The sequence below is a fragment of the Nocardia sp. Tas62D01 genome (genome assembly GCF_055232035.1).
Genome location: NZ_JBUYUZ010000001.1, coordinates 967942 through 1198627, shown reverse-complemented (window position 1 = coordinate 1198627; position 230686 = coordinate 967942). Strand labels below are relative to the sequence as shown.

At 66.3% G+C, this 230686-nt stretch carries 195 protein-coding genes, 1 other RNA gene and 21 pseudogenes (1 of these 217 cut by a window edge); 118 read left to right on the top strand and 99 right to left on the bottom strand.

From position 1 onward, the window contains the following. Nucleotides 1–822, bottom strand: partial view of an RNA polymerase sigma factor SigJ gene (sigJ, locus tag ACV7NQ_RS05940; RefSeq protein WP_463358692.1) — the 5' portion only. The gene continues 156 nt to the left of window position 1, outside the view; the window shows 822 of its 978 coding nt (coding positions 1–822); the start codon lies at nt 820–822; the stop codon falls past the left edge of the window. A gap of 255 nt (nt 823–1077) precedes the next feature. On the opposite strand from sigJ, the gene ACV7NQ_RS05935 reads away from it, so the two are divergent. After that, on the top strand, nt 1078–2001 hold the full coding sequence (locus ACV7NQ_RS05935; RefSeq protein WP_463358691.1) for a cobalamin biosynthesis protein: 924 nt from the start codon (nt 1078–1080) through the stop codon (nt 1999–2001). Nucleotides 2002–2181: 180 nt separating this feature from the next. On the opposite strand, the gene ACV7NQ_RS05930 is transcribed toward ACV7NQ_RS05935, so the two are convergent. Together ACV7NQ_RS05930 and ACV7NQ_RS05925 are read right to left on the bottom strand one after the other, a co-directional pair. Then, entirely contained in the window at nt 2182–3051 is an 870-nt protein-coding gene (locus ACV7NQ_RS05930) for an SURF1 family cytochrome oxidase biogenesis protein (protein WP_463358690.1), read from the bottom strand. Continuing rightward, entirely contained in the window at nt 3051–3623 is a 573-nt protein-coding gene (locus tag ACV7NQ_RS05925) for a low molecular weight protein-tyrosine-phosphatase (RefSeq protein ID WP_463358689.1), read from the bottom strand. Before ACV7NQ_RS05925 ends, ACV7NQ_RS05930 begins: the two co-directional genes overlap by 1 nt. 44 nt (nt 3624–3667) lie before the next feature. Here ACV7NQ_RS05925 and ACV7NQ_RS05920 point away from each other — a divergent pair, with 44 nt between their 5' ends. The 6 genes from ACV7NQ_RS05920 to ACV7NQ_RS05895 all read left to right on the top strand — a co-directional run bounded on the left by ACV7NQ_RS05920 (nt 3668) and on the right by ACV7NQ_RS05895 (nt 11273). Further along, nucleotides 3668–4945, top strand: coding sequence for an aminotransferase class I/II-fold pyridoxal phosphate-dependent enzyme (locus ACV7NQ_RS05920; protein ID WP_463358688.1), 1278 nt, complete (start codon nt 3668–3670; stop codon nt 4943–4945). A gap of 258 nt (nt 4946–5203) precedes the next feature. Next, a complete protein-coding gene (locus ACV7NQ_RS05915) occupies nt 5204–6331 on the top strand; it encodes a Nif3-like dinuclear metal center hexameric protein (protein WP_463358687.1) in 1128 nt (375 codons plus the stop codon). A 365-nt stretch (nt 6332–6696) separates the two neighbouring features. Beyond that, the gene (locus tag ACV7NQ_RS05910) at nt 6697–7341 is read left to right on the top strand and encodes a hypothetical protein (RefSeq protein ID WP_463358686.1); all 645 of its coding nucleotides are present in this window, start codon (nt 6697–6699) and stop codon (nt 7339–7341) included. A gap of 963 nt (nt 7342–8304) precedes the next feature. Next, complete coding sequence (locus ACV7NQ_RS05905) at nt 8305–9042, top strand: zinc ribbon domain-containing protein (RefSeq protein ID WP_463365553.1); 738 nt, start codon at nt 8305–8307, stop codon at nt 9040–9042. Between the two features lie 65 nt (nt 9043–9107). Beyond that, nucleotides 9108–10520 carry a bifunctional RNase H/acid phosphatase gene (locus ACV7NQ_RS05900; protein ID WP_463358685.1) on the top strand — a complete coding sequence of 471 codons (1413 nt, stop codon included), beginning with the start codon at nt 9108–9110 and terminating at the stop codon, nt 10518–10520. Between the two features lie 135 nt (nt 10521–10655). After that, entirely contained in the window at nt 10656–11273 is a 618-nt protein-coding gene (locus tag ACV7NQ_RS05895; protein ID WP_463358684.1) for a transposase, read from the top strand. A gap of 902 nt (nt 11274–12175) precedes the next feature. Here the strand turns inward: ACV7NQ_RS05895 and ACV7NQ_RS05890 are convergent. Then, nucleotides 12176–13225: a zinc-binding alcohol dehydrogenase family protein gene (locus tag ACV7NQ_RS05890; protein WP_463358683.1), complete on the bottom strand. Its 1050-nt coding sequence runs from the start codon at nt 13223–13225 to the stop codon at nt 12176–12178. Nucleotides 13226–13404: 179 nt separating this feature from the next. Between ACV7NQ_RS05890 and ACV7NQ_RS05885 the strand changes: the two genes are divergently transcribed. Beyond that, nucleotides 13405–13959 (top strand): TetR/AcrR family transcriptional regulator, encoded by a 555-nt coding sequence (locus ACV7NQ_RS05885; protein WP_463358682.1) that lies wholly within the window; start codon nt 13405–13407, stop codon nt 13957–13959. 139 nt (nt 13960–14098) lie between these two features. Here the strand turns inward: ACV7NQ_RS05885 and ACV7NQ_RS05880 are convergent, their stop codons facing one another. Then, on the bottom strand, nt 14099–14497 hold the full coding sequence (locus ACV7NQ_RS05880) for a hypothetical protein (protein WP_463366096.1): 399 nt from the start codon (nt 14495–14497) through the stop codon (nt 14099–14101). Here ACV7NQ_RS05880 and ACV7NQ_RS05875 point away from each other — a divergent pair. Continuing rightward, nucleotides 14457–14612: pseudogene (locus ACV7NQ_RS05875) on the top strand (MmyB family transcriptional regulator); the annotation flags it as partial. The gene ACV7NQ_RS05880 and the pseudogene ACV7NQ_RS05875 overlap by 41 nt on opposite strands. Nucleotides 14613–14634: 22 nt before the next feature. Next, nucleotides 14635–15534 carry an MmyB family transcriptional regulator gene (locus tag ACV7NQ_RS05870; RefSeq protein WP_463358681.1) on the top strand — a complete coding sequence of 300 codons (900 nt, stop codon included), beginning with the start codon at nt 14635–14637 and terminating at the stop codon, nt 15532–15534. Between the two features lie 103 nt (nt 15535–15637). Here the strand turns inward: ACV7NQ_RS05870 and ACV7NQ_RS05865 are convergent, their stop codons facing one another. Both ACV7NQ_RS05865 and ACV7NQ_RS05860 read right to left on the bottom strand, forming a co-directional pair. Beyond that, nucleotides 15638–16633 (bottom strand): RNA polymerase subunit sigma-70, encoded by a 996-nt coding sequence (locus tag ACV7NQ_RS05865; RefSeq protein ID WP_463358680.1) that lies wholly within the window; start codon nt 16631–16633, stop codon nt 15638–15640. A 172-nt stretch (nt 16634–16805) separates the two neighbouring features. Continuing rightward, nucleotides 16806–17798 carry a zinc-binding dehydrogenase gene (locus ACV7NQ_RS05860; protein WP_463358679.1) on the bottom strand — a complete coding sequence of 331 codons (993 nt, stop codon included), beginning with the start codon at nt 17796–17798 and terminating at the stop codon, nt 16806–16808. A gap of 381 nt (nt 17799–18179) precedes the next feature. On the opposite strand from ACV7NQ_RS05860, the gene ACV7NQ_RS05855 reads away from it, so the two are divergent. Next, nucleotides 18180–19229 (top strand): alpha/beta fold hydrolase, encoded by a 1050-nt coding sequence (locus ACV7NQ_RS05855; protein ID WP_463358678.1) that lies wholly within the window; start codon nt 18180–18182, stop codon nt 19227–19229. A 319-nt stretch (nt 19230–19548) separates the two neighbouring features. Here ACV7NQ_RS05855 and ACV7NQ_RS05850 read toward each other — a convergent pair whose 3' ends face one another. The 5 genes from ACV7NQ_RS05850 to ACV7NQ_RS05830 all read right to left on the bottom strand — a co-directional run bounded on the left by ACV7NQ_RS05850 (nt 19549) and on the right by ACV7NQ_RS05830 (nt 22902). After that, a complete protein-coding gene (locus ACV7NQ_RS05850; RefSeq protein WP_463358677.1) occupies nt 19549–19902 on the bottom strand; it encodes a hypothetical protein in 354 nt (117 codons plus the stop codon). Nucleotides 19903–20219: 317 nt separating this feature from the next. Beyond that, entirely contained in the window at nt 20220–20639 is a 420-nt protein-coding gene (locus tag ACV7NQ_RS05845; protein WP_463358676.1) for a DUF6262 family protein, read from the bottom strand. Further along, complete coding sequence (locus ACV7NQ_RS05840) at nt 20629–20826, bottom strand: hypothetical protein (RefSeq protein ID WP_463358675.1); 198 nt, start codon at nt 20824–20826, stop codon at nt 20629–20631. The genes ACV7NQ_RS05845 and ACV7NQ_RS05840 overlap by 11 nt, the downstream gene beginning before the upstream one ends. A gap of 258 nt (nt 20827–21084) precedes the next feature. Continuing rightward, on the bottom strand, nt 21085–21537 hold the full coding sequence (locus ACV7NQ_RS05835) for a hypothetical protein (protein WP_463358674.1): 453 nt from the start codon (nt 21535–21537) through the stop codon (nt 21085–21087). Nucleotides 21538–22254: 717 nt separating this feature from the next. After that, a complete protein-coding gene (locus tag ACV7NQ_RS05830; RefSeq protein ID WP_463358673.1) occupies nt 22255–22902 on the bottom strand; it encodes a TetR/AcrR family transcriptional regulator in 648 nt (215 codons plus the stop codon). A 127-nt stretch (nt 22903–23029) separates the two neighbouring features. Between ACV7NQ_RS05830 and ACV7NQ_RS05825 the strand changes: the two genes are divergently transcribed. Continuing rightward, nucleotides 23030–24055 (top strand): aldo/keto reductase, encoded by a 1026-nt coding sequence (locus tag ACV7NQ_RS05825; RefSeq protein ID WP_463358672.1) that lies wholly within the window; start codon nt 23030–23032, stop codon nt 24053–24055. 490 nt (nt 24056–24545) lie between these two features. Continuing rightward, nucleotides 24546–25346 carry a class I SAM-dependent methyltransferase gene (locus ACV7NQ_RS05820; protein WP_463358671.1) on the top strand — a complete coding sequence of 267 codons (801 nt, stop codon included), beginning with the start codon at nt 24546–24548 and terminating at the stop codon, nt 25344–25346. A 203-nt stretch (nt 25347–25549) separates the two neighbouring features. Here ACV7NQ_RS05820 and ACV7NQ_RS05815 read toward each other — a convergent pair whose 3' ends face one another. After that, on the bottom strand, nt 25550–26437 hold the full coding sequence (locus ACV7NQ_RS05815) for an alpha/beta hydrolase (RefSeq protein ID WP_463358670.1): 888 nt from the start codon (nt 26435–26437) through the stop codon (nt 25550–25552). Between the two features lie 84 nt (nt 26438–26521). On the opposite strand from ACV7NQ_RS05815, the gene rnpB reads away from it, so the two are divergent. Together rnpB and ACV7NQ_RS05805 are read left to right on the top strand one after the other, a co-directional pair. Further along, nucleotides 26522–26945: RNase P RNA component class A (rnpB, locus tag ACV7NQ_RS05810), an RNA gene on the top strand. 64 nt (nt 26946–27009) lie between these two features. After that, a complete protein-coding gene (locus ACV7NQ_RS05805) occupies nt 27010–27819 on the top strand; it encodes a slipin family protein (RefSeq protein WP_463358669.1) in 810 nt (269 codons plus the stop codon). A gap of 176 nt (nt 27820–27995) precedes the next feature. On the opposite strand, the gene ACV7NQ_RS05800 is transcribed toward ACV7NQ_RS05805, so the two are convergent. Next, complete coding sequence (locus ACV7NQ_RS05800) at nt 27996–28388, bottom strand: hypothetical protein (protein ID WP_463358668.1); 393 nt, start codon at nt 28386–28388, stop codon at nt 27996–27998. A gap of 431 nt (nt 28389–28819) precedes the next feature. Here ACV7NQ_RS05800 and ACV7NQ_RS05795 point away from each other — a divergent pair, with 431 nt between their 5' ends. Together ACV7NQ_RS05795 and ACV7NQ_RS05790 are read left to right on the top strand one after the other, a co-directional pair. Then, nucleotides 28820–29152 (top strand): hypothetical protein, encoded by a 333-nt coding sequence (locus ACV7NQ_RS05795; protein WP_463358667.1) that lies wholly within the window; start codon nt 28820–28822, stop codon nt 29150–29152. Nucleotides 29153–29169: 17 nt separating this feature from the next. Continuing rightward, entirely contained in the window at nt 29170–30936 is a 1767-nt protein-coding gene (locus ACV7NQ_RS05790; protein WP_463358666.1) for an RNB domain-containing ribonuclease, read from the top strand. A 211-nt stretch (nt 30937–31147) separates the two neighbouring features. Here the strand turns inward: ACV7NQ_RS05790 and ACV7NQ_RS05785 are convergent, their stop codons facing one another. The 4 genes from ACV7NQ_RS05785 to panB form a co-directional block, all read right to left on the bottom strand. Then, on the bottom strand, nt 31148–32107 hold the full coding sequence (locus ACV7NQ_RS05785; RefSeq protein WP_463358665.1) for a CHAD domain-containing protein: 960 nt from the start codon (nt 32105–32107) through the stop codon (nt 31148–31150). A gap of 2 nt (nt 32108–32109) precedes the next feature. Then, nucleotides 32110–33072, bottom strand: a complete 963-nt coding sequence (gene pip / locus ACV7NQ_RS05780) for a prolyl aminopeptidase (RefSeq protein WP_463358664.1) — start codon at nt 33070–33072, stop codon at nt 32110–32112. Next, nucleotides 33072–33518 carry a hypothetical protein gene (locus ACV7NQ_RS05775; protein WP_463358663.1) on the bottom strand — a complete coding sequence of 149 codons (447 nt, stop codon included), beginning with the start codon at nt 33516–33518 and terminating at the stop codon, nt 33072–33074. Before ACV7NQ_RS05775 ends, pip begins: the two co-directional genes overlap by 1 nt. Before the next feature lie 154 nt (nt 33519–33672). Continuing rightward, nucleotides 33673–34530 (bottom strand): 3-methyl-2-oxobutanoate hydroxymethyltransferase, encoded by an 858-nt coding sequence (gene panB / locus ACV7NQ_RS05770; protein ID WP_463365552.1) that lies wholly within the window; start codon nt 34528–34530, stop codon nt 33673–33675. Between the two features lie 183 nt (nt 34531–34713). Here panB and ACV7NQ_RS05765 point away from each other — a divergent pair, with 183 nt between their 5' ends. From ACV7NQ_RS05765 to ACV7NQ_RS05745, 5 genes are all read left to right on the top strand, one after another. After that, entirely contained in the window at nt 34714–36240 is a 1527-nt protein-coding gene (locus tag ACV7NQ_RS05765; RefSeq protein WP_463358662.1) for an alpha/beta hydrolase, read from the top strand. Between the two features lie 149 nt (nt 36241–36389). Then, nucleotides 36390–37727 carry a type I glutamate--ammonia ligase gene (gene glnA / locus ACV7NQ_RS05760; protein ID WP_463358661.1) on the top strand — a complete coding sequence of 446 codons (1338 nt, stop codon included), beginning with the start codon at nt 36390–36392 and terminating at the stop codon, nt 37725–37727. A 93-nt stretch (nt 37728–37820) separates the two neighbouring features. Beyond that, nucleotides 37821–40832: a bifunctional [glutamine synthetase] adenylyltransferase/[glutamine synthetase]-adenylyl-L-tyrosine phosphorylase gene (locus tag ACV7NQ_RS05755; RefSeq protein ID WP_463358660.1), complete on the top strand. Its 3012-nt coding sequence runs from the start codon at nt 37821–37823 to the stop codon at nt 40830–40832. Nucleotides 40833–40986: 154 nt separating this feature from the next. Further along, nucleotides 40987–41934, top strand: coding sequence for an endonuclease/exonuclease/phosphatase family protein (locus tag ACV7NQ_RS05750; RefSeq protein WP_463358659.1), 948 nt, complete (start codon nt 40987–40989; stop codon nt 41932–41934). A 159-nt stretch (nt 41935–42093) separates the two neighbouring features. Further along, nucleotides 42094–43539, top strand: coding sequence for a neutral zinc metallopeptidase (locus tag ACV7NQ_RS05745; protein WP_463358658.1), 1446 nt, complete (start codon nt 42094–42096; stop codon nt 43537–43539). Between the two features lie 4 nt (nt 43540–43543). On the opposite strand, the gene ACV7NQ_RS05740 is transcribed toward ACV7NQ_RS05745, so the two are convergent. From ACV7NQ_RS05740 to ACV7NQ_RS05715, 6 genes are all read right to left on the bottom strand, one after another. Then, nucleotides 43544–43999, bottom strand: a complete 456-nt coding sequence (locus ACV7NQ_RS05740) for a 6,7-dimethyl-8-ribityllumazine synthase (protein WP_463358657.1) — start codon at nt 43997–43999, stop codon at nt 43544–43546. A 9-nt stretch (nt 44000–44008) separates the two neighbouring features. Next, nucleotides 44009–44860 (bottom strand): alpha/beta hydrolase, encoded by an 852-nt coding sequence (locus ACV7NQ_RS05735; RefSeq protein ID WP_463358656.1) that lies wholly within the window; start codon nt 44858–44860, stop codon nt 44009–44011. Beyond that, nucleotides 44857–46242, bottom strand: a complete 1386-nt coding sequence (locus ACV7NQ_RS05730; protein ID WP_463358655.1) for a M20 family peptidase — start codon at nt 46240–46242, stop codon at nt 44857–44859. Before ACV7NQ_RS05730 ends, ACV7NQ_RS05735 begins: the two co-directional genes overlap by 4 nt. Then, on the bottom strand, nt 46239–47897 hold the full coding sequence (locus tag ACV7NQ_RS05725; protein WP_463358654.1) for a CocE/NonD family hydrolase: 1659 nt from the start codon (nt 47895–47897) through the stop codon (nt 46239–46241). Before ACV7NQ_RS05725 ends, ACV7NQ_RS05730 begins: the two co-directional genes overlap by 4 nt. A 75-nt stretch (nt 47898–47972) precedes the next feature. Then, the gene (locus ACV7NQ_RS05720) at nt 47973–48140 is read right to left on the bottom strand and encodes a TrmO family methyltransferase domain-containing protein (RefSeq protein WP_463358653.1); all 168 of its coding nucleotides are present in this window, start codon (nt 48138–48140) and stop codon (nt 47973–47975) included. A gap of 349 nt (nt 48141–48489) precedes the next feature. Next, nucleotides 48490–48846, bottom strand: coding sequence for a four-helix bundle copper-binding protein (locus ACV7NQ_RS05715; protein WP_463358652.1), 357 nt, complete (start codon nt 48844–48846; stop codon nt 48490–48492). A gap of 201 nt (nt 48847–49047) precedes the next feature. On the opposite strand from ACV7NQ_RS05715, the gene ACV7NQ_RS05710 reads away from it, so the two are divergent. The 3 genes from ACV7NQ_RS05710 (at nt 49048) to ACV7NQ_RS05700 (ending at nt 50658) form a co-directional block, all read left to right on the top strand. Continuing rightward, nucleotides 49048–49233 (top strand): hypothetical protein, encoded by a 186-nt coding sequence (locus ACV7NQ_RS05710; RefSeq protein WP_463358651.1) that lies wholly within the window; start codon nt 49048–49050, stop codon nt 49231–49233. Nucleotides 49234–49373: 140 nt separating this feature from the next. Then, on the top strand, nt 49374–50147 hold the full coding sequence (locus tag ACV7NQ_RS05705; protein WP_463358650.1) for an SDR family NAD(P)-dependent oxidoreductase: 774 nt from the start codon (nt 49374–49376) through the stop codon (nt 50145–50147). Between the two features lie 124 nt (nt 50148–50271). Then, a complete protein-coding gene (locus ACV7NQ_RS05700; protein ID WP_463358649.1) occupies nt 50272–50658 on the top strand; it encodes a hypothetical protein in 387 nt (128 codons plus the stop codon). 205 nt (nt 50659–50863) lie between these two features. Here the strand turns inward: ACV7NQ_RS05700 and ACV7NQ_RS05695 are convergent, their stop codons facing one another. After that, complete coding sequence (locus ACV7NQ_RS05695; RefSeq protein WP_463358648.1) at nt 50864–51529, bottom strand: YdcF family protein; 666 nt, start codon at nt 51527–51529, stop codon at nt 50864–50866. A 631-nt stretch (nt 51530–52160) separates the two neighbouring features. Continuing rightward, nucleotides 52161–53597, bottom strand: coding sequence for a type I glutamate--ammonia ligase (gene glnA, locus ACV7NQ_RS05690; protein ID WP_463358647.1), 1437 nt, complete (start codon nt 53595–53597; stop codon nt 52161–52163). Between the two features lie 254 nt (nt 53598–53851). On the opposite strand from glnA (ACV7NQ_RS05690), the gene ACV7NQ_RS05685 reads away from it, so the two are divergent. Continuing rightward, nucleotides 53852–54307 (top strand): RDD family protein, encoded by a 456-nt coding sequence (locus ACV7NQ_RS05685; protein ID WP_463358646.1) that lies wholly within the window; start codon nt 53852–53854, stop codon nt 54305–54307. 161 nt (nt 54308–54468) lie between these two features. On the opposite strand, the gene ACV7NQ_RS05680 is transcribed toward ACV7NQ_RS05685, so the two are convergent. The 5 genes from ACV7NQ_RS05680 to ACV7NQ_RS05660 all read right to left on the bottom strand — a co-directional run bounded on the left by ACV7NQ_RS05680 (nt 54469) and on the right by ACV7NQ_RS05660 (nt 60111). Further along, nucleotides 54469–55212: a DUF4191 domain-containing protein gene (locus ACV7NQ_RS05680; protein WP_463358645.1), complete on the bottom strand. Its 744-nt coding sequence runs from the start codon at nt 55210–55212 to the stop codon at nt 54469–54471. 65 nt (nt 55213–55277) lie between these two features. Next, entirely contained in the window at nt 55278–57476 is a 2199-nt protein-coding gene (locus ACV7NQ_RS05675) for an elongation factor G-like protein EF-G2 (protein WP_463358644.1), read from the bottom strand. Nucleotides 57477–57580: 104 nt separating this feature from the next. Next, entirely contained in the window at nt 57581–58108 is a 528-nt protein-coding gene (locus ACV7NQ_RS05670; protein WP_463358643.1) for a DUF2231 domain-containing protein, read from the bottom strand. 96 nt (nt 58109–58204) lie between these two features. Further along, complete coding sequence (locus tag ACV7NQ_RS05665; RefSeq protein WP_463358642.1) at nt 58205–59431, bottom strand: sensor histidine kinase; 1227 nt, start codon at nt 59429–59431, stop codon at nt 58205–58207. Next, a complete protein-coding gene (locus ACV7NQ_RS05660; protein ID WP_463358641.1) occupies nt 59428–60111 on the bottom strand; it encodes a response regulator transcription factor in 684 nt (227 codons plus the stop codon). The genes ACV7NQ_RS05665 and ACV7NQ_RS05660 overlap by 4 nt, the downstream gene beginning before the upstream one ends. Before the next feature lie 158 nt (nt 60112–60269). On the opposite strand from ACV7NQ_RS05660, the gene ACV7NQ_RS05655 reads away from it, so the two are divergent. The 8 genes from ACV7NQ_RS05655 (at nt 60270) to ACV7NQ_RS05620 (ending at nt 67098) form a co-directional block, all read left to right on the top strand. Then, complete coding sequence (locus tag ACV7NQ_RS05655; protein WP_463358640.1) at nt 60270–60527, top strand: hypothetical protein; 258 nt, start codon at nt 60270–60272, stop codon at nt 60525–60527. Further along, nucleotides 60527–61504 (top strand): FAD:protein FMN transferase, encoded by a 978-nt coding sequence (locus ACV7NQ_RS05650; RefSeq protein WP_463358639.1) that lies wholly within the window; start codon nt 60527–60529, stop codon nt 61502–61504. Before ACV7NQ_RS05655 ends, ACV7NQ_RS05650 begins: the two co-directional genes overlap by 1 nt. A gap of 3 nt (nt 61505–61507) precedes the next feature. Next, nucleotides 61508–62077: a ferric reductase-like transmembrane domain-containing protein gene (locus tag ACV7NQ_RS05645; RefSeq protein WP_463358638.1), complete on the top strand. Its 570-nt coding sequence runs from the start codon at nt 61508–61510 to the stop codon at nt 62075–62077. After that, nucleotides 62074–63345 carry an NADH-ubiquinone oxidoreductase-F iron-sulfur binding region domain-containing protein gene (locus ACV7NQ_RS05640; RefSeq protein WP_463358637.1) on the top strand — a complete coding sequence of 424 codons (1272 nt, stop codon included), beginning with the start codon at nt 62074–62076 and terminating at the stop codon, nt 63343–63345. Before ACV7NQ_RS05645 ends, ACV7NQ_RS05640 begins: the two co-directional genes overlap by 4 nt. Next, nucleotides 63342–63587, top strand: coding sequence for a ferredoxin (locus tag ACV7NQ_RS05635; RefSeq protein ID WP_463358636.1), 246 nt, complete (start codon nt 63342–63344; stop codon nt 63585–63587). Before ACV7NQ_RS05640 ends, ACV7NQ_RS05635 begins: the two co-directional genes overlap by 4 nt. A gap of 181 nt (nt 63588–63768) precedes the next feature. Further along, entirely contained in the window at nt 63769–64032 is a 264-nt protein-coding gene (locus ACV7NQ_RS05630) for a hypothetical protein (RefSeq protein ID WP_463358635.1), read from the top strand. A gap of 452 nt (nt 64033–64484) precedes the next feature. Further along, nucleotides 64485–65564, top strand: coding sequence for an alpha/beta hydrolase (locus tag ACV7NQ_RS05625; protein WP_463358634.1), 1080 nt, complete (start codon nt 64485–64487; stop codon nt 65562–65564). A gap of 94 nt (nt 65565–65658) precedes the next feature. After that, entirely contained in the window at nt 65659–67098 is a 1440-nt protein-coding gene (locus tag ACV7NQ_RS05620) for an NF041680 family putative transposase (RefSeq protein WP_463358523.1), read from the top strand. Nucleotides 67099–67254: 156 nt separating this feature from the next. On the opposite strand, the gene ACV7NQ_RS05615 is transcribed toward ACV7NQ_RS05620, so the two are convergent. After that, on the bottom strand, nt 67255–67977 hold the full coding sequence (locus ACV7NQ_RS05615) for a hypothetical protein (RefSeq protein ID WP_463358633.1): 723 nt from the start codon (nt 67975–67977) through the stop codon (nt 67255–67257). Nucleotides 67978–68451: 474 nt separating this feature from the next. Between ACV7NQ_RS05615 and ACV7NQ_RS05610 the strand changes: the two genes are divergently transcribed. Next, nucleotides 68452–68685, top strand: coding sequence for a hypothetical protein (locus ACV7NQ_RS05610; RefSeq protein ID WP_463358632.1), 234 nt, complete (start codon nt 68452–68454; stop codon nt 68683–68685). Between the two features lie 404 nt (nt 68686–69089). Here ACV7NQ_RS05610 and ACV7NQ_RS05605 read toward each other — a convergent pair whose 3' ends face one another. After that, complete coding sequence (locus ACV7NQ_RS05605; RefSeq protein ID WP_463358631.1) at nt 69090–69317, bottom strand: hypothetical protein; 228 nt, start codon at nt 69315–69317, stop codon at nt 69090–69092. 162 nt (nt 69318–69479) lie between these two features. Further along, the gene (locus ACV7NQ_RS05600; protein ID WP_463358630.1) at nt 69480–70526 is read right to left on the bottom strand and encodes an aldo/keto reductase; all 1047 of its coding nucleotides are present in this window, start codon (nt 70524–70526) and stop codon (nt 69480–69482) included. 74 nt (nt 70527–70600) lie between these two features. On the opposite strand from ACV7NQ_RS05600, the gene ACV7NQ_RS05595 reads away from it, so the two are divergent. Then, nucleotides 70601–71137 (top strand): TetR/AcrR family transcriptional regulator, encoded by a 537-nt coding sequence (locus ACV7NQ_RS05595; RefSeq protein WP_463358629.1) that lies wholly within the window; start codon nt 70601–70603, stop codon nt 71135–71137. A gap of 205 nt (nt 71138–71342) precedes the next feature. Here ACV7NQ_RS05595 and ACV7NQ_RS05590 read toward each other — a convergent pair. Then, nucleotides 71343–71914, bottom strand: a pseudogene (locus tag ACV7NQ_RS05590) (Tn3 family transposase); the annotation flags it as partial. Between the two features lie 27 nt (nt 71915–71941). Between ACV7NQ_RS05590 and ACV7NQ_RS05585 the strand changes: the two are divergent. Continuing rightward, entirely contained in the window at nt 71942–72235 is a 294-nt protein-coding gene (locus ACV7NQ_RS05585) for a helix-turn-helix domain-containing protein (protein WP_463358628.1), read from the top strand. Nucleotides 72236–72363: 128 nt separating this feature from the next. On the opposite strand, the gene ACV7NQ_RS05580 is transcribed toward ACV7NQ_RS05585, so the two are convergent. The 4 genes from ACV7NQ_RS05580 to ACV7NQ_RS05565 all read right to left on the bottom strand — a co-directional run bounded on the left by ACV7NQ_RS05580 (nt 72364) and on the right by ACV7NQ_RS05565 (nt 75325). Next, on the bottom strand, nt 72364–73056 hold the full coding sequence (locus ACV7NQ_RS05580; protein ID WP_463358627.1) for a class I SAM-dependent methyltransferase: 693 nt from the start codon (nt 73054–73056) through the stop codon (nt 72364–72366). Nucleotides 73057–73068: 12 nt separating this feature from the next. Further along, nucleotides 73069–73245 carry a hypothetical protein gene (locus ACV7NQ_RS05575; protein ID WP_463358626.1) on the bottom strand — a complete coding sequence of 59 codons (177 nt, stop codon included), beginning with the start codon at nt 73243–73245 and terminating at the stop codon, nt 73069–73071. Nucleotides 73246–73485: 240 nt separating this feature from the next. Continuing rightward, nucleotides 73486–74469: an aldo/keto reductase gene (locus ACV7NQ_RS05570; protein ID WP_463358625.1), complete on the bottom strand. Its 984-nt coding sequence runs from the start codon at nt 74467–74469 to the stop codon at nt 73486–73488. Nucleotides 74470–74656: 187 nt separating this feature from the next. After that, entirely contained in the window at nt 74657–75325 is a 669-nt protein-coding gene (locus tag ACV7NQ_RS05565; RefSeq protein WP_463358624.1) for a GntR family transcriptional regulator, read from the bottom strand. A 431-nt stretch (nt 75326–75756) separates the two neighbouring features. Here ACV7NQ_RS05565 and ACV7NQ_RS05560 point away from each other — a divergent pair, with 431 nt between their 5' ends. Beyond that, nucleotides 75757–75918 carry a CHAP domain-containing protein gene (locus tag ACV7NQ_RS05560; RefSeq protein WP_463358623.1) on the top strand — a complete coding sequence of 54 codons (162 nt, stop codon included), beginning with the start codon at nt 75757–75759 and terminating at the stop codon, nt 75916–75918. 73 nt (nt 75919–75991) lie between these two features. Here ACV7NQ_RS05560 and ACV7NQ_RS05555 read toward each other — a convergent pair whose 3' ends face one another. Then, the gene (locus tag ACV7NQ_RS05555; protein WP_463358622.1) at nt 75992–77806 is read right to left on the bottom strand and encodes a sigma-54-dependent Fis family transcriptional regulator; all 1815 of its coding nucleotides are present in this window, start codon (nt 77804–77806) and stop codon (nt 75992–75994) included. A gap of 181 nt (nt 77807–77987) precedes the next feature. Between ACV7NQ_RS05555 and ACV7NQ_RS05550 the strand changes: the two genes are divergently transcribed. From ACV7NQ_RS05550 to ACV7NQ_RS05510, 9 genes are all read left to right on the top strand, one after another. Further along, the gene (locus tag ACV7NQ_RS05550; protein WP_463358621.1) at nt 77988–79901 is read left to right on the top strand and encodes a hydantoinase/oxoprolinase family protein; all 1914 of its coding nucleotides are present in this window, start codon (nt 77988–77990) and stop codon (nt 79899–79901) included. Nucleotides 79902–79933: 32 nt separating this feature from the next. Beyond that, nucleotides 79934–80362: an acetone carboxylase subunit gamma gene (locus ACV7NQ_RS05545; protein ID WP_463358620.1), complete on the top strand. Its 429-nt coding sequence runs from the start codon at nt 79934–79936 to the stop codon at nt 80360–80362. 23 nt (nt 80363–80385) lie between these two features. Beyond that, nucleotides 80386–82515 (top strand): hydantoinase/oxoprolinase family protein, encoded by a 2130-nt coding sequence (locus ACV7NQ_RS05540; protein ID WP_463358619.1) that lies wholly within the window; start codon nt 80386–80388, stop codon nt 82513–82515. Between the two features lie 30 nt (nt 82516–82545). Continuing rightward, the gene (locus ACV7NQ_RS05535) at nt 82546–84849 is read left to right on the top strand and encodes a hydantoinase B/oxoprolinase family protein (protein WP_463358618.1); all 2304 of its coding nucleotides are present in this window, start codon (nt 82546–82548) and stop codon (nt 84847–84849) included. A gap of 76 nt (nt 84850–84925) precedes the next feature. Next, the gene (locus tag ACV7NQ_RS05530) at nt 84926–85741 is read left to right on the top strand and encodes a hypothetical protein (protein ID WP_463358617.1); all 816 of its coding nucleotides are present in this window, start codon (nt 84926–84928) and stop codon (nt 85739–85741) included. Next, a complete protein-coding gene (locus tag ACV7NQ_RS05525) occupies nt 85738–86538 on the top strand; it encodes a CoA transferase subunit A (protein ID WP_463358616.1) in 801 nt (266 codons plus the stop codon). The genes ACV7NQ_RS05530 and ACV7NQ_RS05525 overlap by 4 nt, the downstream gene beginning before the upstream one ends. Next, nucleotides 86538–87200 carry a 3-oxoacid CoA-transferase subunit B gene (locus tag ACV7NQ_RS05520; protein ID WP_463358615.1) on the top strand — a complete coding sequence of 221 codons (663 nt, stop codon included), beginning with the start codon at nt 86538–86540 and terminating at the stop codon, nt 87198–87200. The genes ACV7NQ_RS05525 and ACV7NQ_RS05520 overlap by 1 nt, the downstream gene beginning before the upstream one ends. Nucleotides 87201–87321: 121 nt before the next feature. Continuing rightward, the gene (locus tag ACV7NQ_RS05515; RefSeq protein WP_463358614.1) at nt 87322–89097 is read left to right on the top strand and encodes a hypothetical protein; all 1776 of its coding nucleotides are present in this window, start codon (nt 87322–87324) and stop codon (nt 89095–89097) included. A gap of 316 nt (nt 89098–89413) precedes the next feature. After that, nucleotides 89414–90778, top strand: a complete 1365-nt coding sequence (locus ACV7NQ_RS05510; RefSeq protein ID WP_463358613.1) for an ABC transporter substrate-binding protein — start codon at nt 89414–89416, stop codon at nt 90776–90778. Nucleotides 90779–90897: 119 nt separating this feature from the next. Here ACV7NQ_RS05510 and ACV7NQ_RS05505 read toward each other — a convergent pair whose 3' ends face one another. Further along, nucleotides 90898–91737 carry an SDR family NAD(P)-dependent oxidoreductase gene (locus tag ACV7NQ_RS05505; RefSeq protein WP_463358612.1) on the bottom strand — a complete coding sequence of 280 codons (840 nt, stop codon included), beginning with the start codon at nt 91735–91737 and terminating at the stop codon, nt 90898–90900. A 68-nt stretch (nt 91738–91805) separates the two neighbouring features. On the opposite strand from ACV7NQ_RS05505, the gene ACV7NQ_RS05500 reads away from it, so the two are divergent. The 3 genes from ACV7NQ_RS05500 to ACV7NQ_RS05490 all read left to right on the top strand — a co-directional run bounded on the left by ACV7NQ_RS05500 (nt 91806) and on the right by ACV7NQ_RS05490 (nt 94524). Then, nucleotides 91806–92399: a TetR/AcrR family transcriptional regulator gene (locus ACV7NQ_RS05500; protein ID WP_463358611.1), complete on the top strand. Its 594-nt coding sequence runs from the start codon at nt 91806–91808 to the stop codon at nt 92397–92399. A gap of 6 nt (nt 92400–92405) precedes the next feature. Beyond that, the gene (locus ACV7NQ_RS05495) at nt 92406–92639 is read left to right on the top strand and encodes a helix-turn-helix domain-containing protein (RefSeq protein ID WP_463358610.1); all 234 of its coding nucleotides are present in this window, start codon (nt 92406–92408) and stop codon (nt 92637–92639) included. Between the two features lie 193 nt (nt 92640–92832). After that, complete coding sequence (locus tag ACV7NQ_RS05490) at nt 92833–94524, top strand: IS1634 family transposase (protein ID WP_463357866.1); 1692 nt, start codon at nt 92833–92835, stop codon at nt 94522–94524. A gap of 238 nt (nt 94525–94762) precedes the next feature. Here the strand turns inward: ACV7NQ_RS05490 and ACV7NQ_RS05485 are convergent, their stop codons facing one another. After that, complete coding sequence (locus ACV7NQ_RS05485) at nt 94763–95143, bottom strand: hypothetical protein (protein ID WP_463358609.1); 381 nt, start codon at nt 95141–95143, stop codon at nt 94763–94765. A 172-nt stretch (nt 95144–95315) separates the two neighbouring features. Between ACV7NQ_RS05485 and ACV7NQ_RS05480 the strand changes: the two genes are divergently transcribed. After that, on the top strand, nt 95316–95606 hold the full coding sequence (locus tag ACV7NQ_RS05480; RefSeq protein WP_463358608.1) for a Tn3 family transposase: 291 nt from the start codon (nt 95316–95318) through the stop codon (nt 95604–95606). Here ACV7NQ_RS05480 and ACV7NQ_RS05475 read toward each other — a convergent pair. The 14 genes and pseudogenes from ACV7NQ_RS05475 to ACV7NQ_RS05410 form a co-directional block, all read right to left on the bottom strand. Continuing rightward, nucleotides 95569–97065, bottom strand: coding sequence for a S1 RNA-binding domain-containing protein (locus ACV7NQ_RS05475; protein ID WP_463358607.1), 1497 nt, complete (start codon nt 97063–97065; stop codon nt 95569–95571). The two genes, ACV7NQ_RS05480 and ACV7NQ_RS05475, sit on opposite strands and share 38 nt — an antisense overlap. 1 nt (nt 97066) lies before the next feature. Next, entirely contained in the window at nt 97067–97672 is a 606-nt protein-coding gene (locus tag ACV7NQ_RS05470; protein WP_463358606.1) for a recombinase family protein, read from the bottom strand. Nucleotides 97673–98061: 389 nt separating this feature from the next. After that, nucleotides 98062–98217, bottom strand: coding sequence for a hypothetical protein (locus ACV7NQ_RS05465; protein ID WP_463358605.1), 156 nt, complete (start codon nt 98215–98217; stop codon nt 98062–98064). A gap of 135 nt (nt 98218–98352) precedes the next feature. Then, nucleotides 98353–98913: a class I SAM-dependent methyltransferase gene (locus ACV7NQ_RS05460; protein WP_463365551.1), complete on the bottom strand. Its 561-nt coding sequence runs from the start codon at nt 98911–98913 to the stop codon at nt 98353–98355. Between the two features lie 437 nt (nt 98914–99350). Next, a pseudogene (locus tag ACV7NQ_RS05455) lies at nt 99351–100176 on the bottom strand (transposase); the annotation flags it as partial. Nucleotides 100177–100343: 167 nt separating this feature from the next. Beyond that, nucleotides 100344–100643, bottom strand: coding sequence for a hypothetical protein (locus tag ACV7NQ_RS05450; protein WP_463358604.1), 300 nt, complete (start codon nt 100641–100643; stop codon nt 100344–100346). A 14-nt stretch (nt 100644–100657) separates the two neighbouring features. After that, entirely contained in the window at nt 100658–101014 is a 357-nt protein-coding gene (locus ACV7NQ_RS05445) for a hypothetical protein (protein WP_463366095.1), read from the bottom strand. Nucleotides 101015–101197: 183 nt separating this feature from the next. Then, nucleotides 101198–101344, bottom strand: a pseudogene (locus ACV7NQ_RS05440) (IS701 family transposase); the annotation flags it as partial. Nucleotides 101345–101555: 211 nt separating this feature from the next. After that, a complete protein-coding gene (locus ACV7NQ_RS05435) occupies nt 101556–102563 on the bottom strand; it encodes a sugar phosphate isomerase/epimerase family protein (protein WP_463358603.1) in 1008 nt (335 codons plus the stop codon). Continuing rightward, on the bottom strand, nt 102560–103723 hold the full coding sequence (locus ACV7NQ_RS05430) for a Gfo/Idh/MocA family protein (protein ID WP_463358602.1): 1164 nt from the start codon (nt 103721–103723) through the stop codon (nt 102560–102562). Before ACV7NQ_RS05430 ends, ACV7NQ_RS05435 begins: the two co-directional genes overlap by 4 nt. A gap of 22 nt (nt 103724–103745) precedes the next feature. Next, complete coding sequence (locus tag ACV7NQ_RS05425; RefSeq protein WP_463358601.1) at nt 103746–104792, bottom strand: substrate-binding domain-containing protein; 1047 nt, start codon at nt 104790–104792, stop codon at nt 103746–103748. Nucleotides 104793–104832: 40 nt separating this feature from the next. Then, the gene (locus tag ACV7NQ_RS05420; protein ID WP_463358600.1) at nt 104833–105855 is read right to left on the bottom strand and encodes an ABC transporter permease; all 1023 of its coding nucleotides are present in this window, start codon (nt 105853–105855) and stop codon (nt 104833–104835) included. Continuing rightward, nucleotides 105852–107354, bottom strand: a complete 1503-nt coding sequence (locus ACV7NQ_RS05415; RefSeq protein ID WP_463358599.1) for a sugar ABC transporter ATP-binding protein — start codon at nt 107352–107354, stop codon at nt 105852–105854. The genes ACV7NQ_RS05420 and ACV7NQ_RS05415 overlap by 4 nt, the downstream gene beginning before the upstream one ends. Before the next feature lie 30 nt (nt 107355–107384). Next, nucleotides 107385–108575 (bottom strand): ROK family transcriptional regulator, encoded by a 1191-nt coding sequence (locus ACV7NQ_RS05410; RefSeq protein ID WP_463358598.1) that lies wholly within the window; start codon nt 108573–108575, stop codon nt 107385–107387. 356 nt (nt 108576–108931) lie between these two features. Here ACV7NQ_RS05410 and ACV7NQ_RS05405 point away from each other — a divergent pair. Beyond that, nucleotides 108932–109133, top strand: a pseudogene (locus ACV7NQ_RS05405) (transposase); the annotation flags it as partial. Nucleotides 109134–109195: 62 nt separating this feature from the next. Here the strand turns inward: ACV7NQ_RS05405 and ACV7NQ_RS05400 are convergent. From ACV7NQ_RS05400 to ACV7NQ_RS05390, 3 genes are all read right to left on the bottom strand, one after another. After that, the gene (locus ACV7NQ_RS05400; RefSeq protein ID WP_463358597.1) at nt 109196–110404 is read right to left on the bottom strand and encodes a Fic family protein; all 1209 of its coding nucleotides are present in this window, start codon (nt 110402–110404) and stop codon (nt 109196–109198) included. 312 nt (nt 110405–110716) lie between these two features. Beyond that, complete coding sequence (locus ACV7NQ_RS05395) at nt 110717–110938, bottom strand: hypothetical protein (RefSeq protein WP_463358596.1); 222 nt, start codon at nt 110936–110938, stop codon at nt 110717–110719. Between the two features lie 39 nt (nt 110939–110977). After that, nucleotides 110978–111208, bottom strand: coding sequence for a hypothetical protein (locus ACV7NQ_RS05390; protein ID WP_463358595.1), 231 nt, complete (start codon nt 111206–111208; stop codon nt 110978–110980). A gap of 461 nt (nt 111209–111669) precedes the next feature. Between ACV7NQ_RS05390 and ACV7NQ_RS05385 the strand changes: the two genes are divergently transcribed. Genes ACV7NQ_RS05385 through ACV7NQ_RS05370 form a run of 4 tightly spaced genes read left to right on the top strand, consistent with a single transcriptional unit; the run spans nt 111670 to nt 114929 of the window. Further along, nucleotides 111670–112023 (top strand): acyl-CoA carboxylase biotin carboxyl carrier protein subunit, encoded by a 354-nt coding sequence (locus ACV7NQ_RS05385; protein ID WP_463358594.1) that lies wholly within the window; start codon nt 111670–111672, stop codon nt 112021–112023. A 3-nt stretch (nt 112024–112026) separates the two neighbouring features. Next, nucleotides 112027–112242: a ferredoxin gene (locus ACV7NQ_RS05380; RefSeq protein ID WP_463358593.1), complete on the top strand. Its 216-nt coding sequence runs from the start codon at nt 112027–112029 to the stop codon at nt 112240–112242. Next, on the top strand, nt 112239–113642 hold the full coding sequence (locus tag ACV7NQ_RS05375; protein WP_463358592.1) for an NAD(P)/FAD-dependent oxidoreductase: 1404 nt from the start codon (nt 112239–112241) through the stop codon (nt 113640–113642). Before ACV7NQ_RS05380 ends, ACV7NQ_RS05375 begins: the two co-directional genes overlap by 4 nt. A 12-nt stretch (nt 113643–113654) precedes the next feature. Further along, nucleotides 113655–114929: a cytochrome P450 gene (locus tag ACV7NQ_RS05370; RefSeq protein ID WP_463358591.1), complete on the top strand. Its 1275-nt coding sequence runs from the start codon at nt 113655–113657 to the stop codon at nt 114927–114929. A 426-nt stretch (nt 114930–115355) separates the two neighbouring features. On the opposite strand, the gene ACV7NQ_RS05365 is transcribed toward ACV7NQ_RS05370, so the two are convergent. After that, nucleotides 115356–115997, bottom strand: a complete 642-nt coding sequence (locus tag ACV7NQ_RS05365) for a hypothetical protein (RefSeq protein WP_463358590.1) — start codon at nt 115995–115997, stop codon at nt 115356–115358. Nucleotides 115998–116078: 81 nt separating this feature from the next. On the opposite strand from ACV7NQ_RS05365, the pseudogene ACV7NQ_RS05360 reads away from it, so the two are divergent. Both ACV7NQ_RS05360 and ACV7NQ_RS05355 read left to right on the top strand, forming a co-directional pair. Continuing rightward, nucleotides 116079–116305 (top strand): annotated as a pseudogene (locus ACV7NQ_RS05360) (IS110 family transposase); the annotation flags it as partial. Nucleotides 116306–116529: 224 nt separating this feature from the next. Then, the gene (locus tag ACV7NQ_RS05355) at nt 116530–116841 is read left to right on the top strand and encodes a hypothetical protein (RefSeq protein ID WP_463366094.1); all 312 of its coding nucleotides are present in this window, start codon (nt 116530–116532) and stop codon (nt 116839–116841) included. Here the strand turns inward: ACV7NQ_RS05355 and ACV7NQ_RS05350 are convergent. The 4 genes from ACV7NQ_RS05350 to ACV7NQ_RS05335 all read right to left on the bottom strand — a co-directional run bounded on the left by ACV7NQ_RS05350 (nt 116753) and on the right by ACV7NQ_RS05335 (nt 119219). Further along, on the bottom strand, nt 116753–116968 hold the full coding sequence (locus ACV7NQ_RS05350) for a nuclear transport factor 2 family protein (protein WP_463358589.1): 216 nt from the start codon (nt 116966–116968) through the stop codon (nt 116753–116755). The two genes, ACV7NQ_RS05355 and ACV7NQ_RS05350, sit on opposite strands and share 89 nt — an antisense overlap. Before the next feature lie 352 nt (nt 116969–117320). Further along, the gene (locus ACV7NQ_RS05345; RefSeq protein WP_463358588.1) at nt 117321–118301 is read right to left on the bottom strand and encodes an aldo/keto reductase; all 981 of its coding nucleotides are present in this window, start codon (nt 118299–118301) and stop codon (nt 117321–117323) included. Between the two features lie 57 nt (nt 118302–118358). Further along, a complete protein-coding gene (locus tag ACV7NQ_RS05340; RefSeq protein ID WP_463358587.1) occupies nt 118359–118847 on the bottom strand; it encodes a MerR family transcriptional regulator in 489 nt (162 codons plus the stop codon). Between the two features lie 24 nt (nt 118848–118871). Continuing rightward, the gene (locus tag ACV7NQ_RS05335; protein WP_463358586.1) at nt 118872–119219 is read right to left on the bottom strand and encodes a hypothetical protein; all 348 of its coding nucleotides are present in this window, start codon (nt 119217–119219) and stop codon (nt 118872–118874) included. Nucleotides 119220–119542: 323 nt separating this feature from the next. On the opposite strand from ACV7NQ_RS05335, the gene ACV7NQ_RS05330 reads away from it, so the two are divergent. Both ACV7NQ_RS05330 and ACV7NQ_RS05325 read left to right on the top strand, forming a co-directional pair. Beyond that, nucleotides 119543–119755, top strand: coding sequence for a type II toxin-antitoxin system HicA family toxin (locus ACV7NQ_RS05330; protein WP_463358585.1), 213 nt, complete (start codon nt 119543–119545; stop codon nt 119753–119755). After that, complete coding sequence (locus ACV7NQ_RS05325) at nt 119752–120168, top strand: hypothetical protein (protein WP_463358584.1); 417 nt, start codon at nt 119752–119754, stop codon at nt 120166–120168. Before ACV7NQ_RS05330 ends, ACV7NQ_RS05325 begins: the two co-directional genes overlap by 4 nt. Before the next feature lie 52 nt (nt 120169–120220). On the opposite strand, the gene ACV7NQ_RS05320 is transcribed toward ACV7NQ_RS05325, so the two are convergent. Continuing rightward, nucleotides 120221–120565: a hypothetical protein gene (locus ACV7NQ_RS05320; RefSeq protein ID WP_463358583.1), complete on the bottom strand. Its 345-nt coding sequence runs from the start codon at nt 120563–120565 to the stop codon at nt 120221–120223. A gap of 569 nt (nt 120566–121134) precedes the next feature. Here ACV7NQ_RS05320 and rox point away from each other — a divergent pair. After that, nucleotides 121135–122565 carry a rifampin monooxygenase gene (rox, locus tag ACV7NQ_RS05315; protein ID WP_463358582.1) on the top strand — a complete coding sequence of 477 codons (1431 nt, stop codon included), beginning with the start codon at nt 121135–121137 and terminating at the stop codon, nt 122563–122565. A 14-nt stretch (nt 122566–122579) separates the two neighbouring features. Then, nucleotides 122580–122708 (top strand): annotated as a pseudogene (locus ACV7NQ_RS05310) (transposase); the annotation flags it as partial. Between the two features lie 56 nt (nt 122709–122764). Here ACV7NQ_RS05310 and ACV7NQ_RS05305 read toward each other — a convergent pair. Next, nucleotides 122765–123103: a winged helix-turn-helix transcriptional regulator gene (locus tag ACV7NQ_RS05305; RefSeq protein WP_463358581.1), complete on the bottom strand. Its 339-nt coding sequence runs from the start codon at nt 123101–123103 to the stop codon at nt 122765–122767. A 66-nt stretch (nt 123104–123169) separates the two neighbouring features. Here ACV7NQ_RS05305 and ACV7NQ_RS05300 point away from each other — a divergent pair, with 66 nt between their 5' ends. Genes ACV7NQ_RS05300 through ACV7NQ_RS05285 form a run of 4 tightly spaced genes read left to right on the top strand, consistent with a single transcriptional unit; the run spans nt 123170 to nt 126520 of the window. Beyond that, nucleotides 123170–123586 carry a YybH family protein gene (locus ACV7NQ_RS05300; protein ID WP_463358580.1) on the top strand — a complete coding sequence of 139 codons (417 nt, stop codon included), beginning with the start codon at nt 123170–123172 and terminating at the stop codon, nt 123584–123586. Then, nucleotides 123573–124439 (top strand): carbohydrate ABC transporter permease, encoded by an 867-nt coding sequence (locus ACV7NQ_RS05295; protein ID WP_463358579.1) that lies wholly within the window; start codon nt 123573–123575, stop codon nt 124437–124439. The genes ACV7NQ_RS05300 and ACV7NQ_RS05295 overlap by 14 nt, the downstream gene beginning before the upstream one ends. After that, entirely contained in the window at nt 124429–125244 is an 816-nt protein-coding gene (locus ACV7NQ_RS05290; protein WP_463358578.1) for a carbohydrate ABC transporter permease, read from the top strand. Before ACV7NQ_RS05295 ends, ACV7NQ_RS05290 begins: the two co-directional genes overlap by 11 nt. 1 nt (nt 125245) lies before the next feature. Further along, complete coding sequence (locus ACV7NQ_RS05285; protein ID WP_463358577.1) at nt 125246–126520, top strand: extracellular solute-binding protein; 1275 nt, start codon at nt 125246–125248, stop codon at nt 126518–126520. 191 nt (nt 126521–126711) lie between these two features. Here ACV7NQ_RS05285 and ACV7NQ_RS05280 read toward each other — a convergent pair whose 3' ends face one another. Further along, nucleotides 126712–126930 (bottom strand): integrase core domain-containing protein, encoded by a 219-nt coding sequence (locus tag ACV7NQ_RS05280; protein WP_463358576.1) that lies wholly within the window; start codon nt 126928–126930, stop codon nt 126712–126714. Between the two features lie 28 nt (nt 126931–126958). Then, nucleotides 126959–127297 carry an IS3 family transposase gene (locus ACV7NQ_RS05275; protein WP_463358575.1) on the bottom strand — a complete coding sequence of 113 codons (339 nt, stop codon included), beginning with the start codon at nt 127295–127297 and terminating at the stop codon, nt 126959–126961. 16 nt (nt 127298–127313) lie between these two features. On the opposite strand from ACV7NQ_RS05275, the gene ACV7NQ_RS05270 reads away from it, so the two are divergent. The 6 genes and pseudogenes from ACV7NQ_RS05270 (at nt 127314) to ACV7NQ_RS05245 (ending at nt 131081) form a co-directional block, all read left to right on the top strand. Then, complete coding sequence (locus ACV7NQ_RS05270; protein ID WP_463358574.1) at nt 127314–127745, top strand: hypothetical protein; 432 nt, start codon at nt 127314–127316, stop codon at nt 127743–127745. A 114-nt stretch (nt 127746–127859) separates the two neighbouring features. Further along, on the top strand, nt 127860–128228 hold the full coding sequence (locus ACV7NQ_RS05265) for a hypothetical protein (RefSeq protein ID WP_463358573.1): 369 nt from the start codon (nt 127860–127862) through the stop codon (nt 128226–128228). Nucleotides 128229–128579: 351 nt separating this feature from the next. After that, nucleotides 128580–129056 (top strand): hypothetical protein, encoded by a 477-nt coding sequence (locus tag ACV7NQ_RS05260; RefSeq protein WP_463358572.1) that lies wholly within the window; start codon nt 128580–128582, stop codon nt 129054–129056. A gap of 222 nt (nt 129057–129278) precedes the next feature. Beyond that, nucleotides 129279–129734, top strand: coding sequence for a DUF4158 domain-containing protein (locus ACV7NQ_RS05255; protein ID WP_463358571.1), 456 nt, complete (start codon nt 129279–129281; stop codon nt 129732–129734). Nucleotides 129735–129761: 27 nt separating this feature from the next. After that, nucleotides 129762–130376 (top strand): annotated as a pseudogene (locus tag ACV7NQ_RS05250) (DUF6998 domain-containing protein); the annotation flags it as partial. An 81-nt stretch (nt 130377–130457) separates the two neighbouring features. Beyond that, the gene (locus ACV7NQ_RS05245; protein WP_463365550.1) at nt 130458–131081 is read left to right on the top strand and encodes a uracil-DNA glycosylase; all 624 of its coding nucleotides are present in this window, start codon (nt 130458–130460) and stop codon (nt 131079–131081) included. A gap of 639 nt (nt 131082–131720) precedes the next feature. Here ACV7NQ_RS05245 and ACV7NQ_RS05240 read toward each other — a convergent pair. Continuing rightward, nucleotides 131721–132080: pseudogene (locus ACV7NQ_RS05240) on the bottom strand (Fic family protein); the annotation flags it as partial. A gap of 172 nt (nt 132081–132252) precedes the next feature. Between ACV7NQ_RS05240 and ACV7NQ_RS05235 the strand changes: the two are divergent. Then, entirely contained in the window at nt 132253–132681 is a 429-nt protein-coding gene (locus tag ACV7NQ_RS05235) for a hypothetical protein (protein ID WP_463358570.1), read from the top strand. Between the two features lie 158 nt (nt 132682–132839). On the opposite strand, the gene ACV7NQ_RS05230 is transcribed toward ACV7NQ_RS05235, so the two are convergent. Next, nucleotides 132840–133802, bottom strand: coding sequence for a type IV toxin-antitoxin system AbiEi family antitoxin domain-containing protein (locus ACV7NQ_RS05230; RefSeq protein WP_463358569.1), 963 nt, complete (start codon nt 133800–133802; stop codon nt 132840–132842). A 165-nt stretch (nt 133803–133967) separates the two neighbouring features. Here ACV7NQ_RS05230 and ACV7NQ_RS05225 point away from each other — a divergent pair. Further along, nucleotides 133968–134444: pseudogene (locus tag ACV7NQ_RS05225) on the top strand (transposase); the annotation flags it as partial. 139 nt (nt 134445–134583) lie between these two features. Here the strand turns inward: ACV7NQ_RS05225 and ACV7NQ_RS05220 are convergent. After that, on the bottom strand, nt 134584–135108 hold the full coding sequence (locus ACV7NQ_RS05220) for a hypothetical protein (RefSeq protein WP_463358568.1): 525 nt from the start codon (nt 135106–135108) through the stop codon (nt 134584–134586). Nucleotides 135109–135923: 815 nt separating this feature from the next. On the opposite strand from ACV7NQ_RS05220, the gene ACV7NQ_RS05215 reads away from it, so the two are divergent. After that, nucleotides 135924–136142, top strand: a complete 219-nt coding sequence (locus ACV7NQ_RS05215) for an effector-associated constant component EACC1 (RefSeq protein ID WP_463358567.1) — start codon at nt 135924–135926, stop codon at nt 136140–136142. A gap of 106 nt (nt 136143–136248) precedes the next feature. Continuing rightward, nucleotides 136249–136929 (top strand): annotated as a pseudogene (locus ACV7NQ_RS05210) (caspase family protein); the annotation flags it as partial. Between the two features lie 339 nt (nt 136930–137268). On the opposite strand, the gene ACV7NQ_RS05205 reads toward ACV7NQ_RS05210, so the two are convergent. Further along, nucleotides 137269–137454: a hypothetical protein gene (locus ACV7NQ_RS05205; RefSeq protein ID WP_463366093.1), complete on the bottom strand. Its 186-nt coding sequence runs from the start codon at nt 137452–137454 to the stop codon at nt 137269–137271. 24 nt (nt 137455–137478) lie between these two features. Then, nucleotides 137479–137631, bottom strand: a pseudogene (locus ACV7NQ_RS05200) (transposase); the annotation flags it as partial. Nucleotides 137632–137660: 29 nt separating this feature from the next. Between ACV7NQ_RS05200 and ACV7NQ_RS05195 the strand changes: the two are divergent. Together ACV7NQ_RS05195 and ACV7NQ_RS05190 are read left to right on the top strand one after the other, a co-directional pair. Next, nucleotides 137661–138005 carry a hypothetical protein gene (locus tag ACV7NQ_RS05195; protein WP_463366092.1) on the top strand — a complete coding sequence of 115 codons (345 nt, stop codon included), beginning with the start codon at nt 137661–137663 and terminating at the stop codon, nt 138003–138005. A gap of 20 nt (nt 138006–138025) precedes the next feature. Continuing rightward, a pseudogene (locus ACV7NQ_RS05190) lies at nt 138026–138202 on the top strand (ankyrin repeat domain-containing protein); the annotation flags it as partial. A gap of 147 nt (nt 138203–138349) precedes the next feature. Here ACV7NQ_RS05190 and ACV7NQ_RS05185 read toward each other — a convergent pair. Continuing rightward, on the bottom strand, nt 138350–138952 hold the full coding sequence (locus ACV7NQ_RS05185) for a TetR/AcrR family transcriptional regulator (protein ID WP_463358566.1): 603 nt from the start codon (nt 138950–138952) through the stop codon (nt 138350–138352). Nucleotides 138953–139209: 257 nt separating this feature from the next. Between ACV7NQ_RS05185 and ACV7NQ_RS05180 the strand changes: the two are divergent. The 3 genes and pseudogenes from ACV7NQ_RS05180 to ACV7NQ_RS05170 form a co-directional block, all read left to right on the top strand. Beyond that, nucleotides 139210–140045 (top strand): annotated as a pseudogene (locus ACV7NQ_RS05180) (MFS transporter); the annotation flags it as partial. 156 nt (nt 140046–140201) lie between these two features. Further along, nucleotides 140202–140867: a cyclase family protein gene (locus tag ACV7NQ_RS05175; RefSeq protein ID WP_463365549.1), complete on the top strand. Its 666-nt coding sequence runs from the start codon at nt 140202–140204 to the stop codon at nt 140865–140867. Beyond that, on the top strand, nt 140867–141799 hold the full coding sequence (locus ACV7NQ_RS05170; RefSeq protein WP_463358565.1) for a fumarylacetoacetate hydrolase family protein: 933 nt from the start codon (nt 140867–140869) through the stop codon (nt 141797–141799). Before ACV7NQ_RS05175 ends, ACV7NQ_RS05170 begins: the two co-directional genes overlap by 1 nt. Nucleotides 141800–142001: 202 nt before the next feature. Here ACV7NQ_RS05170 and ACV7NQ_RS05165 read toward each other — a convergent pair whose 3' ends face one another. Together ACV7NQ_RS05165 and ACV7NQ_RS05160 are read right to left on the bottom strand one after the other, a co-directional pair. Further along, a complete protein-coding gene (locus ACV7NQ_RS05165) occupies nt 142002–142247 on the bottom strand; it encodes a hypothetical protein (RefSeq protein WP_463358564.1) in 246 nt (81 codons plus the stop codon). Between the two features lie 199 nt (nt 142248–142446). Next, nucleotides 142447–143082 (bottom strand): TetR/AcrR family transcriptional regulator, encoded by a 636-nt coding sequence (locus ACV7NQ_RS05160; RefSeq protein WP_463365548.1) that lies wholly within the window; start codon nt 143080–143082, stop codon nt 142447–142449. 54 nt (nt 143083–143136) lie between these two features. Between ACV7NQ_RS05160 and ACV7NQ_RS05155 the strand changes: the two genes are divergently transcribed. The 8 genes from ACV7NQ_RS05155 to ACV7NQ_RS05120 all read left to right on the top strand — a co-directional run bounded on the left by ACV7NQ_RS05155 (nt 143137) and on the right by ACV7NQ_RS05120 (nt 149123). Beyond that, nucleotides 143137–143262: a putative leader peptide gene (locus tag ACV7NQ_RS05155; protein WP_463358563.1), complete on the top strand. Its 126-nt coding sequence runs from the start codon at nt 143137–143139 to the stop codon at nt 143260–143262. A 104-nt stretch (nt 143263–143366) separates the two neighbouring features. Then, nucleotides 143367–143891 (top strand): DUF4242 domain-containing protein, encoded by a 525-nt coding sequence (locus tag ACV7NQ_RS05150; protein ID WP_463358562.1) that lies wholly within the window; start codon nt 143367–143369, stop codon nt 143889–143891. Nucleotides 143892–143897: 6 nt separating this feature from the next. Then, complete coding sequence (locus ACV7NQ_RS05145) at nt 143898–144947, top strand: acyl-CoA dehydrogenase family protein (RefSeq protein WP_463358561.1); 1050 nt, start codon at nt 143898–143900, stop codon at nt 144945–144947. Then, nucleotides 144923–145651 carry an ABC transporter ATP-binding protein gene (locus ACV7NQ_RS05140; RefSeq protein ID WP_463358560.1) on the top strand — a complete coding sequence of 243 codons (729 nt, stop codon included), beginning with the start codon at nt 144923–144925 and terminating at the stop codon, nt 145649–145651. The genes ACV7NQ_RS05145 and ACV7NQ_RS05140 overlap by 25 nt, the downstream gene beginning before the upstream one ends. After that, nucleotides 145648–146826, top strand: a complete 1179-nt coding sequence (locus ACV7NQ_RS05135) for an ABC transporter substrate-binding protein (RefSeq protein WP_463358559.1) — start codon at nt 145648–145650, stop codon at nt 146824–146826. The genes ACV7NQ_RS05140 and ACV7NQ_RS05135 overlap by 4 nt, the downstream gene beginning before the upstream one ends. After that, complete coding sequence (locus tag ACV7NQ_RS05130) at nt 146823–147635, top strand: ABC transporter permease (protein ID WP_463358558.1); 813 nt, start codon at nt 146823–146825, stop codon at nt 147633–147635. Before ACV7NQ_RS05135 ends, ACV7NQ_RS05130 begins: the two co-directional genes overlap by 4 nt. A gap of 503 nt (nt 147636–148138) precedes the next feature. Then, the gene (locus ACV7NQ_RS05125) at nt 148139–148636 is read left to right on the top strand and encodes a pyridoxamine 5'-phosphate oxidase family protein (protein WP_463358557.1); all 498 of its coding nucleotides are present in this window, start codon (nt 148139–148141) and stop codon (nt 148634–148636) included. Nucleotides 148637–148685: 49 nt separating this feature from the next. Further along, nucleotides 148686–149123, top strand: a complete 438-nt coding sequence (locus ACV7NQ_RS05120; protein WP_463358556.1) for a VOC family protein — start codon at nt 148686–148688, stop codon at nt 149121–149123. Nucleotides 149124–149296: 173 nt separating this feature from the next. Here ACV7NQ_RS05120 and ACV7NQ_RS05115 read toward each other — a convergent pair whose 3' ends face one another. The 6 genes from ACV7NQ_RS05115 to ACV7NQ_RS05090 form a co-directional block, all read right to left on the bottom strand. Next, the gene (locus ACV7NQ_RS05115; RefSeq protein ID WP_463358555.1) at nt 149297–150091 is read right to left on the bottom strand and encodes an ESX secretion-associated protein EspG; all 795 of its coding nucleotides are present in this window, start codon (nt 150089–150091) and stop codon (nt 149297–149299) included. Nucleotides 150092–150119: 28 nt separating this feature from the next. After that, nucleotides 150120–151391 carry a hypothetical protein gene (locus tag ACV7NQ_RS05110; protein WP_463358554.1) on the bottom strand — a complete coding sequence of 424 codons (1272 nt, stop codon included), beginning with the start codon at nt 151389–151391 and terminating at the stop codon, nt 150120–150122. 14 nt (nt 151392–151405) lie between these two features. After that, nucleotides 151406–151780 (bottom strand): hypothetical protein, encoded by a 375-nt coding sequence (locus tag ACV7NQ_RS05105; RefSeq protein WP_463358553.1) that lies wholly within the window; start codon nt 151778–151780, stop codon nt 151406–151408. Nucleotides 151781–151796: 16 nt separating this feature from the next. Next, on the bottom strand, nt 151797–152339 hold the full coding sequence (locus ACV7NQ_RS05100) for a DUF3558 domain-containing protein (RefSeq protein ID WP_463358552.1): 543 nt from the start codon (nt 152337–152339) through the stop codon (nt 151797–151799). 336 nt (nt 152340–152675) lie between these two features. After that, nucleotides 152676–153188, bottom strand: a complete 513-nt coding sequence (locus ACV7NQ_RS05095; protein ID WP_463358551.1) for a DNA-directed RNA polymerase subunit beta — start codon at nt 153186–153188, stop codon at nt 152676–152678. 303 nt (nt 153189–153491) lie between these two features. After that, nucleotides 153492–153884 carry a DUF4254 domain-containing protein gene (locus ACV7NQ_RS05090; protein ID WP_463358550.1) on the bottom strand — a complete coding sequence of 131 codons (393 nt, stop codon included), beginning with the start codon at nt 153882–153884 and terminating at the stop codon, nt 153492–153494. Nucleotides 153885–153978: 94 nt separating this feature from the next. On the opposite strand from ACV7NQ_RS05090, the pseudogene ACV7NQ_RS05085 reads away from it, so the two are divergent. The 7 genes and pseudogenes from ACV7NQ_RS05085 to ACV7NQ_RS05055 all read left to right on the top strand — a co-directional run. After that, nucleotides 153979–154239 (top strand): annotated as a pseudogene (locus ACV7NQ_RS05085) (IS701 family transposase); the annotation flags it as partial. A gap of 181 nt (nt 154240–154420) precedes the next feature. Then, on the top strand, nt 154421–155608 hold the full coding sequence (locus tag ACV7NQ_RS05080) for an IS701 family transposase (protein ID WP_463365547.1): 1188 nt from the start codon (nt 154421–154423) through the stop codon (nt 155606–155608). Between the two features lie 167 nt (nt 155609–155775). Beyond that, complete coding sequence (istA, locus tag ACV7NQ_RS05075; protein ID WP_463358549.1) at nt 155776–157275, top strand: IS21 family transposase; 1500 nt, start codon at nt 155776–155778, stop codon at nt 157273–157275. Further along, a pseudogene (istB, locus tag ACV7NQ_RS05070) lies at nt 157272–157976 on the top strand (IS21-like element helper ATPase IstB); the annotation flags it as partial. The gene istA and the pseudogene istB, both read left to right, overlap by 4 nt. Nucleotides 157977–158197: 221 nt before the next feature. Continuing rightward, nucleotides 158198–159319: a tyrosine-type recombinase/integrase gene (locus ACV7NQ_RS05065; RefSeq protein ID WP_463358548.1), complete on the top strand. Its 1122-nt coding sequence runs from the start codon at nt 158198–158200 to the stop codon at nt 159317–159319. Continuing rightward, nucleotides 159316–159645 (top strand): helix-turn-helix domain-containing protein, encoded by a 330-nt coding sequence (locus tag ACV7NQ_RS05060; RefSeq protein WP_463358547.1) that lies wholly within the window; start codon nt 159316–159318, stop codon nt 159643–159645. The genes ACV7NQ_RS05065 and ACV7NQ_RS05060 overlap by 4 nt, the downstream gene beginning before the upstream one ends. 189 nt (nt 159646–159834) lie before the next feature. After that, a complete protein-coding gene (locus ACV7NQ_RS05055) occupies nt 159835–161301 on the top strand; it encodes a hypothetical protein (protein WP_463358546.1) in 1467 nt (488 codons plus the stop codon). A gap of 241 nt (nt 161302–161542) precedes the next feature. Here ACV7NQ_RS05055 and ACV7NQ_RS05050 read toward each other — a convergent pair whose 3' ends face one another. Then, on the bottom strand, nt 161543–161770 hold the full coding sequence (locus ACV7NQ_RS05050; RefSeq protein WP_463358545.1) for a hypothetical protein: 228 nt from the start codon (nt 161768–161770) through the stop codon (nt 161543–161545). A gap of 346 nt (nt 161771–162116) precedes the next feature. Here ACV7NQ_RS05050 and ACV7NQ_RS05045 point away from each other — a divergent pair, with 346 nt between their 5' ends. Then, a complete protein-coding gene (locus ACV7NQ_RS05045) occupies nt 162117–163325 on the top strand; it encodes an IS256 family transposase (protein WP_463365546.1) in 1209 nt (402 codons plus the stop codon). Nucleotides 163326–163835: 510 nt separating this feature from the next. On the opposite strand, the gene ACV7NQ_RS05040 is transcribed toward ACV7NQ_RS05045, so the two are convergent. Further along, the gene (locus ACV7NQ_RS05040) at nt 163836–164555 is read right to left on the bottom strand and encodes a hypothetical protein (RefSeq protein ID WP_463358544.1); all 720 of its coding nucleotides are present in this window, start codon (nt 164553–164555) and stop codon (nt 163836–163838) included. 795 nt (nt 164556–165350) lie between these two features. Between ACV7NQ_RS05040 and ACV7NQ_RS05035 the strand changes: the two genes are divergently transcribed. Continuing rightward, nucleotides 165351–165875: a hypothetical protein gene (locus ACV7NQ_RS05035; RefSeq protein WP_463358543.1), complete on the top strand. Its 525-nt coding sequence runs from the start codon at nt 165351–165353 to the stop codon at nt 165873–165875. A gap of 80 nt (nt 165876–165955) precedes the next feature. Then, nucleotides 165956–167462 (top strand): annotated as a pseudogene (locus ACV7NQ_RS05030) (ISKra4 family transposase). A 36-nt stretch (nt 167463–167498) separates the two neighbouring features. Here ACV7NQ_RS05030 and ACV7NQ_RS05025 read toward each other — a convergent pair. Both ACV7NQ_RS05025 and ACV7NQ_RS05020 read right to left on the bottom strand, forming a co-directional pair. Then, the gene (locus ACV7NQ_RS05025) at nt 167499–168284 is read right to left on the bottom strand and encodes an LLM class F420-dependent oxidoreductase (RefSeq protein ID WP_463358542.1); all 786 of its coding nucleotides are present in this window, start codon (nt 168282–168284) and stop codon (nt 167499–167501) included. A 145-nt stretch (nt 168285–168429) separates the two neighbouring features. Continuing rightward, nucleotides 168430–168690 (bottom strand): hypothetical protein, encoded by a 261-nt coding sequence (locus ACV7NQ_RS05020; protein WP_463358541.1) that lies wholly within the window; start codon nt 168688–168690, stop codon nt 168430–168432. A gap of 1 nt (nt 168691) precedes the next feature. Here ACV7NQ_RS05020 and ACV7NQ_RS05015 point away from each other — a divergent pair, with 1 nt between their 5' ends. From ACV7NQ_RS05015 to ligD, 7 genes and pseudogenes are all read left to right on the top strand, one after another. After that, the gene (locus tag ACV7NQ_RS05015; RefSeq protein ID WP_463358540.1) at nt 168692–169249 is read left to right on the top strand and encodes a hypothetical protein; all 558 of its coding nucleotides are present in this window, start codon (nt 168692–168694) and stop codon (nt 169247–169249) included. Nucleotides 169250–169474: 225 nt separating this feature from the next. Continuing rightward, nucleotides 169475–170968, top strand: coding sequence for an MFS transporter (locus tag ACV7NQ_RS05010; protein ID WP_463365545.1), 1494 nt, complete (start codon nt 169475–169477; stop codon nt 170966–170968). A gap of 243 nt (nt 170969–171211) precedes the next feature. Then, nucleotides 171212–177364 (top strand): annotated as a pseudogene (locus tag ACV7NQ_RS05005) (type I polyketide synthase); the annotation flags it as partial. Then, nucleotides 177361–192936, top strand: a complete 15576-nt coding sequence (locus tag ACV7NQ_RS05000; protein ID WP_463358539.1) for a type I polyketide synthase — start codon at nt 177361–177363, stop codon at nt 192934–192936. The pseudogene ACV7NQ_RS05005 and the gene ACV7NQ_RS05000, both read left to right, overlap by 4 nt. A gap of 26 nt (nt 192937–192962) precedes the next feature. Beyond that, entirely contained in the window at nt 192963–204737 is an 11775-nt protein-coding gene (locus tag ACV7NQ_RS04995) for an SDR family NAD(P)-dependent oxidoreductase (protein ID WP_463358538.1), read from the top strand. A 138-nt stretch (nt 204738–204875) separates the two neighbouring features. Then, nucleotides 204876–205181 carry a M48 metallopeptidase family protein gene (locus ACV7NQ_RS04990; protein WP_463358537.1) on the top strand — a complete coding sequence of 102 codons (306 nt, stop codon included), beginning with the start codon at nt 204876–204878 and terminating at the stop codon, nt 205179–205181. A 1111-nt stretch (nt 205182–206292) separates the two neighbouring features. Further along, nucleotides 206293–207243 carry a non-homologous end-joining DNA ligase gene (gene ligD, locus ACV7NQ_RS04985; protein WP_463358536.1) on the top strand — a complete coding sequence of 317 codons (951 nt, stop codon included), beginning with the start codon at nt 206293–206295 and terminating at the stop codon, nt 207241–207243. A gap of 311 nt (nt 207244–207554) precedes the next feature. On the opposite strand, the gene ACV7NQ_RS04980 is transcribed toward ligD, so the two are convergent. Both ACV7NQ_RS04980 and ACV7NQ_RS04975 read right to left on the bottom strand, forming a co-directional pair. Then, on the bottom strand, nt 207555–207770 hold the full coding sequence (locus tag ACV7NQ_RS04980) for a hypothetical protein (protein WP_463358535.1): 216 nt from the start codon (nt 207768–207770) through the stop codon (nt 207555–207557). Between the two features lie 739 nt (nt 207771–208509). Continuing rightward, nucleotides 208510–209319, bottom strand: coding sequence for a DUF2637 domain-containing protein (locus ACV7NQ_RS04975; RefSeq protein ID WP_463358534.1), 810 nt, complete (start codon nt 209317–209319; stop codon nt 208510–208512). 601 nt (nt 209320–209920) lie between these two features. Here ACV7NQ_RS04975 and ACV7NQ_RS04970 point away from each other — a divergent pair. The 3 genes and pseudogenes from ACV7NQ_RS04970 (at nt 209921) to ACV7NQ_RS04960 (ending at nt 211129) form a co-directional block, all read left to right on the top strand. Next, nucleotides 209921–210301, top strand: a complete 381-nt coding sequence (locus ACV7NQ_RS04970; RefSeq protein WP_463358533.1) for a hypothetical protein — start codon at nt 209921–209923, stop codon at nt 210299–210301. A gap of 114 nt (nt 210302–210415) precedes the next feature. Beyond that, nucleotides 210416–210548, top strand: a pseudogene (locus tag ACV7NQ_RS04965) (IS5/IS1182 family transposase); the annotation flags it as partial. Nucleotides 210549–210631: 83 nt separating this feature from the next. Further along, nucleotides 210632–211129, top strand: a complete 498-nt coding sequence (locus ACV7NQ_RS04960) for a pentapeptide repeat-containing protein (protein ID WP_463358532.1) — start codon at nt 210632–210634, stop codon at nt 211127–211129. A 735-nt stretch (nt 211130–211864) separates the two neighbouring features. Here the strand turns inward: ACV7NQ_RS04960 and ACV7NQ_RS04955 are convergent. Next, nucleotides 211865–212197 (bottom strand): hypothetical protein, encoded by a 333-nt coding sequence (locus tag ACV7NQ_RS04955; RefSeq protein ID WP_463358531.1) that lies wholly within the window; start codon nt 212195–212197, stop codon nt 211865–211867. A 583-nt stretch (nt 212198–212780) separates the two neighbouring features. Here ACV7NQ_RS04955 and ACV7NQ_RS04950 point away from each other — a divergent pair. Next, nucleotides 212781–213944, top strand: a complete 1164-nt coding sequence (locus ACV7NQ_RS04950; RefSeq protein WP_463358530.1) for a protein kinase family protein — start codon at nt 212781–212783, stop codon at nt 213942–213944. A 166-nt stretch (nt 213945–214110) separates the two neighbouring features. Here ACV7NQ_RS04950 and ACV7NQ_RS04945 read toward each other — a convergent pair whose 3' ends face one another. Continuing rightward, nucleotides 214111–214428: a hypothetical protein gene (locus ACV7NQ_RS04945; protein WP_463358529.1), complete on the bottom strand. Its 318-nt coding sequence runs from the start codon at nt 214426–214428 to the stop codon at nt 214111–214113. A 189-nt stretch (nt 214429–214617) separates the two neighbouring features. Between ACV7NQ_RS04945 and ACV7NQ_RS04940 the strand changes: the two genes are divergently transcribed. Next, nucleotides 214618–215454, top strand: a complete 837-nt coding sequence (locus tag ACV7NQ_RS04940; RefSeq protein WP_463358528.1) for a transposase family protein — start codon at nt 214618–214620, stop codon at nt 215452–215454. A gap of 568 nt (nt 215455–216022) precedes the next feature. On the opposite strand, the gene ACV7NQ_RS04935 is transcribed toward ACV7NQ_RS04940, so the two are convergent. The 3 genes from ACV7NQ_RS04935 to ACV7NQ_RS04925 form a co-directional block, all read right to left on the bottom strand. Further along, nucleotides 216023–216376 carry a DUF4870 domain-containing protein gene (locus tag ACV7NQ_RS04935; protein WP_463358527.1) on the bottom strand — a complete coding sequence of 118 codons (354 nt, stop codon included), beginning with the start codon at nt 216374–216376 and terminating at the stop codon, nt 216023–216025. A gap of 1038 nt (nt 216377–217414) precedes the next feature. Continuing rightward, a complete protein-coding gene (locus ACV7NQ_RS04930; protein ID WP_463358526.1) occupies nt 217415–217543 on the bottom strand; it encodes a hypothetical protein in 129 nt (42 codons plus the stop codon). 122 nt (nt 217544–217665) lie between these two features. Beyond that, the gene (locus ACV7NQ_RS04925; RefSeq protein WP_463358525.1) at nt 217666–218502 is read right to left on the bottom strand and encodes a hypothetical protein; all 837 of its coding nucleotides are present in this window, start codon (nt 218500–218502) and stop codon (nt 217666–217668) included. 385 nt (nt 218503–218887) lie between these two features. Here ACV7NQ_RS04925 and ACV7NQ_RS04920 point away from each other — a divergent pair, with 385 nt between their 5' ends. Both ACV7NQ_RS04920 and ACV7NQ_RS04915 read left to right on the top strand, forming a co-directional pair. Continuing rightward, nucleotides 218888–219214 (top strand): hypothetical protein, encoded by a 327-nt coding sequence (locus ACV7NQ_RS04920; protein WP_463358524.1) that lies wholly within the window; start codon nt 218888–218890, stop codon nt 219212–219214. 91 nt (nt 219215–219305) lie between these two features. After that, nucleotides 219306–220580, top strand: a complete 1275-nt coding sequence (locus ACV7NQ_RS04915; protein WP_463365544.1) for an IS4 family transposase — start codon at nt 219306–219308, stop codon at nt 220578–220580. A 474-nt stretch (nt 220581–221054) separates the two neighbouring features. On the opposite strand, the gene ACV7NQ_RS04910 is transcribed toward ACV7NQ_RS04915, so the two are convergent. Then, nucleotides 221055–222494 carry an NF041680 family putative transposase gene (locus ACV7NQ_RS04910; protein WP_463358523.1) on the bottom strand — a complete coding sequence of 480 codons (1440 nt, stop codon included), beginning with the start codon at nt 222492–222494 and terminating at the stop codon, nt 221055–221057. Between the two features lie 201 nt (nt 222495–222695). Between ACV7NQ_RS04910 and metG the strand changes: the two are divergent. Then, a pseudogene (gene metG / locus ACV7NQ_RS04905) lies at nt 222696–223849 on the top strand (methionine--tRNA ligase); the annotation flags it as partial. A gap of 9 nt (nt 223850–223858) precedes the next feature. Then, complete coding sequence (locus tag ACV7NQ_RS04900) at nt 223859–224422, top strand: hypothetical protein (protein WP_463365543.1); 564 nt, start codon at nt 223859–223861, stop codon at nt 224420–224422. A gap of 113 nt (nt 224423–224535) precedes the next feature. Here the strand turns inward: ACV7NQ_RS04900 and ACV7NQ_RS04895 are convergent, their stop codons facing one another. Next, nucleotides 224536–225600 carry an IS110 family RNA-guided transposase gene (locus tag ACV7NQ_RS04895; protein ID WP_463365542.1) on the bottom strand — a complete coding sequence of 355 codons (1065 nt, stop codon included), beginning with the start codon at nt 225598–225600 and terminating at the stop codon, nt 224536–224538. 137 nt (nt 225601–225737) lie between these two features. Between ACV7NQ_RS04895 and ACV7NQ_RS04890 the strand changes: the two genes are divergently transcribed. After that, entirely contained in the window at nt 225738–226982 is a 1245-nt protein-coding gene (locus ACV7NQ_RS04890) for an MFS transporter (protein ID WP_463358522.1), read from the top strand. Between the two features lie 339 nt (nt 226983–227321). Here ACV7NQ_RS04890 and ACV7NQ_RS04885 read toward each other — a convergent pair. Continuing rightward, nucleotides 227322–227519: pseudogene (locus tag ACV7NQ_RS04885) on the bottom strand (hypothetical protein); the annotation flags it as partial. A 178-nt stretch (nt 227520–227697) separates the two neighbouring features. On the opposite strand from ACV7NQ_RS04885, the gene ACV7NQ_RS04880 reads away from it, so the two are divergent. Continuing rightward, nucleotides 227698–228123: an ANTAR domain-containing protein gene (locus ACV7NQ_RS04880; protein WP_463358521.1), complete on the top strand. Its 426-nt coding sequence runs from the start codon at nt 227698–227700 to the stop codon at nt 228121–228123. A gap of 91 nt (nt 228124–228214) precedes the next feature. Here ACV7NQ_RS04880 and ACV7NQ_RS04875 read toward each other — a convergent pair whose 3' ends face one another. From ACV7NQ_RS04875 to ACV7NQ_RS04865, 3 genes are all read right to left on the bottom strand, one after another. Continuing rightward, a complete protein-coding gene (locus ACV7NQ_RS04875; RefSeq protein ID WP_463358520.1) occupies nt 228215–228580 on the bottom strand; it encodes an HPF/RaiA family ribosome-associated protein in 366 nt (121 codons plus the stop codon). A gap of 121 nt (nt 228581–228701) precedes the next feature. Further along, complete coding sequence (locus ACV7NQ_RS04870) at nt 228702–228962, bottom strand: hypothetical protein (protein ID WP_463358519.1); 261 nt, start codon at nt 228960–228962, stop codon at nt 228702–228704. Nucleotides 228963–229098: 136 nt separating this feature from the next. Then, nucleotides 229099–229248 (bottom strand): hypothetical protein, encoded by a 150-nt coding sequence (locus ACV7NQ_RS04865; RefSeq protein ID WP_463358518.1) that lies wholly within the window; start codon nt 229246–229248, stop codon nt 229099–229101. Nucleotides 229249–229412: 164 nt separating this feature from the next. Between ACV7NQ_RS04865 and ACV7NQ_RS04860 the strand changes: the two genes are divergently transcribed. Further along, nucleotides 229413–230560, top strand: a protein-coding gene (locus tag ACV7NQ_RS04860; protein WP_463358517.1) for an IS3 family transposase whose coding sequence is annotated in 2 segments (ribosomal slippage) — nt 229413–229683 and nt 229683–230560 — 1149 coding nt in all. Because the reading frame shifts where the segments join, the coding sequence is not laid out codon by codon here. Nucleotides 230561–230686 lie beyond the last annotated feature (126 nt).

The window sequence follows — 230686 nt, the reverse complement described above, 5'->3', positions numbered from 1 at the left end:
GTGGGTGCCGTCGAAGACGACGAGGCCGGGCTGGCCGTTGACCAGGACCGCGCGGCCCCAGGCGCCCGACGCCGACGGTGCGTGGTACCAACCGAGCAGCAGCTTCGCGACCAGTTCTGCGCCGTGCACCGGCCGGCGGATCGCGGGCACCTTGCCGCCGCCGTCGGCGGTCAGGCTGACGGCGGAATCGAGCACGCCCAGCAGCGCACTCAAATCACCGGAACGCCACGCCACCGCGAACGCCGAGACCACCTTCTCCTGCTCGTCCGGCGAGGCGGGGAACCGGGGTGTCCCATCCTCGATGCGCTTGCGGGCGCGCGAGGCAAGCTGGCGCACCGCGGCCGGGGTGCGACCGACCACCTCGGCGACCTCGGGGCCGGTCATGCCGAACACGTCCTGCAGCACGAACGCGGTGCGTTCGGCGGGGGAGAGGGATTCCAGGACCACCAGCAGCGCGGTGGTCACGCGCTCGTCCTGGGTAATGCGGTCGGCGGGATCGTCCCAGGTTGTCACCTCGGGCTCCGGAAGCCATTCGCCGACGTACTGTTCGCGGCGTACCCGCGCGGAGCCGAGATGGTCGAGCGCGAGCCGCCCGGTCACCGTCGTCAGCCAGGCCCGCAGGTTATCGATCTCGGCCGCTTTCCCGGACTCGTGCTGATGCTGCAGCCGCAGCCACGCCTCCTGCACGACATCGTCTGCGTCGGTGAGGCTGCCCAGGTTGCTGTAGGCGAGCCGGCGCAGGTATGGCCGATGCTCCTCGAACTGCCGGGCGAGCTCGGCCTGGTCGATGGGCTCGGATACGGAGGACTGGTCGGAAGTCACTGGTCTCGCCGTTCGGTCGTGCGGCCCCTCGGGGGCGAGTTTATGAGTGCGTCATCAGGGTGACGATGCTGGGCAGGTGAGTGTGACAGACGGCGACACGCCGGAGACACGGTCGAGTTGCACGGAGGTGCTGCGGGTGCCGGACCGGCACATGTCGATGCGCACGGGCCGGCATGTGTCGCTGGTCGCGTTGCGGTTGCGAGAGGGCAGGGGCAACCGTGGCTGCGCCTGCCCGGCACCGGCTACCCTCTCTCGGTGTCTACGGGGACCTCGACCGCTGCCGGGCTGCTGCTGGGCTTCGCACTCGACCGCGCGTTCGGTGATCCGCGCCGGTGGCACCCGGTGGCCGGATTCGGTTCGGCGGCCAGCGCGCTCGAATGCGTGACCTACGCCGATCGGCGTTCCGCCGGGTTGGTGCACGAGGCGCTATCGGTCGGCGCGGTCGTTGCCCTCGGAGTGGCCGCGCGGCGTGGTGGTGTGGTGGCGACCGCGCTGGCCACCTGGACGGTGCTGGGCGGCCGGAGCCTGGCACGCACGGGCCGAGAAATGGCCGACAGGCTCGAATCCGGTGACTTGGCCGCCGCGCGGGCGCTGCTGCCCTCGCTCTGCGGGCGGGATCCCGAGGTGCTCGGTGCGGACGGATTAGCCCGTGCGGCACTGGAATCCATCGCCGAGAACACCTCCGACGCGACGGTCGCGCCGCTGCTGTGGGGCGCGGTCGCCGGTGTGCCCGGCCTGCTCTGCTACCGCGCGATCAACACCCTCGACGCGATGGTCGGTTACCGCAACGACCGCTACCAACGCTTCGGCTGGGCCGCCGCCCGCACCGACGACCTGGCAAACCTGGTGCCCGCCCGCGTCACCGGTCTACTCACCGCCGCTTTGTCCCCCTTGGTCGGCGGTCGCCCCGCCGACGCCTTGCGCGCCTGGCGCCGCGACGCGGCAAAACACCCTAGCCCCAACGCGGGCGTCGTCGAAGCATCGATGGCCGGCGCCCTCGGCGTCCGCCTCGGCGGCCGCACCCAATACCGCAACTGCACCGAACTACGCCCCACCCTCGGCGACGGCCCCGCCCCCGCGGTAGCTGACCTCCGCCGCGCCGTACACATGTCAGAGGCAGTCCAAACAGGTGCCGCCCTCACCGCCGCTCTCTGGGCGATCCTCCGCCCCAACCGCTAGCCTGCCTCGCTGAGTTGCGGCGAATGGTGAGTTGGCCCTCCACGACGTGCAAATGGCAGGCTTTGGTGGTTGGCACGTCGAGCGCGCGGCTATCACCGGGAGCCGTGCGCGTCGGCGGAGAGGTTGGCAAACGCGGGTCCGCGACGAGGGTGCTGGCTTGATCGGCTGGATGGGCCCGGGTCAGCGGTTGCCGCCGTAGCGGTCGGCTAGGCGTTGTTCGTTGGTGGAGGGTGGTGTGGGGGGAGGGGGTTCGTTGGAGGTGGGGGTAGTTGAGGTGGGGGTGCTGAGGGCTTTTTCTTTGCGGCGTTCGCGGATTTCGGCGTAGACGAAATAACCGAGGCCCAAGGGGGCCATGATGCCGAAGGCGAGCCATTGGAGGCCGTAGGAGAGGTAGGGGCCAGCGTCGAGTTGCGGGAGGGGCGTGGGGGTGAGGGCGCCGGGTTGTTTTTCGTCGAGTTGGAGGTAGCCGCCGCGTTCGCCGGTGGGGATTACAGTCAGTGGCTGTTGCAGGACGGTGGTTTCCTGGGCGGTGTCGATCGAATAGACCTGGCGATAGCCGTCTTGGACGCTCGGGTCTTTGCCGGGGGTGACGCCTTCGGACATGCGAACCCTGGCCTCGATGTGTTGTGATCCCGCGGGCGGGTCCGGGATCTGCGGCGGGCGCGTTCCGTCGACGGCGGCCACGAGACCGCGGTCGACGAGCAGGATGCGGCCGTCGTCGAGTCGGAAGGTGGAGAGCACCGCGTAGCCGGGATTGCCGTCGAGGTGGCGGAGTCGGACCAGCACCGTCGAATCCGGCAGGTAGGTGCCTGTGGCGGTGACTCGGCGCCATTCAGCGTGCGAGTCGGTGTCCTTGTTGCCGAGGACGGTGGTGATGTCGATGGGAGCCGCGTCCACCGAGTCGGCGATCAGCTGGTTGCGGTGCGAGGTGGAAGTGTTCTTGCCGAGTTGCCATGGCGCAAGGACCGTGAAACAGAGGTAGGCGAAGGCGGCCACCAGCACGGCCAGGATCAGCCAGCTGGGGCGCAGGAGGAACGTCAGCCGGCGCATCAGGGGCGTCCGTCGGGGACGGGTTCGGCGTCGAGGAGCGATGCGGTGTCCAGCCCGCTGGGCTCAGCGCTCGCGGGAACCGGTTCGTCGGCGCGGGCTGTGAGGGTGGTTTGTACCCAGTCCAACAGGCCCGGGATGGCTGCTTCGATCTGCTCGCGGACGAGTTCGAAGTCGGCCGTGCTCCCGTAGTACGGGTCTGGGACGCTTAGGCCGTCGGCGGTCGGATCGAAGCTGCGGAGGAGTCGGCGGCGGTCCGAGGGCACGCCCATGCGGGCGAGTTCGCGTTCGTGGCCGGTGTCCAGGGCGATCAGCAGGTCGGCGTCGCGGTGCTCGTCGCCGAACATGGCGGCGACGTGTCCGATCGGATATCCGTGGTGGCGCAGTGTCGAGGTGGTGCGTGGATCGGCGTCATCACCGGCATGCCAGGCGGTGGTGCCCGCGCTGCTGACCCGCACCTGGTCGGCCAGTCCGGCCCGATCCAGATGCTCCGCGAACATCTTCTCCGCCATCGGCGATCGGCAGATATTGCCGGTACAGACGAACGACACGTGCAGCTCACCCACGACAGCCATTCTGGCCGGTGGTCCCGATGAGCCGCCACGTAGGGTGGGTTCTCGTGCCCGAGGACAGCGTCGATCACGCGAAACTGCGCCACCACGGTGACGTGGACGCATGCCCCGGAATGCTCGATTTCGCGGTGAACGTGCAGGGCAGCGCGCCGCCGGACTGGCTGCGCCTGCGCTTGGCCGCACGCCTGGACTCACTCGGCCGGTATCCGAGCGCCGCCGAGGACCTCGCGGCCCGATCCGCGATCGCGGCGCGCCACGGACGGTCCCCGGACGCGGTGCTACTCCTGGCCGGTGCGGCCGAGGGTTTCGCCATGCTGCCCCGCCTCGCACCCCGGTTGGCCGCGGTGATCCATCCATCGTTCACCGAACCCGAGTTGGCGCTGCGCGAGGCGGGTATCCCGGTGCACCGGGTGCTGCTGGGTCCGCCCTACACACTGACCTCGGCACCCGCCTCCGATGTCGTCGGCGGGGACGTGCCGGACGCGGTCGGCCTAATCGCGCTCGATGCCCATGAGGGGGTCGTCCCGGATGCCGTCGGCCGGGTGGCACGGGACGCCGTTGGCCGGATGGCTCCGGACGTTGCTTGCGGGGAGTTGCCCGGTGCTGCGGGCCGGCTGGTGCCGGTTGCTGTTGGCCTGGAGATGTCGGATGTTGCGGACCAGGGTTCGCCGGATGTTGCGGACCAGTTGGTCCCCGCCGCCGCCGATCTGGTGGTGCTCGGCAATCCGACGAATCCGACGTCGGTGCTGCATCCCGCTGAAGCGATCCTCGCCTTGCGTCGACCTGGCCGAGTCATCGTGGTCGATGAGGCATTCGCCGACGCGGTGCCGGGAGAGCCGGAATCGTTGGCCGGGTTTGCTTCACCCGATGTTCTGGTGCTCCGCAGCCTCACCAAGACGTGGGCGTTGGCGGGTCTGCGTTGCGGGTACTTCCTCGGCGCACCTGAACTGCTGGCCCGGCTGAATCACGGCCGTCAGCACTGGCCGTTGGGCAGCTTGCAGTTGGAAGCGATCGCCGCCACCGCGGAATCGGATGCGGTCGCCGAGGCGCAGGAACGTGCGCAAGTGATTGCGGCAGAGCGAGAGTCGATGATCGAACGGCTGGCTGCCCTTGGTGTACAGGTCCACACGCCTGCCAGCGGTCCGTTCCTGTTGCTGCGTGTCCCGGATGGGGAGCTGCTGCGAAAGCATCTGGCGGACAAGGGGATTGCGGTCCGTCGCGCCGACACCTTTCCTGGCCTCGGACCGAATCATCTACGTGTCGCGGTGCGCGGCGCGGCTGAGGTCGATCGGTTGGTCGCCGGAATTCGTGCGGCGGGATTGTGAAGTCGGCCGCGGCAGGTAGCGGATTGCGACCGGGACAATTGCGGCTCGCCGGGACGACGACCCAGAGCGATCCCGGCGGTCGCACGACACCAAGCGGCGCGGTGGCCCGTGGCGCGGAGCCACGCGCGGCTGGCCCATCCAATAGTCGACGGCGGCATCGGCAGCCCGGCAGCCCGGCAGCCCGGGAGTTGGGCAGCTGGAAGCGGTTGCGGCGCGGGACGAAAGTGGTGGTGACATGAGCGAAGCGGAGGAAGGTCGATGGTGACTACGCTGGCGGATCTCATCGAGGTGCTGGATGCGGCTTATCCGCCGAAGCTGGCTGAATCATGGGATTCGGTGGGGTTGGTGTGTGGGGATCCTGCCGATGAGGTCACCCGTGTGCTATTCGCGGTCGACGCAACCGCTGCTGTCGTCGATGAGGCGATCGATTGGCGGGCACAGGCTTTGGTGGTGCACCATCCGCTGCTCTTGCGTGGTGTCGATACCGTGGCGGCCGATACCCCGAAAGGTGCGTTGCTGCACAGGCTGATTCGTTCGGGTTGCGCGTTGTTCAGTGCGCACACCAATGCCGACTCCGCAGATCCCGGTGTTTCCGATGCGCTTGCTGCGGCTTTGGGGCTCATGGTCACCGGACCGCTGGATGCGAAATCACAACCTGCCGTGGATAACTGGGTGGTGCAGGTGCCGCGCTCGCACACCGATGCGGTACTGGCGGCGTTGTTCGCGGCCGGTGCCGGTGGCAGCGACTCCTACCGCGACTGCGCGCTGCGCGTGCCGGGAATCGGCCAGTTCCGCCCGGTGACGGGAGCGAATCCGGCGATCGGCTCGGTGGGCGAACTGCAGCAGGTCGAGGAAGACCGCATCGAGGTCATCGCACCGCCCGCCGCCCGCGCCGCCATTCTCGCGGCATTGCGCGCCACGCATCCGTACGAGGACCCCGCCTACCACATCACCGAGCGCGCGGCAGTGCCATCCGGCCTCGGCCTCGGTCGGGTCGGCACGTTGCCGGAGCCGGAGTCATTGCGCACCTTCACCTCTCGGGTGGCCGCGGCGCTCCCCGTGACAACGTGGGGTGTCCGCGCGGCAGGCGACCCCGACCGGATGATCCACACCGTCGCAGTCTGCGGCGGCTCAGGCGACTCCTATCTGAACACGGCGGCCCGCCTCGGCGTCGACGCCTACGTCACCTCCGACCTGCGCCACCACCCGGTCGACGAACACCTGCGCCGAGGCGGACCGGCACTGGTCGACGCCGCCCACTGGGCCACCGAATTCCCTTGGTGCGCCCAAGCGGAGTCCCTCGTCCGAACCAGCCATCCGGAACTCGAGACTCGCGTGTCGTCCTTGCGCACCGACCCGTGGACAGTGAGCGCCACCGCCGGGTGACCCGGCCGGCCCTATCCGGCTACCGTCGGTCGCCGCAGCCGCTCGGCCGCGCTCGCGAACTTCGGGTGCGCGTAGATGACGACTCGCGTCGAGTTGGCCGTCGACCGACCGCGTACCAGCATCGTCGATTGGTTGAACGCACCCACGATGCAGCATCCCCACCGGGATCCAGTATTTTCGGGATCCCGGCCGAAAAGCCGTACAGCAGCACTTTGGTCAGCGTGGCTGAGCGGTGAACTTCGTTGGCGCGCCGCGCGTACGCCTATCGCCGGCCGACTCGGTAGCTCGACGCGTGTCGCGATGACTGGCTGGTGTGTCGCCCGGTTCGTCGGAATTGAAAGGCATGGAACGGGTATAACCACCACATGAACTACCCGGTGAACATCGGGATCGTGCAGATCGGGCTGATGCTGCTGATCCTTTTCGCAGTGGCGCTGTTGATTTCGGCGTTGGTCAGGGTGCGCCGGGTCGGGTTGCGGGTGTTGCTCGGGCGGGGTGCGGGTGGGCTCGGGTTGCTGGTGGTGGCGGTGGTGTTGCTATGGGTGGCGACGCTGATTCAGACGTATCTGGGGTTGAGCGGGGAGATCAAGGCGGCGCACGTCGCAGTGAGTCCGGTTGCGGGACAGGAGCATCGGCTCGATGTGGATATCACGCTGTACGGCGACAAAGACCACGGTGAGAAGCACGACAAGTATCAGGTCGAGGGGGACCTGTGGGTGTTGCAGGCCAATATCGTCGAGCTCGAGCCGTGGGTGAATGCGCTCGGCTTCCACTCCGGGTACAAGGTGACACGGCTGTACGGTCAGCGCCTCGATGGTGTCGCGACCACCCAGAACCAGATCTTCGTCAATGGTGACGACAAGGACTTCTTCAACGACATGCGCAAAGGTCGTTGGTGGACACAGCCTTTCGTGCGCTCCGCCTACGGCAATGCGGTGATCGCGACACCCGGTGAGTACGACGTATTCATCTCCCGCGACGCCATCAAAACCCGCCCGATCGGACACTAGTGCGCCTTGGGTGGGCGAATTGCCCACTGCCGCAGGGGCTCCTGCTGCCTACCAGGTGTGGGTTCGGACGCGGTTGACTGCGTCGATGCGGCCTTGGAGTTGGCGCATGAGTTCGTCGGGCGGGCCGGGGGCGATGGTGAAGTGGTTGTAGAGGAGGTAGCGGCCGTCGTTGGGGTAGTCGAGCCAGATGCTGGATCAGATAGTCCGGGGACCCGTGCTCGTTCTCGTTGCCTTTGCCACGGCTGCCGGGCGCGCTCATGCCGGGCATGCCCGCACGACCGGCGGCGGCCTTGCTGCCGCGGTTACCGGCTCCACCCGCGCCGCCGGGCCGGCCCGCCGGATTGCCGGGGACGCTCTTACCGGGGCTGGGCGTCGCCCCACCTGGGATTCCGCCCGGTGAGCCGGGACGGCCGACGGGGTCCTCCAGGAAGCTCTTGGAGCTTGTCCGGGAGGCCGGTGCCGTTGGGGTGCCGGCCGGGTTGGTCGGTGTGCTCATGGGGGTGGTGGATGTGAGTGTGCTCGCGGGATTCATGCTCTGCGAGTTGTTGTCCGAGCTATTCGGGTTCTGGGTGTTCGGGTCTCCGGATTTCGGCTGGTCGCCGGGCTTGGAGGTGTCCTGGTCCTTGCCGCCGGGCGGCTTGACGGGCCATTCCTCTATGCCCTGGTCTGGTGGCTTGGGTTTGTTGTCGTCCGGCGTGTAAAGGCTGGGTAGATCTTCTCCGCTTATGTGGGCGTCGGAAATCCCGCCGTCACCTTGGGCGCGGGGTCGCTGCGTTGACCTGCTGGATGACGGGAGGTGGTCGGTTCGGGGGACTCCAGCGCCCGCTGACGTGGCCTCGAACTGATCCGGCAGGTAAACCGGGGTACGGTTGAGCACTGGTATTCGCCGTCCGTGAGGGCGTGCGGGTGCTCCATCCGTCCATAGCGTCCATAGCGTCCATAGCGTCCAGGAGTTTGTCCGCGTTGAATGTCGAACCCCCGATCCAGGCCAAGCTGCTTCAGCTCGCCGCTGTCGACGCAGAACTGACGCGGATTGCGCATCGGCGCACCGTGCTGCCCGAGCAGCAGGAGGTGGCGCGGCTGGAGGCGGAGCGTAACGGGCACAAGGATGCCGCGGTGGCTGTGGAAATCATGCTGGACGACCTCGACCGCGATATTCGCAAGCTGGAGGGTGAGGTCGAGGCGGTCCGGAAGCGGGAGGAACGCGACCGGGGCATGCTGACCGCGGGTTCGGTGGGCGCTAAGCAGCTTTCGGAGTTGCAGCACGAATTGGGCAGCTTGGAGCGGCGTCGTTCGGTGCTGGAGGACGAGTTGTTGGAGGTGATGGAGCGCCGCGAGGCATCCGCCGCCGACTATGAGCACGCTGGCGCCCGGCTGGACAAGACCGAGCAGGATCTGGCGGATGCGCAGCGCAAGCGGGACGAGGCGCTCGCGGATCTCGATGTGGCGCAAGGGCGTTGCGACGGGGACCGGGCGGGGCTGGTCGGGTCGTTCCCGGCCGAGCTGTTGAGCATCTACGACCGTCAGCGCACCCAGAACGGCGTCGGCGCGGCGCTGCTGCAGGCGCGCCGGTGTGGTGCGTGTCGGATCGAGCTGGACCGCGGTGAGATCGCGCGGATCGCGAAGGCCGCGCCCGACGCGATCGTGCGCTGCCCGGAGTGCGGTGCGGTGCTGGTCCGCACCAAGGAGTCGGGTCTCTAACGTTCCGGCCGCGTTACGGCGCGGGTGCGGATCGTGACGGTGGCAGGTCGAGTACAGCAAGGGGAATGATGGCCCAGCTCGAGGTGATCGTCGAAGCGGACGGTGGTTCCCGGGGCAACCCGGGTCCGGCGGGTTACGGCGCGGTCGTTTTCGATGCCGACCATGCCCGTGTGCTCGCCGAACGCCGCGAGTACATCGGTGTCGCCACCAACAATGTCGCCGAATACCGCGGGCTCATTGCCGGTTTGGAGGCGGCCGCGGAACTCGGTGCGCGCGTGGTGTCGGTGCGGATGGATTCCAAGCTGGTGGTCGAGCAGATGTCGGGGAACTGGAAGGTCAAGCACGCGGCCATGATTCCGCTGGCAGATCGGGCGCGCAGGCTGGTCGCCGGTTTCGACCGCGTGAGCTTCACCTGGATTCCGCGCGCCGAGAACTCCTACGCCGATCGGCTGGCCAACGAAGCGATGGATGACGCCCCGCTGGTCGGGGAGGTGCGTACCGCGCTCGACGCCGGGCATCTGCCCGCTGCCGCGAGTGCCGACCGGAATATGCCGAGCGGCGGGGAAACAGCCGGAAGCCACGCAAGTGGCGTACCCAATACTCCCAGCGGGGAGCCGAATACGCCCAGTGCAGGGTCGAATTCGCGGCGCGCGGTGCCGAATGCGCGCGGCGAGCAGCTGAACGCGCGCGGCGGCGAGCTGAATTCCGAAGGCCCGGCGCTGGATCACCCAGTCGATCAGCCACGTTCCGCTGTCGGCATCGAACAGGGCCTGCCGAGTTGGGTCGATGAGGTCAGGCAGGCGCAAGCGACGGAACGCACCACAGCACCTGCCCAATCCACCGCCCCCGGCTGGACCGGTGCCACCGGCCGCCCGACCCGCTTCCTCCTGCTGCGTCACGGTCAAACCGAACTCTCCGTGCAGCGCCGTTATTCGGGCCGCGGCAACCCGCCCCTCACCGAACTCGGCCGGGAGCAGGCGGCGCGGGTCGCGAAGATGCTTGCCGCCAAGGGCAATGTCGCCGCTGTGGTTACCTCCCCGCTGGGTCGCGCTCGTGAGACCGCCGAGGCCGCGGCTGCCGCGCTGGGTGTCCCCGTGCACGTTATCGACGGTCTCATCGAGACCGACTTCGGCGATTGGGAAGGTCTGACGTTTCAGGAAGCGGCGCAACGCGATCCGCAGTTGCATGCAGGCTGGCTCGGTGACCCGTCGGTGCCCGCGCCGGGCGGCGAGAGCTTCGATCAGGTGCGCGAACGGGTGGAGGTGGCGCGGCGCGATCTGGTGGCGCTGTATCCGGGGGCGAACCTGGTGGTGGTCAGCCATGTGACCCCGATCAAGACGCTGCTCCAGCTCGCACTCGGTGTCGGCCCGTCGCTGCTGTATCGCCTCCATCTGGATCTGGCGTCGCTGTCGATCGCCGAGTTCTATCCTGACGGGGGATCGTCGGTGCGTCTGGTGAATGACACGTCGTACCTGTGATGATCTTGTAAACGCCCGAGGCGGGGCACACGCAAAGCGTGAATTAGCCACGCGGAAACGCACGCCGACTCCCTCGCCTTACTCGATGAGCGACGGAAAACCCTGTCCGAGAACAGAACTCGGTCGGTCAACCAATTGCACGCACTGCTCCGCGAACTGCTGCCGGGCGGGGTCCCCACCGACCTGACCGCCACCAAGGCCACAACCGTTCTGCGTGGTCTGCGCCCGATTAGTGGCACCGACCGAGTCCGGAAGTCGTTGGCCAAGGACCTGGTCGCCGATATCAAACGTTACGACACTCAGCTGGCCGAGAACGCCGCAGCGATGAGTGACCTCCTCGATCAGCATGGCACCACACTGCGCGAAATACCCGGCGTCGGACCGGTGCTCGCCGCCCGGGTCATCGGACGCACCGGACGAGTCGGCAGATTCCCGACTGAGGCCGCCTTCGCGAACTACACCGGCACCGCACCGGTCGAGATCGCCAGTGCCGATTCGACTCGTCACCGCCTGTCCCGCTACGGCGACCGAGAACTCAATTCCGCGCTGCACACCATCGCGATGATCCAGATCCGGATGCGCGGAACCGCCGGCCGTGCCTACTACGACAAGAAGACCGCCGAAGGCAAGACCCCGAAAGAGGCGAAGCGCTGTCTCAAACGCCGCTTGGCCGACCTGTGCTGGCGAACGATGACTCGGGACGAACGACGCACCGGACCAACCGAATCCAGCCATCACGCTGACACAGCTTGACAGATACAGAGGTATCGCGGGTTGTCAATGGTTTCCAACCGACCGGTGATTGGAACCGGGGTGCGGTGACGTAGCGGCTCCAGGTGGTTGCGGCCTCAGCGGCGAGCTTCGTGGTCGTGACGTGGTGATAGCCGAGAGCGTCGGCGACGACCGGGGCGGGCATCTGCTGGACGTGCTGCCGCATGGGGTCAAAGTGAAGAACCGAAACAACTCCTCACGGCTGATCTCCGGGAACTCCCGCAGACGCTCCGACCAGGGACTACGCCATATTCGTTGTTTTTTGCGCCGTTACTACCGGAACCCCGGGTCGGCAGGAGCGCGAACCGATCGCGGAGGAGCAGCTCATTCGTTGGTTCTTCCTCGAATTGCTCTGGTATGCACGCGGAAACGAGGCCGCGCAAGCCGCACGGTGCGCGCCGGAACCGACCTCGCGGCCCTGTCTCAGTTCGGCGACGACGTCTGGCATGTCAAACCGGCACACCCCGACACCCACATCAACGTCACGCCGCTGCGGTGGACCCGCTACCCGGCGGAGTTCACCGCCACATTCAAGACGTTCTTCCTGGCGGCGCTGGACCACCCATATCCGGGAGGGCCGAACGGTCACCGCCCCGGTGCGCGTCAGCGTCGGCACATTCAACTACTGGTTCGCCGACCTGCTCGTGTTCGCCGACTGGCTCAGCGAGCGTCGGATATCTCGACTCTGCGACGTCGCCGATCGCATAGTTGTACGCGATCCGGGGGTTACCGCTGTAGACAGCCGGACACTCGCGCTCGCCGCAGGCAATCCGGCGGTGCCGATGCTGCTGTCGTGGCCTGTACCGGTACAGGCCGGTGATGCGGTCCTCGGGTTACGACGGCGCTTCCGAACAGGGTGGGGCGGTCGGAGTCGCTGCGCTGGCTCAGATGGTGACGACGAGCTTGTTCGCGGAGACGCCGTCGCGGAGCTGCTGCAGCGCGTCGGGGATGCGGTCGAGTCCGTCGCCGACGATGGTCGCGTCCGGAGCGGCCCGGTAGGCTCCGGCGGCGAGCGCGGTCGGGAGGAAGTCGACGTAGATCGCCGGTCCGACCTCGTTGTCCTTCAGGGCGCCGCCCCAGATCGCGCTCAGCTGCACCCCGAGTCGCCGTGCCCGCCGGGACCGGATGCGCGTGAGCAGTTCGGGCAGCGCCGCCGCGACGCGCTTGCTGCCCGTGGTCCGGGATGCGATCGCGATGGCCGGTGGCAGCGACCCGGTTCCGATCGCGAGCGTGCCAGCGAGCGGGCTGTCGCCGATCCGGTCCACGATCTGATCGACGGCGGTCCGGCTACGGCGGTCGACCGCCTCGGCTGCGCCCAGCGATCGGACGTAGTCGAAGTTGCGCGGTGACGCGGTCGCCACGACCCGGTAGCCGGCGTTGCGGGCGAGCTGGATCGCGTTGCTCCCGACGCTGGTCGAACCGCCCCACACCAGCACCGTCTCCGACCGATCGACCGGGTCGGCGGTGGGCATTGCCAGCCCGAGGTGGTCCTGCTGAAACATGCCGGTCGCCGCGGTCGAAAGCGCCAGCGGCAGCACAGCCGCCCGCTCGAAGGACAGCGAGCCGGGGATGGGGGAGACCATATGCTGCATGAGTACGACGTAGTGCTGGAAAGCGCCCTCCGCTGCGCGGTTCTGCGACTTCGCGATGCCGAACGCGTGCCCGAGGACGCGATCGCCCGGTTGCAGCCGCGTCACGCCAGTGCCGACCTCGACGACCTCGCCTGCGACGTCCGAGCCCACGACGGCCGGGAACCTCACCCAGGGCAGGATCAGGCGAGACAGGTAGCCCGGTAGGCCGTCGACGGGGTTCACGGCGATCGCCCGCACTCGAACGACGACCTCATTCGTTGCCGGGGGCGTGTAGGGGGCGGGCCGCACCTCGAAGCGTGCGCCTCGCTTCGGCAGCCACAGTGCGATGTTCTGATCTGTCATCTCCGGGTCTTTCCTCTCTGTGATCGCTGGGCCGCGTCATCGGATCACCCGAGCCGCGCACCCAGACTAGACACTGTCTAGTTATAGACTAGACGTCGCCTAGTAAATAGGCAACGTCTACTTTCAGGTACGATTGCACCGTGTCCGACCGGCCTCGCCACCATGGCAACCTCCGTGCAGTGCTGCTCGATCAGGCGGAGGCGGTGCTTCGTGAGCGTGGGCTCGACGCGCTATCCCTGCGGGAACTGGCGCGTGAGGCGGGTGTCAGTCATGGAGCCCCTCGTAGTCATTTCATCGATCGGAGCGCGCTGCTCGACGCGTTGGCGGAGCGAGGCTTCATTCGGCTCGCCGACGAGATTCGCGAGGCGGCTTCGCACGCGCCCGAAAACTATGCACGTGCCCTTCATGCGGCCAGCTCGGCGTACGTGAGGTTCGCCTTGCGGGAGTCGGCACTGCTCGATCTCATGTTCGCGGCGAAAGTGGACGGCCCGTCGGAAACGGTTCACAGCGCTGCGGAGCGCCTGTTCGCCACCATGACCGACATCATGAGCGCGGGCGTCGACGCAGGCGCATATGACGCACGCGACGTCGGCCGACTGACACTGCTGCTGTCGGCGACCGTTCAGGGCATCTCAGCGCTCGTCGCGTCTCGACGGATCACGACGCCTCAGGGCGAGGCGCTCATCGACGACGCGATCACGCTCTTCCTCGGGGGGTTATCGACCGAACGGTAGCCTTACGCGGATACCGGTCCGCTCGCCATGGCGAGCGCGGGTTCCGTGGTTGGCCGCGAAGTGTGACAGCAGATCCCGGAGATGGTCGGCATCCGATGCGCTGAGCAGAAGGGCCGTCCGGTCATCGAGCGGATGACCGTCACCACCCCAGCCGGTGTCCCGGTCGCCCCGAGGACATCGCCCATGCCGTCGCGTTCCTGGTCTCCGACCAGGCACGCATGATCACGGCACCACCGTCTACGTCGACGGAGGTATCACCGCCACCCGCCCGCTGTGAACCCTCTGCGCGGCGCTGCCTGACACCGACAGTGGCAGGCAGCCGCGACGCAACCGGCCCATACTCGGATTCATGAACACAAAGCCGCAGCTGGAAGCATTCCTGCAAGCGCGTCGCGCACAGCTGCAACCCATTGACGTCGGGTTGTCGATGCTCGACGAGGGTCGCCGGGTGCCGGGTCTGCGCCGCGATCGACGCCTTCGGCGACACCCCGGTCATCGTGCTCGGCCGCCGCAGCGACGTGCTGGGCTGGAACCGCACCGGGCACGCGTTGTTCGCCGGACATCTCGACCCGACCAGTCCGGCAGACCCGGGCCGGCGTCCGAACACCGCCCGACTGGTCTTCCTCGACGCTCATACTCGGGATCTGTACGAGGACTGGCCGGCGAAGGCCAGGGATGCGGTCGGGCGGTTGCGGTCCGTTGCTGGCCGCGTTGATCGGCGAACTGTGGAACGGCCACCGGGTCCAGGCATGCGCGACCGCCCACTACCAGCTGCACCACCCGCTGATCGGGGACCTCACCATCACCCAACAAACACTGAGGTCCGTCGAACACCGCGACCAGACCCCCATCACCTGCACCGCCCCACCCGATTCCGCGTCGACATCAGCACTAGCCATACTGACCCATTTGACTCAACCCGCCCAAGCGCCCGCACGGCTAGCCGACAAACGGCACTCTGCGCCCACCACGGCCACATTCCGCCCACACGCGTCGACAGCGCATCATTATCGCGGCAATGCAGGCCATCGCCGCCGCCGCAACCCCACGAGAGTTAATGGCGGCACGCCTCACGAGCTGGATGGCGCGCCGCCGAACCCGGTGACTCCGAGACTCTGGCTGACCGACGTGGCGGTGCCGGGGGGACCGAACCCGCAACGGTCACGCGGCGTGGACCGCAGGGTCGGGCTGCTCCGAGCAACCGCGCGACCGGGTTGTTGCCGGGTCGAGTCACTATTGCCGCTGATAGCGCGGTGCCAATTGGGCATGGTTGCCGTGTTGCAGCAGGCTCGGTTCCTCGTTCACCCAACGGTCGATGACGGACGGGTCGTCGATGCCCGGAACGCAGAGCAGCTCACCATGGCGGTGGGCTGTCCACATGGCCCGAGCGACGTCAGCGACCGGCATCGCTCAGGGGTGGTTCCGGTTGATGCCGTTGTTCCATTCGGTGTCGACCAGTCCGGGACAGACACCTTCCGGCAGTTCTCGAGAAACTCATCGTCGACAGTGTTGGCGACAGGTGACCTGAGCGCGGGGCGACCGGCGAGCTGGGTCTTCACGCTCCCAGGCGATTGATGTCGATGCTCGACAAAGATACGCGGGTCCGGGTGCGCGACGGCGACCATGGCGCGGCTCCGACCCCGCCTGCGCCCCCACGCCACACTCCGCCGCGAGCCGGTCAGTCCGCGAGCAGGTCCGGGAAGCCGAATAGCGCGACCAACGCCGGATCGTGGAACGCGATCACGCGGGAGACACCGGTGGCGGTCGGTGCCAGCACCACGATGCCGCTCGCCCGGAGCGCGCCGTCCGTATCCCGGTGGTACACGACGGCGGCGGGCTGGCCGTTGGCGGTCGTCGCGCGCATCCGCCAGTCGCCCGGCCTGACCAGCACGTACGCGTCGAGCATCTGGATGCAGTTGCGTCGGCCCGCTTGCCATTCGCGGAATGGCGTCGACTCCAGCGTGGCGTCCGCACGCAGCACGTGTTCCAGCAGGCCTGCGTCGGAGCGCTCGAAGGCCGCGATGTAGCCGTCGAGCAGCGCACGCGCCCGCTGGTCGGTCGGTTCGAGCAGTTCCTCGGACTTCGGCTCCAGTTCCTCCAGCCGGGCGCGGGCACGCTGCAGACCGCTCTTGACCGCCGCCGTGGTGGTGCCGAGGATCTCCGCGGTTTCGGCCGCGGAGAACGCCAGCACCTCGCGCAGGATGAGGATCGCGCGCTGGCGGGCGGGCAGGTGCTGCAGGCTCGCGATGAGAGCCATCCGCAGCGACTCGCGCGCGATCACCGCCACGGCCGGATCGTCGGCGGCCGGGGCGATCCATCTGTCCGGCAACGGTTCCAGCCACGAGACCTCGCCCGGCGCAACGTGACTCGGCGGGCGATCGGGTCCGTCGCACGGACCGGTCAGGCCCGACGGCAGCACCCGGATCCGGCACGGCTCCAACGCCGTCAGGCAGACGTTGGTGGCGATCTTGTAGAGCCAGGTCCGAATCGACGCGCGGCCCTCGAAACCCGCGTAGGAGCGCCATGCCCGCAGATACGTTTCCTGCACCAGGTCCTCGGCGTCGTGCGCCGAGCCGACCAGGCGGTAACAGTGCGCCAAGAGCTCCCGGCGGAACCGCTCGGTTTCGGCGGTGAACCGGTCCTGGTTCGCCGCCTCCCGCAGGCGCGCCGTCATGCGGCGAGTGTAGGCCGCAGCCGCTCGTCCGGCTGCACTGCCGCGGCTGATCGCTTGCTTGCCATACGCTGCTCCTTGTCCGAGCCGGTCCCGTCGGTCGGGACCGTCGCCCATAACGACCGGGATGCCGGTCCGAAGGAATCGAACCGCAGGTCAGCGGGCATCCGGGCGGTCAGGGCAGCAGGGCAAGTTTGCCGACGGTGGCCCTGGCTTCCAGTTCCGCGAGCGCTTTCGGGCCATCGGCCAGTTCGTACGCGGTGGTCCGGCCGGGGGCGAGGACGCCCGCGGCGATGAGGGCGAACAGCTCGCCCATGAGTTCGCCGAAGATCTGGGGTGTGGCCTGGATCAGCACGCCGATATTGAGGCCGATGAGGTGGACCTGGTGCCGGTACACCAGCTCCCAGTTGGTGATCGCGGCTTCCCCGCCCGCCATACCGTAGACGACGACCCGGCCGGTGACCGGCCTGGCCGCGGCCAGGCTCGCGGCGAAGGTGGCGCCACCCGCGGACTCGAGCACCAGGTCGGCACCGCTGCCACCGGTCAGCCGCAGCACCTCGGCGGCGAGGTCGCCATCGCGGGAGTCCAGGACGTGGTCGGCGCCGAGTTCCCGCACCGTCTCGTGCTTGCCCGGAGAGGCGGTGGCGATGACCGTCGCGCCGTAGTGCTTGGCCATTCTCACCGCCGCCTGTCCGGTCCCGCCCGCCGCCGCGTGGATCAGCACGGTCTGCCCGGCGGCAATGCCGCCCAGCGGCTTGAGTGCGGCCAGCGCGGTGGGCCAGTTCACGACCAGGCCCAGTGCCTGCTGTGCGGTCCAGCCCGGCGGCACCGGCACCGCCGCGGCCGCGGGAACGACCAGGTACTCGGCGAACGCGCCGTCGCCCACGCCGATGACGAGCATCCCCGGCCGCGGGCCGGTCACCCCCGCACCCGCCGCAACGACCTCGCCTGCGGCCTCTAAACCCGCCAGGTACGGTGGTCGCGGGCCGCCCGAGAACGTGCCGTAGGCCTTCGAGATGTCGGCGAAGTTGACCCCGGCGGCGGCGACCCGGATCAGGACCTCGCCCCGGCCGGGGCTCGGCACCGGCGCGTCGGTGATCAAACGCATGTCCTGCGGACCCTCCAGCGAAGTCTGCTGCAGGGCGCGCATGGTGGCGGGAATGCTCACGGTAATCAGCTCTCTTTCTCGGTGTGCCACGTCTATCGACCAGGTAGACCTCGGCAGGCACCGAAAGGAATCGCCGGCCGGCAATGCGGCGGCGGTGAACACGCGGTAGCCGCGCGTGACCGGCCTGACTGCGCGCTGTGCCTGCCTCATCGAATCATCCACCACCACAAGCGATCCCGCCGCACCCTGACAACCCGCACCAGCGGCAGACGCCGGGCCGGCGGCGCTGCCCTGGTGCCCGGCCTCGACGGCACGTACGCCCAACTGCGGGCCCGTACCGCCGAGCGATACGAGGCGGTGCACCTAGACTGCAACAGATTCCGCCCATCCGGTGGAGGTCGCAGGCGAACACTCTCTGCACCAGGAAGGTAACGCCCCGGAATGACTCTCGATCAGCCCGACTCGACCGAGTCCGAGGTCGGTCCGGCAGGCGCGGCTACCGCTACGGCCCGCGGCCGTGCCCGGCGGTGGCTGTGGCGGACCGCAGTGGTGATCGCGGCTTTGATCGTCGCCGCAACGGTGTTCTCGCTCGGTTACAACGCGGCGACGCCGAATCGCGCGGCCCCACCGATCGGCTCGACCTACGTGCAGACCGGCGACATCTCTACCCGCTACCGGCAGTGGGGGGATAACGGAACGCCGATCGTGCTGGTCCACGGCTTTATCGAATCGGCAGATACCTGGCAGTATCTGGCTCCGCGGCTTGCCGCCGCAGGACACCGGGTCTACGCCTTGGACCTCGACGGTTTCGGCTACACCCACAGGGCCGCACCGTTCGACCTCGACCATCAGACCAGCCAGTTGCTGGAGTTCATCCAGGCTCTGCACCTCGAGCGCCCGATCGTGATCGGGCACTCCAGCGGAGCGGCGATCGCGGCGGCGGCTACCCTGCGGACACCACAGGCAGTCGGTGGCCTGATGTTCCTGGACGGCGATGGTCTGGCCACCGGCGCCGGCGCACGGACGCCGTTGACACAGCTGCTCATCGAGCCCTACCGGACGACACTGCTGCGACTGGCCGTGCGCTCGGACACCCTCGTCGAGACCGTATATCGGAGAGCATGCGGTCCGGGCTGCCCGAAGCTCGATGCATCCGGCATCGACCAATGGCGCCGTCCCCTCCAGGTTCCAGGTGCCGAGTCCGCGCTGTGGGCGATGATCGACCTCGGCGTTCCCGGCCTTCCCCCGGCCCGGCTCGCCGAACTGGCGACGATCCCGGTACCGAAATCGGTGGTATTCGGCGCCGAGGACTCCGCCTTCAGCAGCAACGCCCCGAACCTGACCGCCGAACAGATCGGCGCCGGTGTACCGACCGTGATCCCCGGTGCAGGCCATCTCACACCGGTCAACAGCCCCACGGCCGTCGCAGCCGCAATCCTGGCGCTCGCCGATGGGACAGGCTCTGACCAGCGATTTCCTGGGGGACGCTAGCCCAAATAATGTTTGCGCACCTGGGATGAGTTGGGCGCGCGATACGCGGCATGAGAGCTCACTCTTGCCGACTATTGCCAGCATGTGGACGCCAGGGCCTTGGAACCTCTGTTGGATAGCTGATTACGTTGCGGCCCGCGAGTCCTCCCCAAGACCGTTCCACCACATCGAGTGACCACGAAGACAGCCGGTTCACCGTTAGTGCGAGCGGAACACGGTGTCTATCCGCACCACAACGTGAGTGCAGGGTCGGTGAACGAGTCGAGTCCGAGCAGCGCGAGCTGCTCGGACTCGACGAAAAGGGTTGTGCCCTAGGGGATCAGGGCAGCACCTGGGGGATGACGCCCGGGTTGACCGAGCCGATGATCCCGCCGATCACGGCGCCGAGAAGGGTGGGCACGGGATCGATGAAGGAACCGGTGGCGGAGCCGATCGCAGCGCCCGCAGCCGCGCCGTTCAGCACTGGATCGGGGTACTGCGCGTCGGGATTGGTGGTGACATCCTCCAGTGGGAGCCCGGCGATCGGCTGGGCAACAACCGGTGCCGCCGGAGCCGCCGCAGCAGCCTGACCCGCGTAGGCGGAAGACGCGCCCGCGAATACGACGGCCGCAGCCAACGGCAGGGCACTCACCACAAGGACGCGACTCGTCTTGATCAGGGCATAACGGAACATTGTTTTCCTAACCTTTCGGGCCCTCGGAACAACCGAGTTCCACTACTTCATCAGGGGGAGACTGCCTCTTGCTGCTCTGATAAACGACAGCAATCGAGCGGCCACTATTGCGCACCGCGCCCGACGATACTGCGCTACATGCGAACTCGCACATTACCGGTACAACAAAGTGATCACCGGAGACCTGACCGGACAGCCGGGTTCCGTCGGATCAGGGCAGCACCGGTGCGCTCGCGCGAATAGCGCCGGTGTATGTGGCGAATGGGCATCCGCGCATCGGCATTATGGGGCGTTCCGCGCTCGTCCTAGCGCCGTCGTCAGGACCTCATCGGCGCGCTGTTGCCCGGGTCGCGGTGGTTGGAAGCTGCGTGAAGCTGTCCGAGGGCCTGGGACAGTTGGCGGCGCAGAGCGTTGTTCTCCTCGGCGAGTTCCCGGTTGCGCTTGTGCGACGCTTCCAACCTGTTGATGAGCGATGCGTCGGCAATCCGCTGCCGGAATGGGACGGGGGTGGTGCGTTCGGGCTGGTTGAGGGCACGCAAACGCCGAATCTCGTCCTCGAGGTCTGTTTGGGCGTAGAGCCAGGAGCGCGAGACGCCCGCCGCACGGGCCACCGACTCGAAGGTGATCCTCGCCCCGGCGCGATGCAACTCGTGCAGCGAGGCGATGGCTTTGGCGCGGGTGAATTCGTGCCGGTGGCGCGCCGCAGCGACGATGTGATGGCTGTTGTCAGCCCGCATTCTCCGATTCCTCTGTGTCGGTGTCGTTTTCGAGGGTGATGATGATCTTGTCGAGATTGCCGAGGACCTGATGGTTCATCTCTGCCAAGCGCTGCTGGCCACGAGCTTCGGCGGCAGTGATGATTTGCAGCACCTGCTGGCGGTGCTCGCGGTGCTGCGGCAGGAACTCGGCGGTCGTGACGAACATCGGGCAGGTCAGGCACGCTTCTCTGAACTATCCACGTGCGTGCTCCGTGTTCGTCCATGCATGGCTGTGGTGCTCGGATGTCGCGGTGCGCCACTGTGCCGCGGTGGGGTCAGGGCTTCCAGAACGTGAGATCGTCGCGTGGGTGCGATGCCAACCACTCCGAAAGCTTTGTGCTGGAACTAATTCCGCCGTCGATGACGGCTCGGTAGACATCGATGGAGGGGTAGCGTGGAATGGAACCGGTGTGTATCAGCGATTTCAGTTCCAGATCGTGCGCCGGGTCTGCGGTGTCAATGTCGCCCGAAGCGGTTCGACCAGGTGTGCGGCGCACGGGCCTGGGTGGTCGCGACGCAACAACCACATGTCGATTTTCCAGTCGGTGCCATCGTCTGCGCGGTAGTCGAGCCGCCAATACAGACCCTGGTCCGCTTCGTTCAGGTAGTTGCCGAACCGCGCCTTCCGCACGTTCTCGGAGATCGCGCAGTCGCGCAACACGGTGAAGCCGTCCTCGATCCGCGGTTCATCGCAATAGATCTCCATATCGATGTCGGGTTCCATAGCCAACTCGTATGCCACCGCGCCCACGAGGACAGGCGTTCCGAAGGCCCGCCAGCGATCGAAGAGCTGCAGTCGAGCGAGAACCTCATGCGCTTGCTCGACTACGCATCGGCTCCGCTCGAGGACATCGGGGTTCTCTGAACTAATCTTCATGGGGCAGACGACCTTCCGGAGATGGACTCAAATGACGACATGCCGAGTTCAGTTGCTGCCGTCTTCCGCTGGAGTGTGGCATCGATCTGGGTGAGTTTGTCCTTGGCACCGCTGTAGCTGACCTGCAGGCCCTCGACTTCGCCTAGCCAGCCTTGACGTTTGGCTTCGATGATGCGGGGCTTCGAGGTTGTCGCGGATCTCTTCCAGCCTGCCCCGTTGGGCTGGGTCCGGCCGCAGGAGCGAACATCTCACACAAGCGTGTTCGTGAATTTCCCCGGAAATTTGCCGTGTTGCCGGTGATGGCGTTGCGCGGCTGGCCAAGTCGTGGCGGCCCAGGATGCAGTGAAGCTGGGGTTTGTTGATGGTCAATCAGACGGCCGGTGCTGGCTGGGGTGGATGGCAGCGATGTGCGATGTGCGATGTGCCGGACCGCGCGGAAATAAGCCAGCCGCAGATCGATGCAGCCGGCCGGATCGATCAGGATCGGCGTGTACAGCCAGAGCCCGACTTTTCCGGCCGCGATGCTCGCGGCGGCGCTTCTGACCTGCTGAGGAGCATAGCGGCCATGTCCGCGACGTGTGCTGCGAGGCGCACTCGGCACCCCGGGTCTGCGTCGTCGGAACGGCACTCGCGGACTGTGGCCCAGGATTGTCGTTGTCGTTCATCGAGGCGGACCGGCCATACCTCGGGAAGGAATGAACCGATCTGTGCACGACTTCAGGAGCGAGACTGGCTCGTTTCGGCGCCGTAGCGTAGTCCGTCGATGAGGAGCGCGACCATGCGTTGGCTGTAGGCGACTCCCTCGTCCGCCACGGGCAGGCACAGATTGGCGACGGCGTACAGGAGGTACTTGGGGCTGATGTCGGCACGAATCTCGCCACTCGCTGTCGCGGCTTCGAGCAGTGACCCGAGAGCAGGTCCGAGTCGCTGCATGAAGTAGCCGGGCAAGGCGTCGAACGCCGGATCGCCCGAGTGAAGGGCTGCAGCGAGTCCTCGTTTGGTCGCGAGGAACTCGGTGTACCGGTGGAGCCACTTCGCGAGTGCTGCTCCTGGCTCGTGCGCTGCGGTCAGCGCCGGGGCCGCGTCGGCGCAGGCATCCACCTCGCGCTGAAACACGGCCCTGACCAGGTCCGAGCGCTGCGGGAAGTGCCGGTACAGCGTTCCGACTCCCACGCCGGCCAGATCAGCGATCTCCTTCGCGGGCGCGTCCACGCCTGACGTGCCGAAGACGGCCTTCGCTGCCTCGAGCAAGGAGTCGATGTTGCGTTGCGCGTCGACGCGCAACCGACGCGGCGCGCGTTCGAGTGCGCCCGGCTTCGCAGAGCCGGTCGAGTCGACTCCGGTCGGCGCCGTGTCCTCTGTCACAACACTCCTTCGCTTGCTTTTCCGGAAAGCCTTTCCGTATAGTTCCGGAAGGACGTTCCGCTTCGGTCCAGGGTACGGCATCGAAAGATGCGCTCACCACCTCGACCACAACCTCAGGAGAAACCGTATGCAGTACCGCACCCTCGGCCGGACCGGCATCAAGGTCAGTCCCTACGCGCTCGGCGCAATGATGTTCGGGGCCATCGGCAACCCCGACCACGACGACTCGATCCGCATCATCCACAGAGCGCTGGATGCAGGGATCAACTTCGTTGACACCGCCGACGCGTACGCCCACGGCGAGTCAGAAGAGATCGTGGGAAAGGCGCTCGAGGGGCGTCGCGACAACGTCGTCCTTGCGACCAAGCTGCATCTTCCGATGGGTGATGATCCCAATCAGCGAGGCAACTCGAGGCGCTGGATCATGACCGAGGTCGAGAACTCGCTGCGTCGCTTGCAGACCGACCACATCGACCTCTACCAAATCCACCGACCGGACCCCGACACCGACATCGAGGAGACACTTTCCGCGCTCTCGGACCTGATCCACAGCGGTAAAGTCCGTGCGATCGGGTCGTCCACGATGCCCGCCTCCGACATCATCGAAGCCCAATGGGTGGCCGAGCGGCGGGGACTGGAACGATTCCGCACCGAACAACCGACCTACTCGATCCTCAACCGCGGCATCGAAACCGAGGTACTGCCCGTCGCCCAACGCTACGGGATGGGCACGATGGTGTGGAGCCCGCTCGCGCAGGGAATGCTCACCGGGCGCATCCGGAAGGGTCAGCAGACCGACCTCCGCCGCGCCACTCGTTTCAAGCACCTCAGTGACGAGCGTCGGCTCGATGCCGTCGAACAGATCATTCCGCTCGCCGAAGAGGCGGGCTTGCCGATGACGCACCTCGCGATGGCGTTCGCGATCGCTCATCCTGGCGTGACCAGCGCGATCATCGGGCCGCGCACGATGGAGCAACTCGACGACCTGCTCGCCGGCGTCGACGTCACGCTCACCGACGAGATCCTCGACCGGATCGACGAGATCGTCCCGCCCGGCACCGATATCGGCACGCTCGACATGGCCTACTTGCCCCCGGCACTCCAGCGCTCGAACCTGCGCCGTCGACCCGTCAATGAACGCGCCGCCGCCTGACCGCATCCCCTTACCGCTCTCGCACGGCGGACGCATCCGCAGCCGCCGTGCTCCTGGAACCCCGGAACGGAACGCATTCAACGGCAAGTTCAGTATCCCGATCGCCCTGCAGCACCGTCTCGGCCAGGTCCGCCTATGGCCGTTGTATCGGGCCGGATCGTAGAGGATCCCGAGGCCGATGCGGAGTGGGAGGCGAGGAAGGCTCGTCATCCCCACCACCCTCGCAGCCACGGCGCGGTCCTAGCCGCCGCCCGAGAAGGCCTGGGCGTCACCTCATCCACAACGACACCATCTCCCAGGACTTCCAATCCGGCGTGCTGCGCCTACCTCCGGTCGACGCCATCCCGCCTCTTCCTCGCCCACATCCTGGACCCGCCGAGGACGGTACCGACGCCTTCCACCTTGGCCGACCTTCGCGGCGACTGTGTGCCAAACTCGCCGCGTGCTAACGGAAGTACCGATTTCGAACGTATCCGACACCGCTCGGTGGATGGCTGCCTGCCGTGCCCGCGAGACGGCGCGCCGCGACGCGCTGTTCCGCGACCCACTGGCCGATCGGCTGGCCGGGCCGCACGGTCACGCATTCGCCGACGCCGCACCGCGGGCCGTGCGCAACGGCTGGCCAATGGTCACCCGGACCGTTCTCATCGACGACCTCATCAGGACGTCGATCGCTGAGGGCTGCGATCGAGTGCTGAATCTCGCCGCCGGATTGGACACCCGGCCGTACCGGCTCGAACTGCCCGCCGACTTCCTGTGGGTCGAGGCCGACCTCCCTGAGCTGGTCGCGGAGAAGGAGAGCGCGCTGGCCGGCGAAACGCCGAATTGCTTGCTGATCCGCCGAGGCGTCGACCTCTCAGATCCCGACGCCAGGGCGAAGTTCCTGGACGAGGCGCTCGGCGCGATCGGGCCGGTGACCACGCCCGCAACCAAGGCGCTGGTGCTCACCGAGGGACTGGTGTTCTACCTCGATCCGGAGACCGTCGCCGACCTCGCGCGTGCGCTGGCCCGGCCCGAGATCGCCTGGTGGCTGTCGGATGTCGGCCTGCGGATGGAAAAGCTGGTCGGTTCGAGCCTCGACAACACCCCGGTGAAGTTCGATCCGCCCAACGGCATCACCTTCTTCGAGGAGCTCGGGTGGCAGCCGGTGGAGATCGAGGTGATCACGGTGCGCGCCCGCAAGCTCGGCCGCGCACCGTGGTACCTGCGGCCGTTCACCTATCTGCCGCAACAGGACCCGCACAAGCCCGTGCGGTATTGGGGGGGAGTGATCCGCTTCCGGCATGAGTAGACAGCCCGGCGAGGGGTTGCCGCCGGCTACTCGCTGTCGCGCCACCCAGCGATCTGCCTCGCAGCGGCAGGCCCGTCACCGAACCGGCTCGGTCGATGCCGGCGGGCATCGATCAATTGCTCAGGCGGACTCACTATTTCGCGTCGCGTTCATCGGCATGGCCGACGTCGAGACCGCCGGCACTGCCTCGACGCCGGGGTGGATCACGGCCGCAGCACCGAAACCAGGAACTCGGTCTGGTCGTAGACCGCCAGCTCGAAGTGGTCGTCGAAGTAGACGTCGAAATGCCCGACGGGATAACGCTTCACGACGGCGTGCTTGGTGCGTGCCGCGGCGCGCAGCGTCGGTTTGACCGGTGCGATCGAATCGTTGTCGGCGATCACGTACATGACCGGCATCTTCAGCGACTTGGCGCGCCGGCCCGGGGAGTCGAACAGGGTCGACAACGCGACCCGGGCAGCGACTTTCGGTTCGTAGCTTTCGCTTTCGTCGGCAAGCCTGCCATAACCTTCTAGCACATCCGCAGCACTCATCAGCGCGGCCGAACGCTTGCGGCCCGCCAGGCGAATGCGGACCGGCTTGCGACGGATAGATCCGACGAGCAGATCGGTGGCAGCGATAGTGGCCACCTTGGTGAGGCTGGTCGGGCCCTTCGCCCACGCCGAGGCCCAGCCGCTGGTGAACGGAACCTGCGCGACGACGGCGGCGATGTAGTCGTCGTCGGGCGCGACGGATAGCACGTGCCCACCGCCGAATGAGGTGCCCCACAGCGCGATTCGGGTCGCATCGATGCCGCGCAGGGTGCGCGCGTAGGCGATGGCGGCGCGCCAGTCTTCGCGCTGACGGGGGATATTCAGCAGCTGGCGCGGGGCGCCCTGGCTGGCCCCGAAATGCCGGTAGTCGAATACCAGCACGGCCATCCCGGCGGCGGCGAACCGACGCGCATACCTATCCAATCCCATTTCCCGATTGGCTCCCAGTCCGTGTCCCATGACCACCAGCGGGCGGGGCTTGGGGATGCCGTCGGGTGGGTACAGCCAGGCGGCGCAATGCTCGCTACCCGAAGGGAAACTGACCTCGACACGTTCCATGGCACCCCACCGTACTGTTTTACTGTTTTGCGCTGACCGGCTGTGAGGTCAGGCCCGCGAACAACGTACCCTGGACGCCGCGGACGAGTTGGCCGGGCGACCGCGGCGACGGGAACGGGCACCACTGTGCCGCAGCCCGTTGTCGAGGAAAGTCCGGACTCCACAGAGCAGGGCGGTTGCTAACGGCAACCCGGGGCGACCCGCGGGAAAGTGCCACAGAAAATAGACTGCCGACGCTGTGCTTTTTCGAAAGAACAGCGTCGGTGAGGGTGAAACGGTGCGGTAAGAGCGCACCAGCGCCCCGGGTGACCGGGGCGGCTAGGTAAACCCCGCCCGGAGCAAGGTCAAAGGTCGCATCGATCGCGGTGCGGCTGCGCAGGCGTTCGAGGGCTGCTCGCCCGAGCCTGCGGGTGGACCGCTCGAGGCACCCGGCAACGGTGTGTCCAGATGGATGGTCGTCACCCGGTGTGACCGGGGACAGGATCCGGCTTACAGGCCAACTCGTCCGCCCTGTCCAGCCGGGCCGTGCGGTGCCATGATGGAAGAGGGGCACTTCGCGCGGTGGTGTAGATATGGACGTCCTTGTCATTATTTTCGGTGCGGTTGCGGTGGTCGGCGCCATGCTGACCGCGGCGAGCGCACGGGTGGTCACCCAGTACGAGAAGGGACTGGTGTTCCGGTTCGGGCGGGTGGTCGGTATCCGCGATCCCGGGCTGCGGATGCTGATTCCATTCATCGACCGGATGCGCAAGGTCTCGACGCAGATCATTACCATGCCGGTGCCCGCGCAGGATGGGATTACCCGCGACAACGTGACCGTGCGGGTGGACGCGGTGGTGTATTTCCGGGTTATCGATCCGATCGAAGCGGTGGTGCAGGTGCAGAACTATCTCTTCGCGGTCGGCCAGGTGGCGCAGACCTCGCTGCGTTCGATCATCGGTAAGAGCGAACTCGACGATCTGCTGTCCAATCGGGAACAGCTGAACAAGGGGCTCGAGCTCATGATCGACAGCCCCGCGCTGGTCTGGGGCGTGCATATCGACCGGGTGGAGATCAAGGATGTGGCACTGCCGGATTCGCTGAAGCGCTCGATGTCCCGGCAGGCCGAGGCGGAGCGGGAACGTCGCGCGAGGGTCATCTCGGCGGAGGGTGAATTGCAGGCATCGCAGATGCTGGCGCAGGCAGGCGCCCAGATGTCCGAGCATCCCGCCGCGTTGCAGCTGCGATTGCTGGAAACCGTGGTCCAGGTTGCGGCGGAAAAGAATTCGACATTGGTGCTGCCGTTCCCGGTGGAGCTGCTGCGCTTTTTGGAGCGCAGTAGCCCACCGGCGCCGGGTTCGGACGATACGCCCACGGCAGACCAGAATGGAACGCGGACGTAATACGGCGGGCGTGTACCGATACGGGTTCCACCCACCTCGGTAGCACAACGTAAAGGACCGAGCCGATGTCACCACTGATTCCGTTGATCGCAATCATCGTCATGATCACGGTGGGTTACGTGTTGAAGTACCTGCCGAACTACCTGCCCTGGCGTAAATAGCTCGAGAGCGCGCGTTCAGCAGAGCATTTTGGCCATTTGATAGATCGCCTGGGCCTCTTCCTTGCTGGCCTGGACCGACCCGGTCTTGGTCCGCGTGATGATGTTCTGCACGACCGGGTCCTCGGCCTTGCCGTCCTTGATGTCCTTGCAGGTTTGGACAAGGATGTCGCGAATCCCGGCGTCGTCCTTGCCCTCGGCGAGCTTGGGGAAGGCATTGCGGTAGCTGACGACGAACGTGCCTGCCTTGACATTGTCGAGGGCGGGGGAGTCGGCGGCGGACGCCGAAGACGTTCCGGCACTCGCCGTTGACGACGGGGCGGCGCTGCTGGCCTTGTCGTTGTTGCAGCCGGCGAGAAGCAGGGTGAAGAGGGTGACGCTGGCCGCGATAGCGGCGGAAGTTCTTTGCACGGAGCGGGATATTAGCGGCACTTGGAGAACGTCGCCTCCCGTCTCGTTAACAGAAGGCGACGACGACCGCGTGTGGCGGTGCGGTCAGAGCGGTGCGATAGCGAACACCTGAGCCCAGTAGGCGGCCTGTTCCGGGCCGAGCAGTGGCATCAAATAGTCGAAAAGCAGCGATGACATCAGTGCGTACTCCAATTGTCGACGTATGGGGACACTTCGGAATGCGCGGGAAATCGAATCCCGCTACGCTGCGCAACCCTAGCAGTCGGCTACCCCGGAGGTGCGGCTCGGCGTGTCCGCCCCGGCGATTCGTTCGCAACTGGCCTTGAACGTGAGGGAGGTCATAGAGTGGTCGCCGTTGGCAAGGCCCGTTGCCCGTTGCTGGGCTGCGGCGGGCCGTTCATTCTTCGATCGCGGAAGCAGGTCTCAACTCTATGCGGGTAGTTCGTTCACTGGTCGCCGGCGCGTTGATCGCCGGGGCTGCATCAGTTTTCGCAGTGCTTGGCGCCGGGTCCGCCAGCGCGGTCGCGGTGACTCCGCTGGCGGGCGGGGTGCGGGTCGACCTCAGCCCCGCCGATACGGCGTGGGTGCACCAGTCGCACTTCGGGCAGACGATCGCCGGTCTGCCGCATCCGTCGGCGCCATCCTTCGGCCAGGCGCTCGACGCGGCGGCCACCGTGTCGTCGAGCGTTCCGGGCGGCCGGGTGGCATTCACGGTGTTCGGACCGTTCAACCAATTGAGCGGCACCATGTTGGCGCTGCAGTAGAGCTCGACACCAGCAGCGTGGAACTTCACCAGCGGATCGTCTCGGCGCCGGTCGATTTTGGCGCCATCCGTTCCGAATTCGGATTGGCCTCGGCGTATCCCGCCGAGGCAATCTCGGAAGCCCGCGACGCGGTCGACGCGTTCGCGGGCAACCGCATCGATCGCACCGACATCCCGTTCGTGACGATCGACCCGCCCGGCGCCATGGATCTCGACCAGGCGCTGCATCTGGAACGCACCGATTCCGGGTTCACCCTCCACTACGCGATCGCCGATGTCGGCGCCGTGATCAACCCCGACGGAGCCCTTGCCGCCGAGGCGGGCGCCCGAGGACAAACCTTCTACCTGCCCGATGGCGCCGTGCCGCTGCATCCGCCGGTCCTGTCGGAGGGCACCGCGAGCCTGCTGCCGGACCAGACCAGGCCCGCCGCGCTGTGGACCATCGAACTCGACGAAAACGCCGAACCCCTGCGGTTCTCGGTCGTGCGCGCCATGATTCGCTCCCGCGCCCGACTCGACTATGCGGGCGTGCAGGCCGACGCCGACGCGGGCCGGCTGCACCCCTCGATCGCAGCCCTGCCGGAATTCGGCAAGCGGCGCATCGAGGCGGGGCTGACGCGCGGCGCGATCGGGCTGCGCCTGCCCGCTCAGAGCGTGATCCGCGACGACCGATCCGACGGACATTGGCGACTGGTGCTGGAGCCGCGCACCGCCGCCGACGACTGGAACGAACAGGTGTCGCTGCTGACCGGAATGTGCGCCGCCCGGATCATGCTCGACGGGACGCCGCGGTCGGGGGAGCGCATCGCGCTGCTGCGGACGATGCCGCCGCCCGTCGATTCGGCGATCGATTCGATGCGCAGGACCGCCGCGGCTCTGGGAATCGCCTGGCCCGCGGACCAGTCGGTCGGCCGGATGCTGGCCGGGCTCGACCTGAACACGCCCGCCGCGCTGGTGCTCATGTCGGAGGCCACCGGGTTGTTGCGCGGGGCCGGGTACACGGTGCTGAGAGCGCCGGTCGCGCAGGAGTCCCGGTCGGACCCCGCCCAGACCAACGCTGTGCAGCCGAATGCGATGCGTCCAAATGCGGTGACTTCGAAGGATGCGCAGCCGAATGGTGCGCGGCGAAGTGTCGCTCAGGCGGATGCTGGACAGTCGAGTGCTGGGCGGGTGAATGCCATCGGTGCGAGCGCGGGGACGTCGGATGTTGGGGGGTCGAGCGCTGAGCCGTCGAGCGCAGGGACGGCGAGCGCAGGGACGGCGAGCGCGAGATCGGCGAGCGCTGCACGGCCGGATCCGGGCCAGTCGAAGGTGGGCTCATCGAACAATCGGCAGCCGCACGCCCAGCAGCCGAACAACCTGCAGCACGGTGCGATCGGTGCGCCGTACGCGCACGTGACCGCCCCGCTGCGCCGACTGCCCGACCGGTTCGCCACCGAAATCTGCTTGGCACTCTGCGCCGGAACCGACGTTCCGCAATGGGTTCGGGATGGACTGACACCCACCGCCGAGTCGATGCGGCGCAGTGACGGCGTCGCGAACAAGGTGGAGCGAGCCTGCATCGACCTGACCGAGGCCACCCTGCTCGCCGCGCGCAGCGGCGTCGAGTTCGACGCGGTGGTCGTGCGAGAAGCAAACGGCAACCGTCCCGCCGAGGTGTTCATCGCCGACCCGCCGGTGGTGGGGCCTTGCGTCGGATCGCCACCGGAAGGTGCCACCGTCCGGGTTCGCCTGGTCTCGGCCGACCCGGCGAACCGCAAGATCACCTTCGCTTTCCCGGTCTAGGCCACGGACTTTCACCACGCTATCGAGCGGTGTAGGCGGAAGTCTGTGTGCCGCGTGCTCATAGCGGGGCGAGCATCTGACCACCGCGATCCCCACGTCGGACAGTAGTCGCGGCATCGCCCAGCCCGAAAGGGCACGTCGAGGCCGGTGCTGATGCGCACCGGTCAGCATCGGACGCGATGCGCGGGCTGAATCCGAGGGCGGAATCTTTTCAGTCGGCGGACACGAAGGACGCCGCGACCGGATACCGGGCGAGCGCTTTACCTGCCGCAACGTCCTCGGCGTCGGCCAAGAGTTCGTAAATCGACGCAACCGCGCCCGTGGCGTGTGACTCCAGGGCGCAGGCCTGGATGGCCTCGCGGGACTCGACGGCGTCGCGGTGGTCGCCGAGCACGGTCTGCAGGCGTTTCGCGTCGCCGCCCAGCTCAGCGGCCGCATGGCCCAGCGTCGCGGCCGCGCCCTCGCATGAGTACCGTAATCGCTTGGCGCCCTTGCGGATATCGTGCAGCAACTCGATCCGCTCGGCGGGTGGGACGGCGGGCTCGGCGAAGACGAGTCGGCGCAGCTGATTGCGGTCACGGCGCAGCACCCGCTCGAACGCCTCTGGCGCGGGCTTCTCGGCGCGCGCGGGATCCAGTGGGGGATCGGTGCGCCAGAGCGACAGTTCGGCACGCAGTTTGCGGTAGCGATGGCCGTCGAGCGCGGCGAGGATCTCGGCATGGGCGGTCCAGTACCGCGTGCGCTCCTTGCCAACCAATTCGGTCGTTAGGGATTCGATGTCGTCGGGTCCGAGCCCGGTTTTGCCCGATTCTTCGAATCCGTCTGTCCCAGTACCGGATCCGGCTCCGGTGGGCTCGGGTTCGCGGCCGCCGGGGGCCGATTCGGGTGCGTGTTCGGTCAGTAGTGCGGCGAACCGGTCGGCCCGGACCTCGGCGTCCCTTGCGACACCGAGCAATTCGGCCAGCCACTTGAGTTCGTCGCCCATGGCCGCGGCGGGGGCCTGTTCGAAGAGTTTGCGATACGACCGCAGCACGCTGCGTAGCCGACGGGTGGCCACGCGCATCTGGTGCACCGAGTCGTCGGCGTCCGCGCGGACTTCCGGTTCTGCGGCCAGCAGGCGGTCGACGTCATCGCTGAGTGCCGCGACGAGAGCGTTTCCGGCGCTGACCATATTCAGCTCACTTTCGCGAATCTATCGGTTGCTTCGATGAGATGGTGGGTGATCCCTGGCTCGTTGGCGGCGTGCCCGGCGTCGTCGACGATGTGCAGCACCGAACCTGGCCAGGCGCGGTGCAGTTGCCACGCGCTGACGGCAGGGCAGACGATGTCGTGGCGGCCCTGCACGATGACGACGGGGATGTGCTCGATGGTGTCGATATCGCGCAGCAGTTGGCCTTCCTCCAGAAAACCACGGTTGACGAAGTAGTGGTTCTCGATACGGGCGAAGGCGAGCGCGAAGCGCGGCTCGGCGGTCTCGGCGACCCGATCCGGGTGCGGAAGCAGCGAACTCGTCGCGCCCTCCCAGGTGGACCAGGCGACGGCGGCTGCGAGCGCGACCCCCTCGTCGGGGGAGTGCAGCAGCCGGTGGTAGACCTCGATCAGGTCGCTGTCGCGCTCGGCCTCGGGCACCTGGGCCAGGAACTTCTCCCACTCGTCCGGGTAGACGTAGCCCGCGGCGCCGTTGTAGTACCAGTCGATTTCCTTGCGCCGCAACAAGAAGATCCCGCGCAGCACCAGCTCGGTCACCCGCTCCGGATGCGCTTGCGCGTAGGTCAGCCCCAGCGTCGAACCCCAGGAGCCGCCGAATACCTGCCAGCGCTCGATGCCCAGGTGCTCGCGCAGCGCTTCGATGTCGGCGACCAGGTGCGGCGTGGTGTTGGTTTCCAGGCTTGCCCCGTCGGCGATGTGCGGGGTGGAGCGACCGCACCCGCGCTGGTCGAGCAGCACGATCCGGTAGGCGTCCGGGTCGAAGAACTGTCGGTGGAACGGTGCGGTGCCGCCGCCGGGCCCGCCGTGCAGGAACACCACCGGCTTACCGTCCGGGTTGCCGCTGACCTCCCAGTACACGGACTGTCCCGCGCCGACATCGAGCATGCCCTTCTCATGCGGCTCGATCGGGGGGTACAGGGTCCGCATCAGAAGGCGAGTCCGGAAGCAAGGTTGGACAGTTCCAGCGCCTCGATCGCCTGTTGGTGCACGTCGGCGCAGCTCTTGGTGGTGATCCGGTCGATGATCGGCTTATCGGCCAGCACCTGGCCGTTGATGCCCCCATTGCGCAGTGCCCACTCGTGCACCAGTGCGTTGAGGCCGATCCGGCCCAGCGTGGGGCCCTGGACCCGCCAGTTCGACAGTTCCGGCCGAATCATGTCGCATAGCTGGGTGGCCGCGGCGTCGGAGATCTGCGGGCTGCCCGGCTTGGCGCCCGAGGAACCGGTCGGTGCGCTGGTCGCGGAGGCCGATCCCGTGGTCGAGCCGGAGCTTCCGGTCGGGTTCGACCCGCTGCCGCAGGCGGTCAGGGCAGCGGCGGCGAAAGCTCCGGCCAGCAGCAGCGTGCTGCGGGCAATCCAACGACGTTGCGGCATCGGTACCTCTCGTGTCGATATTGTCGGCATCGAGTCTGCCACTGTTTGCGCCGTCCGGCCCGTGTGAATGCCCCAGTCCAGCATCGGCGCCAATGGCTGGCCGAGCAGCGCGACGGGAATGCGCGCTGCTCGGTCGATCATTGATGTCCCGGCTTTAGAAGCTGTGTTCGGGGCCGGGGAACGCGCCGCGACGGACCTCGTCGGCGTAGGTAGCCGCGGCGGTGCGCAGTTCGTCACCGACATTGCCGAAGCGCTTGACGAACTTGGCGGTCTTGCCGCTGGTGTAGCCCGCCATGTCCTGCCAAACCAGCACCTGCGCATCGCATTCCGCGCCAGCGCCGATGCCGACGGTGGGAATGGTCAGCTTGCGGGTGACCTGACCGGCCAGTTCCGCGGGCACCATCTCCATCACGACAGAGAACGCTCCGGCCTCCTGGACTGCGATGGCGTCGGCGATGAGCTGTTCGGCGCCGTCGCCGCGGCCCTGCACCCGGAAGCCGCCGAGGGTGTTGACGCTCTGCGGGGTGAAGCCGATGTGCGCCATCACCGGAATGCCCGCCGAGGTGATCAGCGCGATCTGCTCGGCAACCCGCTCGCCGCCCTCCAGCTTCACCGCGTGTGCCTGGCCGTCCTTCATGAACCGGGTCGCGGTGGCCAGAGCCTGTTGCGGCGAGGACTCGTAGGTGCCGAACGGCAGGTCGGCAACCACCAGCGCGTGCGGTGCACCGCGAACCACGCCCCGCACCAGTGGGATGAGCTCGTCGACGGTGATCGGCACGGTGGTGTCATAGCCGTAGACCACGTTCGCCGCGGAGTCGCCGACCAGCAGCACCGGGATACCCGCCTCCTCGAACAGTCGCGCCGAGGAGTAGTCGTAGGCGGTGAGCATGGACCAGCGCGCACCCTCGGACTTCATCTGCTGCAGGTGGTGCACCCGCGTCTTGCGCTTGGCGGGCTTGGCCCCGGCGGGCGCTGCGCCGTAGGCAGGGGATTCCGAATCGGATACGGACATCATCGTCCCTTTCGTCGTGTCTCCTCGAGGCCCATGCGGGTCCCCGGGTTTGCCTGACGAATCCAGTGTGCCACCCGCGTGATGGGCGAATTAAGGGACGTGGCCGGTGCGATTGATCACAGCGAGCTGTGGGAGCCTGACAGTGCCCGGCGCCGGTGATGGCAGGATTTCAGGATGGCTTTGATGCGCAGTGGGCGCGGTGTGCTCGTGGTAGCGGTGCTGGCGATGGTGATGGCCGGGTGCACCAACTCCAAGGACGAGCCGGCGGCGGCGATGTCGGCGCCGCCTGCGGGGTTGGAGAAGTTCTATACGCAGACGCCCGCGTGGGGCAGCTGTGACGGCTTCGGCGATCCGGAGGACCGGATGGCCAAGGACGCGGAATGCACCCGCATCACGGTGCCCGTCGACTACGCCAAACCGGACGGACCGACAGCGCAGATAGCGCTGTCGCGGATCAAAGCCAGCGGCAAACGCGTCGGCTCACTGCTGATGAACCCGGGCGGACCCGGGGTGTCGGGCCTGTCGATTTCGGGCATCGCGAGCAAGACCCCGCTGGCCGAGCAGTTCGACCGGGTGGGCTTCGACCCGCGCGGCGTCGGCTCATCGACCCCGGCCATCGCCTGCCTCACCCCGCAGGAGGCCGACCAGGAGCGGGCCGACCCGCAGATGGACAACACCCCCGAGGGCATCGCCAAGTCGGAGGCCGACAACCGCAAGTACGTCGGCCACTGCGTCGATCGCACCGGCACGGAGTTCCTCGCCCATGTCGGCACCCGCGAGGTGGTGCAGGACATGGACGTGATCCGGGGCGTGCTCGGCGATCCGAAGCTCAGCTACCTCGGTTACTCCTACGGCACCAAGCTCGGCTCGGCCTACGCCGAGAAGTTCCCGACGCACGTGCGGGCGATGGTGCTCGACGGCGCGGTCGATTCCTCGCAGGACCCGGTGCAGGAGTCGTTGCAGCAGGCCGCGGGCTTCCAGAAGGTGTTCGAGGCCTACAGTGCCGACTGCGCCAAGGATCCGGACTGCCCGCTCGGCACCGACCCGGCACAGTCCGTCGCGCGCTTCCGCGCGCTGGTGAATCCGCTGCGGGACAAGCCCGCCTCGACCACCGACACGCGCGGGCTCACCTACGGCGACGCCATCACCGGCGTGCAGCAGGCGCTCTACACCAACGATCTGTGGCCCCCGCTGACCCACGGGCTGAAAGAACTGCGCGACGGGCGCGGCGACACCCTGCTCAAGCTCGCCGACCTGTACGACGGCCGCCGCGACGACGGCACCTACAACAACACCCAGGACGCGTTCAACGCGATCCGCTGCGTCGACGATCCGCGGATTTCCGATCCCGCGGTCGCGGGCAAGCAGGACGCCGAGTACCGCAAGGCGGCGCCGTTCATGGACGACGGTCGCGGCACCGGTGCGGCACCGCTGGAACTGTGCGTCAGCTGGCCGGTGCCGAATACCAGTGAACCGCACCGGATCTCGGTGACCGGCCTGCCGAAGACGGTGGTTGTGTCGACCACCGACGATCCCGCGACGCCGTACCAGGCCGGTGTTGACCTCGCCTCGCAGTTGGGTGCCGAGCTGATCACCTACCGCGGCAACCGGCACACCGCTGCCCTGGTCGCGGGCGACTCGTGCCTCGACGGCGCGGTCATCGCCTACCTCACGGACCTGACCGTCCCGGCGGCCGGACTCACCTGCTGAACAGGGGTGCGACGGGTGCGGATCGCCCAGCCGTTGCCGACCTCACCGGCCGGTCCGTTCGGCTGTGCGATCTGTTCCAAATCGCCGGATTGCAATCCCTAGACATGTATGTAACACGGATTTAACGCCAGGTGCTTACGCTCGCGTTCATGGATCGCCAGAAGGAATTCGTGCTGCGGACGCTCGAAGAGCGGGATATCCGCTTCGTGCGTCTCTGGTTCACTGATGTGTTGGGTTATCTGAAGTCGGTCGCCATCGCGCCGGCCGAGCTCGAGGGCGCATTCGAGGAGGGCATCGGATTCGACGGCTCGGCCATCGAAGGCTTCGCCCGAGTGTCGGAGGCGGACATGGTGGCGCGGCCGGATCCGTCGACCTTCCAGGTGCTGCCGTGGGCGTCCAGCAAGGGCCATCAACACTCCGCGCGCATGTTCTGCGACATCACCATGCCGGACGGCTCGCCGTCCTGGGCCGACCCGCGCCACGTGCTGCGCCGTCAGCTAAACAAGGCCGGTGACGTCGGGTTCAGCTGCTACGTGCACCCCGAGATCGAGTTCTTCCTGCTGGAGAACGGCCCGCAGGGCGCCGAGCCGCGGCCTGCCGACACCGGCGGCTTCTTCGACCAGGCCGTGCACGATTCGGCGCCGAACTTCCGTCGCCACGCCATCGACGCGCTCGAGTCGATGGGCATCTCGGTCGAGTTCAGCCACCACGAGGGCGCGCCGGGCCAGCAGGAGATCGATCTGCGCTACGCCGACGCGCTGTCGATGGCCGACAACGTGATGACCTTCCGCTACGTGATCAAGGAAGTGGCCATCGACGAGGGCGTGCGCGCGACATTTATGCCTAAGCCGTTCGCCCGGTACCCGGGCTCGGCGATGCACACGCACATGAGCCTGTTCGAGGGCGAGGCGAACGCCTTCCACGATCCCGACGACCCGATCAACCTGTCGGATACAGCGCGGGCCTTCATCGCGGGCATCTTGGAGCACGCCCCGGAGATCAGCGCTATCACCAACCAGTGGGTGAACTCCTACAAGCGGCTCATCCACGGCGGCGAAGCGCCGACCGCGGCTTCGTGGGGCCGGTCGAACCGCTCCGCGCTGGTGCGCGTGCCGATGTACACCCCGAACAAGTCGTCTTCGCGCCGTGTCGAGATCCGCAGCCCAGATTCGGCGTGTAACCCCTACCTGACCTTCGCGGTGCTGCTTGCCGCTGGTCTGCGTGGCATCGAGAAGGGCTACACGCTGCCGCCGGAGGCCGAGGATGACGTGTGGTCGCTGACCGTCGCCGAGCGTCGTGCGATGGGCTTCCGGGAGCTGCCCGGCACCCTGGACGAGGCGCTGAGGGCGATGGAGCGCTCCGAATTGGTCGCCGAGACCCTCGGTGAGCACGTGTTCGACTTCTTCCTGCGCAACAAGCGCCGGGAGTGGGCGGACTACCGCAGCCAGGTGACCCCGTACGAGCTGAAGGAATACCTCGGTTTGTAATCCAGCACAACGAGTCAGGCGATAACGGCTACGTTTGGACTTCTTTCCACTCACCCTTGCGGAAAGAGATGTTCGGCCAACTAAGTTGGACATATGGTCCGGCCGCCGCCTGCTCGTTCAGCTGTTCCCGGTGTCGGTCGGCTCGGATTGCTCGAGCCGACCGCTGCCGAGTCGTTACGAGAGTTGGCGTGGGATAACGTCGACAGCATTCCGCTGCTGTGGGCGCTGTCCCGGTCGCCGGACGCCGATCTTGCGTTGATGACGCTGATCCGGCTGCGCGCGGCGCTCGGTGCCGACTGGCCGGAATTGGATTCGGCATTGCGCGCCGACAGCTCACTGCGCGGCAGGCTGTTCGCGTTGATCGGGTCGTCGAGTGCGCTCGCCGATCATCTGGTCGCCGATCCTGGCGCGTGGCAGATCCTGCGGCGCGACAAGCTGCCGAGTCGCGAGGAGTTGATCGCGGATATGCTGGACGCGGTCGAGGCCGTGCCGGCGGAAAGCCCGAACGCGACGGCCGTGCTCTACCGGGCGACCATTGCCGGTCCGGAGTCGGTTGCCTTGCTGCGCAAGCGGTATCGCGATCAGCTGATGCTGCTCGCGGCGCTCGATCTGGCGGCGACGGTCGAGAACGAACCGGTATTGCCCTACCAGGTGGTGGGTCGGCATCTCACCGACTTGGCCGATGCCGCACTGACGGCGGCGTTGTCGGTGGCGGTGGCCCGGGTATACAAGGACGAACCCGTACCGGTCCGGCTCGCGTTGATCGCCATGGGCAAAAGCGGTGCGCGCGAACTCAATTACGTCAGCGACGTCGATGTGGTGTTCGTCGCCGAGCCCGTCGATGCCACCGCTACCAGGCTGGCCGCCGAGATGATGAGCGTCGGCAGCGCGGCCTTCTTCGAGGTCGACGCGGCGCTGCGGCCGGAGGGCAAGGCCGGCGCGCTGGTGCGCACGCTGGAATCGCATCTCGCGTACTACAAGCGATGGGCGCGGACCTGGGAGTTCCAGGCGCTGCTCAAGGCGCGGCCGATGACCGGCGATCTGGAACTGGGGGAGCAGTATCGCGCCGCGCTGATGCCGATGGTCTGGACCGCCTCGGAGCGACCGGATTTCGTCGCCGATGTGCAGGCCATGCGGCGTCGGGTGGAGGATCTGGTGCCCGCCGATCTGCGCGAGCGCGAACTCAAGCTCGGGCACGGCAGCCTGCGCGACGTCGAATTCGCCGTGCAACTCCTGCAATTGGTGCACGGGCGAGTAGACGAGACGCTGCATGTGCAGGGCACGGTCGAGGCGTTGACGGCGCTGGCGGCTGGCGGCTACATCGGCCGCGACGACGCGGCCAACCTCACCGCCTCCTACGAATTCCTGCGCCTGCTCGAACATCGGCTGCAATTGCAGCGGCTCAAGCGAACGCACACCCTGCCCGCGGCCGACGACGAGGAAGGGATGCGCTGGCTGGCGCGCGCCGCACACATCCGACCGGACGGCAGGCAGGACGCGGTGGGTGTGCTCGGCAACGAGATTCGGCGTAATGCGATGCGGGTGAGGCGTTTACACGCCAAGCTCTTCTACCGGCCGCTGCTGGAATCGGTGGTCAAGCTCGACCCCGACGCGCTGCGGCTGAGCCCCGATGCGGCCATCCGACAGCTGGCCGCGCTGGGTTACGCCGCGCCGGAGCACGCGCTCGGGCACCTGAAAGCACTGACCGGCGGTGTCTCGCGCAAGGGACGTATTCAGGCGTTGCTGCTACCGACGCTGCTCGAATGGCTCGGTGACACACCGAATCCCGACGCCGGGCTGCTCGCCTACCGACGGGTGTCGGAGGGTCTGGACGACCAGATCTGGTTCCTGCGCGAACTCCGCGACGAGGGCGCGATCGCGCAGCGGCTGATGATCGTGCTCGGCTCGTCGGGGTATCTGCCCGATCTGCTGATCAATGCGCCGGACACGATCCGGATGTACGCCGACGGGCCGGGCGGCCCGCTGTTGTTGAGCCCGCAGCCGGAAGACGTTGCGCGCGGAATCCTTACGGCGGCGGCACGCTACGACGATCCGAAACGCGCTGTGGCCGCAGCGCGTTCGCTGCGTCGACACGAGCTGGCCAGGGTGGCCTCGGCGGATCTGCTCGGCATGCTCGAGGTACCGCAGGTGTGCCGCGCGCTGTCCTCGGTGTGGGTGGCGGTGCTGGAAGCCGCACTGCGCGCGGTCATCCGGGCCAGTGAGGCCGAACTCGGCGCACCGGCGCCCGCCGAATTCGCGGTGATCGGAATGGGCAGGCTCGGCGGCATGGAGCTGGGCTACGGCTCCGACGCCGACGTGCTGTTTGTCTGCGATCCGCGCCCCGGCGAGGACGAGACCAAGGCCGTGAAGTGGGCGATCAGTATCGCCGAGCGGGTGCAGCGGATGCTCGGTGCGCCCAGCACCGATCCGCCGCTGCAGGTGGACGCCGGGCTGCGGCCGGAGGGCCGCAACGGTGCGCTGGTGCGCACGCTGGCCGCCTACGCCGCCTACTACCAGCAGTGGGCACAGCCGTGGGAGGTCCAGGCGCTGCTGCGCGCGCACCAGGTGGCGGGCGATGAGGAACTGGGCGTGCGTTTTCTGCACATCATCGACAAGGTTCGCTATCCGGAGGGCGGTGTGTCGTCGGAGTCGGTGCGCGAGATCCGGCGGATCAAGGCGCGGGTCGATTCCGAACGGCTGCCGCGCGGCGCCAATCCGGCCACGCACACCAAGCTCGGCCGCGGCGGGCTCGCGGATATCGAATGGACGGTGCAGCTGATGCAGTTGCGCTACGCCCACGACGTGCTCGGACTGCACAACACCTCCACGCTCGAGTCGCTGAACGTCATCGAGCAGACCAAGCTGTTGGACACCGAAGACGTTGCGCTGCTGCGTGATGCGTGGCTGACGGCGACCAAGGCCCGCAATGCCCTTGTCCTGGTGCGCGGCAAGCCCGCCGACCAACTCCCCGGCCCGGGCCGCCTACTATCGGCCGTCGCGCGCGTAGCGGGCTGGCCCAATGACGACGGCAGCGAGTTCCTGGACAACTACATGCGCGTCACCCGCCGCGCGAAGGCTGTCGTGGAGCGCGTGTTCGGCGGCTAGCCGAACTGAGCAGGCAGATTATCGACTTGCCACCGCGGCAAGGTCCTCGGCGCTCTCAGCGGTGAGACGGCCGGCGGCGCTGAACTCTTCGATATGCACCGTGAACACCTCGCATCCTGCCGAGTGCATATTGGCGACGTCTAGGGTGCGAGATATGGCTGAATGGGTGCGCCGGGTGTTGATCGGTGCGGGGTGGATCGCCCTGACAGTGGGAGTTACCGGGATCGGGTTGCATTTCAGCGGGTCGCAGTGGCGGCTGGTGGTTTTGCTCGCCTCGGGGGCGTCACTGCTCATGATCGGGGCGGTGGTGGCGCTGGTGCTGTTCGCGGTCGCGCGTGGCTGGCGCAGTGCGGTCGCGGCCGGGGTGGTGCTAGGTGCGGTGTTGTGGACGCAGGCGCCGGTCTTCGTGCCGGATGGGCGGGCGGCGGGTGGGGCGGAAGTTGTAGTGATGCAGTCGAATCTGCTGTTTGGTGGGGCCGATGCCGCCGCGGTGGTGCGGGCGGCTCGGGATAACCGGGTCGATGTGCTCACCGTGGAGGAGTTGACCGCGGCGATGGCGGAGCGACTGGCTGTGGCGGGACTGGGGGAGTCGTTGCCGTATCACTACTTGGAACCCACCTCCGGGGGTGGTGGTGGCACCGGCATCTACAGTCGATATCCGTTGCGGGACACCAAGAAATACGACGGCTTCGTGCTCAACAATGTGTCCGCGACGATGGATCATCCGCAGGCCGGGGCGGTCGCAGTGTTCGCGTTCCACCCGATTCCGCCGCCGCTCGACTTTCCGGCATGGGGTTCGGAGCTACGCAGGATTCGCGAATTGCTGGATGCGCAACAGGGTTCGGCGATCGTGGGCGCGGATTTCAATGCGACACGGGATCATTCGGCCTTTCGCGAGTTATTGCGCGGACGCTTCGCCGTGGCCGCCGACCTCGCGGGCGCGGGGCCGCTGCCCACGTTTCCGAACGATCGCCGGTGGGGTCCGGTGCTCGGCATCGACCACATTCTGGTGGCGGATGGAACCTCCGACGAGGTGCGGACGCTGACCGTGCCCGGATCCGACCACCGGGCCATGGTGGCCCGGATCCGGCTGAACAGATAACCGCGCGTTGCGGTCTCGCGCGCGCGACGTATACGCGCGATCGGTCCGCTGCGATTACCATGTGAATGCTCGACGGGGGCGGGTTGCGAGGTGCGGCGCCGATCCCGGACGGGACCGGGTTCGGGAGGCGGGCCCGCGGTGAATTCGGGGAGGAACCTGATGAGGACAAGACGGCTGCGTTTCGGGGTGGTCGCCGTGCTGATTTCGGTCGGCGCTGCGTTGGCCGGGTGCGGGAGCAACGCGGGCGGCAGCGCTCAGAACGTGATCACCAACGCCGAAAACCCATGGGAACTGGCCGGGGCGGCTTCCTCCACCGGGCCGAACGGTCCGCGCAAGGGTGTGCCGGACGCGCCGCTTACCGCGGAGAACAGCGACGGCGGACAGATCGACAAGCTCGCTCTCAACACCATCGCCGACCTGGAAGATTTCTGGAAGACCGAGTACGGCAAGAACTTTCCCGGCACCTTCAAGCCGGTGAGCCGGTACATCTCGTGGGACGCCAAGGCTCCCAAGGAGCAGGCCATCACGTTCTGCAAGTCCAGCACCTACCACGTGGTCAACGCCGCCTACTGCAGCATCGACCACACCATCGGCTGGGACCGCGGGGTGCTGCTGCCCAAGCTGCAGGACAACTACAGCGAGATGGCCGTGGTGATGGTGCTGGCACACGAGTACGGCCACTCCATCCAGGGGCAGGCCAAGATCGCCGGGTTCCTGAGTCCGGCGCTGGTCAAGGAGCAGCAGGCGGACTGCCTGGCTGGAGTGTTCCTGCGCCATGTGGCGGAAGGCAATTCGGCGCATTTCACCCTGAACACCACCGACGGACTCAACGCGGTACTCGGTGCGACCGTCGCGGTGCGCGACCAGGATCCGGACAATCCGAAGAACGTGCACGGCTCGGCGTTCGAGCGGGTGACGGCGGTGCAGATCGGCTGGACCGAGGGCGCCCCGGGCTGCAAGAAGATCAACAAGAAGGAGATCGACGAGCGCCGCGGGAACCTGCCGACGACCTTCGAGCCCGATGAGCAGAATAATCAGCTGCCGGTCGATGTGCAATCGTTGACCAGCCTGAGCCAGGCGCTCGGCAAGATCTACCCGGTGGCCAAGCCGCCGCAGTTCGACAATTCGGGCGTGGTGAAGAACTGCGCGAATGCCACCGCCGCCGAGCCGGTGTCGTTCTGCCCGAGCTCGAACAGGATCGGCACCGACGTGCCCGAACTGGCCAAGCGCGGCGGCCCGATGAAGGGCGACGACGAACCACTGTCCGCGGTGGTGGACGGCGACTACAACGCCTTCGCCGTTTTCGTCTCGCGTTATGTCCTTGCCGTGCAACAGGATCGCAAGCTCACGCTGACCGGCGCCGATACCGCCGGGCTGCGCACCGCCTGCCTGACCGGAGTGGTGACCACCAAGCTGAGCGAGCCGAACAGCGACCCGCACCTGTCGGCCAACGACCTCGACGAGGCGGTCTCCGGTTTGCTGGCCGACGGCCTCGTCGCCAGTGATGTGAACGGGAAGGTGGTGGCAGGCGGCTTCCAGCGGCTGGAGGCATTCCGGATGGGCGTCCTCGACGGCGAGGCCGCCTGCCTGTCGCACTACAGGTAAACGGTCAGTTCACCGCGGCGGGCAGCGCGCGCAGGGAGCTGAGGGTGGTCGCCAGCGCGCGGGCGGCCTCGGCTCCCTTCGTCACGAAGTGCTCGGTGAAGTAGTTGACGTGCTCGCTGTGCTCGTGGAAGTGGTGCGGGGTGAGCACGACCGAGAAGACCGGCACGTCGGTGTCCAGCTGCACCCGCATCAGGCCGTCGATCACCGCGGTGGCGACGAAATCGTGCCGGTAGATGCCGCCGTCGACGACCAGTGCCGCCGCCACGACCGCCGAGTATTCGCCGCTGCGGGCCAGCCGCTTGGCGTGCAGCGGGATCTCGAACGCGCCGGGCACCTCGAACAAATCGATGGTGGCAGGGTCGAAGCCGAGGTCGGCGTACTCGGTGGTGAACCCCTCGTATGCCTTACCCACGATCGAGCTGTGCCAGGTGGCGCGAATGAACGCGACTCTATCTCCCATAGGCTGAGCCTAGTTCTCGGTAACGTGCACCTCCAGCCAGTCCACGACGTCGCCGAGCACCTTGTCCTTTTCCGGCTCGTTGAAGATCTCGTGGTAGAGCCCGTCGTAGCGGATGACAGTGAGATCCTTCGAGGCCGCACCCTGCTCGATGAGGGTGGAGCTGGACGGCGCGGCAACCGCGTCGGCGGTGCCGTGCAGCACCAGAAGGGGCACGGTCAGCTTGTCGAGCCGCCCCTTGACCAGGTTCGTCGCTTTCAGGATCTCGACAGCGGTGCGGGCCGGGAGCTTACCGCGGAACACCAGCGGGTCGTTGTCGTAGACGCGGACCACCTCGGGGTCGCGGCTGATCATCGACGAATCGAGTTTCAGCACACCGAGATTCGGGGTGAGCTTGGTCAGCAATGGCGCGAACAGGCGCTGCAGCGGATTGCCGAGGGGGATATCGAGCGGCGGGGCCGACACGACAATGCCCGCGACATCGATCGGCGCGCGGGTGGCCAGGTAGAGCACGATGAGGCTGCCCATCGAATGGCCGATCAGGAACCGGGGTACGTCCGGGTGCTCGAGGCTCACGATGTCGAGCATGGCGGCGACATTGTCGGCGGCGCCGTCCATCGAGCCGATGTTCGCGTTGCCGCCCGCGGACTTGCCGTGGCCGATGTGGTCGAGCGCGTAGACCGCGAAACCGGCGTCCGCCAATCGCTTTCCGACGTGTACATAGCGGCCGGAGTGCTCGGCCACACCGTGCACGAGCACGATCACGCCCCGGGTGGTGGTGTCCGGCAGCCAGGCGCGCCAGGCGACCCGGCTGCCGCGGCCTTCGAATTCACCGGTCGCGGATACAGCACTGTCGGATGTCATGCCTCGGCTCCTGACGTCTGCGGCGGCGCTGGTTCGACGTGCGCACGGCTCGGCGCGTGCGCGAGCTGGTCGATGAGCCGCCGATTGAACTCGATGAGCCGAGCGTAGTTCACCAGGGAGATGCGCTCGTCGGTTCCGTGGATGGTGGCGAGGTCGGCCTCGGTCACCACGATGGGCGCGAAATTGCACCGCGCTTCGGCGAGATCGTCGTAATGCCGGGCATCGGTGGCGCCGGGGACGATGCCGGTGGTCACCGCGATGCCCGGCACCACTGCCTCGGCCAGCCCGGCGATCAGCTCGAATCCGGCACCGGGCGTCGCCGTCCGGGACGGCTCTGAGGACATGCCGACCGACTCGATGCGTACGCCCTTGTCGCGCACCACCTTTCGGCAATGTTCGAGCACCGAAGCCACCGAATCGCCGGGCAGGATACGGAAATTCACCAGCGCCTCGGCCTTTTGCGGCAGCACATTGGCCTTCACGCCACCGCGGATCACCGTCGGCGCGGTGGTCGTGCGCACCAGCGCCTCGGTCTGCGGGTGGGCCGCCATCACCCGGGTGATCACCGGCCCGGCCAACCCGGCCAGCCCGAGCAGGCGGCGGCGCGACTCGGGCAGCGCCGGACGCAACCGGGCCAGCATGTCGGCCACGATCGGCGTGAGTCGCAGCGGCATCGGATGGTCCTGGAGCCGGCTCACCGCGCGGGCGATCCGGCCGACCGCGGTCTGGCGGCCCGGCATGGACGAGTGCCCGCCCAGTTCCGACACCGACAACCGGACCGTGGCATACCCCTTCTCGCCCACCATGATCGAGGCCACCGGACGGTCCACGCCGTCGACGACCCCCTCGGTGATCACGCCGCCCTCGTCGAGCAGCAGGTCCGCGTACACACCCGCGTCCCGCAGCCGCTGCGCCATCTGGACCGCGCCTTTGTCGCCGAACACCTCTTCGTCGTGGCCGAAGGCCAGGTAGACGGTGTGGCGCGGCCGCACGCCATCGGCGAGTGCGGATTCGACCGCTTCCAGGATGGCAAGCAGGCGGCTCTTGTCGTCGATCGCGCCACGGCCCCAGATGAATTCGTCGTCGACCACGCCCGCGAACGGCGGATGGGTCCAGCGTTGCGGGTCGTCGACGGGCACCACGTCCTGGTGTGCGAGCAGGATCGCCGAGACGTGGTCCGGCTCCGTTCCGGCCCATCGGTAGAGCCTGCTGTGGCCGAATCGCTCCAGCTCCAGTTCAGCGTGCACCAGCGGGAAGGACCGCTCCAGGTGCGCCCCCAATCGGGCGAACTCGGGGCTGTGGGTCTCGGCGGGTTCCTCGGTGGACACCGTGGCGCAGCGCAGGGCTTGCGCAAGGCGCTCGGCGGCGGCGTTGCCGGTCATCGGTCATCGGTCGGGGTCGGTAGGTTCATGGGCACCGTTGCATTGTTCAACACACCGGGGCCGAGGGTGATGGTCTGGGCGCGCCATTTGCCCAGGTTTTCGCTGGCCCCGCCGGTCAAGTCGGGATGGCGGAGGGTGGTGAGCAGCGGCAATTCGAGGCGAGCCGCGGTCACGGTGACGGCGGCGGAGGCCGGGGCATGCGACCAGACGTCGTCGACGACGTCGGTGATGCGCACGCCGATCCGGTGTCCGGCGCGCAGCGGCCAATCCTGAGCCAGCAGCCTGATGTCGGTGGTTTCGGCAACTGGGGCGATGCCCCGGGTGATGACGGTGGCGTGTCCGTCGGGCTCGATGTCGTAGAGCTCGACGGTGCAGGTGGCCGACGGTGGACCGGTCAGCCGCAGCGACGCCGCCGGGATCCCGGACAGGTGCTGGTCCTGCGCCAGCGGCTCGGAGATCGACCAGATCTCGCGGTCGGGTCCGGGGATCAGGCCACGATCGGTATAAACACCGGTGCGCAAATCGATCTGCACCCGTTGCACATCCTGTGGTGGCCAGGCGGTTTCGGAACGCCAGCCGCCGTCGAACTGGCCGACGGTGATGCGCGGGCCGGGCACCTCGACGTCCTTGTCTGCCACCTGCCTGTCGAAGAAGGCGAGCAGCTCGGCGTCGAAATTCGGTGTGCCGCACTTGAGGTGGCAGTCGCTGTGGCCCCACTGCCCGAACCAGGCGCGGTGCTCGCCGGGACCGAGCGCGTTCCACACGTCGAACACGCGATAGGCCCGGGTGTTGTAGTCGAGGAAGCCCTGGCCGAGGAACAGCGGAATCGTGTTGCCGCGCAACTGGTCCACCATGTCGCGCTCGCGCCAGAACGGGGTGTTCGGGTCGTGGTTGGCGGTGTTTTCCAGGTACTGCGCGTAGCACTGCGGCGACACCTGGGTGGCGTTGGACTGGTACTCGGGGGAGTCGTCCCAGCGGCCGGGGGTGGAGGCGACGAGCAGATGTTCCAGGCCGACCTGGTCGGCCGGGCGAATCCCGTTCTCGGTGACCGGTTTCCCGGAGAACTTCCACGAGACGCCCTGCATGTATAGATACGAGTACGGGTCGACCACCGGCTCGAACGCGGCCACCGCGGCCAGCCCCTTCGGCTTGGCGGCGAGCCCCATCATCCCGGTCCACGCCTCATAGGACACACCGGCCATGCCGACCCGGCCGGTCGACCACGGCTGGCTCGCCGCCCACTCCACCGCGGTGCTGACGTCCGAACGTTCGCCCGGCCCACCGTAATCCGGGCAGCCGGACGAACCGCCGAACCCGCGCAGGTCGACCACCACGTAGGTGTACCCGGCGTTGAGGAACATCTCCACGTTGAGGTAGTCGGTGGACGGACCGCCCTCCAGGCGCGGCAGGCTGAGATAGGCCAGATGCGCGCGATAGGGACTCACCGTGAGGATCACCGGCGTGCGGGTGTCGTCGGAGACCCCGGCCGGGCGCAGGATGTCCGCGTGCAAGCGGGTGCCGTCCGGCGCGGTGACATAGCTCTGCCACCACTGGAACGGCACGCCGACGGGATCGGCGATCGTCACTGGCGCGACCACACCGAGCATCAGCGATACCCCGGCTAGTGCACGCAACACCACAGCACCCACATTCACCTGAGCACTATCGACCGCTCCCGTCCAACTGTCCAGCCCATGGAACATGGGTGGCGGTGCTTCGGCCCGCGGCTCTCAGCGCTGCGCCGTCGCGCCGAGTACGGGTTTCACCTCCAGCGTCGGTGTGCCGTCGATCGCATCGAGACCGTGCACGGTGAGGACGTGCCCGTCGATGCCGACGATCCGTACCTGGTGCGGGCCGATCGGATTGGGTCGGTGACCTGCTAGCCACCACTCTCGCAACCGTCGGCGAAGCCAAGTCCCCCATGCTGATTCCACTGGGCGTCCAGGACGGAACCTGGCGCTTACACACTTGGTGGACCTGCCTGAGCCTCGGCGCCGACAAGACCCGCTCACCCGCCTGCGGATAACAGGATCGACCCAGCGGCGAAGTCATAGTGGTCGAAACGGGACGAGCCCTCCCCGCGCGAACGCAGGAAGGGCTCATCTTGCGGTGCTGCGGCTTACAGCTCGAACTATGCCCCCGGCCGTTTGCTGCCGTTGGGTCTGTTTTCAATAGCAGCGACCTGCGGTTTTGACGTTGGCAGCGTTGGCCGGGAACTGGGTTCGGCGAGGCTGCTGCGTACTACCGTCAGCTCATCTTCGCCATCTCGGCCGCCACCTTGCGGCAGGAGTCAGCGCACTGGCGACACGCCTGGGCGCACTCGGTGTGGCCGGCTCGATCACACATGTCGGCGCACCGCACGCACGTGTCCGCGCACATGGTGACCATCTGGTCGGTCATCGCCGACCCGCGCATCATCATGTCGGCGCAGATGCCGCTCATGTCGGCGCAATCCATCATTGCCATGATCGACTCGTGCTGGGCCGTTTGCCAGTCGGTCCGCATGACCTCGCTGATCGTCTGCTCACACATTCGATGACAGTCGTAACAGTCTTTGACCGCGGTCTGCATCTTCGGGTTCTGACGCATATCCATGTTCGTCATCATCGACTCCGTTCTCTACGAGATCCGACCGATGTCGGACGACATCGGTTATCCGGCCGTTCGCCGCTCGTGGAGGTGCCTCGGGGGCTGTTGGATAAGAGGACGCGATCTGCTCCGGTGGAAACCAGCCATCAGCGTGATCCATGTCTCATGTTCGAACCCAGGCTACTGTATTCGCTGTAGCAGTCATATGCAATCGCTATGACTCTGTGGGTATCGCCTCATCGGCGGCCGGTTACCCAAGGCGTGCGACGGGGAGCCGGGCACGACGACAGTCTCGGACCGGCCGATGCTCATGGCGGTTACGTCATCGCCGCCGACGGATTCAGTGCGCAACTGGCCGGATTGTTGGCCAGCCGCCTTCATGGCGGTGTCCGCGAGGTATGAGAGCCCTTTGTGAGCCAAAAGCCCCCGGCCCGTCGGCTATGACGTGAAACTATAACTTGTTCTATTTTTTGATATCGCGGCAATCCGGTGGCGGACAAGCCCACCCGTACCGCGTTCTAGCGAGAGGTACAGACGCAATGATGCGGAGATACGACGGGCGACAGGTGCTCGTGACCGGTGCGGGCTCCGGGATCGGCCAGGGCGTCGCCCTGCGTCTGCTCGCCGAGGGTGCGCAACTGGTCGCCGCCGACGTCGACGAGACGGGCCTGAAGGATACCGTCGAGGCGGCAGCCCCGGAGGATCGCGCGCGTTTGAAGACCGTGCACGTCGATGTCGCCGACCAGGACTCGGTGCACTCCGCCTACGCCGAATCCTTCGAATTCCTGGGCGGTCTCGACGTGCTGGTGAACGCCGCCGGCATCATGCGCAGCGCGCACACCCACGAAATGCCCTTGGAGGCATGGAATCAGGTGATCGGAATCAACCTGACGGGCACGTTCCTGATGACTCGGGGCGGATTGCCGAAACTGGTGGAATCCGAGCATGGCGGTGTGATCGTGAACTTCTCCTCCACCGCCGCCTTCAGCGCCAGCCCCTACAGTGCCGCGTATGCGGCATCGAAGGGCGGAATCAACGCGTTCACGCACTCCATCGCGCTGGAGTACGCGAAACAGGGTCTGCGCGCGGTCAATATCGTGCCCGGCAGCATCGCCAGTGGCATCACCGCTAAGTTCACTGGCGGTGTGCCCCAGGATGCCGACTGGACCCTGTTCGCCCGGCTGGTGGGCTGGCTGAACGGCGGCGCGCTCGGAAACCCCGAGGACATTGCCGGTGTTGTAGCCATGGTCGGCTCCGACGACGGCCGCTACATCACCGGCAGCGAGATCCGCGTCGATGGTGGTTCGCTGATGTGAACGGCCGCAACACCATTCAACTCGAGCAGCGGCGGCGTGCATGGGCCAGGCACCCCGGCCCTGGCGGGCGCGGGTCACCTCGGCCATCGCGATCTACTCCTGCGGACGAACCTCAATAGGGTCGGTGGCCGAATGGTCCGGTCGTGTAGGTGACACTCCATCGCGTGACATCAGGCCGACCGGTCATCGCGAACCCGGACGCGAAATCGAGCCGTTCCGGCCACTCACCGGTTTTCGCCAGCTCAGCTTCGACGTGCCGTTCGATGAAGGAGACGCGCTCATGGTCGTTGAGTCGACGCGGAACAAACACGTCTATCCGGTCGGTACGGGGTTCTGGCATGGCATCGATAGTCGACAGTTCGATGATGGAACGTCGGTAGACACGCCGCTGAGAGATGCCGGCGTATATGGGCCTATCCGCCCCGGCGACTTCTCGTCGCTTGCTTCCCATACTGGCCGTCCTGTGCTGAAGGAAGGGCTAGCCAAGGGTGCCATAGGCATCACGCAGTGACGCGAAGCGCCCTGAGCGGCGGCGCTGTGCGCCGCCGCTCTTGATTCTGTATGGCGAAATTCCACTAGCCAGCGCAGGAACGCGACTACGTGTGTGCGTTCGAGTTCGAGTTCGAGTCGATCTCGTCGACGGCTGTCTTCGCCCGCTCGTGTAGATCGGTGTGGTGGACGCGGATAAGACCCGCCTAACCGGCGGCCAGGCTGTTCTAGGCGGGAAGTACTCGGCTGGTGAATCCGCCATCTACCAGTCGGGTGTACGCGGCGCGAACCGCATCGGGCACGTCCTGCTCGATGGCCCATCCGTTCTCCGGGTAGACCCAGATTTGCTGTGTGTCTCCGACCAGCATGTTGATCACGCGATCAACATCGCCGATGCTGTCGATGTACTTGTCCAGCGGCAATGGGAGCGACGCGCAAATTACGTCTACCTCGGGCCATCGTTTGCGGCAGATCGCGTAACTCCGCCGCTGCTGATATGGGCGTGAGATGAGCATGACTGACGTAATCAGTTCTACGCCATGCTCTTTCAGCACGGCGCGGGTGAAATTGATGTTGTCGGAGGTGTTCGTTGCCTTGGGTTCGACCAAGATCGCGCTGTCCGGGACGCCAAGATCGAGGGCATGTTCCCGGTAGTGCACAGCTTCGCCTCGTGGAAACTTCTCGACGGTGGTCGGAGCGTTCGCGCCGCTGAAGACGATCAGGGGAAAAATGCCTTGGTGGTAGAGATCTGCGGTGTAGGTAGCGACTCCGAGGTCATGGCTACCCAACCCAATTCCAACGTCGGCTGGACGGATCTCGTGGTGCATCTGGTTGTAGTCCCAGAGGATTTCAACATCAGCGCGCAGATTGGCAGGCAGTGTCGTTGACGGCATAGTGACCTGTCCTCTCAGTCGGGAAGTTTGAAGGTGTACGTCCATGCGAATCTCGATGCAGCGTGAACACCGCGAGCGAACTCGATGAGAATGTCACTGTCGGTTTGATCGAAGGCTATGGCATGAACCGGGATTCGACTGCCAGGCAAGCCGGGGTGCACATTGCTCAAATCACCGAGGAGTTCGGCAAAGTGCCTCTGGCGAGTATCCGGTGCACGCTCGGCTGTCGCAGATCCTCATCGATGCGGTATACGAGGGTCTGCTGGTCCGCAATCCGTGCTCGCGCAAGACAGCGCCACCGATGGGCAAGCAGAAGCCGTATGTTGCTACGACACAACAGATTTGGGCACTGCATGACGCGTTCCCGAAGCCCATGATCTGCGGCATTACTTCGCCTCGCTGTTGATCTCCAAGGGCGCGGACATCACGACCGTTCAGGGTTCGGCACGGTAGCGCGAAGACCACCTTGGACAACTGCGGGCATCTGTGGCTCGACGCAGACGAGTCCACCCGCTTCGCAATCGGTGAAGTGATCGCGGAACGGATGGACTCGTTGACAACTACTGCGGACGGACTGCGGACCGAAGACCTCGGTTAGATGCTCCGCCGCAGGTCAGACCCACTGATCGACTTACACGTCGAAGTAGAGCTCGAACTCGTACGGGTGCGGGCGGAGGTTCACCGGGGCGATTTCCTGCTCGCGCTTGATGCTGATCCAGGTCTCGATCAGGTCCTCGGTGAAGACGTTGCCCTCGGTGAGGTAGTCGTGATCGCCTTCGAGCTTGTCGATGACCGACGCGAGGCTGGTGGGGGCCTGCGGGATGTTCTTGGCCTCCTCCGGCGGGAGCTCGTAGAGGTCCTTGTCGACGGGGGACATCGGCTCGAGCTTGCGCTTGATGCCGTCGAGACCGGCCATCATCATGGCGGCGAAGGCCAGGTACGGGTTACCCGAGGAGTCCGGTGCGCGGAACTCGATGCGCTTGGCCTTCGGGTTGTTGCCGGTGACCGGGATGCGAACGGCCGCGGAGCGGTTGCGCTGCGAGTACACCAGGTTGATCGGCGCCTCGTAGCCCGGAACCAGGCGGTGGTAGGAGTTCACGGTCGGGTTGGTGAACGCCAGCAGCGACGGCGCGTGGTGCAGGATGCCGCCGATGTAGTGCCGCGCCAAATCCGACAGACCCGCGTAGCCGGCCTCGTCGTGGAACAGCGGCTTGCCATCCTTCCACAGCGACTGGTGCACGTGCATGCCCGAGCCGTTGTCACCGAAGAGCGGCTTCGGCATGAACGTGACGGTCTTGCCTTCCTGCCACGCGGTGTTCTTCACGATGTACTTGAACAGCTGCAGGTCGTCGGCCGCACCGAGCAGGGTGCCGAACTTGTAGTTGATCTCGGCCTGACCGGCGGTGCCGACCTCGTGGTGGCCGCGCTCGAGCTCGAAGCCCGCGTTCTGCAGGTTGGTCGCGATCTTGTCGCGCAAATCGACGTAGTGGTCGTACGGGGCGACCGGGAAGTAACCACCCTTGTTGCGGACCTTGTAGCCGCGGTTGGGGGAGCCGTCCGGGTTGAACTTCGCGCCGGTGTTCCAGGAGCCCGAGATCGACTCGATCTCGTAGAACGCGCCGTTCATCGCCGATTCGTAGCGAATCGAGTCGAAGATGTAGAACTCGGCCTCGGCACCGAAGTACGCGGTGTCGGCGATACCGGTCGAGCGCAGATACTCCTCGGCCTTACGCGCGATGTTGCGCGGGTCGCGGCTGTATGCCTCGCGGGTGAACGGGTCGTGCACGAAGAAGTTGAGGTTCAGAGTCTTCGCGGCGCGGAAGGGGTCCAGTCGCGCGGTGCTGAAGTCGGGGAGTAGGAGCATGTCCGACTCGTCGATCGACTGGAAGCCACGGACGGAGGAGCCGTCGAACGCGAGCCCTTCCTCTGCGAGGTCGGTGGTGAAGGCCTTCGCGGGGATCGAGAAGTGCTGCTGCACACCGGGAAGATCGCTGAATCGGATGTCGACGTATTCGACCTCTTCGTCAGCGATGTATTTGATGACCTCGTCGGCCGTGCTGAACGTCACTTAGTACTCCTTACGGATCGGTTCCCAGCCAGTGTCGATTGCATGGGTTCGTCGCGACCAGACGCTATGGATGCGGTGTTTCCAGGCAGTCAAGGCTGTGTTTCGCCAGTGTTACACGTGCGGCTGCCCGGGTGGCGCTGGCCACCCGGGCTCGAACTGCATGGTAATCCTGCCACCTTCTCCGCCGTGCCCCGAATGTGAACTCCCCTTACGCGGTGCCGGGCGGCCGGTCGGACGCGCTTATTCTGGGGGCCATGGCACGCAGCACCGGATCCTGGCTCTCCGGACCTCCGCCGGATCCAGGCGACCCGGCAACTCCCGAGTTCCCCGGCCAGCATCTGGGTTTGCCGCAGTCCGGCGCTGGGTCGCTGCCGGGGTTGGGGCGCCGCATCGCCGCACTGTTCGTGGACTGGATGATCGCGGTCGGGATCTCCCTGCTGATCGTGCGCAGCGGGTCGGCCTCGACGCTGACCCTGCTGATCTGGTTCGTGGTCGGGGTCGGCGCGGTGACGCTGTTCGGATACACGCCGGGGCAGTACTTCCTGCGGCTGCGGGTGATCCGTATCGATGCGCCGGTGCCGGTCGGTTTCGTGCGGGCGCTGGCCCGTCAGGCGTTGCTGGTGTTCGTGGTGCCCGCGCTGTTCACCGACGCCGACGGTCGTGGCATGCACGACCGAGCCACCGGTACCGCCGTCGCCCGCTCCCGCTGATCCGGCCGACACGAGTGCGCGGCAAGGCGGTCACCGAGGGGTCGAGGTGTTGCCGCTGGATGTGACCGGCGCCACCGCGCCGCGGCATCATTTCGATGGACCGGTAGCGGCCGAAAACCACTGGGCAGGCGTGACCATCACGCGGGCCTTCGAGCGTGAATTCAGCGCCGCCGGATGCTGCGCTGCACGTTGCGCATCTTCGCGCCGGCGGGCATCGGGCCCTTCGGCAGTGCCGGGCCACTGCGGGCGTTGAGGGCGCTCAGTCGACCCTCGATGAGCTCGATGCGCTTGACGTCGATATTGCGGGGCAGCTTGGTGAGGTGGCGCTGCAGTTCCTTCAGCGGCACCTGGTTCTCGTCATTGCCGATGATGATGTCGTAGATCGGGGTGTCGCCGATGAGCCGGGCGGTGCGCTTCTTCTCCTGCGCCAGCAGCGATTTCAGCCGCTGCGCCGAGCCCTCGCCGACCAGGATCACGCCGGGCAGACCGATCACCCGGTGCACCGCGTCCAGCTGGGTTGTCGCGGCGATGCCATTGCTGACCCGCCACTTGCCCTGCAGGTTGTCCAGCACCCAGGCCGCGGCGCCCGCCTGACCCTCGGCCCTGGCGTAAACGTTCTTCTGCACCCGACGACCGAAGATGATGAACGCGACCAGCGCGCCGAGTAGCAGGCCGAGCGGCAGCAGGAACCACTGCAGGCCGAAGATCAGGCCGATCACCAGCACCACGACCGTGATGCCGACGACCGCACCGATCATCAATGGCAGCAGCAGCTTGTCTTGCTTGCGCTGCATCTGGAACGCCTGCCACAACTGCTGGCGACGTTCTTTCGACTGCTGCTTGCGCGCCGCCTTAGCTGCGGCCTTCGCTTCCTTCGACGGCGTGCCGCCCTTGCCTACTGCCATGGGAAACAGAATAGTGCCACGTCGTGCCGCCACCCCTACGGGACGCCCCGCCGACCGGCTGGACGCTAGGTTCGGGCCGTGGCCTGGCCGCGGATGCTGGTGGCGAGCGCCGCGGGCATCTGCTCGTGCCGGGTGTAGGTACGACTGAAGTCGCCGGTGCCGTGCGAGAGGGAACGCAGGTCTATCGCATAGCGGCTTAGTTCCAGTTCGGGGACCTCGGCGTGGATGCGGGTGCGGCCGGTGCCGTGCGGTTCGGTGCCGAGGACGCGGCCGCGCCTGCCCGACAGGTCAGTGAGTACCGGCCCGACGTAGTCGTCGGAGACCACCACCCAGACATCGGCGAGGGGCTCGAGCAGGGCGACACCCGCCTGGGCCGCCGCCTCGCGCAGCGCGAGAGCGCCCGCGGTTTGGAAGGCGGCGTCGGAGGAGTCGACCGAGTGGGCCTTACCGTCGCAGAGGGTCACGCGCACATCGACCAGCGGATAACCCGCGGCCACACCGCGTAACGCCTGGGCCCGCACACCCTTCTCCACCGACGGAATGAATTGGCGCGGAACCACTCCGCCCACCACCCTGTCCACGAACTCGATACCGGAACCACCGGGCAGCGGCTCCACCTCGATCTCGCAGACGGCGTACTGGCCATGGCCGCCGGATTGTTTGACGTGCCTGCCGCGGCCGTTCGCCGTGCCCGCGAACGTCTCCCGCAGCGCGACTTGATGGTCGATCACGTCGACCTGGACACCGAACCGGGTGCGCAGCCGCTCCAGCGCGACATCGCGGTGCGCCTCGCCGAGACACCACAGCACGATCTGATGGGTGTCGCCGTTCTGTTCCAGCCGCACCGCGGGGTCCTCGGCCACCAGCCGCGCCAGACCCTGCGAGAGCTTGTCGTCGTCGGCCTTGCTGCGGGCCTGAATGGCAATGGGCAGCAGCGGATCGGGCATCGGCCACGGTTCGATGAGCAACGGTGCGGCAGTGCCGGAGAGGGTGTCGCCGGTTTCGGCGCGGGTGAGTTTGGTGACGTAGGCGATATCGCCGGCGATGGCCTGTCCGAGTGGGCGCTGCTGTTTGCCGAATGGTGCGGTGACCGCGCCGATGCGTTCGTCGACGTCGTGATTCTCGTGGCCGCGGTCCTCCTGTCCGTGGCCGCACACATGCACGGTCTCGTCGGGGCGCAGGGTGCCTGAGAAGACCCGGACCAGCGACACCCGGCCGACATAGGGATCGGAGGAAGTCCGGATGACCTCCGCCGCAAGCGCGCCGTCGGGGTCGCACCGCAGCCGGCGCGGCGCGGCGCCGTTGGAGGTGGTGATTGCGGACACCGCGTGCTCGGTCGGCGTCGGGAAACCGCCCGTGATCAGCTCGAGCAGTTCGACGGTGCCCAGGCCCTGCCGGGCGCCCTCGGGCGCCTGCGCGCCGAACAGCACCGGATGGAAGCTGCCCCGCGCCACCGCGCGTTCGAGATCCGTGACGAGCGTGCCCAGGTCGATCTCGTCGCCGCCGAGGTAGCGCTCCATGAGGGATTCGTCCTCGCTCTCGGCGATGATGCCCTCGATCAGCCGGTTGCGCGCCTCCCCCAACGCCGTCACCTGGTCGGTGGACGGTTCGATCTGCGTGCATTCACCGGTGGAGTAGTCGACCACGCAGTGCGGCAGTAGCTCGACCAGGCCGGTGACCGGACGATGGCCGTCGGGGCTCTTGGGGCCATACACCGGAAGATGCAGCGGGAGAATGTTTTCCGAGCCGTTGCCGAGGATGGTCCGGCAGGTCTCGGTCATTTCCTCGAAGTCGGCGCGCGCGGTATCCAGGTGGGTGATTACGATCGCGCGCGGCATCCCGACCGCGGCGCATTCCTCCCACAGCGCGCGGGTCGCACCGCTGACCGCCTCGGCGCCCTCGGCCGCGGAAACGACGAACAATGCCGCGTCCGCCGCCCGCAGACCCGCCCGCAGCTCACCGACGAAATCGGCGTAGCCCGGCGTATCCAACAGATTGATCTTTATCCCCGACCACGTCAGCGGCACCACCGACAACTGCACCGACCGATGCTGGCGATGCTCGATCTCGTCATAATCCGACAGCGAGGTCCCATCCTCGACCCGCCCCGCCCGATTCACCGCCCCCGTAGTCAGCGCCAGCGCCTCTACGAGCGTCGTCTTCCCCGACCCACTGTGCCCGACCAACACGACATTCCGTATGTCCCCCGGCCGATCCGCCGTCGCCGCTCTCCCGGTGCTCCCCGTTGCGCTTTTGTCCACCATGTGTCCCGCTTCCTCGCCGGCACCTGTTGTACATCGAGCTTCCCACTGGGGTTTGCCTTACGTCCATGGATCGCGCAAAAGACTGGATAACCGGGTAGGCCGGTTCACTTGCCGCCGGGCCCGGACGTGGCTGAGCCGGCTTTGTCATGCCAGGCGGCTTTCGCGCCGCTGTCGCCGATGCGGTAGTCCTCGACTACCGAGCCGACCGACACCGCGACTGCCACTATTGCCACCACAGTAGCGACGGCCCGGTTCACAGCAGACATATTCGACAGCCTGGCCGGCCACCTCAGCCGGGTGCGGGCCCGCTCGTCGTGCGTAACCCACCACGCAACGGACAACAGAAACACCCCAAGCGACCAGTACAACATCTGATCACCGAGATGTGCGTGAATTCGCACCAGCGGGTCGCGCCCTGCGTGGTGCTCGAGCCAGTCACCGGCGTCCGTGGTCACAGGCACCATGACAAGCGTGGCAAGCGCCGTCAGCGGCGTGATGATGCCAAGTCGCCGCCGCGCGGCGGGCCACAGCACAGACAGCACCACAAGCAGCGCCGTCAGGGGCACCAACACTACAACGAAATGAACGAGAAGGACGTGGGCAGGCAGCCCATTGATCGTGGTCAGCCCCATGACGGCTCAACTCCTTGGTCGCAATGCGGGGTAGCTGGTCGACCGCAGAGTATGGGCCGTTTCTTGGAAGATTCTTGGAATGGATGGGACCGGTGCTCAGCGGCCCACGGCGGCGGGCAGGTGCAGTGTGAAGGTCGCGCCGCGGCCGGGTTCGCCGTCGACGGTGATGCGCCCGTGGTGGGCCTCGACGACCTCACGAACCAGTGCCAGACCGATCCCGTGTGCTCGGATGCCGGCGCTGTGGCCGTCACCGTGCGCGAATCGAAGGAACAGGCGTTCGGCATCTCGGGGATCGAGTCCTGCGCCGGTGTCGGTGACAGCGAGGTGTACTTCGGTTCCGGATCTAGAAACGCTGAAAATGACTGTGCCACCGAATGTTTCGTGATTCAGTGCGTTGTCGGCGAGCGCGAAGACCGCGCGCCGCAACGCCGGGCGAACACCGTCGACGATCATCTCGCCTGCGGACGGCTCGGCGCTGACATCGACGGTGATACTGCGGGAATCCGCATGTGCAGCAACGCTTTCGCGTACCTCATGGCACAGCTGGACCAGATCGACGCGCTCCCTGCGGCCGGGCTCGTGCTGCGCAGACGCCGCCAGCAGCAGATCGCCGACGATATCGGCGAGCGCGCGGGTGTCCGCGACCAGGCCACGCAACTGGGTGCTCAACGCCTCGTCGAGGTCGGATCGGCGGGCGAGCAGTTGGGCGCGGGTGTGCAGCACGGTCAACGGCGCGCGCAGTTCGTGTGAGGCGTCGGCAACGAAGCGGCGTTCCAGCGCCAGCGCGGCTGCCAACGGGCGGATCGCGCGGCGCGAGAGCACCACGGCCACACCGGCAGCGGCGGCCAGACCGGCAAGCTCGGCGACCAGCAACGCGAGCAGCAACTGCTCCCGGCCCTCTTCCCAGGGAGTCAGGTCCGATAGCACCGCGATTTTCTTACCGGATTGGTCGACCACCAGCGCCCGGTAGTCCACTCCGCCGGCCTGCACATCGCGAAAGCCCGTCGGGCCGGTCACCACGGTGGCGGTCGGCGTAGGTGCATGTGGACTGACAGAGATCCGACCGTCCTGCTCGTCGATAGCGATCGCCATTCCCGGGGCCGGGTCGTTGGCGTCGTCGACACTTGCGGCCGCTTGCGACAGTTGATCATCGATCTGGCGGCCCTGGATGTGTGCATCTGCGCCGTAGAGCACCGCACCGACCAGGAGCAACACCGCCGCGAGCGCGAGCGCGGACTGCATCGCGGCAGCACGCGCGGTGCGCCGCAGCACGGTCAGTTCCGTCGGTATGTCGGCCGGGTGGCCGCGCTGGCGAGCCTTCACCGGCCGCCGAGTCGATAGCCGAGCCCGCGCACGGTGTCGATGACCTCGCGGCCGAGTTTGCGGCGCACGTAGTGCACGTAGGTGTCCACGGTCCCGTCGGTGTCGGCCCGATCGAAGACCAACTCGAGCAGCTGAGGCCGAGTGAACACCTGCCGCGGCGACCGGGCCAACACCGCGAGCAGTACACACTCCCGCTCGGACAACGCCACCTCGCCATGTGTGCCCCGAGGATCGATCACCGTACGGGTCGCCAGAACCAGCAGACGCGCACCGACGGGAAGCGACGCCGCAGCGGCGAGGTGCCGACGGTGCAGGGCCCGAACCCGCGCGAGCAATTCCGGGATCTCGAACGGTTTGACCAGGTAGTCCTCGGCTCCGGCGTCGAGACCCTCCACGCGGTCCAGCACCGCCCCGCGAGCTGTGAGTACCAACGCGGGGGTGAGAACCGCACGCTCCCGCAGTGCCCGCAGCAGCTTCAGTCCCTCCAGCACCGGCAGTCCCCGGTCGATGATCATCACATCGAAATCCTCGGTCAACCCCCGGTGCAGCCCACTTTGCCCGTCCCGAGCGGTCTCAACCAGGTATCCCTCGTCGACGAGCAGCATCGACACCATCTCGGCGAGTTGACGGTCGTCTTCGACCAGCAACACCCGGGGTCCGGCAGTGACGGTAGCGAGCATGCTGCCAGCGTGCCACCGAATTTCCCGGCGCGTCCTGCTCGGAGCATTCGAACGGCGAATTCTCAGAGCGTTCCAAGAGTACGTGCGCACCATGTTGTTTCAGCGCTCCCGCCGCGTCGGCGGGAGCGCCCCGACAGTCGACGAACAAGAGGTATGTCATGGCGTTTTCGCAACCCAGCCGCCGGGCCGGGCACTCCGCCACCGTGGCGATGGTGGCGCTGAGTGTGGCGGGCACGATCGGCGCGTCGGTGATGGCCTATGCCGACACCCATACCTCCTCCGCGCCGGCACCTGCGGCCACCACCGGCACCGGCTCGTCGGATTCACCCGGCTCCAACGGCGGAACATACGGTGGCACCGTGCCTCAGATCGGGTCCGGGACGGGCCGGTCGCACGCACGATCGAGCGGATCGTAATGCTCGCTCACCGTCGGGTCCGCACCGATCACAGCGCACACCGTCGACGTGGACGTGTCGCGGCCGTCGACTGGCCCGTGTGGAGCACCACGGCCCGGCTGGTCGTCACCGATCCAGACGCACTGCCGTCGGCCCGCGAACTGGTCTGCGAACACTTGGACGCGGTCGGCCGTGCCTGCAGCCGCTTTCGCAGCGACTCGGAGATCATCCAGCTGGCCGCACACGGCGGCCGACCGGTCGAGGTCACTGCGCTCTTCGCCGATTACCTGCGCGCCGCGCTCGCGGTCGCGAAGACCACCGACGGCGACGTCGACCCGACCGTAGGCGCCGTGCTGGTCGGCCTGGGCTACGACCGCGACTACACACTGATCGCTGGCACCGACATCGCCGAAACACTTGCGCCAGTGCGGGTTACGGTCACCCGGCGCGCCGACTGGTCGATGATCACCCTCGCGGATCGAATCGCGACGGTGCCCGACGGTGTACTGCTCGACCTCGGCGCCACTGCCAAGGCAGCCGCCGCCGACCGGTGCGCACACATGGTCGCGGACCAACTCGGTTGCGGTGTGCTGGTCGGTCTCGGCGGTGACATCGCCACCGCCGGACCAGCACCCGCGAACGGGTGGCAGATCGTGGTCCAAGACGGGCCTGCCGAACCGAGCTGCCAGATCCGGCTGCCGGGCGGGGCGGCCCTCGCCACCTCGAGCACGCTGCGGCGGCGGTGGTCCCACGGCGGCCGGCTCATGCACCACATCGTCGATCCGCACACCGGTACGGCGGCGGACACGGTGTGGCGCACCGTCTCGGTCGCCGCCGGGTCGTGCCTGGCGGCGAACGCGGCAAGCACCGCAAGCATCGTCCGAGGCCGAGGCGCTTTCGGATGGCTTCGCCGATCCGGACTGCCCGCCCGGCTCGTCGATCGCGACGGCCGGATCAGCACCCTGGGCAACTGGCCCACCGACCGGAACGGAGAGTAAGCGATGGGACAGACAGGCTTGGACCAGGCGCTGTGGGCGTTCGGCCGGGGCAGCGGGATCACGGCGCTCGCAGTGCTCACCGTGTCGGTAGTAGTCGGGATCGTCGCCCGCTCCGGGCGCACGTTCGTGTTACCGCGCGTCGGCCTCGCCGAATTGCACCGCGGCGTCGCGCTGATCGCGACCACGCTGGTCGCCATCCATGTGGCCAGCCTGCTTGCCGATCCACACTCCCAGCTGCGCCTGCTCGACGCCCTGGTGCCCTTCGCGGGGCGTTACCGTCCGCTGTGGGTGGGGCTGGGCACCGTCGCCCTCGACCTGCTCGCCGCGATCGTTATCTCCGCCCTGCTGCGCCACCGGCTCGGTCCTCGCGCGTTTCGCGTGGCCCACTGGGCCACCTACGCCCTGTGGCCGGTGGCGCTGACGCACGCGCTCGGTGCGGGCACTGACGTCACACACCTGTGGATGCTCGCCCTTTCCGCGGCATGCATCCTCGCCGTAGCTGCCGCCGTGACATGGCGGATCAGCCGCGACTTCGCCGAATTCGGGGAATCGCGGGAGAGGAGTTTTCAATGAGCGTGCACAGCGGCCGAACGGCCTACGCCCCCACCATCACCCGGCCTGCCCCGCCCGCCGGCGTGCACCGCCTGCTTGCCGCCACCGGCCCGGAGTTGGCCGCACACACCGCTTGCTATGGTCCGCTGCCGACGCTCACGAATCCCCGGGCACTCATCGACATGCTGGCCGCTGCTGGCCTGCGAGGCCACGGCGGCGCCGGATTCCCCACCGCACGCAAGATGACGGCCGCCGCTGCCGGCCGCCGACCGATCGTCATCGCCAACGGCGCCGAGGGCGAACCCGAAAGCAGCAAGGACGCGATACTGCTCACCCGTGCCCCGCACCTCGTGCTCGACGGCCTCACTGCCGCCGCGGACGCCATCGGCGCGCACGAGTGCCACCTCTATGCTCCAGAGCCGGCGCTGGAGTCGGTCCGCCGGGCGCTCTCCGAACGTCTCGCCGCCGGATACGACAGGCACCGCATCAAGCTCACTGCTGCTCCGGAGACCTTCCTCTCCGGCGAAAAATCCGCTGTCGTCAATCGCATCGCAGGGCGGCCGGCCCTACCCAGTGACCAGCTGGTGAGCATGGCGCACGCGGGACTACGTGGCCGCCCGACATTGGTGCATAACGTCGAGACCCTCGCGCACATAGCTTTGATTGCCCGCTACGGGCCACGCTGGTTCCGCACCCTCGGCACCGCCGACGAACCCGGCACCATGCTGGTCACCCTCGCAGGCACCGTAATCACGGGTGTCGTCGAAGTTCCCTTCGGCACCACACTGTTCAATCTGATCACCCGCGCAGGGCACACCGACCCTGCCACTGTGCGGGCGGTGCTGATCGGCGGATACCACGGCACATGGATCCCCGGCACAGCACTGCGGCAGGCAGCGCTGTCGACTGCGGCGCTGCGCCCACTGCACGCCACACCAGGCGCCGGATTCGTCCGAGTACTGCCACTGACCGACTGCGGACTCCGCGCGAGTGCCGACATCACCGCCTACCTCGCCGCGCAAAGCGCGGGCCAGTGCGGCCCGTGCCGCAACGGCCTTCCTGAACTCGCCGACGCGCTCACCGCCATGGCATACGGGCACCGTGGCGATCCCGGTGAGATCGCACGGCTGGCCCACCTCGTCGACCGCCGCGGATCCTGCCACCACCCCGACGGCACCGCCCGCCTCGTACGCTCCACACTCACCGTTTTCGCCGACGACCTGCGGCTGCATCTGCGCGGTACCTGTCAGGCAGCCCTCGCAGCAGCCAGAACCCGGAGCCCGCGATGACCCACACCGAACCCAGCAGCCGCACTTGGCGATTGCACATCGACTGGACCCGATGCGACGGGCGCGGACTGTGCATCGAACTGCTACCGGAGCTCCTCGACCGCGACGACTGGGGCTACCCCCTCGCCCGCAACCACCCCAACGATCCCACCCCCAGCCCTCAACAAATCACCGCAGCGCGCAGCGCCGTCGCACTCTGCCCACGTTCAGCCCTCACCCTGATTCCTCCGCAGCACCGGTGATACAGGCAGGCCCCCCGCCGACACCGTTGGAAAACCCCAAGTCAGCACGGGACGCTCCGTGTGCTGAGAACGCGTGTGCAGTGTGCTGAGAATTTACTGAACTCCATTGTCTTCGCATCGGTGTTCTGGAATGGTCCGTCACAGCAAGTATCGCGTCTTCAGAAAGGCTCCTGCTGTGAAAATGAAACTCGCCAGTACCTTGGCGGTAGTCGCCACCGCGGGTGCCGTATTCGTCGGGCCGCTCGCCGGATCGGCCACCGCCGCAGTGCCGGGTGCACAGTTCCCAGCCCATCAGGATGGCGACTGGGGCGGCTGGAATCGCCCGGGGTGGCACGACCCGCGCGATCCCTTCCGCAATGACTGGCACTGTGACCGGCACGGAGTGTGGCACAACGACGAACACGACCAGTGGGGCCACCCGGACGGCCACTGCCGTCCCTGGTGACAACCGGTCCTACCGCACGCCCCTGGTCGGGGCCTATATTCGCGAGAAATCCGGCGCTGAGGATTTACCGCACATAGCAGCCCTTTATCTGCGGTAATTCTTCAGCCGAGTTGGGGCGACGAACCCTTCACGCAGCAGCGACTCGGGAAACTACGCGCGGTAGTGCGGGTGGAGGTCCGGACGGGTCGGGTTCGGATGCTTCCGACGCCGGCGAGCGGTGTGCGTCCCGCCGATGCGGTCAAGGAGGTGTACCTCGCCACGATCAGCGCGGTGAACACCCGCGCGACCTACGCGGCGGCGCTGGATCGGTAGGTCGCGGATTTCGGCACCGACGCGAAACGTGGCGTCGCTCGGATCGCCACACCCAAGATCATCACAACTGCGCCAAAGCCTGCCGGGTTTCCCGCCGCTGGCAACGATCGCTCACGATGCCGACTTCTACGATGCGTGACGTGAGCATCATTTCCGTAGTCAAACCGCTTCGCAGCAGTCGACGCGTGGCATACGCTGTCGCCGTTGTCGCGGCTGTGGTCACACCGCTGTGCGCCGCACCACCGATTGCGAGCGCGCAGGCCACCGTCGACCACATCACACAGATCTCCGCCCAACGGGAAGAGATTTATGTCCAGTCTCCCGCGATGGAGCGGATTGTCCAACTCGACGTGCTGCTGCCGGTCAATCATGTGGTGTCCCGTCCCACCCTGTACCTGCTCGACGGAAACGGGGCATCCGACACCGAGGGTGAAAGCACCTGGTCCAAGCGCGGCGGCGCCGCGGGGTTCTTCGCCGACAAACCCATCAACGTGGTGATGCCGGTCGGCGGCGGCGGAAGCTACTACACCGACTGGGAGAAGGACGACCCCAAGCTCGGGCACAACAAGTGGGAAACTTTCCTCACCGCCGAGCTTCCCCCGTTGGTGGACAGCCTGTTGAAAGGCAACGGCGTCAACGCCATCGGCGGTGTGTCGATGGGCGCTCAGGCCGCCGCGACATTGACAGTGCGCAATCCTTCCCTGTACCGGGCGCTGGCCACCTTCAGCGGCTGCCTGTACTCCAGCAACCTCGGGCAATTCTCGGTGCGGCCGGTCGTCATCTCCGACGGCGGAAATCCAGACAACATGTGGGGACCCTCGGGCGACCCGGGGTGGAAGGCTCACGATCCGAGCGCACACCTCGACAAGCTGCGCGGCAAGCCGGTCTTCATCTACACCGGCACCGGCATGGCCGGCCCCGACGATCTCAACTTCGACCCCAGCTTCTCCTACCCGGTCACCCTGACCGAAGCGATCCTGATCGAGCAGGCCGCTCATGACTGCACCGTCACCGTGTTGGCGGCGATGGATCTGGTCGGCCTGCATCCGGCCGTCGACTGGGACCCGATCGGCACCCACTCGTGGCCGTATTGGAAGGCAGCGCTGCCGAATTCTTGGCCGACCCTGAGCTTGATTTTTAACCTCCGGGTCACTGCCCGCCGACCGTCCGGGTCGGTGTTGGAGCGGTTCGATCATCGAAACGTGTTGCTGCCGTGTTGATTTAGGGACGAATTTCGGCGTGTCGCCGTGACATGGAGCGGCCACCGCATCATCATCGTCGGGTTCCCGCTAAAGAGCCTGATGAGAAGTTGTGGTGGCCGTGCCTGTCAGTGTGCCCGAAGTATTTCGTCCGGTCGAGTCGGCGCGCCCGTCGGGACCGGAATCGCTTGCGGCGTTCCGCAATTCGTTCTATGAAAGCCTGACCGCGCGCGCCGACGCGCTGTTCGAACTCACCGACGCGGTGCTGTGCGACGACGGACCGGTCACCACGCTGGTCGGACTGTGTCTGACCGGGGAATATCGACGCGGCCACGGCGCCCTCTACGACGGTCTGAACGCCGGAAGTATCGACATCGCCCGGCTCCGGCGCGCGATCACCGCCACGACCACGGTCGGGCGAGACGACGAAGGTGCGATCATGCTGGCCGTCGATGCCAGTCCGTGGCTGCGTCCCGACGCGGCGACCAGCCCCGATCGATCGTTCTGCCATGTCTATGGCCGTGGCAGGGGGCAAGCGCAGATGATCCCGGGCTGGCTGTTCTCCTACGTCGCCGCGCTGGAGCCCGGCCGGACCTCTTGGACCACGATCCTCGACGCGATACGGCTGCACCCCGACGACGACGCGACCGAGGTCACCGCCGCCCAGATCCGGGAAGTCGTGCAACGCCTGCAAGCCGCCGACCTCCATGTTCCCGGCGACCCGCACATCAAGATCGTGTTCGATGCGGGCTACGACATCACATGCCTGGCATACGAGCTCGCGGATCTGCCCGTGGTCCTGATCGGGCGAATACGCTCCGACCGCGTCCTGGCCTTCCCCGCCGAACCCCGTGCGGGCAAGAGGGGCCGTCCCGCCAAGCACGGCCCCGACTTCGCGTTGTCCGACACCGGGACCCATCCCGAGCCCGCTGTCGTCACCACCACCGACACCGACCGCTACGGCGCCGTGCGTGCGACGGCATGGAACCGTCTGCACCCCAAACTCGCCCGCCGAGGATCCTGGGCCTACCACGACGGGGAACTGCCGATCATCGAGGGCGTCGTCATCGGGCTTCGGGTGGACCGGCTACCCGGCGACCGCAACCCGAAACCACTGTGGCTATGGTGTTCGCAACCCGACATCGCCGACCCCGCCATTATCGACCGAATCTGGCGAACCTTCCTGCGGCGCTTCGACATCGAGCACACCTTCCGGTTCCTGAAACAGACCCTCGGGTGGACCAAGCCGCGTATCCGCGACTCCGCCGCCGCCGACCGCTGGACCTGGCTCATCATCGCCGCACACACCCAACTCCGCCTCGCCCGAGGACTCACCGAAGACCTCCGCCACCCCTGGGAGAGAAAACCAACCAGCCCCAGCCGCCTCACCCCAGCCCGCGTCCGCAGGGGATTTCGCCACCTCCGCCCGACAACCGCTCTTCCGGCCCGCGCGCCGAAACCCTCACGGCCGGGTCCCGGACGCCCGCCCGGCGCAAAAAACATCCGACGCGCACCACACCAGGCGGTCGGTAAGACCACCACGGCTGCCAGTTAGAGGTTAAAAATCAAGCTGAGGGCCGGCCTGGGCGTGTAATCGCCTGAAGGGTTCCTTCGTTCACACGAAGGAACCCTTCAGCTCGCGTGCACCGGCAGCATGAGCGCGCCGAGGGCGCGAGGGCACACCCGCTGCTGCAGCGGCGGCGGCGGACAATCATGAGCCGGGGCGGGCGGCCTGATGGCGTGCCGCATCGTACTGCTCGAAATATGCTTCGCCCACGATGAACATTCCGCGTTGCGGCAGCCAGAAGTCACCCAACCTCGCCTGCTCGGCCAGCGGCCCCGGAGGACCGATATCGATTCCATCGATCCGTGCACCACTCTTCTCGACGGTCCACAGCATCCGCGGATTGGCCCGGAACCATTGACCGTTCGGGGAAGTGCCGCTAAGCCGCACCCGCCCGACGCCCAGCGCCGGACCAGCAACCCGCGACATGAGCGACAGGACGGCAGGGCGTCGCCACAAAGCCGCGGGCAGCATGCGACCGAGACCCGTCATCGCCGCCGTCGCCGCCGATCGTCCCAGCTCGAGATCCCACACGAGCCTGTCCTGCACCTCCACTGTGAACGCGGACGGACCCGTCCACGTCACCGAGATGTGTTCAACCCGTACGTCTTCGAGCGCCGAGCCGAAATAGCGGGCGCAGCTGGCCTCCGGGGAAACACTGCTGTAGATCACCCATTCGCCGGCCGGGTCTCGATGCCACACCGAGTCGTACCCTTCACCGACCGAGCTGGCAGGGAAATGCCGAAGCGCCAAGTAGTGGCCGCTGGCGAATGGCATCCCCATCAACCCGTAGCCGGAAAATCGCTCCTGATCCTCACCCGATGGGAGCGCTTTGTCGATTTCGGCGATCGATCGTGGGCTGTCGGTCATCGCCAGCCTCCTCGAGGAGTGGACCCGCACCGGTTATCTTACCGTGGGGCGAAGGGCGGCCGACTGACGCACAAACATCCTGCGATTCGATGTCATTCCGACGTGCCGGCGACCCCGACCACCGCCCGTTCCTCGGGTTGAGGGCTGCATGCGCTTCGGCACAGGCGATTACACGATCGTGGCCCGCGGCGATTACGCACTCACCACCCGCGTACGAAACCGAACATACATGGTGGTTGACAAGCTGGTAACGGGCGTGGGCTCCGCGTTGGGCGGCCTTGGCGACGGATACTGTTGTCCGCTGCGGTCACACCGTGCGTCCAGCGGTGGAGCAGATCACTGTCGCAGACACGGTGCCCTCAAAGTGCTCTCATAGTTTGCTGTGAAAACGCTGGCATGCCGCGTTCCGTCGGCATCGACCCGTATCGTTGGGCCCGGCGCCGATTCTGGCGCAGCAGCAATCGAGGAGTTCATATGACGAGAAAGATCCTGGCTGTCGTCTTCGCAGTCGCGGCCGCGGGCACTGTGGCCGCCGGAACGGCGAGCGCAGCAACGTCGCCGACCGTCGCATACGCGCACACAAACGTCGTCCGCGACCAGCCGCCGCGCGACCCGCCGCACGACCCGCACTGCACGCGCGACGGCAACTGGCACAACGACGAGCACGACGGCCCGGGCCACCCGGACAACCGCTGCTTCCGCTGGTGATCACGAGCGGATCTCCGCGTTGGGCGGGCTTGCCGGGACTAGCGACCTGCATCTGAGATTCGTTGAAGATATTTGCCGAGGGAATCGAGGATCTCCTCGGCGGTCTTGCGCCAGGTGGACCGTTCCTGGTCAGCCTTGGTGGGGGGATGGTGGCCTTTATACCGCGCCAATGCAGCCAGGCACGGTTTCCGCCGGAGCTGTAGGCCTTGCAGGCCAGCTCCGGAATCGTCGGCTACCACCTGCCGCGGGACAAGTTCAGCTCACCGATTCCACCCGCGCCCTGACAACGCATGCGATGACAGCCAGATTCGGGCAGATCACCCTCGTCGTCGGGCCGTCGCCCTGTCAATCGTCGCAACCGTTGTAGCGACGGCAGTGGTGCTCGAGGAGACCAGGCAGGTGCTTCAGGTGTAACTCGGATCGTTCTCTTCGCGAAAGCCCTCGACGGTGACCTGTATGACCTGTTCGAGTTGGGTCCGTATTTCGGTGGTGTCTACCGGGATCGCCTTGATGGTGCCTGCGCTGCGGACGGGATAGCGGCGAACTCGGATTCGACGGTGTTCGGAGCCGGCGCCCATCGTCCTTCCGCCCTTGACCTTGACCCCGGGGTCACGGTTTAGCGTCCCGAGCATGGAAAAGACGAACACCCTGCACGGCCGGGCGGTACTCATCACCGGGGGACGTGCTCGGGCGTCAGGCTCGCATCCACGCAGATGTTCGCTGGCGTTCCTTGCAATGTGCGCCCGTAGCAGTGGATGGGTCCGGAGAACGGCGAACCATAATTCGAGCGGTGATCAGATGGCGGGAACAGAGGGAGGTTCGAGCAGCGTGCGGTCGCCGTCGAAGCCGTGGCTCAGCGCGGCCGCGACGTCCTCGTGCGGGGTTCCCAGGCGTACCGCGCTGACCTCGTCCAGACGTTGGTAGTGCTGGTCGCTGAGTTCGAGGTGGAGAGACCTGAGGTATTCCTCCAGGTGCATCAGGGAGCGGGGGCCGACGATCGGGATCAATGCCGTCTGCGCGAGTGCGGCCCGGCGACGCAGCCAGGCCAGGGAGACCTGGACTGCGCTGGCGCCGACCTCGTCGGCGATCGCCAGGACGGCGTTAACGACGGCGGTGCGCTGTGCGGTGCCTTCGATCGCGTCGCCGCGAGCACTGAGCCGGCCCTGCCCGCCCTGTCGGTACTTGCCGGTGAGCAGCCCTCCGGCCAACGGGGAGTACAGGACCACGCCCAGACCGTGGGCCTGGGCCATTGGCAGCAGCTCCCGCTCGGCGGATCGTTCGGCCAGGCTGTATTCGGTCTGAATGCCGACCAGCGGGGCCAGACCGCGCAGGTCCGCCCGGACCGCGGCGCCGGCGACCCGCCAGGCTGGGAAGTTGGATAGCCCGCCGTGAAGGATCTTGCCGGAGCGGATCAGGTCGTCGAACCCGGCCAGGATCTCCTCGATCGGGGTCGTCCCGTCGGGAAAATGCGGCATGAAGACGTCTACGTAGTCGGTGTCCAGACGGCGCAGACTCGCCTCCAGAGAACGGACCATGACCTTGCGGCCGTTACCGGTGGTGCCGGGGCGGGGCCGGGCCTGCCTGGTCCCGCTGTACTTGGTGATCACCACGAAGTCGTCCCGTTGGCCACTGAGTAGCCCACCGAGCACGGTTTCGGCCTGTCCGTCCTGGTAGAGGTTGGACGTATCGAACGTGGTGCCGCCGGCGCCGACGAAGGCCTCGAAGATCTGCCGCGAGCCCTCGGGACCGGCGCCGGCGTCCGATGTGGCGAAGTTCGCCGTCCCCAGCGCGTACTCCGACATTCGCAGTCCGGTCAGTCGGCCGAAGGTCTGGTAGCGCATGGCGGCTCCTGAAAGCTGGTGTTGCGAGGTAGACTCCACGACAGTATCAAGAAAATCGAGGGGTCACTCTTTTTATGCCCAAGGTCAGTCAAGCGCACCTCGACGCCCGCCGTCAGCAGATCGTGGACGCCGCCCGCGCGCGGTTCGCCAGCCACGGCTTCGCCCACACGTCCATGGCCGACATCGTCACCGAGTCTGGGCTCTCCAACGGAGCCATCTACCGGTACTTCACCAGTAAGGACGAGATCGTCGTCGCCGTCTGCGAGCAGGCAGGCGAAGCTCTGCCGCAGGCGCTCACCGTCGAGGCCGTCGACGGTTTTCTCGAACACGTGCGCGCCCTGGCGCGTGAGACGGACCACGCTCGGCTGGTAGCCCAGATCTACGCCGAAGCAGCTGTGTCGCCGCCGCTGGCGGCCGTTGTCCAACAACAGCTCGCCGCCATGCGGGCTGCGGTCGCCGAGTTGGTGCCCGACCGCCGACGTCGGGATGCCGGACAGATCGCCGAAGCGTTTGTAGCGCTCTGCAGCAGTTACAACCAGCAGTTGGCCATCCGCGGCGACTTAGACCCCGCGCCCTTCACCGCAGCATTGATGGCGATCATCAAGGGATAGCCAAAGCTCGATGCATCATCGCCGCCCATGGCCAGAAGGCTAGCGACAGCGGAATCGCGTGAGAGCGGCAACGGCAAAAACGAGGAGCGCAGACCCGACAAGGTGTCGGAATCTCGGCACATCCAGTCCACGCGGCGACGTCGGGGCTCATCAGCAGGGCGAATCCTTAGCGTTCAATCTCGCAGCGATAGTCCCCGGACCCGGATTAGAACAGCGTGTCGCGGACCCGCAGCGGCCGGTAGCCGGTGGGGCCGAGCTGGGCGAGTTCGGCGTCGATGTCGACCTCGATCGCCCCGAAGAAGTTGATGTTCTCGCTGTGGCCGGGGAGATGTGCGCCAGCACCTCGTCGTCGATGCGCCGCCCCGTGCGGCGCATCTGCTCCACCGCGAGCCCGTAATACTCTGTGGTCCAAGCGATTACCGCGTTCGCGGCGAAGGTCAGGCACCATGCCTGCTCGGTCTGGCCCTCCAGGTGCCTCGCGCGGATCATGCCCTCGTGGGCATACAGGAGGTCTCGGCGCAGGGCGTGCAGGGATTCGCCCTTGTTGAGCTGGCGGGCGATGCGCCGCCGATAGTCCGGATCCGACAGGTATTTCGCGGCGTAGATCGTGCGGCGTAGCGCCCCGTACTCCTTGAGCGCCGCAGCGAGGGCGTTCTGGCGGCCGGACGCGGACAGCTTGCCGACCAGCAGCGACGCGGTAGCGTGTCCGAACTTCAGCGACCCAGCCAGGCGCAGCAGGTCGTCGTAGTGCTCCGCGATGAGGTCCAGATTCAACTTGTAACCAGCGATGGCTGACCACAAGTCATGGACGACCTGCGGCGGGAACGAGTCGATCGTTCCGATTTCAACGCCGCCGAGTACAACGCCGGCCGCGAAGAGGCGCGACTAGCCATCGAGTTCGCCAATGCTATACGCGAACGTCGCTTGGAACTCGGACTGACGCAGACGCAGCTGGCCGAGCGTGCCGGACTACGCCAGCCGGATGTTTTGCGGCTCGAATCCGGTGGCGGCACGCCCACTATCGGCATGCTCGACAGGCTGGCTCACGCACTCGAGTTACGGTTTGTCGCCCGATTCGAGAAGAGCGACGCGGCCTGACAGGCCGCTTCCCGCGATGAGTCGATCGAGCTGGTGAAGCTCAGGGCAGACGGTAATGGGGGGAGCCCGGGCACTTCGATGTCTGACGATGCCTCCTGCCCGGGCAATGCAACCCCGCGATCGAGAGATCAGCCCAGATGGGCCGACAGCAGCCAAGCCGGAACCGACTTGCGGCCGTTGGGCTCGTCGCGTATGCCCTCGAACCGAAATCCCAGGTCCGCAGGCAAGTCCGCAGGCAGGTTGCCATGGATTCGCGCCGGCCTGATCTCATCGATCACCCAGTACTTCGACACCGCCTCACGAAGCTCGTCGGCGGTGACGGGCGATGGCCCCGGTTCGGGCACTTCGGGCAGGGCGGCCCGGTCGAACACCAGCGCGAAATACGACGCGCCGGGCGCGGCGGCGCGCACAATCGACTGCTGATAGCCCTCCCGCGACTCGACCGGGATCGAATGAAACAGCGTGCTGTCGACGATGGTGCCGAAGCGGCCGTCGTAGCCGGTGAAGGCGGTGATGTCGGCGACCTCGAAGGAGGCGTTGACCAGGCCGCGCCGGGTGGCCTCGGCGCGGGCCAGCTCGACCGCGGTCGGCGACAGATCCAGTCCCACGGTGGTGTAGCCCCGCTCGGCCAGATGCAGCGAGATCGCCGCCTCTCCGCATCCGACGTCGAGGACATCGCCATGGAATTTGCCCTGTTCGATCAGGGCAGCGAGTTCCGGCTGGGGTTCCCCGATGCTCCACGGCGGTTTGACGCCCGGCCCGAACGGGCCGCCTTTGCCTTGGTAGACGGCTTCGAATTCGAAATCATGTGGTGTAGTCATAACCCACGAATATCAGGGCACCTGATACATGTTTGGGACGTGGCCCGCGACGCGCTCGGCCTGCTCTACGAGTTCGGGGTTGCCCCACGCCCGCCGCTTGTAGTCGCCGTTGCGGCGGGCGCGTTCGCGCTGTTGTTTGGCGGTGCCGGTCCGTTTGGGGCGATGCCGGGCGGCGAGTTCGGGAAACATCCGCAGCACTACTGGGGTTTTCGCCCGCTGATGGTGGCGAGTTCGTCCGGGTCGATGGCGCCCATTCCGGCCGGGCTGTCCGCCCGGCTTACGGCCGGAACTGCGGCGTAACGGCTTCGGCGCGGGTTTGACGAACAGTCCCTGGTCACGATCAGCAAGCGGTCCCGCGCTTCGAGATCCATTGGCGCGGGACCGTTTTAGTACGGTGTCGACGTCACGGTTCGGGGACAGGTCCCCGGGTCAGCGACCCACGGCCCGGGAGAGATGCTCCGGGTAACGCGCGCCCGCGAAAGTGCCGGCGGGAGCGGTGGCATCGATGCGGGCGAGATCGTCGGCGGTCAGTGTGATGTCGACGGCTGCGACGTTTTCCTCGAGGTACGTCCGGCGCTTGGTGCCGGGGATGGGGACCACGTCCTCGCCCTGGCTCTGGACCCACGCCAGCGCCAATTGACCGGCGGTGATGCCCTTTTCGGTGGCCAGCTCGCGCAGGGCGGCGACGATGGCGAGGTTGCGGTCCAGGTTGTCCTCGGCGAACCGCGGCAGACGGCGGCGCATGTCGTCGGCAGGCAACTCGGCGGTGGATGTGATCGCTCCGGTCAGGAAGCCGCGACCGAGCGGAGAGAAGGGCACGATGCCGATACCCAGCGCGCGACAGGTCGGCAGCACCTCGGCCTCGATCTCCCGGGTCCACAGCGACCACTCGCTCTGCAACGCGGTCACCGGGTGCACGGCGTGCGCGCGGCGGATCGTCGCCGCCGATGCCTCGGAGATGCCGAGGTAGCGAACCTTGCCCGCGGCAACCAGTTCGGACAGGGCGCCCCAGGTCTCCTCGATGGGAACGTTCGGATCCACACGATGCTGGTAGTAGAGGTCGATATGGTCGACACGGAGCCGGGCCAGCGACTCGTCGCAGCTCTGTTTGACGTAACCGGCGTCGCCGCGAGACTCCATGACACCGCCCTCGCCCCACACGATGCCGAACTTGGTCGCGAGCACCACCTGGTCGCGGCGATCGGCGATAGCACGCCCGACCAATCGCTCGTTGGTTTCGGGCCCATAGACGTTGGCGGTGTCGAGCATCGTCACGCCCAGGTCGAGCGCGCGGTGGATGGTCGCGATGGACTCGTCGTCGTTGTCGCGCACGCCGTAGGACTGGCTCATACCCATGCAGCCGAGCCCTTGTGCACCCACGGTCAGCTCGCCGAGTTTCCTGGTCGGGATCATGCGGGGATCTCCTCCTTCAGCACGCCGGACGCGGTGGTCTTGCGGCAGGTCCGGTAATGGTTACCGATATTCGAAGCTACGACCTGGAGTGCACTCCATGTCAAGTGGGACCCCGCTCCACATGTGCCGCCATACCTCGCGTGCCTGTCACTGCGGCCATCGGCGGACCTCCACGGGCCGGGTGCGCTCAGGCTGTCTCTTCCGCGCTGACGGACGCGGTCTCCGCGCCTCCAGGCTCGGCAGTCACCGGTCGTGCGGAGAGTACGAGAGACATGACGTGGTGGATGTGTTCGGTAAGTGCTCTGCTCGCTACATCGGGATTGCCGGCCCGGATGGCTTCCGCTACGGCGACGTGTTCCTGCGCGCAGGACACGGAGTCCCCTGAGGGCGCAACGTCGCGCTCACGCAAAGCGGAGGTGAGCACAAGCGAGTCCTCGATCGACTGCAACAAGATCACATTGCGGGTCGCGGCGGCGATCGCCTGGTGAAACTCCCTGTCGTACCGCCGGAATCCCTCGCCGTCCCGCTCCTTGGCGTGCTCGAGCGAGGCATGCGCCAACAACAGGATGCGCTCGTGTTCCTCGGTCGAGGCACGGTTTGCCGCGTAGCGACCGGCGACCCCTTCGATACCTGCCCGAAACTCGTACGCGTCGCGGATGGCTTTGACCGACGGCCGAACGACACGCAGCCCGCTCTGCGTCGCCTCCACCAGCCCGATGTGCCGCAGACGCAGTAATGCCTCGCGTACCGGCGTCTTGCTGACATTGAGTTGTGCAGCCACCGATGCCTCACTGATCCGGCTGCCCGGCGCGAGGGTCGCATTGACGATACTGTCCCGGATGGCCTCGAACACCATCGACGTGAGGTTCTCAGGCCGGGCAGGCAGAGCTCGAAGTTGGTTCGGCGACATAGCTCGTAGTGTATACCGCTGTCTGAGACACCAGCCCTCGGGGAACGGCGCGTTTTGGGCCTTACGTGTCTCCTAGAGGGCACTATTCAGAGTCGTCATATACCGTATCCTCCGACGCAAACCGATCGCAATATATGGTTTGAGCTGGTAAATACCGTAAGCAACCTAAGCTTAATCCCGCTTGGACGCCAGAAAGTGTCCACCTCAGCGAATCGCGGCGTATGGTATGCACCACAACTAGAACTGAGCGCTGAACTGGTTACGTTCGACGGTCACCGCGCGATCTCTGCGCATTCGTACACCATCGCAGAAGGGCACCCACGGTCAACTGGACCAACCAGAATTATGTGCCCAGCATCTGATCCGACGCCAAGAAGATGGGATTGGCGGCGAACGCGTCGAACGCTCAACTCGGCGACATGATCATCTTCGGCTGGGAGGGCGATGGGGCACCGGACCACGTCGGAATCGTGGAATCCGTCAACGGCAATGGCCCAAGGTTCCGTGAAGTTACAGTATGTCCCCATGATCGGCACTGACCCGAAGGGGGAATGTCCGATTGCCGGAAACCCCCGCGGTCATACTCGGACGGGGGGTCGAGACGGTGTCGTTCTATACGGTGGTGAGCCCGTATTGCTTGAGTTTGCGGTAGAGCGAAGACCGTGCCAGGCCGAGTGATTGTGCTGCCTTGAGCCGGTTTCCCTGGTTGTCGCGTAGCGCTGCGAGGATGGTGTCGCGCTCGGCTTCCTCGATTTGGGTGAGGCTTCGGCGCGAGGTGGTGGAGCAGTAGCCGGGGAGATCGCGTTCGGTGATGGTGCCGACAGGCTTGTGTTCCAGCGTCTCCCGCAGTGCGTCGCGGAGTTGGCGGATGTTCCCGGGCCAGGTGTATCGGGCGAGCAGGCGCATACCCTGCGGGGACACCGTGATGTCGCGGTGCGGGGCCAACTCACGCAGGATACGGGTCACGATGGCGGGGATGTCGGCGGCTCGGTGCCGTAGCGGCGGCACCGTGACGGTTGCCTGGAAGTCGGCGAGCACCGCGGCGAACGGGACGTCGGTCGGCAGCGTGGTTTGTGACAGGGTCACGACCACGGTGACCGCTTTCCCGGATTGCCCGATCAACGCGAGCGCGGTCCGCAGGTGGGCCGCTTGCCGGTCGTCGACATCGTCGCCGTGGTGGACGATGCAGAGGGTGGGATCCGTGACGGATTCGAGCCGTTGGTCGATTTCTGTTATCGACTCGTGGGATACCGCGGATGCCTCGACGATCAGCCGGTGGCCTGGTCCGTGCAAGGAAGCGTGAACTTCGGTGGCCAGGGTGGCTTTGCCGCTGCCGTCTTCTCCCATGATGAGGACGTGGTCACCGCGTTGGAATGCGGCGTCGATATCGGCGGCGGCAGCGCGCCAGGCCGGCGTGAGACTGTCGTAGACGGGTGTATCGGCCAGTTGTGGGCGCCCGGGGGAGGGGTGGCGCGTCGCCGGGGGTGTAGCAGGCATCCACCGCCCCGGCCGATCGATCTGGGCGGGGGTGATGACCAGGATGACGCCGACGGCCTCCGTGCCGACGGTGATGCGGGTGGCGTGGATGTGGACGCATTCGCCACCGGCCAGGACGATCTGGTCGCGAAACTCATCGCGGTGGGTGAGGATGAACCGGGCGTGGTCCTGCAGCATCAGCTGATCCGTCGGGTCGAGCAGTTGCTGAGCCTTCGCGTTGGCCATCACCATGTTCGCGCCGACGGCGAGGACGGCTTTGTTGGAGCGCGCGTCGACGCGGACGTAGGCGTCGAACAAGCCCTGCTGCGCCTGGCTGTGGTCCAGCATGAGTCCGCGTTCTATCTCCGCGGCCGCCGAGCGCACCAGTGAGTGCAATAGCGGGGTGGAATGCTCGGCAAGGCAAGAAATGTCGAGGACTCCCTGAACCCGGCCCGTGATCGGGTCTCGGACGGGGGCGCCTGCGCAGGCGAACGGTTGGACCGCGTCATTGAAATGCTCGGGTCCGACGATGTAGACAGAGGACCCGGATTCCAGCACAGTCCCGATGCCGTTGGTGCCCGCGGCGCCCTCATCCCATCCGAAACCACTGGTGAGCGAGACCTTTTCGAGCAGGATCCCGATGGTGCGGGCGGTGTCGGTTCGGCTGAGCACGCGCGCCTTGCTATCGGTGAGCGCGATGCTCAGCGGTAGGTCGTGGGTCTCCTCGGTGAGACGGTGGATGACCGGCTCGGCACAGCGGACCAACCGCGAGGCGATGTCGAGGTCGCTGTAGTAGGGCAGGACGAAGTCCTCATGGGAGACTCCGGCCGCTACGCTGCGCTGCCAGCTTGCTGCGATGACATCGGGGACAGTGGATGTCCGGGTCCCGGTGTTCAGAAAGTCGGCTCGTGCGGCAGCGATCTCCAGGCGACGATCTGCTGCGTTGTTCATGCGGGTGTCCTGGTTCGTCATCGAACAGCTGCGCCGTTTGTGGCCTGCATCTCCATTCTGTCAAACGGTGAGCAACCACACTGACTCAAATTGGGACACCTTCGTGTCCTGGGACACACCGCATTCTTCCGTAGCGCGAGCAGTTCGGCTCGCCACCGGAAGGCGGCATCCAGGAGTGAGCATGGATCACCTCATCAACATCGACAACGGCGGCACGCTGACCGACATCTGTGTCTGGAACGGTGCGGGGTACTCCTTCACAAAGACCCTGACCACGCCGTTCGACCTGTCGCAGTGCTTGTTCGACGGTCTGGGCAAGGCGTCCGTTCAGGTGTACGGCCACCACGACCTCGACCGACTGCTGCATAACACCGACCACATCCGCTACTCGACCACGCAGGGCACCAACGCGTTGGTCGAACGAAAGGGCCCCAAGATCGGGCTGGTCGTCGAGGACGAGGGCGTTGTCGCGGAGTTCCGCGCCGACCAGTCCTCCCGGGCGCTGTTCCACGACCTGATCGGTGACCGCACCGCGGTGGTCGATCCGTCGATGCCCGACGACGACTTCGCGTTCGAGTTGGTGCAGGCGGTGAACCGGCTGACCACCGACGGCGCCGAGCGCATCGTGGTCATCGGCGAGTCACCGCGGTCCGAACAGCAGATGCGCCGGGTCCTGCTGCGCAAGCTCCCGCGCCATCTCCTCGGATCGGTGCCGCTGCTCTACAGCTGGGACTTGGTCGCCGACCGAAGCCGGGATCGACGGGGCTGGTCGAGCATTCTCAACTCGTTCCTGCATCCGGTGATGGAGGGGTTCCTGTACCAGGCCCAGCACCGACTGCGCGACATGAAGATCACCAATCCGCTGCTGGTCTACCGCAACGACGGTGCGTCGTCGCGAGTGGCGAAGGCGGTGGCGTTGAAGACCTACTCTTCGGGCCCGCGCGGCGGCCTGGAGGGCACGCGCGCGCTGGCCGACAGCTACGGTCTGGCGCGGGTGCTGATGATGGATGTCGGCGGCACCACCACCGATGTCGGGATCGTCGAGAACGGTGCCATCTCCACCAGCCGCCGCGGCGCCGTCGAAGGCGTACCGATCTCGTTCCCCATGAGCAACGTGCACTCCAGCGGCATCGGGGGAAGTTCGGTCATCGCGGTCCACGGCGGCGAGATCATCGTCGGGCCGCGCAGCGTGGGTGCCGCCCCCGGCCCGGCCTGCTTCGGGCTGGGTGGCAAGGAAGCCACGATCACCGACGTCAACCTGCTGCTCGGCGTCCTGGACCCGGACACCTACTTGGACGGCCAGCTTCGCCTCGACGCCGACCGTGCGCGGGCGGTGATCACCGACACGATCGCCACCCCGCTGGGAGTCGGACTCGGGGAAGCCCTCATCCGTATGGAGCAGGCGTATTTCGCCGCGATCGCGGACTCGTTCGCGGCGTTGGCCGACGAGACCACCACGCTCGCCGCGTTCGGCGGTGCCGGCCCGATGAGCGCGGCAGGCGCGGCTCGCCTGGCAGGCGTGCGCGAGGTGCTGATTCCGCGGACCGCGGCGGTGTTCTCCGCGTTCGGCATCGGGTTCTCCGATATCGGCAAGACCTATGAGGTGCTCGTCGATGACGCGGGAACCGAGCAGGCCGCGGCCACCTACGACCAGGTGCTGGTGCGCGCCGAGCGAGACATGTTCCAGGAGGGCTACGACCTCGCCGACTGCACGCAGACCTGGCAACTGATCGTCGAGGACGAAACCGGCGAGCAGTCCTCGATGACGCCGTACAGGCGCGGCGACCGGATCGGCGCCGCGGGCAAGCAGGTTTCCCTGCGCCTGGACGTGGTCGCAGCCCTGCGCCACCCACGTCTGGACCCCGCGGCGGACCTGCCCGCGGTGACCGCCATCCCGAACGGGACCCGTGCGGTGCGCACCGCGGCCGATCAGGTCGACGACGTACCCGTCTTCGTCCTGTCCGAGCAGCAGCCGGGCGCACGCGCCGCCGGGCCGGGGATCGTCGAAGGTCCGTTCTTCACCGCCCGGGTGCCGCACGGCTGGCGCTTCGACGTCACCTCCCACGGCGACCTGCTGCTCACCGACATCAACTGACCCCGGTCCATCGACCGAAGAAAGGCATCATCATGCGAGTCCCCGTGACCGAATATCTGGTCATCGACTTGGACAGCGAACGCTGGGTGTGCCGGGTGTGTGAACACGACCTCGGCGACGCGCACGGCAACTACAAGCCGGGCACGCTGGTCTACGACCGCGATCCCCGCGAAATCCACCAGCCGATCATCGACCCGGAACGCTACGAGTTCACCTTCTCGCCAGATCCCGGCTACTGCCGCATTCTCGAGTACTACTGCCCGGGCTGCGCGACGCAGATCGAGACCGAATACGTGCCGCCGGGCCACCCGCCGACCGTCGACATGGTGTTCGACGTCGATGCGCTGCGTCGGCAGTGGCAAGCCCGTGGCGTCGATCCCGAGCTGGTCGCCAATTACGGGTCCGGCCCGGACGCCGAGAAGTACACCGCCGAGCTCAAGGCCGCAGGCCGGATTCGCTGACATCAGAACGGGACGACACGATCATGAAACGCATCTCCGTCGACATCGGCGGCACCTTCACCGACTGCTTCTTCGTCTGGGACGACACGTACGTGGAAGCGAAAGCCTTGACCACCCACCACAATCTGGCGCTCGGGTTCAACGAAGCGCTCGACCTGGCGTGCAAACGGGCCCAGCTCGACCGCGGCAGCGTACTCGCGGAAGTCGACTCGGTGCGCTACGCCACCACGCTCGGCACCAACGCGCTCATCGAGCGCAAGGGGCCCAAGATCGGCGCCATTGTCACCCATGGGTTCGAGGACACCATCCCGCTCTCCCGTGGCCGCGGCTATGGCGAAGGCTTGGACTACTCCTTGCAGCAGAACCTGACCTGTGCCGAGCGGCCCGAGCCGCTGGTGCCACGCAAATACATCCGGTCGGTCAAGGAACGGGTCAATTCCGCAGGTCGGATCGTCGCACCGCTGGATCCGCAGGACGTCCGCACCGTCGTGCGTCAGCTGGTCGATGTCGGTGTCGAGGCGCTGGTCGTCAGCCTGACCAATGCGACCGAGAACCCGGAACACGAGCTCGCCATCCAGGAGATCATCCTGGAAGAGTTCCCGGCCCATGAGCTCGGCGCCATCCCGGTGTTGCTGGGACATCAGGTGTCCGGTCGCAAGGGCGAGTACGTGCGCGCTACCTCGACCATTGTCGACGGCTTCCTGCACAAGATCATGTTCCATGCGCTGAGTCAGCTGTCGGACAACCTGCGCGAATCCGGGTACGACAAGCCGATGCTGGTCATCCACAACTCCGGCGGCATGGCGCAGATGAACTCCACCGACGCGCTGCAGACCATCCACTCCGGGCCCATCGCCGGTGTCGGAGCCGCCGAGCATCTGTCCCGGCAAACCGGGTTGGGGCATGTCATCTCCACCGACATGGGCGGCACATCGTTCGACATCGGCCTGGTGCCCGAGGGCGGGGTGAAGCACTACGACTTCATGCCGACCATCGATCGGTGGCTGGTGTCGGTACCGATGGTGCATCTGGACACCCTCGGCGCCGGCGGTGGATCGATCGCCAGCTTCGACCGCATCCACAATGCGATCAAGATCGGGCCCGAGTCCGCGGGATCCAACCCGGGACCCGCCTGTTATGACCGCGGCGGGCTCCAACCCACGGTGACCGATGCCGACCTGCTGCTGGGTTACCTCGACCCGGACAACTACGCCAACGGCTACATCCAGCTCAATCCCAAGCGCTCAGTGTTCGCCATCGAGGAGAACCTCTGCGACGAACTCGACATGGATTTGCTGGACGTAGCCAAGGAGATCAAGCGTGGCGTCGACGAACAGATGGCCATCGGTATCGGCAAGGAATTGCGGGTACGCGGCTACCTTCCCGAGGACTTCACCATGCTCGCCTACGGCGGCAACGGGCCGCTGCACGCCTGTGGCATCGCCGCGCAATCCGGCATCAAACGGGTCCTGGCTCCGCCGTTCTCCTCGGTGTTCTCCGCCTGCGGTGCGGGCAACATGAGCCAGCTGCACTTCCACGAGCGCGGCACCCATGCCGTCCTGTACAACGCCACCACCCGCACCCTCTACAGCGACTATGCCGAATTCAACGCCATTGTCGAGGAATTGGAAGCGCTGGGCCGCGAAGACCTTGTCCGCCAGGGCTTCTCACCCGATGACGTCGAGTACCGGCTCGAGATGGACATGCGCTACGGCAACCAGTTGGTCACCACGGCGGTCGTGGTGGACCTGCGTCGGATGCACCGTGTCGGCGATGTCCTGCACATGATCCGCACCTTCGCCGAGATTTATGACCAGCGCTACGGGCGCGGTTCGGCCGCCCCGGAGGCAGGCATCCGGGTCCAGACGGTCCGGGTCGCCTCCTACGTCGACGGTGACACGGTCCGATTCGATTCCCTCGATTCCGGCGACACTCCGCGCCGGGTGCCCGATCCGATCGACCACCGGCTCATCCATCTGGTCGACAACGCCGAACCCGTCGCGGCCGCCATCTACAACACCGACGCACTGACCAGCGAGCACGTCATCCCCGGTCCGGCGATCGTGACGACGGAGAACACCACGTTCCTCGTCGAGCCCGGATGGCGGCTGGAGCCGACTCCGCAGGGCGCCGTCTGGTTCCTACAGGACTGACCACCGACTCAGGAGAAAACGAGAACCGACATGACTGCACTCGATGACCACCGCACCCACGCGCTGAACCCACAGGAACAGCAATGGGTCAACGACTTCATGGACGAAACCACGTTGTTCCTCGGCCCCGACCCACAAATCATGCGGTCGCACCAGATATCCGAGCGTTCGGATTTCGAGGAACTCTGCATCATCCAAGGCGTGGACCGGATCATGGTCGACCGCATCCGCAAACGCATCGCCGGCGCGCTCGACGAGGGCTACGAGATGTGCGAAGCCCAGGGCGCCGCGCCCGGTGCGAAATGGGGCGACCTGACCACGGCGATCTACACCGCCGCCGGTGACGTGTCCTATCTGTCTTGCCACGGTGTCATCGCGTTCTCCGCGATCCTGCACCATCCGATCCGGTACATCATGAAGTACTGGAAGGACGAACCCACCGTCGGAATCTACGAGGGTGACGGGTTCATCCACAACGACGCCCGATTCGGCAATATCCACAACACCGACCAGTCGATGATCATGCCGGTGTTCCGCGACGGAGAGCTCATCGCCTGGATCGCCGCCACCATTCACGAGGGCGAAAACGGCGCTTGCGAACCGGGCGGCATGCCGTCGGGGTCGGAGACACCGTTCGACGACGGCCTTCGCATGAGTCCGTTCAAGATCGTCGAAAAGGGACACCTGCGCCGCGATCTGCTGACGTTCCTGCAACATTCGGTGCGCGACCCCAAACTGCAGCTCGCCGATATGAAGGTCAAGATCGCCTCCGTGCGCCGGATCATGGAACGCATTCACAAGCTGATCGACGAGGTCGGCACCGCGGCGTTCGTCGCCGCGCTGCGCACCACGGTCGAAGATGTCGACGCCGAGGTCAGGCGCCGCATCACCGATCTGCCCGACGGGACTGTGCATTTCAACCAGTTCATGGACAGCACACTGAAGGAGAACATCCTCATCAAGATGTCGTGCAAGATCACGGTCAAGGGCGACAAGATGACCATCGATCTGCGTGGCACCGGCCCGGAAATCCTCAACCGGGCGATGAACTCGCCGTTGTGCTCGGTGAAGTCGATGATGATGCAGGCGATCCTCGGCCATTGGTGGCCCGACCTGCCGCGGTGCACGTCGGCGATGAGCTGCATCGATATCATCTCCGACGAGGGGACCTGGGCCGATGCCAGCTACGACGCGCCGATGGGGCAGTCGCTGCAGGCGTCCTTCCGCGGGTTCTCCGCGCTGCAGTCCAGCTGGGCCAAAATGCAGTTCTCGGTGCCGCAGAAGCACTCGAACGTGGTTGCCCCGTGGTTCAACCAGATCAACACCTTCCTCTGGGGCGGGGTCACCCAGCACGGCGACGTGGTCGGCAACCTGTGCGCCGATCTCAACGGAATGCCCGGTGGCGCACTGCCTTTCCGCGACGGTGAGGACGCCGTATCCCCGCTCTTCTGCGCGATGGCCGACATGGCCGAGCAGGAGGTCATGGAGGAGGAAGTGCCGTTCATGCAGCTGGTGTCCAAGCGGCTGGTCCGCGACAACATGGGCTTCGGCAAGTTCACCGGCGGCATGGGTTACGAGATGATCGTCGCCAGTGAGGGCAGCCCGCAATGGGGATTCATGACCGTGACCTCCGGGGCGAAGTTCTCCTCGGTGTACGGCCTGTTCGGCGGATACGGGTGCGGCACCTACCCGCTGGCGATGGTCAAGGGCGTCAACGTCTACGACGTGATCGGTTCCGAGCCCGGCAAATTCGATCTGTCGATCGAGAAGGTCATGAACGAGACGCCTTTCGACGGCGGCAAGTACAAGACCGCGCACATGGGCCTGCAGTTCGACCTGGCCAAGGACGGCGAGTTGTACATGATTGCCCAGGGGGCCGGGGGTGGATACGGTGACCCGCTCGAACGCGCACCCGAGGCAGTGATCACCGACGCCGAGCTGAACCGGATCAGCCGCACGGTCGCCGAGGACATCTTCGGCGTCGTCTACGACCCGGACACGTTCGTGCTCGACACCGCCGCCACCACCGCGCGCCGCGCCGACATCCGTGCCGACCGGCTGCGCCGTGGTCGCCCGTTCCAGGAGTTCGTCGACGAGTGGGTAACCGCCGAGCCGCCGCAGGACCTGCTCTACTACGGCTCCTGGGGTGACGACACCGACGAGATGACCGCCACGGTGTTCGATATCGACGGTCCCAAGCGGGTCACCGCGCCCCTGGGTGAGCTGCCGATCATCATGATGCCCGACCGCCGCGAAGTGGCCATCGCCCGGCTCGAGCAGCGGGTCCGGGAGCTGGAGGACAAGCACGGCGAGACCGTGACCCGCCGCAGCTGACCATCCCTACGACGGGCTCCGCGCGCCCCACACACGCGCGGCGCCCGTCCCGCACGCACGTCAGGAAAGAACTCCGATGCCCACCGAATTCGATGCGCTGGTCTCCAGCCCGCCCTCCGGCCGACAGACAGCGCTGCTGATCGACCACTCCGCCTACGGATCCCATCGACTGCTCGGCGGTGCGGCCGTGCCCTGGGAGGATCCCACCCGGTGCGCCGGCTACTTCCGGACTGCCCAAGCGTTGCTCTCCCCGGACGCCACACTGGCCGACGTGGGCGCGATCTACCGACGCCACCTCGCAACCCGGGCCGACCTGGGTGCGGCCATGGCAACTCGTTCCCGGGTCGGGTACGCGTTGAAGACTCTGCTGACCGACACCAAGGCCACCGACGCTGTCTTCGCCACCGTCGCCGTGCTGGCCGAAACCAGCAAGCAGCCATTGGTTCTGCAGGTGCCGTCTCCGGTCCACTGGTTGGTGCGGGCACACTACGACGCCGGACATCAAGACCCACCCGCCATCTCCTCCGACCACGCCGAATCGGCCTCCATCTACATCTCCGACTGGTTGCGGCGGTTCAGCGAACTGCCGGTGAGCTTGGTCCTGCTCGACGCACGCACCGACGAAACAGGCGTTCCGGCAGACGATCTCGCGGCCTACACGCCACTGTCGAACGCAGTCTCGCACTATCGATGGGCGCTGGCGCTGCTGGATCGAGACCGCATCCAGGTATTCGGCAGTCCCTTGGTCGGCGCTGTGGTGTCGCCGCAGTACTGGCACGGTCACGGCGAGGCCCCGGACGCGGACTTCTTGTACTCGACCATCCCCGCCGACGCCGATCCCGAGCTCGTGCTGGCGCGTGTGGACCTCACCACGGCAGGAGTGCATCTATGAACAAGGTTTTCGACGACGCCAGCACCGCGGTAGCCGACATCGCTGACGGTGCCTCGATCGCCGTCGGCGGATTCGGTCTGTGCGGAATTCCCCAGGTGCTGGTCGAGGCAGTCCATCGGGGCAGCGCGGGCGATCTCACGGTGGTGTCCAACAACTGCGGCACCGAAGGTATCGGTACCTCGATCCTGTTGGAAAGCAAACGAATCCGACGTCTGGTGGCCTCCTATGTAGGCGAGAACAAAGAACTCGAACGCCAATACCTGCAGGGCGAAGTCGAGATCGAGCTCACCCCGCAGGGCAGTCTGGCCGAGAAACTGCGGGCAGGCGGCTCCGGGATCGCCGCGTTCTACACCCGCACCGGCGTCGGCACCATGGTCTCCGACGGTGGACTGCCGCTGCGCCACCACCTCGACGGGCGGGTCGCCACCACCTCGGCACCCAAACCGACCGCGGAATTCACCGTCGACGGCGTCACCCACACGTTCGTCCTCGAGGAGGCCATTCGCACCGACTTCGCGCTTGTCCGCGCGTGGAAGGGCGACCGGCACGGCAATCTGGTGTTCAACAAGGCGGCCCGCAACTTCAACCCGGTCTGCGCGACCGCGGGACGAATCACCATCGCCGAGGTCGAGAACCTTGTCGAGCCAGGGGATATCGACCCCGACGAGGTCCATCTACCCGGCATCTACGTCCAGCGCATCGTGGCTCTCACGCCCGAGCAGGCCGAAACCAAGAGCATCGAGCGCCGCACTGTCCGCCTCGCACCCGAGCACACTTCAACAGAAGGGAGCCGGTGATGGCGCTGACCCGTGCGCAGATGGCCGCCCGCGCCGCGCTGGAACTACGCGACGGCGACTACGTCAACCTCGGCATCGGCTTACCGACCCTGATACCGAACTACCTCGACCCCGATATCTCCGTGATGCTGCAGTCGGAAAACGGGATCCTGGGCACCGGCCCGTACCCGTTCGAGGGCGACGAAGACCCCGATCTCATCAACGCGGGCAAGGAGACCGTGACGGTTCGGGCGGGGGCCAGCTTCTTCGACTCCGCGGCCAGCTTCGCCATGATCCGCTCCGGCAAGGTCGACGCCGCGGTCCTCGGCGCCATGCAGGTCTCCGCCCGCGGCGACATCAGCAACTGGATGATCCCCGGGAAAGTTGTCAAAGGCATGGGCGGCGCAATGGATCTCGTGCACGGCGCCGACAGAGTCGTCGTACTCATGGAGCACACCGCACGCAACGGCGACCACAAGATCCTCGTCGAGAACACCCTGCCCTACACCGGGAAAGGTGTCGTGGCGCGGATCATCACCGACCTCGCCGTTCTCGACGTCACCGACGACGGCCTCGTCGTGCGCGAACTCGCACCGGGCGTCACCGCCGCCGAAGTCCAGGAAAAGACCGGCGCCCCAGTAGCTTTCGACCTCACCGACCCAAAAGCGACTGAGGGTCCGTAGCGGGAGCGAAGCCGGCCGCGTCGTGAGACATTGTTCGGCCTCCCATGGACGGCAACAGCCGTGCCGACAGTGCGGATCGGTTCACCTAGGGTCGGTGCGACACCGAGCTTCAGGAGACGCAGTGCCCATTTCGCCTCCGGACCCGCTGATTTCGCTGGTAACCGTGGCGGCCGAACATATGGGTTACTCGTGCCGGGCAACCAACGTCGGCGAGGTGCAGTTCATCGGTCCGCGCGGCGACGGCCCGCACATCCTGTGGCTGGATAACCTGCGCCGTATCCTGGACCAGCGGCCACTCGACCAGTGGCCCGCGCTCATCACCGACTACGTCGGAACGTTCCTCGCAGAAGTCGATATGGAGTACGCGGATCCGCTCGACACCAACGAGTTTGCCACGGTCCGCGGGCTGCTCAGGACGCAGTTCGCGGCGGCCGACACCGACCCGGGCATCGACATCATCCGCCGCAACATCGCGCCGGGAATCATTCAGGTGGTGGTGATCGGTCAACTTCTCACCGCCGTGGCCGTCACTCCTGACATGCTCGTCCACTGGGAAATAGGCGCCCCCGCACTCTTCGACCTGGCCGAGTCGAACACTCGCGCAAATGGTCGCCTCGATATCGAGTGGCGGGGCTACAACGATGCCTACTTCGCCATCTTGAGCGGCTCGGACTTCGCCAGCACCCACGCACAGTGGCTCGGCCACTATCCGGTAATCGGAACGCACGGAGCACTTTTCGTCACATCCCACGAGGGCAGCGTTTACGCGCACCCGGTCGTCGGGCCGAACGCGCTGACGGCCATGATTCTGCTCGGCAAGGTGGCTGCCCACACCCATCGCAGCGAACCGCGGCCCATCGGCCCGGCGGTGTACTGGTGGAAAGACGGGGAAATCAGCCTGGCCGCCACCACCGAACTCGATGGCGACAACGTCGAGGTACACCCCACTCCGGAATTCGGGGCGCTACTGACCGATCTGGCGGTGACGTGCGAGTTCGGGGTGGTACCGGCCGGCGAAGTCGACAGCGCCCTCGACGCGCTCGAACGGTACCGGCAGATGTGCGTCGATCCGGACGACAGCGCGACACCGCCCGCCGTCGACGACCTCGTGGCCGAGATCAACCGCAACGGTGGCGCCGTCGGATTCGTTGCGGCCGTTGCGGATTCCCGCGGAGCTGTGTTGCGCACCTGGGGACCGAACCGGGGTCAGCACCTGCTTGCCGTGTTGAAGCTGACCAAGGACCGCGACCTCGCCGTGCTCGACGTCGAGACCGGGCACCTGTACGACCCCCGCGGGCACGTCGATGTCCGCGTGACCGTCGGTGACGGGAGGACCCTGCCTTATCTCACCGCCGCGCTGCTCGAGGACTTCGTGGTCGCTGCCGCTGACCCGGATGATCCGTTTCTGGTTGTCGCGCGCGCGGACGAGACATACATCCGAACGCGCCGTCACGAGTGGGTCTATGAAATAGAACACCGGGCCGGATCCGCTTCGGAACATTTCCGCGTATACACAGTGCGGCACACCGTGGTCCGTGACGTCATCTGGGCGTGGGCCTGCGGCGACCCATCATGGACGGTCGCCGTGCAATGGCGCCAGGTCGATCCCGAATCGCCCGGAATCGAGACAGCACCGGGGCTGGAAATCCTGCAGGACGAGCTGTCGTCCATGGCGTCCGGCATGACCGTCGACGGCCTCGCCCTCCTCGATACGTTTCTGGCGGTACGAGATACACCGATACCCCCGCTGGACCTTGCACCCCCGCTGGACCTTGCGATCGACCCGTCCGAGTTGCGCAAGCTGGCATCGTCACACACCGCGCAAGCACTGCCGATCGCTGAAGTCGAGGCAGCCGAAACGGTCGAGGCACCGGACGATCCGGATGGCGAGGCATAACGCGCAAAGCACCTCGAAGCTATCGAGCAACGATGTCATGGCTCGTCGGCACGCACGGCGGTAGCAGGATGCCTCTCGATCACCGCTGCCCAGAAAGTAAGAAAGCTCCAGAAATGGGTTAGGCCCGAGAACGCCAATAGCCTGCTGTGGCAGTACTTCTCGAAGGCAAGTGACGGCAAGTGACCTGTCCCAGCACGGCGGCGAGTTACGGTGCAGGGCGATTGCTGCAGGAGGACCTGCAGCCGATGCCGAGGTGGGCGGAACAGCCGGCCCCGGGATCGAGGCAACTGCCTCACTGGACACGAATGAGGAGAAAATGACCAACGGGTCTCATGACGGTATCTCCGGTGCTCGCGAGTGGTCGCGCCGGCGTCTGCTTCAAGGTGCCGCAGGCCTCGCCGGGTTGGCGGCTGTCGGGTCTGCCGTGCCCGCCTGCGCCGGTGCCCAGACGGCCGGCTCGGGCGGCGAGGTGAATGCGGCCGGCGTCACCCTTAAAGCGCTGGTCAACACCCCGCATCAGCGGGTGTACCAGACTGTCCTGGCTCCGGCCTGGAAGCAGATGACCGGCGGCACGCTGGAGGTGACAGCTGCCGCCTACAACGAGGTGACCAATGCTCAGATTCGCGACGTACAGAGCGGCGCGGGCGCATACGACCTTTTCGACTACCTCTACTTCGGGCTGGGTTCGCTGGCAGAGGCCGGTGCTCTGGTCGACCTGACGGACTGGATAGCTTCGCAGGATGACCTGGACACCAAGGATTACCTGCCGTCCATCTACGACCCGTACACCCTCTACAACAAGCGACGCTATGGCTTGCCGTATGACGGCGACCAGCAACTCGTGTACTACAACACGGAACTGTTCAACAAGTACAATCTCCAGCCGCCGACGACCTGGGATGAGTACGACGCCGCCGCGAAGAAGATAACCCAAGGCGGTGCCGGTGCATACTACGGGGCTGTGGTGCAGGGGCAGCCGGACCCGATCGTCCTTGGTTGCGCCTTCATCAACCGGCTCGTCGGGTACGGGGGCAGCCTGGTCGACGACTCCGGCAGGCCGGATCTCACCAGTGACGCCGCGATTGCCGCGGTCGAGCATTTGGTGAACATCAATCCGTATGCGCTGCCCACACCCTTGCAGGTGGGGTTGGATGCGGCCAACACCGCGTGGTTCAGTGGCAAGGTCGCATTGATCGAGAACTGGACGGGTTTGGCCCTGCGTTCCGCTGATCCCACTTTGTCGCAGGTCGCCGGCAAGTGGGGAGTGGTGGCTTTGCCTTTAGGCGGGGACAAGAAGGTACGCCGTACCCCCCTGGACACCGGTTACGGCATCGGTGTCTCCACTGCCTCGAAGAACAAGTCCGTGGCGTTGTCGTACATCAAGTGGGTGACGAGCGTCGACGCGATGCTGATGCAGACGACCGCACCGAACACCGCTATCGACCCCAACCGCGTCAGCGTGCTGAACTCTTCGGCCTATGCCGCTGCCACCCCCACGGCTGTCGACCTGATCCGGGCCGGGCTGCAAGGAAAGAAGCCCATGGCGTGGCCGAACGACGCCTATGCTCCGCAGAACCTGCAGACACTGGTCGACCAGATCGCCACGGTGATCAGGGGCGAGGCGGACGCCAAGACCGCCCTGAAGAAAGCGCAGGATTCCTGGCAGTCGAAGAAGCATTAGGCCAGTTCGGCCTGCTGATGAGGCGTGCGGCTCGGGTGCCACGGTGTGATATTTGTCGGGGCGGTGATGAACATCCAAAATTTCCCCGCGACTACTGGGACCCCTGATCGACGCGAGAGTCACCCGGCGGGCGCGACGGTGGTCTCCCATTCGTCCAATGCGGTGAGTTGGCTGGTCAGTTTGGCGCGGATTGCATTGACGGCGTCGAGCCCCAACGGCAGCCGCAGCGGCGGTGTGTCGGACTCGACAGCGGCGATGATCTGCTGTGCTGCCTGGTCGGGGTCGCCGTATGCGCTCGGGTCGAGCTGGGTCAGGCGCTTGCGCGCTGCCTCGACACTGGCGGTGTAATCAGGGTTTCGCACAGGCGTGATGCCCAGCGCCGCAACGAAACTCGTGCCGAACATGCCCGGCTCGACGATGGTGACATCAATGCCGAGGTGGGCGACTTCCCGGGCCAGGCCTTCGTTCATGCCCTCGACTGTGAACTTGGCAGCCGCATAGACGCCCAATCCCGGTGAGGGGGCGGCGACACCGGCCACCGACGAGATCTGCACGATGTGCCCGCGTTTCTGCTCGCGCAACACGGGCAAAGCTGCGCGAATCACGTTCAGCGAGCCGAACACATTCGTCTCGAAGATCTCGCGCACCGTGCTGTCGGGGATCTCCTCTATTGCGCCGAATATCCCGTAGCCGGCGTTGTTCACCACGACATCCAGGCGGCCGAACGTCTTCATCGTCTGCGCCACTGCCCGCCGTGCCTGCTCCTCGTCGGTGACATCCAGCTGTGTGGCGAGGACACGACCGGGATGTGCTGCCGCCAGTTCCTGCAAGGACTGCGATCGCGAGGGATTGCGAGCCGTCGCGACCACCCGACCACCGGAAGCCGCCACCGCTCGACTCACCGCATAGCCGAATCCCGACGAAGCGCCGGTTACCAGCCACACCCGACCGATGTCCATCATTAGTCTCCTCAGCACTACTATTTTTAATACTGATCGTATCGTATCCAAAAGGTTAGACTTGGGCCATGTCGAAGCCGAATGATGCGCGCGGGCCGGGACGGCCGCGCAGCGAGCGATCGCGCCGAGCGGTGCTCACCGCGGCACGGGAACTGCTGACCGACCGCGGGCTGCCCGGATTGAGCGTGGACGACATCGCTGCGCGTGCCGGGGTCAGCAAGAACACCATCTACCGGTGGTGGCCGACCAAGGCGGCGGTGTTGATGGATGCCTTCACCGACGCCTTCGCCGACCGGATGGAGGCTCCGGCTGACGGTGACGCCCTGACCCGGCTGCGGACTCAAGTCCGGCGCGTGGCGCAGTTGATGAACACCCCGGACGCCCGCCGTCCGTTCGTCGCCCTCGTCGCGGCGGCTCAGCACGATCCCGAACTCGCTGCCGCGCTACGCGAACGGTTCGTCGACAGCCGACGAGCCGAGGTGAGCCGACTCATCTCCACCGGGATCGGCAACGGCCACCTCCCCGCCGACCTCGACACCGACGTCATCATCGACCTGATCTACGGGGCCCTCTACTACCGGCTCCTCGTCAGCGGTGCACGAATCGACCCGGCATACGCTGACCGGCTTATCGAGGCGTTGGCCCCCATCCTCCAAACCTGAACCCCAGTGGCGGCTCCACCGCGCGAGGGTCTGCTGGTTCGGATTGCCGATCATCGGCCGGCCTGCAAGCCGCCCGCGCCAAGGGCCCGCCTCGGCGGGCGGCCCACCGTCATGGACGCCGACACACTCGCAGCCACACAAGCCCGCCACGCCAAAGGGCAAACCCCCACCCAGATCGCCAAGGCACTCCGCATCTCACGCGCCACGATCTACCGGCACCTGACCTCGGAATCAGCTTGAGGATGTCTCGCGGCTGAAGACCGGGGTTCCACAGTTGATGGCGGTTCTGGGTAGCAGGTTCGACCGTCGGCGCTGTTCAGGGTGTTGCGGTCTGGTGGAAGATCAGAAATCTGCTAGTGACACGAATTAGTGATGAAGTGATCTTTGTCATGCGTATATGACATTCTTCCCTGGTAGGCGCTAGGGTGCGGTCGTGTTCGTGAAGGCCTCGACCCGTAGAAACAAGGACGGCCGGGTGGTCCGGTATCTGCAGCTTGCCCACAACGAGTGGGACTCGGTGGCGGGGACGTCGCGGACGAAGGTGCTGTACTCGTTCGGGCGTGAGGATCAGCTGGATCGGGCCGGGATCGAGCGGCTGATCGGGTCGTTGTCGCGGCTGCTGGACCCGTCGGCGGCCGTGTCGGCCGCCGACCGGGGAGGGCTGGCGTTCACCGAGGCTCGCCCGTTGGGCGGCACGCATGTGCTTGACGGGTTGTGGCGGCAGTTGGGCATCGATGCCGCGATGCGGCAAGCCCTTCAAGGGCGTCGGATCGATCCGCGGGTGGAGCGGGTGCTGTTCGCTCTGACCGCCAACCGCGCCCTGGCCGCCTCCAGCAAGCTCGCCGCGACCGAATGGGTCGCCGCCGACGTGCACATCGACGGGCTCACCGAGGTGATCGACGAGACCTGCTATCGGGCGATGGATTGGCTGCTGGAAATCGAGCCCGTGCTGGCCGAGTCGATCTACTTCCGGGTCGCCGATCTGCTCAACCTTGAAGTGGATTTGCTTTTCTTCGACACCACCTCAACGTATTTCGAGACCGAGGACGCCGACATGCCGGACCCGCGCGACGCGCGCGGCGAGGTCACCGACGAGCAGAACGCGGTGCGTCACAGCGGGTTCCGTGCCTACGGCAAGTCCAAAGACTCCCGCGACGACCTGCCGCAGGTGGTGGTCGGGCTGGCGGTCACCCGCGACGGTATCCCGGTGCGGGTATGGTCGTGGCCGGGCAACACCACCGACACCACCCTGATCACCCAGGTCCGCAACGACATCCGGTCCTGGACGCTGTCGCGGGTGGTGTGGGTGTGCGACCGCGGATTCACCTCGACCGGCAATCGGCGCGAGTTGATGCGCGGCGGCGGGGGCTACATCATCGGTGAGAAGCTGCGCTCGGGCTCGGCCGAGGTGCAAGCCGCCCTGTCGCGGCAGGGACGCTACAAGACGGTGCGAGACAACCTGCAGGTCAAGGAAGTCCGCATCGGCAGCGACGACCGGTTCGTGCTGTGCTACAACCCCGATCAAGCCGACCGTGATGCCGCGATCCGCACCCGCCTGATCACCCAGCTGGAACAGATCATCGCCGACACCGACGAACTCCCGGCCACCGAACGCGCCAAGCTCGAAGGCCAACTGTCGGCCAAGCCCGGTCTCAAACGATTCCTGCGCGTTACCGGCAGCGGGCTGCTGCGCGTGAACAAGACCAAGATCGCCGAGGAGGAAAACCTCGACGGCAAGTACCTGCTGCGCTGCAGCGACCCACACCTGTCGGCCGAGGACATCGCACTGGGCTACAAGCAACTCCTCGAGGTCGAACGCGGCTGGCGAGACATGAAACAGGTCATCGACCTGCGTCCGGTCTACCACCGCCGCGAGGACCGAATCCGCGCACACGTGCTGCTGTGTTGGCTGGCGCTGTTACTCATCCGCGTCGCCGAGAACCGCACCCGACACACCTGGAACCGCATCCGCACCGAACTACAACGCGTCCAAGCCGTCACCTTCACCGGCCCCGCCGGCACCTTCCGGCAGACCACCGAACTGTCCAAGCCCCAACGCGACCTGTTCACCGCCCTCGCCGTCGACCAACCCAAGAAGATCCTCGATCTGACACCACCAGCCTGACCAGCCACGATCCGAGCGCCTAGTGACACACCCGTCACCAGGCCCATCACCATACCCGCAGGTCAAACCACCAAAACACCGACTAGACCATCAACTCAACTGTGGAACCCCGGGAAGAGCGGGATCACGCAGGGGATTCGAGACAAACCGGGGCGGCTATATTCGTCGGCCTTTCGTTGAAAGCCTTATCGCCAGTTTTCGCAAGATCGTTGGTCACGACCCGTCGTTTGCCCGCTGGTTACGCCACGGGGCCGAGGTCGCCTTCGATGACGGTCCGGATGATCCGGGGCCGGTTCCAAAGGGCTAGGAGTTCATTGGCGATGGCAACAATAGGCAAAGTGTCCTGGTTGCCGTGCACCGTGATAGCCGCAGCCGACAGGCTGCGCGGGACGGCTCCGGCGTCGAGGAGGACGCGCCATTCCTGTGGCCCGAGCTCAAGAAACTCCAGGCCGGTCAACTCGGCGATCTCGAGCGGGTCGGCGAGCGTACCGGGGTAAGCGGTGAGCGTCCGCAGACGCGGCAGCCCGGTGACAGGGGCAAGGCTGAGCGGCTCGTCGTCCCACACACCGATGGACAGGACCTCCAGGCCGGGGTGGGTGGCGGCCTCGATGCTGCTCATACTCCTGATATTGACGTGGGCTACAGCGGGCGGCTGGTCGTCGTGACGGCTGCCGTGGCGTCGGCTGGGCCGCTGCAACACTAGGTGGCTGGTGTTTTTCGTCTGGCGTTGACCGGCTGGGTGGGGCTCGAGTTGAATGACCGGGTGACGTTGGGACGGACACCGGGGCAGCGTGCTGTTCTACGGCAAGACCGGCGAACTCGCGAACAACAGCCGCGACGAGCAGGAACTCAGCGTGCTGTGCCTGCGGATCACCCAGGCGGCGCTGGTGTACATCAACACCCTTATGATCCAGGACCTGCGATGCCTTTGCTGGCAGGGTCATCGAGCACCGGCCCGACCTGGCGGATCCGCCCGTCGCGTCAGTTGGCTGAGGGAGGGTCCCGGCGTATTGGTTGGCCTGGCAGAAGTGGAGGTTGCTTTCGTCAGCTGGCTGCAATGGCCTGTTTGCGTGACAGGGTGATCCGGCGGCGTTTTGGGTCGACGTCGATGACTTTCACGTGGAGATCGTTGCCGACCTGGACGACGTCTTCGGGCTTGTCCACGTGTCCTGCGGCCAGTTCGGAGTTGTGCACCAGCCCTTCGAAGCCGTCTCGGCGGTCCTCGATACGGACGAATGCGCCGAACGGCATGAGCTTGGTGACGCGGCCGCGGACGATCTGGCCGACCTGCTGCACGATCTGCAGCATTGGATCCTCTTGCAGCGCCTTGAGCGACAGAGTCACACGTTCGCTCACCATGTCGACGTCGAGGATCTGTGCAGTGATCTCCTGGCCGACGGTGAGGATCTCGGAGGGGTGGTTGACGGGTCGCCAGGACAGTTCCGGAATGTTGATCATCGCGGTGAAGCCGCCGATGTCGACGAACGTCACCCCGAAGCCAGCGATCTTGCTGACGGTGCCGTTGCAGATCTGGCCTCGGTGCAGGGTCTTCAAGAACGCCCAGTCGTGGTCGCTCGGGGTCGGTTCGGTCCTCCACCGGGCCCGCAGGATGCCGTCGCTGTCGGGCAGCACGGCGGTGAACAGGGGGTGGCGTTCGTCGACGTCTAGGGAAAGCACGGTTGCGGCACGTGCGCCGGTGACCTGCGCTGCCAGTTCGGTGAACTGGGTCTCGTCGGCAATGGTGCTGGTGATCTGTCCGTGTTCGTCCTCCCAGACGAGTTCGATCAGGCCTTCGTCGGGGAGAGCAGCAAGGATCTCGTCGACGTCGGTGGACAGGTCTGGCCAGACGGTGAGTAGAGCACGAGGGGTGAGTTTGGCGCGTACTGCGCCGACAGTGTCGACGGTGAGGCTGTGCCAGCGGGACGCGTTGTGAATGTAGCCCTCTTCCACGATGGCAGCTTGGTGTGTGGCGATGCACCAGCGCAGCCGGGCCCAGAAGATGTCGTCGGCGGGTCGCTGTTCGCCGGGCTCGTCGTCGAAAACCGCATCGTAGGGGGATGTCTTGAGCCGTTCGGGAAACAGTCCCAATGCGCGGGTGCGGGACAACGCGCTTTCACAGGGCTCGCTGGTGCCGACGTAGACGTACTGGTCCCACCCGACGTGCACGGCGAACACGTCATCCACCTCCAGGCGGCACCAGGCGCCGTTGTCGCTAAGCATTGCTCGAACCAGTTCCAGGCCGACGGCCACCGGCACCTGCGCGCCGTCGTGGAAACCGGTGAGGTCGGGCGGGAAGAGCCCGGCCAGACCGTGGCCCTCGACCGCCGGTTCCAGGCCGAAGTGGACGAGGCCGGTGACCTGCGGTTCTCGTATAGTCAGCTGGTGGACGCCGGTGTTTTCGGCGAAGGCGGCCACCGCCCGCAGGTAGGCGGCTTCGACCGGCCCGTGGTCGCTGACCGATTCCTCGGCGCCGGTATATCTGCCGTGCTCGTCGCGGTCAGCGGGGTCGTACTTGGTGACCTGGTAGATGTAGGGCAGCACGTCATTGCCCTGCCCGAGTCGATGAGGACACAGTGGTCTTCTGGCGTTCCAGGACCCGGTAGACCGTCGCCCGGCTGACGGAGAAGAGTTCGGCGAGGTCGGCGATGGTGTGCTCGCCGGACTGGTGCTGCTGCAGCAAGTGGGACTGCTGGCGGACGGACAGCTTGGGCTGCTTGCCTTTCAGCTTGCCCTTGGCCTTCGCGACGGCCATCCCCTCGCGTGTCCTCATCCGCAGCAGGTCGACCTCGAATTCGGCGAAGGTGGCCAGGATGTTGAAGAACATCTTGCCCATCGGGTCGGCCGGATCGTAGATGGTGCCGCCCAACGACAGCTTCACACCGCGTGCGACCAGGGAGTCACCGATCTCGCGGGCGTCGGGCACCGAGCGGGCGAGCCGGTCGAGTTTGGGGACGACCAAGGTGTCGCCGGCGCGGACGGCCGCGAGAGCTTGGTCGAGACCTGGCCGGGCGCGGCGGGTGCCGGTCAGGCCGTGGTCGAGGTAGATCCGGTCTTCGGCGACGCCGAGGCCACACAGGATCTGCCGCTGGGCAGTAAGGTCCTGCTCGTCGGTGGAGCAGCGAGCGTAGCCGATGAGGGTTGCGGTCACACGGGAAGCGTACGGTAGACCTCCCCTCAGCGGACAGATCAGCGGACACCCTAAATGAGACGGCATCTCGTCTGGTCGGCACATCCAGACGAAGGTCCTCCCGCGTGTCCGTTGGAGGTTCGGCTATCGGACGCTGAGGTCACGGTCGCCCGGGGCATTGCCGCTTCGTCCGGGGGACCCCGATGCCCACCGGTGACATCGCATCGGTCTTCATGTACCGGGTGACACGATCCTTAACGGCACGTCGATCGGTGACAACGGTGACCCGCAGCCACTTCAAGGACTGGCACCAGGTGTGCGCGGCGCTGGTGGCGTGGCTGCGCCAGCAAGGCATCGCGGTTCCACCCGACGTACTCGCATACGCCCAGCGCGAATACACGCGGGCGTGGCTACGGGCCGCCGAACAGGCCAAGCCCAAGACGGTCGAGCAGTGCCGGGCCGATTACGCCGCCGCTGTCGAGGGTGTCGACGCCGGCGCGGTCGCCCGGGCCGCGGACACGCTGATCCGATCGCTGCGTCAGCAGAGCAAGAGCCGCGAGGCCCACGCGGCGGACATCATCCGCTGCGCCTATCAGGTCATCGACCGGATGGACCTGATCGATGTCACCGAAGGCTCCAGCGATCTCGAGACCTGTCTGCGAGATTGCAGCGTGATACGAGCTCAGGGCCACTTGAGAGTGTCAGCCATCGCTTTTGGTGGCCACGCCCGTGATCAGCGGTCGAACAATCGGGGGCATTCCCCGCCACGAGGCTTCCTGTACGTCTCCAAGCTCCAGCCCGCAGGTCCGGATCAGCTCGAGGGTGGCACGGTTGCAGTGGCAGCCCTCCGCGAACCGGCGCCACGGGCCGGCGAGGCGATCCTGCCAATAGGCAAGTCGCGGCGACTGGGAACGGACATGCTCGAGGAACAGCAGCTGGCCTCGGGGGCGTAGCACGCGCCCAATCTCCCGCAACACCGGATCGGCTGCGTCGACGGTGCACAACACGAGCGTTGAGACGACCGTGTCCACGGTTTCATCCGCGAATGGCAGCTGTTCCGCTGATGCGTCGAGCACACGCGCCCGAAGTCGACTGCGATGCAGCCTCCGCGCCAACCGCGCACGCATTGCGGCCTCGGGTTCGGTCAGGATCAGCTCGTCGAGGTCGTCAGGGTAGTACCGCAGGTTCAGACCAGTACCGCTGCCTAGCTCGACCGTCCGTCCCCTCGCACGGCCGAGCAAATCCCGTCGACGAACGCCCATGCCCGCCTTCTCGCCCACCCACAGGAGCGGGTCATACAGGGCCGAGAACGCCCGCGCCCACAGGTCCGAGCCCTCTACAGCTACCGCCGGTACGGCGCCACTGTTCACACACTCGACCGTACGCCGCTCGAACGTCTTTCAACACTGAGCCTGTTGGCTGGTTGGCGGCCCAACCGAAGGTGTTGAGAAACGATCGGTTTACCGATACCGCGCCGCCCCCGCCCGGATCCCTGATCGGCCGCCTCCTGCTGACGTCTGAGAAAGGTGTTGTGAGCCAGCCGGTTCAGCCCTCGACCTCCTGCGCGAAACGGAACTCGCGATACGTCTGCTGAGGGATCAGGCGTCGACCGGCTTGGATCTTGGTCAGCAAATCGACAATCTGGTTGGTGTCCTCGTCCGACCGGAATTTGTCAAGCCGAATGAGACCGCTGGGTGTGTTATGCGGCTGAGGTATCGGTCTCCTGGGTGTTGTCGTCGGCGGGTCGGTTGATCCAGACGGTGTGGGGCAGGTCGAGGATCTTCGGCGGTGTTGTGGTGGCGAAGCGGTGCGGGTGTCGGGCGCGGGCCGCGTCGAGCACGGTGCGCCGGTCGGCTGCTTTGCCGGTGGCCAGCCCGTAGTGGACATCGGCGGGTGTGTGTAAGCCGATGCCGGTGTGGCGGTGTTCGTGGTTGTACCACTGGGCGAATGAATCCATGAATTGTCTTGCCTCGGTGAGTGTTCCGAAGCGTTCAGGGAATTCCGGCCCGTATTTCAAGGTTTTGAACAGCGCCTCGGAAAAGGGGTTGTCGTTTGACACCCGCGGCCGGGAATGCGACCGGGTGACCTCGAGGTCTGCGAGCAGCGCTGCGACGGTCTTGGATGTCATCGAGGTGCCGCGGTCGGCGTGCACGACCTGCGGGACGGGCGTGGACACCGAAGATCTCCTTCATCAATTCCGTTGCCAGAACACCGGATTCGTGAGTATGGACATGGACACCGACGATGTAGCGGGAGTAGATGTCGATCATCACGTAGGCATCGAAATATTGGCCTTTGATCGGGCCGGCGAGCTTGGTGATGTCCCACGAATACACCTGCCGGGGCGCGGTGGCGACCAGCTCCGGACACACCTTCGCAGGGTGTCGCGCCAGTCGTCGGCGTTCGCCGACTTGCCGGTTTTCTCGCAGCACCCGATACATCGTGGACACCGAACACAGGTAGACACCCTCATCGAGCAGCTGGGCGTAAATCTGCAGCGGCGCCAGGTCGACGACGGTCGGTGACTCGCAACCGTATTTCGACAACGCAACTGGCGAATCAGCGCGACGAGCAACTGCCTCGACTTCCGTTTCGATTTCTCCTGCGGCCCGGGAAAGAATCGAAGCCAGCTCCCTTGCGGGACTCAGATTCCACTGCAGCACCTCCGGGATCAGCAGCTCTTTCGCCTCGCTCATCGCGGACCTTCTTGCGTGAACCGGGCGGCTCGCATCTGGTCCTGGTTCTCGAAATCGGTCACCGCTTTGTCCAAGATGTCCGCGACGCCGGTAAACCGATCGGCATGGAACTTCAGCAGTCCGTCGAGTGCCTGCAAAGTCTCCTGTGCCCGGGTAAGTGCCAGTGACTCGTCCGCTCCCTTACGGGATTCGTCACGGGCGGGGACGGCCATTGGCGCCTTGCCGTCGACCGTCTCCGCATGTCCGCGCACCTGACTGGCGAGTTCCCGGACTCGCCCTGGGTCAATATTGAACATTCCCTGATCTCAGATCACATATCCGTGGTCGCCGAACGGCCGTGACCGGGACCGCGCTCATCGTGTCGGCTCGCCGGGGCGAACGTCGACGGTTGGTACTCCGATGACAACTCCGTGAAGACCCGCTCGGCTTCGGCTTCGGCCTCGGCATTCGCGTGTGCGACACGATGCCGATCGGCGATAAGCGTGGCCAGCCGATCCGGATCATATTCCTGCGCATAGGACGACAGCCGGAGATCGGTGATCGCCTCGCGGGCGTCGGTCTCGATATAGACGGTGCCGTCGAGGGATTGCGGTCGTCCGCGCACCCGCTCTGTCGCCTCGTTGATCCGCTTGACCCGCGCCGCTAGTTCGTCCGTGTTTTCGATCATCTTGCTCCCCCATGGCTGCTCGTATCCTGCTCCGCGCCAACTTGTAACAGTGTTCGGTGCAGTCGCAGGTGCACGCGACACCGTCCGCATCCCTGGTTCCCGAACGAACCCACAGCCGTGGGCGATCAACCCACAAGGGATCGGTTCTGCGCCCGGTTGAGGTGGATCGATGAGGTCGAGTGGAATGGTGTCGTCACTCACCGCACCCGCCGCCTCCGACAGCTGCCAGGAATTCTTCCGCTCCACCGGCGCCAGCAACCCCGTCACATACGCCCACGCCCACCGCCACGGCTCCGCCTGCCCGAACATCCCCGCGATCCGGGCGAACATATCATCCAAACTTGCACGCCACGACGAAATATCCTGTGGCACAAAATCATCGAGCATAGCAATTCAACCAGACTGCAGCACAACGAAATACAACTGTCGCGCTTCACTGCACAAGATCCACCGCCGGGCCGCTGGGCGCGTTGACCTGCTCCGGCCGCCGCCTGCAGACCGGCGTCATCCTGCCTCGTGGGTGTGCCGGTGATTCTTGTGCTTACCGATGGTCGCCGAATGCTGCGTCGAACGCGGTGGCCGGTGGCGTAATGGCGTTGTAGCCGCGCACGAAGGCCAGCGCTTCGGGCGCGCCCGCGAGCCGGTCCATCCCGGCGTCTTCCCACTCGACCGAGATCGGTCCGTCGTAGCCGATGGCGTTGAGGGCGCGGAAACAGTCCTCCCACGGCACGTCACCGCGGCCGGTAGAGACGAAGTCCCAGCCGCGGCGCAGGTCGGCCCAGGGCAGATGCGAGGACAGGCGGCCGCGGCGGCCGTCGCCGCAGCGGACCTTGGTGTCTTTGCAGTCGACGTGATAGATACGGTCGGCGAAGTCCAGGATGAAGGTAACCGGGTCGAGGTCTTGCCAGATGAAATGGGAAGGGTCCCAGTTCAATCCGAATGCCGGGCGATGGTCGACTGCGGCTAGGGCGCGCGTTGTGGTCCAGTAGTCGTAGGCGATTTCGCTCGGATGGACTTCGTGGGCGAAGCGGACTCCTTCGGTGTCGAACACATCGAGGATCGGATTCCACCGATCCGCGAAATCCTGGTAGCCACGTTCGATGGTCTCCGGCGGCACCGGTGGGAACATCGCGACGGTATGCCAGATACTCGATCCGGTGAATCCGACGACCGTAGAAACGCCGAGTTCGGCTGCCGCCCGGGCGGTATCGGCCATCTCCACCGCGGCGCGGCGGCGCACGCCTTCGGGTTCGCCGTCGCCCCAGATACGGGCCGGAATGATGGCGCGATGCCGCTCGTCGATCGGGTGATCGCAGACTGCCTGGCCGACAAGGTGATTGGACAGCGCGAACACTTGGAGTCCGTGCTGTTGGAGCATCTTGCGTTTAGCGGTCACGTAATTCGGGTCGGCGATTGCCTTATCGACCTCGAAGTGATCGCCCGAACAAGCGATTTCCAGTCCGTCGTAGCCCCAGTCGGCCGCCAGTCGACACACCCGCTCGAAGGGAAGGTCTGCCCACTGGCCGGTGAACAGCGTGATCGGTCTCATGGTTGTGCTCCTGTAGTTGTGGTCCAGCGGCCCGCGTCGGCCGCGCTCGCCTCGACCGCCGCCAGCACCCGCTGCACGGCCAGCCCGTCGGCGAAGGTGGGTTCGGGGTCCTTGCCCGCCGCGATCGCGATGACCAGGTCGGCGACCTCATTGGTGAAGGAGTGGTCGTAGCCGAGCCCGTGACCGGGCGGCCACCAGTGTCCGGCATACGGGTGCTGTGGTTCGGTCACCAGGATGCGCCGGAATCCGGCGGTCGCCGGATCCTCGGTGTGGTCGTGGAACCACAGCTCGTTCATAGCCTCCAGATCGAAGGCCAGGCTGCCGCGAGTTCCGTTGAGCTCGAGACGCAATGCGTTCTTGCGTCCGGCGGCTACCCGGCTGGCCTCGAAGGAGGCCAGCCCCCCGCCGGAGAGCCGCCCGAGGAACAAGGCGGCGTCGTCGACCGTGACGGGTCCATTACCCGGCCCGTCCGGAAGGGGGCGTTCGGTGACGAAGGTGTCCAGCAGTGCCGACACTCCGGTCAGCGCCTCCCCGGTCACGAACCGGGTGGCGTCGATGATGTGCGCGCCGATATCGCCGAGCGCACCGGACCCAGCTCGCCGCCGATCGAGCCGCCAGCTCAGCGGCGTCTCCGGATCGACGAGCCAGTCCTGCAGATACTGCGCGCGCACATGCCTGATCGCGCCGATCCGCCCCTGCGCCACCAGGTTCCGGGCCAGCGCCAGCGCCGGCACGCGACGGTAGGTGAAGCCGACCATCGACCGTATCCCGCGGCAGGCGGCTCGCTCGGCCGCGGTGGCCATGGCTTCGGCCTCGGCCACCGTATTCGCGAGGGGCTTCTCGCACAGCACGTGTTTGCCCGCTTGCAGTGCGGCAATGGCGATTTCGGCGTGGCTGTCACCGGGAGTGCAGATATCGATGAGGTCGACGTCGTCTCGCTCGAGCAGGTGCTTCCAGTCACCCACAGCGTTCGCCCAGCCGAGCCGGGCGGCGGCGGCCGTCGCTCGCTCGGTATCGCGGCCCGCGAGCACCGAGAGAACCGGCTGCCACGGCAGGTGGAAGAACGCGTCCGCACTGCGCCAAGCATGGGAGTGCGCCCGGCCCATAAAGGCATGACCGACCAGGCCGATACCGAGTGCCGGGCGGTTTGTCGAGGTCATCGTGCTCCGTTCGGGTCCGGCGTCAGTAGCCGTTGGCCAGGTACTTGTCCACGTTGTCCTTGGTGACCACTGCGGAGAAAGTCGTAATCTTCGCGGGCACATCGTGTTCGGCGAGATCGCCGAGGGACTTGCGTTGGCCGAGCAGCCGGGCCAGCGCGACCGCCGAAGAGGCCATGGCGGGGCTGTAGAGCACCGTCGCCTGCAATGGTGAGTTCCCGGCCTGGATCTCCTTCATGGCCTGGGCCGAACCACCGCCGCCGACCACGACGAATTCGCCCGCTCGGTTGGCCTGTCGGATCGCGGCGAGCACGCCGATGCCTTGATCGTCGTCGTGGTTCCACATAGCGTCGATCTTCTTCACCGCCTGCAGCATCTGGCTGGCCACCTGCTGCCCGCCCGCCGCGGTGAAGTCCGTGGATTGTCGTGCGGCGATACGGAATCCGGCGGCGCTGAGCGCATCCTGGAAGCCGCGGCTGCGTTCCTGGGTGAGTTGCAGATTGTCGATTCCGGCGACCTCCACGATCACCGGATCGGCGATTTTCGCATCGCGCATCTTGCGGATGATGAAGTTGCCCGCGTTGACGCCCATACCGTAGTTGTCGCCGCCGATCCAGGTGCGGTAGGCCAGCGGCGAGGCGAATATCCGATCCAGGTTGATCACCGGAATACCGGCCGCCATAGCAGTTTTCGCGATTTCGGTGAGGGCGTTGCCGTCGAACGGCAGCACCACGAGGACATCGGCCTTCTGATTGATCAGCGTCTGCACCTGCTCGATCTGGCGGGCGACATCGTTGGTGCCCTCGGTGACATTGAGTGTCACATCGCTGAGCCCCTCGGCTTGGGCCCGGGCATTACGCGTGATCGCCGCGGTCCAGCCGTGATCGGCAGAGGGTGCGGAGAAGCCGACCTTCACCTGCTGCCCAGCGGTCGCGTTATCGCCGGTATTGCCCGCGACCTGGGTGTTGGAGGAGGTGTTGTTGGACGTGCAGGCCGCCACGAGGGCGCCCGAAGTGGCCGCGAGAGCGGTCAGCAGGACACCGCGACGGGGGAGGGAGTGGGTGGTGCTCATCGTATTCCTTTGTGCGTGAAGGGCTGTGCGTGAAGGGCGATCAGGTGAGAGTGGGGACGGCCCGGGTGCGGCCGAAACGCTGGAACAGCAGGACCGCAACGATGATCGCGCCCTTGCCGATCGCCTGGATGGGTTGTTCGAGATTGTTGAGGATGAACAGGTCCTCGATGACGGTGAAGATCAGCACCCCGAGGATCGAGCCGGTGATGGTGCCGAATCCGCCGCTGAGCAGCGTTCCGCCGATGACCACCGCGGCGATGGCGTCGAGTTCGTAGAGTTGGCCGTTGGTGCTGGCGCCGGTGGTGGTCTGGGCGGTGAGCATTATCGCGGCTATCCCGCAGCACAGTCCGGATATGGCGTAGAGCAGCAGCGTGTGGCGGCGGACGTCGATGCCCGCCAGCCTGGCCGCCTCTGGATTGCCGCCCACCGCGAAGCTGCGACGGCCGAAGGTGGTGCGCTCCAATACGATCCAGCCGATTACCACGACCACCAGGAACAGGTAGACCAGCAGCGGGATGCCCAACACCCGGTTCTGGGCCAGGGCGAGCAGATCGGTGGTGACGAGCTGGGATTGGCGCCCCGAGATCTGTTCGGCCAGTCCGCGCGCGGCCACCATCATCGCCAGCGTGACGATGAACGGCACCAGTCTGCCGTAGGCGACGAGCGCCCCGTTCAACAGTCCGCAACCGGCGCCGACCAGCAGCGCGCTGAACGCCATTCCGATCACACCGTAGGACTGGGTCGCGGTGGTGGTGCACCAGACCGAGGCCAGCGCGATGATCGCACCAACCGACAGGTCGATACCGCCGCCGATGATCACGAAGGTCATCCCGACCGTGACCACGCCGATTACCGATGCCAGCGTCAGGATGGTGACGATATTGCCGGTGCCGAGGAAATCGGCGCCCTTGGTCAGCGCACCGACCAGCAGCAATGCCAGCAGTGCGATGATCAGTGTCGTGTGTTTGCGAATCTCGCGGCGAGCCTTGTGATTCACGGCGGTGCCGCCCGTCGCCGGTCGATCACCGGCCGGGGCCGCTGCCGGTGTCTGCACCTCACTCACAAGGCGCTCCCTTCCATGATCATGGTGATGATGTCGTGTTCGGTGAGGTCGGCCGCAGGCGCCGCGTGGATCATCGCGCCGTCGCGCAGTATCAGCACCCGGTCGGACAGCCCGAGTAGTTCCGGCAGATCACTCGAAACCAGCAGCACCGCGACACCCTGATCGGCCAGTCGGCGGATCTGTGCGTACACGTCTGCACGCGCGCCGACATCGACGCCGCGAGTCGGTTCGTCCAGCAACAGCACTGTGCAGTCGTCGAGTAGCCAGCGGGCCAGGATCGCCTTCTGCTGATTGCCGCCGGACAGTTCACGCACCGGGTGCGCGGGATCGGCCGGGCGGATCCCGACGCGGGCGAGCGACGCGCCGGTCTCGGCACGTTCCCGGCGGCGGTCGAACCAGCCGAATCGCGAGTAGCGCGGCAACGAGGCGGCCGAGATGTTGCGGCCCACCGATTCCAGCACAAACAGCGCCTGCGATTTGCGCTCCTCGGGCGCGAGTCCTATTCCGGCGGCCACCGCGGCGGTGGTGTTGCCAGGCCGTATCCGGCGGCCATCGAGCAGCACCTGTCCCGCCGACGGACGCCGCGCACCGTAGATCGTTTCCAGGATTTCCGAACGGCCCGCCCCGACCAGGCCGGCCAGGCCAACGATCTCCCCCGCATACACCGCGAACGACACATCGTGGAACCGGCCGGACAGTCCGAGTCCCGCCACCCGCAGCACCTCCGCGGCCGCTGCTCCGCGCGGGGACCGTGCGACCGAATCCTGGAGGTCGCCGCGCCCGGTCATCAGAGACACCACGTCCTCGGTGCTCGTGGTTCGGGCGGGCAGTCCAGCCGCGACGGTGCGGCCGTCCTTGAGCACAGTGATTCGGTCGCCGATCGTCCGGATCTCATCGAGGCGGTGCGAAATGTACACGACCGCAACACCTTCCGCGCGCAGCTGTTCGATGATGCGGAACAGGTTGGCCACCTCGTCATTGCCGAGCGCCGCCGAGGGTTCGTCCATCACGATCAGGCGTGCGTCGTAGGACAGCGCCCGTGCGATGCTGACGACCTGCTTGGCCGCGGCGGGCAACGTGCCGACGACCGTCTCCGGTCGCAGCTCGGCATGGCCGAGGCGGCCGAGCAGCCGGGTCGTGGCGCGTGCAGCCGGAGTTCGGCGGGTGAATCCGGCGCGGGCCTGCTCGTGGCCGAGGAAGATGTTCTCGGCGATGCTCAGTCCGTCGCACAGATCCAATTCCTGGTAGATCGTGGCGATGCCCAGCCGGGTGGCGGCGGCGGGACCGGATAGGCGCACGGGTTCGCCGAGCCAGCGCAGTTCACCGTCGTCGGGCTGATGCGCGCCGGACAGGACCTTGATCAGCGTGGATTTACCCGCGCCGTTCTGACCGAGCAGGCAGTGCACCTCCCCGGCCCGCACCTCGAGATCGACGTGGTCGAGGGCACGCGCGCCCGGGAATTCTTTGACGATGCCGCGCATTGTCAGCACGGTGTCCATGGCCAGGCCCCCCTTATCCGGCGCCGCAGATCAGGCGACGCTGAAGACGTGATCGCTGATGAGTCGTGCCGCGCCGATCACTCCGCCGAACTCGGCGAGCTCCGACAGTACGATCGGCAGATTGCCGGTGGCCAGCGGCAGCGACCGGCGGTAAACCACGCTGCGGATCTCCGCGAGCAGTGGATGCCCGAATCCGGCGATACCCCCGGCGATCACCACGAGCCCGGGATTGAAGAAGCTGACCAGCCCCGCGAGCACCGTGCCGAGATGGGCGCCCGCCTCGCGAATCATGGCCACCGCCACCGGATCTCCCACCGCAGCGGCATCGGCCAGATCCACTGCGGTCAGCGAGCCCGCGCTCGCCAGACGTTCGGCGAGGAACGCCGATCGCCCAGCGCGGGCCGTGGCCAGCGCCTCCCGGGCCAGGGCCGCACCGCCGGCGTACGCCTCCAGGCAACCGCTGTTGCCGCAGGCACAGACCGGTCCGTTATCGCTGATCCGGATATGGCCGATATCGCCCGCGCTGCCGGAGACGCCGCGATAGATTCCGCCGTCGACCACGATCCCGCAGCCGATCCCGGTGCCGACCTTGACGAGCAGGAAGTCGTCGACCGAATGCGCCGAACCAGCCTGCATTTCGCCGAGCGCCAGGATGTTCACGTCGTTGTCCACCAGCACCGGGCAACCCAGTTCCTGCGCGACCACCTCACGCACCGGGAAGCGGTGCCAGCCCGGCATGATCGGCGGCGTCACCGGCATGCCGTCGCGGAAGCTCACCGGGCCGGGCACGCCGATCCCCGCACCGTGCAGTCGCCCGGTCATCGTATGGTCGTCGCGGAGTTTGCCGAGCAGATCCAGCACCCGCTCGAGCACCGCCGCCGGGCCCTGCCGGATATCGCACGGCTCGGAAAGATGGGCGAGAACACGTAACTCGCCATCGGTCACCGCGACATCAATGGAAGTGGCCCCGATGTCCACCGCGGCGAAGCGCAGGTCCGAGGCCAGCCGGGCGATGGCCGAGCGGCGTCCGCCGCTGGACGCCGCCAGGCCGCCCGCCTCCACCAGGCCGAGCTCGGCCAGGCGATCGAGTTCCACCCCGAGCTTGGACCGGGACAACCCCATCGGGTGGCCCAGTTCCGACCGCGACTGCGGGCCGTGATCGCGCAGCAGCCGCAATAGTCGCACTTGGTGGGCATTTTCGGGTCGGACCGCGATCCGCATCAGGTCCTACTTTCTTCCGGATGACGCGAATTCAACCCGACTTTGTCGCCTTTTGTCTTGACTTTCGAAGAATTGATACTCAGTTTGTTCTGCACCGTGACAAAGTCGGGCTCGGCTTGAACCTGCGCAGTTGCGCAGGCGCGGCGACGAGAGCGCCGAGTTCCTCCGGTGATCCGGAGATCGCAACTCGAACGCAGGGCGGTCCAGTAGACGCACGTGCCGTGGTTGGAGTTCTTCGATCGCTCGTACGCCTAGCACGACAGTTGTATTTCGTTGTGCTGCAGTCTGGTTGAATTGCGATGCTCGATGATGTTGTGCCACAGTGTATTTCGTCATGGCGTGCGAGTTTGGATGATATGTTCGCCCGGATCGCGGGGATGTTCGGGCGGGCGGAGCCGCGGCGGTGGGCGTGGGCGTATGTGACGGGGTTGCTGGCGCCGGTGGAGCGGAAGAATTCCGCTTCAGCTGTCGGAGGCGGCGGGTGCGGTGAGTCCCGATGGGTGTCAGCACCTTCTGAACCGGGCGCGATGGGACGCGGATGAGCTGCGTGATCGGCTGTCGCAGTGGTGGTTCAGCCCAGCAGCGTCGATCGCGCGCCGCTCCAGCTCACCACCAACTCGTCACGTGCCCGGTTTCGGTGGCAGGTGTTCGGTGGTGCGTTTGCCGATGGCGACGCTGAGTGCGTCGTGTTCGGCCAGGATGTCGGTCGCGGCCCATACGCGGTTGCGGCTGCTCTCCGACAGCACCTCGAGGATGCCTGCGTCGGTCAGTCGCCCAAGTGCCCGGTAGGTGCTGGCGTCGGTGGTGCCGGTGATGCGTTGTGCGGTGTCGGCGTTGAAAATCGGGGTGCCGAGCAGCGCCGTGAGTAGTGTCTCGTCCGCCGAGTTCGCACGCGGCCGCGCGGCCGCACGCCAATGCGCGGGCAACTCGGCGAGGGCGCGGGCGGATTCCTGCGCTGCTTCGCTGGAGTGGATCGCGGCCACGGCGACGTACTCGACGAATTCGTCCGTACGCCCGTTTCGGTAGTCGGTCAGTTGTGCGAAGTATCGACCGGTGTCGGCGAGCATCACGGACGCGAGCGGGACCGTTACACGGCGAGTGAGTCCGCGGCGGCGCAGGACGGCGCTGATCAGGGCGCGGCCGATGCGGCCGTTGCCGTCGTCGAACGGGTGGATGGACTCGAACTGGGCGTGCGCGATCGCGGCCTGCGCCAGAATCGGCAGGTCGGTGCGGTTGGCGAAGACCAGTAGGTCGTCCATCAGTTCGGGAACGAGTTCCGGTGGCGGTGGTACGAACAGCGCGTCGATCGGCGTGTAGTCGCTCCCGCCGATCCAGTTCTGCACATCGCGCAGCGATCCCGAATCGCGTGCGGTGTAGTAGTCGGGCGCCATCAGTAGCCGGTGCGCATCGAGCAATGTGTCCAGAGTGATCGGGCCGGAGCCGGCCGCGTCGACCATCGCGATGAGTGCTTCGACCGCCGCCAACTGTGACTGGGCTTCGTCGCTGGCCTTGCCCCCGGCGTATGCCTTGCCGAAAGCTCGCCATCCGGCGTCGATGTGCTCGATCTTCGATGACGCGACGGACTCGCTGCGCAGCAGGAAGTCGGCGAGCGGTGCGAGGTGGTCGCCGCAGCCTGCCTCCAGGTGCGCGACCGCGATCACCGCGTCCTCGTGGGCGCGGGCGACCGTGCCGGTGGTGCTGTAATCGAGGTCGGCGATGCGCGGTGGGATCGACACATCGATGTGCTCGAGGGTGCGGTCGGCCCGTGAACCTTGCCGGTGACGAGGTTTCCAAGCGCGCGTCTCAGTCCGATGCGATGGCCAGCTCATGAAACCTCCTTTGACTCAAAAGTAAGCTAAGACCCCTCCTTAGCTTACTTTTTATAGACTAACCTTAGCTAAGGGCCGTCTTGTTGTACTTTTTTGGCTCGGTGGCGTGCCGAACGTCCAGCCATGCACTGCAGAAATAGTGGGCGTCGGTCGCGAGCTGCTGGCGACACGAGCAGTGCTGCGTGTCGCCCCGTTCGCTCTGGTCGGTATCGGTGATTCGGCAGCGCCCGCAATCGCCGAGTCAGCGGCTCTGAATGCCGCACCTCGACAAGCAGCCCGGTATCAGCCGCAATATGTGGTTGCAAGCGCTCCTCATTCGGTGATCCTGGGCATCGTTCCGCCGAGTTCCGGCAGGCGCCGCAGGCCTGTGGAAACCTCGAACGCCATGTCGCAATAGCCGAGTGCCAGCTCGGCGAGTCGGTGCCAGGCTCGGTGGAGTTGTGGTTGCGATGTGCCCGTCGCGAGTGCGACGCGCGCGAGAACCGAGTACCGGGCGAGCCGGTCGATGACGGTGCCGACAGATTCGGTGTGCATGTACGCGCCGCCGTGCGCGGGTGGCAGTTCGGTCGCGACCTAGCGATCGATGAGGTGGATCGCTCCCGTGCGGTGGTGTTCGAGTTCGATGGCGTTGGCGGCTGTTTCGAGCATCGTGATATGCAGCGCGGCCCCTTCGCAGGCGGCCGGTAGGACCGGATGCGGTGCGACCACGTGACCGGTACATGCTTCGAGCGGTAGGTCCTTCGAGGGCAGAGGTTCTCGCCGGACTCGCTCGTCATCGTCGGAAAGGTTTGCTGCACTGTCCATGTCAGCCTCGAGCGGTCGGTCGAAATCTGCCGAGTGTTCTGTGCGTGCACATCACTTCCCACGGCGGCTCGGTGACGACCAGGTGTGCTGCCTCCAGCGCGGTGAGGCCCACCTATCGGGCCAATTCGGCTGTACCCGTGACCATCTCGGCGACCTGGATAGCGGCCACGGCCTGTTCCAAACGCCGCTCGGGCGATCTGCGTGGAGAGCGGGTACGTCGGCGCCGGGACCGTCGAGTTCCTGGTCGGGTCCGATGGGTCCGCCGGCCCGCTCGTAGACCCCGACCACGGATCGGCCGAGCCGGGGGAGGGAGCCGAGATGGTCGCGATCCTCGTCGGTGGCCGTCCCCACCGGGTGCGTCTTCCTGGGCTGGCGACCTTGGGGGATCGGCCGAGACCATCCGCGGACAGTCCGCCGAGGTGGCATCTGGTCTGCGGGCCAGCAGGGTCGACGGTGACGAGGTGGTGGCGCCGATGCAGGGCACGGTCGTCAAGGTGCTGGTGGAAGTCGGGCAGATCGTTGCCGAAGGAGATCTCGTGGCCGTGGTCGAGGCCATGAAGATGGAGAACCCGGTGCGAGCGCACAAGGCTGGCCTTGTGCTGGATGTCGCCGTGGCGGTGGGTGAGACCCGTGCGGAGGGCAAGCGATCTGCCGTATCGGTCACGACGAAACGGGGCGTGGCTAGCCTCGAATTCCCTGGTGCTCGGGGTAGCGTCATCACGTCTTCGGACTTTCGGGTCGCAGGACCGCTCGCACGCGGCTTTCTGAGGCGGCTGCGCGGAACAGCGCGTGAACGAGGGTTGAGAAGGGGCTGATGTATGCGAATTGTGGTGGACCTGAACCGGTGTCAGGGATATGCGCAGTGCGTTCCGCTGGCGCCGGATGTCCTCAAACTGCTCGGCGAGGAGACGCTGGCTTACGACCCGAACCCCGATGACTCGCAACGCCAGCGGGTGTTACGGGCGGTGGCGTCCTGCCCGGTGCAAGCCATCGCGGTCGAGGTGGACCCCCCAGCGGACCGGACGGCCAAGTGAGCACCGCATCGCTGGTCTCCGATCTGGTGAGCACGTTCAGATCTCAGGGCCGGATCGTCATTGTCGGCGCGTCCCTAGCCGGCCTCCGCGCCGCAGAAGCATTGCGCGACAGGGGGTTCACCGGCCCGCTGACCCTGATCGGCGACGAGGTGCACGAACCGTATGACCGCCCACCGCTGTCGAAACAGGTACTCGAGGGATGGGTGGCCGCCGATCACACCAAGCTCCCGCGGATGCGCGCCATCGACGCGGACTGGCGCCTCGGTGTGGCGGCCACCGGCCTGGACCGCGCCAACCGGGAAGTGCTGCTGGCCAACGGCGACAAGGTCCCCTACGACCGGCTGCTTATCGCGACCGGCACTCGCGCGCGGCAATGGTTCAACCCAGAAGAGGCCGAGCTGGAAGGACTGTACACACTGCGCACCAGCGATGACGCCGCCCGGCTGCAGGCAGCCCTCAAAGCTGGGCCGGGACGGGTGCTCATCGTCGGCGCTGGGTTCATCGGCTCCGAGATGGCCTCGGTCTGTCGCGAACTCGGGCTGCCCGTGACCGTTGCCGAGCGCGCCGACGCGCCGCTGGTCGGCGCGTTGGGCGGGGTCATCGGCGAGATCGCCGCGCAGATGCAACGCGACGCCGGGGTGGACCTGCGCACCGGTGTCGCGGTCGAAGCCCTCGACGCAGACGCCGACGGGCATGTCCGGCGCGCGACGCTCTCCGATGGAACCACGCTCGATGTCGATGTGGTGGTGGCGTCGCTGGGGTCGATCCGCAACATCGAATGGCTCGAGGGCGCTCAACTCGCCACCGGCTTCTGGGGGCTCGCCTGCGACGCGGGTTGCCGCGCCTTCGACATCAACGGCGTGGTGACCGACAACATCTTCGTCGCCGGCGACATCGCCCGCGCCCCACATGTGCTCTACGAGTACGAGTTTCTGTCGCTGGAGCATTGGGACAACGCGGTTTCGGGAGCCGAGGTCGCCGCGAACAACATGATCAATATCGAGACCGGTCGATGCCCGCATCTGCCTTTGCCGTCGTTCTGGTCGGGCCAGTTCGGGGTGAACATCAAGGGCGTCGGGGTGTGTTCCTACGGGGATGAGATCGTCTTCACCCAAGGCTCGGTCCAGGACCGCCGTTTCGCCGCCGCCTACGGCCGCGGGGGCCGCATCGTGGGTGCCGTCACCTTCAACCACGGCAAATGGCTGGAGTATTACGGGGCGATGATCGAGCGCTCAGCGCCGTTCCCGCCACCACCGCCGGGTTACGACGCGACCGAGGACCCGCAGCCGATCCCGGCCCGCTTCCCCGATCCGCGGGTCCCGACCGGGATTCCCGACGTGGTCCTGACCGGCCACGACCCGACGTCACGGGGCGCCGAGTTCCGCCCGAAAAGCCGCTAGAAGGGAGCCCTCGTGACAACACCAGAAACCGCCTGGGCGGAGGCGATGAAGTTCGAGAACCGCGCCGATCCGTATCCTTTCTTCGACCAGCTCCGCGAGACACCCGTGGTACGGGTAGCCGACGACACCTACGTCGTCACCGGATACCGCGAACTTATGGCGCTGGCCCACGACCCCCGGATCAGCTCCGACATCACAAGCAGCCCCCTGCGAGCCCTACCGGCAACCAAGGCTGCGCCGCCGCCCGGCGCGGAAGATCTCGAGGCGTACGGCCGAGAGAAGACCATCATCCTGTCCGACCCGCCCGATCACGATCGGGCGCGCCGCCAGGTGATGCGGCACTTCGCCCCACCGCATTCGCCGGACGTCATTCCAAGGACGGAGCCCGACATCCAACGGCTCTGCAACGAACTGCTCGACAAGATCGAGGCTTCCGGCCGGAAGCGGTTCGATGTGGTCGATGATTACGCCTACCCGGTGCCGGTGGCGGTGATCTGCCAGATCCTGGGCATTCCGCTGAAGGACGAACCGACCTTTCACCGCTGGATTTTCGATTTCATGGCCGGTCTGGACCTGGGCCCGGAGGCAGCCACCGAAGAAGGGCAGGCCCGCGCCGCGAAGCGTAAAAACAGCACGGCTGAACTCAGGCAGTATCTGGCCGACCTGATTCAGGGGTACCTCGAGGAGCCCGGCGAGGGTTTGCTGTCGAAGCTGGTAAATGACGACGGCCCGGACGGACCCATGTCGCCGAAGGAAGCCACATCGAACGCGGTCCTGCTCTTGGTCGCCGGTCACGACTCCACGGTCAACACCATCGCCCACTGCGTGATGACCTTCCTGCGCAACCCCGGAACCCTCGACCTGCTGCGTCATCGGCCGGAGTTGATCCCCAGGGCCATCGAGGAGGTCCAGCGCCTCCAGTCGGCCGTCCAGTTCTTCCCGAGCCGCAGTGCCACCGCCGACATCGAGGTCGGCGGGACGGTCATCCCGAAAGGCTCGGCGGTACACCTGATGTACGGTGCGGCGAACCGCGACCCAGAAAGGTTCGCCAACCCAACCAAGTTCGACCCCGAACGCACAGACAACGAGCACTTCGGCTTCGGCAGCGGCATCCACATCTGCATGGGGGGTCCGCTCGCTCGCCTGGAGGTCAACGTGGCGGTGGAGAATTTCCTCTGCCGGGTCGAGAACCCGCGGCTGGTGGTAGACCCGCCGCCCTACCGTCGCAGCCAGGTCTTCCGCGGCCCGCGACATCTTCTGGTCGACTTCGACCGCATCCTCGACTAACTGCTGCCACCGGCCCACCGACCGACAGTGGACGACGCAGAGCTGGTCCAACTCGTCACCGGACTTCGTAATCTGGTCTGGTCGTGGCGGATTCGAGGTGTACTACGAAACCGAAGGCTTCGAATTGTTCTGCTATCAGGCAGCACCAACGAATGCTCCGGCGTTCTTCCTTCTCGAGGGGCGAATCGACGCCGCGCCCGCTAAACCAAGGTCCCGCTGATCGCCTCGATGCGGAGGTCGTCATCGAATAGAGCGCGGATCTCGGCGTGCCGTTCATGCGTGGTGTTGCTCCCGCAGCCCTGGCTGGGCTTCTGGTCTCCTTCGGGGTTCGTTGATCCAGGCCGTTTTCGGCAGTTTCGGTGGTCTCGGCGGGCGCCGGAATATCCATGGGCACATAGCAGCCGGTACATGGTTGAGTCAAGCGGGTCACGGTTGGGCTCGCTGCCGATGTCCCTGGTGCGCGAAGTACGCCGTCAGCACTACATAGAGCGCGGTCAACGCTGTGAAAACCCATGCCGGTACCAGCGGCGGCGTACCTTCGTACGGCTGTGGATCATTTGGGTAGGTGGTGGACGTCGGCGAGGCGTACCCGACTCGGTCCCATCGGACCGAGAGTGTCTGCCCAACCTTGTTTCCATATGCGATGTCGTAGAGGTCTAACGGGAGTCGGATCCCTTCTGGTGTAGAGAGTGCGTCGTAGTGGACGCATCCGGTCTTGGCCGGAATGCAGCCGGCCTCCACGACAACCACCTGGCGCGGGTAGGTGAACAGGTGAACGTAGAACCTGTCGGCTTGCCCGTACGAGCTCAACATCAGCGCCATTCCGACGACGAACCCGGCGACGAGCCCGATGTGCACCGTCCCTCTGGGCCGCCCCTCGCGGCGCGTGGGCGACGCAGTCGTGTGACCGGCGAGTGTCTCCCAGAGCCAACCCGTCACCAACGGTACCGAGATTGCGATAGCGCCGCCGATGAGCTGCGGGAGCCCCTGCCGCAGACCGATGATCGGGCCGAGCACCGCAGCGCTGGGCACCCACAGCATGAGGACGACGGACCGGCGGGCGCGCATACACCGACAGTCTGCCAGGGCCGTAGGTGTCGGGGCGGGAATGCGGCAGGCGTGGAGGATCCATTGGACGGCCTTGACGTCGAAGAACCCGCCCAGGTCGTGATCGGCATCGAAACCGACCGAGGTTTGTGGGTCGACGCGCTGGTCGCGGCCGGATATCAAGTGTTCGCGATCAACCCGCTCGCCGCGCCCGCTACCGCGATCGCGACCACGTCTCCGGCGCGAAGTCCGACGCCGCAGACGCGAAACTCCTCGCCGATCTGGTACGTACCGACCGCCACAACCACCGCCCCATCGCCGGAGACAGCCCCGCCGCCGCTCGACGCGGCCCCGGCAACCGGCTCCTCATCCGCCCTTGGTAGCCGCCGCTGTCGGAATGAACGCCTGGCGGCCGAACCGTCTTCCGCGATCTGGTGGTGGTTCTGGCGCAAACGGTGTTTGCGCCAGAACCGGGGAAGGGACCACTTCGGAGCTGGTTTTACCACCGAACGGCGTTGGCGACGACAACCCGTTGTGGGAGTCGCTGAACCGGATGCTGGCATTGCTGCCGACTTTCGGGCGCATCTGCCGGGTACGAGACGGGCGCATCGTGTCCTGCCGCCGCTACTACGTGCCCGAGCCGGCGGACCGCGCTGACACCGTGCGGGCGTCGGCGCGCGCCCAGGTGGGCGTGGCCGCCGAGGAGCAGGCGGCGCTGCGCCGGGTGGCGACGCTCGTCGCGCGCGGGGTCTCGCAGGACGAGCTGTTCTCGGCCGTCACATGTAGAGCCCGGGGAACTGGCTCACGCTCCCGACCCCATACGCGACAGCAGCGTCTACCCCGCGAAACGGCGTGCCATCAATGAGGAGCTCAACGTCCTCGTCGAACACCTCGCGCCAGACCTCGAAGTCGCGATCATTGAACGCCCGGTGATAGCGGGCGACTAGCGCTCCTAGATCCCTGCGCACCAGCTGGCCTCTCACCCGCGCCATGTCGAGTACGGCCATAACACGCGCGAGTCTACGCTCCGCCAGTTTGCGGCGGTCGCTCGACGGCGCGCGAGCCAACGTCTACGACTGGGTCACAGCCGACCCCATCGCACGCGCCCGGTTTGCCCGCTTTATTGGCAACCCCGCCTACTCGGCCGATACGCTCCGCATCGACCTGGACAGATTTCTCTTCCTGCTCGGCGGCAACGACGGCGAGCACATGCTCCGCCCAAACCCCCGCCCTGGTGAAGGAACGCGCGGATGCGACGGTCCGTCCCCGGAGGGTTGGTGACCGACGAGCCTGTCGCTCGCGCGGACCGATGCGATGGGCTCGGCATGGCGGATTGTGGACGGGTCAGAAGTAGGTGGGCATGCGCGGGACGTAGGGTTCTTCGAGGGAAGCGATCTCCGCGTCGGTCAACTCGATGTCGAGGGCTGCGACGGCGTCGGCGAGGTGATGAGGTTTGGTCGCGCCGACGATCGGCGCGGAGACGACCGGGTTCTTCAGCACCCATGCCATGCCGATCTGCGCCATCGACACGCCGCGGGTGTCGGCGATCTTGGCCACGGCGTCGACGATGGCCCGGTCGGAGTCCAGGAACAGGGGGCGGCCGTACTGGTCGGTGTCGGGGTTGACCTCGGCGCGGGGGGTCGAGCCCTCGCCCCACGGCCGGGTGGCCTTGCCTCCGGCCAGCGGGCTCCACGGGATTGATCCCACGCCCTGGTCGGCGAGTAGCCCGAACATCTCGCGCTCTTCCTCCCGGTGGATCAGGCTGTACTGGTCTTGCATGGAGACGAACCGGGTCCAGCCGTTCGCATCGGCGGCGTGCTGCATCTTGGCGAAGCGCCACGCCCACATCGAGGAGGCGCCGAGGTAGCGGGCCTTGCCGGCCTTGACCACGTCGTGCAGCGCCTCCATCGTCTCCTCTACCGGGGTCTCCGGGTCGAAGCGGTGGATCTGGTAGAGGTCGATGTAGTCGGTGTCCAAGCGGCGCAGTGAGGCATCGATCTGCTCCATGATGGCCTTACGGGACAGGCCCGCGCCGCCGGGGCCCTGGTGCATTGGCATGAACAGCTTGGTGGCCAGGACGACGTCCTCGCGCTGGGTGTACTTGCGCATCGCCCGGCCGACGGTCTCCTCCGAGGTGCCCAGGGCGTAGATGTTCGCGGTGTCCCAGAATGTCACGCCGAGCTCGACGGCTTGCCGGAAGATCGGCTCGGCCGCGTCGTCGTCGAGCACCCAGGGCATGCGCTTGGCGGGGTCGCCGAAGCTCATGCAGCCCAGCGCGATCCGGCTGACCTTCAATCCCGATGTTCCCAGGCGTGTGTATTGCATGGCCAACTCCTTCTTTTGGTGTGTGCTTGCTGCGTGCGGAAGGTTTTCTCCGGTGGGTCAGTAGTAGCGACCGCCGGTCGGTGCGGGCAGGGCATCATGCTCCTGCTCATAGGGAGACAGCTGGAGATCGGTGATCGCCCCGCGGGCGTCGGTCTCGATATAGACGGTGCCGTCGGCGGATTGCGCGCGTCCGCGCACCCGCTCCGTTGCCTCATTGATCCGTTTGACCCGCGCCGCCAGCTCGTCCGTGTCTTCTATCATCTTGCTCGGATTGCCTGCTCGTATCCATTCCGTGTCAGCACCGCGTTTCGAACGGAAGACGCCGGGCAGATCGCGATCGAGGTAGGGCAGGAACGCACGAACGTCGTCGATGGTGAATCCGATGTCGAGCAGTTCGCGGATGTTGCGCACTTGTTTGACCGCTGTCTCGTCGTAGGTGCGGTATCCGGAGGTGGTGCGCTCGCAGGTGAGCAGTCCCTGTACTTCGTAGAAGCGCAGGGGGCGGGTGGTGGTTCCGGTGCGCGTCGCGAGTTCACCGATCAGCATTGTCGTTCCTTTCCTCGGGATGGTTCAACGCGCGAGCTGCACGACTACCTTCCCGGTGTAGTGTCCCCGCACCAGATCGAGCAGTGCCTGCGGTGCGTTTTCCAGCCCGTCGACGACGGTCTCGGTGTGTACGAGTGAGCCGTCTGCCAGCCACTGCCGCAGTCGTCGGCCGAATTCCGGACGATTGGTGGAGCAAGACGGCCAAACTAGAACGTGATCACGCTGCCAGGGCAGGCCGACGGGACGGTCCCACGACTGGCAAAGAAGCGGTCTACCGACGCTGGCAAACGACATCTTGACCGGGATGGTGGCCTTGATGCCGCGGCGACGCAGGTAGGCACGGTCCGTGGTCGTCGGGTTTGACCTCGACACCGCCGGGGCTCCTCGATCTGCAGATCCCCCTTTTCACCGCACCCGCGGCATGCTGGTGGGCCCGCGCACGCCAATTCGAGTGGTTCCCCTCGAAGCGTGTGAATTCGGTGCAAACGGGATCAGGACGCCGCAGACCCGCAAGGTCGAGACCGAGCAACGCCTGGTTGACGGCGACCGAGAACTCTTGCTGCGCGTCAGTGCTTGGGCGATACCTCGGTATCGGCAGCTGAGGCCGGAGGGGGCCGGTACTGGGATGTCGACACCGCCGCCAAAACCAGCTAGTACACTTGCATAGAATTACGCAAGGGTACTAGCGTATTGTCATGATCGCAGAGCAGCTCAAAGTCCTTAAGGCCCTCGAGGGCGCGGGATGGTCAAAGCTGCGTGACGGTGCTGGCAGCCACGCGATCTATGGATGCCGAACCGGCAAGCATGACGTGAGCGTGCCGGACGGCCACCGGACGGTTTCGCCCGGTGTTGTCGGCACGATCAACAAGGCCGTTGCGTCTTGCGATTGCCAGGAGGAGGAGCGGTGAGTAAGGCAATCACCTACAAAATCCACACAAGCCGCGTCGGGAAGTGGTGGGAAATCACCATTCCCGACGTGTACGGGCAAGATCCGTGCGGACAGGCACGCCACCTCACCGATGTTGGCTACGAGGCACGCACCATCATTGCCGCGAAGCTCGATGTTCCCTTGTCCGCCGTTGAGTCCGAACTGGTCGTAGACGACTTCGGAGACGTACACGACGTGCAGGCCAGGGCGGTGCGCATTGCCGAACTGAAGGCCACCATGGAGCAAGTCTCGGATGAACTCGCGCAGGCGCAGCGGTCGCTTGTGAATGACCTTCGGCGTGAAGACGTTCCGGAGTCCGACGTTGCCGAGATCATCGGTGTGACTCGTCAGCGAGTTGGGCAGCTCGCCACGCAGCGACCGAAGGCGGTCTAGCCGGGACAGTCGGGACGACGTTGGGTGATAGCGCCGAGCGAATTCCGTTGCACTACGCCGTCTTCGACGCACACTTCCCATTGCAGGACGAACTCATCAATGCCCTGCTGTCGATCGGCTCGAACATCCACGCCCGGAGCCGTGCGTAATGCCCTTGTGCGGCGCACCGGCGGCGGCCATCAGCGACACGGCGCCGTAGGCGGCGGTGCGCAGGGTGCTCTTCGGTCAGGGTGATGGTGATGGACATGTCGTGTTGCTTGCCGAGGAGGCTCATGGCTGCGGTCAGGCTCGGCAGCACCTGGTCGGCGAGTTCGGCGACGGACTTGCCTCGCAGGTGGATGTCTTTCGACGAGGACGGTGCCGCGGAAGTTGTCGGCGTTCGCGGGCGGCCCGCCACTCGGGAGCATCGAGCGGTATCACCCGAACGTCAACGGTGTCAGGATGCTCCTCGATCAGCGATTGAATGTGGCCGAAGTTGCGCGACTTGCACTTTCGGCCCCCATGGATGCTGCAACAGCGCCCGCCACACCGTGGTGGTCACCGGGTTCTACCGCACCTGCGTCATCGACGGCGTTATGGACCATTCGCCGGCCGAGTACGTCCGCCGTCCACGGGTATCGAACGAGCCACCGACGCTGGGACTCTCACATCTGGGATTCTTGTGATTCGGCAGAGCCCCCTGTGTGCCTGGGGAGGGTCGCGCCGTGCTGGTGCGCGCGCGCGATGGTCGAGTCGATCGACACGGAGGGAAAGCCTGAGTCGGGCCATACATGCGAAAGGCAAGGAGAATTTCACCTCCTTGCCAGTTTCAGAATAGAGCTCACCTGGGGGCTTGCCGCAAGACCCCTGATGGGCGGCAGACTGGTCAGCCGCGGTCCGATCCCGCCGGAAGTCGGCACTACTGTGCGCGATCGTCCGATCTGGGGTCGTCCGCCGGAATGCATGTTTCTGGAATCGGAGGTTTTCATGTTCGATGTGATCATCAGCGGGGGCGGTCCGACCGGGATGATGCTGGCGAGCGAGCTGCGGCTCCACGACGTGGACGTGCTGGTGCTGGAGAAGGATGCGGAGCCCAGCCAGCTGGTCCGCTCGCTAGGCTTGCATCCGCGCAGCATCGAGATCATGGATCAGCGCGGTCTGCTGGACCGGTTCCTCGCGCACGGGCAGCAGTATGGTGGCGCCCGCCGCTTCGCCGGGATCGACAAGCCGTCGTCGGCAACCCTGGACACCGCGCACGGTTACATCCTCGGCATTCCGCAGCCGGTTACCGACCGCCTGTTGGCCGAGCGTGCCGTCGAGCTCGGCGCTCAGACCCGCCGCGGCCACGAGGTGATAGGCGCCGAGCAGGACGACGACGGAGTCACGGTCGAACTGGCCGACGGCGCACGGCTGCGCTCGCACTGGCTGGTCGGCTGCGACGGCGGCCGTAGCCTGGTTCGCAGGCTGCTGGGCGTCGGGTTTCCCGGCGAGCCCGCTCAGACGGAATGGCTTCTCGGAGAGATGGAGGTGACGACGCCGCCCGACGAGTTGGCTGCGGTGGTGGACAAGGTTCGCAAGACTCACAAGGGTTTCGGTATCGGCCCCGCCGGGAACGGATTGCACCGTGCCGTCGTGCCCGCCGCGACCGTCGCCGAGGACCGCACCACGCCGCCGACCTTGGAGGAGTTCCAGACGCAGCTGCGGGCCTACGCGGGCACGGACTTCGGCGTCCACTCACCGCGCCGGCTGTCCCGTTTCACCGACGCGACCCGGCTGGCCGAGCGATACCGCACCGGCCGGGTGTTCCTCGCCGGCGACGCGGCGCACGTCCACCCGCCCTTGGGGGGACAAGGGCTCAACCTCGGCATCCAGGACGCGTCCAACCTCGGCTGGAAGCTCGCCGCCGAGGTGAACGGCTGGGCACCGGAAGGGTTGCTGGACAGCTACCACACCGAGCGCCACCCGGTCGCCGACGACGTGCTGAACACCACCCGCGCCCAGTCGGAACTGATCTCCCCCGAACCCGGTCCCCAGGCGATACGCCGGCTGCTGACCGAGCTGATGGACTTCGAGGACGTGAGCCGGTTCCTGATCGAGAAGGTCACCGGGATCGGGGTCCGCTACGACTTCGGTGAAGGCCACGAGCTGATCGGCAAGCGGCTGCGCGACATCCGCCTGTCGCGGGGTCGTCTCTACGAGCTGACACGCGAAGGCCGCGGGCTGCTGCTCGACCAGACCGGTGAGCTCTCCGTGGCGGGATGGGCGAACCGGGTCGACCACGTCATCGACGTTAGCGACGAGCTGGACGTGCCCGCCGTGCTGCTGCGACCGGACGGCCACGTGGCCTGGGCAGGCGAAGACCAACGCGATCTGCTCAGCAATCTGCCGCGATGGTTCGGTGTCGCCACCGCGCCGTGATCCGAGTGAAGGACCGCGGGCGCAACGTCGTCGAGCGGTGCTTCAACAAGCTCAAGCAATGGCGCGGGATCGCCATGCGCACCGACAAACTCGCCCGCAACTACCGCGCCGCGATCTGCCTTGCCACCACGCTGATCTGGCTACGCGCCAGCTTGATCAACACGGCAACGCGTGTCGCGCGGTGGCCAGTGTTGTTGGATCAACGGAGACGCAGTAGTCGCTCCCCGGTCCGATAGAGTTCGATCAGCAAGGGCCGCAAAGCTTCTCCGGCAGGCGTAAGAACGTACCGGGTGCGTACCGGGAATCCGGCCAGCCGCTCCTGCCCGACCAGCCCGCCGTCGCGCAGGCTGTGCAGACGGTCGGTGAGCACCTTCGGGCTGATCCCCGGCAGCCGCTCGGCCAGCTCACCGAACGAGTTCGGGCCGTGCATGAGTTCCCGCAGCACCAGGGTTGTCCAGCGGCCGGAGCCGGCCGACAGCGCCACCTCGACCGGGCACGCCGTGTCCGGGCGCTGGGTCCGGCCGGATTCGGTCGGCACCAATTCGGTATCCCACCTGTGGGTTTCCGTTTGGTGAGCTACGTTCGCGCACGCTTGGCTGGTGGCATGAGTTTCAAAACCGGCTGCGTCCATCCGTCCACTGTGGCTCTCACTGGCGACGCCCGGCAACACCCGATGGTTTTCGCGGCGGCATTCAACTCCGGGTCGCCGGCGGCGGTCGCCGAGGTCTATGAGGAGCGGGCCGTGTTCGTGCCGCAACCCGGCGCACCCACGACCGGAGTCGAACTGGCGTCCGCAACAGCGGAATTTCTGGCGCTCGGCCTGCCGATCACCCTCCAGCCGCGCCATACCTACGTCGCCGACGACATCGCGCTGCTGATCGTCGGAATCGATCGGCGAACCGTGGAAGACCGGGCAGGATTGGGCGTGCATTCGGGACGGGGCCGCATGGTGGTGACGAAGGTGGGCCACAGCATCAGATTCCGGGTGACGAGTAGCGTAGCGGGACATGAACCGGCGTGAGGCTCGTCGTGCCGCGACGAGTTATGCGTTATTGCTGCCGAGCATGATCGGGGTCGGGTGCTTCCTGGTGCTGCCGATCCTGGTCGTGGCCTGGCTCAGTGTGCACAGCTGGAACCTGTTGGGGCCCATGGAGTTCGTGGGACTGCGGAACTGGCGCGTGGTGCTGGGGGATCGGGCGTTCGGCCATGCCCTGCTGGTGACGCTGGCGTTGACGGCGATCGTGGTGCCGACGCAGACTGTGCTGGGATTCACGGTGGCAGCAGTGCTGGCGCGGCGGCGCGACGCGACGGGCCTACGGGTGATGTACGCGCTGCCGTGGATGTGTGCACCGGTGGCGGTGGGTGTGGTGTGGCAGTGGATGTTCGCGCCGACCGGGGGCGCGATCGACGCCGTGCTCGGCCGCCGGATCGAATGGTTGTCCGATCCGGTACTGGCGCTGCCCTCGGTGGCTGCCGTGAGCATCTGGGCGAACTTCGGGTACGTGGCGCTGTTCTTCGTGGCCGGGATCCGGGCGATACCACGTGAGATCCTCGACGCGGGTGCGCTGGACGGCGCCACCGGCTGGCGCCGGATCCGTTGGTTGATTCTGCCGCTGCTGCGGCCCACCACGTTCTTCGTCCTCGTCACCGGCGTATTGACCGCGTTCCAGACTTTCGACACGGTGTTCGCGTTGACAAAAGGCGGACCCGGCGATCGCACGGATGTGGTTGCTATGCGGATGTTTTCCGAGGCGTTCGACGCGGCGCGGCCGGGCCGGGCCGCCGTCATGGCGATCGTCGTGTTCGCGGTGACGTTCGCGATCGCCCTCGTGCAGCACCGCTACTTCCGGAATCGAACCACCTATGAATACTGATCGCCTGCGCTCGGCCGCGGCCTACGCTGTGCTGCTGGCTGGGGCCTTGCTGACTGTGGCGCCGTTATTGCTCAGCGCACTGACCGCGGTCAAGACGCCCGACCAGTTCGCCACCGGATCGCCGCTGGCGCTGCCACGTCCGGTGACCGCGGACAATTTCCGGACCGTGCTGGACCACGGGCTCGGGCGAGCGGCGCTGGTGACCGCGCTGATGACGGTGTTCGTCACCTGCGGCCAGCTGATTACGTCGGTGCTGGCGGCCTATGCGTTCGCGCGCACCGACTTCCCGGGCCGAGATGTGCTGTTCTGGGGCTATCTGGGCACCATGATGGTGCCGCCCATGGTGACGTTGATTCCGCTGTATCTGATGTTTGCGAAACTGGGGTGGCTCAATACTTTTTGGGCGCTGGTGCTGCCGTTCGTCTTCGGCTCGCCGTACGCGATCTTCCTGCTGCGCCAGTACTTTCGCGCGATTCCTCAGGAGCTGATCGGCGCGGCGCGCCTCGACGGCGCGAACACACTCGACGTCATCGTGCACGTGATGGTGCCGATGAGCCGACCGGTGCTGGCCACGCTGACGCTCATCACGATCGTTTCGCAGTGGAACAACTTCATGTGGCCGTTGGTCGCGAGCAGCGGCCGCAGGTGGCAGGTGCTGACCGCGGCGACGGCGAATCTGCAGACGCAGTACAACGCGCAGTGGACTCTGGTGATGGCGGCGACGACGCTGGCCATCGCGCCGCTGGTGGTGCTATTCGTGATCTTCCAGCGGCAGGTGCTGCGCTCGATCGCGTGGAGGGGGTGAAATGAAGACATCGTCCCGTGTGGTGCTCACCGTCGCGCTCATCGCGGCGCTGCTCGTCGCGGCAGCTCTGTGGCTCGGCCGCGTCGGTGGCGGGTCCGATCACACTGTGGTGGGGCTGCGAATCTGGGACGAGAGTTTCGTTCCCGCCTACCGTGCCTCGCTCGAGATGTTCCAGCGCGCGAATCCGGATGTCGAGGTGCGAATCACGGTGGTGCCGTGGTCGTCCTATCAGCAGAAGCTGCGCTTGGACGTGGCGGGCGGCACCGCCGACGACCTGTTCTGGACCAACCTGTACGAGGACTACGCCGATGCGGGGCGGTTGATCGACGTCGGGACAGCGCTCGGTCCCGACGCCGTACAGTCCTGGGACCCGTCGGCAGTCGCGCAGTACACACGCAACGGAACCTTGTGGGCCGTGCCGCAATTCGTCGACGGCGGCACGGCGGTGTACTACAACCGCGAACTGCTCGCGGCCGCACACGTCGATCCCGCGGAACTGAATGCGGTGCGCTGGAGCCCTGGTGGCGACGACACCTTCCGCCCGCTGCTGCGCCGATTGGCCGCGGTCGCGCCGTGGGCCTACAACGCGGCCCACGACTTCCAGTCCATCGAGCTGCCATATCTGGGCTCGGCCGGCGCGCTGTTCCAGGACAACCGCGATCACTTCGTGTTCGACAGCCCGCAGGGAATCGCGGCGTTCGAATATCTGGTGCGGTTGATCGCCGACCGGCTCGCGCCCTCGCCGGCCGACACGAACGCCAACCCCGACTTCGCGAAGAACGCCTTCCTTCAGAGCAAGCTGGCGCTGTTCCAATCGGGGACGTTCAATCTCGCGCAGATCTCCCGGCAGGCTCGCTTCGGGTGGGGCGTGGTGCTGCTGCCGGAAGGGCCGGCGGGGCGGGTGAGTACGAACAATGCGATCGGCGTCGCCGGAAACGCCGCCACTCGGCATCCGGACGAGGTGCGGCGGGTGCTGGCCTGGCTGGGCAGCGGCGAGGGCAATGGTTATCTGGCCCGCGACGGCGCCACCATTCCAGCGGTCGTCTCGCAGCAGCAGGGCTACCGCGACTACTGGGCAGGGAAGGGAGTCGACGTCTCCCCGTTCTTCGACGTGCTGCGCGGGCCGCGCATCTCCTCCGGCGGCGGCCCAGGTTTTCCGGCCGCGCTGCGGGCCATGGACCCGATCTTCGGCGAGATGTACCTGCGCCGAATTCCGGTGCCCGAGGCCCTGTCTGACGCCCGCGCCGCAGCCGACGCCGCCGTCGCGCAGCACTGAGCACGGCCGTTTCCGCCAGTTCACGGCTGCTGCCGGGGATCGTGCCGACGCCCGTCAATGACGTCCCAGTTCACAACTGCGGCAACGTCCTCGGGTCCGTTTACCGTGACCGTGTCCAACTTGCCGCTACGGTTCGCGAGGCCACTCGGCCCCGATATTCAAAGGTGAGGGGCCGGAACGGCCCACCGACATCACTCCACCCGAAGCAACCGGATCAGACGACGTGGCTGTCTGGACAGTCCGCCGCACAGTGAGTGGCGGCGGGTCGGGTTGTAGAACCCGGTGATCCAGGTGACGATCTTCAGCCTGGCCTCGGCCCTGGTGTGGAAGCGGTGGCGGTGGACGAACTCGACCTTCAGGGTGGAGTTGAACGGTTCGGCGTCGGCGCCGCCCCGGGTTGTAGCCGCCATCCGCAGTGCGGCACAAGACAATTCAGCATCATGATGGGCTCTGGTCGCATACCCGAGCAGTCGGGGTGGAGAACCGGTCCTCCACCGAGGCCAGATACAGTTTCCCCTCCTCGGTCGGGATTTCGGTGACATCACCGCAGCAGCGCACGTCCGGGGCGTCGGCGGTGAACCGGCGGCGCACCAGATCCGGTGCCACGGGCCGTTTCCCAGGCCGGGTAAGCCCACGTCGGTGTTTGACTTTGCGTGCGGCCCAACCTTTTTCGGCCATGATCGCCGCGATCGTGTTGTCCGATACCTGCCAGCTGCCGGCGCGCAGCTCGAGGCCGATCCGCGGGCTGCCATAGGTCTTTCCGGAGGCCTCGAACACGACCCGGATCGCGTCGGTGAGCTGCTCGCGCCGTCGCTGCCGGGACTACATCGCCTTCGCCCACAACGAGCACGAGATCGACGACGCCCGCACACTCAGCCAGGACATGGGATTCTCGGAATTCTCCGTGAAACGCAGCGCCCGATTCCTGCGTCCTGTCTACGAACCTGCCCCCGAGCTGCGCCCAGGTGACGGCATCGACGTCCACCCCATCTACGACCGCAACGGCACCGTCATCGGCGAACTGCGCCCACCGGCCGCCGAACGGCTGGTCAACGAAGTGGTGCTGTGGGCACGCAGCATCGAAGCCCGCGCCCAATACTTCGACCAGTTCTTCGACGACTGCAACATCCGTTGTCTGGCATTGGATTCGAGCTCGTTCTTCGTCTCCGCGATTGCTACGCTGCCGACCAGCAGCGGTTGGGCACGGCGTCGTGGCTGTAGGTAACCGACGCGTACACCGCCTGGTAGGGCCGTTGCGTCGGTCGTAACAAACTCGGTGTACGTAACCGAAAGTCACAGGACCGCTTTTGGAGCGATTTCAAATGAGAAGGGATTTCAAATGAGAAGGACGATAGTCGCAGCCGCACGAGTCACGGCCGCCGCAGTGTTGGGTCTGGGCGTTGCGGCGGTAATCGGCTCCGGCACGGCTCAGGCCGCGCCACAGGACTGCGTCATCACGCGGGACCTGACCAGTGCGACGGCAACATGCCATGACGACGATGCACCCGCCGGCAGGGAGTACACCCTGATCGTCGACTGCTTCGGCCTGCACGGCGTGCCGAATGCGTTTCCGTTCATGGCCTTCGGTCCTTACAACGGCTCGTGGAGCGGTTCCTTCAGTCCGTCGGGTCATGGCACGGCCTCGTGCATGGGTCCCCTCAGTGTCGGGACCGCCACCAACGCTCACGTAGCGATATACCGCGACTGACCATGTCGTGGTGTCAGTCTGTCGATCGTGCGGCGTGCCCCACATGTCTCGCCACGACGCACTGAGTCTCCAGGCCCATCCACAGTTGACCCAGTGAAGAATTCGATTCAAGGGAAAACGCGGAGCAGCTCCACGGTGACGATCGAGCGAACGGTGTTGTAGGACACCGCAACCACCCCTGCCCTGCGGCGACCCGGGCGGCGCGCCGAGTGATCGCCGCCAACGACGGGCGCGGCCGGCGCAGGGCCATACCCTCGATCAATCTCACCAGGTCGGGTCCGAAAAAAACGGAGACCGTCTCCGACAGAGGAGGTCGGTTCCCTCCGAACAACACCAGTCTCGAGACTCCCAATGAACAGCGTGGCCGAGTTGGCGCGGTTGACCGGATGGTCTGGCCGGTCATATGTCTCGCCCGCGTGGAACATCGTCGAGCAGGCGTATCACGTGGACGGTGTGCCGGATCAGTTGCGCCGGTTCGAGGTTGAGCTGGACGAGCTACGGGATTGGCGGGCCGAGCACCCAGCGGATGTGCCGCATCCGGTGTTCCCGGAGCCGGGCGGGATGCTGCCGTGGGGCCGGGCGGGGCGCGAGTGCCTGTTGTGGGTTCGTGACTCCACGGACCCGGATGAGTGGACCGTCGCAGTCTCCAACGGCGGGATCTGGCGGTGCAGCGGAGATCTGCTGGTAGTGGAGGAGTTCGACTGCGGTGCAGTGGACTTCCTCATCGGCCTCGTGACGGGCGAGATCGAGAGCCAGGTGCTCAATCCCACTCGCTTCGTCGACCGCGCCGCCGGCATCTATCGGCCCAATCCGGCCCCGGAATCCTGAAGCTGGCCCGAGCCGCAAAGTAGAACGCGCCGGTAACTGTTGACTGGTCTTACGGTTTCGGTTCGTGCGTCAGGAGTGGTCGACTGAGGATCTGATCGGGTCGTGGACACTGGTCGGACGGGACTGGCAGTTGGTGAAGAACAAGACTGGTGCGACTCGGCTCGGGTTTCGGCTTGCTGCTGAAGTTCTTCGAGATCGAGGCCCGGTTTCCGGCTGGCGTATGTGGCCGAGCAGGTGAAGGTCGATCCTGGGCCGTGGGGCGAGTACCGCTGGTCGGGGCGCACGATCGAGTATCACCGGGCGCAGGTGCGAGAAGCGTTCGGGTTCCGGGAGTTCTCTCGCAGCGATGAGGACAAGCTGGCGTCGTGGCTGGCGGTCGAGATGTGTCCGGTCGAGTTGCGCGACGAGCAGCTGCGCGAGGCCCTGCTGGTGCAGTGCCGCAGCGAGCGAGAGGTCGATCACCCGGCTGAACGATCTGACCGCAGTCGGCGCCGTACCGCTGGCCAGTGGCCGGAATCTGTTGGCGGAGTTGAAATCCGATCCGGGGAAGGTCAGCTAGTCAAGACCGACAACCTGGCCGCGATCCGGCTGTATCGGCGTCGTGCTGAGGTCGATAAGCATGAACCGGACGTCCGACGCCCTGTCCCCCGACCTTTTCAATGCGAGAAAGCCAAATAGCGCCCCTGCGTGTCAACGGGGTACACGATGCTGTTTCGGTTCTGCGCAAATGAGGATCGCTTTTCGTGCCCTAGCGTCAACATTCGCACCATGACGTCGGCACGCATCGCACACGCACCCCAGTCGACACGGTGCACGCACACAACACACACCGCCCGTCGTTCCTACAATCTGTGGGTGACGTCCCCGAACAGCTTCACCGATCGCACTGCCCGCACGGCTCAGCTGGTGATGCAACTGCACGCGATCGTTGCGGAACTCGAGGTCCTGCACCCAGGCCGCAAGTTCACCCCTGACGGCCACCTGGTCGGCTCCCTCGCCGAAGCAGCCGCCGAAGCCCTCTTCGATCTCACCTTGCAGCCACCGTCCACCGCCGGTCATGATGCAATCGCTTTGGACGGTCGCGCGGTTGAGATCAAAGGCACCTACGGCACGACAGCCGTCGCGCTGCGAACGACATCCCACACCGCCGCCGAGGCGTTGATCGTTCTCGCACTGTCCCGTGACCCAGACGTGCCACATGAAGTTGTCTACAACGGCCCGCTTTACACTGTCGCAAGCGCGGTCGGCCGTATGGGATCGAATGGGCAGGCCCGGCTATCGCTGAACCGCCTGCGATCGCTGAACAGCACTGTCACCCCGACAGATCGAGTCCCCCTGCGTGAGGCGCGAAGGTCACAACTTGCCACGGAGTCCGTTGCCACCTTCGAAGGAGACCCGCCAATGGTTGTGGGACGCAACGCTGACCGGGAGGTCGTTCGCGAGCGCATGACGCGCATCCGCGAGCCACACGTAGCGCCGATCAATGCCCTAGCCGATCAGATCGCTGAGGCGCATGGGCTCGAGCTGAGGATGGTGCCTTACGTTGACCCCGACCAGGGCGGCATTCGCGCACGCGCACTGGTCCTCCTGGACAACCCGAGCACGATGGCTGAAGCAGGCACTGGCTCAGGATTGCTGAGCATGGACAACAACGATTGGACGGCCCGCAATTGCCGCGAGGCGTACGCCCGCCATGGCGTCAACTGGAAGGATGTTGTGCACTGGAACGTGTGTCCGTTCCCCACGTCGAACACCAAGAACGGTGGTTCGTTGGCGTCAGAACGATCATGCGGGGCGCAATGGACACGACGGCTCGTCGACCTACTCCCGCACCTGGAAATCGTTCTTCCCCTTGGTGATAACGCCCGCGACGGCTGGCGACGCGCGGGCCTCAATCGCGAAGATCTGTACACCTACTCAGGCCGAGAGATCCCGCACTGTGGTAACCGCGGCCTCAACCGAACACCGGACAGTCGGCGAATCTTCGAAGAGGCGATATGCGACATGAGCGCGATGCTCAGGTAGCACCCAGCCCTCAGCGCGTCCGCACTGCCTTGACGAGCGCACGTATCCCAGTCGCCCACAGACGATCTCAGACGCCGTCCGGGTAGTGACCGGATCCCCCTCGACGTCACCTTCCCAACTGAACTCCACGCACTCACGACCGTTGCGGGTCCCGATGCGGCAATCCATCCACCCGCGCACGGCGATGAATCCGAACTCACCCGTCCTGTCGGAGTGGAACTCCAGGAATCGAGGCTCGACAAGATTGATGGCCTCGCGATCCCGCAGATCCATCGCCACGATGCCCCAGCGGCCCGGGGTATTCGTCCTTGGCCGTCGCGAAGTACTCGACGCTGTGCCGTCACGGCGGGGCGCGGTGTGGAGCGATAGCGGCCTAGCATGAAGCCGAGCACGAACGCCGCGACTACGGCGATGCTGAAGACGGTCACGACCATAGCGACTCGCAAGGCAGGGGCGGCATGTCGTCGCGGACCTCGTCGTCTATCAGCACGGGAACGCCGAGCCATTCCCTACGTCGTGCGCGTACAGAATCGCTGCTTGTCTTGCTGCACAGTAGTCGAGCACGTGAGGCCCGAACACGATGCGTACGTGGCACTGATCGTCTTGCACGCCAAGCCCTTTCGCAGATTGGCTCTGAGCCTCGTCCGCCGAGTTCGCACGCGGTCGCGCGATCGCACGCCAATGCGCGGGCAACTCGGCGAGGGCGCGGGCGGATTCCTGCGCTGCTTCGCTGGAGTGGATCGCGGCCACGGCGACGTACTCGACGAATTCGTCCGTACGCCCGTTTCGGTAGTCGGTCAGTTGTGCGAAGTATCGACCGGTGTCGGCGAGCATCACGGACGCGAGCGGGACCGTTACACGGCGAGTGAGTCCGCGGCGGCGCAGGACGGCGCTGATCAGGGCGCGGCCGATGCGGCCGTTGCCGTCGTCGAACGGGTGGATGGACTCGAACTGGGCGTGCGCGATCGCGGGCTGCGCCAGAATCGGCAAAGGCCCTCGAGGGCGCGGGATGGTCAAAGCTGCGTGACGGTGCTGGCAGCCACGCGATCTATGGATGCCGAACCGGCAAGCATGACGTGAGCGTGCCGGACGGCCACCGGACGGTTTCGCCCGGTGTTGTCGGCACGATCAACAAGGCCGTTGCGTCTTGCGATTGCCAGGAGGAGGAGCGGTGAGTAAGGCAATCACCTACAAAATCCACACAAGCCGCGTCGGGAAGTGGTGGGAAATCACCATTCCCGACGTGTACGGGCAAGATCCGTGCGGACAGGCACGCCACCTCACCGATGTTGGCTACGAGGCACGCACCATCATTGCCGCGAAGCTCGATGTTCCCTTGTCCGCCGTTGAGTCCGAACTGGTCGTAGACGACTTCGGAGACGTACACGACGTGCAGGCCAGGGCGGTGCGCATTGCCGAACTGAAGGCCACCATGGAGCAAGTCTCGGATGAACTCGCGCAGGCGCAGCGGTCGCTTGTGAATGACCTTCGGCGTGAAGACGTTCCGGAGTCCGACGTTGCCGAGATCATCGGTGTGACTCGTCAGCGAGTTGGGCAGCTCGCCGCGCAGCGACCCAATCGCGTGCCGCCGAACAGATGATTACGCTGCTCCGGGACTGGGGTGTGGATCCCTACCGCCACGGGCCGCCAGCGCAGGGGAGGTGGGGCCGTCGAGGGTTTGCCGCGGCCATCTCCGCCAGTATCCGGCATGATCGGCGAAGTGACCGAACGCCCTGGCGCACAGGAGTTTTGAGGTATTCATCGGCGAATCGGTTTGCGCTGATGCTCCGATAGTGCAGCGGTGAGAGCTGCCACGGACAGTATCTGCGTGGCGGTCGTTGCGTCTGCGTTGAGTCGGCCCAGCGCTGGATTGAGATTGTGGGCGAACAGGTTACGGATCCGCGCAAGGGCCGCGGCCCACTCGGGTGAGGATGCCAGGGCGTGGATCGCCGCGTTGCCCACCTCAGGAGGGGGCAGCGCGCTGGCGTTGATGTTGCCGAACAAGGCGGTGAGATCGAGCGCGGGGGCCACCGAGCGCGTGGCCGCGTCGATGGCCGCCAAATCGATGGCGGAGGCTGGCACGCCTGCCTGGTGGATGAAGTTGGCGAGCAGTCCGGTCCCGTCGCCAGCGCGGACGCCGTAGTAGTGCGCGTAGGGGCGTAGCGCTGTGGCAATGTCGGTGGAGATGGTGTCGCCGGTGAGGATGGCGTCGCGGACCACGCTGGCGAGGTGTCCGCCGTCGGTGTGGGCCGCAGCGAGGTCGGTGACGGTTCGCAGTGGGCGGGTGACGGGGAGTCCGTCGACGCGGTGCCAGTCGCCGCGGTCGAGTTCGGCGACCCGGAAGGTGACCTCAGGGCTGCGGGTGTGGCGGCGGCGGGGGACGGTGAACTGGTGGATGTCGGCGTCGAGATCTCCCAGGTGCTGCAGTACCGCGGCCGAGCGATGGGAGAGCACACCGACGGGCACGGGGTCGCTGAGCCGGTCGGCGGCGGTGCGTTTGGGTTCCAGGGCCAGCCATTCGGCTCGAATCGCCTCGAGAGGAGATTCCGGGGAGCCGGACAGTCGGTATACGCCGTGGCGGAGGCGCACGAGCAGGCCGCGGTCGGCGTAGCGCTTGAGCTGTAGCGGCGCCACCTCGATCTGTGCGGCTTGCCCGCTGGTGAACAGCCCCCACTGCCCCTCAGCCAGGTCGGCGAGGTGGAGAAGGGGCTCATCTGTCATTCACCAATAATATCAGTGATGGATCCAATAACTACCACTAAGGTGAAAGTATCGGTGCGCACGGCGATCATATTCGTGCGCGACATCGGCGAAGTCATCTCCAGCGCATCCGTACGGCTCGGCATCGATGTCGGGACAGCGAGGGCGAGTTCACCGAAACCCGCCCCGAAATCGGCGCATCCCGGCGCTATCGCGGCCATGAAAAACATCTACATGACTGAAGACATCGACAAGGGACAGTTGGCGGTGAAGGCGTTCGAAATCGACTACGGCGCAAAGTATCCCAAAGCTGTCGCCAAGATCGTTGACGACCTCGACGTGCTCCTCGAGTTCTACCGGTATCCAGCCGAGCACTGGATCCATTTGAGGACCACTAATCCTATCGAGTCGACTTTCGCGTCCGTGCGGCTCCGGACCAAGATTACCAAGGGGCCGGGCTCGCGAGCGGCCGGGATTGCCATGGCCTACAAGCTGATCGAAGCCGCCCAAGCCCGCTGGCGCAAGGTCAACGCCCCCGAGCTGGTCGCGCTCGTCCGCGCCGGAACTATGTTCCACAAGGGCAATCTGCTCGAACTACCCCGCGACATCACACCGGCATCGTCAACGACCGCGGCTGATACGACCGGAACGGAGGTCGCCTGAAACTTGCCAATACGCAGGACTTCACAGTAACTCCAAAAACGCCCCTCACCGGATTCGACCTCCGATGAGGGGCGAAAGGCCTTCCCGGCGTGATGAATACTGCCCCGGTACGGGGTACACGCGGTGCGGCCCGGGATCGTCAGTTGAAGTTGTTGGAGAAGCCGAAGCCGAAGCTGTGGCTTTTCGCGGTGCAGGAAACCTCGGCGCGCATGCTGCCCACGACGCAGGTGGTCCCCGCGTAGGTGATGCTGCCGTCCTGGCCGTAGGCCTGGCCGGGGCCGGGGCTGGTGCCGCTGAGTTGGGGGCTGCCGGGCTGCCCGTGCGTGCCGAGCGGGCCGAGGGCCGGGTGGGCGGGCAGGAACGGTAGATCGATCGAGACGTTGGTGACCGGGATGCCGAACCAGGTGATCGGCGCGCCGATCGAATCGCAGCCGACGTTGCCGTTCGACTCGATGGCGCAGTTGGCCATGTTGCTGTAGCTGAAATACACCGTGCCGTTGGACAGATAGCCCGACGGGTCCACCGGAACAGCAGCATTCGCCACGCCGGCGCCGGACATCGACACGGCAACGGCAGCCACCGCGGTAGCGGCGACCGCGGCGCCGGCGCGGAAAAGGCCACCCGCAGACAACCGTCGACGAGACACTGCCAGCTCGTTCGTCACCCTTGTATCTCCTTCAATTCGGGCCGCCCAGCGCAGACCAACTGTGCCAGTTGGAAATTCATTGCCAACAGTACAGTGGATACAGTCGGTCGGGCATACTGTGCGCTCGACCCGATGAAGTCTCGACAAGAGCACTGGATCCACTACGCACCACTGACGATCAAATCAACGTTCGCGTCCGTGCGCTTGCGGACCAAGATCCCCGAGGTGCCCGACTCCTGCACGACCGGAATCGTCATGGCCTACAAGCGGATCGAGCCGCCCAGGCAGGTTAACGCAAGGTCAACGTCCCCGTACTCGTCGCCCTCGTCCGCGCCGGACACTGTTCCATACAGGCAAGCTGCTCGAACGCCCGGTCGACACCACATCGCAGCCGTCAACCGGCTCGGCCTGGCGGCGTATCGGAAGCCGGTGGTGGTGTCGCATGATGCGGTCAGGTGCATGAGCTCAGTCCGCCTCCATGGCGGTCGACCGTTTGCGACACGAACGATGGTCAGCCGACGGTCAGGTGTCGTCCGTGGAAACCACGTCACTGGGGCGGCCAACGCCAGCGCGAAGACGATCCACCACTTGGCCAACGGCTTGCCCGTCCAGATGAGCCTTCTGACTCAGTCGGACCATGGGTTAGAGCTCTCCAGAAAGTGAGGGAACGTCACAAGTCGGAAGAACCTGAACTGCGGTGCTACGTAGCCGATTCGAGGCAGAGGATAGATGTGAGGACGCTCGAGATGTGCTGGCACGGTTTGGGCTGTGTGGTTCTCGACTACGTGCGAATATCTGTAGTAGTCGTGACGGGGAGGCGCCAAGTGGACATCATGGTCCGAGTCGATGCTGATTCGTCAGCTGACGAATTGCGGGGGCTGCGTGAGTGGATGATCGCCGAGGACACGTTGCGCGGGCGCGTCGAGTTGGTCACAGTATCAACGGAACCCGGCAAGCTTGGTGCTGTCGTCGATGCGTTGACCGTGGCGCTTGGTTCCGGTGGAGCGATCACTGTCACTGCGACCGCGATGTCGACGGTGCTGATAGCGTAGATCCGGAGGCGTACCGGCACCGTCTCGGTACGAGTCACCAGGTCCGACGGATCGGTCCTCGAGTATCACGCGGAGAACATCCGGCAGCTCTCTGCTGCTGAGATCAATGCCACCACTGTCGATCTCGCTCGGCAGCTCGGGGAGACCCCTGGCAATGACCTCTGACCCGGCGGAAACGACAAGGCGTCTCGCCTTGCAGTCATCCGGTGCTCGGGTACTTGTCGTCGGTGCCGGTTCCTATGTGGATGGCTCACGACTTCCGGATGTTGCTGCCATCGCCGATACCGTAGAGGACTTGGGGCAGTTGCTCGTTGGCCGGTGCGGGCTGGCTGCTGAGAACCTGCGCACGCTCGTCGACCCGGCCGATCCGATCGTCTTCGGCCAGGCACTCAACGAGTCCGTCGAGGCGGCCACAGACGTGTTCGTGTTCTACTACATCGGTCATGGACTGGTGAGCCCGGGGAACGAGCTCTACCTGGCAACTGCGGCCACCGATGACGATTTTGTCAGTCTCGCCTTCAAGGCTCTTTCATACCAAGCGATTCGCGACGTTCTCAGCACCTGCCGCGCACGATCGGTTCTCGTGGTGCTCGACTGCTGTTTCGCTGGACGTGCTCGCGGGTCGTTCAACAGTCCACCAGCGATTGCGTTCGAACTTGCCTCGTCCGGAGGCACGTATCTGCTTGCGGCCGCGTCGGCTACCGAGCAAGCGTTGGCACCTGAAGGTGAACGGCATACCGCATTCACCGGTGCACTGATTGATCTGCTGACCGAGGGCGATCCTGTTGGCCTGCCCGATTTCACCGTGGAGTCGGTCTACCGGCATCTGCGCCGCGAACTACCCCGCAGAGGCTTACCTGCTCCGCATCGAAGCATCAGCGGCACTGCTGGCGATATCGTGTTTGCCCCCAACGCGGCCGCTCCGCCGTTAGTCGAATCGTGGCCACCGCCTGCTACCGGTGCGGCGGTCGCGGCAACAGTGTTGTGGCCTGCCACGTCCGAGTCGCGGGACGCGGATGGCTTCGAGCACCGTGGTGAACTGCGGACTGTCGCCGGCCTGTCCGCCGGTGAGCACCACAGCCAGCGGTTTGAGTCCTTGTTCGCAGGCCAGATGCAGTTTGGTCGTCTACCCGCCCCGCGAACGGCCCAATGCGTGATCGTCAGGTTCGTCATCGGCTCCGCCGGGTGGTTCGATCTGCTGGTCACCGCTGCGGCGTGCCCCTGCGGCATGTTGATGAGCCCGCATGATCGTGGAATCCACGCTGACCTGCCAGACGATGCGGTCTGCGGCCTCGGCGAACGATTGCAGCATTTTCAGGATGACAACCCAGCTCCCGGCGCGCTGCCAGCGCCGGAACAGGCCGTAGACGGCCTGCCACGACCCGTACTGCGGCGGAACGTCCCGCCACGGCGAACCGACTCGGGTGCGCCACCGGATCCCGTCGATCAGCTGCCGCTTCGTCCTACAAAATCCACACGAGCCGCGTCGGGAAGTGGTGGGAAATCACCATTCCCGGCGTGTACGGGCAAGATCCGTGCGGACAGGCACGCCACCTCACCGATGTTGGCTACGAGGCACGCACCATCATTGCCGCGAAGCTCGATGTTCCCTTGTCGACCGTTGAGTCCGAACTGGTCGTAGACGACTTCGGAGACGTACACGACGTACAGGCCAGGGCGGTGCGCATTGCCGAACTCAAGGCCACCATGGAGCAAGTCTCGGATGAACTCGCGCAGGCGCAGCGGTCGCTTGTGAATGACCTTCGGCGTGAAGACGTTCCGGAGTCCGACGTTGCCGAGATCATCGGTGTGACTCGTCAGCGAGTTGGGCAGCTCGCCACGCAGCGACCGAAGGCGGTCTAGCCGGGACAGTCGGGACGACGTTGGGTGATAGCGCCGAGCGAATTCCGTTGCACTACGCCGTCTTCGACGCACACTTCCCATTGCAGGACGAACTCATCAATGCCCTGCTGTCGATCGGCTCGAACATCCGCGCCCGCGACCGCAATGGATTGACGCCACTGCACGCGGCGGCCCAAACCGACCGGCCCGAGGCCGCGCGTGCCCTGCTGGAGGCCGGTGCGGAGGTCGACGCCACTGACCTCCGCGGTAATACTCCCGGCACTCGCCGAGACCACGGTGAAGGGCCTGCCTACCGTGCTGCCTTTTCACCGGGCGGTCACACGTGCCGGGACTGGGCGCACGATTCAGCCGTGCCGCAGCGCCGCGATGATGTAGGAGCGCAGGATTTCGTGCTTATGCTCGGCAAACGGCTTGTCTGTCAGGTCGCGTACCCGGTCGTCGAAGGCGCTCTCGGTCAGTGCGCCCACCGAGAACAGGTAGGCCCAGTGGTAGAAGCCATCGAGTTTGCCGGGTAGCGCTTCGCGCAGCGCCGCGATGAACTCGCGCGCCATCGGGTCGAACAACTCACTGATTACCGGCCGTTGCTGACTCGACGGGTCGGCACCCTCGCGCAGCACCAGCCGGGCGAACCAGACGTTATCCGGGTCGTCGTGCAACGCGAGTACGGGATCGGTGAAGGCGTGCACGATCTGCTCCACCGCATCCTCGGCGTGCAGGTCGGGAATGGCCGCGAGGCGGTCGAGGCGGTCCTGGTTGACGTACTGCCGGTTTTCGAAGATCGCGACGTACAGCTCCAGCTTCGTCGTGAAGTGATACACCACCAAAGAAAGGTTGACCCCCGCCTCCAGGGCGATCTGACGCATCGTTGTCCCATGGTATCCGTCCTGCGCGAACACCTTTTCGGCGGCGCGCAGGATCGCCGTACGGCGTCCGCCATCACTGGTCACCGTGCATATCCTTCCTGTCGGCACCGATGAATCCACTCTTGCACACCTCCACTGTACGTACGTACAGTTAGTCAGGTGTGACACGCTGGATTCACCAGAGGGACTGGTTGACATGAGAGCTTCCGTCAAGTGGGTAGTGCTCGCAGGAGCATTTGTGGCCTACATGTTCGACGCGCTGGAGATCTTGCTGCTGTCACTATCCCTACCCGACATCCGCGCCGAGTTCGGGCTCACCGCGACAGGGCGGCCTGCTCGCGATGGCGACACTGCTCGGAATCGGCGTCAGCAGCGTGACCGTCGGCTGGCCCGCGGACAACTACGGCGGCAAGCGGGCATTGCTGCTCTCACTCGCGGTATTCGGAATCTTCACCATGGCGCTCGCGGTGGTGCCGAACTTCGCGGTGTTCCTGGTGCTGCGCTTCGTTGCCGGGCTCGGCCTCGGCGGTGTTGGGGTGCAGTGTCGACGTACGTGGTCGAGACCTGGCCCGTTGCCCAGCGGGGCCGGGCGGCCGCCTTCGTACTGAGTTCGTTCCCCGCCGGCGGGGCGGTCGCCGCATTGCTAGCCGGTGCGCTGCTGCCGAACTGGCGGCTGCTGTTCTTCCTGGCCGGAGTGGGCGTAGTGGTGCCGATGCTGATCGTCGGCCTGTTCTTCAGCGAGTCCGCCGAATGGGCCGAGCAGAAGAGCACACCGGTGCGGGTGACGGAGATCTTCTCTCCCGAACTGCGGCGGCAGACTCTGCTCGGCGCAACCGTCGCCGGGTTGGCGCTGTTCGGATGGTGGGGCGGTTCGACCTGGCTGCCGACCTACCTGCACACCGATCGCGGCATCCCGACGGCGACGGTCAGCATGTTCATGACCGTACTGAACCTCGGAATGTTCCTCGGCTACAACGTATTCGGACTGATCGCCGACTGGATCGGCCGCAAACACGCACTGCTCCTTTCACTAGCAGGCGTCGCCGTGACCCTGCCGCTCTACGTGGTCGCCGCCGACCGCACCGCACTGCTCTGGCTGGGACCACTATTCGCCTTCTTCGCCGCCTTCACCGGAATCTTCGGCGCCTACCTCGGCGAACTGTTCCCGACCCGGGTACGCGCGACCGGCGCCGGATTCTGCTTCAACGTCGGCCGCGGCGTGGCCGCCTTCGCACCGCTGACGCTCGGCGCACTGGCCAGCGCCACCGGGCTCGGCGCGGGCCCGGAGATCCAATACCTCAACCATCAGGACACCGTGCCCGATCTGCTCGGCATGTTCCCCGGCGCCGGGCCCGAGGTACTGCCGGACGGTGAGGGCTGGGCACTCGAGTGGGTGCGGTTGACCACCCACTGCGGCACGCATATGGACGCGCCATACCACTACGCATCCACCATGGACAACGGCCAGCGCGCGATCACCATCGATGAAGTGCCGCTGGAATGGTGCTTCCAGCCCGGCGTGAAACTCGACTTACGGAATTTGCCCGACGGTTACGTGGTCACACCCGATGACATCGACGCCGAACTCGAGCGGATCGGGCACACCCTCAGCCCGCTGGAGATCGTCGTGGTCAACACCAGCGCGGGCGATCGCTACGGCGAGGACGACTACCTCGCCCGCGGCTGCGGCATGGGCCGAGACGCCACCCTGCACCTGCTCCGCCAGGGCATCCGCGTCACCGGCACCGACGCGTGGAGCTGGGACGCGCCATTCACCTACACGGCCCGCCGATACGCCGAAACCGGTGACGGCTCGATCATCTGGGAAGGCCACAAGGCCGGGCGGGAAATCGGCTACTGCCACATCGAAAAACTGCACAACCTGGAAGCGTTGCCCGCCAACGGATTCCGCATCTCGTGTTTCCCACACAAGATCCACGCCGCCTCCGCGGGCTGGACCCGCGCGGTAGCCATCATCGACGACCCCGAGGAGAACTGATGAAATTCGCCGCTCTGCAACTCGATGGCCGGTACCGGCAGGCGCTCGTGCGCGGGGACCGCCTGCACCCGCTCCCGGCCGGCACCGACCTGTTCGAACTACTGGCCGCCAGACCGAGCGAGGGGGAAGTCCTCAGCAGGTGCGCGGTGCCGATAACGCTTGCCGGACAACGCCTTCTACCACCCGTCCGTACGACGTCCATCCGGGACTTCATCACCTTCGAGCAACACGTCGAGGGCTCCTTCCACGGCATCCGCGAGCCCGCGGTCCCGCCCGAGTGGTACGAGATACCGACGTTCTACTTCACCAACCCCTACGCGCTGATCGGGCCACACGACCCGGTCCCGATGCCACCCGGCTGCACCGTCTTCGACTTCGAACTGGAAGTCGCCGCCATCATCGGCCGTGACGGCTACAACCTGCCAGTCGAGGAAGCCGAAGGGCACATCGCCGGCTACAGCATCTTCAATGACTGGTCAGCACGCGATGTGCAAGTGCACGAGATGCGTATCGGCCTCGGCCCGGCGAAAGGCAAAGACACCGCCTCCACACTCGGGCCGTATCTCGTGACACCGGACGAGCTCGAGCCCTACCGCCAGGGCGACCGATTCGACCTCACCATGTCGGTATCGGTCAACAGCACATCCATCGGAAAGGACTCCCTCGCCAACGCGGCCTGGTCCTTCCCTGAGGTGATCGCCTACGCCAGCCGCGGGACCGAAGTCCGAACCGCCGACATCCTCGGCTCCGGAACCTGCGCCAGCGGCTGCCTGGTAGAACTCTGGGGCCGCAACGGCGGCGAACGCGTGCCCCCACCTCTCGTCGTCGGCGACACCGTGACGATGATGGTCGACGGCCTCGGCTCCATCGAGAACTCCGTGATCCCCGGCCCTCCCCTGCACCCGGTACCCGCCGCGCGTCGGATGCACTGACCAGGATCACTGGATCGGCTGCTGCGGGCCGGGGAGCCCTCGTTACTTACATCTGCCCTCCGACTTGGGAACAGCAATGTAGATGAACCAATTTTCCCGGAAGAGGCCGACGCCGGGGTCCCCGTTCATCCTGGCAGGCGACAGTCGCGGTCGGCTTCTCGGATCGCGGGGGTGGGACTATTTCTCCTCATACGCACGTTGCTCACGGCGCTTCGCCACCGATTGCCTTGTTCCCCATCATCTTGGCAAGCTCGTCGGAGCAGTCGAACTTGCCGAGTCCAGTTACTCGGGCCATCTTCAGGTCTTCGCGGAGGGTGACATAGAGATCGATCCGACGATTACAAGCATCGCGGCAGCCGTCTGCGGCCGCGCGGTCCAGATAGAGTCGGCCAGCCTTGGCTTCATCAGCACGGTAGCGCCAGCGCGATATCTCTTCGCTCATCGACATAGCAAATTCTTCCTGATCAGCGCGGAGATCCTGGCACAAGCATTTCCGCAGCGTTTATAGCTCGATCGCACGGAGCTACGGCGCTTTTCGGTGTGGTATCTGGTCTGCGAGCCAGCAGGGTCGACAGTGACGAGGTGGTGGCGCCGATGCAGGGCACGGTCGTCAAGGTGCTGAGAGCCGGTTCGACGAACCACGATCATCACCGAACGTTGCTGTGCCCGCGCTCAACAACACACCCGAACTCGCAGGTCAACAGCCCCGCATCACGACCTTGCCGGAGCACTGCCGCGGCAGCCAGGTCGCGTCCGAGCCGGATGGGGTTTTCCGAGCGTTCGACCTTCGATCCGGCGAGGGCTCCGTCATAGAGAAGTTGGATGTGCCGGGCGAGCATTTCGGGATCGTCGATTGACGCCGCAGTGAGAAGCTGGGTCATCGTCCGGAGCACCCAGGCGCGATGATCGCGAACAGGCTCCAGTTCCTGGTCCGGAAACTCGGTAGCGGCATTCACGTACTGGCATCCGCGGAAGTTGCGCACCGGCGCCGACGCGATGGCGAGGTCGAAGAACGCCAGTACCTTCGCGACGGGATCGTCGAGGCTCGCGACCGCGCTTTCCCAGCGCGCACGGTCGCGACGGTCCAGTCGTTCCAGGTACGCGATGACGAGGCCTTCTTTCGAACCGAAGGACGAATACAGGCTGGCCCGTGCCACCCCGGCGTCACCGAGAATGCGGTCGATACCCACTGCGCGGATTCCGTTGGCGGCAAAAAGCGTGGTCGCGGTATCGAGCAAGCGATCGGCGGGGCTCGGACGGGGACCCGATGGCTTGGTATCGATCGCTCGGGACCGCTGTGTCTGGGAAACGGGCACGAGACCAGAGTAACGGAATCCGTGGATAGACAGACCGATCTGTCTACTGTTAGTGTCGTGGCCGTGACCCGCCGCCTCCTCACCCGACGTCTGCACGTAGATCTCGTGCGCGTCGCCGGTGCTGCGTGTCGTCACATCTGCTGCTGAGTTCTCAGCACCTCCTGCACGTCTGAACCCGCGAACCCGATCTACAAACGGATCAGAGGTCGTCCGCGGCGTGCGCCGCTCATATCTCCTCCGGAAGGTGACTCATGTCGCTGTACCTGTACGAACTCGTGCCCGCCGCCGACAAGCGCGACCAGGCCGCGCTGACGATCAAGGAACTGGACACCCAGACCGCGACCGCAGGCGGGGAACTGATCGAAACCCAGGTCACCACCGGTGGTGAGCGCATCTTCGCCGTCACCGAGTTCGCTTCCTGCAAGGCTCCGCAGCTCTCTGCAGACAGCCTCGGTGTGGATGAGGTCGACGGACCCAACGAGGTCCGTCTCGTGGGCGCCGATCTCGAGCAGATCAAGGCGGCCCGGCCCGAGGCCGGCTACCTCGTCGAATGGGATCTGCCCGCCGAACTCGACATGGACTCGTACCTCGCACGTAAGAAGGCCAACGCCCCCAAGTATGCGAACGTCCCCGAGGTGAGTTTCCTGCGGACCTACGTCCGCGAGGACATGGGCAAGTGCCTTTGCTTCTACGACGCTCCCGACGAGGCCGCCGTCTTCCGTGCCCGTGAGGCCGTCAGCACTCCCGTCGACCGCATTCACGCACTCGAAGGATAATCCGACATGACCGCGACCATCGCACCATCGAATAAGTCAGAGCGACAACGCATTACAGAATGTATTCGCAGTCGAGCCGCCGTGCTCGACCGTGGCGAGTCCGATGTTCGCGAGGACATCGCAACGCTCGGCGATGCAGGTCTGCTCGGACTCGGTCTGGATTCTTCGGGGATCGAGCAGATGGTCGTTGTCATCGAGGACGTGTCCGCGGAGAGCCTCGCGGCCGGTTTCTCCACGTGGGCTCATCGAATGACCCTCGAGTACGTCGATCGAGCACCGAAAGCGCTGCGAGACAGATACCGTGGCGCGCTCGAAAGCGGCGAGCGGATCGGCGTCACCGCGATGGCGGCCGGACTGCAGCAGGTGGCCGGCCTCGGCGAGACCCCACTGATCGCCACTCCGTACAACGGTGGGATCGAGGTCTCGGGCCCGATCCGCTGGGCCTCCAACGTTTTCGGTGATTCGCTGATTGTTGTCCCCGCACGCACCGAGGGCGGCGACACATTCGTGGCCGTGGTGTCCGCGGACAGTCCGGGGGTGAAAATCAATACCGCACCGGATCTCATGGCTCTCGGTGCGACCGCCTCCACCTCTTTGACGCTGGACCGTGTACGTGTCCCTGCCGAAGACATTGTGAGCACCGATCTCGTCGGGTTCGTCAAGGGGATCCGACCGGTATTCTTGTTGCTGCAGTCATCCTTCTGCAGTGGGATCTCCCGCACCGCGCTCTCGGAGGCACAAGCCCTCCTCACAGGCCTCGGTGAACAGTTCATCGGTGAATACCGTTCCCTTGCTTCCGACTACGAATCGCTGCGGTCCCGACTTCAGCGGTTTGCGCAGGATATCGACAACATTCCGATTCGCGATCTCATTCAGCTCCGACTCGACGGGTCCCTCGTCGCCGTCGCTGCCACGCGGCTCGAGTCCACCCTGCGGGGAGGAGCGGGATACGCCGCACACAGTGGTACCAGCAGGCGGTTCCGCGAGGCCGCCTTCCTTCCCATTCAGTCTCCGTCGGAGGGTCAGTTGCGTTGGGAACTAGCGCAGTACGAATAGAGCAGGGACGCAAGTCCTACTCCGGCAATCGAACACCTGTCCTGGGCGGTGTGGACCTCTCCATCGCGCCCGCCGAGTTCCTGGTGGTGCTCGGGACCAGCGGTAGCGGCAAGTCGACGCTTCTGCGTGTCATCGCCGGCCTCGATCACCTCGACTCGGGCACGATCGAGTGGAACGACTCGGAGGCCGGGGAGCGTCCACATACCGGCGTCATGTTTCAGCAACCGCTCCTCATGCCATGGCTCACCGTCCGGGAGAATATCGCTTTCGGTGGTCGATTTGCGGCAAACCGGCAACGTTTCGATGTCTCTTACGCAGACGATTTAGTCGAGCGGTTCGGTCTGTCGGCGGTGGCACACTCCTACCCGGATCAGCTGTCGGGCGGCCAGGCGCAACGTGTCGCAGTGATCCGTGCCGTCTCCATTCGTCCGCGGCTGCTGCTGCTGGACGAGCCATTCAGCGCGCTCGACCCGGCCATTCGCGGTGATCTCCAGCAGTGGCTCGGCGATCTCGCCGCCGAACTCGGTTTCACGGCCGTCCTCGTCACCCACGACATCGACGAAGCAATTACGCTCGGCAGCCGAATTGCACTGCTGGGCAGAGACGGAAAGTTCCACCGTGAATGGAACGCTCCCGGCCACACCGACGGGTTGCGCAGTGAGATTCTGTCCGAGTACCGCGACGCCGCGCTCGTGACGGCATGACCGTTTCCCCGCAACATTCACTACTGAATCGCCGCACACTGTTGCGCGGTGCAGTCGGCCTCGCGGCAGCCGGCGGAGTGGCCGGTGTCGTCGACCTCGCCCGGACCGCGAGTACCGACCGGTCCAACACCACCGGCCAGTTGCGGGTCGGGTACCTGCCGATCACCGACGCCGCGCCGCTTCTGGTCGCTCACGGGGCGGGCCTGTACGAGAAGGGCGTGGTCGCTGGGGCCAAACCGGTGCTGTTCCGTAGCTGGGCGTCGCTCGCGGAGGCGTTCATCACGCGGCAGGTCGATGTTGTGCATCTGCTGATGCCCCTTGCTGTCCAGCTTCGGTACTCGGTGGGCAGTGCCGCCCGGGTGCTCGGCTGGAACCACACCAACGGCTCGGCGTTGACCGTGGCCCCACACGTCACGGATCTGAGTCAGCTGGCCGGGCAACAAGTTGCCATCCCCTTCTGGTGGTCGATTCACAACATCGTGATCCAGCAGATGTTCCGCGCGCACGGACTGCGACCGGTGATTCGGCAGGCGGCCTCGCGCTCCGCGAACACCGTCGAGCTGATCGTGATGAGCCCCTCGGACATGGTCCCCGCTCTGGCGAATGGATCGATCGCCGCCTACACCGTTGCCGATCCGTTCAACGCCGCCGCAGAAGTAACCGGAATAGGACGGATTCACAGTTTTCTAGGCGACGTGTGGCGTGACCACGCCTGCTGCGCACTGCTCGTGCACGAGGATCTCATCGAGAAGAGCCCCACCGCGGTGCAGAGCCTGACCGACTCGGTCGTGGCCGCACAGCTACGCATCGACAGCGACAGGAAGTCCGCCGCAGCACTCCTGGGCAAGTACCTCCCTCAACCGGTGCCGGCGATCACGAAAGCACTGACCTACCCACCGGACCAGTATCAACTTCGGCACCGGGACTGGGAACCACAGCGCATCGGATACCAGCCCTTCCCGTTCCCAAGTTTCACCGCGGCGCTCATCGAGGCCATGCACGACACGGTGGTCGATGGGGATCGCACTTTCCTGAGCCGGCTCGATCCGGCCACGGTGCATTCCGAACTCGTCGACGACAGATTTGTGCGTAACGCCTTGTCGACCCACGGCGGGCCCCAAGCATTCGGCCTGCCGCACAATCTCAGCCGCACAGAGGAAGTGGATCCCACGTGACCAACCGACCCCCCTCGGGCAGTCGCAGCCGTGCGTTCTGGCCACCCGCCGTTGCCGCGGTCGCCGCCGTCTCCTTATGGTGGCTGACCACGACGGTTCTGGTGGGTAGTGACTCACTGATCGGTGAATTCGCGCCCCAATACGTTGGGCCTGCTCTCGTCGAGCTCTTTCAACGTGGTGTTCTCCTTCCGGATATCGCCGCAAGCATGTGGCGTCTACTCGTCGGTCTGCTGATCGCGACGGTGCTGGGAATCCCGCTGGGGCTGCTGATCGGCCTCAACGTCACCGTGGAACGGGCAACGCTACCGCTCGTCCAGTTCCTGCGCATGATCTCACCGCTGTCCTGGGCGCCGATCGCCGTCGCGCTCTTCGGAATCGGGCACGAACCCGTTTACTTCCTCGTAGCCGCGGCCGCGATATGGCCGATCGTCATCAACACTGCCGCCGGGGTGCACGCGATCGACCCAGGACATCTGATGGTGGCCAAGTCTTTCGGCGCCACCCGATCCGAACAACTCACCGCGGTGGTACTGCCCGCGATCCGCGATCATGTGCAGACGGGACTGCGTATCGGTGTCGGCATCGCCTGGGTGGTGCTGGTTCCAGCCGAGATGCTCGGAGTGCGCTCAGGGCTCGGCTACCAGATTCTCAACGCCCGTGATCAACTGGCCTACGACCAGGTGATGGCAGTGATCATCGTCATCGGCACACTCGGTTTCTGCCTGGACTGGGCGGCCCGTCACGTCTTGCGGGAGCGCCGCCACGCGGTGTCGGTGGAGGACTCGGACGAGAGCACGGTCGACGCGTAGGCGCGGAACCGTTTTTCAGGGTGTCGACAACCCGGTTCGGGGACAGGTCGCCGGGTCAGCGACCGACGGCCCGGGAGAGATGCTCCGGATGAGCGCCGGCAGTTGGCGTTCAGCTAGAGCCCGTCCCGAGTTCTCGCCGGAGGAGGCGGAACGATCACCCGACTGACAGCCAGCGAAAACGGCTGACGCTCTCGATGGGGCTGACGCCGGTACCAAACGTGCGGTTTGTCGAGGAGCTGGGGGCGGGTTGGCAGTTGTGTCTGGCTGCAGGGCAGACACGCGGGGACGCTCGGACTACCGTCGCTCAGGTCCTCATTTGCCCTCGGAGTCGCTGAACCGGAATTGTGTGCGGTGACCCGACTTCCGACGCGCCGCGATGATCGGGTCCGGAAAAAAATCCGGAAATTCATGCGCCATGGATGTCGAGAATGCTCGGGCGGCTCCGTCCCAGGGGTACGAGCAGCCGAACGGGCATCGACGACACCGACGAAGGAGCGACCACCATGCAACCGAACGAGATCACCGCGATCCTGAACCTCCCGATCAGTCAGGAGCTCCTGGCTCGCGACCTGCTCCGCATGGCCTACGTCGCCAAGGACGGCACACCCCGCAACGTCCCGATCGCCTTCACCTGGAACGGCTCACAGATCGTCGTCTGCACCACGAAGAACGCCCCGAAGCTGCCCTCCCTGCGCCACCACCCCGAGGTCGCGCTCACGATCGACACCGAGGTACATCCGCCGAAGATCCTGCTCATCCGCGGCCGGGCGGAGCTGGACGTGGTCGACGGCATCCCGGAGGAGTACCTGCAGATGAACGGCAGCTACGAAATGACGCCCGAGCAGCGCGTCGAGTGGGAGGCCGAGGTCCGCTCGCTCTACGACGGCATGGTCCGGATAATCATCACCCCGACCTGGGTCAAACTCATCGACTTCGAAAACACCCTCCCCACCGCGGTCGAGGAGCTGATCCAGCAGCGGGCCGAGCGTCAGCGCGCCTGAACCGATCAACCCGGCCAGAATGGGCCGTAACGAACCCAAGGAGAACATCATGACGATCCACCGGATGGATCACGCCGGCATTGTGGTCGAGGATCTCGCGGCTGCTATCGCGTTCTTCGTCGAGCTGGGCCTGGAACTGGAGGGCGAAGCAACAGTCGGTGGCCAATGGGCCGACGACCTCCTCGGACTGGACGGCGTCCGAGCAGACATCGCCGTCGTACGGACTCCGGACGGCCATGGCCGGGTCGAGCTCTCGACGTTCCACTCGCCAGCGACCACCAGCACTGCGCCGAAGGCGCCGGTGAACACCCCGGGCATCCCTCGCCTGACGTTCGTCGTCGACGACGTCGACGACGTCCTCGACCGCCTGCGCGCCCATGGCGCCGAACTCGTGGGCACGGTAGCCCAATACGAAGACATCTACCGGTACTGCTACGTCCGCGGCCCCGACGGCATCATCATCGGGCTGGTCGAGGAACTCCACTAAACGACACTCCTCGCCGCAAGGCTCCCGATCAAGCGCCGACAGTGACTCGAACTACCCCGAAGATCAACTGGCAGAGATGATGTCGGCCTTTCACCATGCGCGAACATGCCGCTGAGCGGGCGGCGGTAACCAGCGGGAGGTCGACCGAGCGCCTCGGGCGTGGCGTACTCCGGTTAAGGATCGTTCTCTTCGCGAAAGCCCTCGACAGTGACCTGCACGACCCGCTCGAGCTGCGTCCGTATTTCGGTGGTGTCTACCGGGATCGCCTTGATGGTGCCTGCGCTGCGGACGAGATAGCGGCCGTCGGGATAGTCCATCACGTGGAAGCCTCGGGCGGGTGCGGGGCGGTTGTCCCATGCGGGGCCCGCGTACACGGCGACGTGGGCGATGGTGGCGCGGGGGCGTTCGAAGAACTGTGCGGCTTGCGCGCGGGGCGGGGGCGGCGCTCCGACGCGGTACGGTCGCTCGTCTTCGGTGTCGAGGTCGTGGCGGGAGATCTCTATGCCGGGTTCGCACCCGCGCGGGGCGCCTGGCAGCAGGTCGACGACTCGATGGCTCACCTCCGCCGCGTCGATCAGCGACATGCGCACGGCCCCACCATGTTCCGGCGACGAGGTCGGTTCCTGTATCAGCAGTACAGCATGCCGATAGTGCAGAGCGGCGTGGACGCGCAGCTTGTCTTTTTGGTGGAATCCGGCGACCTCGATGCGTGCTTCGGGTTCGGCCAGCACGCGCAGCGCGCCGTACATGGATTCGTCGAAGCGCTGGTGCAGTCCGGCGGCTTCGGACTTCCACTCCGCTTCGTAGTCGGCGACCGTTTCCGCGGTAGACCGGTACTGCAACGGGTACGGCAGTACATCGCGGTCGACGGCCCGCCACAGCACGGTGAAGCCGAGCGCCGTGAACGACCAGTCTCGTCGGCTCATGACGCCGGTTCGTTCGTCGTGCACGGCAGCCGCGTCGTGCACGGCAGCACGGCGTCGATGCTTCGTGCGCTCATTCGCCGATCACCGGCGGGACCGACTTCACTCTGTTCTCCTCACCGAGACCGGTGAGTTCCTCGCCGTTGTGCTGGTTCACCAGGTAGTCCTTTGTCTGGTGTTCCTTGTCGTCATCGCCCTTGCCCCGGCCGCCCGGCGGCATCATGCCCGGCATCCCGCCCATGCCGGGGCGACCCGCGCCGGGACGCGCGGCCGCGGCGGCGGGAACGCCGCTCGCAACCGCGGGCACGCCCTTGACGCTGCGGCCCGGTGCGGGGGTTCCGAGGCCGGGCACGCCGGGGCTCGGCGTGCTGGGAGATCCGGGGCTCGGTGTTCCTGGACGAATCGGTGACGGATGGGTGTCAGGAGTGGTGTTCGCCGGTTGGGTCGACAGGTTCGTGCCCGCGGGCGTCGTCGCCGATTGGTCGGGCGTGTTCTGTTGCTCGGCAGACGGATTCGCGCCTGTCGGGACGGTGTTCCCCGGCGTGTCTTCGGCACCCGGCGGCTGTGCGGGTTCCACCGTGTTGGGTTCGCCACCAGAATCCTTGCCGGGTGAGGGAGGTTGCCAGCCGTTGTTCGGTGCGGGCTGCTGATCGCCGGGCTTCTGTACGGGGTTGTATGGCCTGGGCACCAGCGGAACGCCGGTATCGGCTTCCCGGACCGCGGGATAGAAGACGTTCTTGACGACGTTCACCGACGTGTCGTGCGCGGCATCGGCGCGATGCTGGTTCAACTTCCACGTCGGGCCGGGCACCCAACTCGCGACGTTGCTGGTCCACGTGTGACCCGGCGCCTCCTGCACGGCAGGCCGGGTGACCTCGATTGCCGACCGGATGATCTTCACCTTCTCGGCGACGATCTGCACCGAACCGATCAGCCCGCTGGACTTGTCGACGTACTCCTTGATCCCGTCCGCCGCGGCCTTCGCCGCCGCGCCTTCCCATTTGCCTTCCATGGCCTTGTTGATTTCCGGGGCGAAACCCCGCAAACCCTGATCGAGCCTGTTGCGAATGGACTCCCACCGCTGATGCAGCGCAACGACATCGTTGACCGACATCGCTTGCACGCGTTGATAGAGATCGTCGATGCCGTCCGGATTCTTGTACGCGCTCTCCGGGACTTTCGGTGACTGGGTCTGCAATTCGGTGCCACCGCGCATGATTTCGGCGATGCGGTTCCGTGCGATGGCCGCGTCTGGACTTTCATCGCGCGAACCGGTATCGGGCGGGCCGGATTTCGACTGCTCGTACAGTGCGGCGCCGATCGCGACCAAGAATGGTAGACCCACGATCATCCCCCCGATCAGTTCAACAGATTGTTCGTGCTTTGTGAATTGGCTTCGTCTTGTGCGACGATTCGGTCCACAGAGATCTGGATCGTATCACGCATCAGGGTCAGTACTTCGATGTGTTCTTTCAAGGCCGAGTCCACATCACCTTCGCCACCGATTGCCTTGGCGCTCAGCATCTTCGCCAGCTCATCTGCGCAGTCGAACTTGCCAAGACCTGTGACCGTGTCGACGTCCTTCAGATTGTTGCGGAGTGTGTTGTAGAGCTGAATTTGGCGATCGCAGGCGTCCCAGCACCCCTTCGCAACCTCACGGTCGAGGTATAGGCGCCCCGCCTTCGCTTCATCGGCGAGGTATCGCCACCGCGACACCTCCTCTTCCATCGCCATAATTCGGTTTCCTTGATCAGCGGGGAAATATCGGGACTAGAGCCTCAGCGGCCGTCATGGCTCTCGCGCATGGCGCCACCACATTCTTTGATGATGCCTGGTTGTAAATCGTGATACTCAGTGCGCCATGATTGGCAGGAAAAGCCAGGTCGCAATCTTCGTTGAACTTGTCTTTCGCCCGACGGTACTGAACGCCGTTCCGGCCGCTGATTGAGATATCAGTGAATTCGATATTTCCGTCTTTTCTTCTGAATTCGTCCACAGAATAGATTGTCGACCATACGCCGAGTGCAAAGTCCGCATTGCTCCAGCTGCAGTGCTTCCATCCAGGCTCTTCAACACCGGCGACCCCGGACTCCTTCGTCGACGGATTCACGCCGATCTTCTGAAGCAGCTGATCCGAAACCTGCGTGCACGGATCCCACAGCGCGGCCGTGGCAGCCGACGTATCGGTGACCGTGCTCGGCGTAGCCGTCCCACCCGTGCTCGATCCGCACCCCGAGGCAGCCAGCACCACCCCAGCGAGCGCCGCAACCGTCGCCGTCGTCCGTCGTCCCACCGAAGCCTCCCGATCTGGGCCGTCAAAATTGTCCCTGAAGTGTAGGACGCACCAACGCGTCATCTGGTTCCACCGGATTCGGCTTCTTCTCGCGGTTCAGGTACTCAGCTAGCCTGCGTCGATACTGAGACGAGTCTCGTTTCGTGCATCGTGGTGTGAGGAAAAGGGGACCAAGACGACTCGCGGGAAGCGCTGGCGGACTTGGGGTTCACGGCCGGACTGCCGGCATGACCCCGATGGTCCTGGGACCAGTCGAGGCGGCGCCTGCCGATGGTGGTGTGGAGTATGTGACGGGTGAATCGACAGGGTGTATCGATCCTGTATGAGTTCCCGAGGCTACGAGTGATGTCGTGGAGTGTTGTGATCGTGAATTGTGTTGTGGCTGTGCAGTTTCGGCCGGATTCCGGCGCATGTGATGATCGAGTGCACGACGGTGCTGATGTGGGGGCGGAATGTGTCGCGTGGTGCGACGACCCATCGTCGGTATCCGGTGTTCTCGTCGCCGGGGGAGGGCAGGACTATTTCGCCGCCGTCGGGGACGATTGTTGCGGTTGCGCGTAGTAGTGCGGTGAAGATGTCGCAGTCGGCGGCGAGCGTGTTGGTGTCGTCAGGTCGGGCGAGGATGGTCCAGCGGTGGGAGCCGTGTGCGATGACGGGACCGAGTAGGTATTGCTTGGCGAGGTCGTCGTGGATCATTGTGCCGAGCCATTCGGGGACGGTGACTGCGGCGATGTCGCCGGTGCGCATGGTGATTCGTCGGGTTTCGTTATGCACGAAGCATGGCAGTCCGCAGACGCGTCGGTAGTGCAGGCAGCGGGTGAATGTGGGGTCGGCGTCGTGTGTACTCATGGCCTGCCCGAGGTGCTGGATGGGGCGTGCGCGCCGGTCGGGGTGCGGGTGTGGTGTTGTTCGGTGAGGTTGGGTTGCGGTGCAGGTGACATGAGTGTTGTGTCCGTTCGGATTCGAGAATGTCTGGGGGAGTGCGGGGGAGTATCAGTTCCGGAGTTGTGCGCAGGGCCAGGGCGGGAGGTCGTCGCGGATGTTGTCGTCGACGGTCGCGGTGAGTTCCGGGAAGCGTTGGGCCAGTTGGTCGGCCACGTTTTGGGCTTGTTCGGCGCCGGCCTGGTAGTCGAGGCGCAGTGCGCCGGATTCTCATTCCGGGTCCGTTAGTGCCGGGTCGCTCAGGTCGGGCAGGCGGCGCAGTCTGGCGCTGACCTCGTAGGCCATATCGGTGTAGCCGAGTGCCAATTCGGCAAGTCGGTGCCAGGCGCGGTGCAGTTCTGGTTCGGAGGTGTCGACGGTCAGCGCGGCACGGGCGAGAACGGAGTATCTGGCGAGCCGGTCGACCACCACCCCAACCGATTCGGTGTGCATGTGGGCGCCGCCGTGGGCGGGCGGGAGTTCGGCTGCCAGCCATCGGTCGATGTGCCGAATCAAACTTGCGCGGCGGAGATTGAGCTCGCCGGGTTGACCAGCGGATGTGGAGCCGACCGCCGTATGTGCCTGCGCGAGTTCGCGGGCGGCCCACAGCACGGGGTGTGTCACGATGACCTTGCCTGTGCACGCCTCCAGGATCAGATCCTTCGAGGGCAGTGGTCCCCGCAAGGCGAGCTGGAAATCGCCTACCCTGTGCTGCGCACCCACCGGCACCACCGACGACGAACTGATCCGCGTGGCCGGGACACGTTGGGCCGTGGAGGACTGCTTCCAGACCGCCAAGACCGTAGTCGGGCTCGACCAATACCAGGTCCGCCGCTACGACGCCTGGTACCGCCACGTCACCCTCGCGATGCTCGCCCACACCTACCTCGCCGTCGCCGCCGCTATTTCCCCAAAAGCGTTGGCAGCGGCCTCATCTCACTCACATTCGGTGAAATCCGACGTCTTCTGGCACACCTGATCACTACCACTAAGACCCTCGACCAGATCTGGCACTGGTCGATCTGGCGCCGTCACCACCAGTACCGAGCCAAACAAGCCCACTACCAGCGAAGACGCTCCTTATATAACTAAGTGCGGCTGGAGTACTAGTACTCCAGCCGCACTTAGTTATGTTGTGCTGTAGCCTTTTCGGCGTGTCGATTGATGAGGATCTGACCGCGTGGGTTGCGGGGTTGGATGATTTGTTTGGGCGGGTGGCTGGTCGTTTCTACCGGGCTGAGCCGCGGTTGCGGGCGCGGGCGTATGTGCGGGGGTTGTTGGCGCCGTTAGCGGGGAAGAATGGCTGGACGCTGGCCGAAGCTGCTGGTGACGGCACTCCGGATGGGATGCAGCGGCTGTTGAACAAGGCGGCGTGGGATGCCGACGGGGTGCGCGACGACCTGCGTGCCTACGCTGTCGAGCATCTGGGTGATCCCGATGGTGTGCTGGTGGTCGACGAGACCGGTTTCCTGAAGAAGGGCGTGAAATCCGCTGGGGTGCAACGGCAATACTCCGGAACAGCGGGGCGGATCGAGAACTGTCAGCTGGGGGTGTTCTGTGCCTACACCACCAGCAAGGGGCGCACGCTTATCGATCGGGAGTTGTATCTGCCGAAGTCGTGGACCGGCGACCGCGAACGTTGCCGCGCGGCGAATGTGCCCGACGAGGTCGAGTTCGCCACGAAAGCCACGCTGGCCAAGCAGATGCTCGCCCGCGCGCTCGACGCCGGGGTGCCGGCCAGGTGGGTGACCGCCGACGAAGCCTACGGCGGAGACTCGAAGTTCCGGTCCTGGCTCGAACAGCGGCGGATCGGCTATGTCGTGGCGGTGCCGTGCAGTCAGACAATTCCGATGACTGCGGGTAGTTCTCGCGTGGATCACCTTGTCGCACAAGCGCCTTCACAGGCGTGGAAGCGCCGCAGCTGCGGTGACGGCGCGAAGGGGCCACACCTGTTCGACTGGGCCGTGGCCACCTTGGCGACCTACCCGGACACCGCGCCGGGCTGGAGCCGCTGGGTGCTGGCGCGGCGCGCACTGACACCGAACACCAAGGGCGAGCTGGAAATGGCCTACTACCTGTGCTGCGCAGCCACCGGCACCACCGACGACGAACTGATCCGGGTGGCCGGAGCGCGTTGGGCCGTGGAGGACTGCTTCCAAACCGCCAAGACCGAGGTCGGGCTCGACCAATACCAGGTCCGCCACTATGACGCCTGGTACCGCCACGTCACCCTCGCGATGCTCGCCCACACCTACCTCGCAGTCACCGCCGCTACCTCCCCAAAAGCGTTGGCAGCGGCCTCATCTCACTCACGTTCGGTGAAATCCGACGTCTTCTGGCACACCTGATGTCCATGGCCAACTTAAAGTCCCCACTGGTGGCCGGCTGTAGGTCTCCGCTGGCGGCCAGGTAGAAGTCCCCATTTCCTTTGCTCGTCGTGTCAGCCCGGAACTCGTGGCCTGGGCGGTGACGGTGATAGCGCCAACTGTCATCCGTCACTGCCCAGGGAGTTCCATTGAAGTCTGCGAGGGAGCGAATGGACATCATTTCCGCTTATCGAGAGGTCGGAACGTATCGTGGTGCTGCCGAGTTGTGTGGCACCACGCACAAGACCGTGAAGCGAGTCGTCGAGCGCGCCGAATCCGGTGGCGACCGCCCCGAGTCGGTGGTGCGGACCCGCAACTACGAGCAGGTGCGGGACCTGGTCGCCGAGCGGGTCGTGAAATCGAAGGGCCGGATCTCGGCCAAGCGGTTGTTGCCGGCCGCGCGAGCGGCTGGTTACGAGGGGTCGCCACGGAACTTCCGGCGGCTGGTGGCTGAGCAGAAAGCGTTGTGGCGCAAGGATAATCATCGTGGTCGTCGTCCGGCGGTGTGGTCGCCGGGGGAGTATCTGGTGATCGACTGGGCCGAGGCGGCGCCGGGGTTGCAGTTGTTTTGCGCGGTGCTGGCGTTTTCGCGGTGGCGGTTCACCGCGTTCGCTGCCGATCAGAAGCAGTCGACGACCCTGGCGTTGATCGCCGAGGCGTTCGCCGCGATCGGTGGTGTCCCCGCCCGGGTGCTGGCCGACCGGATGGGTTGCCTCAAAGGCGGGGTGGTCGCGAACGTAGTCGTCCCGACCGCTGAATACGTCCGGTTCGCAGCGCATTACGGTTTTTCGCCGGATTGGTGCCATGCCAGCGATCCGCAGTCGAAAGGCATCGTGGAGAACCTGTGTGGTTATGCCCAGCGGGATCTGGCGGTGCCACTGCTGACCGAGGCCGCGATGACCGGCCGGGGCGTGAGCCTGCGGGAGGCCAACGCGGCGGCGGAAGCCTGGTGCGCGGAGGTGAACTCGCTGGTGCACTCGGAAATCTGCGTGGTCCCCGACGAACGCCTCCTCGTTGAGCGGGAGTTGTTGGCACCGTTGCCGTCGCTGCGGCTCGAGATCGGCACACCGACGGTCACCCGCACCGTCGACCGGCTCTCGTGTGTTCGTTACGGGTCGGCCCGCTACTCGGTGCCCAACCGTCTGATCGGTGAGAAAGTGCAGATCGTCCTCGACTGCGGGGCGCTGCTCGTGCTCGAACCGGCGACCGGGGTGATCGTGGCCGAGCACGAACTCGTCGCGCCCGGTGACACATCGATCCTCGATGACCACTACGACGGACCCCGGCCCGCGCCCAACCGCGGCCCACGGCCGAAAACAACTGTCGAGCAACAGTTCTGCGCCCTCGGCGACGCCGCCGAAGCGTTCCTCGTCGGCGCCGCCGCGATCGGCAACACCCGCCTCGGCGCCGAGTTGGAGATCCTGCTCGCGCTCGGCGCCGCCCACGGCGAACACGTCCTGGTGGCGGCGTTGCGGCGGGCGGTGGCGTTCAAACGGTTCCGCTCCGCCGACGTCCGCTCCATCCTCGCCGCTGGCACCGGCACCCCGCAGCCCCGCCCGGCTGGTGAGGCGCTGGTGCTGGACCTGCCGACCGCGCCGACCCGCTCCCTGGACGCTTACAAGGTCACCCGTGACGGGAGCGTGTCATGACTACGGCTCGATCGAAAACCGTTACTCCCAAACCGATTCCGGAACTGGACGCCGACCTCGACGCTGGACTGCGCCGGTTGAAACTGGCTGCGGTCCGCCGCACCGCACCCGAAGTCCTGCAGGTCGCCAAGACCCAGCGCTGGACTCCCGAGGAGGTGCTGCGCACCCTGATCGAAGCCGAGTTGGCCGCCCGCGACGCCTCCAACGCCCGCAATCGGCTCAAGGCCGCCGCGTTCCCCGTTACCAAAACCCTCGACGGCTTCGACGTATCGGCTTCGTCCATCCCGCAAGCCAGCTTCGACTACCTGTCGAGTCTGGAATGGGTTCGCGCGCAACACAATCTCGCGCTGATCGGGCCACCGGGCACGGGCAAAAGCCACACCCTGATCGGGCTCGGCTACGCCGCGATCCAGGCCGGGCACAAAGTCCGCTACTTCACCGCCGCCGACCTGATCGACACCCTCTACCGCGGGCTGGCCGACAACACCGTCGGCAAAATCATCGACACCCTGCTGCGCGCGGACCTGGTGATCCTCGACGAGATCGGGTTCGCCCCGCTCGACGACACCGGCACCCAACTGCTATTCAGACTGGTCGCGGCCGCCTACGAACGCCGCTCACTCGCCATCGCCTCCCACTGGCCCTTCGAGCAATGGGGCCGGTTCCTACCCGAACACACCACCGCCGCCAGCATCCTCGACAACCGGAGTAGGTGCGGGTTCCTTCAACCGGATTTCGCTGGTGTCAACGCATCTCAGCAGCTCTCGGCCCGTTCGATGGCCTGATCAGACATATCCGGCAATCTGCGAGTTATTACAGGAATCCTGGAGCAGCTGCTGTAATCTGCGACACCATGCCGGATTCCGGGACACGCCCACTGTCGCTCGTTCCGGCGGCCACGCCCGATGGCGATGAAACGTCTGTGGAACCGATCCTCGAGCCGGGGCTAGCAGATGTTGTCACGCTCCAGCGGCGCAAGGCCGCCGAGGTTACTGCCGACGACGAGCAGAGTTTCTTCCTGGATACAGTCGCTGAGTATCAATGGGCCAGGGACACAGCGGGTTTGGCTGCTGCCACGCTGGATGGGCTGACCAAGCCGATCATCGAGATCTGCCAGTACTACGGTTTGGTGCCGTGGCAACTGACCCCACGCCAAGTCGACAAGTACTTCGCGGGTGTCGGCAAGCGGGCACGCTCGACGGTGCGCCGCAAGATGACCCTGATCGACAGCTACTTCGCCTTCCTCGAGCAGCGGTATGCCGGTGAGATCGCCCGCAACTACGGCGTCGGCGTGGAGTCGCCGATCGACCCGTTCAACCGGCCGACCCATCGCGGCGACTTCGGGCTGCGGATACCGCCGTCCCAGCGGGCGACACGCGAATTCTTCGGCCGCTGGCGGGAATCGCTGCCGCAGTCGCGCAAGCCGGCGATCGCCCGCCGCGACTACGTCATGGGCAAGCTCACCTACATCTCCGGCGTTCGCGCCGCCGAGCTGTGCTCGGTGAGGATCGGCGACGTTCACTGGGAGTCCGGTCAATGGGGCCGATTCCTGGTGCACGGCAAGGGAGCTCGCGGATCCGGGCCTCGCCAACGCGAGGCTTATCTGTTCGAGGAAGGCCGGGCGCTGTTGTGGTGGTATATCGAGGAAGTCCGCGCCGAATTCTGCGACGACCCAGACGATTCCGAAGCCCCACTGTTCCCGTCCGAGCGGATCCCGCAGGCCGTCGCCGCGTTGAATCTGGCCACCCCCGGCATCGCGGTCACCCCGTCGACGTTCCGGCGGGCACTGAAAGCCGTCGGCCGCCGGTTTCTCACCGGCCCAGTGACCGAGCTGCATCCACATCTACTCCGACATGCCTGCGCAACCCACAACTACGAGCGGGGAATGTCGCTCTGGGAAGTACAGAAATTATTGGGACACGATCGCCCGACCACCACTGTTTCCTACCTGGCCACCGCACACGCCGACCCGGAAACCGCGAGCCTGGCAGCAGCCGGGAGAGCGGTGCAACGACTCGTCATGGACAAAGGAACCCTGCGATGAAATGGAACCTGCGCTGGGCCGCGGCCAAACGCGACATCTGGCGGCCCAGCGAGCTGATGACCGTATTCGCCGAGGTCGGCTTCACGCCATCGCTGAGCAAAGTCGCCGCCCTCTGGAGCAACAAACCCACCACGGTCAGGCTCGATGACCTGGACAAGATATGCGCCGCACTGCAGTGCACGGTCGCCGATCTCCTGGAAGCCGAGCCCCTCACGACCGCCAATGAGCAAGAGCGGCAAACCAATCGGGCCGTCGGTGGGACGGATGAACCCGTGCGACCGACCGCCCGCCGCGGCGGGACCAAACGATCAATGCCGCCGAACTGACCCGTGACAGCGACACCGAGGAACTGGCCGATCGGGCAGTGCCCGGTCTGCCTGGGCTGGGGCGAGAGACGGCAATACACCACCTGCGCCCCCTGCGGGAAATGGCGCCGCGCCTTCCCAGAATGCAAGCCGTGCTTGCGATGTCGGCATCGCAACCATGTCAGCGACGAGGGACTCTGCCGCTCGTGCTTGCAAGTCCTGCGTGTCGACGATCCCGGATGGCTGCTCGATCCCGTGCCCGGCCGCCCGACGCAACTCACGCTGATCCTGCCGGAACTGCGCTCGTTTCGGGCCACCCCGATCGTTCTGCCCGCGAAGTGGAAAAACCCAAGTGCCGCAACGGGAAAACCCTTCCCCGACCTGGTGCCGACCCCGCAGCAACGACGGCGGCTGACCCCACGGCCTCCCGCGCCATCGATATCACCTCACCTGCTCGACCCCACGCAGATCATGCTGTTCGACGCCCGTCGAGACTGGAGTCGCTTCACCGTCGGTTCCCCCAATGCCCTGCCTGAGCTGACACCGGCAGCCACAGCCCTGCTCGAGGAGTTCCAGCAGCACGCACGAAACCACGGGTGGGGTCCGATGCCCCGCAACGCCGGGGCGATGACCTTGCGGGTCCTGCTGGGCTGGCTCGGCGCAGCCGCCCCCATCCCCGAAGCCGACATCCGTGCGGTCGCCGACCACCGCCCCAATTCCGCCATCCGACGCGTCCTGCAGTTCCTCGACGCTCACGGCATGGTCATCGCCGACCCCGCCCGCCAAGGCGACACCATCGAACGGGCCATCCAGCAGCGCATCGACACCCTTCCCGATGCCCTCGCCGATGAAATCGGTTGCTGGATAAGTGTTCTGCGTGGCGAAGGACGCCGACCACACCCACAATTCCCCTTCGCCACGATCCGCTCCTACCTGAACTGCCTGCGGCCGACGCTGGCCATCTGGACCGAGTCCGTCACCAGCCTGCGTGAGATCACCGGTCCCGACATCCAATCCGCCCTCGACCGGCAACCACCCGTCACAGCCCGCAACCTGCTCTCGGCCCTGCACAGCCTGTTCCGCGCCCTCAAACAAGAACGACGCATCTTCCGCGATCCCACCCGCGGGATCACCCTGACCGCGATGCGTCGCCTGCCCGTCCCGATTCCCACCGACCGCCTGCACGGTCTCATCGACCGCACCGAAGGGCAGATGGCCAAACTCGTCGTCGCCCTCATCGCCATCCACGGCCTGGGCAAACAAGAAACCACCCACCTGCAACTGAACGATCTCGACCTATCCGCCGGACGGCTGCTGGTTCGACGACAAACCCGACACCACACCGTCTACCTCGACGAACTCACCCACACCCTCGCGCTCGACTGGCTACACCAGCGGCGGCGCCTCTGGAGCCGAACCTCCAACCCCCACCTGCTGGTCAGCCAGGTGACCGCAGCCGATGCCACGCTCCCACCCGTCTCCCACCGGGTCATCGACATCATCTTCGAGCGGCTCGGTCTCACCCCATCCCAACTCCGCCGCGACCGCATCCTCGACGAAGCCGCACACACCGCCGACCCCGTCCACCTCATGCGCGTCTTCGGCATAACCGCCAAGACCGCCATCACCTACGTCCAAGCAGCCCACCCCGAACGCCGCTCCACCACACCCCGGTAACAACCCGCCGACGACCGCCCACATCCGCGAACCCGACCCGCTTCGACCACACACCACCCGACCACGCACGGGTTCATCGCATACCACCACCGAGAATCGGCGAACCCGCGCGCTTTCGCCTGCTCCACCACGCGCATCTCGTGCTCACCACAGGTGATTCCCACCGCTTGGCCGAAGCGCTCGCCGGCAAGGGGGTGGTCGCCTTGGCCTGACCCAGCACCTCCAGCGCCGCGGCCCGCGGCTAGAACGGCTCACCGTCGAACATCGGCTCGCCGCGGCTGCCGCCGAACAGGAACGCGAACCGGCCCAGATCGACGCGCAACAGCTCGATCGAGTAGGTATCGGACCCGACGACCCCGGCCAGCGATTCCGCAACGGCCGGACCAGCATTCGCCAGCCAATCATCGAGAAACATCAGCATCTCGGCGAGTTCGACGGCATCGGCAGTTGCCAGGCGGATGTCAGACACGACCACCACAATGCACCACCTCACACAACGCGGAAACCCCGGACCGCCGACGGCCACCCACCCGGACAACCAATGGCCGCCGATCCGGAGAACTAATGTCCACCAGCCCGGACGCTAGCTGTCCACCCACCCGGTTTTCCCGGTGACCGTTGACAATTCCTCGCCAACTGCTGGTTGCGCCAACCGTCGAGCATCGCGGCGCAAACCTGCTCCTCCGGCCGCAACGGGACTGTAAGAACAACGGTGTAACTCTGAACGGAGATGCACCACGATGACTGATGTGATCGAGCGTGAGACCGAGGCCGGTTCGGCCCGTGAGGTTTTCGATGAGGCGCGGCTGCGGGAGATGGTCGATCAGGCCCGCGCCGACGGGCTGCAGCTGACCGGCGAGGGCGGCCTGCTGGCGAAGCTGACCAAGCTGGTGGTGGAGTCCGCGCTGGAGGGCGAGATGGACGACCATCTCGGCTACGCCAAGCACGACCCGACCGGCCGCGGAAACGGTAACTCCCGCAACGGGCGGCGCGCGAAGACGGTGCTGACCGAGGCCGGGCCGGTCGAGGTCGAGGTGCCCCGCGACCGTGCCGGCAGTTTCGAGCCGAAGATCGTGGCCAAGCGGCAGCGGCGGCTCAGCGGCGTCGACGAGCTGGTGATCTCGTTGTCGGCCAAGGGGTTGACCACCGGCGAGATTTCCGCGCACTTGGCCGAGGTGTACGGGGCGGAGGTCTCCAAGCAGACCATCTCCACGATCACCGACCGTGTGGTCGAGGGCATGGCCGAGTGGCAGAACCGGCCGCTGGACACGGTGTATCCGGTGGTGTTTGTGGACGTCATCAACGTCAAGATCCGCGACGGTAACGTGGCGAACCGGCCCATCTACGTCGCGTTGGCGGTGACCTGCGACGGCACTCGCGAGGTGCTGGGATTGTGGGCCGGCGAGCACGGCGACGGCGAGGGCGCCAAGTACTGGCTGCGGGTGCTGACCGAGCTGAAGAACCGCGGCGTGAACGACGTGCTCATGCTCGTCTGCGACGGTCTCAAGGGCCTGCCCGAGGTCGTCGGGCAAGTGTGGCCGCAGACCATTGTGCAGACCTGCGTGGTCCACCTGTTGCGGGCCAGTTTCCGTTACGCCTCCCGCAAGGACTGGGCCGCGATCGCCAAGGACCTGAAACCGGTGTATTCGGCTGCGTCCGAGCAGGATGCACTGGACCGGTTCGCCGGGTTCAGCGACAAGTGGGAGAAACGCTATCCCGCGATCATCCGGCTGTGGACGAACTCGTGGGCCGAGTTCGTGCCATTCCTGCAGTTCGATAAGGCCATCCGCACCCTGATCTGCACCACGAACGCCATCGAGAGCCTGAACTCGCGGATCCGCCGGGCTGTCAACGCCCGCGGGCACTTCCCCAACGAGCAGGCCGCCCTGAAATGCGTCTACCTGGCCATCATGAGCCTCGACCCCACCGGCAAGGGCCAGAAACGCTGGTCCAACCGGTGGAAGGACGCACTCAACGCCTTCGACATCACCTTCGACGGACGCTTGTCCGCCGGACGAAAGTAACTGTCAATCAACCACTTACACCGTTAACTTGACAGTCCCGCCGCAACTGTCCTGTGCCAGTGATTCGTCCTCGGTGGTGAATGGCCTGACCTGGGGGTGAGGAATTTTGAGTGGCGAACTGGCCGTCGATCATGGCTGCTGATGGTCTGGGATTCGAGGTATTTCGCCACTGGATCATGCTGGTTTGCGTTTGTTGGCCGGGTTGAGGATCTCTGCAGCTAACTCGATGGCGTCGGGGTAGATCGCTGCGTGCGTGTAGCTGTCGTGATCGGTTGGGACGCCGAGGTGGTGGTTGCGGGTCTGTAGCGTGAGAAGCCGGCATTGCCAGTGCTGAGGAATGGCGGCTGCCGAGGCTGGCCAGGGCCGGAGGGTTCTGACCGCAGTCGGCGTGGGCGAGGGTCAGTTGCTGGGGTGTGTGGCGGAGCAGGAGCCGGTTGGTTCGGTGCTGAGCTGTGATGAATCTCGGGGCAGGTGGACAGGTCGAGCTGTGGGCTGTCGGGCTAGTCACGATCAATGCTCTTCCTCGTTCACGGGCCCGAGCAGACATAGCTGTGCGCCCACTGCCACCGCGATGGCTGCAGGCTTTGCGGCATTCATGTGGAGGGTCGTTGCAAGTTTTGGGAGTGCGGCTGCCACCAGCACCCCGACAGCGAGGAGCTCCGGCTCGACGAGGTGTAATTCGGACTGAAACCTCCGCCAGTGCCATGTGTCGTACATCGCGTGTGAAATGGCTTCATCCGCACGTTCAGTGATGGCGTCGATCGCTCGACGAACCTGCTCGGGCTGTCTCTGCACCGCCGCCTCGGCCAAGCGCCGCATCAGTTCACCAGGAACCCCGGTGTCGCTGTAGGCGAACAATGGAACCTCGTCTTCGGGTCTGGTCGCGGGATATAAAGGACGTTCGTCACCGCTTACTTCGTTGAATCCTGTTATGAGAGGTGCTATCGCGGGATCCGGTGGCGGCAGTAGGTTCGCGTTCATCGGTCGCCAACGACCACCCGCGGCGAGGCCGTAAACCCATGCGGATTCTGCCCCAGCCTGTTCGCACAGGGTCGCGGCTTCTTGTAGGGCCTTGATCGCTTGAGCGGGGTCCGTCAGACACAGGAGCGAACCAGCTTCGCCGAGTGTTTCAGCCCTCGTCAGGAGGCGGAACTTGAATTCATCGTTTGGCTCGGCTCCCTTCGGTAGCGCCTCTGGCGGTGGCTCGTGCCGATCGGCGTACTCGACCAACGCGCGTCCGACGCGTGCGACGTCCACTCTGCTAACACCCAAAACCTCGGGCCACTGACTAGGAGTCTCCATCACAGGACATCTCTTACAGCGGCAATCCCCTCTGGAGGAATGAATCCGGGGTTGTCATGCTGTCTGCTACTTCTGCCGCCGCCATCAGGCTCCCACCGCTGTACCCAGGCCAGCTGACTGGCCGGGACATGCACCTTGGCTGTGACCTCTCCTTGGCGGTGGTACCGACGAAACCGAGAGTAAGAGTTCAAGTCGGGCACATCCTCTGCAAACGCTACCAATGGAAGTGATGGCTGCGGGAGAACAGGAACCCAGCCTCTGAATATATGCCCTGGCGTGCTGAAATTGTCAGTCGCGTAGCGAAGCGCTGTTTGTTGGGCATGAACCGGATAGTTCCTGCCGTTTCCGCGCGCGGGCAGCTCGCATGCGCACACCTGCTGTCAGGGATATGAAGGGCGTATCGTCCTTCACCCGATCGTAGTTGTCAAGGTGGTTACGCAGAGCTTGCGGCGTGATTTTTTCGGCGATCTCGGGCGGTGAAATCGTCCCTACCCGCTGCCACCACCTACAAACGAGTCCTCTCTCGCGCAGTATGGCGACGGCTTGACCGTCGGTCAGCCCGTTGATCCCTTTGAGAAACCACTGAAACCACATGCTTAGACGGGAGTGGCTCTCCTTCAGGGACGGTTGGTGAGGTTCTGAACTGCTGAGATGCGGCGGGGGGTGTTGTGGTGATCGGCTGGCTTCTATCGTCGGGGTGGGGATCTCGTGGTGGAGGCGGCGATGACGTCGTGGCTGGAGGAGCTGCAGTGGCGAGAGGCCGCGGCCCGGGAACGGGCCGAGGAGCTGCGGCAGCAGATCGCGGAGTTGTCCGAGCAGTTGGCTGGCGAGGATCAGCTGTTGTCGAGGTTGCTGATCACGCGGGAGACGATGCTGGAAATCCTCGGTGCCCCAGGCAAGGTCACCGATTCGGGGGCGTCGGCTGCCGTGGGTGAGTCTGACGGTGGCGGGAGAACCAGTGAGCCGGAATCGGGGGCTGGTGGTGGGTCGCCGATCGGTGTGATGCTGGTGCCGCCGCGAGGTCCGGGGACCGATGGTGGCACGTTGCCGCTGGATTATCGCGACATTCTGGAGGTGGTCGGTGATGCGGGCCGGGCGTTGCGGGCTGGGCATATCGCTGCCGCGTTGGGGATTTCGCAGGACCGGTCGACGGTGGAGTCGCTGCGGGCGAAGCTGAAGCGGCTGACCGCGCGCGGTTGGCTCGACGAGCAGACGCCGGGACTGTTCACCATCGCCGGCGAGGATTGATCGGGAAGGAGGTGGTGGGCTCTTCGTTCTGGACTCGGACGGTTGGGGAAGCCGTAGGAAGCGAGTGAAGGAAGAGCCCGGTGGAACCCTACGAGGCGGGCCACGGTGTTGGCCCCTTTGATGCGTCGAGAAAAACATTCGAAACACTTGTCGCTGACCTGGAATCGCCGCAGGCCGCGCAGTTCACCCATGACCGGCTCGAGGAGCTGATCGAAACCTCGGGCCGGGAAGTGCTGCGCTGCCTGCTGCAGGATCACCTCGACCTGCGCGCTGCCCGCGAGGAGGCCGACCTGACCGCTCGGCTGCGTGCCGGGCAACGCCCCGGTGACCGGACCCGCCTGGAGCGCGGGCATTCCCGCCTGCTGGCGACGGTGGTGGGCACGGTGACGGTGCGCCGCTGCGCGTTACGCGCACCCGGTGAACCCAACATCTATCCTGCCGACGTGGCACTGTCGCTGCCAGCCGTTCGTCACAGCCACGGCGTGGGCAAACAGGCCGTCCTGGAAGCGGTCCGGTCTTCCTACGACACCACCCACGCCGCGATCGGCCGCCGGTGTGGACCACTCGCGGGCAAACGCCAACTCGAAGGGCTCGTGGTCGCGGCGGCGGCCGATATCGACGCTTTCTACGCGAGCGCGATACCGGAGCCGGTGACCTCGTCCACGCTGCTGGTACTGTCCGCGGACGCGAAAGGCATTGTCATGCGGCCGGATTCGCTGCGCGAGCCGACGCGGCGCAAGGCTGCGCGCACGGCACCGGTATTCCGGACCCGTCTGGCTTCGGGTGAGAAACCGCACCGGAAACGAATGGCGACCCTGGCCGTGGTCTACGACGCCGACCCCGCACCCCGGCGCCCGCACGACGTGATCTGTGTCGGTGGCGCTCGCACCGGCGACCGACCACCCCGACCGGGCCCGCGAGCACGCAGCACCTGGCTGACCGGTTCGGTCACCAAGACCGCCGGGCAGGTGATCACCGACGCGTTCGACCGGGCCGAGGCTCGCGACCCCACCCACCAGCGCACCTGGATCGTGCTCGTCGACGGCGACCGGCACCAGCTCGACCTGATCGCCACCCAAGCTGCCCGCCGCGGCATCGAGATCCATATCGTCCTTGATTTCGTCCATGTCCTGGAACGGCTTTGGACCGCCGCGTGGTGTTTCCACGACCAGGCCGATCCCGCCGTCGAAGACTGGGTCGCCACCCGAGCTGCGGCGATCCTGAACGGCCACGCCGACGCTGTCGCCGACCTCATCACCGCCCAAGCCGATCGCGCCCTGCCCCCAGACAAGCGTGATGCAGCCGACACCACCGCCCGCTACCTGCACAACAACCACAAGCACCTGCGCTACAACACCGCGCTGGCGGCCGGATGGCATCGGCACTGGCGTGATCGAGGGCGCATGCCGACATCTGGTCCAAGATCGACTCGATATCGGAGGAGCCCGGTGGGGACTCACCGGCGCCGAAGCCATCCTGACCCTGCGAGCCCTCATCGACAACGGCAACTTCGACGACTACTGGAAATTCCATCTCGCCCAGGAACATCAGCGCGTCCATCCCGACGACTACCAGCCCACAGCATGATCAACAGTCGCTGAGCGCGAGCTACTCCCTATATGGTTAGGCGTCGAGTTGGTCGCGCCAGGCGATCCATTTCCGGAGCGGTTCCAGGTCGAAGTCCGGCCCGCTCATGGACCAGGACAACATGGTGAAACCCAGGTCGACCAGCTCCGGCGGCGTGTTACCCAGGGCTGGGGACACGGAGGCGCAGCGTTCGATCTCGCTCGGGTCCCGGCCGATGGCCGCGCACCGCTGGTCGAGCACGGCACTCTTCTGCCGCAAGATGTCGATGCCGCCCAGGCAATGCCAGATGTCGGCGTGCCGAGCGACCATGGGGAGGGTCTTCTGCTCACCGTTGCCACCGATCATGACCGGAATCTTCCTGGTGGGCCGTGGATTCAGGGTAGCGAAGCGGCGCTCGATTCTGGGGAGGGCGGCAGCCAGGTCGTCGAGGCGGGTTCCCGCGGTGCCGAACTCGTAGCCGTATTCGTCGAACTCCCGCTCCTTCCAGCCGGATCCGATGCCGAGAATCAGGCGCCCGCCGCTGATGTGGTCGACGGTGCGGGCCATGTGGGCGAGCAGGTCGGGGTTGCGGAAGGCGTTGCAGGTGACCGCCGCGCCAATCTCGACCCTGCTGGTGGACTCGGCCCAGGCGCCGAGCATGGTCCAGCATTCGAAGATGTTGCCGTTCGGGTCACCGTGCTGTGGCAGGAAGTGGTCGTAGTTGAACACCATATCCACGCCGAGGTCCTCGGCCTCGCTGGCGGTGCGCCGGATCGTGTCGTAGTCGGTGTGCTCGGGTTGAATGTGCAGGACTATACGAATTGGTTTGCGCGACACTGTCATTGGTGTGGTTCCTCTCGATCGGACGTGCGTATTCCCCGCAGCGGGTCGATCACGCCCGGCACGGATGGTCGGCCCGGGTACGGCTGGTGACGAGTGCCGCCCGGCTGGTTGACAACGAGGCGTCATGCCTGGTCGAGCTCATTGTTCAGAGTGCGTAGTACGCGGTGAGTTGCGCGGTCGCGGTGGTGTGGGCGTCGATGGCGGCGCGGGCGGTGGCGTTGGGGACGCCGTCGGGCAGTCCCAACGATGGGACGTCGAGGGCGTGCACGGTCACGGTGTAGTGGTGCGGTGCTCCGGGGGGTGCGCACGGGCCGTCGAACTGCGGTTGGTTGCCGCTGTTGCCGGCCTGGCGGGCGAGCGGGTTGTGTGCCGACCTGGCTGCGGCAACCACCGGGAAGCCGGTCACAGTGACGCGCTACGGCCGCACCGCCACTGTGACCGTGCACGAACACCAGTGCCTGTGGTACGGCGCGTTCCGCTCCCAACCGGTGCGGGTCCTGGTCGTGCGCGAACCCCGCCGCCCCGCCCTGGCGCTGCTCACCACCGACACCGCTACTCCGGCAGCACAGCTCATCGCCCGGTATGCCGCGAGGTGGTCCATTGAAGTCGCGTTCTTCGAAGCCAAACACGTCACCGGCGCCGGTGAGGCCCGCAACCGCACCCCGCTCGCGGTGGAACGCACCGCCCCCTTCGGCATGCTCACTCAAACCCTGACGATCCTGTGGTACCAGCTGGCCGGCCACTCACCGGCCGTCGTCGCCGAGCACCGCAGCAGGGCCGCGTTGGTATACGACCAAAACCCATCCCAGCTACCACGACATGCTGACCAAACTCCGCCGCGTACTCATCGTCGCCCAATATCGTCCCGACCTACCCGGCGACCCCACTCCCGAACAAATCCACACCATCCGCCTGGCCTGGGCCAACACCGCCGCCTGATTGCGAAACGCGAGTTCGCCGAGTGAAGTGAGTGAATCGCCCAGATGTTCCAGCAGCGACTGGACCTTGATCGACAGGTGCTCGAAATCCCCGCCCGCGGTATTCAGGCCGTCGATGTCGAGTTCCAGCGGTTCGGAGTAACCAGTTCTGCAACGTGAGCTAGGTCTCATCTTCGGTCCGGCGGATGGTAGCGGTGGCGCGATGCCCCCGGGCTTTCTAGTCTGTCGAGTGTGGAATGCACCTGTTTCGTGATGCGTGATCCGGGCCTGCGTGCGCATAGTGAGGTCGAATATTGCATGGCCGAAGAATTGACGTCCCCTAGGGGATTGGCGTCCGCTGGGCACAGTCGAGTGGTGGTCGTGGCTGTCGTCGCCTCGTTGGCGACATTTATCGCGTTTCTCGATGCCACGATTGTCAACATTGCGTTTCCAAGTATTCACGCAGGCTTTCCCACGTGGTCGATGGATTCGTTGTCGTGGGTGATGAACGCCTACAATATTATGTTCGCGGCCTTGTTGATGCCTGCGGGCAGATATGCGGATCGATTCGGCCGGAAAGCAATGTTCACGGCCGGGTTGGTCGTCTTCGTCGTGGCATCGCTGCTGTGCGCCCTGGCGCCGGGTGCGGGACTGCTGATCGTGCTGCGCGGCGCTCAGGCGGTGGGGGCCGCCATGATCGTCCCGTCCTCACTGGCGTTGTTGCTGGCGGCATTCCCCGAGTCCCGCCGGGGCGCCGCGGTGTCGTTGTTCGCCGCGACCGGTGGCCTCGCTGCCGGGATCGGTCCCGCGCTCGGTGGTTTCCTGATCGAAGTCTCGGACTGGCGCGTGGTTTTCGCGGTCAATGTGCCGATCGGCCTGGTGGCTGCCATCGTGGCGTGGGTATGGCTGACCGAGGCGAGGGACGAGGCCGCGACCGCCTGGCCGGACACTCTCTCGGTCGTGTGCTCCGTGGCCGGCTTCGGTCTGCTGGCGCTCGGGATCGTGAAAGGGCACGACTGGGGGTGGGCCGACTGGCGCACCGTCGGATCGCTGTGCGCGGGAATCGTCCTGGTACTGATCGTCGCCCAGCGGTGTCGTACGCACCCCGCGCCGCTGATCGAGGCGAAGATCCTCACGGACCGGACCGTCGCGGCGGCCAACGCGAGCACATTCGTGTTCGCTGCCGCCTTCTACGGGTATCTGCTGGTCAATGTGTTGTTCCTCACCTCGGTCTGGCACTATTCGACGGTCCGGGCGGGGTTGGCGCTGACGCCCGCGCCGCTGTTGTCCACACTCGTCGCGCGACCGGCGGGCGTTCTGTACGACCGCCTCGGGGGCCGTTACATCGCTGCGGCGGGAGCGGTTCTGGTGGCTCTCGGGCTCGCGTGGTACGTGCGGTTCGTCCATGTACAGCCCAGTTTCCTGACCGACTTCCTGCCGGGGGCGGCGCTCTCGGGACTCGGGGTGGGGATGCTGTTCGCGAGCCTCTCCGCCGCCACTGTCCAAGGAGTGGAGGGTGCGCGATTCGCCACGGCCACGGCGTTCAGCAGCGGCCTGCGCCAGCTCGGCGCGGTCCTCGGGATCGCGGCCTGCGTGTCCTACCTCGGCGCCCATGGTGCGAACCGGCTCGGATCGTTCCAGGTTCTGTGGGAGGGGGCCGCGATCGTCACCGTGGTGGCCGGTGTCGTGGCCCTGGCCCTGCGACCCCCGGTCCGGCTGCGGGAATCGGAGCTTTCCGAGACGACCGAATCCACTCGGATCGGATGACGGCATCGATGTTCGGAATGTCGATACAAAGCAATAACGCTCGTAGGAAGGGACCTCACCGCCTATTCGGCGAGTATTCGTCTGGTGAACGACGGCGCAGTCCCGGCCAGAATCTTCTGTGAACGCTGCCGAAGGCGGCTTCGGTCCGGCGAAGGCCGTGGATCGAAGCTTGCCTGTATGAAACTTTTTGTGTGGTTTCTTTGTTTGGAATGAAGCATGGATACATCTGAAGGTATTTCCTCGGACCGACTGGTCGACTATCTGAGAAAAGCGACCGCCGATCTCGTACGAACCCGGGAAGAATTGGCCCGGGTGCGGCGGGAGAATCACGAGCCGATCGCGATCGTGGGCATCGGATGTCGATATCCGGGAGGGGTGTCCTCCGCTGCGGACCTCTGGGATCTGGTGCGCTCGGGCACGGACGCGGTCGGTGAGTTTCCGCGCGACCGTGGCTGGGACACGGACAAGCTCTTCGATCCCGATCCGGACCATACCGGGACGACCTACACGCGAGAGGGCGGCTTCCTCGCGGACGCGACCGGCTTCGACGCGGGCTTCTTCGGTATCGGGCCGCGCGAGGCCAGGAACATGGATCCGCAGCAGCGCCTGTTCCTGGAGGTGTCCTGGGAGGCCCTGGAGGATGCGGGAATCGCGCCGGGTGCGTTGCGGGGCAGCGCCACCGGTGTCTACGCGGGGGTGATGTACGAGGACTACGACCACGTGGCCAGCGCGGCGGGGCCGGTGGCCGAGGGGCATCTGACGGCCAGCTCGGCGGGCAGCGTGGTCTCGGGCCGGGTGTGCTACACCCTCGGGCTCGAGGGACCGGCGGTGACGGTGGACACCGCGTGCTCCTCGTCGCTGGTCACCTTGCACATGGCGTCGCAAGCCTTGCGGCGCAAGGAGATATCGCTGGCTCTGGCCGGTGGGGTGACGGTGATGTCCACACCGCGGCTCCTCATCGATTTCTCGCGGCAGCGTGGCCTGTCGCCCGACGGCCGGTGCAAGGCCTTCTCGTCCGGTGCGAACGGAACCGGGTGGGCCGAGGGGGTCGGTGTGCTGGTGCTGGAGCGGCTGTCGGACGCGCACCGGCTGGGGCACGAGGTGCTGGCGGTGGTGCGCGGCAGCGCGATCAACCAGGACGGTGCGTCGAACGGTCTGACCGCGCCGAGTGGTCCGGCGCAGGAGCGGGTGATCCGGGCGGCATTGGCGGATGCGGGCCTGCGGCCCGCGGAGGTGGACGTGGTGGAGGCGCACGGCACGGGCACCCCGCTGGGGGACCCGATCGAGGCCCGGGCGCTGCTGGCCACCTACGGGCAGAACCGGCCAGAACCCTTGTGGCTGGGGTCGTTCAAATCGAATATCGGGCATTCGCAGGCGGCCGCCGGTGTCGGGGGCGTGATCAAGATGGTGCAGGCCCTGCGGCACGGAACTCTGCCGCGGACGCTGCACATCGATGAACCCAGCCCGCATGTCGACTGGACGGCAGGGCAGGTGGCGTTGCTGCGGGAGTCGCGGCCGTGGCCGGGCGGCACTCGGCCTCGCCGGGCCGGGATCTCGTCGTTCGGGATCAGCGGGACCAACGCGCACGTCATCGTGGAACAGGCGCCGCCCGCACCCGCATCCGAGCATCGCCCGACCGGTGGGGTCGATATCGGGCCGGTGCCGATGGTGCTTTCCGCGAAGGCCGCCCCGGCTCTCGCGGAGCAGGCGAACCGGTTGCGCGGGTGGCTGATCGACCACCCCGAGGTGGACTTGTCCACGGCGGCAAGAGCTTTGGTCGAGAACCGAGCGCTGTTGGCGCAACGCGCGGTGGTGTTCGGCGCCGGGCGGGACGAGATGTCGGCCGGTCTGGCGGATCTCGCGGCGGAACGTTCGTCGCCGAATGTTGTCCGGGGTGAGCGCATTTCGGGTGATACGGCTTTCCTGTTCACCGGACAGGGGGCACAGCGCGTCGGGATGGGCAGAGAACTCCACGCGGTGTTTCCGGTATTCGCCACCGCGCTGGACGAGATCTGCACAGTGCTGGATCCGTTCGTGCGACCGGCGGACCGGGCATCGGATTCGGCGTGGTCCTTACGTGAGTTGATGTTCGAGGGTCCCGCGGAGGTCCTGGAACGGACCGAATTCGCGCAGCCCGCGCTCTTCGCCTTCGAGGTCGCCCTGTATCGGTTGCTGGTTTCCTTCGGGATCGAGCCGGATGTGGTGATGGGTCATTCGATCGGTGAGTTCGCGGCGGCGTACGCGGCCGGGGTGTGGTCGTTGCCGCACGCCTGTGCGCTGGTGGCGGCGCGGGGCAGATTGATGGGCGCGCTGCCCCCGGGCGGGGCGATGCTGGCGGCGGCTGTGTCGGAGCAGCAGGCGCGGCGGGCCATCGCGGAGGGGGCGGGGCAGGTGTGGCTGGCGGCTGTCAACGGGCCGGAGGCGGTGGTGTTCTCGGGTGCGGAGGATGCGATCGACGGCATGGCGAAGTTGCTGGCCGATACCGGCGTGAAGACGAACCGGCTGCGGGTCAGTCATGCTTTCCACTCGGCACTGATGGAGCCGATGCTGACGCGGTTCCAGGCGGTGGCCGACCGGGTTTCCTATAGCCGGCCGACGATCCCGATGGTGTCCACGGTGTCGGGTGCGCTCGCCACCGATGAGCTGGTGGATCCGGGGTACTGGGTTCGTCAGGTGCGGGAGGCGGTCCGCTTCACCGCGGGGGTCGACACGGTGCGCGGGCTGGGGGTCCGCCGCTTCGTCGAGATCGGACCGGACGCGGTGCTCGCCGCGATGACCGGGCAGTGTCTGGCGAAAGACGGTCGATCCCAGGAGGATTCGCTGGTCGTTGCCGGTTCGCGGCGGTCGGAGCCGGAGATCGGGCAACTGCTGAACTGTGTGGCTCGCCTCCACGTCTCCGGGATGACGGTGGATTGGGGAGGCTGCTTCGCCGATCGGCCCCGGGTCCGGGTAGCCCTGCCGACGTATCCCTTTCAGCACGAACGTTATTGGCTGGACCCGGCGCCCGTCCGGCACACGGGCTCGGCGGACCATCCGATCCTGACCGACGCGGTATCGGTGGCCGGTCGGGACGAATGGCTGTTCACCGGGCGGATTTCGCTACGAACCCATCCTTGGCTCGCGGACCATACGGTGTTCGGATCGGTGCTGGTTCCCGGTACCGCCTTCGTGGAGATGGGCCTGTTCGCCGGGGAACGGCTGGGCGTGGGCTCGGTCCAGGAGATGGGGGTGGAAGCGCCGCTGGTGCTCGACGAGGCGGCCGTCGACCTGCAGGTCGTGCTCGACCCCGCGGATGAGCAGGGCACTCGCCGGTTCGCGGTGTATTCCCGGATCGCCGAGCGCGATGGCGCGCCGGAGTGGACCACGCATGTCGCGGGAACCCTGGCCCCGGACAGTGCGGTGGGCCCGGAGTGGGACGCGCGGACGTGGCCGCCGGCGGGGGCCACGTCCGTGGCCTGTGACCAGCTGTACGGGCGGCTGGAGGGCATCGGTTTCGGTTACGGCCCGGCGTTCCGGGGAGTCCGGGCGGTATGGGCTCGCGGCACGGAGGTGTACGCGGAGTTGTCCCTGCCCGAGGAGATGGACGGCCGGCGTTTCCACATTCATCCGGCACTGCTGGACTCGGTCTTTCACGCACCGCTGGGTCAGCAGATCGACGCCGAGGACGGTGGACGAGTCCCCCTGCCCTTCTCCTACGCCGGGGTGCGCGCTCACCTCGGCGAGGCAACCGGGTTGCGGGTGCGTGTGGATCGGATCGACGCCACCGCCGTGCGCGTCGATGCCGCGGACGGTCACGGCAGACCCGTGCTCACCATTGACCGTCTCCTGGCTCGTCCCATCGATGCCGCGGCCCTGCGCCGGGCGCGCAGCGATTCCCATCCGCTCTACGCGATCCGGTGGACAGCGGCGGCGAGTCGGGTGTCGCGTCGTGCGGTGGCGGTCCTGGGTGATACGGCGCTGTCCGGTGCGCACGCCTACCCGGCCGTGCGGGCGCTCTCGCAGGCTCCGGCCGTTCCGGATATCGTCGTCTGGCGATCCGACGAGATCGTTACGGGCAGTGGCGATGTCGCGGACACGGCCCGGCGGTACTTCGCCGGTACACTGGCCGTGCTCCGGGAATGGCTCGCCGACGAGCGAACCGGGGAATCCGTCCTCGTCATCGCCTCCCGTGACGCGACCGGACTCGCCGGATCGGCCGCCGATCCCGCCGCTGCGATCGTGTCCGGCCTGGTCGCCAGTGCCCAGGCGGAAAATCCCGGCCGGATCGTGCGGCTCGACCACGACGACGCGACGGAGCTGACCGCCGAGCTGGTGGACCGGGCCGTGTCGCTGGACGAGGGGTGGGTCGCGGCGTACGCCGGTGAGCTTCGGGTTCCGCGATTGCGCCGCACGCCCGCCGCGGATACCGGCACGGTCGCGTTGGGGAATGGAACGGTGCTGGTCACCGGTGGCACCGGTGGAATCGGGGCACTCATTGCCCGGCACCTGGTCGTGGCACACGACGTCCGGCGGCTGCTGCTGGTCTCGCGGCGCGGACTCGCGGCCGACGGCGCGGCCGATCTCGCGGCCGAACTGTCCGCCGCGGGAGCGCATGTCGAGGTGGCTGCCTGCGATATCGCCGATCGAGAAGCGTTGGGCGCGGTGTTGCGGGCCGTTCCGGACGACTATCCGCTGACCGCCGTCATCCACAGCGCCGGCGTCCTCGACGACGGGACCCTGGCGACGTTGACCCCCCAACAGGTGGACAGGGTGCTGCGGCCGAAGGTCGACGCGGCCTGGAATCTGCACGAGCTCACCCGTGAGGATGACCTTTCCGCCTTCGTCCTGTTCTCCTCGATCGCCTACACACTGGGCAGTCCCGGCCAGGGCAATTACTCGGCGGCCAATGCCTTCCTCGATGCGCTGGCCCACCACCGCCGGGGCGCCGGATTACCCGCACGATCGCTGGCCTGGGGCCTGTGGGCCCTGGGAATGGCCGATACGGAGAGTGCGGTGGACGCCGAACGCCGCGCCCGGTTCGGCCTGGCGCCCATCACCCCGGAGGCCGGGGTGCGGCTGTTCGACAGGGCCCTGCTGACCGATGAGCCCGTTGTCCTGCCGGTGTCCTTCGATTTCGCGACGATGCGTGCCGAGATTCCGGCGATACTGCGTGATATCGCACCGGCATCGAGAAAGGCACGCTCGAAAGACGCCCGGGGCGGGCTGAAACGACGTCTGGCCGCCCTTCCGGAATCCGAACGTGCCGCGGCCGCGCTGCACGAGGTCCGGTCGCTGGCCGCGGCGGCACTCGGCCACAGCTCGCCGGACGCGGTGCCGGCGGACGCGCTGTTCACCGAGATCGGATTCGATTCCCTGGGCGGGGTGGAGTTCCGCAATCAGCTCGGCGCGGCCACCGGCCTTTCCCTGCCCTCGACCCTGGTCTTCGATCACCCCACCGCGGCCGACATCGCGGAGATGGTGCGAATTCGCTTGGGGGAGAGGGATACCGACGGCGCCGACGCGGAACCCGCCGCGGCCGGACCCGAGGAGCGGTCCGGTGGATGGCTCACCGATCTGGTCCTGACCGCGCATCGGCGTGGTGATCTGGCCTCCGCGATGCCGCTGCTGCATGCGAGTGCCTCGGTGAGCCACGCGCTGGCGGGGTCCGGTGAGCAACGGACCGCTGCCCCGCCCCTAGTGTTGACCCGGGCGGACGACGGTCCTCGAGTGGTCTGCGTGCCCTCGTATCTGGTTGGTAACGGGCCACAGCAGTTCGCTCGGCTCGCGCGTGAGCTCGGGGGTGGGTTCGCCGTGTCCGCGCTCTGGTTGCCGGGTATGCGGGCGGGGGAGAACCTACCGGCCACCTGGGATGCGCTCCTGGACGAACTCGCCGACACGACTCTGGCGAGCATCGGCCCCGAGCCGTTCGCACTGGTCGGTTATTCGAGCGGTGGAGCGATAGCGCACGCACTGGCCGGGCGGCTGGAAGAGCGGGGGCGCGGCCCGGCCGGTGTGGCCATGCTCGACACCTATGCCCCCGATGATCCCGGTCTCCGCAGTGAGCTGCTGACTCGGGCGCTCGATGTGGTCCTCGAGCACGCGGGCCCGTTGCTGTCCGTCGATGACTACGGGCTCGTCGCGATGACCAGGTATGCGCTGATCAACCAGGGCCGTGGTGTTCGCCCGATCACCGCGCCCACGCTGAATCTCCGCGCCACCACCGCGATTCCGGGGCTGGATGTGGCCGAGCCCATTCCCCTCTGGCAGCACGGTGGTGGCGTCGTCGAGGTCCGCGCCGATCATTCCTCCCTCATCGACAAGGACGCCCCCGAGGTCGCGTCCCAGCTTCGCCAGTGGCTGCTGTCGCTCGCACGTGGTACTGCGACAGATCGAGAATCAGAGGTAATACGCCCATGATCGAATCCGCCGCGATCGCCGTCGTAGGCATGTCCTGCCGTTTGCCGGGAGCCGCTGATATACAGGGATTTTGGAGTTTGCTGAGCGAGGGCCGGGATGCGGTGGGGGCGGCCCCGGCCGATCGGCCGGGGATCGAGGAGATCGCCGGTTTCCTGGAGTCGGCCTCGGAATTCGACGCCGATTTCTTCGGGGTGCCGCCGAACGAGGCCCGGGCGATCGATCCGCAGCAACTCCTGGGTTTGGAGCTGAGCTGGGAGGCGTTGGAGGACGCGGGATTTCTGCGCCGCCACCGCACCAGAACCGGGGTCTTCCTGGGTGCGATGGGAACCGATTTCGCGGAGATCGCCGCATCCGGAGGGAGGGAGAACATCGGGCGGCACTCGCTCGCCGGGGTGAGTCGTGGCGTCGCGGCCAACCGGATCGCCAACTATTACGACTTCACCGGGCCCAGTTTCGTCATCGACAGCGGTCAGTCCTCGTCGTTGGTCGCGGTGCACGTGGCGTGCGAGTCGTTGCGTAGCGGCGAGTGCGAGGTGGCGCTGGCGGGCGGGTTGAGTCTGATTCTCTCGCCGTTGAGTGGTGAGCGGTACGAGCGGTTCGGGGCGCATTCACCCTCGGGGAAATGCTTCACCTTCGATGAGCGCGCCGACGGGACGGTTCGCGGTGAGGGCGGCGGGTTCGTCGTGCTGAAACCGCTGTCCCGGGCGGTGTCCGACGGCGACCGGATCTACGCGGTGATCCGGGGCAGCGCGGTGGGAACCGGCAACGAGCGACAGGTCCTGGGCGCCCCCGGTACGGCGGCGCAGGCCGAGGTGATTCGCGCTGCCCTCGCCGCAGCGACAGTGGATGCGGCGTCGGTGGACTATGTGGAGTTGCACGGTACCGCGACGCCCGCCGGTGACCCGGTGGAAGCCGGTGCTCTCGGCGAAACCTATGGTGCGGGACGTTCACCCGATGCCGCCCTGGCGGTCGGTTCGGTGAAAACGAATATCGGTCACCTGGAGGGCGCCGCGGGGATCGCGGGCCTGATCAAGACCGCCCTGTGCCTGTGGCACGGCGAATTGGCGGCCAGCCTGAACTACCGCTCGCCCAACCCTCGGATTCCGCTCGGCGACCTGGGACTCCGAGTGCACACCGCGATCGGGCCATGGCCGGCCGCGCGGGTGCGGCGGGCGGGGGTGTCCTCGTTCGGGATGGGTGGCGCCAATGCGCATCTGATCATGGAGCAGGCTCCGGCCACGGCCGCGCCGCCGCAGCGGACCGACGCGGCTGCGGTGACGTGGCTGCTGTCCGCGGCGAGCACGGAGGCGTTGCGAGATCAGGCCGGGCGATTGTCCGAGTGGCTGCTGGAGCATCCGGAATCGGACGCGACCGGCGTGGCTTCGTCACTGGCCCATACGCGGACCGCTCTCGAATGGCGGGGCGCCGTGATCGGCGCGGATCTCGGCATGTTGCGGGCGGGGTTGGCAACGCTGAGCGACCCGCTGTCGCCGCCCGCGTCATCGAATGACGGTGCACCGCTGGTGGTGAGCGGTCGTGCCGCCGCCCGCCGGGTGGTCTTCGTCTTTCCCGGGGCCGGCAGCCAGTGGGTGGGGATGGGAGCCGAGCTCTTCGCGTCGGATCCGGACTTCGCCGCGGCGATCGCCGAATGTGAGGCGGCGCTGGATCCGCACGTGGAATGGTCTCTGTCCGAGGTGTTGCGAGGAGACGCGGCGGTATCCCTGGACGATCAGGACGTGGCGCAGCCGGTTCTCTTCGCGGTGTCGGTGGCCTTGGCGCGGCTGTGGCAGGCCAGGGGGGTGCGACCGGCGGCGGTGATCGGGCATTCTCAAGGCGAGATCGCGGCGGCGGTCGTCGCCGGCGGGCTGTCGCTGGCCGATGGCGCGCGAGTGATCGCGGCGCGGTCCAGGATCATCGCGTCGGAACTGACGGGTGTCGGCGCGATGGCCGCGGTGGCCCTGCCGTCCGACACGGTGACCCGGCGGGTGGCCGGCTTCGAGGGCAGATTGTCGGTGGGGGTGGTGAACTCACCCGGCCAAACCGTGGTGACCGGCGAGTCGGCGGCCGTGGCCGAGTTCTTGAATGGCTGTGCGGCGGAAGGAATTTGGGCCAAACAGGTCCCCGTCGACTACGCTTCGCACTCCCCGGCCGTGGAACGGATCCGGGACCGGCTGCTCGCGCAGTGGGCCTCGATCGAGCCGAGGACCGGGTCGATTCCGTTCTTCTCCACGGTCGACGCCGCCTTCCTCGACACCGCGGAGCTCGGGGCCGAGTACTGGTATCGCGGTCTGCGCCATCCTGTTCGATTCGCCGAGTCCGTGAGGTCCGTGCTGGCCGCCGGCCACAACGCGTTCATCGAGATCAGCCCGCATCCGGTTCTTGCCTCTGCGATCGGGCTCACCGCGGATTCGGTGGGTGCGAGCGATCGGGTCGCGATAGTCGAGACGCTGCGGCGCGACCATGGCGGCCCCGCCCGGTTCGCGGCCGTGGTGGCGCAGGCGTACTGCGCCGGTGTCGAGCTGTCGCTGGAGGCGATGGTGCGGCCGAGCGCACGGGTGCAGTTGCCCACCTACGCCTTCCAGCGGCGGCGGTGCTGGACGCCCGCGAAGGTGTCCGCGTCCGCGCCGGAGTCCGTGGATCTCGGCGTCCCCGCCGCGCCCGAACCGAGTGACGCCGTCGTCACCGGTCCGTTGGCGCCGCGATTGTTCGCCGTTTCCGAACGCGAACGCGAGGCGCTGGTGCTCGGGGTCGTCCTCGAGCATGCCGCCGCGGTGGTCGGTTACGACTCCGCGGATGCCGTTCATCCCGACCGGCCGTTCACCGCCGCCGGTTTCGACTCGCTGAGCGGGCAGGATCTGCTGGCCCGGTTGGCCGCCGCGACCGGTGCCGCACTCCCGGCGACCTTGATCTTCGACCACCCCACGCCGATCGCGGTCGCCCGGCTCGTGCGTTCCCGGTTGGAGGGCGTGGATCCGCGCGCCCAGCGGTCTGCCCGCCGCGCCCGCTCGGACGAACCCGTGGCGATCGTGGGCATCGGTTGCCGATTCCCCGGCGGGGTGGGTTCCGCCGAGGACCTGTGGGAACTGGTGGCGGACGGCAGGGACGCGATCGGCCCCTTTCCCACCGACCGCGGATGGGATCTGGACCGGCTCTTCGACGCGGACCCCGCTGCTCCCGGCACAACCTATGTTCGCGAAGGCGGATTCCTCACCGGTGCAGGCGATTTCGACGCGGAATTCTTCGGGATCGGCCCCCGGGAGGCGGCCGCGATGGACCCGCAGCAACGTCTGACCCTGGAAGTCGCCTGGGAAGCCCTCGAGCACGCCGGTATCGATCCGGCGAGTCTGCGGGGGACCGATGCCGGTGTCTACATGGGGGCATGGGCCTCGGGCTACGAGAGCCGGGTCACCGGTGAGTACGAGGGCTTCCGGCTCACCGGCAATACCCACAGTGTGATTTCGGGCCGGGTGTCCTATCTGCTCGGGTTGCAGGGGCCGGCGATCACCGTCGATACCGCGTGTTCCTCGTCGCTGGTCGCCGTGCATCTGGCCTGCCGGGCGCTGCAACAGGGCGAGACCTCGCTGGCCTTGGCGGGCGGGGTGACCGTACTGGCCAGCCCGACGCTGCACTTCGACTTCTCCCGGCAGCAGGGCCTCGCACGCGATGGCCGGTCCAAAGCCTTCTCCGCCGACGCTGACGGCGTGACGTGGGCGGAGGGAGTCGGTGTGGTCGCGCTGGAACGACTGTCCGACGCGCAGCGCCACGGCCACGAGATCCTGGCCGTGATCCGGGGTTCCGCGATCAACCAGGACGGCGCCAGCAACGGTTTGACCGCGCCGAACGGCCCCTCGCAGGAACGGGTCATCGCCGATGCCCTGGCCGCCGCCGGTCTCGATCCCGCCGACATCGATGCGGTCGAAGCGCACGGCACGGGCACGGCGCTCGGGGACCCGATCGAGGCGCAGGCGCTGATCAACGCCTATGGGCGGCATCGTGATCGGCCACTGTGGATCGGGTCGCTCAAGTCGAACATCGGACACGCGGTGGCCGCGGCCGGAATCGGCGGTGTGATCAAGATGGTCGCCGCCCTGCGTCATCAGACACTGCCGCGCACGCTGCACGTCACCACCCCCACCCCGCACGTGGACTGGTCGTCCGGTGCGGTGCGGTTGCTGACCGAGCCCGAGCCGTGGCCCGCCTCGGAGCGGGTTCGCCGTGCCGGGGTGTCGTCGTTCGGGATCAGCGGCACCAACGGTCATCTCGTTCTCGAACAGGCGCCCGCGCCCGTCACGACGGCGACCGCTGCCGGAGCGCCGGAGACCGGCAGTGATGTGGTTCCACTGGTCATATCCGCCGTATCGGCCGAATCGCTCGGGGCGCAGGCCGATCGATTGCATCGGTGGCTGGTCGGCCGGCCCGGGGACGATCTGTTCGCGGTCGCCCGGTCGCTCATCGGCACTCGCGCCCAGCTGCCGCATCGCGCGGTCGTCGTCGGCCGGAATCGGGAGGAGGCGCTGGCGGGTCTGGCCGGCCTGGCAGCGAACCGGGGATCGACCACCGGTGTCGACGGTGAAGTCGTCCCGGGCAAGATCGCCTTCCTCTTCACCGGCCAGGGCGCTCAGCGGCCTGGAATGGGACGCGAACTCGCCGCGGCGTTCCCGGTTTTCGCGGCGGCTCTCGACGAGGTCTGCGCGCAGTTCGACGAACTCCCGGGCCAGGACGCGATCTCGTTGAAAGCGGTGATGTTCGACCCCGAGCACGCCGGGCTGCTGCAGCGGACCGAGTGGACTCAACCGGCGCTGTTCGCGTTCGAGGTGGCGCTGTTCCGGTTGGTCGAATCCTTCGGTGTCACACCGGATCTGGTCGCCGGTCATTCGATCGGTGAAGTGGCGGCGGCCTATACGGCGGGAGTGTTCTCGCTGGCCGATGCCTGTGCTCTGGTGTCCGCGCGCGGCCGCCTGATGGGTGCACTGCCCGCCGGTGGGGCCATGCTGTCCCTCGCCCTGAGCGCGGCGGAGGCGGCGGATGTCGTTGCCGCACACGGTGATCGGGTATCGATCGCGGCGATCAACGGGCCGTCCTCGGTGGTGGTGTCCGGTGCGGCCGAGATCATCGATGAGATCGAACGAGAACTCGTCGTGACGGGCGTGAAGACGGGCCGCCTGCGGGTGAGCCATGCCTTCCACTCCCCGCTCATGGACCCCATGCTCGACGAGTTCCGCGCGGTGGTCTCGGCGGTGGCATTGTGCGAACCGCTGCTGCCGGTGGTGTCGAACGTCACCGGTGAGCTCGCCGCGGGCGTGTGCACCGAACCGGAGTACTGGGTCGAACATGTCCGGGCCGCAGTGCGTTTCGCTCCGGGGGTGCAGGCGCTGGTGGCGGCGGGGGCGCGTCGATTCGTCGAAATCGGGCCGGACGCGATCCTCACGGCGATGACGCACGGTTGCCTGGCCGCGGTGCCCGAGCTCGGGTCCGCCGTCTCGGTGGTGGCCACCGCGCGGCGGTCGGTGGACGAGGTCACGCAATTCACCACGGCTCTCGCACACGCCCACGTGGCAGGCATGCCGGTGGACTGGTCGCCGTTGTTCGCGGGCCGGCAGCTGGAGCGGATCCCGTTGCCCGGCTACGCCTTCCGTCATCGGAGGTACTGGCTGACCGCCGCGGCCGCGGCGGACGTCGCGAGTGCGGGCCTGGACGAGGTGGACCATCCGCTGCTGGGCGCGATGGTCCAGGTGCCCGACTCGGACGAGGCGGTGTTCACGAGCCGGCTGTCCGTGGCGGATCAGCCCTGGCTGGCCGATCACGTCATCGCGGGGTCCACGGTGCTGCCCGGTGCGGCGCTGGTCGAGCTCGTTCTCGCGGTGGGGCGGGCGGTCGGCGGTGCGCGGGTCGCGGAACTGATCGTCGAGGCACCGCTGGTCATCCGGCCGAGTGCCGCGACCGATCTGCGGATCGTGGTGGGAGCGGCGGAGTCCGAGAACACCCGGCCGGTCTCGGTGTATTCCCGGACCGCCGGTACGCGGACCGCTACGGCCGAGGCGCACTGGGTTCGCCACTGCACCGCGACGCTCGCCGACGCGCCCACCTCCTCGCCGAGCGACGCGGTGGGCGGCGAGTGGCCACCCCGGGACGCGACCGTTCTGGATATCGGTTCCGCGTACCCGGACCTGGCCGCGTCCGGCTACGAATACGGTCCGGCCTTCCGGGGATTGACCGCGCTGTGGCGACGGGGAGAGGAGATCTTCGCCGAGGTCACCTTGCCGGAAACCGTACGTGCCCCGGGATTCGGCCTGCATCCGGCCCTGCTGGACGCGGCGCTGCACGCTCTGCTGCTCGGTGGGGCGGCGCCGAGCACCCCGGACGGGCAGATCGCCGTCCCGTTCTCCTGGGAGCAGGTCGAACTGCACGCGACCGGGGCGACCACGGTGCGGGTGCGGGCTCGCCGGGCGGGCGCAGCGATCGCGATGAGTCTGCGTGATCCGGCGGGTTCGCCGGTGGCCGAGATCGGCGCTCTCACCCTGCGACCGCTGTCCGCCGCGACCCTGAACGCCGATGTCCGGGACGAACCGCGTGGCTACCGCATGGAGTGGGTCGCGGCGCCCGAGCCGGAAGTGGACGAGACCGGAACATGGGCCGTCGAGGACGGCCTGGAAATCCTCACGGTCGCCCAGGAACGAACGATCGTCGTCCGCTTCGACGATCTGCCGGGCTCGGACGATCTTCCGGCGGCGGTCCGCGACTCGTCGATCACCGCGTCGGAGCGGATTCGGGCCGCACTCGACATGGCCGGGCGGGTCGTCGTGGTCACCCGGCGAGCGGTCGCGATTCATCACGGTGAACACGGTGATCCGGCGCTCGCGGGCATCTGGGGTCTGGCCCGCGGCGCGCAGACCGAGAACCCGGATCGGGTCGGCATCGTCGATGTCGACGAATGGGAGTCCTGTCGCACGGCCGTCGCACTGGCCGCGGCGATTCCGGACGAGCCCCAACTCGCGGTGCGTGACCACCACGTCCACCTGCCGCGGCTGCGCCCCACCTCGCCGGGGATCGCGGGAGCGGCGGCGGTGGGTGCGGGGGCGTGGTCCTTCCACGAGCTGGGAAAGGGCACGCTCGCCGAGGAGAACTTCGCCTTCACCGCGCGCACCGAGCCACCGGAACCCTTGGCGCCGGGCCAGATCCGGATGAAGGTGCGTGCGGTGGGGCTCAATTTCCGAGACGTGTTGATCGCCCTGGGAACCTATCCGCTGCCGGAGCCTCGATTCAGCGGCGAGGGCGCGGGAATCGTCGTGGAGGTCGCGCCCGACGTCACCGATGTGCGGCCGGGGGATCGCGTCTTCGGATTCCTGCCCGGGATCGACTCGCTCGTGGCGGTGGATCGCCGGCTGGTCGCGGTGATGCCGCACGGATGGTCTTTCGCCGAGGCCGCGGCGGTCCCCGTGGTGTACGGCACTGCCTATCACGCACTCGTCGATCGTGCCGGGGCCCGGGCCGGGCAGAGCGTGTTGCTGCACGCGGCCACCGGGGGAGTGGGTTCGGCCGCCATCCAAGTGGCCCGGCATCTGGGGCTCGAGGTGTTCGCGACGGCCAGTAAGCCGAAGTGGCGGATCCTGCGCGAGGTGGGATTCGCCCAGGAGCGAATCGGTGATTCCCGGTCCCTGGATTTCGAGCAGCAGTTCCTGGACGCCACCGGTGGCCGAGGTGTCGATATCGTCGTGGACTCGCTGGCCGGCGAATTCGTGGACGCCTCCCTTCGCCTGCTGCCCCGAGGCGGCCGATTCATCGAACTCGGCCTGCTCGACCGGCGAGATCCCGAGACGGTGGCGGTCCAGCACCCCGGCGTCGAGTACCACAACTTCGTTCTGTTCGATCTCGGCCCCGAGCGACTGGCCGGCATTCTGACCGCCCTGGTCGAACTCTTCGAGTCCGGTGCATTGACACCGGGAGCGATCACCGCCTGGGACATCCGGCAATCCCCGGAAGTCTTCCGGCTGATGAGCCAGGGCCGGCACATCGGCAAGAACGTTCTCACCTGGCCGGCGCCCGTGGACCGGGCGGGCACGGTGCTGATCACCGGTGGTACCGGTGGTCTCGGCGCGCGCGCCGCTCGTCATCTCGTCACCGAATACGGTATCCGGCATCTCGTGCTGGCCAGCCGACGCGGTCTCGCCGCTGCCGGCGCCGCCGAATTGGTCGAGGAGCTCACCGCTCTGGGCGCGGACGTCCGAGTCGTCGCCGCGGATGTGGCCGATCGCGACGCGATCGACGCGTTGGTGACCGGTATCGATCCGGCGCATCGGCTCACCGGCGTCGTGCACACCGCGGGAGTGGTGGCGGACGGATTGTTCGCATCGATGACATCGGAGCAGATCACTCGGGTCGCGCGGCCCAAGGCCGACGCGGCCTGGTATCTGCACGAGGCGACCGCAGATCGCGATCTGGCCTTTTTCGTGCTGTATTCCTCGATCGCCGGGATATGGGGTACGGCGGGGCAGGCCAACTACGCGGCCGCCAATGTCTTCCTCGACGCCCTGGCGGGGCACCGGCAACGGCTGGGCCTGGCGGCCACATCGGTGGCGTGGGGGCTCTGGGACCGTGCGGCGGGGATGAGCGCTTCGCTCGGCGACACCGATATCGCGCGGTGGCGTCGAGAGGGGATCACGCCGCTGAGCGCGGAGGCGGGGATGGCGTTCTTCGACGCCGCCGTGCGATCCGGGCACGCGAACCCTGTCGCCATGGCGGTGGACCGAGCCGCCCTGGGACGCATCGATCCGGCGCGGTCCCGGTCGATCCTGCGCGATCTGATCGGCCGGCCGCGATTGCGGCAGGCGGCCGCGGCGCCGGAGTCTGCCGGGCTGGCGGCACGATTGGCCGCACAGCCCATCGCCGAGCGCCGGCACACGGTCCTGGCTCTGGTCCAGGAACAGGCGGCGGCGGTGCTGGGTATCGCGGACCCGGCTTCGGTTCCGGTTCGAAAGCCGTTCAGCGAGATCGGATTCGATTCACTCGGGGTGATGGAATTCCGTAATCGGATGAAGTCCGCGGCGGACATCAGCCTTCCGCCGACCGCGCTGTTCGACTACCCGACACCCACCGCGGTCACCGATTTCATCCTCTCCAGGGTCGCTCCGGCGATCGACGAACCGGAGGCGCGGCACTCGCCCGCTCGCCGGACCACCACCGACGAACCCATTGCGATCGTCGGAATGGCCTGCCGCTATCCGGGACAGGTGCGATCCGCCGATGACCTGTGGCATCTGGTCGATTCCGGAATCGATGCCATCGGTGATTTCCCTGCCGACCGCGGCTGGGACTTCGAGCGCCTGATCAATCCGGATCCGAGTGAGCCCGGCACCACATATGTGAATGTGGGCGGGTTCTTGCCGGACGCCGGTGATTTCGACGCCGGATTCTTCGGGATCAGCCCCCGGGAGGCGGCGGCGATGGACCCGCAGCAGCGCCTGCTGCTGGAGGTGACCTGGGAGGCGCTCGAACACGCCGGAATCGAGCCGGGATCGCTGCGCGGGACCGATACCGGGGTGTACACCGGCGTCGCCTATCAGGATTACGAGGCGATCGTCCGTAACGCCGGCCCCGAGTCCGAGGGATACGCGCTGACCGGTTCGCTGAGCAGTGTGGTCTCCGGCCGGGTGGCCTATGCGCTGGGTCTGGAGGGCACGGCCCTGACGGTGGATACCGCATGCTCGTCCTCGCTGGTAGCGATCCATCTGGCGGTTCAGGCGTTGCGCGTCGGCCAGGGCACGCTGGCTCTGGTCGGCGGGGCGACGGTGATGTCCACCCCGCGGATGTTCGTCGATTTCGCCCGCCAGCGGGGTCTGGCGGCCGACGGCCGATGCAAGGCGTTCTCCGCGGCCGCCGACGGCACCAACTGGGGTGAAGGCGTCGGTGTCCTCGTCCTGGAGCGCCTGTCCGACGCCCGCCGCCTGGGACATGATGTTCTCGCGGTGGTCCGCGGGTCCGCGGTGAATCAGGACGGTGCGTCCAACGGCTTGACCGCGCCGAACGGCCCCTCGCAGGAGCGGGTGATCCGGGCCGCGCTCGCGGATGCCGGACTGGATTTCGCCGATGTCGATGCCGTGGAGGCGCACGGCACCGGAACCGCGCTGGGCGATCCGATCGAGGCAGGGGCGTTGCTGGCGACCTACGGCCGTCATCGGCCCGGTCCCCTGTGGCTGGGGTCGTTGAAGTCGAATATCGGACATACCCAGGCCGCCTCCGGCGTGGGTGGCGTGATCAAGATGGTGCAGGCGCTGCGACACCGGAGGTTGCCGAAGACCCTGCACGCCGAGGAACTTTCACCACATGTGGATTGGTCTTCCGGTCGGCTGCGGGTGCTCGGCGAGCCCCGGGAATGGGCGAACCCGGCGGCGGGTGTGCGCCGGGCCGCAGTGTCCTCGTTCGGGATCAGCGGGACGAACGCCCACGTCGTCATCGAGGAAGCGCCCACCGAATCGGCCCCCGAGCGGCCTGATCTGCCGGGTCCCGCCGGGATGCCGATCGCGGCCGGACTCGTCCCGCTCGTACTGTCGGGCGCTTCCGACGACGCGTTGCGGGCGCAAGCGGATCGGTTGCGGCAGTGGATGATCGCGGACGGTACTGCCGAGCCGCTGGACATCGCCCACGCGCTGGTGACCACCAGGTCGCTGCTCGACCGGCGGTGTGTGGTCATCGGCCGGGATCGGGCCGAGCTGCTGGCCGGTCTGGCCGAGCTCGCCGAGGGCTCGGGTGGTTCGGTAGCCGCGGGCGCGGCGATCGAGGGGCGCACCGCCATGCTGTTCACCGGACAGGGAGCTCAGCGTCCGGGCATGGGTAAGGCGTTGTCTGCGGCGTTCCCGGTGTTCGCCGCGGTCTTCGGCGAGGTCTGCGCGGAGTTCGACCAGGTCGTCGCATTGCCCGACGGCCTGACTATGAAAGAACTCATCTTCACCGAGGACTCGGCCGAATTCCTGAATCGCACCGAGTTCACCCAGCCCGCGTTGTTCGCATTCGAGGTCGCCCTGTTCGGATTGCTCGAATCATTCGGGGTGACACCGGATGTGGTGGCCGGGCACTCGATCGGTGAACTGGCCGCGGCCTATGTGGCGGGGGTATTCTCACTTCCGGATGTGTGCGCGCTGGTGGCGGCGCGGGGGCGGCTGATGGGATCGCTGCCGGAGGGCGGCGCGATGCTCGCGGTCGCGATCACCGAGGATGCGGCCGCCACTGCGATCGCCAGTTATGGCGACCGGATGTCGATCGCGGCGGTCAACAGTCCCACGGCGGTGGTCCTGTCCGGTGCGGTCGAGGCGATCGACGAGATCGCACGCGAATTCGCCACCAGCGGTGTGAAGACGAATCGGCTGCGGGTCGGCCATGCCTTCCACTCCGCGCTGATGGATCCGATCCTCGGCGAATTCCGCACGGTGGCAATGAGTTCGACTTATCGGCAGCCGTTGTTTCCGGTGGTCTCGAATGTCACCGGCGAACTGGCCGGTGATCTGGTCACCGACCCGGAGTACTGGGTGCGTCAGGTGCGTGCGACGGTGCGCTTCGCACCGGGGGTGGCGGCGTTGACCGGGATGGGTGTGCGGCGATTCATCGAAGTGGGGCCGGATGCCACCTTGGCGGCGATGACTCGGGAATGCCTGGTTTCCGGCACCGAGACCGGCTGTGCGGTGATCGCGGGATCCCGCCGGGCGGCCGACGAGGTGCGGACCCTGATGACGGCGCTGGCGAATGCTCGGATCGCGGGACTGCCGGTCGACTGGTCTCCGCTGTTCGCCGGCCGCGAGGTGACGCGAGTTCCCTTGCCTACCTACGCTTTCCAGCGGACACGGTATTGGCTGAGCACGGTATCCGGCCGAGATGTGGAGGCCGCCGGGCTCGAACGAGTGGACCATCCGCTGCTGAGTGCGGCGCTGTGGGTTCCCGATTCGGGGAACGTGGTACTCACCGGCCGGATGTCTCCGGCTGATCAGCCCTGGCTGGCCGATCATGTCATCGGAGGGGTGGCGTTGGTCCCGGGCACGGCATTCGTCGACATGGCGCTGTTCGCGGGACACCTGGTCGAGCATCCCCGGCTGGCGGAATTGGTGATCGAGGCCCCGCTGCAGGTTCCCGCGACCGGGTCGATCGATCTGCGTGTCGTGGTGCACGAGGCCGGATCCGCCGGTGGGCGTGAGCTCTCGATCCATTCGCGAGCCGCGGCCGATCGAGGTTCCGGCGGCTCGGCTTGGACCCGGCATGTCTCCGCGACGATGAGTGCGGTGGATTCGGTGGGACAGCCGGATCTCGTGGTGTGGCCGCCGGCGGGCGCGACGAGCATCGATGTCGACGATTGCTACGACCGGCTGGCCGAATCGGGCTACGGGTACGGACCGGCGTTCCGTGGACTGACATCGATGTGGAGGCGCGGCGACGAAGTCTTCGCCGAGGTGGAGCTGCCCGGGACAGAGAAGGGTGCGGGCGCCGGGTTCGGAATACATCCCGCCCTGCTCGACGCGGTCCTGCATGCGGTCGTCCTGGGCGGATTCGGACCGGCGGCCGGTCCGGGCGAGATCGGGGTTCCCTTCGCGTGGGAGGATGTGGCCCTCCACGCCACCGGCGCGCGGGTGCTCCGAGTGCGACTGGCCGGGGCAGGCGCGCGATCGTCCTCGGCGCGGAGTGCGACGGGGGCGTCGGTGACCGTGTCGCTCGCGGATTCGGCCGGTATATCGGTCGCCGAGATCGGCGCGGTAGCACTACGTCCCTTGCCGCTGGGCACGCTGGAGGCGGGCGCGAGGTCCGGTTATCTGCTGGAGTGGATCGAGCCCGCACCGGTGTCCTCGGAACCCGCCGTTGTCGCCGAGTGGACCCGGGACCGGGACGGTGAGGTCGTCACGCGCGCCGGACGAACGGCCGCCGTGCTCGCGCTCGATCCCGATCTCGATGCCGACGATCGCGAAATCCCTTCTCGGGTACGCGATGTGGTGACGTCGCTGGCCGAGCGGCTGCGGCGGCTGCTCGCGCACGATCGACTCGTCGTCGTCGTGACCCGGCGCGCGGTCGCGGTGCACCCCGGCGAGCCGGTGGATCTCGCCTCGGCAGCGGCCTGGGGGTTGCTGAGGGTCGCGCAACGCGAGAATCCGGACCGCATCCACTGCGTGGACATCGACGGGAGCACGGATCTCCACGATGCCGTGGAGCTGGCCTTGGCCGTCGGCAACGAACCCCAGCTGGCGGTTCGGCGGAGTGCCGGATACGTGCCGCGGTTGCGGCAGACCGGTGCCGATGCCCTTCGGACACCCGACACACGGGCGTGGGCGCTGACACTGCGCGGTCGGGGCACGGTGGCCGAGGACAATTTCGTCATCGACGCCGAGCCCGTGCGCCCGCTGCCGCCCGGCCACGTCAGGGTGAGCCTGCGCGCGGTCGGCCTGAATTTCCGGGATGTCCTGGTGGCCGTGGGCACCTACCCCGATCCGGAAGCGGGAATCGGCGCGGAGGGCGCCGGGGTGGTCACCGAGGTCGCCCCCGACGTGACCGAATTCCGTTCCGGTGACCGGGTTTTCGGATTCACCGCGGCCATGGGGTCGGAGTCGGTGACCGATCATCGCGTGCTCGCGCACGTCCCGCGCGGATGGTCCTTCGCCCGCGCCGCGAGCGTTCCGACGGTCTACGCGACCGCCTACCACGCGCTGGTCGATCTGGCCGGGGCACGTGCGGGACAGACCGTCCTGGTGCATGCCGCCACCGGCGGGCTGGGCATGGCCACCGTCGCGCTGGCGCGGCAGCTGGGCTTGCGGGTACTGGTCACCGCGAGCAGACCCAAATGGGATGTGTTGCGCGACATGGGATTCGACGACTCCGAGATCGGCGATTCGCGGACACTGGAATTCGAGCCGAAATTCCTCGCCGCGACCGGCGGCGGCGGGGTGGACATCGTGGTGGACTCCCTGGCGGGCGAATTCGTCGACGCGTCCCTGCGCCTGCTGCCGCGCGGCGGACAGTTCATCGAGACCGGCATGCTCGATCGACGTGATCCCGCCAAGGTGGCCGAACTCCATCCCGGAGTGTCCTACCACAACTTCATGCTGCTCGACCTGGGCCCGGACCGGCTCCAGCGGATTCTCACCGCCCTGACCGGGCTCTTCGAGACCGCGGCCGTGCCGGTGTCGCCCGTCACCGCATGGGATGTCCGGCGGGCCCCGGAGGCTTTCCGGTTCCTGAGTCAGGCCCGCCATATCGGCAAGAATGTGCTTACCGTTCCCGTCCCGGCCGACTCCGAGGGCACCATCATGATCACCGGTGGCACCGGCGATCTCGGTGCGGTGATCGCCCGGCATCTCGTCACCCGCCACCGTGCGCGCAGACTCCTGCTCGTCAGCCGCAGCGGCCCAGCCGCGCCGGCTGCGCGGCAATTGTGCGAGCAGTTGCGGGAATCGGGGGCCCACGTCGAGGTGGTCGCCTGTGACGTGGCCGATCGCGCGGCCCTGGACGCGCTCGTCGCGTCCGTACCGCCCGAGCATCGGCTGACCGGTGTCGTGCACGCGGCGGGAGTCCTCGCCGACGGGCTGCTGTCCGGCATGACCGCCGAACAGATCGCCAGGGTGCTGCGGCCGAAGGTCGACGCGGCGTGGAACCTGCACGAGGCGACCGAGCACCTGGATCTGTCCTTCTTCGTGCTCTACTCCTCGATCGCCGGGGTGGTCGGCAATCCGGGACAGGCGAACTACGCCGCGGCCAATGCCTTCCTCGACGCCGTGGCGCACCATCGCCGACGCGCCGGTCTGCCCGCGACATCGTTGTCGTGGGGGCCGTGGCGTGGTGGCGGTGGGATGACCGGCGAGTTGCGCGACACCGATCTGGCCCGGTTGCGCCGGGAAGGGCTGATCCCGCTCGGAGACGACACCGGGATGGCGCTGTTCGACAGTGCGCTGGCGGGCGGGCATGCGCACACCGTGGCCGCCGAGATCGATACGACCGCCCTCGCCGACGCGGAACCGGACCGGCTCCCCGTCGTGTTCCGGGGCCTGGCCGGACCAGTCCGGCGGCGGGTGGTCGGCACCCGGGACGATTCGACCGGCGTCGCGGACCGGCTGGCGGGGCGTCCCGAGGCCGAGCGGCGGCGGATTCTTCAGCAGATCGTCACCGCGCAGGCCGCGGCCGTCCTCGGCAACGGGGACGCGAGCGCGATCAGACCGGACAAACCGTTCACCGATATCGGTTTCGACTCGCTCACGGCGATGGAATTCCGCAATCGGATCAAGACCGCGACGGATGTTCCGCTTCCCGCGACCGTGGTTTTCGATTACCCGACCCCGGCGGCGGTGGTGGGCTACCTGCTCGCGCAGACCGAGGCGCCCGACACCGATCCGGCCGCCGAGATCTGCGCCGATCTGGATGCCCTGGCCGCGGTGTGCGCCGCGGCCGAGCTCTCGGACACCCAGCGCGCCGAGATCACGGACAAGATCACCGGGCTGCTGCGCCGGATCGCCGGGCCCGAGACGACGGACACCGGACCTGGTGATTCCCTCGAGCACCTCGCGGGCGCGGACGATCACGAACTTTTCGACTTCATAGACAAACTCAGCTGAGCTTATTTCGATCAGGAGTTCCACCGATGGCCGATATCGACGAGCTTCGCCGATACCTCAAGAAAACCGCTGTAGAGCTGTTCGAGACCAAGCAGAAACTGCACGAGGTCACCGATCGGGCCCGGGAGCCGATCGCGATCGTGGGAATGGCCTGCCGTTATCCCGGCGGGGTGAGCAGCGCGGCGGATCTGTGGCGGGTCGTCGTCGAGGGCGCCGACGTCATCGGCGACTATCCGGCCGATCGGGGCTGGGATATCGGGCGGCTGTACAACCCGGATCCCGCGGCGCCGGGCACGGTCTACGCGAAGGAGGGCGGATTCCTCCATACCGCAGGGGAATTCGACGCCGGGTTCTTCGGGATCGGTCCCCGCGAGGCGCTGGCGATGGACCCGCAGCAGCGCCTGCTACTGGAGGCATCCTGGGAAGCGTTGGAGGACGCCGGGATCGATCCGATATCCCTGCGCGGCAGTGACACCGGCGTGTTCACCGGTGTCGGTCAGCAATACTACGGTCCCCGGATCGGGTCGCCCGGAGTGGCGGCCGAGATCGAAGGGGCGGCGTATCTGGGCGGCTTGAACAGCGTGGTGTCGGGCCGCGTCGCCTACACCTTCGGTTTCGAGGGTCCGGCGATCTCGATCGATACCGCGTGCTCGTCGTCGCTGGTGGCCATCCACCTGGCCTGCCAGGCGCTCTATCGGGGCGATACCGCGCTGGCGCTCGCGGGCGGGGTGACCGTGATGTCCGACCCCGCACTGCTGATCGCGTTCGCCCGGCAGCGGGCCCTGTCGCCGGACGGCCGGTGCCGGGCCTTCGCCGCCGACGCGAACGGCACGGGGTTCTCCGAGGGGCTCGGAGTCGTTGTGCTGGAACGCCTTTCCGATGCCCAGCGGCTCGGACACGAGGTGCTGGCCGTGGTGCGGGGCAGCGCGGTCAACCAGGACGGAGCGTCCAATGGTTTGAGCGCCCCGAACGGGCCCTCGCAGGAACGGGTCATCCGTGCGGCCCTGGCCCGGGCCGGTCTCGACCCGCGCGACGTCGACGCCGTGGAGGCCCACGGCACGGGGACGAAGCTGGGCGACCCGATCGAGGCGCAGGCGCTGATCAACGTCTACGGCCGTCGGCGCGCGGCCGATCCGCTGGCGCTGGGCTCGCTCAAATCGAACATCGGGCATACCTCCACCGCCGCCGGGGTGGGCGGTGTGATCAAGATGGTGCAGGCGTTGCGGCACGGGATCCTGCCGAAGACGTTGTACGTGGAAGAACCTACGCCGCATGTGGATTGGTCCACCGCGGGGGTGCGGTTGCTGGCCGAGCCGCAGCTGTGGCCGTCCGGTGAGCGAGTGCGCCGCGCGGGAGTGTCCTCCTTCGGCGTCAGCGGCACCAACGCGCATCTCATTATCGAGGAGGCGCCGAGCGCGGAGCCCTCTGTGGACGGTGACAGCGACGGCGATCCGGCGAATCCGGTGTTCGGTGATCGCGGCGTCCTGTCCTGGATCGTGTCGGCGTCCACCGCGGAGGCGCTGTGCGAGCAGGCCGCCCGGCTCGGCGATTGGGTGCGATCGCACCCGGACGGTGATCCGGCGGATATCGCGCACACGCTGTTGCGGCATCGCGCGGGGCTGGAGTGGCGGGGTGCGATCGTGGGGCGCGATCGGGCGGATCTGCTCGCGGGATCGCAGGCACTGGCCGATCCCGCGGCGCTGCCCGGCACCGGCGGGTTCGAGGTGGTGTCCGCTCGATCCACCGCGCGCCGGGTGGCGTTCGTCTTCCCGGGGCAGGGCAGTCAGTGGATCGGCATGGGCGCCGAATTGCTCGCGGCCGGTGGAGTTTTCGCGGAGGCGATCGCCGAGTGCGAGCAGGCGTTGGCGCCGTTCGCGGACTGGTCGCTGACGGCCGTGCTGCGGGGCGATCCGGGTGCGGCGTCGCTGGACCGGGTCGAGGTGGTGCAACCGGCGCTGTTCGCCATGATGGTGGCGCTGGCGCGGGTGTGGCGGGCCGCCGGGGTCGAGCCGGAGGTGGTGATCGGGCATTCGCAGGGTGAGATCGCGGCGGCGGTGGTCGCCGGTGGTCTGTCCCTGTCGGATGGGGCGCGCGTGGTCGCCCTGCGGTCGCGGATCGTGGCCGCCGAACTCGCCGGGACCGGAGGTATGGCCTCGGTGAATCTGGCGGCCGAGGCGGTGGCGCGGCGGCTGACCGGTTTCGGTGATCGGCTGTCCATCGCGGCGGTCAACGGCCCGGGACAGGTCGTGGTGTCGGGGCACGCGGAGGCGATCGTCGATTTCGTGGCCGGTTGTGAGGCCGAAAACATTTGGGCGCGTACGATTCCGGTGGATTACGCCTCGCATTCCGTTGCGGTGGAATCGATTCGGGACCGGGTGCTGGACGAGCTGGCGCCGGTAGCGCCCACGCCGGGTTCGGTGCGGTTCCTCTCGACGGTCTCCGCGCAGGACGTCGGCACCGAGACCTTGAACCCCGCGTACTGGTACCGGAGCCTGCGCGAGCGAGTGCGGTTCGCCGAGGCGGTGGAGGCGGCCCAGCGCGAGGGGATCGACGCCTTCATCGAAGTGAGCCCGCATCCGGTGCTGACCCTCGGGATGGAGTCGACCGCCGGATCGATCGGCATGACCGATCGGGTGGTCGTGCAGGGCACCCTGCGGCGCGAGGACGGCGGCGTCCGGCGGATGACCGCGGCGCTGGCACAGGCGCGGTGCGGCGGCGTCGAGGTCGACCCGGCGGCGCTGGCGCCGGTCGCGAACCGAGTGGGGTTGCCCACCTACGCATTTCAGCACAAGCACCTGTGGCTGGAGCCGACAGCGGTCGCCGATGTGCGACGGTCCGGTCTGGACGAGGGCGGGCACCCGCTGCTGGGCGCGCTGGTCCGGCTGCCCGATTCGGCGGACGTCGTGTTCACCGGCCGGATATCCCTGGCTGACCAGCCCTGGCTGGCCGATCACGCGGTCGCGGGAACCGTGCTGCTGCCCGGTGCGGCGCTGGTGGAGCTGTCCCTGCACGCGGGAGCGATCCTGGATTGCCCCCGGCTGGGTGAGCTGGTGAGCGAGGCGCCGTTGATCGTGCCCCCCGTGGGGGCGACCGAGCTGCGGGTGGTGGCCGCGGGGCCGGATGCGGGCGGCGCCCGAGTGGTATCGGTCCATTCGCGTCCCGCGCAGGATCATGCCGCCGAGCGGGCCGTCGACGGCGAGCGGAGCTGGATTCGTCATTCGGTCGCCACCGTGGTCACCGACGACGAAATCGCCACGGCGGACCAGGATCTGGTGATCTGGCCACCGGCCGATGCCACCGCGGTGGACCTGACGGGCGCCTATGCCGACCTGGCGGCGGCGGGCTACGAGTACGGGTCGGCCTTCCAGGGACTAGTCGCGCTGTGGCGGCGCGACGACGACATTTTCGCCGAGGTCACACTCCCGGAATCGGTGCGCGCGCGAGCCGGGCAGTTCGGTATTCATCCCGCACTGCTGGATGCCGCCCTGCACGCCATCGCCCTGGGCGGCGCGGCCCCGGCCGTCGAGGACGGGCAGATCGCGGTGCCCTTCTCGTGGGAGAACGTCGTCCTGTCCGCGACCGGCGCGACCAGCGTGCGCGTTCACCTGCACGGTGCGGCCGACGGATCGGTCGCGGTGACCCTGGCCGATCCGTCGGGTGCGCCGGTCGCCGAGGTGGCCGCGGTGCGTCTGCACGCGTTGGAGCGCTCGGCGCTGGCCGGGTCGATGCGGCGCGCGGGCGGCGCGGGGTACCGGGTGGTGGACTGGGTCCCCTCGCCCACACCGCAGGTCGCCGATACCGGAAGGTGGGAGCGGGTGGACGGCGCGGAAACCGTCACCCTCGCCGACCGGACGGTGGCCGTGGTACGCCTCGACGAGCGGACACCGGATCGGGATCTGCCGACCGCGACGCGGGAGGTGGTCACCACCCTCATGACCCGGCTGCAACGACTGCTCGGCGAGGATCCCACGATCGTCGTGGTCACCCGGCGTGCGGTGGCGGTGGGCCCCGGTGAGGTGGTGGACCCGTCCGCGGCGGCGGCGTGGGGGATGCTGCGCAGCGCCCAGAGCGAACACCCCGACCGGATACTCGCGGTCGACATCGAGGAGTGGTCCACCCTCGAGCAGGATGTCGCGGCGGCGCTGACGACCGACAACGAACCGCAGTTGGCGGTGCGAGGCCCCGTCTCGTACGCGCCGCGGCTGGCGCACGGCGCCGATCCGGTGCTCGGCAGCGAACGGGTGCACACCGGCGCGGCCTGGGAACTGACCACGCGCGGCGCCGGAACCTCGGCCGAGGACAATTTCGTCTTCACCGAGAATCCGGCCGCGGCGGCGCCACTGGAACCGGGGCAGGTCCGGGTGAGCGTGCGGGCGGTCGGGCTCAATTTCCGCGATGTCCTCATCACCCTGAATCAGTTCTCCGACGGCCGGGCCGGTACGGCCGGTATCGGTTCGGAAAGCGCCGGTGTGGTGCTGGACGTCGCACCCGACGTGACCGAATTCGCGCCGGGTGACCGGGTTTTCGGGTTCACCTCCGGGGTCGGCTCGGCGGTGGTGGCCGATCGGCGGCTGCTCGCCCGGATGCCGGACGGGTGGACCTTCGCCGAGGCGGCATCGGTCCCGGCCGTCTTCGGCACGGCGTACTACAGCCTCGTGGATCTGGCCGCGGCGCGCGCCGGCGAGACCGTGCTGCTGCACGCCGCGACCGGCGGGGTCGGCATGGCGACCATCCAGCTGGCCAGGCATCTGGGGTTGCGGCTGTTGCTGACCGCCAGCAAGGGCAAATGGAATATCTTGCGGGACTTGGGATTCGACGACGATGTCATCGCCGACTCTCGTGCTCCGGGTTTCGAGAGCCGATTCGCGGCGGCGACCGGGGGCGAGGGCGCGGACATCGTCCTGAACTCGCTGACCGGCGAGTTCGTGGACGCCTCACTCCGGCTGCTGCCGCGTGGCGGCCGCTTCGTCGAGTTGGGGCACACCGACGAACGCGACCCCGTCGAGGTGGCCGCTCGGCATCCGGGCGTCGAGTACCACACCTTCGTCCTACTCGATGTGCGTCCGCAGCGGCTGGGCGAAATCCTGGCCACCCTCGCCGGACTCTTCGAGACCGGGGCGCTGCCCCCCGTTCCGGTCACCGCCCAGGACGTGCGCCGGGCGCCGGAGCTGTTCCGGCACTTCGGTCAGGCCCGCCACATCGGCAAGAACGTTCTCACCGTTCCGGCGCCGCCGAATCCGGCGGGGACGGTACTGATCACCGGTGGAACGGGTGGTCTGGCCGCGATCCTGTCCCGCCATCTCGTCACCGAATACGGTGTGCGCCGTCTTGTGCTGGCCGGACGTCGTGGCCCGGCCGCTCCGGGTACGGCGGAACTACGCGACGAACTCGCCGCACTCGGTGCTCGGGTCGAGATCGTGGCGTGCGACGCGGCCGACCGCGCCGCCCTCGACCGGGTGCTCGCGGCGATTCCGGCCGAGCATCCGCTCACCGGTGTGGTGCACGCGGCCGGTCTGCTGGCCGACGGCCTGTTCACCGAGATGAGTCCGGACCGGCTCGCCACCGTGTTGCGCCCCAAGGTCGATGCCGCATGGAACCTGCACGAGGCCACCGCGGGCCTGGACCTGTCCTTCTTCGTGCTCTACTCCTCGCTCGCCGCGGTGGTCGGTGGTCCCGGCCAGGCCAATTACGCCGCGGCCAATGCCTTCCTCGACGCGGTGGCCCGGCAGCGCACTCTCGCCGGGCTGCCCGCGACCTCGATGGCGTGGGGACTGTGGCAGCAGAGCACCGGGATGACCGGCGATCTGGAAGCGGCCGATCTGGCCCGGGTGCGGCGCTTGGGCTTCGTGCCGGTCGGGGAATCGGACGGGATGGAGTTGTTCGACGCGGCCTTCGCCGCCGGTGTTCCGGCCCCGGTCACGGTCCGGATCGATCGCGCCGGACTCGATGCGGCGGATCCGGCGGACCTGCTCCCGATCATGCGTGGTCTGGTCCGTCCGGCGCGGCGGCGGGCCGGTGTCGCGGCGAGCGGATCCTCGGATCTGGCGGCGCGGCTGCGGGGCCGCACACCCGCCGAACGCGAAGAGGCCGTGTTCGCGCTGGTTCGCGTGCACGCCGCGGCGGTCCTGGGCCACGACGACGCCGAATCCCTCTCCGTCGACAAGCCTTTCAAGGAGATCGGGCTCAATTCGCTCGGTGTCATGGAGTTCCGCAACCGTCTGGTCAAGGCCACCGGCCTGTCCCTGCCCACGACAGTGGTCTTCGACCATCCGACGGTGACGGGCCTGGCGGGCCATCTGCTGTCGCTGATCGAGCCCTCCGCAGCGCGGGAACCCGCCGCTCGCCCGTCGCTCGCGCTAACCGACGACCCGATCGTCATCGTGGGTATGAGCTGCCGATTCCCCGGTGGTATCGAGTCGCCGGACGATCTGTGGCGGATTCTCGCCGAGGGCTCCGATACGACCGGTGATTTCCCGGCGGATCGCGGGTGGGACTTGGAGCGGCTGTTCGATCCCGACCCCGACACCCTGGGCACGGTCTATACCCAGCGCGGCGGATTCCTCAGCACCGCCGGCGATTTCGACGCGGCCTTCTTCGGTATCGGCCCGATGGAAGCCACGGCGATGGATCCGCAGCAACGCCTGTTCCTGGAAGCCTCCTGGGAAGCGCTGGAGAACGCCGGTATCAATCCACATGTGTTGCATGGCAGTGAAACCGGTGTATTTGCCGGCGCCTGCTATTCGGGCTATTTCGATCAGGTGGCCGGTGGCGAGCTCGAGGGTTTCCGGCTCACCGGTACCTCGTCGAGTGTGGTCTCCGGCCGAGTCGCCTATGCCTTCGGTTTGCAGGGGCCCGCGGTGACGGTGGACACCGCCTGCTCATCCTCGCTGGTCGCCCTGCACCAGGCCCGCCAGGCGCTGCGTAGCGGGGAGATCTCACTGGCATTGACCGGTGGGGTCACCGTCACAGCGAACCCCTATATGTATATCGATTTCGCCCGTCAACGCGGTCTGGCGGCCGATGGCCGCTGCAAGCCGTTCTCCGCCGGAGCCGACGGGGCCGGTTTCTCGGAGGGCGTCGGTGTGCTTGTGCTGGAACGACTTTCCGACGCCCGGCGCCTCGGTCATGAGGTGCTGGCCGTGGTCCGGGGCAGCGCGATCAACCAGGACGGCGCGAGTAACGGCCTGGCCGCGCCCAACGGCCGCGCGCAGGAGCGGGTCATCGCCGCCGCTCTGGCCAACGCCGGTGTGACGCCGGACGATGTGGACGCGGTGGAGGCCCACGGCACCGGCACCCCCCTGGGGGATCCCATCGAGGCGAACGCGCTGATCGCCGCCTATGGGTGCGACCGGGACGGCGAACCGTTGCGGATCGGATCGGTGAAATCCAATATCGGTCATACGATCGCCGCGGCCGGTGTCGGTGGCGTGATCAAGATGGTTCAGGCGCTTCGTCATGAGATTCTGCCCAAGACACTGCACGCCGACGAGCTGAGCCCGCATGTGGATTGGTCGGCGGGCACGGTGCGGGTGCTGACCGAGGCTCAGCCCTGGCCGGCCACCGGCCGCAGGGCCCGCCGGGCCGGGGTGTCGGCGTTCGGGGTCAGCGGGACCAACGCGCATGTGATCATCGAGGAAGCTCCCGTGATGCCGGCGTCGTCACGGCCGGTAGGTGACGGCGTCACATCGGCCGAGCCGGCTGCCGAGCCCGGGGTGGTTCCGGTGGTGGTGTCCGCGAAGTCGGCCCAGGCGCTGCGTGATCAGGCCGACCGGCTCCGGGAGTGGCTGATCGAGCATCCGGACTCCGACCTCTGGGCGGTGTCGCGAAGCCTGCTGGATTCGCGGGCCCGGTTCGACCGATCGGGCGTGGTGACCGGCCGCGATCACGACGAGGTGATCGCCGGTTTGACAGCGTTGGGATCGGGATCGCCAGCGCCGGGTGCGGTCTCGGTCGAACCGGTTCCCGGGAAAACGGCGTTCCTGTTCACCGGCGGGGGGGCGCAGCGTCCGGGGATGGGCCGGGATCTGTATGAGACGTTCCCCGTTTTCGCGGCGGAAGTGGACAAGATCAGTGCGGAGTTGGACCCGCTGATCACCAGCCATCGAGGCTCGCCGGATGCCGCGCCGCCCCTCAAAGAGGTGATGTTCGCGGCGGATTCGGCGGATTCGCTGAACCGTATCGAATGGTCTCATCCCGCCTTGTTCACCTTCGAGGTGGCGCTGTTGCGGTTGTGGGAATCGCTGGGGGTCACCCCGGACCTGCTGATCGGGCATTCGATCGGGGAACTCACCGCGGCCTATGCGGCCGGGGTGTGGTCGCTGACCGACGCGTGCGCGCTGGTAGCGGCCCGTGCTTGGCTGATGGGCGCATTGCCCGCCGGCGGGGCGATGCTGGCGGTGGCGATTGGGGAGCCGCGGGCGATCGAGCTGATCAGCGTCTTCGGTGACCGGATATCGGTCGCGGCGTTGAACGGTCCCTCGTCGACGGTTCTGTCCGGGGAGGCCGGCAGTATCGACGCGATCGAACATCAACTCCGCGACGCCGGAGTGAAGACCACTCGCCTGCGCATCAGCCACGCGTCCCACTCGGCGCTCGTGGACCCGATGCTGGACGAATTCCGTGTGGTGGCAAGGACATTGACATACCATCAGCCGTCGCTGCCGATAGTCTCCACTGTGACCGGTGGATGGGCCGGGGACGAATTGACCGATCCCGAGTATTGGGTGCGCGAGGTGCGGCAGGCGGTGCGATTCGCGCCCGGGGTGGCGATCGCGATCGATTCCGGCGCGCGCCGATTCATCGAAGTGGGTCCCGACGAGGTATTGGCGACCATGATCCGCGGCTGCCTGGCCGAGCGGCCGGAGATCGAACGGGCAGCGCTGGTGGTGGCCTCGTCCACCCCGCGTTCAGCGGATGAGGTGAGCTCATTCGTCTCGGCGCTGGGGCAGGCCTACGCAGCGGGCCTGCCGGTACGCTGGGACTCGCTGTTCGCACGCCGCCACCTGGAACGAATTTCATTGCCCACGTATGCTTTCCAGCACAAGCGTTATTGGTCGCGGCCGGTGGCTCCCGGCGTGAGCGACTCGTTCGGTCATCCATGGCTGACAGCCTCGGTGCCGCTCGCCGGTACGCGGGAGTGGCTGTTCACCGGCCGTATCTCGCTGCGCACACATCCGTGGCTGGCCGATCATTCGGTCGCCGGTTCGATCCTGTTTCCCGGCACCGGGTTCGCCGAACTGGCCCTCGCCGCCGGGGATCGGCTCGGGACCGAAGTCATCGAGGAATTGGTGCTCGAGACCCCACTCGTTCTCCCCGCGAGATCCCAGGTGGATCTTCAGCTCAGCGTCGCCGCACCCGACGACTCGGGCCGCCGCGGTTTCACGATCCATTCCCGGCCGATGGGCGATGCGGACCCGGATGCGCAGATCCAGTGGGCGACGCACGCCACCGGCACCTTCACGGCCGCCACGACACCCGAGGCGGCCTGGGATGAACCGGTCTGGCCGCCCAGCGGCGCACGGCCCATGGATGCCGGGTCCCTTTACGACCGCTTGTCGGCCGAGGGGTTCGGCTACGGTCCGGCCTTCCAGGGCGTAACCACGCTCTGGACCCGGGGTGGGCAAGCGTTCGCCGAGGTCTCTCTCGACGAGACCGCCGGTGGCGCATCGGAGTTCGGCATTCATCCGGCTCTCCTGGATGCCTGCCTGCACGCCGGTGCCGATGTCCTCTCCGAAGGGCTGGCGCGAGGGCAGGTGCCGCTGCCGTTCTCCTTCGCGGGGGTCCGTCTCCGGCGGCGGGGCGCGTCGGCGGTCCGCACTCGAGTGCGGCGACATGGTAGTGGCCGGGTGGGTATCGAACTTGTGGACTCCACGGGCGGGCCTGTTCTGACCATCGATACGGTCACGGTCAGGGGCATGGACCCGGCGTCGCTGCGCGCGGCCGGTGGGAGCGCTGGCCATACGCCGCTGGTCATCCGCTGGCAGCCCGATGAATCTGCCGAATCCGCCTCTGCGGCAGTGGCATTGGCGTCTCTGGGAACGGTTCGGATTCCCGGCGTCGACCTGCATTACTCCACTGTCGGTGAACTCACCGCCGCCGAGACGATGCCCGATGTGATCGTGTGGTCCGCCGGCGCGGAGACCACCTCGGCCCGGGATGCGGTCCACGCCGCGTGGGACACGCTCCGATTGTGGCTGGCGGCGGAGCGTTCGGCCGACACCCGATTGGTGATAGCCACCCTGCGGGCGGCCGGTCGACTCGCTGAACCGGTGGATACGGCCGCCGCGGCGGTCATGGGCCTGGCTCGCAGCGCCCACGCGGAATTCCCGGATCGGATCATCCTGGTCGACCATGACGGGGAACTCTCCGCCGATCTTGTGCGCGGCCTGCTCGCTTCGAATCAGCCGCAGGCTATGGTTCGCGATTCCCGCGTATTCGTGCCGCGATTGGTCCCAGGGAACACGGCTCAGAGGACTCACGCACCAACCGGGCCCTTCGGGGACGGCACCGTCCTGATCACCGGCGGAACCACCGGCATCGGCGCGCTCATTGCCCGGCATCTGGCCAGTGTCCACCAGGTCCGGCACCTTCTCCTCGCCTCTCGGCGTGGGGCGGCCACCGACGGGGCCCAGGAGCTGGTAGCCGAATTGGTCGCACTGGGCGCCCGGCCTCGCATCGTCGCCTGCGATGTCGCGGACCGGGGGGCGGTGACCGCCATGCTCGGCGCGATAGCAGATGATCACCCGCTCACCGCGGTGATTCACTCTGCGGCCGTGATCGACGACGCCACGATCGAATCCCTGAGTCCGGACCGTATCGACCGCGTCCTGGCGCCCAAGGTGGCGGGCGCCCAGAACCTGCATGACCTCACCGGGGACCATGGTCTCTCGGCGTTCATCCTGTTCTCCTCCCTCGCGGCGACCATCGGTTCGCCCGGACAGGGCAACTATTCGGCGGCGAACTCCTTCATGGATGCTCTCGCCCGGAACCGCCGGGCGCAGGGGCTTGCGGCGCTGTCTCTCGCCTGGGGCCCGTGGAACCAGAACACCGGGTTAACCGGCAGTCTGGACCACGTCGCAATCAGCCGCATGGAGCGGATGGGTATGCGGGTACTCGGCGACCCCGCCGGGCTGGCGCTGTTCGACGCCGCCCTCGGCATGGACGAGTCCGTGGTCATCGGAGCCGAGTTCGAGACCGCGACGCTGGCCGGCCAGGCCGCTGCCGGGGTGCTCCCCGAGCTGCTCACCTCCCTGGTCCCGGCCCGGACCCGGCGGGTGAGCACACAGACCACCACGACCGGTGGCGATCTGCTGAACAGACTCGCCGCCGCGCCCGAGGACAAGCGGGAGTCGCTGGCACTGGAGGTTACCCGGGAACATCTAGCGGCGGTCCTGGGGCTTTCCTCGGCGCACGACGTCGATCCGGACATCGCGTTCAACGAGCTCGGCCTCGATTCGCTCAGTGCCATCGAACTCCGGAACAGTCTGGCCGCGGCCACGGATATGCGATTGCCCGCGACACTGGTCTTCGACTATCCGACGGCGGCCGCCGTGGCAGGGTTCCTGCTCTCGCAGGTCCCGGCCGCTCCGGTGAATTCGGTGGTCGACCAGCACTTGGCCGCGCTGCGTGAACTGCTGGCGAGCCCCCCTTCGAACGCCGAACGGGATCGCCTCACCGAAGGGCTGCGGGAACTCCTGACACAGGCGCGGGTGGAACCGGCCATCCGGACCGAAGTCGAGCAGGCTAGTGTCGAGGATCTTTTCGAACTCATCGACCAGCATCACGATGCCGAACTGGGCTGAAAGCTCCGACGAGTATCGGCGGCTGCGCCAGACTCTGTACCGCCCTCTGATCGGAATCGGAATGCCGGCGGACAGGCGGGCACAGGCAGTGGAACTGATCATGCAAGTTCTCGAAGAGACGACGGGAGCATGATGCGAATGGCGAAATTGTACCCTGACCAGCAATTGAAGCGGCGCGTCATGGCCTGGGCGCTGAAGCTGCGTGTCAACCCAAAGCGGGTCGAAATCGTCGACATGCCGCGGAAGTGGGGTTCCTGCTCAAGCGACGGCGTCGTGAAGTTCGCTGAGGAACTGTCCGGTGCTGATGATGCCTTCCAGGATTACGTCATCGTTCATGAACTGCTGCACCTTCGCTATCCAACCCACGGAAAGCGGTTCCAGGCCATGATGTCCGCGATGGTGCCAGAGTGTGGCGAGAGCTGGAGCGTCAAAGTCGCCACATGACTGAGAGAACAGCCCCGAGCGGTACGCACTCTGGATGACGGTGAACGCCCCGGAGGTCGATGGCGGTCGATCCACGGCGGCTTGCGGATCGGTGTCGTGATCTGCGGGTCGAGGCTGAAGGCGGCGACACCGAGGGCTGCGGGTCCGTCGCGATTCGGCGTTCGGTCGGGGAGCATCCATACCTTGCGTGGGTTCACCAGAACGGGGCGAGGCGGTTGAAGTCGGCGCAACGCCGCGTACCTGTCGTCGTCCATAGTGGCGCTCATCCGGTTTGCGTGAGCGGGCCGGCGATCGCCGCGACCGCGGTCTGCCGAGTCCAGCATGTCCGGCCTGGCCCGGCTCCGGCGAGGGTCAGTCGCGAGATGCGCGGGCGAGCGCCACGCCCGGATACGCGGACATCGAGATGCACCGCCTGCAGGCGACCCCTGCCTTGGCCGAGACCGGTGTAGGCGGCGGGCCGGCACTCCAGTTGTAGATCCGGCCGGGCCCAGCCGGGGGAGGTGACGATGAATACGGCGCCGTGGCTGCGTGCGCGCGACGACCGCGCGGGACCGTGACGGCGGTGCGGATCCGGCGACGTCGAGCACCACGACGGGGACGCCTTCGAGCAGGACCACGGCGATCGCCATCGGGTCGTCTCCGGGGTTCGGCACGTGCGCGAGTCGTCCGAGGTCGCCACCCATCTCGTGGAATGCGAGTAGGCCTATTCTCGGGTTGCCCAGGACCGCTGCCGTTTCGCCAGCGGCGGTGACGGCGGCCAATAATCCGAGCAGCACCGAGCCGCCGCCCGTGCAGCCGACCACACAGCCGCGCGGCAGTCCGCCATCGGGTAGCGCCTCACCGAGTCCTCCTGGGATCTCGAGGACATCCGCCACGGGCACTGGTGGGACGGTAGCGGCGCCGACTTTGCCCGGGATCGCCGCCATTCGGGCGCGCAGCGCGTCCAGTTGTGCGGCGCGCGGCAGCCCGGCCAGCGGCCTGTCGGGCCGCTCGCCATCTTCCTGAAGGCCGCTTCTGTCGAACATATGTTCGTATAATGACATGCCTGGCAGCGCTGCGTCGATAGCGAATCAGGATCGATAGCTGAAAGTACGCTGATGGTGTGGTTGCGGTGCCGGAACCGATGCTGGCCGTCGCAGGGAGGCCGCCGGATACTGCTGCCTGGGCGATCGAAATGAAGTGGGACGGCGTGCGCGCAATCGTCGTCTGCGACAGCGACAGCTGCCGCCTGTACAGCAGAAACCGTCGAGACGTCACCAGTTCCTATCCGGAGCTCGCCGCAGCGATCGCGGAGTCTGCGCGGGGTCGGGAGTTGATTCTCGACGGCGAAGTGATCGCGCAGAAGCCGTCTGGCGCACCATCGTTCGGTTTGCTGCAACGTCGTATGCATGTCGTGCGGCCCACTCAGCAGCTGATCCGGTCGGTGCCGGTGCAGCTGTACGGGTTCGACGTATTGACCGCGGACGGCGAGGATGTCACGGGGCTTCCCTATCTGACTCGGCGTGCCCGCCTGGACGGCCTCGATTTGTCGGCACCGTTGGTGAGCGTCCCGCCGCACTGGTTGGAGGTCGACGCCGATCGGATGCTCGAAGTGGCCCGCGAGCACCACCTCGAGGGCATCGTGTCCAAGGAGATCGAATCGGCCTACCATCCGGGTCGCCGGTCGCCGGTGTGGATCAAGACCCCGATCCGCCGAACTACCGAGGCGATCGTGACCGGGTGGACGCCCGGGACCGGGATGATGTCGCGCACCTTCGGGTCGCTGGCGTTGGGCGCCTACGACTCCGCCGGTCGCCTCGTCTACATCGGCAACGTCGGCACCGGGTTCACGATGGCGGCCCGCCGCAGCCTGAGGGCACGACTCGACGAACTCGCCACATCGGAAAGTCCGTTCGACACGCCTCTCGGTGGTCGTGCCCGCCCCGCAGCGGTGCACTGGGTACGGCCGGAGCTGATCGGCGACATCGAATACCGCGAATACACCGGTGAAGGGCTGCGACACCCGAGCTGGCGGGGCCTGCGCAGCGACAAGGAACTCACCGAGATCACCCTGCCGGGCTAGCCGATCGTGTTTGGAAACCCGGCCACGGCGCGGTCACCCTGGACCGGACGAGAGTTCACATAAGGGGATCCGTCCCAGCGGGTCCCCTTACGCGCTCCGGTCACGACGCATCGGGTGTCTCGGTGATCAGCTCCGATGAGTCAGTCAGCACCTCGGCGGCCTCGCTCTGATGACGAAGGACAGCGTTGAAGGCCTGCCGGAGCGCATCACCGTATCCGCGCAGGTACATGGACGACGGCTGGAACGAAAACTTGTCGAACCCGACGGGGTCGGCAAGTCGGCCGATCCTCAGCGAGCCGAGGCACCAGGCTTCACCGCCGGCCGCGCTGGTCGCGTGGCTTGCCCACCGCCGTCAACTCCTCCGTGGCAGCACCGTGGTGCGGGCCTTGTTCGTCACCATGCGTGCTCCGCACCGGCGTCTGGCGGTGCGCACCGTCGACGACATCGTCCGCACTGTCGGTGAGGACGCCGGTCTGGTCCTCGCTCCCGGCACCCTGCGCGCCACCGCCGGGCGACGGTTCCTTCATGAGGGAACACACCGCCGCCGGTCGTCGCTGCCCGCTCGACCGTGGCCCCGCTACCACCCGCCGCGTCCGCTGAGCATCAGCTCAATCTCGACAACGCGTCGCTCGAGTCGCGCCGAATGAACGCTGTCCGCAGCCTTCCTCGCCGCAGCGGTCTGTCAGGCCGGGTCGTCGCGACCGCGTGCGGGTTCGCGCGCTCCGCGCGAGTTCGGTGGTGTGTGTGCGCTCGACTGTCGCAGTGCCGAAAACAGGCACCAAGCCGGTGGAAGCTAGTCCCACGCCCGAATAGAGATCGGTGCCATGGGTGCGAGTGGCTGTGCCCGGAACTGTGACATGGATTACTACTGCCGGACCACGAAGCAGCGCAGGCGCAGCAGTGGCTGGCCTGGGCAATGTCATACCGAGTAAGGCTCGACCCATTCCGGGCACCGGTGCGAATGCCGACAGTTCCTGAGCCCGACCGGACGGCGCTCAAGCCTTATCTGAGTGGCCGGAGCGATCGAGGATTGGATCTGGGTGGGGGAGGGTGTCGATGCCGCGGTGCGGTCGGAACGGGCGTGCTGTTGTCCGCGCCACCGCGGGGACCTCCATGAAGTTTGCTGGTGCATTGCTGAAGTGTTGAAGTCTTCGGCGTGTCGTTTCCCGACACGCCAAAGACTTCTTCTTCGAAGAGCCGCGACGGCGCTCGACTTCGAGTTCCGCCTCGAAGTTCGGCGACACGAGCTTCGAGTTGTTTGCGGCTCTATGGCTTTGGTGGTGACGGCCTGGGCGGGATCTCCTTCTCCGGCCGTTCGGCAACGAGTCCTATCGGCTCGTAGGCGACGATGCGGGCGGGGTCCTTGCCGCATTCCGGGCATCGCCTGGACGACGAGCCATGCCTGGTCGGTTCATCGACCTCGCCGACCGCCGATCGACTCCGGTCGACTTCGCGGGCGATCTGGGTGGGCGTTCGTCCGTCCTCGTAGTGGTGCGTGAGGATGGCGGCGACTACGTCTGGATCCCGGCGCCGGGATCGGTCTCGGTCGCAGATCATCTGCGCCACCTTCGCCCACTGACCGTCGCACGATTCGAGCGATCTGCGCGTGTGTACGGCGGGTTTGTCTTCGACGATGTGCGCACTGTCGAGACGTTCATCGGTCGGTGCGGCGTCCGTGTCGGCGGCGTCGATGCACTCGTCGGAACCGGGCTGTGCGGGCTTTTGTGCACGGCCCTGCGAGTGGGCGAGCGCGAGCAACGCCACGGTGGCTTGGGTCATCGAGCCTTCGATGATCAGTGGCCACAGCCATGCTTCGCTGTCGGGGACTCCAGCGAGCAGAGCCAGTGCGCGCAGGGCAGTGAACGACAGCCGGAAGGCGGCGGCCGCGATCAGCAGGGTCATGACGGTGGCGATTGCGCGGGTGAGGCTCGCGGTGAAGTGCGCGTGGACAAGGACGGCGACGCCGTGCACCGCGGCGAGCAGGGCGACCGGCGGCACGATGGGCACCGCAGCTGCGATCGCCGGCAGGGCGGGCGCGTGCAGGACCGCATGGGTGGCGTTGCCTGTGACGCTCACCGTCGCGGCGGTGATGAGGACGCATCAGAAGAAGGTATGTGCTCTCGGCTGTCCGTCGCCCGTTGCGGGAGGTGGTGGGGAGCACGCAGGTTCGAGGGTTCGTGGACGAGGTGAGACGTTGGCGGTATTGCCGATCGGCTGCATGTGACCGCTTCCTGACGGGTCGGATAGGGAAGGCTGTCGGCCGGTTGGCGTGGTCGCTGATCGACCGTCGCGGTTCCGCTCCAGGGCGGGCGCGGCGGTCGGGTGGCGAGAAGATGGTGATGTGGCGCCCATCGAAGTGGCCCGATCGGAACTGGTCCGCCCTGGATTCGGGGCAACGCGAACTGCCGACTCTTCTCGGGCCACTCGACCAACGACACGCAAACGTCACGCTTTCAGCGATTGTTCGGATTCAACGGGATTCGTTGGGATCCAAATTTCCGGCATCCGTGCAGCTCACGGGCGCTTTCGGGAACTCTTGAGAACTCAGAAAAACCGTCTACTCAGAAACGGCAGGTTTCTGGTTCGAGTCCAGATGGGGGAGCAAGAAAACAACCCCCTACCAGGTGATCTTTGGTTCTAGGGATCGTCGCAACACCCCAGTTAAGGGGAGATTGCGATGGACTTCAAGACACGGGCTGATCGGAAGCCACAGGGGCGTAAGAAGCTGCGGGCCGAGCGGGCGGAGTATCTCCGTCTTGTGGAACTCGGTTACAGCAACAAAGCGGCATCGAAGATGGTCGGCGTCAACGAGCGCACCGGGCGCGAGTGGCGTAACGGCCGGGACGATCCGAAACGCCGGAGGCCGCCCGCTCGTGCCGAGCGGGCGGCCTCCGCTACGTCCAAGTCGCGGTATCTGACCGAGGACGAACGCATCCATATCGCCGACCGGCTCCGCGCCACCGCCGCACCCAGGACCAGCACCGCCGGTATCGCGATCCCGCCGACAAGGAAAACCGCACCAGGGCGATCATGCGCGAGTGGGGCGTCGCTATGGTGACGGCCACCAAGGCGGCTCGCTGCCGCGCTGCGCTGGCGCAAGGGGCGCTTGAAGCCGACGCATAGGTGACTTGTCAGCTTGGATCCCCACATTGAGATGATCTTGAAATGGCCGGTACGTGCCAGTGTGGAACATGCCTTCGCCCGAATGAAGACTTGGAAGATCCTCCGCGACTGCCGCCTGAAGGGCAACGGCGTCCACCACGCCATGCGTTGCCCGCCTCCACAACCTCAACCTCGCCGGATAAGCGGACCCGGCCGCAGCGGCCGACCGCATCCGACCAGCCCCGAAGGTCATTTACGGGACAACCCTTAAGCTGCTGGCAGCGCCGTGGCAGACGACATCGACGCCGCCGTCGCGGTGTTGGCTGGGCCAGCCGCCTCGAATACCGTAACGATTCTGAGCCTCGCGGGGACGTGCCTCGCAGGTCTGTACCGCTTTCACGGTGATCTTCTGCGCCTGATTCTCGTTGGCGCTGACCTGACACGCGGCATGTTCGTCGGAGTGGACCTGGACCAAGCGGCGTTCATAAGTGCGGACCTGACCGAGGCTGTCTTCGTCGGCGTGACTCTTGAGAAAGCGTCTCTTGGATCAGCTGATGCCGACCAAACCTACCTATCCGGCGCCAACCTGACTGACGCGGACTTGACCGGTGCGGATCTGACCGGCGCGGACCTGACTGGTGCCAACCTCACTCGTGTGGACCTCACCAGCGCGGACCTGACCGCCGCCAAACTAGTTGGCGTACGGCACGACGAGACGACCATCTGGCCAGATGAGGATTCCAACCACCTCAGAGGTAGCAGCGCGGCCGGTTCGTCCGCGTAGCCGCTCTCACCGCGTAGTAGTGAGGGCTGTAGTCCTGTTTCACCTGTGCCATGGTTTGCGTCTGTAGGCATCGCGGCCCACGAATTTCGAACGGGAATGGCTGGTGACGCCGTCACCAGCGTGCGACCCGTGAACCGGTGATATCCCTGGTGACGGTGTCACCAGAAACGTGTATGTTTGCGTATCGAAACGTACTCAAACGTCGTTAGATGTAGTTCAGAACCGCTGGTAGAGCGGCGTTTTACGGTTGTGACCAGCAGTTTCGACGGTCGGGGACCAGGAGGTTCGAGTCCCCTTAGCTCCACAAATTGACACGAATAGTGCTATTGATCAGGGGTTTTGCTGTCTTTCAGCCATGAGACCAGCTTCGGTCGGGTGTCACATATCTCCTGGTCAGCGCCTGTTTTCTTGTTCTAGTTGGCCCCCAAGGTGTGTTTTCGTTCCCGCTCGGTGTTGATTAAGTCGGAAGGCACTCTTTCATTACCGCGACCACGAGCCATGCTCGTCGCAAGTGCGGTCTCACCTGGTCATCATGGATTGATGTCAGGACCGAGCCCGCCCGTGTGTGTCGCGGGTGCGGACGCCACGCTCGCGCAGACGATTCAACACGGTGGCCGGATCGACGGCAAAGTGTTTCCCGACTCGTGCCAGGGACCAACCGAGACGGTAGAGGCGGATCGCCTCGTCGGTCTGGTCGGGGGACAGGCCGCGTCGGCGCATCGGCACGTCGTGCCGCTACAGGATGGCGCTGATGGTGCGGCGGTCGACACCGAATCGGTTGCTCAGTTCGCAGGTCGTTGCGCCAGCGACATAGTCGTGTATCAGCATCTGGACGTGGTCCTGATCGAGTTGTCGTGCCCGCCTCGGCGTGGACCGGCGGGGCGGCAAAGGTGAACTCCCGCCACCGATCGCGGTGCGGTCGTCACGACGACGTGGCTTGTCGGCCATCTGTTCTCGCGCCAGTTCGACGAGCACCTTCGCGATCTTGCCGGCATCGGGCGGATCATGACGGACGCCACGAACCGCAAGTTCGCCCCACCGGGTAACGGTGTTGATCGGAGTTGTCATGCGTCCACTCCCTACCTGAAGGCAAGTTCGCGTCAAGCTTCCGGTATGGGTCGTACCGTCGCAGGTCGCCTTGCGGCTGACCACGGATACGGTCACCAGCCTGGCATAACCAGTCTTTACGAACGGGTTCACGGTTACCGATAAGCCATATTCGCTCCAACTGGCTATGGTTCGATCAAGTACCCGCAAATGCCGCATATCGGTTGTTCGGCAGCCCGAAAAGTGCTGTACAGCAGCTTATCTCACGCCGCCACAGTCAAAGCGGTGCGGTATCGTTCGTTGCCGCCTTTGACGCCATCGAGAACGGTGGCTGTTCGAACATCAATGTGTCGCCTGTTGCGGCGGTTTCGCGTTCTGCGGGTCGGCGACATGCCGAAAGCCAGCGGCCCCGTAGCCTCAGGCCGACGCCTGACGCCTCGTCTCTCACTACGTGGAGTCGTCGCGTGGAGGTCGTAACGTAGAGTGCGGTTCCGGGGGACAAGCCGGGACCGCCGTCGGGTGCGGCCCCGGACCGACCTCCTGCCCGCTCCGGAGGCCGCCGGCACGACCGCGTGGCCATGGCTGAATCGAGGTCGGCGCCCACGTGGAGGCCGCAGCGAACGCAGTGACGTCCTGTTCACCTGGCGCGGCGATATCCCGCGACGCGGCGACGACCCGCGACATGTCGCGCCCGGCGCGCCTGCACGCCCACAGCGCCGTCTCCATGGCCCTGGCGCTGCACAGCGATCACGCGTTGCGCGAGCTCGTGGATGCGGCCGCGCCGATCGGCGCCGGTATCGGCGGGAAGTCGGCGCTGCTGGAGGTCGCCGGAACCCCGGTCTTTGTGAAGCGAGTGCCCCTCACCGACCTGGAACGGCAGCCGGAGCACGTCCGGTCCACGGCGAACCTGTTCGACGTGCCGCTCTTCTGCCAGTACGGCGTCGGCCTCATCGGCGGGCCGGGCTTCGGGGCCTGGCGCGAGCTCGCTGTGCACACCACGACGACGAACTGGGTGCTCGCCGCCGAACACGAGGGCTTCCCGCTGATGTACCACTGGCGGGTGTTGCCGGACACGACGCCGCTCCCGGAGGAGCTCGCCGACATCGATCGCGCCGTCGCCTACTGGGACGGCCGACCGCAGGTACGCCACCGGATCGAGGCCCTCCAGGACTCTTCGGCGAGCATCGCGCTGTTCCTGGAGTACATCCCGCAGAACCTGCACGGGTGGCTGAACGCCCAGATCGAGGCGGGCGACGAGGCCGCCGACCGGGCCTGCGCCACGGTGGAGCGGGAACTGGCCGCCGGCACCGCGTTCATGAACAGCCGTGGGCTGCTGCACTTCGACGCGCACTTCGAGAACATCCTGACCGACGGTCAACGCCTCTACTTCGGCGACTACGGCCTCGCGCTCTCCTCCTGGTTCGACCTCTCGCCGGAGGAGGCCGCGTTCTTCGACCAGAACCAGAGCTACGACCGCGGCTACACCGCCACCTACCTGGTGAACTGGCTGGTCACCGCCCTGTACGGGCTCCGGCGGGAGGACCGGGAGGCGCGCGCCACGATGGTGCGCGCCTTCGCCGAGGGCAAGCCGCCGGAGGGCATCCCTAAGGAGGCCGCCACGGTCCTCACCCGGCACGCGCCGATCGCCGCGGCGATGTCCGCGTTCATGCGTGCGTTCCAGCAGGCGAGCCGGAGCACCCCGTATCCGGACGAGGAGATCCGCCGCCTGCTGGGCGGCCAGGCATCTGTGCTCGTTCAGCCCGTGTGACGGACCCGGAAGCGGGTGGGCGCGGCCGGATCCCGGTCGACGACCTGGACGGGCGGCCATACCCATGTTCGTGCCTCGATCTGCGATCGATGCTGCACCGCAGTGTATTTCGTGTCGCAAACCGCCCTGTATGCGGCTACTTACAGGACGTTCTGCCCCCGGAGTCTCATGCTCCGCCCCCGGGTCCTGCACCGGGTGGAAGCCGATTGTTGCCGGGAGGGTGGATCGGCTCCGAGCGATTTCCGAACAAGTAGTCACGGAAGGCCCGCAGATACTCGTCCAGTTCCCGTTGATCATCGAACCAGGCATCGGTTGGGTCGTACCATTCGCTCGGGGTCGGGCGACGCGCGATCACATAGTCGAGGGCTTCGCGCATCATGGCCGCATAGGTCGGGTCGTTGGCCAAGATCGCGCGCTCCATCGAGACCATGTGCTCCCACTTCCGATCACCGAACTTGGGATTGTGCATGTATACCAGCGACACCAATAGACTTTTGATATGCGGGATTTCGTCCCACCACGTAGGGGACGTACCTGTGACAGGAGGCTTATTCATAAGCCTGTCCCGCAATCGGCTGTGGCATAGCAACTCTCGTGGCCTGTGTGGCCGGTGAGACGGTGATCGCACTGCTTGATACGTCGGCGCGTCGCAGCCGAATTGGCAACGGCCCTCATGTATCTCAGTTCGTGGAGTTACGAAGTCTACGAGCGAGAACGAGGGCCGTTGCGGTACAAGGCTATTACGGGGCTGACCGATGGGCAACTGACGGAACTGACTGCCCGGGTACACGAGACCGTCGGCGGGTTCGAGTCGGCCGGTCGCCCTTACGCGTTGAGCTTGTTCAGGTCTGTCGCTTTGGTGGTGTCGTTGATGCGCAGAAACCTCGTCCAGGATGTCGCGGGCGCGTTCTTCGGGATCAGTCAGTCCACGGTGAGCCGCCGCTGGGATCTGCTGCGACCGGTGATCGCTGACGTACTCGAAGAGTTCGTTCCCAACCCCCGCGACGTCATCGGAGTCGGGTCCGTGCTGGTGGACGGCACAATCTGCCCGACCTGGGACTGGTCGGCGATCCCGGACCTGTTCTCCGGAAAAACCCAGTATCCGGGGTTCAACATCCAGATCGCCGCCGACCTCGACGGCAGGCTCGTCGCGGTCGGCATGACGATCGTGCACGGCGCCCGACACGACGCGCACGCATACGCCGCCTCCGGACTCGCCGACCTTCTCGCCGAGATCGACACTGTCGCCGATTCCGGTTACGTCGGTGTCGACGGAATCGATCTGGTGCCCTACAAGAAACCTCCGGGCCGCGAACTGCACGAGAGCCAGGCCGCGTTCAATACCGCACTCTCCGGAATCCGGGCCGCGGTGGAGCGAGCCGTCGCTCACCTGAAGACCTGGCGCATGCTCAGCGAGGAAGGCGGCCGCTACCGCGCGCCAGTCCACAAATTCCCCTCTGCCCTGAAAACGATAGTCGCACTGCACTTTTTCGCGGAGGCTTATGAATAACGCTCCAGGTATCGGGTAGCCGGAGCGTTCGACCGTTCGGTCGACACCCCGGAGGCGCCACGTCGGCCCGGTCCGAAGGTTCCTCGGCGGATACCAGACGCCTCGCCACCGGGACTCCGAGAGTGGGAGGGTCCACCGGGAGTTTCTCGGCCAGTGAGATATCGATCGTGATGCGGCGTACAGGGGGTAACTCCGTGTCGGGGTCGAGCAGATCCGCCACCATCGACAAGCAATCCCGTTCGTCGAATCCAGTCACACCGACGCCCTGACGCAGCTCCGGCCAGGAAAATGGTTCGTTCCCCAGATCGAATTCGATCCAGAACCGCCGCACCGTGGGCATACGCGCCCTCCTCCCATGGACACCTACCGCCGAGCGCTTGCCCACGATACCGGCGTCCGATCAGGGCCCACCACTCGATAATCGGCATTCTCGGACGTTCCACGCGGACTCCAACGGCCCGAGATAGCCTCGGGCCGTTGATCTTCGGACTGTCGCATCTGGCCCGCAGGCAGGGGTGCCGACAGCATCCTCGATGACGAAATCCAGCTGGGGACTTCGAATATGCCGCTACTTGACCGAGTTGGCCAACTGATCGGCATATGGGGCAGTGAATTTTCCGACGATGGGAAGCTCCGCGCGGACACCGCCGGTGTTGTTCGCCTGGACCATGGCCATGATCCAGACGACGACCGCGAAGACCGCGACTGCGAGTCCGGCGAGGCTGAAGATGATCCCCAGGACTCCGAGGAGCGAGCCGACGATGCTCAGAACAATATTGACCACCGAGACCGCCCCGAAGAAGACGATCGATTGCGCGGCATGGAATTTCACATCGGGATCTTTCTTTCCCACGAACAGGAAGATGATTCCGGTGAGCCACCCCAGTGCGTACGACAGGATCGCGCTGGTCTTTTTGTCCAAACCGGCGGACTGCGGTTGGTTCGTGGGAGGTTGAGAAGATGTCATGGGGCAAGTAGATGCCGCGCGCGCCACCTACCGATCCCAGGTTTCAGCCCGAACCCACAGGTCCGGGCCAGCCGGCGACCGGGATCCCGGACGTGGTTCTCTCGACGAGACGACTGCCGACGACCTCGAAACGCCTGGGTGATAGCTCATTACACAATCGAGCACCTAAAAATCCGCAGAGTAGCCGAGTCGGTCTCCGAGCAAGGGCCGCTGCGCGGTCATCGTCATGGCGCGGTGCGTTCGGTCGGCCTCGAATCGATACAGCCACCTGCAGGTCGCCTGCCCCGCTCCGACCGGTTCGATCAGCGCGGTATGCGGCAGAAGAGTGCGTTGTGCGCACTACCGGCGACGGTGCCAGGAGAGGCTTGCCGGGTCGTTTCCCGATTCTCGATCGCACGGTGTGCCTCGGCGGCGTCCATGGTGTCGGCTGCGTGGGTGAGAATTCCAGCGTGCTAATCGACATCACGCTGTCCGAATTCACGGAGGAAGACCAGGCGCTGCTCAATGCCTGGTTCGATCACGCCTCTGTCGCGAAATGGTTCGACTGGTGGCGCGGCCAGGCTCGGCCGACCGGATCCCCGAACGGCGACGGCACGCGGGTCGTGCGGCCAGCCCAACGCTGGATCGTGCGTGATACCGCCACTGCGCCGCCGTTGGGATTCATTTCGGCGGAAGTGAACGGACCCGAAATACCGGGGACCTCAGAGGCCACCGGCCCGTATACCGCCGGGCTGATCTGCGTTGTGTTCCCGGACCATCAGGCGTCGGCATTGGTCCGGCCAGCATCGCCGCGGCCATGGCCAAGCCCGAGCTGGCGGACATCTCGGAGTTTCGTGGCACCGTCGACGAGGAGAACCGGAATAGCTGGACAGCAACGGTCATCCGGTCGACCGCGGCGACCCAGGCGGCGCAGGTCGTTCTGGTCCACTGCCCTGAGCGGCTCGGCGTAGTTGCGCCGCGACTCCGACGAGAACAATCCACCCCGAGCCCGGGTCAGCGTCCGATGCCGCAGATACGGCGACAACAACACACCCGTCGCAGCCCGGATTCGGTGATCTCTGGGTGCTCGACGGCCAGCCAGCGGCCGGTCTTGGCCATGATGGTGCGGATAACCCTGCGCACCTTCGGTGAGAGCGTTGAAGTGGCGTGCCAGCGTTCGACCGCGGGTTCGTAGCCAGCTCGTCGGCCGACGGCGTTTCTCCCGAACCACTTGCGAGGACTTTCGGTGATATGGGCGAGGACAGTTACTGTCCGGCATTGCCGACCGTCTCGTCGATGGAATTTGCACGTCTGACCCCGACGAGCAGTCGGCAGTCCGGTGCGACGAGCCAGATGTGGTCGTCGGTTTCAACCTCGAACACTCCGTCGTCGCGCTGCGCGATGAGGCCAGCGGCGAGCAGTCCCGCGGCCGCGCGTAGTGCGGTGTCGAGTTCGTGATCCGGGGCGGTCCTCAATCCGGCCAGCCGCGCGAACGATGACCGGACCCGAGCGGTCAAATGCACCGTCTCGGGGTCAAAGGCTGCGACGAAACCGGCCAGCAGCACCGGCGGCCCGGGCTCGGGACGGGGCTCGGTCGCTGTGCGGGGGCGCTTACCGAACCGCGACGGCACGCCGCGCTTGAACTGATCCCAGGTGCGTTCTCGGTGGACCGTGGAGTACGCGGTGATGACGGTCCGATCCGGTGAGAGCACGAGTTCATAGCCCTCACGGGCCAGGCATAGATACCCGGCATCGGAGACGATCCGGGCCGACTTGATCAGGAAATCCTCCAGCATCCCGCGCAGCTGAATCTGCGCCCTATCGGCGCTGCCGCCGTGGTGGAACCGGAAACTGTCTGTGGCGCGAGTACTTACGCGCGTGTCCATCACGTCGGCGACGCTGATGTCGCCCACCGGCACGTCGAGGGACGAGGTGATGTGCTTGGCGGTGCCGCGGGGCGCGCGGAACGAGGCTGGGGCGATCGCCTGCGTGCGGCGCTGGAAGCCGTGGCAGTCGTCCTGGCGGCACCATCCGTCGGCGTTGTCGGTCTGGTTCGTGCAAGGCGTTCCGTCCTGCCGGAAGCGTGTGCAGTGTTGTGTCATCGAGCCAGTATGCGAGGGGGCTCCGACATCAGAGACCGCCCCGGCATTGAACCGTCCCGACTTTTCGGCCGCTTCCTTCTCTGTGGAGGATGTGGGCCATGCCCAAGCTACGGACGGCCACATCGCACTCAATTCGGCAATACAGTGCGTTCGCCACCGGGTGCCGTGACCGCTTTGAACCACCCGCTCGCGCCGACCACACCGGCCGTGCGGATCCCATCGAATCTTTTATCAGGTGCTGTAATCCGGCGGCGTCGACGTGCCCGGGTAACCTGCGATACCAGCCGAAATCGCCAGATCACCGTGGGCCCGTTTTCGTGCCCATGCTGTCCGTACCACCCGACGCACGACCTGCGACAGCAGCCGTCTACGCCCGCGGTCGTCCTTGCGCATCCCTCGTGGGTATCCCGCGCTCGCGGAACTTGTTCAAAACGGTCATCGCGTCAACACCGAGGTGTCGACCGACTTTGGCAAGAGACCAACCCAAACCATAAAGGTGGACAGCCTCATCAACCTGCTCAGCAGACAAACCACGACGACGCATCGGCGCATCGTGACGATGGAGAATCTCGCTGACCGTCCGCCGCTCGATACCGAACCGGACACCCAACTGATACACCGTCTCTCCACCCATATAGCCGACAATGAGTTCCTCAATCTGATCGGCGCCGAGCTGGCGTGCCCGGCCAGGTCTGGGCCCAATGCCACTTAGCTTGACGTGTTTTCGCAGGTCATCGGCATGATTGCGATGTAGTGCCAGCTGGTTGGTCTGTGAGACTGGTTGGTGTGGAGCGTTTTTGGGCGTGTCGGTGCCGGATCGTGTCGGTGCTGGGGTTAGCGTCGCCGACGTGGTGGATGTGGGTGCGGTGTCGTTGATCGATCAGGTGTCGTTGGGTGTGTTGACCGCTGTGGTGGACCGTGATGCGGTGGAGATGGCGATTTCCGAGCACGGCAAGGCGCCCAAGCGTCGTGGTGGGACGTTGCCGCCGCATTTGGTGATGTATTTCGTGGTCGCGTTGGCGTTGTTCGCAGGTGTGGACTACGAGGGGGTGATGCGGAAACTGGTTGGGCCGCTGCGGCTTTGGCGTTGTTGGGATCCGAAGTGGAGTTTGCCGACCTCGGGTGGGATCACCCAGGCCCGGCAGCGGCTGGGGTTCGAGCCGATGAAAACACTGTTCGAGCGGATCGCGGTGCCGGTGGCGTCGCGGCTGACCCTGGACGCGTTCTACGCGCGACGCAGGCTGGTCTCGATTGATGGCATGGTGTTCGACGTGGCCGACACCGAGGCCAACGCAACGGAATTCGGTAAACCGAGCAAGGGAGTGTTGCCACAGGCACGGGTGGTGACGTTGACCGAATGCGGCTCGCATGTGAGCCTGGGCGCGGTGATCGGGCCGGTCGTGGGCAAGGGCACCGGTGAACGCACCGCCGCGGCCGAACTGATCTGGTTACTCGAACCCGGCATGATGTTGGTGTGTGACCAGGGGTTCTACAGTTTCAAACTGTGGTGCCAGGGCGCCGACACCGACGCCGACCTGTTGTGGCGTCTCGGTGACATTATGGACCTGCCGATCGTGGACCGCCTCGGTGACGGCTCCTATGTGACACTGCTTTTCGCGCCCAAAACCCCGGCGAAAATGCGGGCCGAGCTGCTGGAGGCGGCCATAGCCGGGGAGGAGTTGGACTGGGACCGGACTCGTTTCGCCCGCGTCATCGAGTACGAGATCACCGACCGTGGCGAAGGCGGTGAGCTGATCTGCCTGCTCACCACCATCCTCGACCCGCACGAGGCACCCTCGCTGATCCTGGCCGAGGCCTATCACCAACGCTGGGAACACGAAGCCGCGAACAGGCAAATCAAGACGCAGCTCCGCGGCCCCGCCAAAACCCTGCGCTCGCAAACCCCGGACATGGTCCGCCAGGAAATATACGGATTCCTCATCGCCCACTACGCGATCTGCTCGCTGATCTGCCGGGCCGCGGTCGAGACCGGCATCGATCCCGACCGCGTGAAGTTCACCCAGACCGTCCGACTCGCCCGCGACACCATCGCAGGCCCGGACGGTTTTTCCCCCTGACCGCCAACTCGAGCTCCACACCGAACTCGCCGAACAGATCACCGCAAAACGCCACCTCAACCCCCGCCGCCACCGCTCCTACCCCCGCGTCGTCAAACGCGCCAGACACAACAGCTTCCGAGTAAAACGCAAGGCAGACAAGGGAACCCGTCACACCGGACCCGCTACCATCCGGCTGGCCAACCAAAGCTGCATCACGCCGACACAACGACGACCATCCGCAAAACCGCCGGTCACAGCTCTACAGGGGGCGAGCTAAGCGGCATTGCTTCCGGGACCGGTCGATGTATTCCCACGGATCGGATGACTATCGGATTCCGTGGAAGAGGTCAGCGACCGCGTGCGCGCGGAGCCGGAATTCGGTCGGACGGAGTGATACTGGCAGCGCGACATCACGGTCGGGTCAGTATGATTCGGCTTCGGTCCGCAACTGTCCTGTCTACGACTGTCTACCCTAAGCTTGATTTTTAACCTCTAACTGGCAGCCGTGGTGGTCTTACCGACCGCCTGGTGTGGTGCGCGTCGGATGTTTTTTGCGCCGGGCGGGCGTCCGGGACCCGGCCGTGAGGGTTTCGGCGCGCGGGCCGGAAGAGCGGTTGTCGGGCGGAGGTGGCGAAATCCCCTGCGGACGCGGGCTGGGGTGAGGCGGCTGGGGCTGGTTGGTTTTCTCTCCCAGGGGTGGCGGAGGTCTTCGGTGAGTCCTCGGGCGAGGCGGAGTTGGGTGTGTGCGGCGATGATGAGCCAGGTCCAGCGGTCGGCGGCGGCGGAGTCGCGGATACGCGGCTTGGTCCACCCGAGGGTCTGTTTCAGGAACCGGAAGGTGTGCTCGATGTCGAAGCGCCGCAGGAAGGTTCGCCAGATTCGGTCGATAATGGCGGGGTCGGCGATGTCGGGTTGCGAACACCATAGCCACAGTGGTTTCGGGTTGCGGTCGCCGGGTAGCCGGTCCACCCGAAGCCCGATGACGACGCCCTCGATGATCGGCAGTTCCCCGTCGTGGTAGGCCCAGGATCCTCGGCGGGCGAGTTTGGGGTGCAGACGGTTCCATGCCGTCGCACGCACGGCGCCGTAGCGGTCGGTGTCGGTGGTGGTGACGACAGCGGGCTCGGGATGGGTCCCGGTGTCGGACAACGCGAAGTCGGGGCCGTGCTTGGCGGGACGGCCCCTCTTGCCCGCACGGGGTTCGGCGGGGAAGGCCAGGACGCGGTCGGAGCGTATTCGCCCGATCAGGACCACGGGCAGATCCGCGAGCTCGTATGCCAGGCATGTGATGTCGTAGCCCGCATCGAACACGATCTTGATGTGCGGGTCGCCGGGAACATGGAGGTCGGCGGCTTGCAGGCGTTGCACGACTTCCCGGATCTGGGCGGCGGTGACCTCGGTCGCGTCGTCGTCGGGGTGCAGCCGTATCGCGTCGAGGATCGTGGTCCAAGAGGTCCGGCCGGGCTCCAGCGCGGCGACGTAGGAGAACAGCCAGCCCGGGATCATCTGCGCTTGCCCCCTGCCACGGCCATAGACATGGCAGAACGATCGATCGGGGCTGGTCGCCGCGTCGGGACGCAGCCACGGACTGGCATCGACGGCCAGCATGATCGCACCTTCGTCGTCTCGCCCGACCGTGGTCGTGGCGGTGATCGCGCGCCGGAGCCGGGCGATGTCGATACTTCCGGCGTTCAGACCGTCGTAGAGGGCGCCGTGGCCGCGTCGATATTCCCCGGTCAGACACAGTCCGACCAGCGTGGTGACCGGTCCGTCGTCGCACAGCACCGCGTCGGTGAGTTCGAACAGCGCGTCGGCGCGCGCGGTCAGGCTTTCATAGAACGAATTGCGGAACGCCGCAAGCGATTCCGGTCCCGACGGGCGCGCCGACTCGACCGGACGAAATACTTCGGGCACACTGACAGGCACGGCCACCACAACTTCTCATCAGGCTCTTTAGCGGGAACCCGACGATGATGATGCGGTGGCCGCTCCATGTCACGGCGACACGCCGAAATTCGTCCCTAAATCAACACGGCAGCAACACGTTTCGATGATCGAACCGCTCCAACACCGACCCGGACGGTCGGCGGGCAGTGACCCGGAGGTTAAAAATCAAGCTAAGGGAGTGCCGTCATGGCGCGCCACCTCGTCACGAGCGCTCTGCCCTACATTAATGGAGTCAAGCATCTGGGCAACCTCGTCGGGTCGATGCTGCCGGCGGACGTCTACGCGAGGTACATGCGCGCTCGCGGACATGAGGTGTTGTTTATCTGTGCCACCGACGAACACGGCACACCGGCCGAATTGGCGGCGGCCGAGGCGGGCACGACCGTCGCGGAGTTCTGCGCCCGCGCGCACGACACCCAGAAGCAGATCTACGACGGGTTCGGGTTGTCGTTCGACTATTTCGGACGTACATCGTCGCCGCAGAACGCGCAGATAACACAGCATTTTGCGCGAAAACTCCATGAACACGGGTTCCTCGAGGAGCGATCCGTACGTCAGGTGTACTCCGCGGCCGACGGGCGCTTCCTGCCGGATCGCTATGTGGTGGGGACGTGTCCGCACTGCGCCTACGAACGCGCCCGCGGCGATCAATGCGAGAACTGCACTCGGCTGCTCGACCCGACCGACCTCGTGGACCCGCGCTCGGCGATCAGCGGCACCGCGGATCTCGAGGTGCGGGAGACCGCCCACCTGTACTTCCGGCAGTCCGCCCTGCAGAACGAGATCCAGGCATGGATCGACGCGGTCGCCGGGGAGTGGCCGCACCTGACGGTGTCCATCGCGCGGAAATGGCTCGCCGAGGGTGTGCACGACCGTGCCGTCACCGCGATCTCGACTGGGGCGTGCCCGTGCCCGCGGACGTCTGGCCGGAGTTGGCCGCCCAGGGCAAGGTGTTCTACGTGTGGTTCGACGCACCACTCGGATACCTCGCCGCCACCAAGGAATGGTCCGACGCCGACCCGCGACGCGCCGACTGGAAGTCGTGGTGGTTCGACGCGGAGGACGTGCGCTACACCGAATTCATGGGCAAGGACAATGTCCCTTTCCACACCGTGATGTTCCCGGCGATGCAACTCGGTGTCCGGGAGCGCTGGAAAATGGTCGACTACATCAAGTCGTTCAACTGGCTGAACTACTACGGCGGCAAGTTCTCCACCTCGCAACATCGCGGCGTGTTCACCGATGACGCGCTGGACCTGCTCCCCGCCGACTACTGGCGGTATTTCATAATCGCCAACGCTCCCGAATCCGATGATGTCAGTTTCACCTGGGAGTTGTTCGCCGGTCAGGTGAACAAGGATCTCGCGGACGTACTGGGTAATTTCGTCAACAGGGTATTGACATTCATCGCGAAGCGATTCGGCGACGCGCTGCCCGCCGGTGCGGCGCAGGGGGACGCGGAGCGAGAGCTCGGTGGGCGGCTGGTGGAACTGTTCGAGCGCTACGAGAATCACCTCGACCGGATCGAGCTGCGAAAGGCTACCGCGGTTCTGCGCGCGATGTGGAGTCTCGGCAACGAATACATCGACGACAAAGCGCCGTGGACCCAGTTGAAGACCGATCTCGAAGCCGCCGCGCTCACATTGCGGACCGCCGCCAATATCATCTACCTGTTCGCGCAGATCTCCGAGCCGTTAATACCCACGACCGCGCGGACGCTGCGGCGACTCTGGCTCGCGCCCGAACAGGACGTGTCCGGCATTCGCTGGCCCCAAGCGCCCGACGTGGCCGTGCTGGCCTGGTTGGACGCCGGAACGCGGTTCACGGTGCCGCCCGTGCTGTTCGCCAAGATCACCGAGGACGATGTCGATCGGTGGCGGGAACGCTTCGGAGCCGAGGACGAGATCCACTAGGGCGAAATCCGCGCACCGGGTGAGGGGGGAGATCGTGGACGGGGCCGATACGCTGCGCGCCGCCGATACGTCCCGGACGATACTGGCCGAACCTCGGGATGCTCCTATGGATGTCAAGTGGTGATTTGGGCGGGTTCGGCGGTGATGAGCTGGTAGAGCTCGCGGGCGATGTAGCGTTTGAGGCAGCGGATGATTTCCTTCTTGGACATGCCTTCTTTGGTACGCCGTTCGGTGTAGGCGCGGGTGCGTGGGTCCCAGCGCAGTCGGCAGAGCGCGACGCGGTAGAGAGCGGCGTTGGCGTGGCGGTCACCGCCGCGGTTGAGGCGGTGGCGGTTGGTTTTGCCGGAGGAGGCGGGGATCGGGGCGACGCCGCAGAGCATGGCGAAAGCGGCCTCCGAGCGTAGCCGGTCGTGGTTCTCGCCCGCGGTGACCAGTAGTTGGCCGGCGGTGTCGGTGCCGATGCCGTTGGCGGCGACCAGTTTTGGGTTGATGGCGGCCACGAGCGGGTCCAGCAGTTCGTCCAGATCGGTGATCTCGATGGTGAGTTGCTGGTGGCGGCGGGCCAGCGAGTGTAGCGCGATCTTCGCGGCGGTGACCGGTGTCGCGGCGTCGGCGCGGTCGGGTCGTAGTCCGGCGCAGGTGGCGATCAGCTTGGTGACCGACAGTCCGCGCAGCCGCCCGCGGAGTTCGTCGGGGGCGGTGACGATCAATGCCTTGATCCGGCGTTGTGCATCCGCGCGCTGGTCGATCGCCGAGCGGCGGGCCACACGTAGGTTGCGGAGAGCTTCGATACGGCCGTCGCGTTGTTTCGGTGTGCCAGTGCGGTTTTCGGCCAGAGCGGTCTTCGCGGCGTGAATCGCGTCGATCGGATCGGACTTGCCCTGGAACCGGCGAGTCTTGCGGTCGGGACGATCCACCTCCACCATGTCGAGGCCATGACCGCGCAGAACATGGGCCAGGCCGGCACCGTAGACCCCGGTGCCCTCGACACCGACCCGGACCAGGCGCCCGAACCCTTGCATCCAGGCCAGCAACGCGGCGTAACCGGCCGAATCAGCGGGGAACTCGGCGGTGCCCAGCACCCGCCCGACCAGATCGGTCACCGCCGCGGTGTGAGTGTCCTGGTGGGTATCGACGCCACCGGCGACCTCGATCATGGTGGCGGGTTGGTGTGTAATGAAAGGCATAGTCGTCCTGTTGCTCATGTCAGTGGGGGGCAGGGCGGCACGCACCAGCCGGGCAACGTGGACAAGACAGAGATGGGGCCTGTGGCCAGGCTCCTATGAAGTCACAACGCCACACCCGGTGAGTGCACATGAGTACCTCCCGCCCGGGCCGACAGATCCCGTTGAGGACCCCGAGTCAGTCAGGCGGTGGGTCAGACCCCCGGCGGGAGGTACTCACCTACATCCTCTCTGTCAGGCGGGTCCTGGCCGCCAACATGATCAGCATGCTGGGGTCGTCGGTGGCTCCGGTGGCGCTGGCGTTCGCTGTTCTCGGCACCGGTTCGGGTTTCGCCGGTTTGTCGGTCGTATTGGCCCTCAACACGATTCCCGCGCTGTTGTTCCTGCTGCTGGGCGGGGTACTGGCCGACCGGTTCTCGCGGTCGAGGCTGCTGGTGATCGGTCGCTGCGGAGCGGGGATCGCGCAGTTGTGCACAGCGGCTCTGGTGCTCTCCGGCGCGGACGACACGGTGAGTCTCGCCGTGGCGGGCTTCGTCTCGGGCGCGGCGGTGACCGTCATCGGACCGGCGGCGCAGGGGATTCTGCGCCAGGTCGTCGGCTCCGTCCAGCAGCTGCCTTCCGTCAACGCCGTGAACAGGGTGGGAGGCAACACGATTCGAATCGCGGGCCCGGTGGTCGGCGCGGCGGTCGCGGCGGTGACCTCGCCCGGCTGGGTGCTGGTCTTCGATGCCGCGACCTTCTTCCTCGCCGCGGTGATGGTGCTGAAGCTCGATCTCGCCCGCGTCGACACCGGCCGCGCCACCGGCGCGTGGCGGTCGCTGCTCGACGGCGCGGTCGAGATCAGCCGGAAGACGTGGCTGTCGGCCAATGTCATCTTCGGTTCCCTACTCGTCCTGTGCTGGCGGGTCGGCTACCAACTGACCGGGCCCGGGATCATGGCACAGGCCGACGGCGGATCCGCGCGGTGGGGCCTGGGGATGGTGCTGGGCGGGTTCGTCATGCTGCGGTGGCGGCCACGGCGACTGGTCGTGGTGAGCATCCTCGCGTGCGGTACCCTGGCCGCGCCGCTAATCGCGCTCGCCGCGCAGTGCCCGATTGCGATCGTCGTCGCCTGTTCGGTGGCGGCGGACATCGGCATCATCTGCTGGTCGACCGCGCTGGGCCAGCACATCAGCGACGACATGCAGGGCCGTGTCTATGCGTTCACGTCCCTGGGGGAATTGTCGGCGGTCCCGTTCGGCTACCTGGCGGTCGGCCTCGCCGGTCGGGACGTCTCGTTGTTCGTCCTCGAGTTCGTCTGCGCGGTAGGGATCATCGCCGCCGTGGCGATGAATCTGTGTGTGAGATCGGTCTGGTCGATCCGGCGGATGGGTTGACCCGCGCTCGACCCGGTGACACGCTGGGTCGCCGCCCTGAACCGGGTTAGTCTGGCGACAACGAACAAAGGGGGCACGGTGGATAGATCGATCCGGCCCGGGCCCGGGAACTCGCGACGAACTTCGACACCGCACGGCAACAGCTGACGGACATCGGCTCCGGCGTCCTGCACAGCGATCTCGGCACGGCCAACCGGTGTGGAGATATTGTCAAGACCTGTGAATGAGGAGTTTTCAGGCGACCTCCTCCGCTTCGGTTGATGACGGGTTGGTCGGTGCTTTCACGGCGATGTCGACCGGTCGTTGTAGCAGTTTGCCCTTGTGGAACACGGCCCCGCCGTGGTAAACGTTGCGAACCACCAAGCGGTGACCGTTCTCATCGAGCTGGTCGCTGAACTGGGCAACATAAGCCGCGACCTCGGCCTTCAACGCCGCAGCCAGCATCTGCCGGGCACCATCACGAACGATCGCATCGAGCAGCGAGCGAGCCGACCCACCGTCGTTGGCAGACGGGGTGTTCTGAACTACCGTAAACACGGACGTACCTTCCCGACCGGCGTTGGCGCGCCGGCATGATCAAGACTTCTCTGGCTTCCTCGCGAGCCGGCATTACGAGACTGATCGCCCCTCATCCACCACTGTGCTGAATGTTATTGCACTGGTTGTTGTTCGGTGCGGCGGCGGGTGTCGAGGTAGCAAACAAGCATTGGCCGACGTGGCCACGATCGGGATCCTGCACCAGCGTGTGGTGACCCGCACCGAAGTGGTCAATCGACAACTGCAGGCCCCGTTGAACACCGGAATCATCATCGAACAGGCCAGAGGCGTGCTCTCCGAACGTGGCGGGCTGAGCATGGACGACGCCTTCAAGCAGTCGCGGGCCTACGCTCGCAGCCACAACCTTCGGCTGTCCGACTACGCCCCGCGCGTTGTCGACGGCACCGCCGACGGCAGCGTACTGTTCGACCGACCCATATCGTGGCTCCAACCCGATCGGCGCGAATCTCGTTGGCGCGCAGCTGTTATGACTGGTCGGTGGTGTGCCAGTAGAACATGTCCGTGTGGCGTCGCGGCCTCAGCTGATGCGCTGGTCGCGTGGTCATCGCGGCGACGATTGCGTGTCGGCACTGCTCCACCGTGAACGCGGGTGTCTTCCGTACCGCTCCTGGCCTCTGCCAGGGAACATCCGGGCCCGATTACCGAACAACCCGGTGCTGGCCTGCCGTTCTGACTCAGTTCGTGTGCGGGCGGTTCGTGTGCGGGTGCCTGATGGAGTCGCCACCCTTTGTCTCGTGCAGCCGGCCGAACCGGCTGGCGAGCAGACGTGCCATGCTCTCGGCCGCGCCCCGGCAGGCGTCATCGATCGTCGCGGCGTTGTGGGTCACCGCGACCGGCTGCTGACCGGTGGGACGAGCCTCCAGCACGCATCGCTTGTCGTCCTGTCCGCCTTTGCCCGCGTTCTGGTCACTGAGGTGGGCTTCGACGCTGGTGATCTGGTCGCTGAAGTGCTCGAGCGTCGAAGCGATCTCCTCCTCGACGTGCCGGATCAGCTTTTCGCCGCTGTCGATGTTGCTGTCGGTGTTGATCTGAATCTGCATGTGCGTATCCATTCCGGTAGGTGGCAACTGTTACTCGGACGGAGGCGGATGTGTTCGTAGTCGACTCCGCCGCCGTAGCCTGATCCGCCTTTATCGCACCACTTACCGTAATCCCCGAAGATCATCGGACTGAGCGGTCTTGGTCGCCCAACTGGCGGCGGAAGCTGTAGTCCCCCGATTTCCAGGCGATCGCGGTCACGAATTCGACGACCAGATATGCGAACGCCAGCGTCCACGCAATTGCGGCGATGGTGTGTCGCAGGTGTCGCGCCCTCATCCGCGCGACATCGTGTGTTGGTGATCGGTCGGTGCTGTGGTGCGGCGGGTCCAGTGCTGTCGATCCCTGTGCGGCCTGGTCGGCAGTGTTATCGATGATGTTCACGAGGATGCGGTTTCCTGGTTGGTGCTGATGTGGTTCGCGGGCCGTGTTATCGACGTCGTGAATCCGAGTCGGCGCAGGCGGTTGCGGGTTAGCCGCTGAACCGGGTCGCGTTGACGGAAGGGGTATTCGGTTGCTCTCAGCTGGTGTGGGCGGACAGTGATCGGGTTTCGATGTCGAGGTCACCGCCCTCGGTCAGGGACGCGGTGTAGGTGATGAGCCGTTGGCCGGGGTCGTCGAGCTTGTCCTGGTCGTGCACGGTCAGGCAGGTGACGGCGCCGAAATTCACCAGCAGATACCGGTTTTCGACCGCACCGGACTCGTTGGTCAGGGCGACGGTGAAGATCTGCCCGTGTGAGACCCAGGCGCGGGTGGCCCGTCCCCAATGAATGAGACCGCTCGGTATTAGAGTCCTGTTGGCCCTGGTAGGGGCCAGAAGGGACGATTGGGATCATGGCTGGAGGACGGAAGCGGCATTCCGCGGAGGAGATCGTGCGGAAGCTGCGCCGTGCCGATGAGCTGGCCGCGGCCGGTAAGTCGGGCGAGGAGATCGCCGCAGAGCTGGAAGTGTCGGCGGCGACGTTGTACAACTGGCGCCGCTCTTACGGCGGTATGGATACCGATGCGGCGAAGGAGCTCAAGGAGCTGCGGGAGCAGAATTCCCGGCTCAAGCGGCTGCTGGCCGAGGCGGAGCTGGAAAAGGACGCCCTGCGGGAGATCAGCCGGGGAAAATTCTGAGCCCAGCGTCCAAGCGCCGTGCCGTCGACATGCTCACAGCAGTGAAGGGCGTGTCGGAACGGTTCGCGTGCAAGGTCGTTGGGCTTGCTCGTTCGACGTATCGGCGGCTGCCCCTCGCGCAGACCCCGGATGATCCGGACGCCGGTTTGCGGGCCTGGCTGCGCTCGTATGCTACGAAGAACCCGTGTCACGGGTTCCGGCGGGCGTGGGCGCGGTTGCGGTTCGACGAGGGCAGCTCGGTGAACAAGAAGAAGGTGCATCGGCTCTGGCGGGAGGAAGGGCTGCAGGTGCGTGAGCACCAGCCGCGTAAACGGGCCGGCGTTTCGTCGATGCCGCCGGTCGATGCGGATGCACCGAAGGTGGTGTGGGCGTTGGATTTTCAGTTCGATTCCACCATCGACGGCAGAGCGGTGAAGATCGCGTCGATGGTCGATGAACACACCCGTGAATCACTATTGCATCTGGTTGAACGCTCGATCACCGCCGAGCGGCTCGTCACCGAGCTCGAGAAGGTCTTCACCACTCATGGTGGGTCGCCGACGGTGTTGCGGATGGACAACGGGCCGGAAATGATTTCCCATGCGCTGCAACAGTTTTGCGCAAACCGGGTCGGGATCATCTACATCCCACCGGGCACGCCGTGGAATAACGGATTCGTCGAATCGTTCAACCGTCGGCTGCGCAAAGAATGCCTCGACCGGAACCACTGGACAAGCCTGCTCGAAGCCCGCGTCGTCATCGGCGACTACAAGGTAGACCACAACCGACGACATCGACATTCGGCGCTGGGCTATCTGACCCCGGCCGAGTACGCTGCCCGCTGCAGCCACAGCCACCACCCGGTGGCCTGCGGCATCAACTGAATACGGATCGAAAACAACCTGGCTCTAAAACCGGGTGGTTCCGTCATCGGGGACCGGTCACGGGCAGCGGTGGCCACCGCCGCGGGTTCAGTGGCGGAGAACTGCAGGCGGAAGGGCAGGTCGGGA

Coding starts and splice junctions, on each gene's coding strand:
- ACV7NQ_RS04955 (WP_463358531.1), bottom strand. CDS start 212,197: ATGACAACTCCGATCAACACCGTTACCCGGTGGGGCGAACTTGCGGTT.
- pip (WP_463358664.1), bottom strand. CDS start 33,072: ATGCGGACCCTGTACCCCCCGATCGAGCCGCATGAGAAGGGCATGCTC.
- ACV7NQ_RS05120 (WP_463358556.1), top strand. CDS start 148,686: ATGACGATCCACCGGATGGATCACGCCGGCATTGTGGTCGAGGATCTC.
- ACV7NQ_RS05630 (WP_463358635.1), top strand. CDS start 63,769: ATGAAACTCGCCAGTACCTTGGCGGTAGTCGCCACCGCGGGTGCCGTA.
- ACV7NQ_RS05525 (WP_463358616.1), top strand. CDS start 85,738: ATGAACAAGGTTTTCGACGACGCCAGCACCGCGGTAGCCGACATCGCT.
- ACV7NQ_RS05595 (WP_463358629.1), top strand. CDS start 70,601: ATGCCCAAGGTCAGTCAAGCGCACCTCGACGCCCGCCGTCAGCAGATC.
- ACV7NQ_RS05280 (WP_463358576.1), bottom strand. CDS start 126,930: ATGGCGGCTACAACCCGGGGCGGCGCCGACGCCGAACCGTTCAACTCC.
- ACV7NQ_RS05580 (WP_463358627.1), bottom strand. CDS start 73,056: ATGACTACACCACATGATTTCGAATTCGAAGCCGTCTACCAAGGCAAA.
- ACV7NQ_RS05850 (WP_463358677.1), bottom strand. CDS start 19,902: ATGTTCCGTTATGCCCTGATCAAGACGAGTCGCGTCCTTGTGGTGAGT.
- ACV7NQ_RS05655 (WP_463358640.1), top strand. CDS start 60,270: ATGGCGTTTTCGCAACCCAGCCGCCGGGCCGGGCACTCCGCCACCGTG.
- ACV7NQ_RS05640 (WP_463358637.1), top strand. CDS start 62,074: ATGAGCGTGCACAGCGGCCGAACGGCCTACGCCCCCACCATCACCCGG.
- ACV7NQ_RS05645 (WP_463358638.1), top strand. CDS start 61,508: ATGGGACAGACAGGCTTGGACCAGGCGCTGTGGGCGTTCGGCCGGGGC.
- ACV7NQ_RS05285 (WP_463358577.1), top strand. CDS start 125,246: ATGAAGACATCGTCCCGTGTGGTGCTCACCGTCGCGCTCATCGCGGCG.
- ACV7NQ_RS05135 (WP_463358559.1), top strand. CDS start 145,648: ATGACCGTTTCCCCGCAACATTCACTACTGAATCGCCGCACACTGTTG.
- ACV7NQ_RS05170 (WP_463358565.1), top strand. CDS start 140,867: ATGAAATTCGCCGCTCTGCAACTCGATGGCCGGTACCGGCAGGCGCTC.
- ACV7NQ_RS05570 (WP_463358625.1), bottom strand. CDS start 74,469: ATGATCCCGACCAGGAAACTCGGCGAGCTGACCGTGGGTGCACAAGGG.
- ACV7NQ_RS05575 (WP_463358626.1), bottom strand. CDS start 73,245: ATGTTTCCCGAACTCGCCGCCCGGCATCGCCCCAAACGGACCGGCACC.
- panB (WP_463365552.1), bottom strand. CDS start 34,530: ATGTCCGTATCCGATTCGGAATCCCCTGCCTACGGCGCAGCGCCCGCC.
- ACV7NQ_RS05675 (WP_463358644.1), bottom strand. CDS start 57,476: ATGGTGGACAAAAGCGCAACGGGGAGCACCGGGAGAGCGGCGACGGCG.
- ACV7NQ_RS05670 (WP_463358643.1), bottom strand. CDS start 58,108: ATGGGGCTGACCACGATCAATGGGCTGCCTGCCCACGTCCTTCTCGTT.
- ACV7NQ_RS05425 (WP_463358601.1), bottom strand. CDS start 104,792: ATGAGCACCACCCACTCCCTCCCCCGTCGCGGTGTCCTGCTGACCGCT.
- ACV7NQ_RS05785 (WP_463358665.1), bottom strand. CDS start 32,107: ATGGTCAGCGCCGGAAACGCTCTCGTCGCGGCACTCAGCGATGACGTC.
- ACV7NQ_RS04970 (WP_463358533.1), top strand. CDS start 209,921: ATGGACTTCAAGACACGGGCTGATCGGAAGCCACAGGGGCGTAAGAAG.
- ACV7NQ_RS05260 (WP_463358572.1), top strand. CDS start 128,580: ATGAACAGCGTGGCCGAGTTGGCGCGGTTGACCGGATGGTCTGGCCGG.
- ACV7NQ_RS05695 (WP_463358648.1), bottom strand. CDS start 51,529: ATGCCGTCAACGACACTGCCTGCCAATCTGCGCGCTGATGTTGAAATC.
- ACV7NQ_RS04980 (WP_463358535.1), bottom strand. CDS start 207,770: ATGAAGGAACCGTCGCCCGGCGGTGGCGCGCAGGGTGCCGGGAGCGAG.
- ACV7NQ_RS05815 (WP_463358670.1), bottom strand. CDS start 26,437: ATGGAACGTGTCGAGGTCAGTTTCCCTTCGGGTAGCGAGCATTGCGCC.
- ACV7NQ_RS05605 (WP_463358631.1), bottom strand. CDS start 69,317: ATGCTCGGGACGCTAAACCGTGACCCCGGGGTCAAGGTCAAGGGCGGA.
- ACV7NQ_RS05705 (WP_463358650.1), top strand. CDS start 49,374: ATGCGGAGATACGACGGGCGACAGGTGCTCGTGACCGGTGCGGGCTCC.
- ACV7NQ_RS05545 (WP_463358620.1), top strand. CDS start 79,934: ATGCGAGTCCCCGTGACCGAATATCTGGTCATCGACTTGGACAGCGAA.
- ACV7NQ_RS04875 (WP_463358520.1), bottom strand. CDS start 228,580: ATGCAGATTCAGATCAACACCGACAGCAACATCGACAGCGGCGAAAAG.
- ACV7NQ_RS05330 (WP_463358585.1), top strand. CDS start 119,543: ATGATCGCAGAGCAGCTCAAAGTCCTTAAGGCCCTCGAGGGCGCGGGA.
- ACV7NQ_RS05245 (WP_463365550.1), top strand. CDS start 130,458: ATGGTTGTGGGACGCAACGCTGACCGGGAGGTCGTTCGCGAGCGCATG.
- ACV7NQ_RS05000 (WP_463358539.1), top strand. CDS start 177,361: ATGATCGAATCCGCCGCGATCGCCGTCGTAGGCATGTCCTGCCGTTTG.
- ACV7NQ_RS05835 (WP_463358674.1), bottom strand. CDS start 21,537: ATGAAGATTAGTTCAGAGAACCCCGATGTCCTCGAGCGGAGCCGATGC.
- ACV7NQ_RS05150 (WP_463358562.1), top strand. CDS start 143,367: ATGTCGCTGTACCTGTACGAACTCGTGCCCGCCGCCGACAAGCGCGAC.
- ACV7NQ_RS05350 (WP_463358589.1), bottom strand. CDS start 116,968: ATGGCGCGGGTGAGAGGCCAGCTGGTGCGCAGGGATCTAGGAGCGCTA.
- ACV7NQ_RS05010 (WP_463365545.1), top strand. CDS start 169,475: ATGCGTGATCCGGGCCTGCGTGCGCATAGTGAGGTCGAATATTGCATG.
- ACV7NQ_RS05450 (WP_463358604.1), bottom strand. CDS start 100,643: ATGTTCAATATTGACCCAGGGCGAGTCCGGGAACTCGCCAGTCAGGTG.
- ACV7NQ_RS05930 (WP_463358690.1), bottom strand. CDS start 3,051: ATGCGCCGGCTGACGTTCCTCCTGCGCCCCAGCTGGCTGATCCTGGCC.
- ACV7NQ_RS05430 (WP_463358602.1), bottom strand. CDS start 103,723: ATGACCTCGACAAACCGCCCGGCACTCGGTATCGGCCTGGTCGGTCAT.
- ACV7NQ_RS05825 (WP_463358672.1), top strand. CDS start 23,030: ATGCAGTACCGCACCCTCGGCCGGACCGGCATCAAGGTCAGTCCCTAC.
- ACV7NQ_RS05290 (WP_463358578.1), top strand. CDS start 124,429: ATGAATACTGATCGCCTGCGCTCGGCCGCGGCCTACGCTGTGCTGCTG.
- ACV7NQ_RS05680 (WP_463358645.1), bottom strand. CDS start 55,212: ATGGCAGTAGGCAAGGGCGGCACGCCGTCGAAGGAAGCGAAGGCCGCA.
- ACV7NQ_RS05530 (WP_463358617.1), top strand. CDS start 84,926: ATGCCCACCGAATTCGATGCGCTGGTCTCCAGCCCGCCCTCCGGCCGA.
- ACV7NQ_RS05095 (WP_463358551.1), bottom strand. CDS start 153,188: ATGAGTACACACGACGCCGACCCCACATTCACCCGCTGCCTGCACTAC.
- ACV7NQ_RS05485 (WP_463358609.1), bottom strand. CDS start 95,143: ATGAGCAGCATCGAGGCCGCCACCCACCCCGGCCTGGAGGTCCTGTCC.
- ACV7NQ_RS05540 (WP_463358619.1), top strand. CDS start 80,386: ATGAAACGCATCTCCGTCGACATCGGCGGCACCTTCACCGACTGCTTC.
- ACV7NQ_RS05410 (WP_463358598.1), bottom strand. CDS start 108,575: ATGCGGATCGCGGTCCGACCCGAAAATGCCCACCAAGTGCGACTATTG.
- ACV7NQ_RS04995 (WP_463358538.1), top strand. CDS start 192,963: ATGGCCGATATCGACGAGCTTCGCCGATACCTCAAGAAAACCGCTGTA.
- ACV7NQ_RS05175 (WP_463365549.1), top strand. CDS start 140,202: ATGTTCCCCGGCGCCGGGCCCGAGGTACTGCCGGACGGTGAGGGCTGG.
- ACV7NQ_RS05265 (WP_463358573.1), top strand. CDS start 127,860: ATGAGAAGGACGATAGTCGCAGCCGCACGAGTCACGGCCGCCGCAGTG.
- ACV7NQ_RS05145 (WP_463358561.1), top strand. CDS start 143,898: ATGACCGCGACCATCGCACCATCGAATAAGTCAGAGCGACAACGCATT.
- ACV7NQ_RS05775 (WP_463358663.1), bottom strand. CDS start 33,518: ATGCCGCAACGTCGTTGGATTGCCCGCAGCACGCTGCTGCTGGCCGGA.
- ACV7NQ_RS05045 (WP_463365546.1), top strand. CDS start 162,117: ATGGTCGATCAGGCCCGCGCCGACGGGCTGCAGCTGACCGGCGAGGGC.
- ACV7NQ_RS05460 (WP_463365551.1), bottom strand. CDS start 98,913: ATGGGCGTTCGTCGACGGGATTTGCTCGGCCGTGCGAGGGGACGGACG.
- ACV7NQ_RS05915 (WP_463358687.1), top strand. CDS start 5,204: ATGGTGACTACGCTGGCGGATCTCATCGAGGTGCTGGATGCGGCTTAT.
- ACV7NQ_RS05755 (WP_463358660.1), top strand. CDS start 37,821: ATGGTCCGGCCGCCGCCTGCTCGTTCAGCTGTTCCCGGTGTCGGTCGG.
- ACV7NQ_RS05535 (WP_463358618.1), top strand. CDS start 82,546: ATGACTGCACTCGATGACCACCGCACCCACGCGCTGAACCCACAGGAA.
- rox (WP_463358582.1), top strand. CDS start 121,135: ATGTTCGATGTGATCATCAGCGGGGGCGGTCCGACCGGGATGATGCTG.
- ACV7NQ_RS05125 (WP_463358557.1), top strand. CDS start 148,139: ATGCAACCGAACGAGATCACCGCGATCCTGAACCTCCCGATCAGTCAG.
- ACV7NQ_RS05585 (WP_463358628.1), top strand. CDS start 71,942: ATGGACGACCTGCGGCGGGAACGAGTCGATCGTTCCGATTTCAACGCC.
- ACV7NQ_RS05715 (WP_463358652.1), bottom strand. CDS start 48,846: ATGACGAACATGGATATGCGTCAGAACCCGAAGATGCAGACCGCGGTC.
- ACV7NQ_RS05390 (WP_463358595.1), bottom strand. CDS start 111,208: ATGGACAGTGCAGCAAACCTTTCCGACGATGACGAGCGAGTCCGGCGA.
- ACV7NQ_RS05890 (WP_463358683.1), bottom strand. CDS start 13,225: ATGACAGATCAGAACATCGCACTGTGGCTGCCGAAGCGAGGCGCACGC.
- ACV7NQ_RS05795 (WP_463358667.1), top strand. CDS start 28,820: ATGCGGGTAGTTCGTTCACTGGTCGCCGGCGCGTTGATCGCCGGGGCT.
- ACV7NQ_RS05415 (WP_463358599.1), bottom strand. CDS start 107,354: ATGGACACCGTGCTGACAATGCGCGGCATCGTCAAAGAATTCCCGGGC.
- ACV7NQ_RS04925 (WP_463358525.1), bottom strand. CDS start 218,502: ATGACACAACACTGCACACGCTTCCGGCAGGACGGAACGCCTTGCACG.
- ACV7NQ_RS05735 (WP_463358656.1), bottom strand. CDS start 44,860: ATGACATCCGACAGTGCTGTATCCGCGACCGGTGAATTCGAAGGCCGC.
- ACV7NQ_RS05600 (WP_463358630.1), bottom strand. CDS start 70,526: ATGCGCTACCAGACCTTCGGCCGACTGACCGGACTGCGAATGTCGGAG.
- ACV7NQ_RS05035 (WP_463358543.1), top strand. CDS start 165,351: ATGACGTCGTGGCTGGAGGAGCTGCAGTGGCGAGAGGCCGCGGCCCGG.
- ACV7NQ_RS05840 (WP_463358675.1), bottom strand. CDS start 20,826: ATGTTCGTCACGACCGCCGAGTTCCTGCCGCAGCACCGCGAGCACCGC.
- ACV7NQ_RS05555 (WP_463358622.1), bottom strand. CDS start 77,806: ATGAACAACGCAGCAGATCGTCGCCTGGAGATCGCTGCCGCACGAGCC.
- ACV7NQ_RS05520 (WP_463358615.1), top strand. CDS start 86,538: ATGGCGCTGACCCGTGCGCAGATGGCCGCCCGCGCCGCGCTGGAACTA.
- ACV7NQ_RS05505 (WP_463358612.1), bottom strand. CDS start 91,737: ATGGACATCGGTCGGGTGTGGCTGGTAACCGGCGCTTCGTCGGGATTC.
- ACV7NQ_RS05380 (WP_463358593.1), top strand. CDS start 112,027: ATGCGAATTGTGGTGGACCTGAACCGGTGTCAGGGATATGCGCAGTGC.
- ACV7NQ_RS05710 (WP_463358651.1), top strand. CDS start 49,048: ATGACTCTGTGGGTATCGCCTCATCGGCGGCCGGTTACCCAAGGCGTG.
- ACV7NQ_RS04940 (WP_463358528.1), top strand. CDS start 214,618: ATGTATCTCAGTTCGTGGAGTTACGAAGTCTACGAGCGAGAACGAGGG.
- ACV7NQ_RS05820 (WP_463358671.1), top strand. CDS start 24,546: ATGGCTGCCTGCCGTGCCCGCGAGACGGCGCGCCGCGACGCGCTGTTC.
- ACV7NQ_RS05750 (WP_463358659.1), top strand. CDS start 40,987: ATGGCTGAATGGGTGCGCCGGGTGTTGATCGGTGCGGGGTGGATCGCC.
- ACV7NQ_RS05230 (WP_463358569.1), bottom strand. CDS start 133,802: ATGACAGATGAGCCCCTTCTCCACCTCGCCGACCTGGCTGAGGGGCAG.
- ACV7NQ_RS05660 (WP_463358641.1), bottom strand. CDS start 60,111: ATGCTCGCTACCGTCACTGCCGGACCCCGGGTGTTGCTGGTCGAAGAC.
- ACV7NQ_RS05025 (WP_463358542.1), bottom strand. CDS start 168,284: ATGACAGTGTCGCGCAAACCAATTCGTATAGTCCTGCACATTCAACCC.
- ACV7NQ_RS05295 (WP_463358579.1), top strand. CDS start 123,573: ATGAACCGGCGTGAGGCTCGTCGTGCCGCGACGAGTTATGCGTTATTG.
- ACV7NQ_RS05550 (WP_463358621.1), top strand. CDS start 77,988: ATGGATCACCTCATCAACATCGACAACGGCGGCACGCTGACCGACATC.
- ACV7NQ_RS05165 (WP_463358564.1), bottom strand. CDS start 142,247: ATGTCGATGAGCGAAGAGATATCGCGCTGGCGCTACCGTGCTGATGAA.
- ACV7NQ_RS05745 (WP_463358658.1), top strand. CDS start 42,094: ATGAGGACAAGACGGCTGCGTTTCGGGGTGGTCGCCGTGCTGATTTCG.
- ACV7NQ_RS05560 (WP_463358623.1), top strand. CDS start 75,757: ATGGGATTGGCGGCGAACGCGTCGAACGCTCAACTCGGCGACATGATC.
- ACV7NQ_RS04990 (WP_463358537.1), top strand. CDS start 204,876: ATGGCGAAATTGTACCCTGACCAGCAATTGAAGCGGCGCGTCATGGCC.
- ACV7NQ_RS04890 (WP_463358522.1), top strand. CDS start 225,738: ATGAGTACCTCCCGCCCGGGCCGACAGATCCCGTTGAGGACCCCGAGT.
- ACV7NQ_RS05060 (WP_463358547.1), top strand. CDS start 159,316: ATGAAATGGAACCTGCGCTGGGCCGCGGCCAAACGCGACATCTGGCGG.
- ACV7NQ_RS05340 (WP_463358587.1), bottom strand. CDS start 118,847: ATGCTGATCGGTGAACTCGCGACGCGCACCGGAACCACCACCCGCCCC.
- ACV7NQ_RS05205 (WP_463366093.1), bottom strand. CDS start 137,454: ATGCTGCAATCGTTCGCCGAGGCCGCAGACCGCATCGTCTGGCAGGTC.
- ACV7NQ_RS05400 (WP_463358597.1), bottom strand. CDS start 110,404: ATGAGCTGGCCATCGCATCGGACTGAGACGCGCGCTTGGAAACCTCGT.
- ACV7NQ_RS05765 (WP_463358662.1), top strand. CDS start 34,714: ATGCGCAGTGGGCGCGGTGTGCTCGTGGTAGCGGTGCTGGCGATGGTG.
- ACV7NQ_RS05865 (WP_463358680.1), bottom strand. CDS start 16,633: ATGACGGCGCGCCTGCGGGAGGCGGCGAACCAGGACCGGTTCACCGCC.
- ACV7NQ_RS05685 (WP_463358646.1), top strand. CDS start 53,852: ATGGCACGCAGCACCGGATCCTGGCTCTCCGGACCTCCGCCGGATCCA.
- ACV7NQ_RS05355 (WP_463366094.1), top strand. CDS start 116,530: ATGCTGGCATTGCTGCCGACTTTCGGGCGCATCTGCCGGGTACGAGAC.
- ACV7NQ_RS05615 (WP_463358633.1), bottom strand. CDS start 67,977: ATGACCGACAGCCCACGATCGATCGCCGAAATCGACAAAGCGCTCCCA.
- ACV7NQ_RS05300 (WP_463358580.1), top strand. CDS start 123,170: ATGAGTTTCAAAACCGGCTGCGTCCATCCGTCCACTGTGGCTCTCACT.
- ACV7NQ_RS05805 (WP_463358669.1), top strand. CDS start 27,010: ATGGACGTCCTTGTCATTATTTTCGGTGCGGTTGCGGTGGTCGGCGCC.
- ACV7NQ_RS05925 (WP_463358689.1), bottom strand. CDS start 3,623: ATGGCTGTCGTGGGTGAGCTGCACGTGTCGTTCGTCTGTACCGGCAAT.
- ACV7NQ_RS05435 (WP_463358603.1), bottom strand. CDS start 102,563: ATGAGACCGATCACGCTGTTCACCGGCCAGTGGGCAGACCTTCCCTTC.
- ACV7NQ_RS05740 (WP_463358657.1), bottom strand. CDS start 43,999: ATGGGAGATAGAGTCGCGTTCATTCGCGCCACCTGGCACAGCTCGATC.
- ACV7NQ_RS05345 (WP_463358588.1), bottom strand. CDS start 118,301: ATGCAATACACACGCCTGGGAACATCGGGATTGAAGGTCAGCCGGATC.
- ACV7NQ_RS05105 (WP_463358553.1), bottom strand. CDS start 151,780: ATGGCGATGGAAGAGGAGGTGTCGCGGTGGCGATACCTCGCCGATGAA.
- ACV7NQ_RS05855 (WP_463358678.1), top strand. CDS start 18,180: ATGACTCTCGATCAGCCCGACTCGACCGAGTCCGAGGTCGGTCCGGCA.
- ACV7NQ_RS05650 (WP_463358639.1), top strand. CDS start 60,527: ATGCTCGCTCACCGTCGGGTCCGCACCGATCACAGCGCACACCGTCGA.
- ACV7NQ_RS05395 (WP_463358596.1), bottom strand. CDS start 110,938: ATGCACACCGAATCTGTCGGCACCGTCATCGACCGGCTCGCCCGGTAC.
- ACV7NQ_RS05870 (WP_463358681.1), top strand. CDS start 14,635: ATGCGGTCGGGCGGTTGCGGTCCGTTGCTGGCCGCGTTGATCGGCGAA.
- ACV7NQ_RS05500 (WP_463358611.1), top strand. CDS start 91,806: ATGTCGAAGCCGAATGATGCGCGCGGGCCGGGACGGCCGCGCAGCGAG.
- ACV7NQ_RS05510 (WP_463358613.1), top strand. CDS start 89,414: ATGACCAACGGGTCTCATGACGGTATCTCCGGTGCTCGCGAGTGGTCG.
- ACV7NQ_RS05730 (WP_463358655.1), bottom strand. CDS start 46,242: ATGACCGGCAACGCCGCCGCCGAGCGCCTTGCGCAAGCCCTGCGCTGC.
- ACV7NQ_RS05365 (WP_463358590.1), bottom strand. CDS start 115,997: ATGCGCGCCCGCCGGTCCGTCGTCCTCATGCTGTGGGTGCCCAGCGCT.
- ACV7NQ_RS05610 (WP_463358632.1), top strand. CDS start 68,452: ATGACGAGAAAGATCCTGGCTGTCGTCTTCGCAGTCGCGGCCGCGGGC.
- ACV7NQ_RS05845 (WP_463358676.1), bottom strand. CDS start 20,639: ATGCGGGCTGACAACAGCCATCACATCGTCGCTGCGGCGCGCCACCGG.
- ACV7NQ_RS05635 (WP_463358636.1), top strand. CDS start 63,342: ATGACCCACACCGAACCCAGCAGCCGCACTTGGCGATTGCACATCGAC.
- ACV7NQ_RS05215 (WP_463358567.1), top strand. CDS start 135,924: ATGGTCCGAGTCGATGCTGATTCGTCAGCTGACGAATTGCGGGGGCTG.
- ACV7NQ_RS05565 (WP_463358624.1), bottom strand. CDS start 75,325: ATGGTGTTCGAGGCCATCCGGGACAGTATCGTCAATGCGACCCTCGCG.
- ACV7NQ_RS05910 (WP_463358686.1), top strand. CDS start 6,697: ATGAACTACCCGGTGAACATCGGGATCGTGCAGATCGGGCTGATGCTG.
- ACV7NQ_RS05445 (WP_463366095.1), bottom strand. CDS start 101,014: ATGATCGAAAACACGGACGAACTAGCGGCGCGGGTCAAGCGGATCAAC.
- glnA (WP_463358661.1), top strand. CDS start 36,390: ATGGATCGCCAGAAGGAATTCGTGCTGCGGACGCTCGAAGAGCGGGAT.
- ACV7NQ_RS05900 (WP_463358685.1), top strand. CDS start 9,108: ATGATGGCCCAGCTCGAGGTGATCGTCGAAGCGGACGGTGGTTCCCGG.